Raw genomic sequence first — 187,448 nt, 5'->3', positions numbered from 1 at the left:
GGTTTAAAACTAGAATATTATCAAAAATTACAGCGTTAACAACGGTTCAGTACATCAATAAATTTATATTCGATAGGAATATTAATAATATTAAAATTAGCATTATTTAAAATGCACAACGGGTTCGTTAATAATTTTGTACTAAAAAAAAAGATTGATACTAAAATAAAGTGCAATTAAACTAATTTTGATTTAAGAAGTCTAATTATTTTATAGGTTATTTATTTTCTAACTGATTTATTATTACTTTTAGAAAAATTTTTACCAGAAAAAAATTTATGCAAAATTTAAAACCCTCATTTTTCTTAGTACTCTTTTTTTTTATTGGAGTAACAACCATAAATGCACAATTAAGTAAAAAACATTTTATACCGCCTTTAACGTATGCAGAAACAGGAAATGCCAATCCTGAAGAGCAATATTTTTATATTTCAACCCCTAGTTCTAATAATGTTTCATTTACCATTAAACAAATTGGTTTCCCTAATAACAATATTACAGGTTTTGTTTCTAAATCTAATCCACAAGAAATTTTTATAGAATCTGGAGATTCGCAATTATTTGTTTCTTCTCCTCAAACAAGTGTAATACATAACAATAAAGGCTATATTATTGAAGCAGATGATGTAATTTATGTTTCTGTTAGAGTTTTAGCTGGTGGTGGTGCACAAGCTGGGGCATTAGTTAGTAAAGGTTCTGCAGCTCTTGGCACAATTTTTAGAGCTGGAATGTACACTAATGAAAACCCCCAAAGTAATTATCTCAATTTTATTTCTGTTATGGCATCCGAAGATAACACACAGGTTACTTTTAGTGATTTACCAACTGGTATAGCTGTTAAAAACTACTCAGGAACTTTACCTATTTCTATAACTTTAAACGAAGGAGAAAGCTATATTGTAGCCACAAATGCTGCAGATAACACTATAAATAAAGATGGCTTAATAGGAACCTTAATAAATTCAGATAAACCAATTGTTGTTAATCTAGGTTCTGCTAATGGTAGTTTTCATAATGGAGGTGGAAGAGATTATGGTATAGATCAAATTGTAGGATTAGATAAAATAGGAACAGAATATATTTTTGTTAAAGGTGATGGCGAAAATGGCTGGGAAAATGTATTAATTGTTGCTCATGAAGATGATACAGAAATAAGAGTAAATGGTAACAGTAATTTTTTTGCTAAAATACCTGCTGGAGGATACGCTCTAATTGAAGGAAATCAATTTAATAATGGCAACTTATTTGTACAAACAACCAAACCTGTATTTGCTTATCAAGGAGTAGGTGCAAGTACTAGTGAAGCAAATCAAGGAATGTTTTTTGTACCTCCTTTAAGTTGTGAGAGCAGAGGAAAAGTAGATAACATTCCCTTTATAGAAAATATCGGTAATGTTACTTTTACAGGAGGAGTAACTGTGGTAACCAATGCAAACGCAACTGTTACCATAAATTCGGAGCCAATTGCTAATTTTTCTACTTCTGGTCCTTTTGAAATTGATATAAATAATGATGGAATCTCTGATTACGAAACCTATAAAGTAACAAATTTAACAGGAGGCATAAGTGTAGAAAGTAGCGAAGAACTATATTGTGCTTATTTTAATGTTAATGGAGCTGCCACATCTGGTAGTTTTTACTCTGGTTTTCCTTCTAGTCCAGAGATTAATTTTGATGCCTCTGTTGCAGCCTTAGGAAATTGTATACCAAACGTAAGTTTACAAGCAGCAAACACAGATGCTTTTGATAGGTTTGAGTGGCAATTTTTTGATGAAAGTATAAATACTTGGGTACAAAAAAGTACAAATTCAAACTATTCACCAGACATTTCTGAACCAGGAAGATATCGTCTAATTGGTACCATAGATTGTACAGGAGCAACATTTAATTCTGTAGAAATCCCAGTAAGCTTATGTCCTGACGATTATGACAACGATCTAATTATAGATAATCTAGACTTAGATTTGGATAATGACGGAATTTTAAATGTAATTGAATCTTTTGGTGATGGTATCATTAATTTTTCAGATATAGATAATCCTTCGATAAATACAAATAGTAAAGTTATAAACAATTTTTTTACTACAGAATTGACAAAATCTGGAAATGTTGATTTTGTTGGTAATCCTAATGGAAACTTCACTTCTACCATTAATGAAAACAGTACAAGTAATGCTTCAATTTTTTATATTTTAAATAGTACAGAAACCTTTAATTTTGAATTTACACAAAATCAAGCTATTACTCATTTTAGAATAGATGGAGAAGAATTTGAAATAAGTATTGCGCCATCTGCTAAAAATATAACATTAATAGACCCTGATAATATTTTAATGGTAGACACCAATTTTGATGGAGAATTTGAAACAGGAGTCACCAATTTCTCTAGTTCATTAATTCGTTTTAAATACAATCCAAATCCAAATGGAACAACACCTTTTAAGTTTGTTGCTAATGATGTAGAGAAATTCCTCTTTTTACATACAGCCACATCAAATGTGTTAAATTCTATTTTTAATGCTTCATTAAAACTTACCAGTGTTAAAAGAGATTCTGATGGAGATGGCATTGAAGATGCTTTAGATTTAGATTCTGACAATGATGGAGTTCCAGATTTGTTTGAAGCTGCCAATCAAAAAATTAGCTTAACAAATACAGATGCCAATTTAGATGGTTTAGATGATGTTTTTGAAAACTTTACATTAATCATGGATACTGATGGAGATACTGTACCCAATTATTTAGATATTGATTCTGACAATGATGGAATATACGATTCCACAGAATCTAGCCATAATTTAGACACCAATGTTGATGGTTTAATAGATGGTTTTACAGACAACAATTCAAACGGAATTACAGATAATTTAGAAAATGATATCTCTGTAACCACTCTTTCAGTTAATTACTCAATTGCAGATACAGATTCAGATGGTATTTTTAATTTCTTAGAATTAGATTCAGATAACGACGCTTGTTTTGATGTTATTGAAGCGGGTTTTACAGGTAATGGATCTGGTATTTTATTTGCCAACCCTTTTGTTGTAGATTCAAATGGTCTAGTAATTAACAATACAAATGGCTATACAACTCCTAGTATAAACTATACAACAAGTGCTGCCATCGTAATAAATAGTTTTACAAATGTTACATTTTGTGAAAACTCAACAAGTATGATTACCATAGATACTACTGCAGATGGTTTTCAATGGGAAGTTTCTATAGATAATGGTACAAATTGGAGTCCTATTTCGAACAATGCTATTTATAATGGTGCAAATACCAAAGATTTACAAATTACAAATATACCTTTGTCTTTTAACAACAATCTTTACAGAGTTCTATTAACAAAAGTAGGAAATTCATGTGAAAAAATTTCTAATGCCATTACAGCCAAAATTAATCCAGTACCTGTTGTCGTTGCAGAAGTAGACTTATTACAATGCGATGATGATTTAGACAGAATATCATCAGTAAACCTTACAGAAGCAGAAATTTCTATTTCTTCAAATTCGACAAACGAAACTTTTCAATATTTTGAAAATGAAGCAAATGCAAAAGCTGGAACACCTTTAGTGGCTGATGAAATTCGTTTTCCCGTAAATCAAACTGGAGAAGCTTGGGTTAGAACCATTTCTTCAGAAGGATGTTTTACGATTTCTAAGATTAACATTGAAGTAGAAGCTGCTACAGATGTAGCTTATAATAAAGAATTTCCTAGCGTTTGTGATGATTTTCTTCAAGAAGATGGTACAAATGGTACACTAAATGATGATACTGATGGAATCACAAATTTTGATTTTAGTATTGCTAACACAGAAATTTTAGCATTTTTCCCAATAACTTTACGTCCAGATTTAGAAGTTACTTATTATGAAACCACTGCAGATAGAACTGCTGTAATTAATGCCATTGGTAATATTTCTAATTATAGAAACATCGGTTATCCTTCTAATAATACAAGGCAAACTATTTATTTTAAAATAACCAACAAAAACAATAACAACTGTTCAGGTACTGGAGAGTTATACTTAAAGACAGATTCCACACCAACTGCAAACCCAGTTACAGATTTAGAATTATGTGATGATGTTACAGATGGTGATGCAGAAAACGGAATTATACAAAACTTCGACTTAGAAGCTCAAACAGCTACTATTTTAGGCTCTCAAAATCCTGCCGATTTTTCGGTAACCTACCACCTTTCTGCAGCTGAAGCAAATTCAGGTTCAAACCCACAAGCTTCACCTTTTGAAAATAAACTTAGAGATATACAACCAATTTTTGTACGAGTAACCAACAATAACACTGGTTGTTTTACAGATCATACCAGTTTTAATCTAATTGTAAATCCTATTCCTGTGGCAAATTTTGTGGCAGATTTAGAAATCTGTGATGATAATTCTGATGGTTCTGCAAGAAATGGCTTTTCACAATCTATCGATTTAACATCGCAAACCTCAGGCATTTTGGGGGCTCAAGATCCTGAAAATTACTCAGTTTCTTATCATAGAACGTTGGCTGAAGCTCAAAATGGAAACAACCCTTTAAGTTCGCCTTATTCGAATTTAACACCCAACAGAGAAACCATTTATGTACGTGTTGTTAACACAACAACCTCTTGTGTAAATGGTATTTCTAATTTTGATGTTATTGTAAATCCAGAGCCTACTTTTACTCCTGTTTCTAACCTTTCTTATTGTGATGATGATTTGGATGGTGATGATACTAATGGAATCATTCAAAATATCGATTTAGATAGCCAAATTCCTCTTTTATTAGGCTCACAAGACCCAGATGATTTTATTGTAACCTTCCACGAAAACCAAGCAGATGCTACTTCTGGAAACAACCAATTAACATCTCCTTATACCAATTCAAATCCTACAGAAACTATTTTTGTTCGCATTCAAAATAAAAGAACTTTGTGTATAAATGATGATGCTCGTTTTCAATTAATTGTAAATCCTTTACCTGATTTTACAGTAACTTCTCCTCAAATTTTTTGTTTGAATGATACATCCTTAACCATTGGGGTAGAAAATCCTGCAGAGGTTTACAATTATGAATGGAAAGATTCCACAGGAACAATTATTAGTTTTGCAGAAACTGCAGATGTTACAGTAGGTGGAAATTACACCATTACTGCAACCACAACCAATGGTACCAATTGTACTAGATCAGAAACCATTGTTGTGAAAGAATCTAATCCTGCAAATCTATTGCCTAGCTTTGTAACCATTGTAGATGAAGGAAATATTATTAGCAGTGATGCAAATTTATCCATCTCTATAAATACTATAAATAACGATTTAGGTCCTGGTGATTATCAATTTGCATTAAAAAATGATGATGAAAACACCACCACTCCATTTCAAAACGAACCTTTATTTGAAAACTTAGAAGGTGGTATTTACACCATTATTGTAAACGATAAAAATGGCTGTGTACCAGATGCTACTTTGCAAGTTTCTGTTATTCAGTTTCCAAAATTCTTTACACCAAATGGCGATGGTAAAAATGATACTTGGGCAGTAAAAGGCGCTAACAAAACTTTTTATCCGAATGCAAGTATCAATATTTTTAATAGGTATGGTAAATTGGTAGCACAAATTCCTATTGACTCGCAAGGTTGGAATGGTACTTACAATGGCAAATTACTAACCTCAGATGATTATTGGTATAACATCACCTTAATTCCTGCTGACAAAACTAAACCAACCATCAACAAAAAAGGAAATTTTTCTTTGGTTAGAAGATAACAAAAGTTCTTATTTTAAATTTTAAGAAACATTTATGCAATTACCAAAAAACTCAACAAGGGTTTCACAACATATTTTCTTAATTTAGCAAAAACTTAGATAGAATTTCCTATGGATTTAAACTTCAATAAAAACGAAGATTATAACAAAATTTTAGTTTCTGATTTAAAAAGAAAATTTGCAAAAGTAAAATTAGGTGGGGGTCAAAAAAGAATTGATAAACATCATGAAAAAGGAAAGTTAACAGCAAGAGAACGTATTGACTATTTATTAGACAAAAATGCAAAATCTATAGAAATTGGGGCTTTTGCTGGCGAAGATATGTATGCAGAACATGGGGGATGTCCTTCTGGAGGTGTCGTTGTAAAAATTGGCTACATTAAAGGCAAACAGTGCATTGTGGTTGCTAATGATGCCACTGTAAAAGCAGGTGCTTGGTTTCCTATTACAGGAAAAAAGAATTTACGAGCACAAGAAATATCCATAGAAAATAAATTACCAATTATTTATCTCGTAGATTCTGCAGGTGTGTATTTACCAATGCAAGACGAAATTTTTCCAGATAAAGAACACTTTGGACGCATTTTTAGAAACAATGCTGTAATGAGTAGTATGGGGATTACCCAAATCTCTGCCATTATGGGTAGTTGTGTTGCTGGTGGTGCTTATTTACCTATTATGAGCGACGAAGCAATGATTGTTGACAAAACCGCAAGTATTTTTCTAGCAGGAAGCTATTTGGTTAAAGCAGCAATTGGCGAGTCTATTGATAATGAAACATTGGGCGGTGCAACCACACATTGCGAAGTTTCTGGAGTTACAGATTACAAAGCAAAAGATGATAAGGATGCACTTGATAAAATAAAATTTATAGTCGATAAAATTGGCGATTATGACAAAGCTGGTTTTAGTAAAACAGAATCTTATCCACCAAAAGAAAACGAAGAAGATATTTTTGGAATTTTACCAAGAGAAAGAAACGCGCAGTATGATATGGTAGAAATCATCAAGCGTTTGGTAGATAATTCTGAATTTGAACAATATAAAGAAGGGTATGGCAAAACCATTTTAACAGGTTATGCCAGAATTGATGGTTGGGCAGTAGGCATTATTGCCAATCAACGTAAATTAGTAAAAACAACTTCGTCTAAAACCAAACCTACAGAAATGCAATTTGGTGGCGTTATATACAACGATTCTGCAGACAAAGCAACTCGTTTTATTGCCAATTGTAATCAGAAAAAAATCCCTTTAGTCTTCTTACAAGATGTTACTGGTTTTATGGTAGGCAGCAAATCAGAACATGGTGGAATTATAAAAGATGGTGCTAAAATGGTAAATGCAGTTAGCAATTCTGTGGTACCAAAATTTACTATTGTAATTGGTAACTCTTATGGTGCAGGTAATTATGCTATGTGCGGTAAAGCCTATGATCCAAGATTAATTGTTGCATGGCCAAGTGCTGAATTAGCGGTAATGAGTGGTAATTCTGCTGCTAAAGTTTTACTACAAATAGAAACAGCATCACTAAAAAAGAAAGGCGAAAAAATTACACCTGAAAAAGAAGCTGAGTTATTTGATAAAATAAAATCGCGTTATGATAAGCAAATTTCTCCTTATTATGCAGCTGCAAGAATTTGGACAGATGCTGTGATAAATCCCTTAGATACAAGAACGTGGATTTCTATGGGAATAGAAGCTGCAAACCACGCTCCTATTGAGAAAAAATTTAATATGGGTGTTTTACAGGTTTAAAACACCCTTAAGTACCTTTTAATAATTAATATGACTAAAATCACAATTAGTCATTTTTTTATATATTATTTTCGTGCCATATTAAAAATAAAAAATGAGTAAAGCCATCTATATTGCCACTGTTGAATCTGACAGTGGTAAATCTTTAATTTCTTTAGGACTCTTAAGAATGATGTTAATTAAATCTGCCAAAGTAGGGTATTTTAGACCTATTATTAACGAGTTTAATGAACATAGTTATGACGAACATACCAACACAGCAATCAAGTTTTTTAACTTAGATATAAACTACAAAGACTGTTTTGCTTATACGCAAAGCGAAGTTGTAGAACTTTTAAGTGAAGGAAAAGCAGATGACGTAATTCACAATGTCATCAAAAAATATAAAAAACTAGAGGCTAGTTATGATTACGTTTTAGTAGAAGGTACCGATTTTTCTGGCGAAGGTGGTTTTACAGAACTCGACGTAAATTTAATGATTGCCAAAAATCTGGGCATACCAGCACTTATTGTAGGATCTGGAAATGCTAAGAAAAAGAAAGATTTTATAAATACTATGCAACTTTCCTACAATTCTTTCATCAATAAAGAAGTAGATGTAATTGGTATTATTGCAAATAAAATAGAAGTAGATGAGGTTGATTACATTCGTAAAGAGTTGATAAAAAGTTTTCCAGAAAAACTACAGATAGATATTATCCCTAAAGTAGATTTTTTGGCTTTTCCAACGGTAAAAGAAGTGGTACAAGCTCTAAAAGGCAGAGTGTTATTTGGCAAACAATTTTTAGACAATGCTATTGGAAGCTATAGTACTGGCGCTATGCAACTTAGAAATTACTTAACCCGAATTAAAGAAAATGCATTGGTAATTACACCTGGCGATAGAGCAGATATTATTTTAGGAGCCTTACAAGCAAATGCCTCTAAAAATTATCCAAAAATAGCAGGGATTATTTTAACAGGATCTTTAGTACCAGAAGATGCTATTATTAAATTAATAGAAGGTGTACAATCTACAGTACCTATTATAGCTGTAGATGGAGGTACCTTTAAAATTACTAATAAAATTGGAGCAGTAAAATCTAAAATTTATGCTACTCATAACAAAAAAATATTACTCTCTTTAGATACTTTTGATAAGTATGTAAATGCAGAAGGTTTAACCAATATTTTAACCTCATATCATTCAGATAGATTAACACCTAGCATGTTTCAGTATAACTTGTTACAGAAAGCTAGAGCTCATAAAAGACATATTGTGTTGCCAGAAGGTGATGATGAAAGAATTATTAGAGCTGCAGCACGTTTACAATTATTAGACATTGTAGATTTAACTTTGTTAGGAAATAAAAGAACCATTCAATTAAAATGCGATCAAATAGGAATTCAAATTGATTTAGACAAAATAAATGTTCTAAATCCAGAAGACTCTATACATAATAAAGAATTTGCAAACACACTTTTTAATGCCAGAAAACATAAAGGGATGACTGAGACAACAGCTATGGATTTAACCAGAGATGTTTCTTATTACGGTACTTTAATGATTTTAAACGGTTTGGCAGATGGTATGGTTTCTGGTGCAGTACACACAACCATGCATACCATAAAACCAGCGTTACAATTGATAAAAACAAAGCCTAATGTTTCTGTAGTATCTTCCGTATTTTTTATGTGTTTATCAGATAGAGTTTCTGTTATGGGAGACTGTGCTGTAAATCCTAACCCAAATGCAGAACAACTTTCTGAAATTGCAATTTCATCTGCATTATCTGCAGAAGCTTTTGGTATAGAAGCCAAAGTTGCCATGCTTTCTTACTCTTCTGGTAGTTCTGGAAAAGGAGAAGAAGTAGAAAAAGTTCGTAAAGCAACTCAATTGGCAAAAGCTAAAAATCCTAATTTAAAAATTGAAGGCCCAATACAATATGATGCAGCTGTAGACACGTCTGTTGCCAAAACAAAAATGCCAAATTCTGATGTTGCAGGTCAAGCTTCTGTATTAATTTTTCCAGATTTAAATACCGGTAATAACACCTACAAAGCCATACAAAGAGAAACTGGCGCCTTAGCCATTGGACCTATGTTACAAGGTTTAAACAAACCTGTAAATGATTTAAGTAGAGGCTGCAGTGTAGACGATATTTTTAACACAGTTTTATTAACGGCAATTCAAGCAAATCAACAATAAATATGAATATTTTAGTATTAAACGCAGGTTCTTCTTCTTTAAAATATCAAGTCATAGAAATGCCTTCTAAACATGTAAAATGTGTTGGTTTGGTAGAAAGAATTGGGATGGAAGATGCCATATTTAATCACGATAAAAACGGTGAAGAATACCACGAAACAATGCCAATTTTAAACCATAAAATTGGTTTGGAAAAAATTGCAGATACTTTATTAGATAAAAAGTTAGGTGTTATAAATACGGTTGATGAAATTGAGGCAGTTGGACATAGAGTGGTTCATGGAGGAAATAAATTCAGTAAAACTGTAATAGTTACAGACGATGTAAAGAATAGTATTCGCGATTTATATGATTTAGCACCTTTGCACAACCCTGCAAATTTAACAGGAATCGAAATTGCAGAAACTATCTTTACAAAAGCAAAGCAAATTGCTATTTTCGATACTTCCTTTCATCAAACTATGCCAAAAGTTGCATACCAATATGCAATTCCTACTAAATATTTAGAAAAACATAAAATTAGAGCTTATGGTTTTCATGGCACAAGCCACAAATATGTTTCTGAAAAAGCAATCGACTATCTAAAGCAAGAGAACTCAAAAAATATAATTACCATTCATTTAGGAAATGGCTGTAGTATGGCTGCCATAAAGGAAGGTGAATGTATTGATACTTCTTTAGGTTTAGGACCAGCAAATGGGTTAGTTATGGGAACTCGTTCTGGAGATATAGATCATTCTGTAATTTTCTTTTTGATGAAAAAGTTAAATAAAACAGCAGAACAAGTAAGTAATTTGTTACAAAAACAATCTGGCATGAAAGGCTTAACTGGTTTTTCTGATTTGAGAGAAATTACAGAAAATGCAGCAAATGGAAATGCTGAATGCCAACATGCTTTAAATTTAGCAGCTTACAGAATTAGAAAATATATAGGTAGTTATGCAGCTGTTTTAGACGGATTAGATGCTATTGCTTTTACTGCTGGTATTGGAGAAAATTCTGCAGAAATGAGAAAAATAGCATGTGAAAATTTAACTTTTTTAGGAATTGAATTAGATAAAGAAAAAAACAAAATTCGTTCTAAAAAAATTAGAGAAATACAGTCAGCAACATCAAAAGTAAAAATATTAATAATACCAACAAATGAGGAAATTGAAATAGCCAAACAGTCTTATCAGCTTTTAAAATAAAGAACCCTCAAAAATTGCAATAAACCAGCCAAATTTTTACATTTGTAAGCATTTTAATTAAAAGAAATTATAGAAATGGGTAGAGCATTTGAGTTTAGAAAAGCAAGAAAAATGAAACGTTGGTCTGCAATGGCTAAAACATTTACCAGACTTGGTAAAGACATTGTGATGGCTGTTAAAGAAGGAGGACCAAACCCAGACACCAACTCTCGTTTACGTGCTGTAATACAAAATGCAAAGGCTGCAAATATGCCTAAAGACAATGTAGAGCGCGCTATAAAAAAAGCCTCTGATAAAGATACAGCAGACTATAAAGAAGTTTTATTTGAAGGATATGCACCTCATGGAATTGCCGTTTTAATAGAAACTGCCACAGATAATAATAACAGAACAGTTGCCAATGTTAGAGCCGCTTTTAATAAATGTGATGGTAATTTAGGTACTTCTGGTTCTGTTGTTTTTATGTTTGATCATACTTGTAATTTTACCGTTAAAAAGGAAGATATTACAATGGATATGGAAGAACTAGAACTAGAATTGATAGATTTTGAAGTTGAAGAAATTTTTGATGATGAAGAAGGCGTAATAATTTATGCCCCTTTTGAACAATTTGGAGCTTTACAATCTTATTTTGAAGAAAATAATATAGAAATATTGTCTTCTGGTTTTGAAAGAATACCAACAACTACCACAAAACTTTCAGAAGAACAACAAGCTGATGTAGACAAACTTTTAGAAAAACTAGAAGAAGATGATGATGTACAAAACGTATATCATTCTATGAAAAGTAACGAGTCATAAAAAACAAAGGCTGTGTAAAAAATAAAAACAAATAATAGATAAAATATATTTAAAATTGAATTAAATCCAGTGTTTTTTTACGTTGGATTTTTTTTGTTTCTGTTTCTATAAATTGTGCTACAAAATAAATTTCTTTCGGAATTTCATATTTTGATAATCCTATATCCTTGATACTTTCTTTTAAAGACATTTCAACTTTGTTTGAAATTTGGGAATCCTCAATAACTAAAACTAATTTTTCGCCTAATTTTTCATCAAAAATCCCTGAAACAAAAAAGCGTTGGGTTATCATTTCTGCCAATTTTTCTTCTATTTTTTCGGGATGTAATTTGACTCCACCAGAATTAATTACATTGTCAAAACGACCTAACCATTCAAATTGCGTATCTGAAATTAACTGTACAACATCATTTGTAAAAACCACTTTATTAGAAATTGTGTCGTTTTTTATAACCAAACAATTTCTTTGATCTTTATAAATACTGGTATTTGGTAGCGTTTGATAAAACGCTTCTTTATAAGAATTTTTAGAAGCCATCTTATTGGTTATTTTAACTCGAAAAGATTTTACATTGTTTAATCTTTTTATTGCAACATGGGTAATGGTTTCTGTCATGCCATAAGTGGCAAAACATTGCGTACTTACTTTTTGTAATTTGTTTTTTAATTGTTCAGAAACGGCTCCTCCTCCAATAATTAATTTTTTAATAGTGTGTAATTTTTCCAAAGAATTTTCTACCTGTAAAGGCACCATAGCTACAAAATCGTAAATTTTAGTAGTCGTTTTTAAGGGTTTAGAACTGGGGTTAACAACGTCTAATTGCCAACCTAAAGTAAGTGCTCTAATAAGCATTAATTTACCAGCAATATAATCTACAGGTAAGCATAATAACGCTTTTGTATTTTCTTTTAATTGAAAGTAAGCACCTGTTGCTTTTGCTGAGTTTACAATGTGGTCTTTTTGTAATGTTATTTTTTGTGGTTTTCCTGTAGAGCCCGAAGTTTGTACAGAAATCGTATCTTCCTCTGAAAACCATTCTACTAAAAAAGTATATATTTCTTTAGAATTGTTCTTTGAATACGCTAATAAATCATCAACATTTAAAAATGAATGATTGTTTAATTGAAAACGTTTATGAAATGGTTTTGGTATCAATATTATAAAACTCTGTTGTTTTCTTTTTAGTTTACTGGCTCAATAATTTTACCTGTTAGTTTTTCTTTCCAGTTTTTCCAGCCGTATTTCTCAGAAAACAAAAACAGCAATATAGGATATAAAACAAACACAGGCAAAAACATTTCCCAAGTTAAAGATGGCTCTGAAATATCTATGTACAAAGCATCTGTTTGAAAAACAGTCCAATCTGTAGTAATAAAAAAGGCAGCTGTTATGTTATTTACTGCATGTAAACCTAATGCTAGCTCTGTGCCTTCATCCATCAAAGTTACAATACCGTAAAACAAGCCGGTACCTATGTAAAAAACCATACTAAGTTGCCCCAGTTTTGCCACTTCTGGATTTGCACCATGTAATAAGCCAAAAACTACAGATGTAAAAATTAAAGGAAGCCATCTATTTTTAGCCAAAACTCCGAGACCTTGCATTAAATAGCCTCTAAAAAGCAGTTCTTCTAAACTAGTTTGAAATGGGATAAATAAAAAAGAAATGGCTACCAAAATAAAAAATGGATTTGCATTAAAATTCCAGGTAAAATTTTCTGGTGCTAATAAAATACTAATGTAGGAAAATGTAATTGCAATAAAACCCCAAACAAAAAAGCTATAAAAAAAACGTTTCCAATCTACTTTTTTTCTACTAGTAATTAAAGAAGTAATGGTTCTTTTATGTATATATTTTACACCAATAAACAGAAAAAGTAAGCCCACAAAAAAAGTGAAAATAATAAGGAATAATAAAAGATTTTTATCTATTCCTGCAGTCATAAAATTAGTTTGTGCAAACTCTAAAAACTCTGCTATATTTTTAGATGTTGCTGCTGCAGCCATCACTAATGGTATTACTCCTAAAATTTGCCAACCTAAAAAAACTAAAAATAGAGTTGTTAGCCAATGATACCATTCGTTTTTTCCTTTATATGCTTGTTGTATAAAATTCATTATTTTATTTCTATGTGATACTAATACAAGATTAGAATTATTTTATAAAATTAAATTTGTATTCCATTTTTTGGAATTATTGTAATGCAATGCTCCGTTTTTAACTTCTAAGGGACTATCTAAATTATTGGTAAACAAACTGCCTGTACCTAAACCTTGGGGCAAATTATTATTCAAAGTATATGTAAATTGTGCTATCGCATTTAACCCGATATTACTCTCTAAAGCAGAGGTAATCCACCAATTAATCTGATTGCTTTTAGCTACATCAATCCAATCGTTACTACCAGTAAAACCACCAATTAAACTTGGTTTTAAAATAATATATTGGGGTTGTATGATTTCTAATAATTGTTTTTTCTGTTGATAAGAAAAAACTCCAATCAACTCTTCATCTAAAGCAATAGGCAAAGGTGTTTTTTGACACAACAAAGCCATTTCTTCAATTTGCCCTTGTTTTATGGGCTGTTCTATCGAATGAATATCTAGTTCAGAAAGAATTTTTAATTTTTCTAAAGCCTCTTTGGGAGAAAATGCACCATTTGCATCTACTCTTAACTCAATTTCTTTTGCAGAAAATTCTTTTCTAATCGATTTTAGCAGGTTGATTTCTTCTTCAAAATTAATCGCCCCAATTTTCATTTTAATACAAGAAAAACCTTTTTTTAATTTTTCTTGAATTTGTTGTTTCATAAAATCTTTATCTCCCATCCAAACCAAACCATTTATGGATATTGCTTGGTTACCTTTGGTAAATTCTGACGGAAATAACTCGAAATTATTAACACTTTTTAAAGATAAAAATGCTTGTTCTAAACCAAATTGAATTGATGGAAAATTAAAAACTTCAGCTACTAACTTTTGTAAACCTAAATGAATATTATTACAAACCCATTCTAGTTTTTTCTCGTAATTTGGTACATCATCTATACTTAAGCCTCTAAACAAACCTGTTTCACCAATACCAATTTTACCATTTTCTTCTAAAATGATAAACCAAGTTTCTTTGGTTTTTAAAATACCTCGAGATGTACCACTGGCATTTTTAAATTCTAAGACGTATTTTTTGTAGCTGGCTTTTATCAAAATAAATTATTTTTCTTCTAAAAATGTTTTAAAATTGTTTAAATACGATTGATCTTGCTCTCTAAATGTACTTTTAAAATAAGGAAAAATACACGCCATTAAATAAGAATCGCTTTGACAACTAGCGTTTAAACGAATGGTAGTAACCCCATTTTTTTCAGAAAAAAGATAATCGTCTTTTTTTAACATATTTTCTGCATCGTAAAACAGGGTGATTTTTTCATTGGGTATGTAAGCCATTATTTTTTCTGTCATGGTAATTTCTTCACCTTGATTTAAAACCACCAAACTATACACATTACCTGTAATTCCTGGGTTTTTATGAACAGTTTCTACAGACTGTATTTCTGGAATCCAGTTTTTTACGCTATCTATTTTTGCAAAATTACTAAAAACCTCTGCTATTGGTTTGTTTATAGTAACTTCTGCTGTATACCTCGTTTCTTTAACAATTAAACCTGTTACCAAAAAAGCACCCACTAAAGCTGATATTGTTATTAATATTACTTTTATTGTTTTCATTATATTTTTATTTTATTAAAATGATGTACTTGCAATACTGAATAAAATCGAAAATAAAAAAGTGCTTAATGCTACTTTTTTTAATTCGCCATCTAATTCAGATGGAATATTATTTTTGGCTACTGTAACACAATTTTTTATTAGCGGTACAAATGCAATTAAATAAATGCATTGATAAATAGATCTGAAATCTAAAAAAGTAAATACTAACGCTGTAATTAAAGCTCCAAAAATTAAAAAATAGTGATATTTTTTTGCGTTTTTAGTACCTAACTTTACCACTAAGGTATTTTTATTGTTCTTTTTATCTTCTTCTCTATCGCGTAAATTATTTAAATTTAATACTGCTGTACTTAACAAACCAATAGAAATTGCTGGTAAAAATATTTTAAAATTGATGGCTTTGGTGTATAAAAAATAACTACCTACCACACTTAATAAACCAAAGAATAAAAATACAAACAAATCTCCAAAACCACTATAACCATAAGCAGAATTACCTACTGTGTATTTTATAGCTGCAGCTATTGAGGCAATTCCCAAGACAAAAAACAAAATAGAATACCCAAAATTTTTACTACCAAAAGCAACGTAAATTAATAATAGTGCAATAATTAAAGTGATGATTGTTGTTATTATCATTGCTATTTTCATTTGCTTCGGTGAAATGACCCCAGAGGAAACCATACGAGCTTCACCAGTTCTATTTTTATCTGAACCTTTGATGCCATCTCCATAATCATTAGCAAAATTTGATAACACTTGAAAACCTATGGTGGTTAGAATGGCTAACCAAAAGATTGGTGTACTCCATAAAGTGATTGTACTATTTGCATGCATTAGATCTCCAAGCCCTAACTTACTCCCCACAATAATTCCAGAAATAGACAAAGGCAACGTTCTTAAACGAGCAGCTTTTATGTAACTTTTTACATCCATGATTTTTTACTTATTTCTATTTTATACAAGGTATAATTGTAAATTAATAATGCTTTTTCTTTAGGTATACAAGGTATTTTAACTTTACCAGATGCAGTTTGAAAAACGATATCTGCTACGTTTTTTTTTGCTTGAAAGATGGTTTGCTTCAACTTTACATTTTGAACTTTAAAAAATGGTAAAATTGTTTTGTGTGTTTCTACGCTTCCTTGGCCAACTACTAATAATTCTTCGTTAAAAAAATAATATCTTTTCTTATATTTTAATTCGATAAACAAAATAAAAATTGGTAAAATAATAACATTTAACCCAAAAACATAATTGTTTTCGAAACCAAAAAACAATCCAATATTTATTAAAATTAATAAAAACAAAGTTCTAAAATACAGTCTAAATTTAAAATAAATATCTGGTAAGTTTTTTGTCAATCCTTCTAAATTTTCATTGGGAAAAAGTAGGTTTTTTATTTCTAAAACTTGGGCTTTTTTACAACCTACAATTTTAATAACCTTGTCTTGCTTTTTTTTCACTTTCCCGCTAATGGCCTGTTTAAAGGTGATAAAAGAAATACCCAACCATTTTTTAATGGGGTTTGTAGACACTGTAATGTGCTGTACTTTTGCTTTTTTTAAAACTACTGATTTTTTTGTAGTTAAACCTTGGTTAATTTCTAACGCATTATTTTTTATAAACACCGTTAAATCAAAATGCCTCAACACAACTCTAACTACAGAACTTAATACAGCTATAATAGTAAAAAAGATAAGCAACCCAATAATTAAAACAACACTTGTTTCTAAAGTAGATGTATTTTCGGAAATATAATTATCTATAATTTCTCTTTTTCCTAAACCATCAAAAAGATCGCTAATCTGTTGAAAAAAACCAACCAATAGTGCAAATAAAATTAATAAACTTTGCAAGTGATTTTCTGTTAGACTTACTTTTATCAACTCAAAAAAACCAATTTTTAATAAAGGTTTTTCTATAATTTCTTCTTCGTTAGCAGCATCTTTTTTGTCGTAAATAGTAATGGCTTTTTTTAATGCTTTAGCCTCTATAATAGACAAGGCTTTTATAGATATTTCTGCTTTACTAGATCCAGCAGTTTCTATATTTACTTCGTGCACATTAATTATTTGCTGTATAATATTTTGTTTGTAATTTATGTTTTGAATCCTATCAAAAGGAATAGAAGTATTTGTTTTTTTTAAAATTCCTTTTTTTAAAATAAAATGATTATTATCTATTTTAAATTGAAAATTTTTAAAAATTAAAAAAGCTCTAATTAAAAAAAATAACAAAACAAACCCCAGGCCAATATAGATGTGGGTTAGTGTATTTTTAGGAATTTTAGCAAATTTCTGAAAGAATAAGAATAACAATAACCAAAAAGCTTTAAAAACTTTGTAGAGTAGGTTTAGATAAATAATAACAATGCCTTTTTTAGATTGATGTCTAAATTGGCTAAAATTTAGTGTATTATCCATCTATTTGATTGCTAATATACTCTTTAATCTGTTGGGCATCTTCTTTTAAAAGACCACTTATTTTTAAATCGTCACTACTATCACCAGCAGTAAAAACACTTAAAGAGGCTAAATTAAAAAACCGAGCTATAGGACCTTGATCTATTTCTACATGCTGAATTCTATTAAAAGGAACCGTGGTTAAACTTTTAAAAAATAGACCTTTTTTGTAAGAAATGTCTTTTTCTCTAACTGCATATTTTCTTTTTTTTAAACCAATAATTTTAATAAAAATTACAATTAAATAGACAAAAGATAAACTAATATAAAATCTTAAAAAGGTATATTGAAGCTCAAAAAAATTTATATAGTCTGCTACAAATAAAAGTGCAAACAATACTAAAAAAAGTAAGGATAGATTAATTAAAATAACTTTTAAATAGCTTTTTTCTATTTTTCTAAAAGTGATATTAGCAATTTCAGGAAAAGTAATAACTTCTAAATTTTTGAAAGAATCTATCATAAAAACTACTCTATAGCCTCTTTTATAGAAATTGGCTTATTATTTTTTAAAACTTGTACAAATGCACCTTTGTAAGAATTTCTTAATTGATTTCTATAATTTCTAGCTTCTAAATAGGTATAAAAATTACCCAATCTATACTTTATAAGTCCATCTTCTAAATATAATTGTACCCCTTCTAAATTTGCAAATTTTGCATTTTTCTTTTTTAAAGCAGCTATTTGTACGGTAAAAATCACAGTATCTTTAATTGACTTTGTTGTAACTTCTGATTCGTTACTAACTGTATCTATTTTTGTAGTATTTAAAATAGTTTCTTTTTGTGTTTGCTTTTTTGAGCAAGAAATAAAAAATAGCAGCGTTAAAACGGTTATTAAAAATAGTTTTTTCATAATTACAATTTATTAGCTTCAGCAATTAATTCGGCAATATCTTTTACAATAACTGAATCTTCTTTTTCTTTAAATTTGATACCATCAGTCATCATTGTATTACAATAGGGGCAACCTGTAGCAATAATTTCTGGTTTGGTTTCAAGTGCATCTTCTGTTCTTAGTATATTAACCTCTTTATCTCCAGCTTCTGCATCTTTAAACATTTGTGCACCACCTGCACCACAACATAAAGCTGTTCTTTTGTGGCGTTTCATTTCTGTTAGATTTACACCAAGTCTTCTAATTAAATCTCTTGGAGATTCGTAAACCTCATTAGCTCTCCCTAAATAACAAGGATCATGAAATGTTACTCTTTTACCCTGTAAAGTATTGTCGTCTATTTTTAAACGTCCTTCTGCAATTAAGTTTTGTATAAATTGTGTATGATGAAAAACGTCATATACACCCCCTAATTCTGGATATTCGTTTTTTAAAGTATTGAAAGAATGAGGATCGCAGGTCACAATTTTTTTTACTTCGTAACCATTTAAAACCTCAATATTCATCATAGCTTGCATTTGAAACAAAAATTCATTTCCAGCTCTTTTTGCAGCATCTCCTGTAGAAGATTCTTCGGTTCCTAAAACAGCAAAATCTACATTGGCTTGATGTAATATTTTTACAAATGCCCTAGAAATTTTCTTTGCTCTATCATCATAACTTCCTGCAGCACCAACCCAAAACAACACTTCTGGTTGCTTGCCTTGAGCCATCATTTCTGCCATTGTTGGTACGTTCATAATACTTTTGTTTAATTGTTAAAACTTATAGATACAATTTTTATTTACGCTTCTTAAAAATCACAATAAGCGGTACTTACTGTTTACTGCCGCTATAAAACTGCTTGCTTTATTAAACTTCTTTAGTCCAATTTAATCTGTCTTGTTGGTTGTATTGCCAAGGTGCACCGTTGTTTTCTACATTGGTCATCATCATATTTAATTCTTGTGGCGCTGCACTTTGCTCCATCACTAAATATCTTCTCATATCCATAATAATAGATAGTGGATCTATACTTACAGGACATTCTTCTACACAAGCATTACAACTTGTACACGCCCACAATTCTTCTGGAGTAATGTAATCGTTTAGAAGTTGTTTTCCATCGTCTTTAAAAGTACCCCCATTTGCATCTATATTTCTACCGACTTCTTCTAAACGATCTCTGGTATCCATCATAATTTTACGAGGCGATAATTTTTTACCTGTCAAGTTTGCAGGACAAGCAGATGTACAACGTCCACATTCTGTACATGTGTAGGCATTCATTAATTGTACCCAATTTAAATCTGTTACTTCAGAAGCGCCAAATTTCTCTGGTATTGGTTCTTCTTCTCCTTCTGCAGGTGCTGCGTAGGGGTCTGCACTAGGATCCATCATTAATTTTACTTCGTTGGTAACTGACGCTAAATTATTAAATTGTCCTTTTGGTTTTAGATTTGCATAATAAGTATTTGGGAATGCTAACAAAATATGCAAATGTTTAGAATAGTATAAATAATTTAAAAATACTAGAATTCCTAAAATATGAATCCACCAAGCTGTTCTTTCTACTGCATGTATTGTTTCTGTTGAAAACCCATCAAACAAAGGTGCTAAAAACTGACTTATTGGATTACCTACACCTGCTTGTTGAAAAGCTGGATCTGTGGCATTCATCACCAAAAAAAGTGTCATTAATACCATTTCGAAATAAAGGATTAGGTTTCCATCCATTTTTGGCCAACCTTTCATTTCTCTACTTGAAAAACGTTTGATATTTGCTACATTTCTACGTGTCCAAAATACAATTACAGATACAAAAACTAAGGCTGCTAATATTTCGAAAGTTCCTATTAAAAAGCCATAGAAAGCATCACCCAAAAACCCCTGAAAAACTCTGTGTGTACCTAACAAACCATCTACAACAATTTCGAGAACTTCTATATTTATAATTATAAAACCAACGTAAACCACTACATGTAAAATACCTGAAATAGGTCTGCGAACCATTTTATATTGCCCTAACGCAATTTTTAGCATATTTTTAAAACGTAGGCTTGGATTGTCGGTTCTATTAACGTTTTTACCTAATTTAATGTTTCTAGTTAGTTTGCGAATATTCATCACAAAAAAACCAACACCTGCAAGTAATGCAATGAAAAAAAGTATATTGGGTAAGTATTGCATTGTAAGTAATTATTTAGTTAAACTATTCTTTTTTATCTTCTGCTACTTCGAAAGGGTCTGAGTTTTTACCAAAGATAGAAAAATGTACATATCTTTTGGGGTTTAATTTAATATCTCTAAGTAATTCTTCTAACTCTTTGGTGGCAGCTTCTAAATTATTATACATTTTTTTATCGTTAATTAATTTAGCTATGGTACCATCTCCTGAGTTTAGTTTTGTAGACAAATCGTTAAAATTATCTACTGCATTTTCTGCTTTTACTATAATTTTTTTAAAGTCTACAGCTGTTAAACTATCTGTAACTTTATTGATGTTTTCTGTAATGTTTTTTGTTTTTTCTAAGGTAACCTTTAAATTATCTTGATTATCTACCACCATAGAATTTACAAATTTCACAGTCTCTTTAATATTTGCAATTGTTGCAGCTAAATCTGTTACAGAACTGTTTATACTATTTACAGTTTTTTTATTTAAAATTTTGTTGATATTTGCAAAAAGCGAGTCTGCTTCTACAATTACAGCCTCTATTTTATTTTGTAACGGGTTTAGTCTTTCTCCTATTGATGTAAATAAACTTTCTTCTATTTCACCTTCTAATGTATCTCCAGAAACCGCCCAATCACCTTCGTAACTGGGTACAATTGCTAAACTAGAATTGCTTAATGGATTAGGTGAATATATTTTTACAATACTTTTTTTTGAGAATTGAAAATCGTTTTCTACAATAAAAGTAACTATTAAATTACCTCTTTTTTTATCTGTTATATCAAACTCTATTTTATCTACTTTGCCAACTTTAAACCCATTAATGGTTACAGGGCTAGACTTAGAAAGGCCTCCAATTTTAGGATACTCTACCTTAAAAACTCTTGTGCCAGAGTCTAGTAAGTTTTGTCCTTTTAAAAAATTATAACCCCATATAAAAATTGCAATTATAAGTATTGCAGCAATACCTGTTTTTAGTTCTTTTGACATACTTGTAATTTTTAAACAATATTACTAATATTTTTTAGGAATAAGTGCCAATTTTACCTCATTTTTAAGACTTCTTTTAGAGAAACTTTCTTACCATCTTTAAAAGCAACTATAAATGCTGTTTTATATCCTTTAGCAACAGCTTTTTGCAAAGCTTTCTTAGTTTCTTTTAAACTACTTGAGTTACCGTAGTAATATTTATAATTAGAACCTACCTTAATTCTTTGTATATTTTTTAAACCTTTAAAGTTATAAGATTTAGTTGCTAATTTATTTTTACCAGAAGCTAATTGCACCTTAAACTCAATAGAATTTTTAAGTTGTGTTGATGGTAATTCTGCTGTTACTTCTTCTATAACTGTATTTAATTTTAAGTTTTTTATGTAGTTGTAAATGGCCTCTGAAATGGCTGAAGACATTTCATTTTGACCTTTTTTAGAATTTAAATATCTACCTTCTTTCTTATTGGTTAAAAAACCCAATTCTACCAAAACACTTGGCATGATAGTTTCTCTTAAAACTTGGAAATTATCTTGTTTTACTTTTCTATTATTTCTTTTTAGTTTAAAAGCAAAGTTATTTTGTATTAAACTTGCTAAAGTTAAACTTTTGTCTAAATTTTCTTCTTGCAATAGCGATAAACCAATAACAGATTCTGCAGAATTAGGATCAAAACCCTCATATCTTTCTTTAAAGTTATCTTCTAATAAAATAACGGCATTTTCTCTTTTTGCTATTTCTAAATTCTTTTTATTACCTCTTAAACCTAAAACAAAAGTTCCTGCTCCATAAGCATTAGAGGTATGCGAATCGCAATGAATAGAGACAAATAAATCTGCTTTTGCGTGGTTTGCAATGTCTCCTCTTTTCCATAAATCTATAAAAACATCTTTTTTTCTGGTAAATATTACTTTAACATCTTTATTTTTGGAGAGTTTTTTACCAACAGCTAAAGCAACTTTTAAGGCAATATGTTTTTCTCTAAAACCGTTACCAAGATTACCAGGATCTTTACCACCATGACCAGCATCAATTACAACAACATATTGTTTTTGTGCAGAAACAGTATTAAAATTGAATAATAAAAGATAAGTAAACAATATTGTAAATAAAATTTTACTTGTATTGATATTTTTAGGTTTTTGTTGGGATTGCATCAATAAAATTTAACTAATTTTGAAATCTAATAATTTGGAGCTTCAAATATTGCACCACATTTTTAATCATATACAAAAATAGTATTTATAGCATTGCAAACAAACCTATCATACCTACTTTTATTTTGCTGCTTGTTTTTTACCAAGATGGTTTATTGTCAAGACATTAAATCTACTAAAAAAACAATAATCCCGATAGTTACAAAAGATACAATTAGTACAACTAAAGAAAAACTTTTAGCCAGACAAGATTCTGTAATTATTAAAAAAAGAGACACTATAGGTTTAGATACTATAAAACCTAAAGAAAGTATAGAAGATCTTATTACACATATTGCAACAGATTACACGGTGCAAGATGCTAAAAATAAAACTGTAACACTTTATAACGAAGCCAATATTACTTATACTAATATCGATTTAAAGGCGGGAATTATAAAAATAGATTATAAGAAAAACACCTTATTTGCTAAAGGAATTATAGACAGTACAGGCTATGTACAAAGACCTGTTTTTAAACAAGGTAATGAAGAATCTGAACAAGATTCTATCATCTACAATTTTAAAAGTAAAAAAACCATAATTTATGGTTTAAAAACAAAACAAGGTGAAATGTTTACTTATGGTGAAAAAACTAAACGAGTAAACGACTCTACCTTATATATCAGAAAAATTAAATTTACAACTTCAGAAAAAAAGAACCCAGATTATTATATTGGAACAAATAAAGCAAAAATAGTACCTGGTAAAAAAATTATTGTAGGTGGAAGTCAGCTATATATTGCAGACATACCAACACCTTTATTTTTACCTTTTGCATATTTTCCCATAACAGAAACTAGTATTTCTGGTTTTTTAATTCCTGCTTTTGATACGGGTAGTAGTGCCAGAGGTATTGGTATACAGAATGGTGGCTATTATTTTGCTATAAGTGATTATATAGATTTAGCTGTTACTGGTGATGCTTATTCTAACGGTAGTTGGGGCTTACGAGCCAATTCTAGTTATAACAAAAGATATCGATTTAATGGTAGATTTAATTTTAGTTTCGAAAATAATATAAACGGTATTAGAGGTTTTGATGATTTTAGTAAAAACAATAATTTTAACATAAGATGGTCACACAACCAAGACCAGAAAGCAAGCCCAAATTCTAGATTTACAGCTTCTGTAAACTTAGGAAGTAGCAAGTTTTTTAGGCAATCTCAAAATCAGTTTAATGTTGCTCAAACACAAACCAATACATTTAACTCTTCTATAAATTATAGTAAAACTTTTGTTGGCACTCCATTTAATATGAATGTTACTGCAACACATCAACAAAACACCAACACAGAAGAAATTACAATGACCTTGCCTTCTTTAACATTAAATATGAATCGTGTTTTTCCTTTTGCAGGAAAAGATGGAGTAAAGAAAAACGCCATACAAAAAATGGGGTTTAACTATATTTTAGATGGTAAATACTTAATTAACACAACAGATGATGAGTTTTTAACTGCTAAAATGTTTGAAACTGCTAGAGCAGGCATGCAACATAAAACTAGCACAAGCACCAACTTTAAGGCATTTAAATATTTTACAGTATCACCAAACGCGAGCTACGAAGAAGTTTGGCAGTTTGATTATATTCAGAAGAATTATGATGCTGGAGAAAATGTAGTTGTAACAGATACTTTAAGGGGTTTTAAAAGTTACAGAGAATACAATACTGGAGTTAGTTTATCTACGAATATTTACGGTACTTTCAACTTTAAAAAAGGAAGATTAAAAGGGATAAGACATACCTTTAGACCCTCTATTTCTTATTCTTACAGGCCCGATTTTAAAGATAAATATATACAGCAAGTTAGAGCTAGTAATGAACCTAATGATTTTGAAGAATATACTGCCTTTGATAGAGGTCTTTTTGGAGCTCCTTCTTCTGGTTTAAGCAATTCTATTGGTATAAGTTTAAACAACGTTCTAGAGGCAAAAGTAGCCCCCAAAGATCCAGAAAGTGATGATGAAGAAGATGAAAAAATTACACTTTTAAATAATTTAAACTTTAACACCTCTTATAATATTGCCGCAGATAGTTTACGTTGGTCTCCCGTTAGTTTTTCTGCTGGAACTCGTTTATTTAAAGACAAGTTAGCGATTAACTTAAGTGGTTCTTTAGACCCATACAAAGTAATTAGAACAGCCTCTGGTGGAACTGCTAGAATTAATGAATTTAACTCTAACATATTAAGATTAACCAACGCAAGTCTAACTGCAAACTACTCAATTTCTAGTACCGATTTTAAAAAGGATAAAAAAGGAGGAAAAAAAGAAAATAATAGAGACCCAAACAACACTTCTGATGTTATTGGAGCTACCATAAACCCCAATAATAGAGATGAATTTGGAAATACAAACAAAAGTGCAGCGCCAGACAATGATAAAAATAAAGACAAAACTGCAAAATTATATCAAGCAGAAGTGCCTTGGTCTATTAATTTAGCCTACTCTACCAACTATACAAATAACGGTTTAGATGGTGGCCAAATTGGTGTACATAGTATTATGTTTAGTGGTAATTTAGAACTTTCTCCTAAATGGAGTTTAGGTTATTCTTCTGGTTACGATTTTAAAAATGGTGCTTTTACTTTTTCTAGATTTAATTTTTCTAGAGACTTAGATAGTTGGAATTTTAATTTTAATTGGGTACCTTTTGGAACCAATTCTTCTTACACATTTTTTATTGGTGTAAAATCATCTGTATTATCAGATTTAAAATGGGATAAAAACAAACCTCCAGATAGAAGACTGTTCTAATTGGAAGTTGGAAATTGGAAAACAAAACTTTTTAAAATTATCTTTTTTGTTTAAAAAATAACCTAAAAATTTTAATTTTATAGTTATCAAAAAAACCAAAAAACATGAAAACTATTATCACTACAAAAAATGCACCTGCTCCAATAGGCCCTTACAATCAAGCTGTTTTAACAGGAAATACCTTATATACTTCTGGTCAAATTGCCCTAAACCCAATATCTGGAAAATTAGTTACAGGCGATATCTGTATGGAAACAAAGCAGGTAATGGAAAACTTAAAAGCTGTATTAGGAGCTGCTAAAATGACTTTTGAAAACGTTATTAAATCTTCTATTTTTATTTCTGATATGAATAATTTTACTGAAATCAATAGAATTTATGGAGAGTATTTTGATAACGAAACAGCACCCGCAAGAGAAACTTTAGAGGTTGCTAATTTACCTAAGTTTGTAAATGTAGAAATTAGTATGATTGCTGTAAAATAAGCTTTTGTAGTATATCATTGAAACATCAGAATAAATGGCAGAAAAAATAGACAATATAGACAGCTATGTAAAAAATCATTACATACACAAAAGTAATTGGTTAAGAGCCGCTGTTCTTGGAGCAAACGACGGAATTTTATCAACTGCAAGTATTGCTATTGGTGTTGCTGCAGCAAGTGATGTTAGAGAACCTATTATTTTAGCAACTTTAGCAGGACTAGTGGCTGGAGCTTTATCTATGGCTGCAGGAGAATATGTTTCTGTAAGTTCTCAAACTGACATAGAAAATGCCGATATTGAACGCGAAAAGCAAGAGCTAAAAGAAATGCCTGAGTTAGAATTACGAATGCTAGCAAAAATTTATGAGGAAAGAGGTCTAAAAAAAGAAACTGCCTTAACTGTTGCAAAAGAATTAACCGAACATGATGCACTTGCCGCACATATTAGAGATGAATTAGGTATTAATGAAATAAGTCAAGCTAGACCTATACAAGCTGCATTTGCTTCTGGAGCAGCATTTACTGTTGGTGGTTTACTTCCTTTTTTAGTTACTTTATTTCACCCTTTAAAAAGTATGGAATATTCTCTTTATGGTTTTGCTATATTTTTTCTAATTCTATTAGGTGCTTTAGCTGCCAAAACCGGTGGCTCAAGCATTATAAAAGCAGTACTTAGAATTACATTTTGGGGCACAATTGCTATGGGACTTACAGCTTTAGTTGGGTATTGGTTTAATGTAAATGTTGCCTAAAATTGGATGGTAAAACATATAAAACAAAAAAACCTGATAGAAAAATCTATCAGGTTTTTTTGTTTTCTATAAAATATACTTTCTACAAAGTAGCAGCATATTCTATTAAATCTACAATTTTTGTAGAATATCCCATTTCATTATCATACCAAGAAACAACTTTTACAAAGTTATCATTTAAGGCAATACCTGCTTTGGCATCAAAAATAGAAGTTCTAGTATCTCCAACAAAGTCTTGAGAAACTACCAAATCTTCTGTATATCCTAAAACACCTTTCATAGCTGCACTTTCTGAAGCTGCTTTCATAGCTGCACAAATATCTTCATAAGAAGCCGCTTTTTCTAACTTTACAGTTAAATCTACCACAGAAACATCCATAGTTGGAATTCTAAAAGCCATACCCGTTAATTTACCATTCATTGCAGGAATTACTTTACCTACCGCTTTTGCAGCTCCTGTAGAAGAAGGAATTACGTTACCAATGGCAGAACGCCCGCCTCTCCAGTCTTTCATAGATGGGCCATCTACTGTTTTTTGAGTTGCAGTTGCAGCGTGTACAGTTGTCATTAAACCTTCTACAATACCAAAGTTATCGTTTAAAACTTTAGTTATTGGTGCTAAACAGTTAGTTGTACAAGATGCGTTAGAAAAAATCTTTTGGTCTGCTTTTAATTCTTTGTTATTTACACCCATTACAAACATTGGTGTATGATCTTTAGAAGGTGCAGATAAAACTACTTTTTTAGCTCCTGCTTCTAAATGCTTTCCTGCAGTTTCTTCTGTTAAGAAAAATCCTGTAGATTCAATTACATATTCTGCTCCTACTTCATCCCACTTTAAGTTTGCTGGATCTCTTTCTGCAGTAATTCTAATTTCGTTTCCGTTTACAACTAATTTACCGTCTTTTACGTCTACAGTTCCTTGAAAAGCTCCATGAACTGAATCGTATTTTAACATGTAAGCTAAATAGTCTACATCTAATAAATCGTTAATTGCAACAACTTGCACGTTGTCTCTTAATACTGATGATCTGAATGCTAATCTTCCTATTCTTCCAAATCCGTTAATTCCTACTTTTATCATTTTTTAATCTTTATATAATTAATATTCTACGTGGTCATAATATCAGAAACTCTTAAAAGTTCTTGATCGATTACGTGCCCACCTTTTATTGCATCTGCAATGCTTGTACTTATTACTTCGTTATCTTTTAAACCTACCATTAAATTGGTTTTGCCATCTAATAATAGTTCTACAGATTTTACACCCAATCTACTTGCTAAAACTCGGTCAAAACAAGATGGAGCACCACCTCTTTGCATGTGTCCTAAAACAGATACTCTAACATCATATTCTGGTAAGTTTTCTTCTACGTATTGTGCAAGCTCGTACACATTTCTACCAGACTTATCTCCTTCTGCAACTACAACAATACTAGAAGATTTACCTGTTCTTCTACTTTTTTTAAGAGATTCTAACATTCGGTCTAAACCAAGGTCTTCTTCGGGTATTAAAATTTCTTCTGCACCTGCCCCAACGCCAGCATTTAAAGCGATAAACCCAGCGTCTCTACCCATAACTTCTACAAAAAATAATCTGTTATGTGATGATGCGGTATCTCTAATTTTATCGATTGCTTCTACAGCTGTATTTAGTGCTGTATCATAACCAAGCGTGTGTGATGTTCCAAAAATATCGTTATCGATAGTTCCTGGAATTCCTATAACTGGGAAGTTGTATTCTTCGTTAAAAACAACAGCTCCAGTAAAAGAACCATCACCTCCAATTACAACTAAGGCTTCTATTTCCTCTTCTTTCAATTTCTCAAAAGCCTTAGCTCTTCCTTCTTTTGTTCTAAATTCTGTAGAACGTGCAGACTTTAAGATTGTACCACCTTTGTTAATAATATTATTAACACTTCTTGCTGTAAGTTCTATAAAATCTCCTTCTATAAGGCCTTCATAGCCTCTATAAATACCTACACAACTTACTCTATAGTAGGCACAAGCCCTTACTACAGACCTAATTGCTGCATTCATTCCTGGAGAGTCTCCCCCAGAAGTCATGACTGCTATTTTTTTAATTTTTTTCATATTTATCTTTGGTAAAATTACTGTTTTTTAAACACTTGAAATAATAAAATTACGAAATCGTTTTAGCGTTTTCGTCCTTATTTTTATAGGTTTTTTTTAATTATATATTCCTTTATTTTTATCTGTTTTATGTATCATTTTTAAATTTTTTAAAAACAGTTTAAAAATATGCCTAAATGTAATTTAAAAGCCTGGTAATTATCGCTTTTAATTAAAAATTCATTTAGATCTTAATTTCCTTCAAAATTTTTAATATTGTTTTCAATTGTATTTGTAGAGTTTTTAAAAACCTCTTTTTTTGCGTTCTGTTTGAGTTTCTTTTTTAAGCCAATTTTTTGCAATAAACCAGAGAGTGTGTTAAAGTTTACTTGGTAAGAAAGTCCAACACCCTGTGTATAACCTTGATCTTCAATTGTGTATTGAATTTCATTTTGCCTATTAAAAATTACACTTCTAAAATTACCTTCTTTATTTAAAAGCACCTCTACTTTTACCTCTCCAATAACACTAGACTGAGTTTGTGTACCAATAGGCACTCCTACTTTTCCGTTTATAATGACTCGATCACTTACTTGTGTGCTTACAGATAAATCTACTTGGTTATCTATATTTAATCTGTCTAAATCATTATCTCTTTGTCCTTGTTGATAATCTACACCTAGCTGAAATTTGCTATCTGGACTGTTTAACAAACTAGAAAAGGCTGTTGCAATGGCACTAGAAGCGGTACTTGTAATCGTGGCATTGGCATCAAAATTTACTCTATCTGGATTTACAAAGTTACCGAATGCCAATAAAGAGATAAACTGTGTTGTTTTTTCGTTTACGTTATTATCATTTAAAATAAACTCAAGCTCGTTTGCAATAGTTGGATCTACATTGGTTAATTGTATGTCTAATTCTTGTTTAGAGGTAAATAAACCTCCTGTAATTCTTGCTACTAAATCTACCTCAATATTTCTGTTTGAATTAAAGTTTTCTAGTAAAACACCTGGGTTTGCTTTTGCTTTATACACAGCAGTCACATCTAAATTGGCGTCTGCAGGGTTTCCGTTCCAAGATACTGTACCTCCTTTTTGTATCACAAAAGGTTTGTTTACAATTCCTCCATATTTAAAATCGTACACTCCACTATCTACAACATAGTCTCCAAACATATTAAATTTACCTCTAGTATTTATTTCTATTTGTAAATTACCAGAACCTCTACCAGAAAGTTGACTTCCATAAACCTCATCTATAACCACTTGAGCAACAGCATCTTTAGTTATCTCTAGGTTAATATTTAATGACAAACCTTTAAGAGCCTCTAAAGCAACTTCATTTTGCCTTTCTTCTACAATTACCTCATCAGATTTAAAATGAATTAAACCAAAACTATCTACTGTTTCAACGTCTTTTAAAGGGACAACAAAAACGGTACCTGCCATTGTTTTGGCGTTGATATCTATGGTTAACCTATCTGTTAAGCCATAAATATCTGCAGAACCATCAATAAAAGTAGAACCATAATACAAAGCTTCTTCTGTATTATCTGTATCTAAAACCAGTAAATTATCGCTTTCTATTTTTAATTGTAAAAACCATTGTTTAAAGTTTAAGTGAGAAATACTTCCTTTTAAAATACCTCTAGTGTTGTTTTTTGTATCTAATAGATTAAAATTTTCTAAAATAAAAGATTGTTGTGCTAATGTAATAACAGATGGGCCTTGAAAATCATAATCTACATTTAAATATGGAAATTTTAAACCTGCATTTTCTAAAGTTAGGGTACCATCCATATCTGGATTACTTAAAAACCCTCTTAAAGAAAACGCACCAGATGCAGAACCCCTTAAAGAAGACAACACATCTTGACCTAAAGGACTAAAAGCATCAAGTTTAAATTCTTCTAAAAAAACATCGAGGTCTATTAAAGGCCTTTCTTCAGAAAAATCTAAATTACCATTTGCCGCAATACTTTTAACGTTTTTATTTTCTATGGCTAAATTTACTTTGTATTTCTTGTAAGAATTTTCTCCAATCACATTTACAAACAAATCTCCTTGTTTAAAATCGTTAACTTCAAAATCTTTTACTTTTAAAGAGGCTTCTGGTAAATAGCTACCTTCTTTTTGAACAAAATCTAAATGACCAGATAGTTGTCCTTTTAAGGATAGGCTATCTATAACTGGTAGAAAGCTTTCTAATTCTACTTTGGTAAAATCGGCTAAAAGTATTTTTTCATCATCGCCTCTTAAACTTCCGGTAAATTCGATTTTTTGTTCTTCTGAAACTAGTTTAAACTGGCTAAAATTAAATTCATTGGTTTTTAGATCAAATATAATTCTATCTGTATTTTTCTGATCTGGGTTAATATTCCAGGTATTTCCTTTAAAAATAAAAGAGGATTTTTCGAAACCTAATACAGATTTTCCTTCTTCATTAAACGTGTAGAAAAAGTCTAAATTAAAGTCTTCATTTTTCTTTTTTCCTCCAATAAATTCTGATTTAAAAAAAAGTGTATCATTTCTAGTTAAGTTTAACAACCTTAATTTAGAAACTTTATAATAATCTGTATTTAATTCATTTGCAGATAAAAAAGTATTGTATAAAGGATTTTTATTGTCAGTAATTAAAGAAAAATCTTTTACCTCATTACCATATGCATTTATTCTTGGTGATGAAATGTTTGCTCGAAATAAATCTTTATCAGAATTTATTTTCCCTTTAATTTTTGTTTGATCATCTATAGAAATATCAGGAAAAAAGACGGCTACAATTTGATTGTAAATGGTGAAATTGAAATCTAAAAACTGATTTTTTTCAACTTCATAAGGCTGGTAGTTTGTATAAATACTACCCAATGCATTTTGTGCAACATTAGGTAGTTCTGCAAAAGAAAATTTACCAGAAATAAAACCATTTGCAATGTCTTTAGAGGCAACCTCTATGGTTTTTATACTATTTTTTATAGATGATGTAACTTGGAACTTTTTAAAAATGTATTCTTGTTGCTGATTTGTGTAAAGTACATTTTTAAAAATGGATTTTCCAACAATATCATCTAAAGTATTACCTTCTATATCTAGAGCAATAGTACCTTTAACAACAGATATGCTGTCTCTTGTAAATAAATTGGTTTCTTTTAAGTTTAAATATGTAATGTTAGAAGTAAAATCGAATTTATGGGTTTTAGAAGATAAATCTGCCAAACCTTTAAAGTTCATTTTAAAATTTTCATCATCTATGGTTAAATCTCCATCAAATTTATTGTTTTGATACTCGCCATTTGCTACTAAATTTTTGTAGGTATAGTCATTAAAATTAAGTTCAGAAATTTTACCTACAAAACTGGTATTAATATTGTTTAATGTAAACCCACTTCCATCTACATCTCCTTTTAAAGAAATTTTACCAAAAATAGAATTTTCAAAAAATTTACCCATATCAAAATTTATCAATTCTAGATCTCCTTTATAAGAAGCTGTATCAATTTCGTCTATATTATCAATTTCTAGATCTGAAACAGCACCACCTATTTGAGAGTTTACACGAATGCCTGCCATCATTTTATCTGGAGTTATCGATATATTTCCTTTAATTATAAACTGCCCTAACTTTCTAAATTCTGATGGTAAAGTTTTTCCTAGAACATTGGGTAAAATATTTTTTAATTCATTGTAGGTTGCTGTTAAGTTGTTTAATTGTCCTTTAAAGGTAAAACCTCTTTCTGTGTTTACGGCATTTTTAAATGCTAAATCTCCATTTACTTTTATTCCTTTTTGGGTAGATAATATTAAATTTTTAAGTGTAAAATCATTAAGTAGACCTTTTATTTTTCCAGAAAAACTAATAATATCTTCACCACTTAACTCGTTGTAAAACTTTTTTAAATCTTGTACTTTTAATTTACTTTTATCAAAGTTTCCCGTAATTTTTACTTTGTCTGTAAAGTTGGCTAAATCTTCTCTTTTATAATTAAAAACAATATCTCCTATCACTTTGGAGTCTTTGGTTTCTAAAACTGTATTTTTAAAGTTCATTGCAGTTTTAGTATAGCTATAATTGGTGGTTAGATTACTAACCTTTAAACCTTGATTTGTTTTAAAATATAGACCTCTAATATTTGAAGAAAAATCGGCTCCATTTACAATTAAATTTTGCAAATTACCACCAGTATTAGAAGCAGAAAATCTAAGCTCTCTGTCTTTATTTAGATCGGTAATTCTAAAGTTTAAATTTTCCACGTAAATATTGCTTGCTTTTAAAATAAATGGAGGTGCAAGCGAATCTTTAGGTTTATCACTCTTAAAACTATCAATAAAAATACCCATATTATCTGTAGTTTCACCTTTATAGGTTTTCATGTAATAATAGGCATTTTCTATGGTAATGTTGTCAAATAGCAATTGACTATTTACAGCTTTTCTAGCACTTAAAATAGAAGTACTTATTTTTTTTACAAAAATTAAAGTATCTTTATGATGATCTCTAATTTCAACCTCTTTTAACTGTATACTTCCCAAAAAAGACAAGTTTACTTTTCCAATTTTTAGATTGGTGTTATAAGTTTTGTTGATGTTTTGGGTAACGTAATTACCTAACTTAGTTTGCACGTAAGAAGTAGAAAGTAAAATACTTAGAAATAGTAAAAAGAGCACAAAATACCCAAACCATTTTACTATTTTTTTTCCTACTTTTTTGATGATAATTTATTTTTAAGGTGATGCAATACTGAATTAAATAAACAAAAATATTGCCAAATAATACAAATAACGTGCAAATTTAATAAAGAATTAAATTTCTATTGGTAAAAAAAGAAAATGACTATAAAATATACTTAATTTTGTGCAAATTTGCAGTATGGAAACACCCATTTACATTTTAGGCATAGAATCTTCTTGCGATGACACTAGTGCATCTGTAATTTGTAACGCACAAATATTAAGTAATGTTGTTGCAAACCAAGAAGTGCATGCAAAATATGGTGGTGTGGTTCCTGAATTAGCTTCTAGAGCGCATCAACAAAATATTGTACCAGTGGTACAACAAGCGTTAGCCCAAGCAAATATTGGCAAAGAACAATTAGCTGCTATTGCTTTTACAAAAGGCCCAGGCTTAATGGGTTCTTTGTTAGTAGGTACTTCATTTGCAAAATCTTTGGCATTAGGTTTAAACATTCCTTTACTAGACGTTAACCACATGCAAGCGCACATTTTAGCGCATTTTATTAAAAGTGATGACAACAAAATGCCTCCTTTTCCTTTTATTTGTTTAACCATAAGTGGTGGCCATACTCAAATTGTAAAAGTGACCAATTATTTTGAAATGGAAGTTTTAGGAGAAACAATAGATGATGCAGTTGGAGAAGCTTTTGATAAATCTGCCAAAATCTTAGGGTTGCCTTATCCTGGAGGTCCTTTAATAGATAAATATGCTCAATTAGGAAACCCAAAGGCATACCCTTTTACCAAACCAAAAGTGGGCGATTTAGATTTTAGTTTTAGTGGTTTAAAAACTGGTATTCTATATTTCATTCAAAAACAACAGCGCATAAACCCTAATTTTATAAAAGAAAACTTAAATGATATTTGTGCATCTATCCAATTTACAATTGTAGAAATTTTAATGGATAAACTAAAAAATGCTGTAAAAAAAACCAATATAAAACACATTGCCATTGCTGGTGGAGTTTCTGCAAATTCAGAAATAAGAAAAAGATTACAACTAGCTGAAAAACATTTGGGTTGGACTACCTACATACCAAAATTTGAATACACAACAGACAATGCTGCTATGATTGCAATTTCTGGGTATTTAAAATATTTAAATAAAGATTATTCTGATGTTTCTGTAACCGCAAAAGCACGTTTAAAAGTTACCGAATAAAATTTTATGAGACATTTTAAAAACAGACTCGTATTTAACCTTAGTTATTTTTTATTTTGGATGGGTTATTTTGCCTTTGCAAGATTATTTTTTCTTTCTTTTTACTTTGAAAAAACAAAAGAACTAGGGTTAACAAACACTTTAAAAACCTTTTTATATGGTTTGCAATTAGATGCGTCTTTTGCAGCCTATTTAAGTGTTATTCCGTTTTTAGCAACTATAGTTACCGTTTTTAGCAACGCTAAAAAAATCTATAAAACAATCTTATGGTACACCATAACAATACTTATTGTTTTAAATTTATTTTTAATTATAGACGCTAGTTTGTACCAAGCTTGGGGTGTTCGTTTAGATACTTCTTTGTTAGCCTATATAAATACTCCAGAAGTTATGTTGGCTTCTGCATCTACTTTTCAAATGATTGCTGGCAGCTTATTTTGGATTGCATCAACCTATGTGTTTATTATCGTTTTTAAAAAATTACTACACTCAAAACACCTAAAAATAAAAACCAGTAATTGGTCACAAGCACCTTTACTTTTAATTCTAACAGCATCATTAATACTACCAATTAGAGGTGGCTTACAAACCATACCCGTAAACCAAAGTAATGTGTATTTTTCTAATAAAATGTTTGCAAATCATGCTGCTAATAATTTTATATGGAATTTTGCTAACACTATTACACATAAAACAAACGGAAAAAATATTTATAAATTTTATGATAAACATGTAGCTAAAAACATCATAAAAAAAAGAAAAAATCAACTATTACAACCAACCACAGATTTTATTTTAAACACTACAAAACCCAATGTTATTTTAATTATTTGGGAAAGTTTAACAGCCAAAGTAGTAGGTTCATTAGGTGGGGAGCCAAATGTTACAGAAAACTTAAACAGACTCTCTAAAGAAGGGGTTTTATTTACAAATTTTTATGGAAATGGAGACAGGACAGACAAAGGTTTACCTGCTATTTTAAGTGGTTATTATCCACCTCCTGTAAAAAGAATTATGCGAATGCCAAATAAAACAAGAAGTTTACCAATGTTGCCAAAAAAAATGAATAATTTAGGTTATAAAACTTCTTTTTATTATGGTGGAGATACCAATTTTGGTAATATGAATACCTATTTAAGAAATGCTGAAGTTTCTAAAATTGTAGATGGTAGTGAGTTTGATAAAAAAGATTGGAACTCTAAATGGGGCGCCTTTGATGATGTTTTTATGAAACGTTTTGCCAACGATTTAACCACTAAACAAACTCAGCCTTTTTTTACAGTAGCTTTAACCTCTACAAGTCATGAGCCTTACGAATTAAATAGCACCTATAAATTTGGCAAAGATTCTGAAGACAATCTTTTTAGGAGCTCGCATGCATATACTGACAAAGTTATTGGTAATTTTATCAATTTTGCAAAAAAACAAGACTGGTATAAAAACACTTTAATTGTAATCATGTCAGATCATGGGCATAGCTCTCCCAAACATACAGGAGAATATTTTTCGCCAGAAAAGTTTCAAATCCCTATGCTTTGGTTAGGTGGTGCTTTGCAGAAAAAAGGAATCGAAATTGACAATATGACGAGTCAAGTAGATTTTGCTTACACCTTATTAGATTTATTAAAAGCAGATAATTCCGATTTTAAATTTGGTAAAAATTTGTTTAACTCTTCAGAAAAACAATACGCGCATTACATTTTTAATAAAGGTTTTGGCACACTTACTAAAAAGGGTTTTTACTTATTTGATTATGTAAGCAACAAGCCTATTTTAAAATATGGTGATGAAGCTAACAGGTTAGATTCTTTGGGTAAAGCTATTACACAAGATGCTTATCAAGATTTTTTAGACAGAAAATAATTATTACTTTTTTTCTAGATGTTCTTCTATATCTGCAATATGATGTTGCAAAGCTTTAGCCGAAATTTGTATTTCTTTAATTAATAAAGCAAGGGATATAATTAATAATACCAACGCAAAACCAAAAATATAGGCAGCTATTAAAAAGAAATTAATGTAAATTAAAAACATCGTTAATACACAAAAAAGCAAGCTTGATATTCCAAAAATCTGCATCCATCTTGTTAGATTTAAACGCAGTTTTAAGTTTTTAATTTGTCTTAATAAAGATTTATCTTTTTTTTCTAAATAAATATCATGTAAGTTTCTAATTACAGAAGCATATGCCAAAAATCGATTGGTATATGCTAACATTATTAAAGAAATTGCAGAAAATAATAAAGCTGGCGTTGTTAATGTTAGTTGTTCCATATCCCAAAATTAAGTAATAATTTTTGATGTTTTCAATTTAAAATCATTCTAAAATTAGAAACTCCCTTTAAATATTGTATTGCAAATAAATAATTAATAACTTTATAAAGATTTAAAACATCGCTATCATAAAAAAAATGGGTTCAGTAGACAAAAATGTAAGAATTAGTATCGCATTTGTTTTAGGTTTTGTGCTTTATACAAATGCAACTTCTAGTACTTTGGTTATTAATCTATTAGTATTAGTAGGTATTTTTGTTTTTATTAGTTTTTGTCCATTATATTTAACTTTTGGCATCTCTTTATCAAAAAAAAATTAAAAGTAATTAGCCTATGAAATACAACTTTCTAATTATTTTATTCTTTAGTTTGTCCTTTTCTGCCCAAAACTTACCTAAAGAATTTGTGTATTTAAAAACAATTGATTCAAGCATAAAAAGTGAATTACGTTATTTTTCTAATAATAATTTCATAGGAAAACCGATAGATGGTTATGAAGACAATCGTGTTATTGTAACTATTGAAACAGCAAAGGCTTTAAAAAAAATTCAACATATTTTATCAAAAAAAGAGTTAGGTTTAAAAATTTTTGATGCATACAGACCACAAAAGGCCGTAAATCATTTTGTAAAATGGGCTAAAGTTTTACAAGACACTTTAAAAAAAGCTAAATACTATCCCACCGTCCCGAAATCTGAATTATTTAAACAAGGGTATATTGCCTCTAAATCTGGTCATTCTAGAGGAAGTACAGTAGACTTAACAATTATTAATTTAAAAACAGGAAAAGAATTAGACATGGGAAGTCTTTATGATTTTTTTGGTCAAAAATCGCATCCCTTTTCTAATAATATCACAAAAAAACAACGCGAAAACAGAATGCTTTTAAGAAATATTATGTTATCAAATAATTTTAAACCCTATGCAAATGAATGGTGGCATTTTACACTTAAAAATGAACCTTTTCCTAATATATACTTTAACTTTCCTATAAAATAAATAGTTTTAACAATTCTTAAACACCAACAATATAAATCGGCATTATATTTGCTCTAAATTGTTATAAATAACACAATGATATTTAAAAAAAATAACATTATACTTCTTATATGCATTTTATGTAGCTCACCTTTTTTTGCGCAGTTAGATAAAAGTAATGGCAATAACGAAAAAGGAAAGGTAAAAGCTATTGTTTTAAAAAACACCAAAGCTGTAGAAAAACCAAAATCTATAGAATTAAATGGTAACGAAGGTTTTAAAAAAGCATATGATAAAGAGCAAGAAAAGTTAAAAGAAAAACAAAAAAAAGACGCATTAAATAACAAAGGTATTTTAACTCAAAAAAAAATAAACGAAGCCCGTTTTTTAAAAGCATTTAAAAAAATAAACGGACAATACATTTATCCTAAAATAGACCAAGATTTAGGTAGCTTTAGAACTACTTCAAATAGTGTAAACATTATTTGTAGAGATTTTCAATATCCAGATGGAGATAGAGTAACCATTATGGTTAATAACATACCTGTAATTACCAATATTTTATTAAAACAAAATTATCAAAGTTTTAAAATACACTTAAATAAAGGTATCAATAAAATTTCTTTTGTGGCATTAAATCAAGGTACTTCTGGCCCCAATACAGCCGCTTTTAAAGTTTATAATGATGCTGGCATGCTACTATCATCCAATGAATGGAATTTAGCCACAGATGCCAAAGCAACTTTGGTAATTGCCAAAGAAGAATAACAGAGAAATAGCAACGCTACGAAAACGATTGAGTTAAATAAAAAAATGATGTTTTTTTATTCTATGTAAAACAGTTATTTTTGTATTCCAGTTTTTAAAACGATAAACGAACAACAATTTTTAAGAATGAAAAAAATCACCAAACAAACCTATTTAGATTGGTACAGAGAAATGCTTTTTTGGAGAAAATTTGAAGACAAATTAGCATCTGTTTACATTCAACAAAAAGTAAGAGGTTTTTTACACCTTTACAATGGGCAAGAAGCAATTTTAGCAGGCGCTTTGCATGCTATGGACTTGTCTAAAGACAAAATGATTACCGCTTATAGAAACCATGTACAACCCATTGGTATGGGAGAAGACCCAAAAAAGGTGATGGCAGAATTGTATGGAAAAGTAACAGGAACTTCTAAAGGAATGGGTGGTTCTATGCACATTTTTTCTAAAGAATTTGGTTTTTATGGTGGTCATGGAATTGTTGGTGGTCAAATACCTTTAGGAGCAGGTATTGCATTTGCTGATAAATACAAAGGAAGTGATGGTGTTACCTTAACTTGTTTTGGTGATGGTGCTGCAAGACAAGGATCTTTACACGAAGCATTTAACATGGCAATGTTATGGAAATTACCAGTCATTTTTATTTGTGAAAACAATGGATATGCAATGGGTACTTCTGTAGAAAGAACAGCAAACCATGATGATGTTTGGAAACTTGGTTTAGGTTACGAAATGCCTTGTGGCCCTGTAGATGCTATGAATCCTATTAAGGTTGCAGAAGCTATAGACGAAGCTTTACAAAGAGCAAGACGTGGAGATGGCCCAACATTTTTAGAAATGAAAACATATAGATATAGAGGACACTCTATGTCTGATGCACAGCATTATAGAACAAAAAATGAAGTAGAAGAATACAAAAAAATAGATCCAATAACGCAAGTTAAAGATGTTATTTTAGATAAAAATTACGCTACTGAAGATGATATTGCTGCAATTGACAAAGAAGTAAAAGCGAGAGTTAAAGAATGTGAGCAATTTGCAGAAGATTCTCCTTTCCCAGAAACTCAGCAATTATATGATATGGTATACGAACAAGAAGATTATCCTTTTATAAGTTAAAATATGGCTACAGTTGTAAATATGCCGCGTTTAAGTGACACCATGGAAGAAGGTGTTGTGGCAAAATGGTTAAAAAGTGTTGGAGATAAAATTGAAGAAGGTGATATTTTAGCAGAAATTGAAACCGATAAAGCTACTATGGAATTTGAATCTTTCCATGAAGGTGTTTTGCTACACATTGGTGTGCAAGAAGGTGAAACCTCTCCTGTTGATAAATTATTAGCAATAATTGGTGAAGAAGGTGAAGATATTTCTACACTTTTAAATAATAATGCAAATGATGTATCTCTAGAAAAAGAAGAAACATCTAATAAAACAGAAAGTTCTTCTGAAGAATCTTCTAACGATGAAGATTCTAACGAAGAAGCTAGTATACCAGAAGGTGTTCAAGTAATTACAATGCCACGTTTAAGTGATACGATGACAGATGGTACTGTAGCCACTTGGTTAAAAAAACAAGGCGACTCAGTAGAAGAAGGTGATATTTTAGCAGAAATAGAAACCGACAAAGCTACTATGGAGTTTGAGTCTTTTTATGAGGGAAACCTACTACACATTGGTGTACAAGAAGGAGAAACTGCTCCTGTAGATAGTTTATTAGCTATTATTGGACCAGAAGGAACCGATGTTTCTAGCATTATTGAAAATGGAGTTCCTACAGAAAAGAAATCTTTATCAGACAAAAAAGCTGCTCCAAAAGAAGACAAAAAAGAAAACAAACAAGACAAGAAAGAAGAACAAAAATCTTCTTCTGCAAATACAAGTACAAATAATTCTGGTGGTAGAATTTTTGCATCGCCATTAGCAAAAAAAATTGCCTCAGACAAAGGAATTAACTTAACAGATGTTAGTGGTTCTGGAGAAAATGGTAGAATTATTAAAAAGGATGTAGAAAACTACACACCTTCTGCTACTGTTTCTGTAGAAACACCTACACCAGCATCTTCTGCTGCTGCACCTTCTTTTTCGGTAACTGGAGAAGAAAAATCTGAAGAAGTTAAAAATTCGCAAATGCGTAAAGCAATTGCTAAGTCTTTAGGTAATTCTAAATTTACTGCACCAGACTTTAGTTTAAATATAGAGGTAGATATGGATGCAGCAATTGCCTCTAGAAAAACCATAAATGCTATACCAGATACCAAAGTATCTTTTAATGATATGGTGGTTAAAGCATGTGCTATGGCATTACAAAAACACCCACAAGTAAACACTTCTTGGACCGATAATAATACTGTTTATCATTCTCATATACACGTTGGTGTTGCTGTTGCTGTAGACGAAGGTTTATTAGTACCTGTAATTAAACACACCAACCAAATGAGTTTAACCCAAATTGGTGCTACTGTTAGAGATTTAGCTGGTAAAGCTAGACATAAAAAAATTACTCCTGCAGAAATGCAAGGCAGTACTTTTACAGTTTCTAATTTAGGCATGTTTGGTATCGATAATTTTACATCAATTATAAACCAACCAAACTCTGCCATTTTATCTGTTGGGGCTATTGTACAAAAACCTGTAGTTAAAAACGGACAAATCGTAGTAGGTAATACTATGAACTTAACTTTAACCTGTGATCATAGAACGGTTGATGGTGCTGTTGGGGCGCAGTTTTTACAAACATTAAAAACATTTATAGAAAACCCTGTTACAATGTTAGCATAGTTTCCTGTAAATTTAGTATAAACTAAAAATGCCTTGAGAAATTAATTCTCAAGGCATTTTTTATATTTCAAGTTTTAAAACTTATATTTTAGTTGTTTTTACTTTAGCAGTTATGATAACCTCTGCGCCATTTGCAGACACTTTTACCTCTGTATTTGCAGTATCTTGCACTCCAGTAGTTGCATCAATAACAATAGCACCTGTAACTTTTCCAGCACCCATACCACTAACATCTCCTGTTACATCTAAGTAAACCTTACCTTCAATAATTTTAGAAACTGTATACTTTGTTACAATTTTCATTCCTTGTTGATTTTGCTCTGTAGACCAAGAACTACCCACAGACACTTTTTCTTCAGGATATTTAATGCTACTAGATTGTTTTACAAATTCTTCCATTCCTGGCGCCATTGGCTCTACTTTTATATCTGTAGCTTCACCCCTATTAGTCATTTTGGTCGTAATCAATGCTTTTAGCATAGGGTCAAACTGTTGTTTAAACATTTTACCTGTTTCATCTAAATCTTCTTCTTTTTTAGTAGAATCAAAATCCATTATCATACCACCTTGCAACATATTCATTTTAATAGTAGATATTTTAGAAGCTGCTGTAAAACTATCTCCTTCTTTTTTAATAATGGACATATTCATTTTTATTTTCATATCCATACCACCAGCAGCTCCCATATTTTGTGACTGCTCTAGATCTATCACAAACTCATCTCCTTCATTGTAGTTGGCTCTTAATAAAACAGAATCTTGACAAAATGCACTTAATGAAGTTGCAACAACAAATAATAATAACAATTTTTTCATATATTTTAATTTTAATTTATAATATGCTAATTTACTATTTTAAAAATTGTAAGTTCAGATAAAAGAAATAAAAATAGTTGAAAACCCAAACATAGTAACTCTCTAAAAACTTTCATACTTTACTTTTTGTTAAAATTTAACTTCACTAAATCATAGTTTAATAAACTAAATATCAGTAATATAAAAATTTAAGCTAGCTAAAAGTAAAAAGCTCACAAATAGTGAGCTTTTTGGATTATATGATTTATGTATTTTTAAAAATCTTGATTTACATCCCAAGATTCTAATATTTCTTTTAATGTTTTAATAAACATACCCCCCAAAGCTCCATTTACAACTCTATGGTCGTAAGAATGTGAAACAAACATTTTTTGTCTGATTCCAATAAAATCTCCTTCTGGAGTTTCTATCACAGCAGGTACTTTTCTAATAGCACCTAAAGCTAAAATAGCAACTTGCGGCTGATTTATAATTGGTGTACCCATTACAGAGCCAAAACCACCTACATTAGTTACAGTGTAGGTTCCTCCTTGTATTTCATCTGGTTTCAAAGCATTATTTCTTGCTCTATTTGCTAAGTCGTTTACAGCAGATGTCATACCCACTAAATTTAACTGATCTGCATTTTTAATAACGGGCACAATTAAATTACCATCTGGTAAGGCTGCAGCCATCCCTAAATTAATATTTTTCTTTTTAACGATGGTATCACCATCAACAGCAATATTAATTAACGGATATTTTTTAATGGTGCTTGCTACAGCTTGCATTAAAATAGGAGTAAACGTTAACTTTTCTCCTTCTCTTTGCAAGAATTCGTTTTTAACTTTATTACGCCATTTCACAATATTTGTAACATCTACTTCTATAAAAGATTGCACATGTGCTGATGTGTGAACCGAATCTACCATATGTTTGGCAATTAACTTGCCCATTCTTGTCATTTCAATCACCTCATCTTCACCATTTACAGAAACAGGTACTGATTTCGAAACTGATTTTTCAATATGTTTCGGGACAACTGATGGATTAAGTTCTTCAACTTCATTTGAAATATCACCCCTATTTTCTAAATAAGATAGGATATCATCTTTTGTAACTCTCCCATCTTTACCAGAACCAACAAGGGTTTCTAGTTCTTCCATAGAAACACCTTCTGTTTGAGCAATGTTTCTAACTAATGGTGAGTAAAATTTACCTGAATCTGAATTTTTAGCAAGAGGTGTTGCAATAATTTCTGATGCTTTTTCTATAGTTTTTTCTACTTCTTTAACTTCTTCTGTAGCAACTGTTTTTTCATTTTTCGTAGCAGTTTGTTCTTCAACATCATTTTCTCCTTCTGTTTCTATAATAGCAATTGTATCTCCAACAGCAACAACATCATCTTTTTGAAACAGAATTTCTACCAAAGTTCCTTCTACTTCAGAAGGTACCTCAGAATCTACTTTATCTGTGGCAATTTCTACAACAGCTTCATCTAATTCAACGGAATCTCCAACATCTTTTAACCAAGAGGTGATGGTTGCTTCTGCAACACTTTCTCCCATTTTTGGTAACTTTAATTCAAATCTTGCCATTTAATCAAATTTTATAAGTTGCAAAAGTACTAAAAAAAGAGGTGATTTTTTCTTAAAAAAATTACTAAAATTAAAATCATTAATTACAGTAATTTGTATTATTAATATTAATTACCACTAATTATTAATAAATACATAAAAATAAAATTATTTAATACTTAAATATTGCGCATTTAACAATGTTTTGTTTTATCTAAATAAATGTGATATAAAAAAAAGAATATTTTTCTATTTTAATTTTCCTAAAATAAAATATTATTAAAGTTTATTAAAAACTAAATAAGAGAACCACTCTTACTATTTAAAACCTTTTTGAAGCTATACATTGTCTAGAGGAGAAATAAGTGGAATGGTTATAAAAACAGTAACATCATTTTAATCAAAATTATTTTAAAAATGAAAACTAAACCCAATTTTTAGGTTCTTCTAAAACTTTTAATAACCTTGCTTCTTCAGAATTTTCTTTGGGTTGATGATTGTATTTCCACTGCACAATTGGTGGTAAACTCATTAAAATACTTTCTATTCTACCATTTGTTTTTAAACCAAAAAGAGTACCTCTGTCGTGCACTAAATTGAATTCTACATAACGACCTCTTCTAACTTCTTGCCAATCTCTATGTTGCTGTTCATAATCAAGTTCTTTTCTTTTTTTAACGATTGGCACATAACTTTCTAAAAAACTATTACCTATCTCAGTAACAAAATTGTATCTATCTTTAATTGAAAATTCTTCGGTTTCTTTTAAATAATCGAAAAACAAACCTCCAATTCCACGTGCTTCATTTCTGTGTGTGTTCCAAAAATACTCATCACAGGTTTTTTTAAACTTTGGATAAAACTCAGGATGATGTTTGTCGCAAGCTGATTTACAAACTTGATGAAAATGAGTTGCATCCTCTTCAAACAAATAATAGGGTGTTAAATCTTGACCCCCACCAAACCATTGGGTAACAATGTTTCTAGCGTTATCATACATTTCAAAATAACGCCAATTTGCGTGTACAGTAGGTACAAAAGGATTTTTTGGATGCAATACCAGACTTAAACCACAAGCAAAAAAATTACCTTCTTTTACACCAAATTGCTTTCTTAGGGCTTCTGGTAACTCTCCAAAAACTTTAGAAATATTTACCCCACCTTTTTCAAAAACATTTCCGTTTTCTATGACGCGAGTTCTACCTCCACCACCTTCTGCTCTTTGCCAATTATCTTCTTGAAATAATGATTTTCCATCAATTGCTTCTAATTTAGAAGTAATGGTATCTTGAAGATTTTCTATGTAGGCGAAAAATGTATCTTTCATAACTTTTGCTTTTAAATAGGTGCGTTAGCGATTGAAATGACATCCTTTTTGCTTTTTCTGCAAAAAGATATAATGGAAAGCGCGACTTGGTCCTGAATGCTTTCAGGATAAAGTAACGCCCAAATAATGCTTTTTTTAATTTGCTTTATATTCTTTAACAGCGTCTATAAATGCTTTTGCGTGGTCTAAAGGAATGTTTGGTAAAATTCCATGACCCAAGTTTACAATGTATTTATCCTTGCCAAATTCGTTAATCATTTGGGTAACCATTTTCTTAATTTCTGATGGTGGAGAAAACAACCTTGTTGGATCGAAATTACCTTGTAAGGTAATATTTCCTCCTGATAAATAACGCGCATTTCTTGCAGAACAGGTCCAATCTACACCTAAAGCAGCTGCTCCTGATTTAGACATTTCATTTAACGCAAACCAACAACCTTTCCCAAAAGCAATTACAGGAATTTCATCTTTTAAAGCATCTATTATTTGCTGAATATATTGCCAAGAAAATTCTTGATAATCTACTGGAGATAACATTCCTCCCCAAGAATCAAATACTTGCACAGCATTTACACCTGCAGCTACTTTTGCTTTTAAATAGGCAATGGTTGTGTCTGTTATTTTTTGCAATAAACTATGAGCCACAACAGGGTTTGTAAAACATAATTCTTTGGCTTTATCGAAGTTTTTAGAACCTTGACCTTGTACACAGTAACATAAAATTGTCCAAGGTGAACCTGCAAAACCAATTAACGGAATTTCATCGTTCAACTTTTCTTTAGTGGCTTTAATGGCATCCATTACATACCCTAAAGTGTCTTGAATGTCTGGTACAATTACAGCATCTAAATCTTTTTGATTTCTGATTGGATTTGGTAAATAGGGGCCAAAATTAGGTTTCATTTCCACATGAATATTCATGGCTTGTGGAATGACCAAAATATCTGAAAACAAAATGGCAGCATCCATACCATATCTACGGATAGGCTGCACTGTAATTTCTGAGGCTAGTTCTGGCGTTTGACAACGTGTAAAGAAATCGTATTTTTTTTTGATTTCTTGAAACTCTGGCAAATACCTTCCTGCTTGACGCATCATCCAAACTGGTGGTCTTTCTACAGTTTCACCTCTTAATGCTCTTAAAAATAAATCGTTTTTTATCATGATTTTGCTTTGAGCTTTAAGCTATTCGCTTTAGGCAGCAAATTGCATAAAGCGTATTACATAAAGCAATATTAGTTTACATTCCTGAAACTTTTTGCATGGCTTTATCTGTTGCCGCTGCAAAAACTTTAATGTCTTTTTTTGAAATTGCTGAGTTCAAAAACCAAGCTTCAAACTGACTTGGTGGTAAAAACACTCCGTTTTTAATCATTTCCCAAAAGAAAACTGCGAATTTTTCGGTATCTGAAGTTTGTGCTTCTTTAAAATTAGTGACCTTATTTTTTGTAAAGAAAGGATTCATCATAGAACCAAATCTGTTTACTATTAAATCTACATTGTATTTTTTAGCAGTTTCTAATAAAATCACTTCTAAAACACTTCCTATTTCTTCAAATTTATCATATGGATTTTGTCTTTTCAATTCTGTTAAAGTTGAGATTCCTCCAGCCATTGCAATTGGGTTTCCAGACAAAGTTCCCGCTTGATACATGCCTCCTAAAGGCGCTACTTGTTGCATAATTTCTTCTCTTGCTCCATAAGCTCCAACAGGAAAACCACCACCAATTACTTTACCTAAACAGGTAATATCTGCTACAACTCCTAATTTTTCTTGCGCTCCTCCAAAAGTTGAACGGAAACCAGTCATTACTTCATCTGCAATTAACAACGCATTTTTAGATTGTAAATACTCTTTTAATTCTTTTAAAAAATTATTTTGCGGAATAACAACCCCCATATTTCCACCAATTGGCTCTATAATTACACCGGCAATATCATCGTATTTATCAAAATGCGCTTTTACACTTTCTAAATTATTATACTCTGCAATTAACGTATTTTTTACAGCGCCTTCTGGAACTCCTTTAGAACCTGGTAAACTTAAAGTTGCTAAACCAGAACCTGCAGCTACCAATAATGCATCTTGATGCCCGTGATAACAGCCTGAAAATTTTATGATTTTATCTTTACCAGTAAACGCTCTTGCCAAACGAATTCCACTTAAAACAGCTTCTGTACCCGAATTTACAAAACGTACTTTATCCATTTCTGGAAAAGCATCGCAAACTATTTTTGCTAATTTTATTTCTGCCTCTGTAGAGGCACCAAAAGAATAGCCTTTTTTCAAGGCTTTTTTTGCTGCTTTTTCTACTTTTTTATGACGATGACCTAAAATCATTGGTCCATAAGAAACTACTAAATCTACATATTCATTATCATCAACATCATAGATTTTACTGCCTTTTGCTTTTTTGATAAACAAAGGATTTCCACCTACAGAACTAAATGCTCTTACTGGAGAATTTACGGCTCCAACTAAGTTTTTTAATCCTTTTGTATATAATTTTTGTGATTTTTTAAAGTTCATTTTTTTATCTTTTGCAATTCGTTTTTAAAGTTTCTGTCATTCCTACGCAGGCAGGAATCTCTTATTTTAATCAAACCAATCTTCTGATAAATCTATCCAATCAGCATTGTCTTCAACTATCAAATTTATTTTCCAATCTCTTTTCCACTTTTTTAAATTCTTTTCTCTTTTAATAGCATCTTTCACAAATTGATAAGATTCAAAATAAATCAACTTATTTAAATTATATTTTGAAGAAAAACCTTTAACTAATTTATTTTTATGTTCAAACATTCTTCTTTCTAAATCGTTTGACACACCAATATATAAAACTCCATCTTTTTTATTTGTGATAATGTACACATAATATTGATGTTTAGTTTTAAACAATTATTATCCTTTTTTAATTTGAGATTCCTGCCTACGCAGGAATGACAGCATTTCTATTTATTTTTTGCCCCCAATAATTTTGCAGCTTCTTTTGCAAAATAAGTAATAATAATATCTGCTCCTGCTCTTTTCATAGACAATAAACTTTCCATCATAACTTTTTCGCCATCAATCCAACCTTTTTCTGCGGCTGCTTTAATCATAGCGTATTCTCCACTTACATTGTAACAGGCTATTGGTCTATCAAAATTATTTTTTAAATCTCTGATGATATCCAAATAAGACAAAGCTGGTTTTACCATTAAAATATCTGCTCCTTCCTGATCGTCAAAAGTTGCACGACGCATTCCTTCATCCCTATTTGCAGGATCCATTTGATAGGTTTTTCTGTCTCCAAATGTTGGTGCAGAATCTGCAGCATCTCTAAAAGGACCGTAAAAAGCCGATGAATATTTTACAGAATATCCCATAATTGGCAAATCTGCAAAACCTGTATTGTCTAAAGATTGACGAATCATATCTATGGTCCCATCCATCATTCCTGAGGGCGCTACCATATCTACGCCTGCTTTGACATGAGAAATAACTTGCTTTGCAATGTTTACCAAAGTAGCATCATTATCTACATCATTATCATGTATAATTCCACAATGACCATGAGACGTATATTCACAAAAACAAACATCTGTAATTACATATAAACTTGGGTAATTTTTCTTGATAAAACGAATAGCTTGTTGCATAATACCATTATCATTCCAAGTTTCTGTGCCTTGATCATCTTTTTCTGAGGGAATTCCAAACAATAAAACTGCAGGAATATTTAATGCCACAACTTCATCTAATTCTTTAGAAATTGTATCCAAAGAAAAACGTTTAATACCAGGCATAGAAACGATTTCTGTTTCTATATTTTCACCTTCTTCAATAAAAAGTGGATAAATAAAATCGTCTACAGAAAGTTTGGTTTCTCTGACTAACCTTCTAATTCCTTCTTGTTTTCTAAGTCTTCTTGTTCTGAACATAAGCCCCTGTTTCCCCAAAGGGGAACACACTCTTAAAAGTTGTGTGTTATATTAATACTTTTTTTCTCTTGAATATTTACCCACCATCTATTCCTTCCCTTTGGGAAGGTTAGTATGGGAATAATATTTATTCACCAATTCTAACAAACTCTCTGCACTTGGTAAATTGGCAACTTCTACCTTATCAAAATGTTTTCTAGCTTCTTTTGCTGTAGTTTCTCCAATACAAAACGCTATTTTAGCTGTTGAATTTTCTTGTAAATAGCTTTCAATTCCTGATGGACTGTAAAATAAAACTCCAGAAACATCATCTGCAATTTTTTCTGAACTCAGCATTGTTTTGTAAGCTTCAACTTCATTTACAACAATATCATTTGCCTTTAAATAGGTTGGAAAAACATCCATTCTTAAATTGCTACAAAAATAGGTAACTTCCTTGATGTTTGTTTTTTTAGAAATATATTCTGCTAATTTTAAAGCATTTTTTGCAACGTAAGTTACTGCTCCTATTCTATTTTCAATTAATTTTTTGGTTCTTCTACCAACACAAAAAATATTCTTAAATTTTAATTCGTTTTTAGTAAAAGAATTTAAAATGGCCTCTACTCCGTTTTGGCTAGTAATTACAACATTTTCTAGCTCGTTTTTCATCACCTTTGGTGGAATTCTATTAAAACGGATTTTAATAAAATCGCTATCTTCTATACCAATAGTATTTGGTAAAGTTTTCTTTTGAATTTCTGATAACTTTTTAGTTGAAAATACTTTATGAGTTACAATTGGCTCCCCTTCAAGATCTTCTAACATCAACTCTTTTCCCCCTCTATTGATAACATAATCTGCACAATCTTTTGCCAATAAGTGATGTTTACCCAACACTGCTGTTTTAGTGACTGATATTTTTTTAGAGCCATCTTTTTTTAACAAAACTCCTTTAAAATTAATTTCTTCAGTTTTAGCATCTACATAAGCTAATGCTCCTATTGGCGCTGTACAACCACCTTCTAACAGTCTTAAAAACTCACGCTCTATACCAACACAAACTTTGGTTTCATGATGATTTAATTGCTCACAAGCATCTAAAATATAATTGTCTTTTTCTAAAGCTGCAATCATAATTGCCCCTTGTGCTGGAGCTGGAATCATCCAAGATAAATTAACTGCTCCTGCTGGACGAATTCCTATTCTTTCTAAACCAGCTGCTGCAAAAACAGCTCCATTCCAATCACTATCATCTAGTTTTTGTAAACGTGTGTTTACATTACCTCTTAAATCTACTACATTATGTGTGGGATAACGATTTAACCACATTGCTTTTCTACGTAAACTACCTGTAGCAATGGTTGCATTGGGTTGCCCAAAAAATTCTTCTGTGTCTTTTAAAACTAAAATATCATTATAGTTTGCTCTTTTTAAAACAGCTGCTTGTAAAATACCTTCTGGTAATACTGTTGGCACATCCTTTAAAGAATGAACAGCAATATCAATGTCTCCATTTAGCATTGCAATATCTAAATTTTTTGTAAAAACACCTGTAATACCCAATTCGTAAAGTGGTTTATCTAAAACAATATCTCCTACAGATTTAATAGGAACAATCTCAGAATCGTAACCTAATTCTATTAATTCTTTACGAACTTTATTAGCTTGCCAAAGCGCTAATTGGCTATCGCGAGTTCCTATTCTAATAATTTTTTGCATTTATTTTTGGTTAAGATTGAAACACTTTTTGGATAACATCTATGCTTTCTGAAACAGAAGTATTTTCATTTTTTAAATGCTTTACAAATTGCGTAGTAATTTTTTGAATAAGACGTGAAGTTAAGATTTCTGCTTGATTTTCATCGAAATTAGAAAGTTTCTTTTTTTGAAAATTAATTTCATCTTTCTTTATAGACTCTAAAGAATCTTTCAAAGCAGAAATTGCAGGAGTAAATCTTCTATGATTTAACCAATCTTTAAATTCTGTTTTGTGAGTGTCTATAATTTTTTCTGCTAATGGCACTTCTGCCAAACGTTTGGCTAAAGTTTCGTCAGTAATTTTAGAAAGTTCGTCTACATTTATTAAAGAAACACCTTTATGGTCTTCTACATTATGAGCCACGTTTTCTGGCATAGACAAATCTAAAATTAACAACGGTTTATTTTTAGAAATGTGTTTTTTTGTAATTGTAGGTTTTTCTGCACCTGTAGAAACTATTAAAATATCTGCATTTGCAACTTCTTCAGTTAAGTTTTCTATAACAGCTTTTCTAATAGAACTATGCTCTTTTACAAATTCTGTGGTTTTTTCTTCTGTTCTATTAATTAAACAAACTTTCTGATTATCTGTATATTCTGCAAGGTTTTTACATGTGTGTTTCCCCATTTTACCCAAACCAAAAACTAAAATGTTTTTAGTGTTGTAATTAGGTATAGTTTTAGTAATGTACTGCACTGCAGCATACGAAACTGAAGTTGTACCAGAACTTAATTGGGTTTGATTTTTTACTTTTTTACTAGCTTGTAAAACACTATTTACCAAACGCTCTGTATAGGCATTGGTGGTTTTTATTTTTTTTGCTAATTTGAACGATTGCCTTAATTGTCCTACAATTTCATAATCGCCCAAAATCTGACTATCTAAACCCGTACCAATTCTGTATAAGTGATTGATGGCTTGTTGCTCTTCGTAAACATGAGAAAATGCAGAGAATTCTTTTGTGGTACCTTCAGAAAAACCGCACAATAACTCTATAAGCAAACAAGGTCTGTTTGCAAAACCAAATATTTCTGTTCTGTTGCATGTAGAAATTATTAAAACCCCAGAAATACCTTTATTTTTTGCAGCTTTTAAGAGTGCAATCTGGTTTTCTGCAGACACAGAAAACTTACCACGTATTTCTGCATCTGCTTTTTTATAACTTACACCAATATTGTAAAAGTGCTCCTGCCCTAGTTCTTTCATATAATTTAAAAAGATGCCACAAAAATAATTAGTATATCTATAAAAAAGTATCGACAAAAGAACTTTTAATAACGATATGTGTTTTTTGAGTTTTTTTTACAATTAAATTAACCAAATACCTTATTTTTGCTTTATATATTAGGTTTTAATTATTTTTTATATAGAATGATTCTAAATAAAAACAAACTAAAAAATAGTCTTTTCTATGTTTAAAAATGTCGGAGAAAGTACTTTAGATGAAATTACGCTTGAAAAAGGTTTTTATGTACTTCATTTTCAGAACGAAAGCAAAGATGCTGTAAATTTTGAAAGAGAAATAGACCAATCTTTTATACAAATGCATTTTTGCTTGCGTGGTAAATCTAAATTTTTATTCAATAATGGCAGTTATTCTTTTGACGTTTTAGACACCAGGTCTATTTTACTATACAATCCGCAAAGAACTTTACCTATTCACCTAGAAATTCAACCCAAAACAACCTTATTATCTTTATTAATTTCTATAGAAAAATTTCACTCGTTATTTTCTAAAGAGTCTAATTACATTCCTTTTTTAAGTGATGAGAATAGCAATAAAAAATATTATGATGATACTGAAATTAAACCTACAGTTTTAATTGTTTTGCAACAAATCATCAACTCTAATATTAATAGTTCGATTAGAGAATTATATGTAAAAGGAAAAATTTACGAATTGTTGAGTTTACATTTTCAACAAGAAGAAAATATTGCTGGAGAATATTGCCCTTTTTTAGTGGACGAACAAAACGTTCTAAAAATTAGAAAAGCGAAAGAAATTATTATTTCTAGAATGGCAGAACCACCAAGTTTACAAGAATTAGCCAATGAAATTGGACTTAATTTAAAAAAACTAAAAGAAGGTTTTAAACAAATTTATGGTGATACTGTTTTTAGCTTTTTACTAGATTACAAAATGGAACATGCCAGAAAACTACTAGAAAGCAATCAATACAATGTTAATGAAGTTGGGTTGCAAGTTGGATATAGTACAGCAAGCCATTTTATTGCTGCTTTTAAAAAGAAGTTTGGTACAACACCAAAAAAATATGTAATGAGTTTGAAGCAGTAAGAAAATATTAGTGTTTTAACTTTGAGATAAAAAATGAAACAATTAACACATTACGATATCGAAAATATTCAGAAACAGTTTCCTATTACCATTGTTTGTGATGCGATTAGAACTCCAGAAAATATTGGGATGTGTTTTCGAATTTCTGAGAGTTTTGGGGTCGAAAAAATTTATTTTCATGAAGCTTCTCCCTACATAGAAAATAGAAAAGTAATCAAAACTGCCAGAAATACCATCAATCAAATTAACTATGATTATTATCGTAATTTTGAAGAAACTATTCAGCAATTAAAAGCCGCTGGAAATACCATTATTGGTATAGAAATTACTGATAAAAGCATCAATATTCAAGATTTTAATTTTAAAAATCACAAAAAAATCGTGTTACTTTTGGGAAGCGAACGCAATGGAATTGAACATATAAATTTGGTTGATTACACTATTGCAATTCCTATGTATGGGAGAAACTCGAGTATGAATGTTATACATAGTTTGGCTATTACTTTATATGAGGTTACAAGTCAGTTGACAGCTAAGAATTAGGAAATATCAAAATAAACAAATAGATACTTAAATAAATTCAGCATAAAAAAATGAAAGGAGTTTTATTAGTAAATTTAGGATCACCAGCAAGCACATCTACCAAAGATGTAAGAAAATATTTAGATGAATTTTTAATGGACGAACGCGTAATAGACGCACCAAAATGGTTACGTACTATTTTAGTTAAAGGAATTATTTTAAATACAAGACCAAAAAAATCTGCAAAAGCCTACAAAAAAATTTGGTGGGATGAAGGTTCTCCGCTAATAGTCTTATCAGAAAGATTATTAGATAAAGTTCAAAAAAAAACAGAATTGCCTGTTGCATTAGCAATGCGTTATGGAACACCATCTATAAAAATGGGATTACAAGAATTGCATGACAAAGGTGTAACTGACGTCTTAATTGTACCTCTATACCCACAACACGCAATGGCAACTACAGACACCATTTTAGTACTGGCAGAAGAATTAAGAGCAGAATTTTTTCCACAGATGAAATTCAAACACATTCCTGCTTTTTATCACAAAAAAGAGTATATAAAAGTATTAGGAGATAGCATAAAAAATTATTTAGAAGGCAAAGAATGGGACAAGATTTTATTTTCATATCATGGTATTCCAGAAAGACATGTTAGAAAATCAGACATTACAAAATCGCACTGCAAACCAAATGATAGTGTAAATTTTGAATGCTGTAAAACAAACTCTCCTGCTCATGAGTTTTGCTACAAACATCAATGTTATGAAACTACAAAACAAGTGGTAGAATATTTAAACTTAACACCAGAGGAATATTTTGTTTCGTTTCAATCTAGATTAGCAGGAGACCCTTGGTTACAACCTTATACAGATAAAATGATTGAAAAATATCCAGAGGAAGGTATTAAAAAGTTAGCGGTAGTTACCCCAGCTTTTGTTTCCGATTGTTTAGAAACTTTAGAAGAAATTGCCATGGAAGGTAAAGAAGAATTTTTAGAAGCTGGTGGCGAAGAATTTCATGCAATTCCTTGTATAAATGATAACGATGATTGGGTAGATGTTTTAGTAAATTGGATTGAAGAGTAGTTGTGGCTAATGATTAATAAAAAACTTTTGAAACTCTGAAACTTAAAACAAAATTATGGACTTTTTATACATAAAAGCGTTACATATTATTTTTGTAGTAACCTGGTTTGCTGGTTTATTTTACATTGTTCGTTTGTTTATTTATCAAACAGAGGCAGAAAATAAACTAGAACCCGCAAAGTCTATTTTACAAACGCAATATAAATTAATGAGCAAGCGTTTATGGTACATAATTACGTGGCCATCTGCAATTTTAGCCAGTATTTTTGCCTTTTGGATGTTGTACCAAAATCCCTATTACTTATCTGAACCTTGGATGTTGGTCAAACTAGCTTTTGTATTGGCGCTGTATTTTTATCAAGGTTTTTGCCATACTATTTACAAAAAACTACAAAATGATATTGTAAAATATTCTGCTTTTAAATTACGAATACTAAATGAAGTTTCTACCATAATTCTGTTTGCAGTTGTTTTTTTAGTGACTGTTAAAAGTGCCATAAACTGGATTTGGGGCGTTGTTGGTATTATCCTTTTTGGTATTTTAATGATGTTAGGCATTAAACTCTATAAAAAGATTAGAGAAAAAAAATCTTGGGAAAAAGCTGAAAAAGAAGTTTTAAATGAAAAGCAATAAAGAATAAGTTAAAACTCATTTTTTTAGTGAGTTTTTTCTTATGCTTTCAAAGATTGAGAAAAAGGAATTCTATTTACAATACTTCTTCCTAAAGTAACCTCATCTGCATATTCCAATTCATCACCTACAGAAATACCACGTGCAATCGTAGAGGTTGTAATATCAAATTTTTCGATTTGCTTAAAAATGTAAAAGTTGGTAGTATCACCTTCCATTGTAGAACTTAGGGCAAAAATTAATTCTTTAACTTCTCCTTTTTCTACTTTACTAACTAAAGATTCTATTTGTAAATTTTGTGGACCAATACCTTCTATTGGAGAAATTTTACCCCCCAAAACATGATACAAACCATTAAATTGAGAAGTGCTTTCTATAGCCATTACATCTCTAATATCTTCTACCACACAAACAATCTCTGGATTTCTTTTGGTGTTTTGGCAGATATTACACAAAACAGTATCTGAAATATTATGACATTTTTCGCAGGTTTTTACATCATTTCTTACATGTAATAACGCTTCAGACAAAAATTTTGTATGATCTTTGGGCTGCTTTAATAAGTGTAAAACCAAACGCAAAGCAGTTCTTTTACCAATACCAGGTAATCTGCTTACTTCGTTTACTGCGTTCTCTAATAATTTTGATGAAAAATCCATATAACAAAATTACGAATTCACAATTACGAAATATAAAATATTGCATTATTTTTTAAATAGATTATATTCGTAAATCACAATGTATAATTCGTAATTAAAAAATGCAACCACACTATATAATTTTATTAATTGTAGCTTACTTTTCAATCTTAATCTTTATTTCTTATTTTACAGGAAAATCGGCAGATAATACTACATTTTTTAAGGCAAATAACGCATCACCATGGTATTTGGTGGCCTTTGGTATGATTGGAGCCTCACTTTCTGGCGTCACATTTATTTCTGTTCCTGGTTGGGTAGAAGCACAGAACATGAGTTATTTTCAAATGGTTTTGGGCTATATTGTTGGGTATGCTGTAATTGGTTTGGTATTATTGCCTTTGTATTACAAACTCAATTTAACATCTATTTACACTTATTTAGAAGATAGGTTTGGTAGATTTTCTTACAAAACTGGCGCAAGCTTTTTCTTACTTTCTAGAACAATTGGCGCTGCATTTCGTTTATTTTTGGTAGCTAAAGTATTGCAAGTAGTTTTATTTGATGATTTTGGGGTTCCTTTTTGGGTTACTGTTTCTATTACCATTTTACTAATTTGGTTGTACACATTTAAGGGCGGTATTAAAACCATTGTTTGGACAGATACTTTGCAAACTTTATTTATGTTGATTGCTGTTGGCGTTTGTATTTACACCATTTCTAGCGAAATGAAAATATCTAATTTGTTTACCTATGTTTCAGAAAACAAATTATCTAAAACATTCTTTTTTGATGACATTAGCAAAGGAAATTACTTTTGGAAACAATTCCTTTCAGGAGCTTTTATTGCTGTAGTTATGACAGGTTTAGACCAAGATATGATGCAAAAAAATCTTACTTGTAGAAATTTAAAAGATGCACAAAAAAATATGTTTTGGTTTACAATTGTATTGGTAATTGTAAATTTTTTCTTTTTAGCATTAGGTATTTTACTTACAGATTACGCACAACTAATAGGTATAGATGCACATAAAGATCAACTTTTTCCTGTAATTGCTACAAGTGGAAAATTAGGTTTAGCAACAGCTTTATTTTTTATTTTAGGGTTAATAGCAGCAGCGTATTCTAGTGCAGATTCTGCATTAACCTCTTTAACAACTTCTTTTAGTATTGATATTTTAGAGATCGACAAAAAGAAAAACAAAAAAGATCAAATTAAAACTCGTAAAAAAATTCACGTTGTATTTTCTATCCTTTTAATTTTAATCATATTAATATTTAAATATTTTATTGCCAATGAAAGTGTTATTGCCAATATTTTTAAAGCAGCTGGTTATACTTATGGTCCTTTATTGGGCTTATATGCTTTTGGCTTATTTACCCAATTAAAAGTGAAAGACAAAATGGTACCTGCAATTTGTATTTTAGCGCCTATATTAACATTTATAATTAGTTACCACAGTTTAAAATTTTTCGATTTCGATGTTGGTTTTTTTGTTTTAGTTTTAAATGGGTTTTTAACTTTTTTGGGTTTATATTTGTTTAAAAGAAATACAAAAAATGCCTAAAGATTTAAGCAACTACAGAAAATCATACGAAAAACAAGAACTTCTAGAAAGTAACTGTCCAGAAAATCCAATGGAATTGTTTCAAACTTGGTTTAGAAACGCAGACGAATCTGAAACTGTTGAAGAAACCAATGCCATGACAATTGCCACAATTGGCAAAGATGGATACCCAAAAAGTAGAGTGGTTTTATTAAAAAAAATTACTTGGGAAGGTTTTGTTTTTTACACCAATTATTCTTCGGAAAAAGGGACCGCAATTCAAGAAAATAACAATATTTGTTTATCTTTCTTCTGGCCAGCTTTAGAACAACAAATTATTATCAAAGGGAAAGCAGAAAAATTAGCAGAAAATTTATCTGATGGTTATTTTGAATCTAGACCAGATGGAAGTAAATTAGGTGCTTGGGCATCTAACCAAAGTAGGGTTGTTAACTCTAGAGAATCATTAGAAGAAAACTTATCATCCTTAGAAAAAAAGTTTGAAGGTAAAGAAATACCAAGACCAAAACATTGGGGAGGCTACTTAACAAAACCAACTTCTATAGAGTTTTGGCAAGGGAGACCTAACAGATTACATGATAGAATTTTATATACTTTGCAAGAAGATTTTTCTTGGAAACTAGAAAGATTAGCACCTTAATTTTTTTTATATTTAACTATTTACAACCAAAAATTAAATGAAAACACTCTATATAGTTAGGCACGCAAAATCATCTTGGACCTACAAAGGTATTGATGATATAGATAGACCTTTAAAAAAAAGAGGGATTAAAGATGCGCATTTAATATCTAAGTATTTATCTAAAAAAATTATAAGACCAGACGCTTTTATTACCAGTAGCGCTAATAGAGCTTTACATACTGCTGTAATTTTTTGCGAAAGATTTGGTTTTCCTCATGCAAATCTTCAAATAAAAAAACAATTGTATAGTTTTAGCGATGGTTATTTAGTAAAAACAGTAAATGCTTTAGATGATGGCTTTAACTCTGCAATTATATTTAGTCATGATCACGGTATCAATACTTTTGTAAACAAATTTGGAGACAAACCTATTGCACACGTTACCACTTGTGGAGTAATTGGTATCCAATTTAAAGAAAAACACTGGAAAAACATTCGAAAAGGAAAAACTGTTTTAATAGAATTTCCTAAAAATCATAAATAAAATATTTTGTTAGAAATAAAAAAATATGCTGCAATAGATATTGGTTCTAATGCCGTTAGATTATTAATTTCAAACGTAATTGTAGCAGAAGACAAAGAACCTCAATTTAAAAAATCATCTTTAGTTCGTGTACCCATTCGTTTAGGTGCAGATGCTTTTGTTGGCAATGCCATTATTAGTGATAGTAATATTACCCGAATGATAAACGCCATGGAAGCATTTAAACTATTAATGAATGTACATGGAGTAGAAAAATACAAAGCTTGTGCAACTTCTGCTATGAGAGAATCTAAAAATGGAGATGAAGTGGTTGCCAAAATCTTTGAAGAAACTGGGGTAAAAATAGATGTTATTGGTGGTAAAGAAGAAGCTGCAATTATATCTTCTACAGATTTAAATACCTTAATAGAAGGAGACAATTCTTATTTATATGTTGATGTTGGTGGTGGTAGCACAGAGTTTACTATTTTTTCTAAAGGAAAAATTACCACCTCTAAATCTTTTAAAATGGGTACAGTACGTTTATTAAACAACAAAAAATCTGTAAACAAAGAAATTTTTGCCAACGTAGAAAAATGGATTAAGAAAAACACTAAAGACTTAAAAAAAGTATCTCTAATTGGTTCTGGAGGAAATATTAACAAACTCTTTAAAATGTCTGGTAGAACAGAAGGTAAACCTATTTCTTTTATTTATCTGAATGCTCAATATCAGTTTTTAAAAAACATGAGCTATGAAGATAGAATTTCTGAACTTAGCTTAAACCCAGATAGAGCAGATGTTATTATTCCTGCAACTAAAATTTATCTTTCTGCTATGAAATGGAGTGGAGCTAGAAAAATTTATGTGCCAAAAATTGGGCTTTCTGACGGTATCATTAAATCGCTATTTAACAATACATTATAAAAAAATTTACATTAATTAAATTCTTTCACATGTTTATAAATCAGATGATCAAACTCTTTATGCTGATTTTGTAAAAAACTTGTTTTTATAGGTAAATAAGAGAGTTCTTCGATGCTTGATGATAATCGAACATAATCTTTTTCTGTAGTTAAAATTAGTTTTTTAGAAGCTGTATCTTCTCTAAATTTGGTTATAATATCTACAATTTCTATATCTGTAAAATTATGATGATCTCTATATTTTAAATGTTGTATCGTTATTTGATGCTGTTTTAAAAAACTAGTTAAAGGTTTTGAGTTGGCAATCCCTGTAATTAACAAAACACTATATTCTTTTAAAGTTTCTAAATTAAAATTATAAAATCCTTTTATAGTATCTGCATATGTGATGCTTGTAAAAAATACACTTTTATTAAATTTTAAAAATTTTTGTTTGATTACCTTTTGCTCTTTTTCCAATAAATTTTCTGGACATTTTGTTACTAAAATAACATTGGCTCTTTTTGCTCCTTTACTACTTTCTCTAAGACTTCCTGTTGGGAATAGATAATCATCCGTAAATAAATCGCTGTATTTTGTAAGTAAAATATAAAAACTCCCTTTTACTTTTCTATGTTGATAAGCATCGTCTAATAAAACCAATTCTGGCTTATTTTGTGCTAACAAATATTGAATTCCTTCTACCCTATTTTCATCAACAGCAACATTAATATTTCTAAATTTTTTATAATATTGCAATGGTTCATCACCTACTTCATTTGCAGAATGTTTATTGCTTAAATGGATATACCCTTTTGTTTTTCTACCATAACCTCTGCTTAAAACAGCTGTTTTGTAAGTATCTTTTAATAACCGTATTAAATATTCTGTTTGTGGTGTTTTACCTGTGCCTCCCACACTTAAATTACCTATAACAATTACAGGGATTTTAAAAGAAGTTTGTTTTAAAATACCTTTGTCAAAAAATAAGTTTCTAATTCTAGTTACAAAATCGTACAAAACTGCAAAAGGAAACAATAAAAATCTAATTACTTTCATCTGGGTAAAAATACATTAAAAATGTTAACTTTGGTATTCGAAAATTACAGAAATGATTGTTAGAGACATTACAAATTACATAGAAAAATTGGCGCCTTTACAGTATGCAGAAGATTTTGATAATGTAGGTTTATTAGTGGGTAATTATAACGCCCAAGTTACTGGTGTATTAGTAACTTTAGACACTTTAGAAGCAACTGTAAATGAAGCTATTGCTAAAAAATGCAATTTAATTGTTAGTTTTCATCCAATAATTTTTGATGGTTTAAAAAAACTAAATGGAAATTCTTATGTAGAGCGTGTAGTTTTAAAAGCCATAAAAAACGACATCGCTATTTATGCAACACATACAGCTTTAGACAATTCTAAAAAAGGTGTTTCTGCAAAAATATGTGAAGTTTTAGGGCTAACCAATACAAAGGTTTTAATTCCTAAAAAGGGAATTATAAAAAAACTAACCACCTATGTACCTTCTAATGATGCCAAAAAGTTAAGGAATTCACTTTTCAATGCTGGTGCTGGAAATATTGGGAATTACGACCAATGTTCATTTAACATCAAAGGTGACGGAACTTTTAGAGGCAATGAAAATTCGAAACCAGTTTTAGGTGAAAAAGGGAAATTACATACAGAAAAAGAAACTCAAGTTTCCATAACTTTTGAAAGCCAGCACGAAAATGCAATTTTAAAAGCCTTGCAAAAAGCTCATCCTTATGAAGAAATTGCCTACGAGATTACTACCACAGAAAATGTACATCAAAATATTGGAATGGGCATGCTTGGTGAACTTGAACAAGAAATGAGTGAAAAAGAATTTTTACTATTTTTAAAACGAGAAATGAAAACCGACTGTGTAAGACATTCTGAATTACTAAACAAAAAAATTAAAAAAATAGCAGTTTTAGGTGGCGCTGGTAGTTTTGCTATTGCGAATGCAAAAAAAGCGAGTGCAGATGCCTATGTGAGTGCTGATTTTAAATATCATGAGTTTTTTAAAGCCGAAAAAAGTATTTTATTGGCAGATATTGGGCATTATGAGAGCGAACAGTTTACAAAAAACCTTTTGGTTGATTATCTTACAAAAAAATTTAGTAATTTTGCAATCATTTTATCAGAAAAAAGTACAAATCCAATTTATTACATATAAACATGGCAAAGAAGAAAGAAATTTCAGTTGAACAAAAATTAAGAGCATTGTATGACTTACAATTAATAGACTCTAGAATTGACGAAATTAGAAATGTTAGAGGTGAACTACCCTTAGAAGTAGAAGATTTAGAGGATGAAGTTGCCGGTTTAAATACGCGAATTTCAAACTTAACAGAAGATGCTGCTAACTTAGAAACCGAAATCAACAATAAAAAACAAGCTATTGAAGATTCTAAAGCATTGATGGCAAAATATGAAGAGCAACAAAAAAATGTTAGAAATAACAGAGAATTTGACTCTTTATCTAAAGAAATTGAATTCCAAGATTTAGAAATTCAATTGGCAGAAAAAAGAATTAACGAGTACAAAGCCAAAATTGCTCAAAAACACGAAGTAATTGACGCTACTAAAGAAAAATTAGCTAAACAAGAACAACATTTAGCTCATAAAAAAGCAGAATTAGACGCTATTTTAAAAGAGACTGAAAAAGAAGAAAAATTGTTAGCTGAAAAATCTGAAGAATTTTCTCAATCTTTAGACAACCATTTATTTTCTGCATATTCTAGAATTAGAAATAAAGTAAAAAATGGCTTAGCAGTAGTTGCAATAGAAAGAGGTGCTTCTGGGGGTTCTTACTTTACAATTCCGCCACAGGTTCAGTTAGAAATTGCTAACAGAAAAAGAATTACTATAGACGAGCATAGTGGTCGTATTTTAGTAGATGCTGCTTTAGCAGAAGAAGAAAAAGCTAAAATGGACAAATTATTTTCTTAAGAAAATTAAAATATATTTATAAAAAAACTCGAAGCTGTAGCTTCGAGTTTTTTTGTCTATAAGTTTAGAAAAATTTAATAATCTAAATTTTTAAGATAACTTAGTTTTTCTTTCCAAATTGCTAAATCATCTTTAAATTCTTGCACTTTGTTTTTTACATTTAAAACAAGTGGATTGTCATCTTTCGCATTAGAAAAGAAACCTAAATTGTTTTCTAACTGTTGTATTTCTCTAACAATTTCGTCTATTTTTTTTCTAACAAAAATTAGTTCTGAGTCTAATTTTCTTACATCGTTATTAGCTGCTAAATTATCTACAACATTTGTAAATTTTAACATAGAAACTTCTTGTTTATCTAAAGACAAACTTTCTAACATATTATCTACTTGTTTATTAAACTTACCTTCTAAATGCCTTACGCTTCTTGGTAAAACTCCTAGGTTTTTCCACTCTTCTATAATTGCTAAAACGTTATCTTTTGTAAGGTCTTTTTTATCTTTTAAAGTTTCTAAAAATGCTTTTTTAGCGTCTATTACAGTCTGTTGCTCTTTACTAACTGCATTTTTTTGATCATGGTATCTATCAAAATAATGGTTGCAAGCATTTTTAAATTTTTTCCAAATATCATCAGAAAATTTTCTGGGTACATGCCCAATTTTTTTCCAATCTGCTTGTATTTTCTTAACAGCATTAGTTGCCATTTCCCAATCTGTACTCTCTTTTAAAGACTCTGCAACTTCTATTAGCGCCAACTTTTTTTGCAAGTTTTCTTGTTGCTCATTTTTTTCTTGCTTGTAGAAAAGGTTTTTTGCACTATTAAATTTTTTAGTGGCAGCTTTAAATTTTTGCCAAACCTCTTCACTTTTAGCATAAGGCAGTTTACCAGCTTTAAAGTACTCTTGTCTTAACGCTTCTATTTCTCTAATACTTTTTTGCCAGTCTTTATGCGTTTTGTTATTGGAAGTATTATAGGCATCTATAGCTTCTATAACTACTAATTTTTCTTTAATAATATCTTGGTACTTAGACTTCATTTCTCTGTAATGGTCATGACGTCTATCATGAATTTTTTTAGTAGCAGCACTAAATTTTTTCCAGATATCTTCTCTCATTTCTCTAGCCACTGGTCCAACATCTTCTTTCCAAGTTTTATGTAAAACTTGTAATTCTTTAAAGGCTTGTTGTATATCTGTCAATTCTGCTAAAGCCTCTGCTTTTTCTATAATTTTAAGCTTTTCATCAAGATTATTTTTAAAGTCTAAATCTCTAAAGTCGTTACTCATGTGAAGTAAATCGTAAAAACGCTCTACATGATGATGATAGGTTTTCCAAGTATCATTATATCTCGTTTTAGAAACAGGTCCTATTGCGCGCCAAGAATCTTGCAATTCTTTAAACTCCTTATACATCGTATCTGGATTCGCATTTTCTATAAGACTTTTTAAGCTTTCTATAACGTTTAATCTTTTTTCTAAATTTTCATTAAGTTGTTGTTCTAATGCTTTATAATGAGCATCTCTTTCTTTTTTATATTTAGAAAGTAAACTATTGTAGGTCGTTTTTATGGGACTAGAAAATTGAAAGTCTATAGAATTACCACCCGCTTCTAAAAAAGCTTTCTTTTTAGTTGCCAACATTGTACCAAACTTTGTATTAAATTCACTTTTAATACCTTCTACTTGGCTTTTAATTTTTTGAACTGGATGGTTAGAAATTACTTTTTCTAAAGTAGTTAGCAATTCCTCAAGCGTAAATTTAGAATAATCTACTACCGCTTCTTCCTCCTCTTTAGGTTCGTTGTTTTCTGCTTTTTCTGCAACCGATTTTTCTACTTCATCTATAGCCTCAGAATTTTCATCTTCTGCTTGTACTACAGGTTCTTCTTCAGTTACTTTAACGATCGGTTCTTTTGTTTCCTGATTGATTTCTGATGGCTCAGTAACCGCTTCTGTTTTTGCAGGTTTATTGGTAATTTCTTCAGCCTTATTTGTTGATTTTTCAACGTTTTCTTTAGGATCTAACATATCTACAATGTTTAAGTTCGATTAATAATACATTATTATTATATTCTATAAATATACAGACAACTTATAAAACTAACAAAAAGTTATTTGTTTTTGAATTATTTGGTTTCATTCCATATCCTCCAAGACTCTTCTGCTTGTAGTTCTAGCATTTGGTAACCATTTTTAATGGCAGCTCCTTGCGCTAATCCTTTAGATAAGAATGTAGATACCTCTGGATTATAAACCAAATCGAATAATAAATGTTGATTGGTTAAAAACTGATATGGAATATTAGGACATAAATGAGTATTGGGTGATGTTCCTAAAGGCGTACAATTGATAATTATTTGATATTTATGTAATTTTTTTTCAGATAAATCATCATAAGATATTTCTTTTTTACTTGAAGGTTTTCTAGAAACAAATTTGTATTTGATATTATTTTTCTTTAATGCATAAGCAATGGCTTTAGAGGCGCCACCTGTACCTAAAATTAATGCATATGTATGGTGCTTTTTTATAAATGGTAAAATAGATTGCTCAAAACCAACTACATCTGTATTATAACCTTTTAAATTTCCTTTTTTTGTAATTTTTATAGTATTAACGGCTCCTATTTTTTTGGCAGTTTTATCTAATTTATGTAAATAAGGAATTACGGCTTCTTTGTAAGGAATGGTTACATTCATTCCAGATAAAAATGTTTCGTTTTTAATGATAGACGGAAAATCTGAAATTTCTGGAATATCAAAATTTTTATAGTGATGGTTTTCTAAACCTAAATCTTTAAATTTATCTGAAAAATATCCTCTAGAAAAAGAATAGGATATGTTTTTACCTAAAAGTCCAAATATTTTATTTCTTTTTTCGTCCATAAAAGTCTATAATTAAAATTAATGCAATTCCTAAAATAATATAAAAACCAGCATACCAAGTTTCTGCAGATGTTAAGTCTGGTAAATATCTATTGTAATTTTCTACAATCTTATTACCTTTTTTATCAAATAAAAGAGTGTTATTGTTTTGTAAAAAAACAGCTTTTTTCCAAGGCCAAACTATACCTAAAGAACCTGTTATAAAACCAATAATTACAGCTGTAACAATGCTATGATATCGTTTTAAAACATAGCCTAAAATATGACTAATGGAAACCAAACCAAACAGAGAGCCTGCTGTAAAAACACTTATTATTTTTAGATATCTAATTTTTTCTGGTTCTTGTAAAATATCAAAATTACCAATTACCAAATTGCTCATTATGTAAAGTAATTCGTTAACAGAATCTACCAATAACAACACATAATTCCCTAATAATATTAAGATAAAAGAACCTGACAAACCCGGTAATGTCATGCCAGAAACTCCGATAATACCACAAACAAACACAAACCAAAGATTATCATTTTCTCTGGCTGGCTCTAAAAAACTGATACCAATACCAATAACTGCACCAGTGATTAATGAGATGATGTTGGTATTATTCCATTCTCCAAAGTCTTTACCTATGTAATATATGGAGCCAATAATCATCCCAAAAAACCAGCTCCAAACATAGAGCTCGTAATTATCTAAAAAATAATCTAACACTAAAGAAATGCTAAAGTAGCTAAAAATGCTACCTCCCATAATCAACAATAAAAATTCTGCATTTATATATTTAAAAAAACTTTTATAACGCCTATTGATCAATAGTTTAAAAGCGACTAAATTTATTTTTTTAAAAGAATAAATTAATTCTTCGTAAAAACCAAAAACAAAAGAAACTGTGCCACCAGATACACCTGGCACTTTATTTGCAGCCCCCATTGCTAATCCTTTTAAAAAAAGATATGTTTTTTCTAAAAAGCTTCTTGGTTTTTGCATTTATGCTTTATTTACGGCTAATTTTTCCATTATTAAAATCAATGCAAAACCAACAATAGCTAATACTATTGCCATTAATAATTGCGGATCTTCTGTATAAGAAAAGGGAGAAATACTTTGTTCTACCAAAGGTTTTGTAACCCCATGGCTATTGATGTATGTAGAAACGGTTTCTTTCCATGGCCAAACTTTGTTTAAAGAACCTAACATAATACCTGTTAAAACAATTAGCATTTGTTCTTTATAATAAGTAAACAACCATTTTAATAATTTAGAAAAAGACAATAAACCTATAATGACTCCAACACCAATTGCACCTATTATTTTAACATCTTTTGTAGTAATGGCTGTCATAACGATAGGGTAAACACCTATTAAAAGGAGTATGTAAGAACCGGATATTCCTGGTAAAATCATTGCACAAGAGGCAATTGCACCCGCAAAAACTAAAAATAAAAAGTTAGAATCTGCAGCATTTGTAGAAGGCATTACTGTGATGGTATATCCAAATGCAATACCTAAAATAAAAAATAGAATTATTTTAAAATTCCATTTTTTTACTTGTTTTCCAATATAGATTATACTTGCTAAAACCAATCCAAAAAAGAAAGACCAAAGCAATACGGGTTTATTTTCTAACAACCACTTTATGCTTTTTGCTAAAGAAATAATACTGATAAAAATTCCGATAAAAAGCGCTAATAAAAAAGAACCATTTACTTGTTTCCAAACAGCTTTAATTCCATCGTTTTTAAGTGTTTTTAATAGTTTAAAATTAAAATTACTAATAGAGCCTAACAATTCCTCGTAAATACCCGAAATAAATGCAATAGTACCTCCAGAAACACCTGGCACAACATCTGCTGCCCCCATTGCCATTCCTTTTAAACCTATTACAATATAATCCTTTAAACTTCTAATCATAATAATTTGTTATTTAGAAAGACGAAGATAGTAGATTTTAAAGAAAAAATAGAAAGTGTTCTATGATTTGTAATATATCTAAATATTGTACTTTTACTTTATAATTTTTTTATGAGATGCCCAAAAAAGGAAAAGAAAAAAACACGGTTAATAAAGCAAAACATGCTAAATTAATGGCTCGTAAAAACGATAAAATTAAGAAAGAAAAACAACTGCACAAAGCACGCTTAAAAGCTATTGTAAAAAAAGCCAACGAGCAAAAAAAATCTCAAGCAAACACTTGAGATTTAGTTTATTTATATGGCTATAAATTATTGATCTATAGAACCCAAAACACGTTTCATAAACGTATTTAATGCTTCTTTTTTTGAGGTGCCATCTTTTACCATTTTATCAACTTCAATTGCACCATACATATTAGAAATCAACTCTCCAATAACATCTAACTCTTCATCTTTTAAAGAAGGTACTTCTGTTAAAGCCTCTAGCGTTTCGATTGTCTCTAAAATGTAATCTTGATCGTTTTCTTCTATAAAATTAGTAAGATGTTTAATAACAGGTAATTTCATAACTATGTTTTTAGCTTCTTAAAAAAAAAATTATTGTATTTCGCTTACTAAATCTTTCAAAACATCAAACTTGTTTGTTTGTGTTTGATTTTTCTTTGCTCCGTCTACAAAAGTTGCAAATGTTGGTAAATTACTTACATCTGCTAACTTTCTACTTTCTGGAAATTTTTCTGCATCTACAATTACAAATTTTAAATCTTCTAATTCTGTAGATAATTTTTTAAATTTAGGTTTCATTATTCTACAATTACCACACCAAGTGGCAGAATATTGTACAACAACTTTTGTGTTTTCGGCTATAATTGCTTGTAAATTGTCTTCTGTTAATTCTTGTACCATAACTTTTATTTTTTAGAGAAAAAATCGTGTTTCATTTTTCACAAAACCAAACACGATTTATATCTTTTTATTTTATTAGTTTTTTGACAAATAAGCTGCTGTTCCTTTTGCATCAGGAGACATTGCTTCTTTACCTTCTTCCCAGTTTGCTGGACATACCTCTCCATGAGATTGTACATGAGAGTAAGCATCAATTAAACGTAAAAATTCGCTTACATTTCTACCCACTGGCATGTGGTTAATTCCTTCATGAAAAACAGTACCTTCTTCATCAATTAAATAAGTAGCTCTATAGGTAACGTTATCTCCTTCTACTTGTACAGTTTGTGTAGCTTCGTCAAAAGTTTCGTTTGTGATATCTAAAATGCCTAATATAGAAGATAAGTTTCTGTTGCTATCTGCTAAAATTGGATAGGTAACGCCTTCGATACCTCCATTATCTTTAGAAGTACTTAACCATGCAAAGTGAACTTCTGGAGTGTCACAAGAAGCACCAATAACGATGGTATTTCTTTTTTCGAATTCCTCTAATGCAGCTTGAAAAGCGTGTAATTCTGTTGGACAAACAAATGTGAAGTCTTTTGGATACCAGAATAATAAAACTTTCTTTTTATTGTTTATTGCTTCTTCTAATACATTTAATTTAAATGTATCTCCCATTTCATTCATTGCATCTACATTTAAATTTGGGAATTTTTTACCAACTGCTGTTGCCATTTTATTTATTTTTAAATTATTATTTATTTTCTTTCACAAAGATAAAAATGATAATAGAAAATGTAAAAAATAGGAATGGAATGTTCTTATCTTACTATAAGAATAAATTATAACGAGGTGTAATTAAAATAGATTTATCCTATTTACTAGCAAATAATTTCACATCCTTTTCAGAAACTTTTTTTTCGCCCAAAATAATTAAACGCTCTATTACATTTCTTAATTCTCTAATATTTCCAGTCCAATCATACTCTTGTAAGAGTTTAATTGCTTCTTTAGAGAACTCTTTTTTAGGTGTTCCTTGTGCATCTGATATTTTTTTGGCGAAGAAATCTACCAATAATGGGATGTCTTCTCTTCTATCATTTAATGCTGGAACTTTTATTAAAATTACAGCTAATCTGTGATATAAATCTTCTCTAAAACGACCTTTTGCTATTTCTTCTTTTAAATTTTTATTGGTGGCAGCTACTACCCTAACATTTACTTTAATGTCTTTATCTGACCCTACTCTAGATATTTTGTTTTCTTGCAAAGCACGTAATACTTTTGCTTGTGCAGAAAGACTCATGTCTCCTATTTCGTCTAAAAAAATTGTTCCTCCATTTGCAGCTTCAAATTTTCCTGCCCTGTCTTTGTTTGCGCCTGTAAAAGATCCTTTTACGTGTCCAAAAAGTTCGCTTTCTATTAATTCTGAGGGAATTGCAGCACAATTTACCTCTATCATTGGAGCTTTTACTCTTTCTGATTTTTCGTGTAACCAATGTGCTACTAACTCTTTACCTGTTCCATTGGGTCCTGTAATTAATACTCTAGCATCTGTAGCAGCAACTTTTTCTATAATTTCTTTAATATGAGTAATGGCATTACTTTCGCCAATCATCTCATAATTTTTGCTAACTTTTTTCTTTAACCTTTTATTTTCTACAACTAATGTTTTCTTTTCTAAGGCATTTCTAACAGTATTTAGCAATCTATTTAAATCTGGTGGCTTAGAAATATAATCAAAAGCTCCTAAACGCATTGTGTTTACAGCTGTATCTAAATCTCCATGACCAGAAATCATTACAATAGGTGTTTCTGGCTTTATTTTTTTTGTCTTTTCTAACACCTCAACACCATCCATTTTTGGCATTTTAATATCACATAAAACCAAATCGTAATCGTTGTTTTTTATCATTTCTATACCCAACAAACCATCTTCTGCTTCTTCTACTTTATAGGTATCGTTTTCTTCTGATATAATTTTTACAAGCACCCTTCTAATAGCTGCTTCGTCTTCAATAATTAAAATCTTACTCATTTTTTATATTTAAATGTGTTTTTAAGCTTTTGACACTTTATTAAAGAAATGCACATCTCTTTGTGGAAAAGGAATTGTAATTCCATTTTCTCTAAATACTTTATCTATTTCAAAACGTAAATCGCTTTGCACAAATCTTGCTTCAAAACTGTTATTTAAAGAAAAAACCAATCTAAAATTTAAAGAACTGTCTGCAAAATCTGTAAACAAAACAATTGGTTCTGATATTTTTAAAATTTTATCGTGTTTTTTTGCGACTTCTATTAATAATTTTTTCACCAAAGCGACATCACTTCCATAGGCAACACCCACATTTACAACTTCTCTTGTTTCTGTGCCATTCTCTGTCCAATTAAACAAAATATTTGTAAGATATAAGTGGTTTGGAATTACCAAAACCTTGTTATCTATAGTAACCGCTCTTGTGGTTCTTAGCCTAATATCTAAAACCCTACCTACTTTTCCTTCTAACTCAATAATATCTCCTACATGCACAGATTGATCTACCAAAATAAAAATTCCAGAAATAATATCTTGAAATAAGGTTTGTAATGCCAAACCAACACCAATTAGTAATGCGGCTGATGCTGCAAAAACTGCAGTAACATTAACACCAGAGGTGTGCATACCTATTAAAAAAATAACTAAAAACACAAACCACCTTATGTAGCTAAAAACGGTTACAAATTTTTGCTTATCGTTTACAGGTAATTTTTTTGTTAGAAATTTTCTAACAAATTTTAGAATTACAGAGGTTAAAATTAAAGCAATAGCAATAAGAAGGAGCCCTTTTACAGAAATACTAATCTCTTTTGTAAAAGTAAAAGTATAATCTAAAACAGCGTTTGCTTCTTCTACAATAGTATCTTTAACATAGTTCATTTTATCTTGCATGTATGAGTCTTTTAACCGTTTGTATAAATCTTTGGATGTTAGTTTTTTAACATAGTTTAAATACCAACTCTATTTTTTTTGCTACCAACCAAACCATAAACACAAAAGTTGCTAAAAAAAATATCGAAATTAATAGTCCGTAAACACTTTCTTTAAATATATGAATAAAAACGTCTTTTAACGCTGCAAAATCTCCATACTTTTTATAACATTATTTATTTCTTATAAGTTACTCATTTTTATTTTTTGAGATAGTTGATCTAAGCAAACTATACAAACTTACATATTTATATGTACTTGAAACAATTTTATAGAGACTTAAAAGATTAAAAATTTTGTTAAATTTACTATGCATGCATAACTTTTTTGCAATTTATTATGCATGCATAATAAATTTTTATATATTTGATGGAATGAATAAAGATAAAACTATAGATCATCAATTAAGAGCAACATGGCAAGCTGTTGCTAAGATGTATAATGAGCAGGCTTTGGCACATAACAGTACAATGGCTACTGCTTTTGTATTATTAAATATAGATAAAGAAAAAGGCACACCTTCTACATCTTTAGGACCTTTAATGGGTATGGAGCCCACAAGTCTTTCTAGAATTCTAAAAAACATGGAAGATAAAGGAGCTATTTCTAGAGAAAAAAATCCAGAAGATGGTAGAAGTGTCATTATAAAATTAACAGATTATGGTAGAGAAATGCGAAAGATTTCTAAAGGCCACGTAATTCAGTTTAACGAAACAATTATTAATAATGTTTCAGAAAAAGATCTAGAAGGTTTTTTTAATGTAACATCCACTATTAATAACTTAATTTCAGGAAAAAAAATTTTTACTGATCTTAATAAAAAAGCGGTTTAAAAAATAAACAAATGACTAGAAGAATTAAAAAAGTAGCAATTATTGGTTCTGGAATTATGGGAAGTGGGATTGCCTGTCATTTTGCAAATATTGGCGTAGAAGTTCTACTGTTGGATATTATTCCAAGAGAATTAAGCGACAAGGAAAAAGCAAAAGAACTCACCTTAGAAGACAAAGTTGTAAGAAATCGTCTGGTAAATGACGCGCTAACTGCTTCCCTAAAATCCAAACCATCACCAATTTACAATCAAAAATTTGCAAACAGAATTAGCACTGGTAATTTAGAAGACGATATTGCAAAAGTTGCAGATGCAGATTGGATTATAGAAGTGGTGGTGGAAAGGCTAGACATCAAAAAAACAGTTTTTGAAAAATTAGAAAAATACAGAACTCCTGGTACTATTATTTCTTCTAACACCTCTGGTATTCCTATTCAATTTATGAATGAAGGAAGAAGTGAAGATTTTCAGAAACACTTTGCTGTAACACACTTTTTTAATCCTCCAAGATATTTAAAACTTTTTGAAGTAGTACCTGGACCAGGTTGTAAACAAGAGGTTACAGATTTCTTAATGATGTATGGTGAAAAGTTTTTAGGAAAAACATCGGTTTTAGCTAAAGACACGCCTGCTTTTATTGGAAATAGAATTGGAATTTTTGGAATTCAATCTCTTTTCCATCAAGTAAAAGAATTAGGTTTAACTGTTGAAGAAGTAGATAAATTAACGGGGCCAGTTATTGGTCGTCCAAAATCTGCAACTTTTAGAACTGTAGACGTGGTTGGTTTAGATACATTGGTACACGTTGCTAATGGTATTTATGAAAACTGTCCAGATGATGAAGCACATGAATTGTTTAAACTGCCAGATTTCATCAATACAATGATGGAAAATAAATGGTTAGGTAGCAAAACAAGACAAGGCTTTTACAAAAAAATTAAAAATGATGCTGGTAAAAGTGAAATTCTAACTTTAGATTTAGATACGATGGAATATCGTTCTAAAAAACGTGCAAAATTTGCCACATTAGAACTAACAAAAACCATAGACAAACCCATCGACCGTTTTAAAATTCTAGTAGGTGGTAAAGACAAAGCTGGTAAATTCTATAGAAAGAACTTTGCAGCAATGTTTGCCTATGTGCAAAATAGAATTCCAGAAATTTCTGATGAATTATATAAAATTGATGACGCCATGAAAGCTGGTTTTGGGTGGGAAAATGGGCCATTTGAAATTTGGGATGCTGTGGGTGTAGAAAAAGGTATCGAATTAATGAAAGCAGAAGGTGCAGAACCTGCAACTTGGGTAACAGAAATGTTAGCAAGTGGTTCAAAATCTTTCTATTCTGTAAAAGAAGGTGCTACTTATTATTATGATATTCCTTCGAAATCTCAAACAAAAAAACCAGGTCAAGATGGTTTTATCATCTTAGATAATATTAGAAAATCGAACGAGGTTTTTAAAAATTCTGGAGTAGTTATAGAAGACATAGGAGATGGAATTTTAAATGTAGAATTCCAATCTAAAATGAATACGATTGGCGGTGATGTTTTAGCAGGAATCAATAAAGGAATTGATTTGGCAGAAAAAGATTTTCAAGGATTGGTTGTTGGTAACCAAGCAGCAAACTTTTCTGTTGGTGCCAATATTGGTATGATTTTTATGATGGCAGTAGAGCAAGAATATGATGAGTTAAATTATGCCATTAAATATTTCCAAGACACAATGATGCGTATGCGTTATTCATCAATACCAACAATTTCTGCTCCTCATGGAATGGCTTTAGGTGGTGGTTGCGAAATTTCTTTACACGCAGATAAAGTGGTTGCGGCAGCAGAAACCTATATGGGTCTAGTAGAATTTGGCGTTGGTGTAATTCCTGGCGGTGGTGGCTCTAAAGAAATGGCATTAAGAGCATCAGATTCTTTTAATAAAGGCGATGTTGAGCTAAATATATTACAAGAAAACTTTTTAACTATTGGGATGGCAAAAGTATCTACCTCTGGTTACGAAGCGTTCGATTTGGGATTATTGCAAAAAGGAAAAGATGCAATTGTTGTTAATAAAGACAGACAAATTGCAACCGCAAAAGCACATGCAAAATTAATGGCAGAAAGTGGGTATACACAACCTGTAAAACGTAAAGATGTAAAAGTATTAGGTAAACAAGCCTTAGGCATGTTCTTAGTTGGTACAGATTCTATGGAACATTCTAAATACATTTCAGAACACGACCAAAAAATAGCCAATAAATTAGCATACGTAATGGCTGGTGGCGATTTATCTGAACCTACACTGGTTTCTGAACAGTATTTATTAGACATTGAAAGAGAAGCATTTTTATCATTATGTACAGAACGTAAAACCTTAGAACGTATTCAGCATATGTTAAAAACTGGTAAACCATTAAGAAACTAAATAAAAGAGTATAAAGTAGAGAGAATTAAGTACTAAGACTCTTATAAAGAATAAATAGTTAAATCTTAAGATCTTAATACTTAATACTAACAATCTTAATACCTAAATAGAATGCACAGATTTGAAGAATTGATAATATGGCAAAAAGCGATGGACATTACTGAAAAATGTTACATAGCTACCGAAAATTTTCCTAAGGAAGAAAAATACGGTTTAACGTCACAAGTTAGAAGAAGTTCTGTGTCAATTCCTTCAAATATTTCAGAAGGAGCAGGTAGAAATACAAATGGAGAATTTAGACATTTTTTAGGAATTGCGAATGGTTCTTCTTATGAATTATTAACACAATTATATTTATTAAAAAGATTAAATTTAATTAATGAAGAAAATGTAAGACCTATTATAAATGAAGTACTTGAAGTTACGAGAATGAATTTTTCTCTTCAAAAATCACTTACTAAGTCTTAATTCTTAATACTAAAATCTTAATACATTATGAGCAAACAAGCTTACATAGTAAAAGCATACAGAACTGCAGTTGGTAAAGCTCCAAAAGGTGTTTTTCGCTTTAAACGTGCAGATGAGTTGGGGGCAGAAACCATTCAACATATGATGAAAGAATTACCCAATTTAGACGTAAAACGTATAGATGATGTAATTGTTGGAAACGCAATGCCAGAAGGTTCTCAAGGATTAAATATGGCTCGTTTTATTTCTTTAATAGGATTAAATTCTGTAGATGTTCCTGGAGTAACTGTAAACCGTTTTTGTTCTTCTGGGTTGGAAACAATTGCCATGGCCGCTGCTAAAATTAATGCAGGAATGGCAAGTTGTATCATTGCAGGTGGTGCAGAAAGCATGAGCTCTGTGCCAATGACAGGTTTTAAACCAGAATTAAACTACGACACCATTAAAGACGGCCATGCAGATTATTACTGGGGAATGGGAAATACTGCAGAAGCAGTTGCTAATCAATTTAAAGTTTCTAGAGAAGACCAAGATGAATTTGCCTATAACTCTCACATGAAAGCCTTAAAAGCACAGGTAGAAAACCGTTTTCAAGATCAAATTGTACCTATTGAAGTAGAACAAACTTACTTAGATGAAAATGGCAAAAAAACAATTAAAAAATATACAGTTACAAAAGATGAAGGCCCAAGAGCTGGAACATCTACAGCTGTTTTAAATAAATTAAGACCTGTTTTTGCTGCTAATGGAAGTGTAACTGCAGGAAATTCATCACAAATGAGTGATGGCGCTGCTTTTGTAATGGTGATGAGCGAAGAAATGGTAAAAGAATTAAATATAGAACCTATTGCAAGAGTTGTAAATTATGCTGCTGCTGGTGTAGAACCTAGAATTATGGGTATTGGTCCTGTAGCTGCAATTCCAAAAGCTTTAAAACAGGCTGGTTTGCAACAAAAAGATATTGAGTTAATAGAATTAAATGAAGCTTTTGCATCACAATCTTTAGCTGTTATGCGTAAATTAGATTTAAATCAAGACATTGTAAATGTAAATGGTGGGGCAATTGCATTAGGACATCCTTTAGGTTGTACAGGTGCAAAACTATCTGTGCAATTATTTGATGAAATGCGCAAACGCACTATGAAAAATAAATACGGAATGGTAACAATGTGTGTAGGAACTGGACAAGGTGCAGCAGGTATATTTGAGTTTCTCTCTTAATTAAAAGAATATAGAAAAAAGAGAAAAGAAGAAAGAAAATGTGCGCTAAACAAAGACATAATTATAAAAATTTGAAGATTTGGAAACTCGGATTAGAGATAACAAATGATATTTCAGATATTTTATTAAATTTCCCTAAGCACGAAAGGTATGATTTAAGTTCACAAATAAGTAGATGTTCTGTGTCAATGCCAAGTAATATTGCTGAAGGTTCTTCTAGAACTGACAAATCTTTTAAATATTACCTTGATATTTCTCTTGGCTCTTCCTTTGAATTAGGCACACAATTATTAGTTACAAATTATAGAAAATATATTAATAACGAAGAATTAAAAAAAATAGAAGATAAAATAGAAGAATTTCAAAGAATGACAATGGGCTTTCAAAATGGCCTACAATAAAGGTCTTTTTTCTATTTTCTTTCTTCTAAAATCTAAAAAAAAAAATAAAAATGGCAGAACTATTAAGAGGTGGACAGTTTTTAGTAAAAGAAACTAACTGCGAAAATGTATTTACTCCAGAAGATTTTACTGAGGAGCAACAAATGATGAAAGAAGCTGTAACGGAATTTAATGACAGAGAAATTATTCCGCATAAAAATAGGTTTGAAGCAAAAGATTATGCTCTTACTGAAGAAGTAATGCGTAAAGCTGGTGAGTTAGGTTTTTTAGGTGTTGCTGTACCAGAACAATACGGTGGTTTAGGTATGGGCTTTGTTTCTACATTATTAACTTGTGATTATATTTCTAGTGGAACTGGCTCTTTTAGTACCGCTTTTGGTGCGCATACAGGAATTGGAACAATGCCAATTACCTTGTATGGCACAGAAGAACAAAAACAAAAATATGTACCCAAATTAGCTACTGGAAAGTGGTTTGGAGCTTATTGTTTAACAGAACCTGGTGCAGGATCTGATGCAAATTCTGGGAAAACAACTGCAGAACTTTCTGCTGATGGAAAATCGTATAAAATTAATGGACAAAAAATGTGGATTTCTAATGCAGGTTTTTGTCGATTAATGATTGTTTTTGCAAGAATAGAAAATGATAAAAATATTACTGGTTTTATTGTAGAATATGATAAAAACAACCCTAACGGAATTACATTAGGTGAAGAAGAACACAAATTAGGTATTAGAGCATCCTCTACAAGACAAGTATTTTTTAACGATACGATTGTACCTGCAGAAAACATGTTAGCAGGTCGTGGAGAAGGTTTTAAAATTGCCATGAACGCCTTAAATGTAGGACGTATAAAATTAGCAGGGGCTTGCTTAGACTCACAAAGAAGAATTGTTTCTCATGCTGTTAATTATGCTAACGAGCGTAAACAATTTAAAACCCCTATTGCAGATTTTGGCGCAATTAAAGTAAAGTTAGCAGAAATGGCAACCAATACATATGTTGGTGAGTCTGCAACTTATAGAGCATCAAAAGATATCGAAGATAGAATTGCTTTAAGAGTAAAAGCTGGTAATAGCCATCAAGAAGCAGAATTAAAAGGTGTAGAAGAATATGCCATAGAATGCTCTATTTTAAAAGTAGCTGTTTCAGAAGATGTACAAAATTGTGCAGACGAAGGAATTCAGATTTTTGGTGGTATGGGCTTTTCTGAAGAAACACCCATGGAAGCTGCTTGGAGAGATGCAAGAATTGCACGTATTTATGAAGGCACAAACGAAATTAATAGAATGCTTTGCGTAGGAATGTTGGTTAAAAAAGCAATGAAAGGTCATGTAGATTTATTAGGTCCTGCAACTGCTGTTGCAGATGAACTAATGGGCATACCATCTTTTGATACACCAGATTATTCTGAATTGTTTGCAGAAGAAAAAGAAATAATTGCAAAATTAAAGAAAACATTTTTAATGGTTGCTGGGTCTGCAATTCAAAAATTTGGAACAGAATTAGAACAACACCAACAATTATTAATTGCAGCTGCAGACATTTTAATAGAAATTTATATGGCAGAATCTGCAATTTTAAGAACTGAGAAAAACGCGAAACGTTTTGGAGAGGATTCTCAATCTATACAAATTGCAATGTCTAAATTATACTTATATCATGCAGTAGATAAAATTGAAGAAAAAGGTAAAGAAAGTATTATTTCTTTTGCTGAAGGTGATGAGCAACGCATGTTATTAATGGGCTTAAAGCGTTTTACTAAATATACTAACTATCCAGATATTGTAGATTTACGTAATGAAATTGCAGAAAAAGTAAAAGCAGAAAACAAATATTGCTTTTAATAAAAATATGTAAAAACTTCTTAAAAATACGTTTTTAAGAATTAGTTGTTTGTTTAAAAAAGCCCCTCTTAATTGAGGGTCTTTTTTTATATAATTATGTAAATTCGTAATAAAATAAAGTTAAAATAAAAACTACTATGAAAAAAGCCATCCCAATAATTACCAGTTTATTATTTATATTTTGTTCTCTTGTTGATGGCAAAAAACGGTTACAAATACAAACCAAAAACTTAAACCCACTAAAAAACATCCTAAGTTTAGTGAATATTGGTATGCAGGTAAAGCAGAAATTACTTCTTACAAACTTACTCAAAACAGGTATGGAGAACTCCATCAAGGTACTGCTGTAAATATTTTTGTTACCGAAGATTTTTTACCAGAAAAACAAGTAAAAGCAGATAATCAAAACAAAAAAAATATTCCTGTTTTAAAACTGAATAGTACTAAAAAATTTACGACAGGTATTTATCCTTATTCGTTAATGACAAGCATCTTTACTCCTATTGATATCAATAAAAAAACGATTAAAATTTCATTTTCATCACAAGAATGGTGTGGTAATACTTTTATGCAATTAAACAATAGAGAAAAATTTAAAATTGATTTCTTTTCTTATTTTGAAAGTAATGCAGATAGAAAAGTTTCATTAGAAAAAAATGCATTAGAAAACGAACTTTGGAATCAATTAAGAATAAACCCAAAAAGCATTGCAAAAGGGAAGTATAAAGTAATTCCTTCTTTTGAATATCTGGCTCTAAACCATCAAAAAATAAAAGCGTATGATGCTGAAGTTAATTTAATCGAAAAAGGAGAATTTATAAATTTTTCTGTGCATTATCCAACATTAAAAAGAAAACTGACTATTAAATTGACTAAAGATTTTCCATATACAATTGAAAGTTGGGAAGAAATAACAACCAATAGAGGAAAGACTTTGACTACTAAAGCAGAAAAAATAAATACCATAAAATCTGCTTATTGGACTAAAAATGGTGCAACAGATACTAAAGAAAGAAAAGAATTGAGGTTATAATTTTATAAAATTTACAATGGTTCAGATAACGATGCTTCTATTATTGTAAAAACGACCACAAACTTACAAATACATTTCCAACAATTATACATAGAAGCTGTAAAATTCATTATAAAAGCTATAGAAAAATACCACGCCGTTTTAGAATCGTTTTTTTTCTTATTAAAGAAAGGAAATAAAACATGAAAGAAACAGTTAATCACTTTTTTTATCAATACTTTTGCACGCAATTTTTAAATTTAAAAATGAAACGCATAAAAGAATATAAAAAACTATTTAAGATTGATGGTACTATCAATTTAAAAGAGTTAAAAACTACTTATAGAAGTTTGGTTAAAAAATATCATCCTGATAAATTTTTAGACGAAGACAAAAAGCTAGAAGCAGAAGAAATTAGTACAAAAATTATTGATGGTTATCACTTTTTAGTTAGTATTGCTCCAGAAACTAAAGAAGCAAATTTAGACGCTTACAAAAAAACAATTACCGAGTTTCAAGTTGCAGATTGGCGCCACAAAAGCATGTTACTAGAAGTTACTTTTACAGATGGTAATACCTATGAGTATTTTGGAGTCAATAAAATTTTGTTTGGTAAATTTATCAATGCTAAATCGGTGAACAACTTTGGAAAACGTAACATTTTTAACAAGTTTACGTACAGAAAATCGATGAAAGCAGCTGTAAACGCTTAATTATCTGTCCATTTAGAAAATAAAACTATTTTAGATTCCTGCCTTTGCAGGAATGACAACAAAAAAAAGAGATTACAAACTGGTAATCTCTTTTTTTATCAATTTATTGTAGAAACTATTCTAAAGCTCCTAAGTAACGTTCTGCATCTAAAGCAGCCATACAACCTGTACCTGCAGCAGTTACTGCTTGTCTGTATTCTTTATCTTGTATATCTCCAGCAGCAAAAACACCCGGTAAATTTGTTTTGGTTGTTTTGCCTTTGGTAATTAAATAACCTGTTTCATCCATATCTAAAAAACCTTTAAATAAATCTGAATTCGGTTTATGTCCAATAGCAATAAACACACCTGTTACAGGTATTTCATGCTTTTCTTTGGTTTGATTATGTATTGCTCTTACACCTGTAACCACATTATCACCTAAAACCTCATCTATTTCTGTGTTATACAACACTTCTATATTTTCTGTTTTATTAACTCTGTGTTGCATAGCTTTAGAGGCTCTCATATAATCTTTACGAACCAACATCGTTACTTTGCTACAAATATTTGCTAAATAGGTAGCTTCTTCTGCAGCAGTGTCTCCTGCTCCAACAACCACTACATCTTGTCCTTTATAGAAAAAACCATCGCAAGTTGCACATGCAGAAACACCTCCACCAATTAAACGTTGTTCACTTTCTATTCCTAAATATTTTGCTGTAGCTCCTGTAGATATAATTACAGTTTGGGCTTCTATGTGTTTAGATTCATCCACAATTATTTTATGAACTCCGCCAACTTTATCACTCAAATCTACTTTGGTAACCATTCCAAAACGAACTTCTGTACCAAAACGCTCTGCTTGATGTTTTAAATCTTCCATCATTGCAGGTCCATCCGTACCATCTTTATAACCAGGAAAATTATCTACCTCTGTAGTAGTGGTTAATTGTCCACCCATTTGCATACCTGTGTACATTACAGGTTTCATATCTGCTCTAGCTGCATAAATTGCTGCAGTATAACCTGCAGGACCAGAACCAATAATTAAACATTTAATTTTTTCGATATTTTCTGACATAATTTGATTTGAAAAATTTAGATAACAAAACTATATTTTTAGATTTATTTATCACATATTTTTATATGAATAATTATAATTAGTTAATAACAAAAATTTATAGATTGTTTATATTTTAATAGTACTTACTTTTTAGAAACGGATTCCACCTCTTTTTCTGAAATCATTTTATTATTTGTATTTCCCCAAGAATTGGTCCTATAACTCATAACATCTGCAACTTCATTTGCATACAAACCTAAATAAGTCGTCATACCTTTATATGTAACACCGTTTACTATTATTTTACCAATTAAACCATATTTAATAGCTTTTATACTTGCAATGAAAATCCCCAAGACATACCCATATATGGAACAATAATTTCGTAATTTTTATTATTTGATTCTTGAGAAAAACAAAAAGCAAATAGCATTAAAAAACTAAATAGTACAAAATATTTTTTTTTATTTTCACCTTTAATTATTTTAATAAAATTAACACAAAATATAAATATTATTCTATATTTGCAGTCCTAAAATTGATGACTTTTTGGATTTGTAATTTTACACTTTTTAAAATTACAAATTTACATTTTCGGGGTGTAGCGTAGCCCGGTCATCGCGCCTCGTTTGGGACGAGGAGGTCGCAGGTTCGAATCCTGCCACCCCGACAACTTTAAGTATTAAACTAGAACAAAACCTTGGTAATCTTACGATTAACGAGGTTTTGAAGTTTTTAAGCAGTCATAAAATTTGATTGAATTTAAATAAATAAGTAACTTATATGGTTACCTAAATATTAAAATCAAAAAAAGTAACCGAATTGTATTGATTTTAAAATAGTTAACTATGAACAAACGATTACTAGAAATTTTTAAGATGAAAAAAACAAAACTTTTGCTACTGGCTTTTATTGGCTTGTGTAGTTTTCAAATGAAAAACCATGTAGGAGTTGAGCTAACTCCATAACGCTCTCCTAACTAAACACTCGATAAACTTTTACTACTTGTAGTCATTTCAAAGATCTTTCAAAAGGCTTTTTGTAAACCAAATTTAACTTTATAAAAGGGCGTATTTACTGTTGCACTTTCTATATGATGACAGGCATAACAATGATATCTAAATGCCTTTTTCAAACAGCCTTTTTTGATTTCACATTTGCTATATTTAAAACCATCTTGCCATTTATATTTTGCCAAATATTCCTTATATTTATGATCATTTGGTAATTCTTTTACAAAGTTTAGTAGATTCTTACCTTCAAATTGTTCCATATCTCTTGTTTTAAAAGAAAAAAGATACGGAATATATTATTAGTAAATCTCTAAAACTTATATTCACCCAAAGGTTTTGGAAACTTTTCTGGATTTGCTACTAAGTGATAACGAGGGTCATCAATATCTTCTTCTATTATATCTTTGAAAATCGGTGAGGCTTTGTATAATAACACTTTACAGTCTTCACTTAAATGCTTTAAAGTTATTTTTTTACCTGCTGCTTGGTATTTTTCTACCAAAGCAAAAATGGCTTCTATTGCAGAATGATCAGAAATACGTGACTCTACAAAATCTATTTCTACAGTATCTGGGTCGTTTTTAACGTCAAATTTTTCGTTAAAAGCACTAATACTTCCAAAAAATAAAGGGCCCCAAATTTCGTAAATTTTAGTACCATCGTCTTTAAAACGTTTTCTTGCTCTAATTTTCTTTGCATTTTCCCAAGCAAAAGCTAAAGCAGAAATAATAACTCCTACAAAAACAGCAATAGCTAAATCGAAAATTACAGTAACTGCAGAAACAATTACAAGTACAAACGCATCTGACTTTGGTATTTTCTTTAAAATTCTAAAACTAGACCAAGCAAAAGTTTCTATCACCATCATAAACATAACTCCAACCAAAGCAGCAATAGGTACTTGTTCTATCAATTTATCTGTAAAAAGTATAAAAGTTAGTAAGGTAAGTGCCATCATAATACCCGATAAACGCCCACGTCCACCAGCATTGATATTAATAACTGTTTGTCCTATCATACCACAACCTCCTGTACCACCAAAAAGACCACTTAAAATATTTCCTGCTCCTTGTGCAACACATTCTCTATTTCCATTTCCTCTAGTTTCTGTTAATTCATCTACTAAATTCATCGTCATTAAAGACTCTATCAAACCAACAGATGCTGCTAAAAAAGCATATGGCAATATAAATGTAAGCGTATCTAAATTAAAAGGTAAATTTTGCCAAAGCTCTGTATTTGGTGTTGGAAACTCTCCTTTTAAACCTGTTCCTCCACCTTCTATAATGTAAGAACCGACTGTAGAAACATCTAAACCTGAAATTACCACAAGAAAAGTTGTAATTAAAATAGCCGTTAAAGAGACTGGCAATTTCTTTGTTATTTTAGGCAATACCCAAATAATTGCCATGGTTAAGGCAACCAAACCAAGCATTATGTAAAGCTCTGTACCCGTCATAAAACTACTTACATATTCTTTTACACCATCTGCAGAAACTTGTAAAGATTTATGTGAAAACATTTTTACTTGTGCCCAAAAAATAACAATGGCTAATCCGTTTACAAATCCCATCATTACAGAATGTGGTATTAAACGTACAAATTTTCCTATTTTAAAAACTCCTGCAAATATTTGAATTATCCCCATTAAAATAACACAAGCTAATAAATAGAAATAACCCATATTATCAATAGGTATATCAAACAACATTCCTTTGGTATGACCTTCAGAAATCATAGTTACAAAAATTACAGCTACAGCACCAGCTGCGCCAGAAATAAGTCCTGGTCTACCCCCAAAAATAGACGTAATTAACCCTATAATAAAAGCTCCTGACAATGCCACTAAAGGATCTATTTGCGCTACAAAAGCAAAGGCTACCACTTCTGGTATCATTGCTAAAGAAACTGTGATTCCTGCAAGAACATCATCTTTTGCATTCGGAGTAATTTTTTTAATAAATTCAGTCATTTTGCGCCTATTTTAAAGTCGGCAAAGATACTAGGTTTTTTTAGAAAATCACATTTTCAAGTAAGTATCGTAAACCAATTTTATGTTTTCGTAGGTATTCTTAAAAGCTTCTTTAAGATCTGCTTCATTTTTAAATACAACTTGGGTGATACCTTCTTCTAATTGCGGAGTTAATGTTCCTTTAAAATCAGAAGTCATTAAAAACCAAAAAGTTTCTTTTAACTTTAAACCATCCTGATAATAGGTGTGATAAGTTGTTGTAATCGGTTTTACAAGTGATAAGTTTGCAATACCACACTCCTCTTCCACCTCTCTAATCGCGGCATTTTCGATAGTTTCCCCTTTTTCTATTCTGCCTTTTGGTAAATCCCAAACACTATTTCTAAAAATAAAAAGCACTTCTTTTTTAGGGTTTACAACCAAAGCACCAGCAGCAGAAATAACATCAAAAGAATTTATAAAAAATTGCCAACCAACAGCTAAATCTGGAGTGTATAAATTAATACCATCAACATTCTCATTAATTAATTTATAAATAATCTCTTCCTTTACAGTATTTTTTAAAAGATATAGGGGAAAATTATTCTCATTTTTTTGAGAAGATGTTACGATTATTGGCTTATCATTTACAAAAACTTTATACATTTGCGATATGATTTTAAACAAAGATACGTCAAAAAAAACAGCCGAACTTTTATTGCAAATAAAAGCGATAAAGTTAAACCCAAACGATCCATTTCATTGGGCATCAGGTTGGAAATCGCCAATTTATTGTGATAATAGAGTAACGCTTTCATATCCTCCAGTTCGTGTTTTCTTAAAACAAGAAATTGCAAAAATTGTAGAGAATAAGTATGGTAAACCCGATGTTATTGCAGGTGTTGCAACAGGTGCAATTGCTATTGGTATTTTAGTGGCTCAAGAATTAGGTGTTCCTTTTATTTATGTAAGGCCAGAGCCTAAAAAGCATGGTAGAAAAAACCAAATTGAAGGACATTTAGAGAAAGGCCAAAATGTGGTGGTTATAGAAGATTTAATTAGCACAGGTAAAAGTAGTTTAAATGCAGTAGAAGCTTTAAAAGAAAGTGATGCTGTTGTAAAAGGTATGGTTGCTATTTTTTCTTATGGTTTTGATATTGCTAACGAAAACTTTAAAGAAAAAAATGTTGAGCTTACCACTTTAAGCAATTACGAAAACTTATTAGAACAAGCTTTAGACAGTAATTATATTTCTGAAAAAGAACTAATTACACTACAAGAATGGAGATCAAATCCAAGTATTTGGAAACAATAAAAGGTAAATAAATGAACATAGAAGGAACAAATGTAACTGTAGAAAAATCGCAAGAAGAATTGTTTAATTTTTTTTCTGATTTAAATAATTTCGAGAAAATTATGCCAGAAAACATCAATAAATTTGAAGTTGATGGAGATTCTTTTTTATTTGGTTTGCCTGGTATGCCAGAAATTAGATTAGTTTTAAAAGAAAAAACACCATTTTCTAATATTACATTAGGTGCTGCAAGCAGTAAATTACCATTTACATTGGCTGCAAATATTGCTAAAATTGAAGAAACTAAAAGCAAAGTTTCTTTACATTTTAATGGAGATTTTAACCCAATGATGGCAATGATGATTAAAAAGCCATTAACTAAATTTGTAGATACATTATCAGAAAATATAGGAAACCTTTAAACCATAGCAATCTCTTTGATTCCGAATTCTACCATAGATTCGTTTTCTAGTTCTACTTGAAGTTTACCATCGTTAGAAATACCTCTAATGATTCCCATAAACAAAACATCTTTACTATCTTTAAACATAGTTGGGATGTTTTTTTTGTATAATACATTTAAGTAATTTGTTTCTAAACTTTTAAAATCTTGCTTTTCTAATTGTTTAATTTTTAGCTTTAACTTAACAGTGATTTTTTTTAGTAAAACATCTAAATCAAAAAATTTACCAGAAATATTACTTAAAGAAGAAACATTTTGTAAGCTTTTAGAAAATAATTTTTGATTCACATTTAAACCAATTCCTATTACAGAAGAATTAATTTTTGTTCCTTTTATATTATTTTCTATTAAAATTCCACATATTTTTTGCTTTCCTGACAGAATGTCGTTAGGCCATTTTATCGCAATATTTTTAATTTTTTGTTCTTTTAAAACCTCAAAAACAGCTAAAGAAACAGCAAAATTTAAATATTTTTTGTCTAAAAAATTAAAATCAGCAAACTTTACAAAGACGCTAAAAGTCAAGTTTTTAAAAGGTTCAGAAACCCATTTAGCGTATTGTTGCCCCCTACCATTTAATTGATTTTCGGTTTGTACCACCGTAAAATTTTCTAAGACAGAATCTTTTGCCATTTCTTTTAAAAAAGAATTGGTAGAAGCAATGGCATTAAGTTTGATTATTTTCAACTGTTAAATAAAGTGTAAAGTAGTTCAAAATTAGGCAAAATAGTCGCAAAAAAATAATAACTTTGCGTTTAAATTAGAAAAAAGTTAATGACAAAAAAACAAGTAAGCACAGACGATTTAATCGCTGTTATCATTCAAGGTATTGAAGAAGTTAAAGGAGAAAACATTCAATTACTAGACTTACGAGAAATAGAAAATACTGTGTGCGATTATTTTATTATCTGTACAGGGAACTCAAACACACAAGTAAACGCAATTTCTGGCTCAGTACAAAAAACAGTTAGCAAACATATTAAGGACAAACCTTGGCACGTAGAAGGAGAAGGTATTGCAGAATGGGTTTTAATGGATTACGTAAATGTAGTTGTTCATGTTTTTCAGAAACATGTTAGAGACTTTTACGACCTAGAAAGCCTTTGGGGTGATGCAAAAATCACAGAAATTAAACCTGCTTAAATTTTAGACAAAATAATGAAAGATTCTAATAAAGACAACAAAACAAATTCGCCAAAATTTAAGTTTAATTCATACTGGATTTATGGTGCCATTTTCTTACTAATTATAAGTTTTCAGTTTTTTAGTAGTGGAGATTTAGCCTCTAAAAGTATCTCTAAAAACGAGTTTAATGACGTATTAGAGGAAAACGATATTTCTAAAATTGTCGTGATTAATAAAAATATTGCTCAAATTTTTATAAAAGATGAAGCTCTAAAAAAAACTAAATACCAAAAATTAATCAATTCTGCTTTTTATAGAAAAGGTTCATCTTTATACGAGTACAATTTTGGTGATTTACAAAATTTTGAAAATGATTTAGAACAAGCCAAAAAAGAAAACGACTTAACATTCGACTTGAAAAATGAAAGCAGAACAAGTATGTTAGATACTTTAATAGGCTTTTTACCATTTATTATTTTAATTGCAATATGGTTGTTTTTTATGCGAAGAATGTCTGGTGGTGGTGCTGGATCTGGTGGTGGAGGACAAATTTTTAGCATCGGAAAATCAAAAGCAAAATTATTTGACAAAGACACAAAAGTAAAAACTACATTCGAGAATGTTGCAGGTTTAGAAGGTGCAAAAGAAGAAGTACAAGAAATTGTAGATTTTCTTAAAAACCCAGAAAAATATACTTCTTTAGGTGGTAAAATTCCTAAAGGCGCCTTATTAGTAGGACCTCCAGGAACTGGTAAAACATTACTTGCAAAAGCAGTTGCTGGTGAAGCAGAAGTACCATTTTTCTCTTTATCTGGATCAGATTTTGTAGAAATGTTTGTAGGTGTGGGTGCATCTAGAGTGAGAGATTTATTTAAACAAGCTGCCCAAAAATCGCCTTCTATTATTTTTATTGATGAAATTGATGCCATTGGTAGAGCTCGTGGTAAAAATAGTATGACAGGTGGTAACGACGAACGCGAAAACACACTGAATCAACTACTTACAGAGATGGATGGTTTTGGTACAGATACCAACGTAATTGTAATTGCAGCAACTAACAGAGCAGATGTTTTAGACAGCGCTTTAATGAGAGCAGGGCGTTTTGACAGACAGATTTATGTAGACCTACCAAACATTAATGAGCGTCAAGCAATTTTTGAAGTACATATTAAACCTTTAAAACTTGCAGATGATGTAAACTTAGAGTTTTTAGCACAACAAACACCTGGTTTTTCAGGTGCTGATATTGCGAATATGTGTAATGAAGCTGCTTTAATTGCAGCTAGAAATAGTAAAAAAGCAATACATCATCAAGATTTCTTAGATGCTGTAGATAGAATTGTTGGTGGTTTAGAAAAGAAAAACAAAGTAATTACACCAAAAGAGAAAAAAGTAATTGCTTTTCATGAAGCGGGTCATGCAACTGTAAGCTGGATGCTAGAACATGCAGCCCCCTTAGTGAAAGTAACTATTGTACCAAGAGGACAATCTTTAGGCGCAGCTTGGTATTTACCTGCAGAGAGGTTAATAGTACAAACAGAACAAATGTTAGATGAAATGTGTGCTACTTTAGGAGGAAGAGCTGCTGAAAAAATCATCTTTGATAAAATATCTACAGGCGCTTTAAGCGATTTAGAAAAAATAACCAAGCAAGCCAGAGCAATGGTAACTGTGTATGGTTTAAATGACGAAGTTGGTAACATAACCTATTACGATTCTTCTGGAAATGATGCCTTTGTTAAACCTTATAGTGATGATACTGCCAAAAAAATTGATGAAGAAATTTCTAAAATGATAGAAACCCAATATGCAAGAGCTATCAAACTATTAACAGATAATAAAGAAAAATTAACTATACTTGCAGAGTTGCTTCTAGAAAAAGAAGTTATCTTTAAAAACGATTTAGAAAAAATATTTGGTAAAAGACCTTTTGAAGCTTTGGATGTAGCAATAAAAGACCCAAAAAAAATTGAAGCAGAAATAAATATTCCCCCAGTAACAGAAAGCACTGAAGAATAATTATAAAATCTTTAATTATATAATGAACTTTTTTAAAAAACTATTTAACACATCTAATAAGGAAGATAAAGAAATTCAAAAACAGGAAGTAGATTTATCTTTAGACGATTTATTTGTACACAATTTTATTGAAAAGGGTGGCAAGTTCTTATATTGTCTTAAAAAAGAAGAAATAAAACAAAACCTTAGTTATATATTATCAGAAAATAACTGGAAAAATGCCCTTGTAACTAACAAAGAATTAAATACTTTTTTGGACGAAAAAGAAGTTTTGTTAGATACAGAGTTAAAAAAAAACATTCCGTTTTTTACAACTTGCGAGCATTTAATTGCAGATAATGGCGATATACTTTTTTCATCTAATCAATTAAAAAGCACAAAGCTATCTGAATTATCAGAAAACTTTATTGTCTATGCAACTACTAGCCAATTGGTTAAAAATACAGGCGAAGGTTTAACAGGTATTAAAACCAACTACAAAGGGGCAATACCTACTAATATATCATCAATAAAAAATTACGAAATCAATAAAAATGATGATAATTTTCTAAACTACGGTAACAGTAACACAAAAAACTTATATTTGCTGCTATTAGAAGATTTATAATATGCGCAACCTTTTAAGAAGGAGTTTTTCTGGAATTATTTACGTTTTAATTTTTGTTTCTGCTATTCTTTTTTCTAAAGAATCTTACATAGCTTTAGTAAGCATATTTGGTGTACTTTGTATTTGGGAGCTTTCTAAATTAATACAATTTAAAAGCATAATTGCATATATATTTTTCGGTCTCACTTTATTTTTAATGATTAAAAGACCTACAAGCTATGCTATTACAGGCATCCTTACCATCAACATTTTATCCTCATTATATTTAATTTACCAGTTATTTGCAAAAGAAGAAATTACGTATTCTACCGATAGGCAAAAACTAGGTTTAACTATTAGATACCTAATTTTTTCATTTTGTTTTTTAATATTATTACCTTTTAAAAATCAAAATTACACACCTTATTTAATGATATCGATATTAGTACTTATTTGGGTGAATGATAGTTTTGCTTTTTTAGTGGGTAAAAACTTTGGTAAGAAAAAACTGTTTGTTTCTGTTTCTCCTAAAAAAACACAAGAAGGTTTTTTGGGTGGATTTATCTTTACGCTAGTTGCTGCTTATATTATTAGTACAATAAATAAGGAATACGCTCTGGTAAATTGGCTAATTATAGCATCTATTATTTCTGTAATTGGCACTATAGGAGATTTGATAGAATCTAAGCTTAAAAGACAAGCAAACATAAAAGACAGTGGTAATATTATGCCAGGTCATGGAGGTATTTTAGACAGACTAGATAGTTTGTTGTTTGCTGCTCCATTTGTATATTTGTATATTAACTTTATTATTTAAGTATGATTCGTTTTCATAAAGAAGGATATAAAATTATTGTTATTACTTTTATTTTAGCTATTGTTGCTATTTTGGCAGCAGAAAAATTGATAGAACTAAATTGGGTTACCAAAGCAATACAAGTTTTAATTATTGTACTTTTAATTACTGTTCTTCAATTTTTTAGAAATCCCAAAAGACTTACTTCTTTAAATGATGATACAATAATTGCTCCTGTAGATGGTAAGGTTGTTGTGATAGAAGAAGTAGAAGAACCTGAATATTTTAAAGACAAAAGATTACAAGTTTCTATTTTTATGTCTCCCATAAATGTACACGTTACTAGATATGCAATGAGTGGTATTATTAAATATAGTAAATATCATCCAGGTAAATACTTAGTTGCATGGCATCCAAAAGCATCTACAGAAAACGAAAGAACTACTGTGGTAATTAACAACAAATCTTTTGGAGACGTTTTATATAGGCAAATTGCAGGTGCTCTTGCAAAAAGAATTGTAAACTATGCCAAAGAAGGTGATAAAGCAATACAAGGTGCAGACGCTGGTTTTATAAAATTTGGCTCTAGAGTAGATCTATACCTCCCTTTAGGCACAGAACTAGCTGTAAATTTAGGTGACAAAGTTAAAGGTGGCACACAAGTTATTGCATCAAAATAAGCATGAAATCTGAATTAGATATAGCGTTTAAAGAAGCTTTTGATAAAGTATCAAAATTACAAGAAGCTGTTGCACCAGATGTAATGCTAAAGTTTTATGCTTACTATAAAAAAGCAACCTCTGGTAAAGTATTTTCTTATGATAATAAGTCTAATATTAGAAGTGCATTTAAAGTAAACGCGAGGATGCAGATTAAAGATATGAGCTCTAAAAAAGCAAAAGAAGAGTATATAAAACTAGCAAACACTATTTTAACCAATAAATAAAAGTAATTATGAAAAAAATCATACTATTAGTAGTCGCTATTTCTTTAAGCTTTACGGCATGTAAATCAGAAAAGAAAACAGATTCAGACAACAATAAAACAGAAAGTAACGCTTTATATTCTATAGAAAAAGCAGAAAACGATATTGTTTTTACAGCTTATAAGTTTACAGAAAAAACACCTGTAAAAGGACAATTCAGACAAGTAAATATTACTAGTGGAGGAAAAGGAAACACCATTAAAGAAGCAATAAATAATACAGAATTTTCCATACCTGTAAGTAGTATTTTTACTAAAGATTCAAGTAGAGATTATAAAATACAAAAGTTTTTCTTTGGTGTTATGAAGAATACAAAATTATTATCTGGTAAACTAACTATAGAAAATGATTCTATTGGTGCAGCACTTATTAATATGAACGGTATATCAGAAAAAGTACCATTTTCTTATACAATTGCAAACAATACATTTGTAATGAGTGCAAAAATGGATGTTACAAATTGGAATGCCTTAAATGCACTAGCTTCATTAAATAAAGTTTGTGAAGCATTGCATACTGGATCTGATGGTATTTCTAAAACTTGGAGCGATGTAGCATTAAACATCACTACAAAATTTTAAAAGTATTTTTTATACTAAAATATTAAGCAGTTCGTTTGAAAAGTATTTAAATTGACTCTTTTAACCTTAGTGAATAGGCATTATTTAGTTTACATAAAACAAATTCACTAAAGTTAGAAAAGTAAGTTTTAAAAATACTTTTCAGACACCCATTTTTCTATTTATAAGTTATTTAGTGCCTCTTTAAGTTCTTTGTATTGAAAATTAAATCCTTTTTCTGCTATTTTTTCTGACGACAACCTACTACCCTCTAAAAGTATGATAGCCAATTCACCAAAAATTAATTTTAACAAAAAGCCAGGAACATTAATTGCTAAAAACGGTCTTTTTATAGCTTTTGCTAAGGTTTTAGAAAAAGTTTTACTAGTATGAAACTCTGGTGACACAGCATTGTAAACACCAGTAAAATCTTCTTCTACAGCCTTTATATACAAACCACATAAATCATCTATATGTATCCAAGCCATATATTGTTTGCCAGAACCTAAAGGAGCAACAATTGGGGTTTTCATTTGATCTAAAGCTCCTCCTTTTTTAGAAAGAACCACACCTGTTCTTAAAATTGTTACTGGGATGTTTAATTTTTCAAATTGATGTGCCGCTTGTTCCCACTTTTGACAAACTTCACCTAAATAATCATCACCTGCATTGTCTGTTTCCTTATAAATTTTATCGGTGGTTTTTGCACCGTAATAATTACTTCCAGAAGAAGAAATAAATCCTTTTAAGGTAATTTTTTGTGCTTTTATTTTCTTGAAAATTAGATTTGCTGTATCTACTCTACTATCGATAATTACTTTTTTTCTTGCATCTGTCCACCGTTTATCTGCAATACCTGCACCTGCTAAATGTATTACATACTCTATATCAGTCAATGCTTTTTCATCAATATAATTATTAGAAATATCCCATTTAAATTCATTTTTACCTTCTGGGGTTCTGCTTAAAATTCTTACCTCATGATTATTTTTAGTAAGCAATTCAGTTAACCTAGACCCTACCAAACCTGTACCTCCTGTAATTAATATTTTTGCCATATTGTAAAGATAAAAAAGAACCATTGAATAAATTGTGGTTCTGATAAAGATTATTTATTTGTTTATTTAACTTCTTTTAAAATATCTTAAAATACTTAACACTTAAAAAATAACTAATATTATCTAAGTTTAAAATTAATAAGAATCTAGTATTATATTATAGGAATAAACAATCCTGAAATATATTAAAGCAATGTTAATTATTTTTAACGCTTTAGATAAAGCCGTATTTTTATAGTGATGAAAAATAATAAGAAAAGAACTGGTTTTGTATTTAAACCTTATGAGGCTAAAAACAAATCGCCTTTTGAAAAACTTTTTGAAATTTTTAAAGAATTAATTACACATACTGCTGGCGATTTTGATGAAGCCATAGAATGGTTGCGTTCTTTAGACAAAGAGTACAAATTAACAGACGAAAATTATACCATTGATGATTTTATTGAGGACCTAAAAAAGAAAGGTTACATTAAAGAAGAAATTGAAGGAGATGGAATTGCAGGCACAAAAATAACAGCCAAAACAGAACGTGCAATTAGACAACAAGCTTTAAATCAAATTTTTGGTAAAATTAAAAGAAGTGGTACTGGTAATCATAAAAGTAAATCTCCCGGCAATGGAGATGAGCATACAGGAGATTTTAGAGCTTATCAATTTGGAGATAATCTCGATAAAGTTTCAATAACTGAGAGCATCAGAAATGCACAAATTAATAATGGAATTGGAGATTTTACATTATCTGAAAATGATTTAGTAGTAGAAGAAACACTTCATAAAGCTCAAATGAGCACTGTTTTAATGATCGATATAAGCCACTCTATGATTTTGTATGGAGAAGACAGAATTACACCCGCTAAAAAAGTAGCTATGGCATTGGCTGAATTGATAACAACTCGTTATCCAAAGGACACCTTAGATATTTTAGTATTTGGTAATGATGCTTGGACCATCAAAATTAAAGATTTACCTTATTTACAAGTAGGCCCTTACCATACAAATACCGTGGCTGGATTAAACTTAGCTATGGATTTATTGCGTAGAAAAAGAAATACCAACAAACAAATTTTTATGATTACAGATGGTAAACCAAGTTGCTTAAAAATGCCTGACGGACAATATTATAAAAACAGTAACGGTTTGGATAAATACATTGTAAATAAATGTTATGGGATGGCACAACAAGCCAGAAAATTACACATTCCTATTACCACATTTATGATTGCCCAAGACCCTTATTTAATGCAATTTATAAAGGCATTTACACAAGCTAACCAAGGAAAAGCATTTTATACAGGCTTAAAAGGTTTAGGAGAAATGATTTTTGAAGATTATGAAACCAATAGAAAAAAAAGAATTAGAGGATAATAAATTAAAGATGAATTTAGAAAACATAAAAACACTAGGAGAGTTAAAGAAATCAGGGTATCAATCAAAATCTATTAAAGACGAATTGCGCGAAAATCTTATCAGTAAAATGATGAGTAAAGAAACCGTTTTTAAAGGTGTACATGGATATGAAAACACTGTAATTCCTGAGTTAGAAAGAGCTATTTTAAGCAAACACAATATCAATTTATTAGGTTTACGTGGGCAAGCAAAAACACGTTTGGCTAGACTAATGGTAAATTTATTAGACGAATATATTCCTGTTGTAGCAGGTTCAGAAATTAATGATGACCCTGTGAAACCAATCTCTAGATTTGCTATAGAAATCATTAAAGAAAAAGGAGATGATACACCTATTTTTTGGTTACACAGAAGCGAACGTTTTGCAGAAAAACTAGCAACACCAGATGTTACTGTAGCAGACATAATTGGTGATGTAGACCCAATAAAAGCAGCCAATTTAAAATTGAGTTATGCAGATGACAGAGTTATTCATTATGGAATGATTCCAAGAGCCAATAGATGCATTTTTGTAATTAATGAGTTACCCGATTTACAAGCTAGAATTCAGGTAGCTTTATTTAATATTTTACAAGAAGGTGATATTCAGATTCGTGGTTTTAAATTAAGATTGCCTTTAGATATGCAATTTGTATTTACAGCAAATCCAGAAGATTATACCAATAGAGGTAGTATAGTAACACCTTTAAAAGACAGAATCGGTTCGCAAATTTTAACACATTATCCAGAAGATATAGAAACTGCAAAAACCATTACACAACAAGAAGCTAACAAAGCAAATGCACAAAAAGACTTTATCGAAGTACCCGAATTGGCTAAAGATTTGTTAGAACAAATTGTTTTTGAAGCTAGAGAAAGTGAATATATTGATGCAAAAAGCGGTGTAAGTGCACGTTTAAGTATCTCTGCATTTGAAAATCTTTTAAGTACAGCAGAAAGACGTGCCTTAATTTCTGGAGATGAACATACTGTGATTCGTTTAAGCGATTTTGACGGAATTATACCAGCCATTACCGGTAAAGTAGAATTAGTGTATGAAGGTGAGCAAGAAGGCGCTCACATTGTTGCAGAAAATTTAATTAGAAAAGCTATTAAAACTTTATTTCCAGATTATTTCCCAGAAATTAAAAAACTAGAAAAACAAGGTGAAGAAACTGTTTACGACGGTATTGTTTCTTGGTTTTTTAATACAGAAGAAGACTTTGAACTGTTAGAAGAATACACCGAACAACAGTACAAAAATGCCTTAGATAAAATAAAACCTTTAAACGACTTTTTAAAAGAACATCAACCCAATATGAATGATGCTGATACTTATTTTATGAAAGAATTTGTGCTCTGGGCTTTGGTAGAGTTTAGTAAATTAAGCAAACAAAGATTTACAGAAGGCACACAATTTAAAGACCCTTATGGTAGTTTCATTAGTGGATTATAAGTTAAAAAACGAAAAAATAAAAACCTCAAAATTTATTTTGAGGTTTTTTAAAATAAACAATTTTTAACTTTTTAGCTTTTTTATCCTCAATCTTTAAGGGTGAGCTTGATAATGTTGCTTTTTTACAATTACAAAAACGGAGTTTTTGATACTTTACAACTTAAGTAACTTGACTTTTCTTGTTTTTCTCGAAAGAAAACACACAATCAATAAATTTTTATCTCCAAATTTTATTGGGAAACATAACCATGCTTTCATGTCCATTTTCTCCAACTGAAGCAACACCAAAGAAAAAATTATCTATTACAATACCTTCTAGAGCGAACTCAGTAGTTTCTACATATCTAGAATTATCCCAAGTTGGTGATGTTGTGTCTCTCCAATAAATTTTATAACCTTTTGCCCCTTCTACTTTACTCCATTTTAATCTTACATTTGCTTCTACAATACCTCCAATAGCAACTTCTTTAGGTGCAGCTGGTGCCCAAGCTAAACTTGCTAAATTTATGGCGTTTACTGCTGTTAATTTTTTAGCATACGGAAAGTTTACATGCTCAAAAGTATCACCATATTTTATACCATTTTCGGTTCTAATATCTTGGTGTTGTTGTGTATAGTTTTCATGAGCCTCCATAATTCTAATACCTGCAAAACCTAAATCGTTAAAAGGCCTGTGGTGCCCACCTCTACCAAACCTATCCAACCTATAAATCATCATCGGATTCATTTCTGGCATATATGTTTTGGTTGTTTTATGCACATATCTTGCTAATTGTCTTGAAATACCATCAACTTCACCACCGTAAAATCTACGCATTCTTCTTTGTCTTTCTGTTTCGTTTGCAGGAACTGGTTCACTAAAAATCCTAAAAGAACGATTGTCTATAACACCATCTACACCTTCAATGTTTCCAATCATATCATTATTTAAAATTCCAATAATATCCCATCCTTTTTCTTTAGCGTATTTTGCTAATCCTGCACCACCAAAAAGACCTTGTTCTTCACCCGAAAGACCTACATAAATAATACTACTTTCAAATTTATATTTACTTAAAACTCTTGCTGCTTCAATAGTACCCGCCATACCAGATGCATTATCATTGGCTCCTGGTGCATCTTTTGTAAAGTTAGAACCATCACTATTTCTAGAGTCTATATCTCCACTCATAATAATATATCTATTTGGATATTTGGTTCCTTTTTGTATTGCAACAACATTTACAACATAAGCATCATGAGGTACTCTTTTACTCATTTCTGTAGTTACCAAATCTTTTTGATAAAAGACATTAATACAGTTGTTACAATCACTAGAAATCTTATCAAATTCAGACTTTATCCAACTTCTTGCAGCACCAATACCTCTTGTATTAGAAATGGTATCAGAAAAAGTGTTTCTGGTGCCAAATTCTGTAAGCGTTTTTACATCTGCTTTAAGTCTATCTACTGAGACAGCATTAATAATATCGTAAATTTTACTGTCTGTTTGAGTAAAACTAACATTTGAAATTAATAAAATTAAAAAAGTAATTTTTTTCATTGGTTTAAATTTTAGAGACTAAAATACAAAAGAAAAAAGAGAATAGTTGTTATGCAACCATTCTATTTTTATATTTAACAAGAGATTAAACCTGTTACTCTTTACCTAAACTCTTTGTTAGTTTAAATCCTACTAATAATGATACACTTCTGAATAAGAAAATTTATTTACTTAAAATTCTACCAAAAAACTAGCTATGCCAATTAGATAGTTTATTTTTTGATTCTTAATCTTTAAATTTAAGAGCTGTTAATATTTTTACCCCTGTACTCTATAAATTTTATAGATGCATTTATCAATAGAAAATACGGTCTTTGTTTGACAATTATTTCAATCCTTAGTATTTTTACCTAGAAAATTTTAACAATAAAAAGTTATACATCTATAATGAAAATCATTATCTCACCTGCAAAATCTTTAGATTTCGAAAGCAAAGTACCTACAACTTTGCATACACAACCTCGTTTTTTAAAAGAATCTCAAAAATTAAATAAAAAACTAAAAACACTATCTAAAAACAAGCTTTCTAGTTTAATGTCTATTTCTGATGATTTAGCAGCTTTAAATTATGATAGAAATCAAAATTGGAAAATACCATTTACAAAAAAAAATGCGAAACAAGCTATTTACGCATTTACAGGCGCTGTTTTTCAAGGAATTGATGTAAACTCTTTACATGAAGATAAAATTCCTTTTTTACAAGACAAATTAAGAATTTTATCGGGTTTATATGGTTTATTAAAGCCTTTAGATTTAATACAACCTTATAGATTAGAAATGGGCACAAAAATAGAAGTAGGCAAAAAAGATAATTTATACCAATTTTGGGATGATGCTTTGGCAAAATCTTTAAATGAAGAACTAAAAGAAGACGAATTACTAATTAATTTAGCAAGTACAGAATACTTTAAAGCATTGCCTAAAAAAGTTTTAAAAGTGCCAATGATAACACCTGTATTTAAAGATTTTAAAAACGGACAATACAAAACCATTATGACCTATGCTAAAATGGCACGTGGTTATATGGTTAGATATATTGTAGAAAACAATATAGAAACCATAGAAGACTTAAAAGGATTTAATATAGAAGGTTACGGTTTTTCTGAAGAAATGTCTTCTGGTAATAATTTGGTTTTTACCCGTTAGTCTTCATAGAAGACATTACCCACATGTGTGGTGCTGTAACCGCAAACAATACAGCAAATAAGCTAGAAGAAAAAAGCTTTAACGACGGTGTTAAAAAGTAAAGTAATAAAATACCTACTGCACTAATTACCCAAAACAAAAGAGCCTTTTTAATAAATTTTAGAATTGTTTGCTTATTTACCTCTCCAGATAAAAATAAAACTTGATGTAGTATAGATGGTAGTGAATGCCAGAGAATAAAATAAATAGCAAAGCCAAAAATCAAAGAGGTAGTTTTAAAAACCAAAAAAAGAAACATTAAATAAAATAATTCTTTCATAATTGTTTTTGAAGAAATTTGTTTCTTGAAATAAAAGTAGATACTCATTAGTAAAAACAAAAGCCCACTAATAAGTAAAATTAACTTTACAAGGAAAGGACTAAAAGAAACACCAACTAAATCTATCATTATTTCTTTTAGCTGTATTTCCGAATTATAAAAAAGCATTGCAAATACAATTAAGCCATAAACAAAAAAATAAAAGTAGCTTTCAATACTATTTTGTTTTATTTTTTCTGAAAAATGTTCCTCTCCAAAATGAAAAGCACTAATTATAATAAAGATAATTATTGCTAAAAAAGAGTTCAAAAAGAACAATAAAACACATAAACCAATCATAAATAGATAGATAAGTAAATTTTTATTAACATTTTTATTTGATGCAAAATTTCTCTTAGAAAGAATTAATAAGTCATTGGCTCCGTGAAGTATACCTATTGTTATCACTAGGAAAAACGCAAATGAATCCTCTACAATTTCTCCGAATTGTATCCCAAACCAGAACAGTAAAAATGTAAAAAATATCATAAAATTTTGATAATGTGTAAAAATTTCATCTCTCATATTACAAATATATCATTTTTATATTGTAAATTTGTTATGTCTTTATTAAAAAAGATTAAACAAAATTAATACTAACTTAATTATTTTATTATGAATTTCACAAGTTTTTTAGCTGTTTCTAAAATGGCCCCAGACGATTATGTAGGTTTTACATTTTTTGTAGGATGTATGGCTATGATGGCTGCATCAGCATTTTTCTTTTTATCAATGAACAGTTTTGATAAAAAATGGAGAACCTCCATTCTAGTTTCTGGTTTAATTACATTTATTGCCGCTGTTCACTACCTTTACATGAGAGATTATTGGGCTGCTAATGCAGAATCACCAACTTTCTTTAGATATGTAGACTGGATTCTTACTGTACCATTAATGTGTGTTGAATTCTACTTGATATTAAAAGTAGCTGGTGCTAAAAAATCATTAATGTGGAGAATGATATTATTTTCTGTGATAATGTTGGTAACTGGTTATGTAGGAGAAGTAATTGACAGACCAAATGCTTGGTTATGGGGATTAATTTCTGGAGCTGCCTATTTTGCAATTGCTTACGATATCTGGTTAGGAAGTGCGAAAAAATTAGCTGTAGAAGCTGGTGGATCAGTATTAAAAGCTCACAAAGCGCTATGTTGGTTTGTTTTAGTAGGATGGGTTATCTATCCTATTGGATACATGGCAGGAACACCTGGATGGTATGAAGGTATTTTTGGTGGTTTAAATCTTGACGTTGTTTACAACATTGGAGATGCAATTAACAAAATTGGTTTCGGGTTAGTAATCTATTCTTTAGCTACTGAAAACTCAAAATAATAATCGTTCAAACGACAATCAAAACCCAAAAACGTATAGTTTTTGGGTTTTTTTATATTAACAATCTGCCATTCTAACTGTAACTGCCAAACCACCTTCAGAAGTTTCTTTGTAATTTTTATTCATGTCTTTTGCAGTTTCCCACATTGTATCAATTACTGTATCTAAAGGCACTTTTACATCTTTGGGATCGGTTTCTAAAGCCATTTCTGCAGCGTTAATTGCTTTTATAGCTCCCATGGCATTTCTTTCTATACAAGGTATTTGCACCAAACCACCAATAGGATCACAAGTTAAACCTAAGTGATGTTCCATCGCTATTTCTGCTGCTACTAAACATTGTGCTACTGTACCACCTAACAATTCAGTTAAAGCAGCTGCAGCCATAGCAGAAGAAACACCAATTTCTGCTTGACAACCACCCATTGCTGCAGAAATGGTGGCGTTTTTCTTAAAAATGCTACCAATTTCGCCTGCAGTTAATAAGAATTTTTTAATATGTTCAAAATCTGCAGTATGATTTTCAATCACCAAATAGTACATTAAAACTGCAGGAATTACACCTGCACTTCCATTTGTTGGAGCTGTTACAACTCTTCCTAAAGAGGCATTTACTTCATTAACAGAAAGGGCAAAACAACTTACCCATTTTAAAATTTCTCTAAATTTCACTTCTGTATTTCTTATAGCAGCTGTCCATTGTTGAGGATTATTATAAACACCATCTTTTATTAATTTTTGATGCGTTTCGTAAGCACGCCTTTTCACATTTAAACCTCCTGGAAGCTTCCCTTCTGTATGACAACCTATGTACATACATTCTAACATGGTCTCCCAAATTCTACACAATTCTTTGTCTATAAATTCTGCTGAATTTAATTCGAGCTCGTTTAACAAAACAATTTCAGAAATGGTTTTATGTTTTTGCTTACAATACTCTTCTAACTGAATGGCTTTATTTATAGGGAAAGGAAAATTCTTTTTATCAATGTTTAATTCTTGTTCTAAATGGTCGTTTTCTTGAACAATAAATCCACCTCCAATAGAAAAATACGTTTGATTAGAAATTTCTTCACCTTTTAAAAAACCCCTAAAAGTAAGACCATTTGGATGAAAAGGTAAAAACTCTCTATTAAAAATAATTGAATTTTTATAAAAAGGGATGGTTTTACCTCCTTTAAAAATAATTTCTTCTTGGGTATTAATTCTATCAACAATTATAAAAATATCTTCTATAGGTATATATTCTGGATCTGCCTCACTTAAACCTAATAAAATAGATAGATCTGTAGCATGTCCTTTTCCTGTTAAAGAAAGTGAACCATATAAATCTACCTTTATTTCATCAATCAAATCAAATTTATTATTTGCTCTAATTTTAGAAATATAGGCTTGTGCGGCTCTCCAAGGACCTAAAGTGTGCGAGCTTGATGGCCCCACACCAATTTTTAGCATATCAAAAACACTTATAAATTGCGACATTGTTAAAATTAATCAATTTATTTAATGTAAATGTAAAAAATACAACTAAATAAGCTTTATTTTTTTACATAATTCAATAATACCTTATTATTTCATTCTGTAAACTGACTTTTTTCAAATTTTTCAATTAGCATATCGAAAGTTATAGTACTATATTTTATTTTCAGACTTTTCAATTCTTTCTAAAACCTCTTCAATACCTTTGTCAAATTCTTTAGCTTTAAAACAAGAAACAGTTTCTATAACTGCCTTAAAGATTAATGCCTCTAAAACTTTGGTTTCAGCAGTTAATAATTAGATATTAGAACGCAGGTTTTTACTTTCCATAAATTGCTTATTTAAAACCACTTTTTCGTTAATTATCTGCATAAAGTTTTAAACTTTTAAAATCAATCAAAATATTATTTAAACTTAAGTAGTAATTTCAATAGATAAATTTAAAATATTGTTATTTCTTTAAATAAATTAGACGAAAATATGTCAAGATGTCACATAATTTTTCATTAAAAAATAAAAAAACTGACAATTTTCTATAAAAAAGTAGATGGCACACACTTTGACTATTTGTAAACGTAAAATTGAATTAAAAAATTATTAAAATAAATATTATGAGTAAAATAATTGGAATCGATTTAGGTACAACCAACTCTTGTGTTTCTGTAATGGAAGGTAACGAGCCAGTGGTAATACCTAATGCTGAAGGAAAAAGAACAACACCATCTATAGTTGCATTTGTAGAAGGTGGAGAACGTAAAATTGGAGACCCTGCCAAAAGACAAGCGGTAACAAACCCAACAAAAACGATATACTCTATTAAACGTTTTATGGGTAATAAGTTTTCTGAATCTTCTAAAGAAGTAAAAAGAGTTCCTTATAAAGTAGTAAAAGGTGATAATGATACACCAAGAGTAGATATAGACGGTCGTTTATATACACCACAAGAAGTTTCTGCAATGGTGTTACAGAAAATGAAAAAAACTGCTGAGGATTACTTAGGTTCAGATGTTGCTGAAGCTGTAATTACAGTTCCTGCATATTTTAATGATGCACAAAGACAAGCTACAAAAGAAGCCGGAGAAATTGCTGGTTTAAAAGTTAGAAGAATCATAAACGAACCAACTGCAGCTGCTTTAGCTTACGGTTTAGATAAGTCTAATGATGATAAAAAAATTGTTGTTTTTGATTTTGGTGGTGGTACACATGATGTTTCTATCTTAGAATTAGGAGATGGTGTATTTGAAGTATTAGCTACTGATGGTGATACACATTTAGGTGGAGATGATGTTGATGAAAAAATAATCAACTGGTTAGCAGAAGAGTTTAAAGCTGATGAAAACATGGATTTAAGAGAAGATCCAATGGCTTTACAACGTTTAAAAGAAGCTGCCGAAAAAGCTAAAATTGAATTATCTTCTTCTTCTACTACAGAAATTAACTTGCCCTATGTAACTGCAACTGCAAGCGGACCAAAACACTTGGTAAGAACTTTGTCTAAATCAAAATTTGAGCAATTAATTGATGATTTAGTAAAAAGAACCATACAGCCTTGTGAAACTGCTTTAAAAAATGCAGATTTATCTAAGTCTGATATTGATGAAATAGTTTTAGTTGGTGGATCTACAAGAATACCTGCTGTACAAGAAGCTGTAGAAAAATTCTTTGGAAAAACACCAAGTAAAGGTGTAAATCCAGATGAAGTTGTTGCTTTAGGTGCTGCAATACAAGGAGGTGTTTTAACCGGTGATGTAAAAGACGTTCTTTTATTAGACGTTACACCATTATCATTAGGTATTGAAACAATGGGTAATGTATTCACAAAATTAATTGATGCAAATACAACAATCCCAACAAAAAAATCACAAGTATTTTCAACAGCAGTAGACAATCAACCTTCTGTAGACATCCATGTATTACAAGGTGAAAGAGCAATGGCTGCTGACAATAAAACAATTGGACGTTTCCAATTAACAGATATTCCACCAGCACAAAGAGGTGTACCACAAATTGAAGTAACCTTTGATATTGATGCAAACGGAATTATTAAAGTTTCTGCAGTAGATAAAGCTACAGGAAAATCTCAAGATATTCGTATAGAAGCATCTTCTGGTTTATCTGAAGAAGAAATCGAAAAAATGAAGCAAGAAGCAGAAGCAAATGCAGATGCTGATAAGGTTGCAAAAGAAACTGCTGAAAAAGTAAATGGTGCAGATTCTATGATTTTCCAAACAGAAAATCAATTAAAGGAGTTTGGTGATAAATTATCAGCAGATAAAAAAGAACCTATTGAAGCTGCTTTAACAGAATTAAAAGCTGCTCATGAATCTAAAGACTTAGCACAAATAGATTCTGCTATGGAAAAGATAAATGAAGCTTGGAAAGCTGCCTCAGAAGAAATGTATGCTGCACAAGGTGGTGCAGATGCCGGTGCACAACAAGCACAACCAGAAGCTGGTAATGCAGATGAAGGTGATAATGTAGAGGATGTAGATTTCGAGGAAGTAAAATAAGTCCAATCTCTGAACCTAGTTCAGAATCTATATAAATTGAAAACGCAATCATTAATTTGGTTGCGTTTTTTTATGACTTTTAACTATTTTTACCAAAAAATGTTTTTGAAAACTTACAACCAAACCAACTTTTTTAAACATACTTTTTGCGAGTTTCAACAAGTTGATGATTTTCAATTTCTAGAAAACACCTATTACAAAAGTAAATCTAACAGCATCTATTTTTATACAGAGAAAGGCGTGTATAGAAAATCGAATCATTGGGGGCGTGTTGCCAATTGTAGGTGGAGATTGATATCAAGTAAGAATTATAAAAACCAGCAATTTGTAATTGGTTTTGCAAAATGGGCAGACTTCTACCCTATCAATTCATCAGAAAAAATATTTTTCATTAAAGTTGATTTTGAAGCTAAAAAAACCACAATACAGCCAACAAAAGAAGAAACTAATCATTATTTATTTACATATACCGAAGCTCAAAAAAGAATAAAACAAATAAATCATTTACTTAAAGATGATAAATGGGCAAATTATTTTGACTTAAAAATTGAAGAATTACGCTTTAATATTATTACTGAATTCATAAATTCGGATATATCACTTCAGGAAATTAAAAGTAAGTTTAATTAAAACCTAATCAATACAACACGATATAAATCTTTGAAATCTGTTTTATTTTTCGCTATTAATAAATTCCTTTTTAGTAAATTTAAAAGGTATAATTATTGATGATGATTTTGCTACTTTAGCAACGGTTTTAGAAAAACAATAATTACAGCTATTTTTAATAGAAAACCCTTCACAACATGAAAAAATTAATCTTAATTGTAGCCATTATTTTGGGGAGAATACTTACAACAAACGCACAAGAAAAAACCTATAATTTAACCATTAATATTACTGGCTTAAGCTCTAATAAAGGCAACGTTTTGGTTGCGTTATATGATAAAAAAGAAGCTTTTTTAAAAAAAAGTTTTAAAGGTGGCATTGCAAAAATTATAGATAAACAAACAACGTATATTTTTAAAGATATTCCGAAAGGGGAATATGCTGTTTCATTTTTTCATGACGAAAACAACAACAACAAAATGGACACCAATTTTATTGGAATCCCAAAAGAAGATTATGGGTTTTCTAACAACACAAAAGGTTTTATAAGACCACCAAAATATAATGATGCGAAGTTTCAGTTAACTAAAAACAAAACCATCAACTTAAACATCTAATACAGGTTATTACCGATTAACAATTAGCTTGATCAGCAATCTTTTGTACCCAATTATTTATACTGTAATTGGCACAAATAAAATGGTGTTTCGCTATAACAGTAGTCTTTTCTATTGATTAGCCCACCAACTACCATTATAATATATTCGCAGTAGTGTTAAACTTATTTGTTACCAACTGGCGGTTTTAACAAATAACGATGTTCGTCTATCTATTTTTCATCTTTAAAATTGATTCTTCCCAAAAATAAAAAACTCTAAATTTAGAAATAATTTTAAATGAATAAATTAGTATCTTTATTGTGATAAAATGTTAAAAATGTTTTTATGAAAATTACAAAAATCTTCTCTTTATTAATTGTAATTCTATTGTTTTCTTGCAACAACAATACTAAATTAATTTCTGGTTTAAAAAGTGTAAGTAGAAGCATACAAGAGCAATATGCACCAGACAAAAGAGTTGCCATTTTTAATATTAATTTCGATTATTCTGATGATAAAATTATTGTAACTGGCAAAACTGATAAAAAAGAAGCCTATCTAAAATTATTAGATAGTTTAAAATCTTTAGAGGTTAAATTTATAAATAAAATTAGAGTTTTACCAGATACTACTGTAAGTAATAAAAAATATGCTGTTGCTAGAAATTCTGTTATTAATATTAGATCTGCACCTAAACATTCTGCAGAATTAGGTACACAAGGTTTGCTAGGAATGTCTTTAAAAGTACTAGATAAAGAGGGCGATTTTTACAGAATACAAACCCCAGACAAGTATATTTCTTGGGTTGATAAAGGTGGAATTACCTTAATGAATAAAGAAGAACTTGACCAATGGGACAATAATAAAAAAATAATTTACACCAAAAATTTTGGTTATGTTTATGCTAATAAAAGCACTAATGCCAGTATTGTTTCTGACATTTCTTTAGGAGGGATTTTAAAGCTTGTTTCCTTACATCCTAATTACGTTAAAGTCGCGTACCCAGACAATAGAGTAGGTTTTATTAAAAGAGATGAAGCACTGATGTATGATGCTTGGTTAGATAATTTAAATCCAACTGAAAGCAATGTTGAAAAAATTGCAAAAACAATGGAAGGCTTTCCTTATTTATGGGGCGGCACTTCTGCCAAAGGAATGGATTGCAGTGGTTTTACAAAAATGGTGTATTTAATGAATGGTTTTATCATTCCTAGAGATGCCTCACAACAAATACATGCTGGTAAAAAAGTAGACGTAAACCTTAATTTTTCTGATTTGCAAAAAGGGGATTTATTATTTTTTGGAAAAAAAGCAACCCTAAATAAACAACAACGAGTAACACATGTAGGTATTTGGTTAGGAAATAATAAACAAGAATTTATTCATGCTTCTGGAAATGTACATATTTCTTCTATGGATGCGAATCATCCTTTGTATGACGAATATAACAAAAATAGATACTTAGGCAGTAGACGTTATTTAGGGATTAAAGACAAAAATATTATTGATTTGAGAGATAAGTTAAAACTTTAAATCCGTTATAAATCTTTGTTACAGAAATTAGAATAAATTAACAAAAAAGACCTCATAAATTATATAATTTATGACGTCTAATATTTTATAAACTTCAATTTTAATACAAGACTCTAAACTTAATGGTGCCCTCTACTTTTCTTAATTCGTCTATTACTTCTTTATTATATTCTTTATCTAAATCTGTAATTACATAGCCCACTTTTGGGTCTGTAGATAAATATTGCCCGTTGATATTCAGGTCGTATTTTGCTAAAATCTTATTAATTTTTGCCATCACACCTGGTACATTTTTATGAATGTGTAAAAAACGGTGTGCATTGGTTTGTCTTGGCAAACGAATGTTTGGAAAGTTTACAGCATCTACAGTGTTACCAGAGTTAATGTATGCCATAATTTTGCTAGGTACAAAATCTGCAATATCTCTTTGTGCTTCTTCTGTACTACCACCTACGTGAGGTGTCAAAATTACGTTATCTAGTCCTTTTAATTCGGTAATAAATTCGCCATTTTTTCTTGGTTCTTCTGGATAAACATCAATAGCTGCACCTGCTATTTTTTTAGATTTTAAAGCAGCAACTAATGCGGGTATATCTACTACAAATCCTCTAGATAAGTTTACTAAAACCGCTCCATATTTCATTTGAGAAATTTCTCTTTCTCCAAAAAAGTTTTTATTGGCTGCATTGTCATCTACGTGCAAACTAACTGCATCCGAAATAGACAATAACGCTTCTAAATTACTCACTTTTGTTGCGTTACCTAAGGCTAGCTTATCTTCAACATCGTAATAATAAACATCCATACCTAAAGCTTCTGCTAAAACCGATAATTGCTTACCAATATTACCATAACCAACAATACCTAATTTTTTACTACGCACTTCTCTGGAACCTGCTGCTGTTTTTTGCCATTGACCATTGTGTATTTCTGTACTTCTTTGAAATACAGAACGCATTAACATAATAATTTCTCCAATTGCCAATTCTACAACAGAACGTGTATTGCTATAAGGTGCATTAAAGACCACAATTCCTTTTTCTTTACACGCATCTAAATCAATTTGTTTGGTACCAATACAAAAGGCACTTACTACCATTAATTTTTCTGCAGCATCTACTACTTTTTGTGTAACGTTGGTTTTAGAACGGATTCCTAAAACATGTACGTCTTTTATTTTTTCTATTAATTCGTCTTCAGACAAACTTTTAGATACAGTTTCTACAGAAAAACCATCAGAAGTCAACTTTTTAAAAGCATCTGAATGTACGTTTTCTAATAATAAAATTTTAATTCTGTTCTTTGGGTAACTTATTTTTCTAGGCAACTTATTTATGTATAAAAATTCATCTAAATTTGGGGCAATGTGGTCTGCGTTTTCTGTTGTTTTTTCTCTTGAAACGTTTTCTGTGTAGGCAAAAAACTTATCTGCTACACCAGCTTCACGAGTTACATAATCGCTATAACCATCGCCAATAACTTGTATTTCTCCTTCAAGGTTCATATCTTTTAAACACTTGATTTTTCCATTGTGTTGAGACAGTGGATTCACACTATCAAAACCAATGATTTTGCCATTGCTATCAAACTCAAAAGTATTGGCATACACTCTTTCTGATGGAATGTTATATGCTGCCACAATTGGGTCTATAAACTCTTTAAATCCGCAAGAAATTACATAAATATCATCTGCAAACTCTTCAAAAAACTCTTTGTTATTTTCTATCGATTTAGAGACTTGTTTTCTTAAAGCCTCAACCAAACCATCTAAATCTGATTTATTGGCTTCTAGCAACTTAATACGTCTTTCTAAAGATTCTGTAAAAGAAATTTCGCCATCAATTCCTAAGTTAGTAATATCTATTATTTCTTGAATAATTTCTTCTTTTTTAGGATTATTTTCTAGCGTAAGTTCTGCTAAAACATCTAGTGCCTCTACACGTGTTAAAGTACTATCAAAATCGAAAATATAATTTCTTTTCTTGGTAATCATTTTCTTATAAAATCTTGGTTGATTTATCGTTTGTAAAACTACAAATATCAATGCTTATTAGAAAGCTATTTTAAAGTTTTATGATATTTGTTATAATTTTTTACATTAAGCTATAAGTTGATAAAATAGTGCTAAAAAACTAGAAAATATTATGAAATCCTAAAAGAACCAACCACCAAATAATAGGTAAAGATTCTACCCAAAAAGAACTATAATATTTAGATTGATTGATTTTGGCACGCATCAAAAAAATGAGCATTATAAAAAAAAAGACCATAAAGGCATTTTTAAAACCATCTCCTGCATTAATTGCATACTCTATTAATAAGGCAAAAAGCATCAAGGAAAGCCCTACTCTTTTTGTTTTTTCTAATCCTATTTTTTTGGGGATGGTTTGAAGTGAAATGGCATCATACTTTACATCTCTAATATCAAAAGGTAAAATTAAAACCACCACTATTAAAAAACGTTGTAAGCTTAGTAAAAACACATTATAGGTTAGTGTTTGTGCTGTATCTAAATACGGAATTAAAACCGTAAAACCAGTCCAAACCAAAGCCACTACAATAATTTTTAAATAACTAATTTGTCGTAAGTTTTTATCAAATCCGCTTAAAAAAGGAATGGCATATAAAATAGTTAAAAAGGTAAAAGGTAGAGAAAAAAGCAAGGTTGTAAAAGGCACCAAACACATGTAATAACACATGACAATAAAGCAGATAAGAGAAAAAATCTGAATGATTTTTAAGTTGTTGGTTAAACTTCTATGATGCAATTTGGCAACGCCTGCATATTTTACAAAATTGTAGCCTGTAATGGTACCAAAAAAAATAAAATAATTTAAGTTTTCATTATAAGGCAAACTAACATATTGTTCAGTGAGTCTTAAAAAGGCGTATACAGCCAAAGCCACATGAATACTAGCGTTGATGTAAAAACTAAAAATTTTTTGTAAAATGTTCATTAAACAAAAATAAACTATCTGTTTATAACATTCAATTTTAGTTAATAATTAACTAGAAATTCTTAGAATTCTACTAAAAAAGATTTCTTTTAATGCTTATTTTTGTATATCCTTAAAATTAAGCAATTTTTTGGGTGTTAAAACGTATACTAAATCGATTGAAATCACTCGAAAACAAAACTCAATTAATGAATACAAATTCGTTTCAACTTAGACATATTGGTCCTAATAAAAAGGAGCAAGAAAAAATGCTTTCAACTATTAAAGCAGCCAGCTTAGAACAATTAATAAATGAAACTGTGCCAGACAATATTCGTTTAAAAAACGACTTAGATTTGGATCCTGCAATGAGCGAATATGAGTATTTAGGTCATATTAAAACATTAGCAGATAAAAATAAAGTATTTAAAAGTTACATTGGTTTGGGCTATCATGAGTCCATTGTACCCAGTGTGATACAGCGTAATATTTTAGAAAATCCAGGTTGGTATACAGCTTACACACCTTACCAAGCAGAAATTGCTCAAGGGCGTTTAGAGGCACTGTTAAATTTCCAAACCATGGTTTGCGATTTAACAGGTATGGAATTGGCAAACGCTTCTTTGTTAGACGAGTCTACAGCCGCAGCAGAAGCCATGGCTTTGTTGTTTGATGTTAGAGAACGTGCAAAGAAAAAAGCAGGCGCTAACAAGTTTTTTGTTTCTGATGAAATTTTACCACAAACCTTATCCTTATTGCAAACAAGATCTACACCCATTGGTATAGAATTGGTGGTGGGCAATCATGAAGAATTTGATTTTGCAGACGATTATTTTGGTGCTATTTTACAATATCCAGGAAAATTAGGGCAGGTTTTTGACTACGAAGATTTTGTGGCCAAAGCCAATAATAATGATATAAAAGTTGCTGTTGCAGCAGATATTTTATCACTCGTAAAATTAAAAGCTCCAGGAGAATTTGGTGCATCTGTAGTGGTTGGTACTACCCAACGTTTTGGAATTCCTTTAGGGTATGGTGGGCCACATGCAGCATATTTTGCTACCAAAGAAGCTTATAAAAGAAGTATTCCTGGGCGTATTATTGGTGTTACCAAAGACAAAAATGGTGAGTTTGCTTTACGCATGGCATTGCAAACACGAGAACAACATATTAAAAGAGAAAGAGCAACCTCTAACATTTGTACAGCACAAGTTTTACTAGCAGTAATGGCTGGTATGTATGCTGTGTATCATGGTAAAGAAGGTATCCAATTTATTGCAGATTCTGTTCATAATAAAACAAAATTAGTTGCTAATTATTTTGATAAAGCTGGTTTTAAACAGCTTAACACCTCTTATTTTGATACCTTATTAGTAGAAATTGATGCAATAAGATTAAAACCAATTGCAGAATCGTTTAAAGTGAACTTTAATTACGTTTCAGATAGTTTGGTTTCTATTTCTATAAACGAAGCAACCACAGAAAAAGATTTGATGCAATTGTTTACTATTTTTGGGCAATTAAAACCTCGTCAAAATCCTTTAAACGAAGATTATAGTGGACAATTTTCTCAAATTTTAACCCAAGAACCTTTTCACTCTAATTTTGAAATAATTAAGGAAAATGTTGCTAGAAACACCTCTTTTTTAGACAACGAAATTTTTAATACGTATCAATCTGAAACAGCTATGATGCGTTATATTAAAAAATTAGAACGTAAAGATTTAGCTTTAAATCATTCTATGATTTCTTTAGGTTCTTGTACCATGAAGTTAAATGCAGCTTCAGAAATGTTGCCTTTAAGCAATCCTCAATGGGGAAACATACATCCATTTGTACCTTTAAATCAGGCAGAAGGTTACCAAGAAGTTTTACAAAAACTAGAACATCAATTAAATATTATTACGGGTTTTGCAGGTACATCTTTACAACCCAATTCTGGTGCGCAAGGTGAGTTTGCTGGCTTAATGACAATTAGAGCCTATCACCAATCTAGAAACGAATCACACAGAAATATTTGTATCATTCCTGCTTCTGCACATGGTACAAACCCTGCATCTGCTGTAATGGCTGGTATGAAAGTTGTGGTTACCAAAACTGCCGAAAACGGAAATATAGATGTGGCAGATTTACGAGAAAAAGTAGAAAAACACCAAGATAATTTAGCAGCCTTAATGGTTACCTATCCATCTACACATGGTGTTTTTGAAAGCGAAATTCAAGAAATTACTAAAATAATTCACGATAATGGTGGCCAAGTCTATATGGATGGTGCCAATATGAATGCTCAAGTAGGTTTAACAAATCCTGCAACTATTGGGGCAGACGTTTGTCACTTAAACCTACACAAAACTTTTGCCATTCCGCATGGTGGAGGTGGCCCAGGAGTTGGCCCAATTTGTGTAGCACCACAATTAGTGCCTTTTTTACCTACAAACCCAATGATAAAAACAGGTGGCAAACACGCCATAACTGCGATTTCTGCTGCTCCTTGGGGATCTGCTTTGGCTTGTTTAATTTCTTATGGGTACATTACCATGTTAGGTTTTAGAGGATTAACCAATTCTACTAAAAACGCCATTTTAAATGCCAACTATATTAAAGAGCGTTTACAAGGACATTATAAAACCTTATATACAGGCGAAAAAGGACGTGCAGCACACGAAATGATAATAGATTGTAGAGATTTTAAAAACAACGGAATTGAAGTGGTAGACATTGCCAAACGTTTGATAGATTATGGTTTCCATGCACCAACAGTATCTTTTCCTGTAGGTGGCACTATGATGATTGAACCTACAGAATCTGAATCTATTGCAGAGTTAGATCGTTTTTGTGATGCTATGATTTCTATACGTGAAGAAATTAAAAATGCGACCAAAGAGGATGACAACAACCCTTTAAAAAATGCACCACACACACAAGAAATGTTAACTGCAGATAATTGGGATTTACCTTACAGCAGAAAACAAGCAGCTTTTCCTTTGCCATACATTACAGACAATAAATTTTGGCCTACTGTACGCAGAGTTGATGATGCTTATGGTGACAGAAATTTAATTTGTTCTTGCAACCCAATAGAAGATTATATGTAAGACACACAGTGTCTTTAAGTATACAAAACCACCTCAAAATTGAGGTGGTTTTTTTATAGGGTTTTTACCTGTTGGGTTTTAGCAAAAAAAAAACATAACTTAGATAACTTGATATATAACGAATTAAAACTCGGTCATATAAGAATACAAGTTACTTTTTTACCAACTTTCGCTTCATCTCATTTAATTTCAGCAAAACTACAATAGATGTTAAGGTAGCTACATTAGTAGCTAAAATTTCTTTTGCTCGCTTTTTCATTTTTTAAACCTTCTTTTTTTGCACAAAAAACACCAAAATACAATGTGTTGATTGTCAGGTTTTTAAAAACTTCATATCCCTGAATTCAGGGATAAATATCCCTGGATTCAGGGATGCCAAAATATCCCTGAATTCAGGGATTGACAACATCGTTTTTAGAGTTTATTTTTACAATAGAAAAGACAACAAACTTTATAGATGATATAGAATAACTTTTTATTTGTTTATAAAGTTTTAGTTGGCAGCCATTTGAGCACGATATTGCGTTAAAATTAATTGTTCATAAAAAAGAAAAAGTTGTACACTGAAACAACAAAAGCCAATCACTTAAAGAGATTTGAACATTGAGAGTAAACAAAATAACAGAATTGAATGATTACTAGAAACGGGAATATTTCCCAACCCAACTTTTTGAAAGTTGGATAACCATTAAATACAATAACTATGAAAAATGTATTTTTTGCACTATCCTTTATGCTAGTAGGAACATTTGCTTTTGCAAACACTAACGAATCAATTGATAAATTTTCTGAAACTAATTTTGAGAAATTAGCTTTAGAACATTCAAATGATTTCAAATTTAGCTTTAATGATAATCTTTTATCAGATTCACAATTATTAGCTTTAAAAGATTGTACTTTAAGAGGTAAATTTACCATTACATTTAAGGATGGTTCAACTTATTCTTGGGAAGGTACACTTACAATAGTAGGACAATCTTGTGCTGAATTCTTGAAAGAAATAATGGCTGATTAATATGAAAAAGTTAACCTTTATATTAATCGTATTCAGTTTTATAACTTTTAGCTTTGCTTCATCAAACATTCCTAAAGAGCTTAATTGCTCAGAATATGAAGTGGTAAAGACAACTGAAAGTGCCATTGAAAATAGTGAAAACTCTAATCTGCTAAAAGATTGTACAGTTAGATTAGACTTTACACTAGAGGACGGAACTACTATCCAAGGAGAAATAACATTTGTAGATGTTTCTTGGTGGGACTGCACAAAAATGCAGCTTGCAGCTTGGTGGGAAAGAAATTTTTAAACAATTATTTAACCAAATACCCTGCATATATATGCAGGGTATTAATAAATCAAATAGAAATGAAAAATATATCATTAATTGTAATTCTGTTTTTATTACAGAATTCGTACTTAATTGCTCAATCTAAAGAAGATGAAAATTATGGAAAGGTCACTTACGAGCGTATTCTAAATTTTGACAACGAGCCTCAAATAACTATGTTCAGTTTATATATAACACTCAATTTTTCTGTATTTTTGGATGACACACCAAAACAAAAAGAGTCTACCAATCTAAAGCCAAGCTCTGATGATGAATTTGATTTATCATTTGATGTAAAATTTAATGGGAGCAAATATATTGTTTTAACAGATTTTAGAAAAGACACTATTCAAAGTCAAGTTTCTTTATTCCGAGATGGCAAACAAAAAACATACATAGTAGAGGAAAAAGTTAAAAAAATAGATTGGAGTATTACACAAGAATTTAAAACAATAAGTGGTTTTAAAGCTCAAAAAGCAGAAGGTTTATTTAGAGGACGAAAATATACTGCTTGGTTTACTAATGAAATCCCTATAAAATATGGTCCTTGGAAATTAAATGGTTTGCCTGGTTTAATTTTAAACATTTCAGATGATAAAAATGAAGTTATGTTTTATGTAAGAAAAATTAAAATACCAAATGTTACAAATTCTAAAGCAGATATATTTTTTCAATTTAACAATAATTACGACAAGATTTCATTAAAAGAATATGTGAAATTGCAAAACGAACAAGTTGGAGAAGTTATGAAATTATTCAGTTCAAAGCTTCCCCGTGGTTCAAAAATGAAAATATCAGATGTGAAATCAAATGCAATTGAATTAGAATATGAAGAAGAAATCAAGGATTAGCCTTTTCGCAATATCAATTATTTTTTCTTTAAAATCATTTGGGCAAATTACAATTAGTGGTAAAGTTTATAGTTCTGACAGTCTCAATATCAAACAAGTAAGTGTAGTCCTTACAGATATAACAAAATCTAAAATTATTGACTACACTTTTACTTCTGTTGACGGGTCATACAAAATTAAGACACAAAATTTAGGTAAATTTAATTTGAAGTTTAATCATTTAGGGTATTCAACTAAAAGTATTGATTTTGAGATTAAAGCAAAGCAAAATCAAAAAAAAATAGATGTTTTCTTGGAGGAGAAAACAATGGATTTAGATGAAGTAATTATACAAGCTGAACGACCTTTTTCTATAAAAAAAGATACTATCAAGTTTAAAACAAAATATTTTACTGATGGCTCAGAACAAACAGTAGAACAATTACTGCAAAAAATACCAGGTTTACAAATTGATAGTGAAGGAACGATAAAGATAGGTAATCAAGAAATTGAAAAATTAATGGTAGATGGCGATGACCTTTTTGAAAAGGGTTACAAAATCCTTTCCAAAAATATGCCTGCTTATCCAATAGAAGAAGTTGAAGTTTTAAAAAACTATTCTAACAATAGATTACTCAAAGGAGTTGAGGAAAGCGGTAAAGTAGCTTTAAACTTAAAACTTGATGAAAAATCCAAGCGTATTTGGTTTGGTTATATTGAAACTAGTATTGGTAATGACAATTTTTATCAACTAAAAGGGAACTTAATGAATTTTGGTAAAAAGAATAAATACTACTTTTTGACTAATCTTAATAATATCGGTTACAATGCTACGGGCGATATTGAAAATTTAGTAAGACCGTTTCGCATTAACGAACCTGCAAGTATTGGCGACAACCAAAGTGTAAATTCGTTACTAAACCTGACGCCAGAGAGTCTCAATTTCAATCAAAACAGAACCAATTTTAATAATGCGGAATTAGTATCATTAAATGCTATTTTTAATCCTACCGAAAAGTTAAAAATCAAAACCTTAATTTTTTTTAATTGGGACGAAACAGACTTTTTTAGAAATAGCATTGATGTTACAGATGTTAATGGAACAAATTTCACCAATAATCAAAAACTTGAACTAAGAAATAAAAATAGAGTTGCTTTTGGTAAACTAGATTTTACGTACAACATTTCTAAAACTAAAATGCTGGAGGCTACCACCAAATATAATAACGGATATTTTAATGATAATTCTGATTTATTCTTTAATGGTAATTCCACCATTGAAAATTTACAACACCAAAACACACTTTTCGACCAAAAAATAAACTACACCAATAAATTCAAAGACAAAAAAGTATTTTTGCTAACAGGTCGTTTTATCGATGAAAAAACACCTCAAAACTATAATATAAATCATTTTTTTTATCAAGATTTATTTCCTTCAAATACTACTGCAAACAATGTAAGTCAACAAAGCACTAATCAAATGCAATTTGCAGGGTTAAATATACATTTATTAGACCGCAAGGACAATGGACACCTATTAGAATTACAGTTAGGTAACGAGTTTAGAAAAGATAAATTACAATCTACATTTTCACTTTTAGAGAATAATATCGTTTTAGAAAAGCCAAGCGGTTATCAAAACGAAACAAATTATCAAGTCAACAACTTATTCGTTAAAGGCAAGTACAGATTAAAAATGAAAGATTTTGGTATTGTAGCTAAACTATATATTCATCAACTTTTTAACCGTTTAGAAAACAATAACTTCGGCAGTACTCAAAATCCCTTTTTTATCAATCCAAGTTTAGGTTTTGATTGGAAAATAAATGATAAAAACAAAATTACATCATCGTATTCCTACAATACAACAAATGCAAGAGTACAAGACGTATTTAGTGATTTTGTGCTTACAGGTTTTCGCTCATTTGCCAAAGGAACAGGAGATTTTAATCAATTAGATGCTTCGGTTTTGGTTTTTAACTACCAACTTGGTAACTGGAGCGACCGCTTTTTTGCCAACACATTTATACTGTATAACAAAAATCACGACTTCTTTTCAACAAATACTGCCATTGAACAAAATTTCACTCAAGCAGAGAAAATATTGATTAAAGACCGTGAGTTTATAAGCATAAATTCTAAATTGGATTATTATTTAAAATTAATATCGTCAAACTTAAAGTTAGATTTAGGTTATACCAAAAGTGAGTTTAAAAATATTGTAAACAACACTAACTTAAGACTAGTATCCTCTAATAATTATAATTATGGTTTAGAACTACGTTCTGGTTTTAAAAGTGTTTTTAACTTCCATATTGGTATTAAATGGACAACAACCGAAATAGAAACAACTATTAGCAATTCGTTTACAGACAACGTAAGTTTTCTTGATTTATCTTTTGTATTTGATAAAAAGTTCGATGTTCAAATACAATCAGAACGTTATTATTTCGGAAATTTACAAAGCGATAATACTTATTATTTTTTGGACTTTGATGCGAGGTACAAACTCATCGAAAATAAACTGACTTTAGGAATTACTGGCAAAAACTTGTTCAATACCGAAAGATTTAGAAATTTTTCAGTCAATGATATTGGATTATCAACGACTGAATATAGATTATTGCCAAGGTTTGTGTTATTGAAATTGGAATATAAGTTTTAACATTAAAAAAAAAAAAACATAGCTAATGACAAAAAATTTTGAAAAAGAAAAAGGAAAGAAACATTTAGATAAAGGGTTTCTTGAAGAACTAAAACATAAAATTTGGTCTACTAAAGGAACTCGATTTGAAGCTGATACTAGATTAAAAACAATCGCAAAATATTCAACATTGAGTATAAGTTTTCTTTCTGCTTACCTGATAATTTTTGGATTAGTTTCTGTTTATAATTTATATAATCCAAATGCGATTGATGAGAATGTAATAGCATTTACTATAACAACCTTGTCTATTTTAGTATTAGTTTTTTCATTAATAGAAAATGCACAAAACTATCCTGTAAAAGCTAAAAATTTTCATGATTGCGCATTGGACTTAGCTGACTTATATAATGAACTTCAAAATTATAAGTCCTATGAAGAAAATGCTTCTGAAGAAGACAAAATGAAGTTTTGCAATAAACTTCAAAAGGAATATCAAAATATATTACGACGCTATGAAAACCACTACCCAATAGACAATAACAAATTCAGAATAAAATTTCCTGACTATTATAAAGTAAAATGGTACAATTGGATATGGACACATTTTTTATATTTTGTTAATACTCGTTTAATTTACATTACAATGATGTTAATTCCTGGTATAATTTTATATTTTGTAGTGATTAAATGAGCTGAACAACTCGGAATGTATAGCAATAAAATATACAATTTATTGATAATTATTTAATTAATAAATTTGAAATATATTTGGAAAGTTGCTGTATTTTTAAAATTGATAATTTCCAGTAAAACAGAAAAATTAAATAATTTGGTCTATACTTAACCCTAAAGTATTTTTCTTACTTGTATGCTAAGAAGTATAGAGACATTACTTTTTACCAACTTTCGCTTCATCTCATTTAATTTCAGCAAAACTACAATAGATGTTAAGGTAGCTACACTAGTAGCTAAAATTTCTTTTGCTCGCTTTTTCATTTTTTAAACCTTCTTTTTTTGCACAAAAAACACCAAAATACAATACATTGATTGTCAGGTTTTTAAAAACTTCATATCCCTGAATTCAGTGATAAATATCCCTGGATTCAGGGATGCCCAAATATCCCTGAATTCAGGGATTGACAACATCGTTTTTAGTATTTATTTTTACAATAGAAAAGACAACAAACTTTATAGATAATATAGAATAACTTTTTATTTGTTTATAAAGTTTTAGTTGGTAGCCATTTGAGAACTGAAAAGAGCAATTTAATAGCCATCTGACTTACAGAATTTAAAAGAAGAATGTAACTTGACTCTCTGAAAGTGAACAATGAAAGCTGATTAAAGGTCGAAATCTAACAGCTCAAGACCTTAATGGAGCAATTAAAACTTATAATATGAAAACTTTAAAAATGAATTTTTTCTATTTATTTATTCTAGGTATTAGTATCTCATTTACCAATTGCGATACTGACTCTACATTAAATGACGATCAAAACAATGAGCAATTAGCTCCAATTGATTTTAAAAAAAAATTAACAACAAAAGTCCTGAAAATGTAAATGAAAATTTTACGAAATCGGGACAGCCAACTGAATCTCAAAATGAAAAAATTAGTGACAAAGAAGTATATCTGAATATCGAGCTTCATAATTTAACTAAAAAAGATACAGTCTCGCTTTTTATTAATGATTGCGTATTATATAAAGGTGAAGGTTTAACGTACAACACAACGGCAGGACAGATTGACATATTTCGTCTAAATAAACCTCACAAACACAAGAGTGAAATCTTTAAAAAAACCCCCTTTTGTTTAATTTTAGCTGTTGGCATCAAAAGTTTTTGTATGTTAACTGATAGAAATGATATTCATTTAGTTATTAATCAGTTAAAGAATAGTTTTCCTCTAAATTTAGATGATGGCAAGTATATAAAATTTGATAAATTAGATAATAACAAATTTATTTTTAAACAATCTCATAAGCCATTTTAATAAAACTAAACTAGTTTAGCAGATTAAATGAACTATTGAACAACCAATAAAAATATTATAATATTAGTTATTGTGTATGTATTAAGTATTTCAAGATATTTTTAATAAAATAAAACGTAGCATAACAACATATAAAAAATGGCTATGTAAAGCCAATTTATAAAAGTTCTCGTAGGCTTTCATAAATTGGCTTTTTTTTTACTTACTTAGAACGCACTTTACTCATACATAAACCATTGCTAATTCCAAAAAAAAACTAAAAAACCTGATACAAGGTTGTAGTTAAAACACCTTTTTTAGCCATTATTTGAAAATTAAAAGGTTGTTTTAAAATGTTCAATCCGCTTTGTTTTTTAATGCGTATGCCTTGTCCAGAAATAATATCTTTATTGGGGGCAAAAGTACCATTGGGTAAATGTTCTGTAAGTAAAATGTATTTGTATTGTGTAAGTTTTTCTAGTATAGCTGTAATTTCTATATTGGAGAGATGTTGCAATACTTGTCTTACAATAACTACGTCTGCTTTGGGTAAGTCATCTTTTGCAATGTCCAAACATAGAAATGCTAAATTACTGGCTTTAAAATGCTTTGTATTGTAATCAATTAAACTTTCTACAATATCTACACCTATATATTTTTGGCTGTATTTTACCAATTCTTTGCCAATATTAAAATCACCACAACCTAAATCGCAAACAGAAATGGGAGCCTTAAAAGATTTTAAAAAAGCTTGTACTACTTGTAAATAAGGTTTTACAAGGGTTGGGTTGTGAGAACCTTCACCAGAATAAAATGGTTGATGGTTGGTGCCCCAAAGATGCTGCTCGTAAATTTGAGTCATGGCATCTTTAGTAGGCCAAGGTTTTTTGTTTCTTTTGATTTTTGGGTTCATACATAAAAAAATCTCAATTGCTACTTTTGTGGGAATGCTACTCCATTACTATTATTAATTCTGATTTTCTAGAATCGTTTTTACAATCATTTTTGCGTGAATTCTAGAATTTTCTATAAACCATTTATGAGTTTCCATACCTCCACAAATAACACCTGCTAAAAAAATGCCTTTCACATTGGTTTCCATGGTTTCCTCATGATAACTTGGTATTCTTTTTTCGTTATCAGACAAACGAATGCCCATTTTTTCTAAAAAAGTAAAGTTGGGTCTGTAACCAATAAGTGCCAATACAAAATCGTTGACAATGGTTATTTCTTTTTGGTCTGTTTTAATATCTAAAGTGGTTGCTGTAATTTGGGTAATATTTGCATTGTAGTACGCTTTTATACTGCCTTCTTCAATTCTATTGATGACGTCTGGTCTTACCCAATATTTTACACGATCCCCTACAGATTTTCCTCTAATAATCAAAGTAACCTCTGCTCCTTTTCGCCAACATTCTAAAGCTGCATCTATGGCAGAATTACTAGCACCCACCACAGCTACTTTTTGACCAGCATAAAAATGAGGATCTTTGTAATAATGTGCTACTTTTGCCAGTTCCTCTCCAGGAATACCTAATTTATTTGGGATGTCGTAAAAACCAGTGGCTACAATTACATTTTTTGCTTGATAGGTGTCTTTTGAAGTTTTTACAGAAAAAAAATCGTCGTTTTTAGCAACATTTTCTACTTTTTCAAACAAATGAATATTTAAATTATTAGATGTTGCAATTCTTCTATAATATTCTAAAGCTTCAATTCTACTAGGCTTTGCTTCTTTACTAATAAAGGGAATTTCATCAATTTCTAAGCGTTCAGAAGACGAGAAAAATTGCATATTTACTGGGTAATTGTAAAGCGAATTTACAATGGGTCCTTTCTCTAAAATCAAATAGCTGAGTCCTTTTTTTTGTGCTTCTAAACCACAAGCAATTCCTATGGGCCCTCCTCCTATTATTACTACATCATATATCATAAATTCTTTTTATAAATAAACGTCTTCTAAACTAATTACTACTTCGTCTTTTCTTTTTCTAAAAACCTAATTTACTCGTATATTGCAAATAGCATTGAAACCCATTGTCACCAAAATTTCTTTAACAATTTAGAGTTTTATCATATTAATTATTAACAACTAGATTTTTCTTTTTTATATTCATAGTGTTTTATAGCAATAGTAATGGTGTCTTTATCTAATTATGTAGATTATTACATCACATTTCCATTTTCTATAGTATTGTGGCTTTTGTTTAATTACCTTCTATAAAACATTGCTGAATCTCATCTATTTCTTCTTCAAAAAATCACCTTAACCTAGCTTCTAAAGGAAAATCTTTTAACAAATAGTTTGGGTTTGAAAACTACCTCTTAGAACTACAAAAGCTAAAATAACAGAATTAGATAGTAAAAGATAAGTACCCATTTGCGAAATAATATAAACTAATACTCCACATGAAATTGTTATTATTATTAAAATTTCAACAATTGTGTTTCTCATGAAAATAATACATAAAATAAAGTTTAAAAATAACTCATTCCGCTCAAAAATTTAAATTTCGTTGGCAAAAAATTGCGTTAGTGATTGAAATGACATCCTTTTTTGAAGCATGAAAAAAAGATATAATGAAAAGCACGACCTGAAAGGGAACGCACAAAAAAACTCCAACAAATAAATGTTGGAGTTTTAAATATGTTTAAAATTCTAGAAAAATTATTTCTTGAATTTTGCGTATTTGTTTTTAAACTTGTCAATACGTCCTGCAGCATCGATAAGCTTAGATTTACCAGTGTAAAATGGATGAGATGTTCTAGAAATCTCTAATTTTACTAAAGGATACTCTGTACCATCTACTTCTAAAGTTTCTTTAGTGTTTGCAGTAGAACGTGTTAAAAATACATCGCCATTAGACATGTCTTTAAAAGCAATGATTCTATAATTTTCTGGATGAATTCCTTTCTTCATTTTGAATATATTTAATACTTTAATATTATGTTTGTATGAGTAAAGTTGGTAAGGTTTTACTCTAAAATCTAAATAGCTGTTAACTAACTATTTTGAGGATGCAAATTTAACCTTATTTTTTAATTTACAAATAAATAAATTGTTTTTATTTGCAATATTGTTATTTTTAATAGAAAACAAGTCCTTTTAGCACTTAAAAGTTGCTTGGTGTTGTCTTTTTTTTGAATATTTACATTCCAAAAAACCGAAATTTACATTTATAATGAAGAAGCTTTCTATTCTATTTTACTTTTTAGCAATTCTATTAACCACTATTTCTTGCGCAGACGCATATAAATTTTCTATAGAAAAGCCAGAAAAAGCCACGCTAAACCAAACCATTACTTTAAAAATGGTTGAAAAAGAAGGCAAAGAAATTGAGAAAGTTCAGTTTTATGTAAATGGCAAAGAGGTATCTAGTAATGGCAATACCTTAACCCTGAATACCAACGATCTTGGTGTGGGTAAACATGCTATTAATGGGTTGGCTTTTTTTGATGGGAAAACGAAAAAGAAAAATGCTTTTTTAGAGGTTTTTGCAGATACAAAACCCGATTTTTATAAATATAAAATTGTAAATGAATATCCGCATGATACCAAAGCATACACACAAGGATTGGAGTATTACAGGGGCTATTTATATGAAACTACAGGACGTAGAGGAAAATCTTCTTTAAGAAAAATAGACATAAAAACAGGGAAAGTTTTACAGAAAATAGATTTAGACAACCAATATTTTGGTGAAGGAATGACCATTATAAAAGATAAAATTATTTGGCTTACTTGGCAATCTAAAAAAGGTTTTGTTTACGATTTAGAGACTTTTAAAAAAGAAAAAGAATTTAGCTATAATAAAAGTAAAGAAGGTTGGGGTTTAACACAAAACGAAAGTGAATTGATAAAATCTGACGGAACTAACAAGATTTGGTTTCTAGATAAAAAAACTTTAGAAGAAAAGTACTTTATCCAAGCATATGCTCATGATAGAGCGTTAACGCAGTTAAACGAACTAGAGTTTATTAACGGAAAATTATTTGCAAATTACTATCAAAAACCAATTATTGCAATTATCAACCCAAAAACAGGTGTTGTGGAAGGGTTGATTAACCTAAAAGGCTTAGAAGCCGAAATGAAAAAAACGCAAAAATTAGTTGCTAATGATGAAGTTTTAAACGGTATTGCTTTTGATGCGGAAAACAACAGGTTGTTTGTTACTGGTAAAAACTGGGGTAAATTATTCGAAATTGAATTGATAAAGCAATAATAAACTCATTTATAAGTTTTATTTTTACTTCTATTTAAAAGAAATATAAAATCTATGAAGCAATTATTTACTTTTTTAATTTGTTGTGCTTTAATTTCTATCAGTTCTTGTAGAAAAGATTTTTCTACCATTCCTAATTTTGGCACGTTAGAATTTTCTAAAGACACTGTTTTTTTAGATACTATTTTTACCAATATTGGTTCTGCCACTTACAATTTAAAAGTATATAATAGAAGTAATAATGCGATTACCATTCCTAAAATTCAGTTAGAAAATGGTACCTCATCTAACTACCGTTTAAATGTAGATGGTATTCCTGGTAAAGATTTTAGCAATATAGATATCCTTGCAAAAGATAGTATTTTTGTTTTTATAGAAACTACTGTCAATGTTGAAAACCAAAGTAGTCCTCTATATATAGACAGAATTTTATTTGATACTGGCAACAACCAACAAGATGTAGATTTGGTAACCTTGGTAGAAGATGCTAATTTTATTTTTCCTGGTAAAGACCCTATTTCTATGAAAATAGATAGCCTGACCCTAGATGGGCAACCCACAAGCATTAAAGGGCGTTTTTTAGAAGATACAGAATTGACTTTTACCAATACAAAACCCACTGTTATTTATGGTTATGCAGCGGTACCCGCCAATAAAACCTTAACTATTGAAGCTGGTTCTAGAGTTCATTTTCATGACAATTCTGGTTTAATTGTAGATGATAAAGCTACGTTAAAAGTAAACGGAACATTGTCTGAAAAAGTTACTTTTGAAGGAGATCGATTAGAAAATTCTTTTAGTGAAATTCCTGGTCAATGGGGAACAATTTGGATGCGTGCAGGAAGTAGGGACAACGAAATTCATCATGCACAAATAAAAAACGGTATTATAGGTATTTTAATTGATAGCATTGGTAGCACTAGTACTCCAACTTTAAAACTACAAAACACAGAAATTTATAACCAAACAAATTTTGGTGTTTTGGCAAGAGAAACAAACATAGAAGCTTATAATGTGGTTATTGGAAGTGCTGGTGAAGCTTCTTTAGCAGCTACAATTGGAGGGACTTACAATTTTACACACAGTACTTTTGCCAATTACTGGAACAATGGTATTAGACAATTACCTGCTGTAGTAATTAATAACTTTTTTATATACAATAATGATGCTGGTCAAGAGATTATTGAAACAAGAGATTTAAAAGCTGCTAATTTTACAAATTGTATTTTTGAAGGCAATAACAATATTGAGTTTTTAGTAGATAAAGTTGATGGTGGTGGTTTGTTTAATTACAGCATAAAAAATTGTATGATTAAATTTAATGACAGCAGTAATTCTTTTGAAGATGTTTTTGAAGTTGACTTTGACAACAACCCTAATTACAGTAACATCATTTTAAATGGTATTGCCAATTTTAGAGATACTCAAAAAAACGATTTTATTATTGGTGAACAAAGCAGCGCAATTAACAAAGCCATTGCAAGCCCTTTTACCCTGGATATTTTAGGTGTTGATAGAACTACAGCTCCAGATATTGGTGCTTATCAGCACATTACTTTTGATTAGTAAAATCTATTCAATTCGTACTTTTTAAATACTATTTTTTATAAACCACACCATTTTTCATTACAAAAACAACGTTTTCCATAGTTGCAATATTTTTGGTAGGATCATCATCTACAGCAATAATATCTGCAAAAAAACCTTTTTGAATTTGCCCTAATTCGGTTTCCATTTTAAGCAACGTAGCATTGGTTATTGTAGCAGATTGTATGGTTTTCATTGCTGGCATGCCAGCTTCTACCATAAAACCAAACTCTTTACCATTGTTACCGTGTTTAAAAACACCAGCATCTGTACCAAAGGCAATTCCCACTCCTTTTTTATATGCTTTTGCAAAAGTTCCTTGTATTTGTGGCCCAACAGCCAAAGCTTTCGGCACTACAATTTCAGGATAAAAACCATCAATTTTTGCTTTTTCTTCTACTTCTTTACCTGCTGTAATTGTAGGTACTAAATAAGCATCGTGTTTTTTCATCAATTCCATGGTTTCATCACTCATATACGTACCATGTTCTATCGTTTTTACACCTCCAACAATGGCTCTTTGCATTCCTTCATCACCATGTGCGTGTGCTGCAACATGCATTCCATAATCTTTGGCAGTTTCGCAAATAGCTCTTACTTCTTCAATTGTAAACTGTGGGTTGTCTCCTGATTTTGCAACACTTAAAACGCCACCAGTTGCAGTTATTTTTATACAGTCTGCGCCATTTTTATAACGCTGTCTTACTGCTTTTTTTGCGTCTTCTATAGAGTTTACAACACCTTCTTTAGGGCCTGGATTGCCAATTAATACTCTACTACTGCCATTTGTTGGATCTGCATGACCGCCTGTAGTTGCCAAAGATTTACCAGCAGTAAAAACTCTAGGTCCAGGAATTTTACCTGCATTAATAGCATTTCTTATAGAAATATTTACACCTGTTCCTCCTAAATCTCTTACAGTTGTAAAACCATTTAACAGAGTAGTTTTTGCAAAACCTACTGAGTTAAAAGCAACATCTGCTTCGTTTAAAATATATTTATTTAGTCTTGTATTTCTATCAAATTCTTGCTCAATATGCACATGAAAATCTATCAAACCGGGCATTACTACCTTGTCTCTTAAATCGATAACTGTACCACCTTTTGGCATAATATAACCATCTTTAACAGCGATGATTTTATTTTCTTTTACAAATATTGTTTTTTTACTTTCTATTTTACCTAGTTTGGTATCTACCAATTTTCCGCATAAAATGTAAGTAGTTTGCGCATTCGAAGTTTGCAATATAAAAACGGTAATAAAAAGTAATAATAATTTGTTCATTTGTAGTTATTTTATCTTTAAATGTATGAAAAAATACCTAATTTGGTAGCTTAAAATTTAAAAAATGAAAAATGTAGTTATTACTGGAACAAGTAGAGGAATTGGTTTTGAACTAGCAAAACAATTTGCAGAGGAAGGACACAATGTTTTAGCTATTTCTAGAAATACCCAACCTTTAGAGAAAGTTAATCATAAAAATATAAAAGTGATATCTGTAGATATTTCAAATACTGATGACTTACAAAAGGTGAAAGATTTTGTAGATACCAATTGGAAAAAAGTAGATATTATAGTGAATAACGCAGGTAAATTGATAAATAAACCATTTACAGATTTGACTTCTCAAGATTTTTTAGAAGTATATAAAGTAAATGTTTTTGCAGTGGCAGAAACCATACAAATATTAATTCCGTATCTATCTAAAGGAAGCCATGTAGTTACTGTAAGTTCTATGGGAGGCATACAAGGTAGCATGAAATTTCCTGGATTAGCAGCTTATAGTTCTGCAAAAGGAGCTGTTATAACACTATCTGAATTATTAGCAGAAGAATACAAAGAGCAAGAAATTGCATTTAATGTGTTGGCTTTAGGTGCTGTACAAACAGAAATGTTAGAAGAGGCTTTTCCTGGATATGAAGCACCACTTTCTGCTAAAGAAATGGCAGATTATCTATTTAATTTTGCTACCACTGGTAACAAATTTTATAACGGAAAAGTATTGCAGGTTTCAAGTTCTACTCCTTAATCAGTTTGACGAAATAATTGGATTATAATAATTTTATCCCTTCTAAAGCCATTCCATTTGTTCAATTTTTAATTGATGAGCACAACTTTACACTTAAAATTGTAAATCAAAGGCAAACAAAACATGGCGATTTTAGGCAATTACCTGATGGAAAATTTCAAATTACAGTAAATAATAATTTGAATCAACATCAATTTCTATTAACCTTAGTGCACGAAATTGCACATCATGTTACACATCAAAAATTTGGAAGAGTACAGCCTCATGGTAAAGAGTGGAAAGCTATTTTTCAACATTTAATGTTGCCTTTTTTGCATCCAGAAATTTATCCGAAAGAAATACTGCCTTATTTAGCCAATTATTTAAAAAACCCAAAAGCAAGTACAGACGCAGATGTAAAGTTATCTTTAGCTCTAAAAGGTAATGAAGCTGCAGCTGGTAAATATTTTGTTTTCGACATTCCTTTTGGGAGTCTTTTTACTTTTAAAAACATCGTTTACAAAAGAGGAAACAAACGCAGAACTCGTTACGAATGTTTAAATATTAAAAATAAAAAAGTATACCTTTTCAATCAAAATGTAGAAGTAACTCTTTTTGATCAGGAAGCTTTTTAAAAAAAATATGAAAAAAAAACTTTCTAAAAAAATAAAATATACAAATGATTATCAATACTTTAACTTACCGATAATCAAAATAAACCTAACAAACTGATTTTTTTTTTCTTTTCAGACAGCGTATTTTATTATTTTTCTCGTTTTATAAACAAAGTATCTAGCTCCATTTCTCTTTGCAACCACGTTCTTAATTCCTTTTCTTTGGGTAAAATAATACTATCATGCAATTTAGCGTTCCACTTTATAGTGGCAACTGGTATGGTATCTATTTTAATAAAGTCTTTAGACGATAAAACGTTTGCAAAACCAATTTTTTCGATATTTACATATCTTATTTTGGATTCTTTCGCAATTCTACTAAAAGCCACCACTTTTTGATTTTTATTTAAAGCATCTTGCTCTATTCTGTTATTTAAACTAGAAATTGTTTGTTGTAATTCTGTAATCTGCTTTTGCAAACCTGCAATAATATTTTTACTCTCTTGAAGTTCTGCACGCTTTTCTTTATAAGCTGTAGTGATCAACTCAAAACTTTTGGTATCACTTCCTTTAATACTCAAATTAAAACCAACTAAATTAGGGTAATCTCTACTATTAGAAAGCTCATTTTTTAAATCGTTTTCTGTTGCTTCTGTAATTTCATTAAAAAAGTTTACATAAATTTCTTTCTTTTCTATGTCCTTATCCCAATCTATTAATTGTAACGATTTATTATTTTTTATTTCATTTTTAATAAAATAATTAATCTGCGTATTCATTTGGTTTTCATTGAAAACATTTACAAAAGTAAAAATAGCAGGAATCATTACAGCGATACCTATTAAAGTAGCAATTGTAGATGAGCGTTTTCTTTTGGCTGCATTTGCATATTTATGCATTGGAAAACGCAAAAATTTTAAAACTAAAAATGTGGCTAATGCTATAAAAATTGTATTAATGGTAAACAAATACATAGCACCCAAAAAGTATGGAAAATTTCCTTTGGCTAACCCATAACCTGCCGTACATAAAGGTGGCATTAAAGCGGTAGCAATAGCTACACCAAAAATTACAGAAGCAATAGTACCTTTTTTAGTTCTGGCAACCATTAGTGCCAACCCTCCAAAAAACGCAATTAAAACATCACGTATATCTGGGCTAACTCTACCTAATAATTCCGAATTATCTTGACTTAATGGAAAAAAATAAAAGAATAAAAAAGAGGCGAATAAACTTAGCCCAATCATAGTACCTAAGTTGACGAGAGACTTTTTAAAAGTTTCTATATCATTTAAAGCAAAAGACATACCTAACCCCAAAATAGGCCCCATTAAAGGAGATATTAACATGGCTCCAATAACAACAGCTGTAGAATTTGCATTTAAACCAACAGAGGCCACAAAAACAGCAAAAATAAGAATCCAAGCGGTAGCGCCTTTAAAAGGAATATCAGCTTTTATGGCATCTAAAGTGGCTTCGTGATCTGTATCATCTCTAAAATCGAAAAGTTCTAGTAAAAACTTTTTAATACTGTGTATAAGTCCAATAGCATCTTTTTGAACATTTTGCTTTGTGTTTTCTTGCGAATGAGGCCCTACATTTTTTTGAATATCTTTTTCCATACATAAAAAATTAGAAAGTAGGAAAGATACCAAAAAAAGTTAATTGAAAAGACAACAATACTATTTACTGAAAAAAAATTTTATCAATTTCTAATTTAAAGTGCTGTTGTTTTTTGTTTCCGATTAAAAAAGCAATTTGTTCTATACTTTCAGCAGAAAAATTATCCATATTTAATTTTCTTCCTCTAAAAGCAGGATACATTTCTGAAAGTTGAATTGTGATGTTTTCCCAGTTACCTGAAGTTGTAAATGTTGAAATATAAGAATAGTTATTATTTGATTTGTCTTTAACTCTAAATTGATATTTTTTACCATCACCTTTTAACCTTATAACAATTTCTTTAGAATTTAAAGTTTGTATGGATTCAAAACGATAACGAACAGAAGAAAACCCTCCACTATTTTCTAAAGATACGTCTCCGTAAAATTCTGCATGACCATTTTTATTTAACCTAAAATTTCCATTAGATCGTCCTCCCATAACAACATCATCTACCACTCTCCAATTAGAAATATTGCTTTTTGTATTAAAATCGAAAAGTATGAGATTAGAATCCTTCATAAAAAATAAAATTGAAAAAAGTAAAATGTATATTTTGTACATAGTTAACTGCTATTATAGTACAAAATTACTTAGAAAACGAATGAATTATGTTGGAGTATTGTTAAAATAAAAAAGTTCCATACGATTTGTATGGAACTTTTTCTGTGACCGGGCTGGGGCTCGAACCCAGGACCCTCTCCTTAAAAGGGAGATGCTCTACCAACTGAGCTACCAGGTCATTTTTTTTCGTTTAAGCGGGTGCAAATATATGAGTTATTTTATAAAAAACAAACCTATTTTTTATTTTGTTTCTTTTAAATAAACTTCTCTTACTTTTTTTAATAAATTAGAAGAATACACAAAGTCTACAACAGCTTCATTATCAGTAGAAAAAATGTCTTCACTACTACCTTCCCACTCTTTTTTTCCTTTGCTTAAAAAAATTATTTTTTCTCCAATTTCTATTACAGAATTCATATCATGGGTATTAATTACGGTTGTAATTTGGTATTCGTCTGTAATTTCTTGTATTAATTTATCTATTACAATGGCAGTTTGAGGATCTAAACCAGAGTTGGGTTCATCACAAAATAAATATTTTGGATTCATTACAATAGCTCTTGCAATGGCAACTCTTTTTTGCATTCCTCCAGATAATTCTGCTGGTAATTTATCATTAGAATTTTCTAAATTAACTCTGTTTAAAACAAAATTAACACGCTCTAACATTTCTTCTTTTGTTTTTTTGGTAAACATTTTTAATGGAAACATTACATTTTCTTCTACTGTTTGAGAATCAAATAAAGCACTTCCTTGAAAAACCATTCCTATTTCCTGCCTCCATTGTTGTTTTTCGGCATCGGTAAAATGAGTATTTATTTTGCCATCAAAAGAAACAGTTCCTTTTTCTGGTTTGTGTAAGCCTATTAACGATTTTAAGAAAACAGTTTTCCCAGAACCACTTTGACCGATTATTAAATTTGTTTTTCCTGGTAAAAATGTAGCCGTAATTCCTTTTAAAACTTCTGTGCCGTTAAACCCTTTATGTAAATCTTTAACTTCTATCATATTGTTATGTTAGTAGTAATTGTGTTAATATATAATTGGCAATTACTATTAGAATAGTTGTCCAAACTACAGCCTGTGTACTGGCTTTTCCCACTGCAATAGAGCCTCCTTTTACAAAATAACCATGATAAGAAGGAACCGTAGTAATTAAAAAAGAAAAAACCAGTGTTTTTATCAAAGCATATACAATTAAAAAAGGTTTAAAATCTGTTTGTATGCCTATAATATAATCTGTACCTGTAAATAAACCCGAAAGAACTCCTGCTAGCCATCCACCAAAAATACCTAAAGCCATGGCTACAGCAATTAAAAAAGGATAAAAGAATAATGCTGCAATAACTTTAGGTAATACTAAAAAATTTATGGAGTTTATCCCCATTACTTCTAGAGCATCAATTTGTTCTGTAACCCTCATAGTACCAATACTTGAAGTAATATAAGAACCTACTTTGCCTGCTAAAATAATAGAGCAAAATGTAGGAGCAAATTCTAAAATAATAGATCTTTTTGCTGCAAAACCTATTAAAGAATCGGGTATAAAAGGACTGTCTAAATTTAAAGCTGTTTGTAAAGCAATAACACCCCCTATAAAAAAGGAAATAAACATAATAATTCCTAAAGATTTGATGCCCAAATCTTCTATTTCTTTCATTAAGGCTTCGTAAAATATTTTTGGCTTTTGTGGTTTTGTAAAAACGCGCCCTAGCATCATAAAATATTTACCTATTTGTTCAATATAAATCATTCAAAGAAATTTTAAGCTAAAGTATTAAATTATGATTAATTGATTGTTAATTAATACATATCAAAATAAAAAATAATTACTTTTGTTTATGTAAGGATTTAAATTACTTCGATGAAAAATATAATTTTATTTGTTTTATGTGTTTTTTTATTTTTTTCTAATTGTACAGAAAAAAAAATACAAGATAAAAAACCAAAACTTGTTGTTGGTATTGTGATAGATCAAATGAGGTACGATTATTTAACAAGATATGCAGAGAGGTATGGCAAAGGTGGTTTCAACAGAATTTTAAAGAATGGATTTTCTTTAGAAAACGCACATTATAACTATATACCAACATATACAGCTGTTGGACATGCTTCTATTTTTACTGGTACAACGCCAAATAATCATGGTATTATTTCTAACAATTGGTATGATAAATTTTTGAAGGAAAGCATATACTGTGTAGATGATTCCAACTACGCAACGGTTGGAAATTCTGGTAATGTTGGTAAAAAATCTCCACAAAGATTGTATACCACAACAATTTCTGACGAGTTACATTTGGCCCAAAATATGAAAGGAAAAACCATTGGATTGTCTATAAAAGATAGGTCTGCAATTTTACCCGTAGGTCATACAGCAAATGGTGCTTATTGGTATGATGCTAATAATAATAATAATCAATGGGTTACAAGTTCATACTACATGAAAAAACTTCCTAAATGGGTTGCAGATTTTAATGCAAACAATAATGCAGACAATTACTTAAATGAAACTTGGAACACTTTGTATGATATAAATACTTATGAAAAAAGTAGAAGTGACAATAATATTTTTGAAAAAAATTTAAACGGAAAAGCAACTCCCACTTTTCCAAAAAAATTAAAAGAATTAAGAGCAAAAAACGGGAATTTTAATTTGATCAAAACAGTTCCTGCTGGAAATACGTATACGGTAGATTTTGCCAAAGCTGCCATTATAGGAGAACAATTGGGCAAAACAGCCTATACAGATTTTTTAACCGTTAGTTTTTCCTCTACAGATTATATTGGGCATAGATATGGTGTTGCAGCTGTTGAAACAGAAGACACCTATTTACGTTTAGATAAAGATTTAGAAGATTTTTTTACTTTTTTAGATACAGAAGTAGGGAAAAATAATTACACATTATTTTTAACTGCAGATCATGCTGCTGTTCATGTACCTGCTTACTTACAGTCTTTAAAAATTTCTGCACACTATATGGATGCTAAAAAGTTTAAAAAGTTTATTTTAGAGATCACACAAAAATATTTTAACTCTAAAGAATTGATAGAAAATATTTCTAACTATCAAATATTTTTAAATAAAGATAAGATAGCATCTCTAGGGTTGGATAAAAATGAAGTAGCGCAAAAGCTGGCAGAAGAAGTTATTAATTTTGATAAAATATACAAGGCTGTAACAGCAAGAACTTTGCAAACAACCAATTTTACAGATGGAATTATGAATTCGCTTCAAAATGGATACAATCAGAAATTTTCTGGAGATGTTTTAATGATCCCTTATCCTGCTACACTAATAAGAGAAAGAAAAGGCACTAGCCATGGTTCTGGATATTCTTACGATACTCATATTCCTATTATTTTTTATGGAAATGGTATTAAAAAAGGTAAAAGTTCTAAAAAATATTCAATAATTGATATTGCTCCAACAATATCGAACTTGTTAAAAATTGAATCGCCTAATGGTACTTCAGGTAAAGTTATAGAAGAAGCTTTAAAATAACTATCTTACAAAGATGAAACAGTTACTATTACTATTTACGGGTTTAATCTACCTATCTAGTTTTAGTCAAATTTCTGATTTTAAAATAAAGTTTGATTTACCAAATGAAGTTGCTGAAACTTCTGGATTATTGTTCTTGAATGGTAAAATAATTACTCATAATGATAGTGGCGACTCAGCTAATTTATATGAAATAGATTCACTAACTGGGAATTTAACTAGAACAATTATCATCTCTAATGCTACAAATATTGATTGGGAAGATCTTTCTGAAGATGACACACATATTTATATTGGTGACATTGGTAATAATAGTGGCAATAGAATTGATTTAAAAATTTACAAAATTTTAAAAACAGATTATTTAACAGAAAACGCTATAACTGCTGAAGTAATTAATTTTTCATACGAAGATCAAACCGATTTTACAACCAAAGTAAATACCAACAATTTTGATGCAGAAGCATTTGTTATCTATCAAGATTCAATATTAATTTTTACAAAAAATTGGACAAATTTTAAAACCAACGTTTATAAAATCCCAAAGGTAGCAGGAACATATTCTGCCGAAAAAATAAGTACAGGGAATGTTCAGATTTTAATTACTGGAGCTACTTATAATTTAACAGACGACATTTTTTTTCTTTGCGGTTATGATTCTACTGCAAATCCTTTTCTAGTGTTTATAGATAATAATAGAACTTCGGGAAGTAATATTTTTGACTCAGGATATCAAAGAATATCAATTGCATCAGAAATAGGGCAAGATGCACAAGGTAGTCAAGTTGAAGGGATTACTAATTTTGGAAATGGTAAATATTACTTATCTAGAGAATTTGTATCCACAATTCAAGGAGGTGTTACATTCAATTTCCCACAACGTTTGTATGAATTTTCAGACTCTCAAAGCAATACATTAGTAGCTGTAAAAGAAGAAGATAATATTGATTTTAAAATTTATCCAAACCCGGTAAATAGTAAAATATACATCAAAAAAATAAATAGTGAGCTACCTCTTTTTAAAGTAAAAATATTTTCTGTAATTGGAAAAGAAATTAATACGACAGAAATTATTGATTATAGTAAAGGGATTGATATTTCTCATTTAAAAAATGGAACATACTTTATAAGGTTTTACTTTAAAGATCGACAAACAATAACAAAAAGATTTGTCAAATTCTAAAATTAGAGCTTTTTTGATGCTTTTAAATGGATTTTCTAGAAAGTACAATACCAACAATTAAAGTAATAAAAGCATCCATTGAAATTCCTGGAATAAAGTTTACAACAACTGGTTTAATTGATAAAATAATAGACTCTTATTTTATTTTATAGGTAAAAAAACCTCTGCCATCATACATCTAGCACTACCACCTCCACAGGTTTCTATAGTTTCTAAAGAACTATAAATAATTTTAGAGTGATTATTTATTTTAGAAATTTGACTTTGGGTTAAAGAGTCATAAGCAGCTTTACTCATCACTAAAAACAACTCATCATTTGCTCCTTGAACCTGCAACATATTTCCTGCAAAACGATGCATTTGCTTTTCTGAAATATCAATTACATGCTTACCATCTTCTTTTAAATGTTTTAGTACGTTTTTCTTTTCTTTTTTATCATCTATGGCATCTAAACAGATTACCGCAAAAGTTTCTGCAACACACATCATTACATTGGTATGATAAATAGGTACGCGTTTATTATCTACTGTTTGGTTGGCAATAAATATGACTGGTGTATATTCAAAATCTTCACAAAACTCTATAAATAAATCTTCATCTGCTCTTGCAGATAAAGCACAATATGCTTTTCTATTTGTTCTGTCTAAAATAATACTTCCTGTTCCTTCTAAAAACAAATTTTCTTCTTCTGCTGATGTATAATCAACAATATTTTCTATTAAAAATCCTTTTTCTTCTATAACGTCTAAAATTTCTAATCTTCTTTCTAACCGTCTATTTTCTGCAAACATTGGGTAAACTCCTACAGTACCATCTTCGTGAAAAGAAATCCAGTTATTAGGAAAAACTGCGTCTGGAGTATCAAAATCATCAGTGTCTGATATGACAACAACATTTACACCATAACTTTTTAATTTAAAAACGTATGCATCAAATTCTTCTTGTGCTTTTTTATTTATTTCAGCATTTTTTAAAGCTACATCTTCTTGAAAATAATTATTAACTGCAGTTTGTTCATTCATCCTAAAATTTTTAGGACGAATCATTAAAATAGTATTTGTGGTTTGTTTCATATTAAATTTTAAAAAAAAAATTATTTTTTTGTGTTGAAATCGAAAATTGAAAACAATAATTTGGTTTGTCTCTAGACTTAAAAAAAAATCTAATTAGGTTCTCAACTAATCTTTAAAGTTAACTAAAAAACCCTCTTAATCTCTAATTAATGGCATTGTAGAACAACGTAACAAACCTTCTTGCTTTGCAATTTCTGCATAGGGTACTTCTTCTACCGTAAAACCATTTTTTCTTAACCAAGTATTTAATCTTGTAAAGTTTTGTTCTGATATAATAACTTGTTCTGAAATTGAAAAAACATTACTATTCATGTTATACATTTCTTCTTTTGTAATCTCAAATATATTCTCTTTTCCAAAGAAATTAACCAACCATTCATATTCTTTTTCTACTAAAAATCCATTTTTATGCAAAATGGCTTTGTCTTTTCCAATAGGTTGAAAACAACAATCTAAATGTAATGCATTTTCTCTAGGGTTTGTTTTGTCTTTTCTAAGCTCAAAAGATTTTACAGTTTTTTCTGGAAACAATTCTTGCAAAGCTATTACTGCATCTATATTTGTTCTTGCTGTAATATGTGCTGCATAATCCTCTCCAGAATAGGTTCCCACAAAAATGTAATCATTCCAAGGCATTACATCTCCACCTTCTACATGGCACTCTTCTGGTAATTTTAAAATTTTATTGGGATCTATTTTAGAGATAACATGAGAAATAGCCTCTATTTCTTGGTCTCTGTCTGGTAATATATTTGCTTTTATAAATTTATCATCTATTACAAAAGCAATATCTCTAGAAAATATTTGGTTGTAATTTTCTATAACTTTAGGTCTAAATACTTTTACATTGTATTTTTCTAACACTTTTGCTACGGCTTCCATTTCTTTGATCATGTCCTCTTCTTTTGGGTAGGTTCCTGCAAGCACATGCTGTACACTTTTTGGGTCGTAACAATCTTCTATATTAGGTACAAGTCCATTACTTTGTGCAGTACCCAAAACAACTGCTCTTAACTTATTAGTTTCATTATTAACGTTTAATTGTATCATAAAACGATATTTATAAAAAAAGCTTCATAAAATATGAAGCTTTTTAAAATTTATATAAATGTAATAAAATTATCTGTTTTCTATAGAAACAAAACCTCTTTCGTTTTCTCCAACATATATTTGACGTGGACGCCCAATAGGTTCTTTTTTCAAACGCATTTCTTTCCATTGAGCAATCCAACCTGGTAAACGTCCCATTGCAAACATTACCGTAAACATTTCTACAGGAATACCCATTGCTCTGTATATAATACCTGAATAGAAATCTACATTTGGATATAATTTTCTTTCTACAAAATAAGGATCATTTAAGGCTTCTTTTTCTAAACCTTTTGCAATCTCTAGGATAGGATCATCAACTCCTAGACTTTCTAAAACTTCGTCTGCAGCTTTTTTAATGATTTTTGCTCTTGGATCAAAGTTTTTATAAACTCTGTGACCAAAGCCCATTAATCTAAAAGGATCATTTTTATCTTTAGCTTTTGCCATATATTTCTTAGTATCTCCACCATCTTCTTTAATCGCTTCTAACATTTCTAAAACTGCTTGGTTTGCACCTCCATGAAGTGGCCCCCAAAGTGCAGAAATTCCTGCAGATAAAGAAGCGAATAAACCGGCATGAGAAGAACCTACAACTCTTACAGTAGATGTTGAACAATTTTGTTCGTGATCTGCATGTAAAATTAATAACTTGTCTAAGGCATTTTTTACTATGGTATTTACCTCATAATTTTCATTAGGCTGTTCAAACATCATTTTCATAATATTTTCTACATACCCTAAAGAATTAGACCCATAATTTAAAGGTAGTCCTTGTTTTTTACGCATTGTCCAAGCTACTAAAACAGGAAATTTACCCATAATTTTAACAATTGCATTGTACATCTCCTCTTCTGAATCTACGTTTACAGAGGAATGGTTAAATGCAGTTAATGCACTTGTAAGAGAAGATAAAATTCCCATTGGATGGGCTGTTTTAGGAAAAGCATCTATAATTTTTTTAACATCATCATCAACTACAGATTGAGCTTTTATATCTGAATGAAATTTTTCTAATTGATCAGACGATGGTAAATCACCAAATATTAAAGCATATGCAACTTCTAAAAAATTTGCTTTTTCAGCAAGCTCTTCTATAGAATATCCTCTATATCTTAAGATCCCTTTTTCTCCATCTAAAAAAGTAACAGCACTTTCACAAGAACCTGTGTTTTTGAATCCAGGATCAATTGTTATTACCCCATTTGTTGCACCTCTTAATGATTTTATATTAATTGCAACTTCATTTTCTGTTCCTTTTATTAAAGGAAACTCATACGTATTTTCTCCTAATTTTAATTTAGCTGTGTCTGACATTTGCTGTTTTTTAACTTTTTTTTTGTTAATGCGAAGATAAGATATTTTGTATGATTTTAAAATCTCTTTAGATGCATTTTTAATATTTTAAAATAAAATTAACTTATTAAATTTTTGGCAAAAAAAAAACCAGTGAAAATTTTTCACTGGTTTGATTTTTATTATAAAATTTGATTACAAATTTTAAATTATTCTATTTCTTTTAAAATTATATTTTAAAAGCTTTCTCTTTAGGGAAATAAGCAACAGCTCCTAATTCTTCCTCAATTCTTAATAATTGGTTGTATTTAGCCATTCTATCAGAACGAGATGCAGAACCTGTTTTTATTTGACCACAGTTTAATGCAACTGCTAAATCTGCAATTGTATTATCTTCTGTTTCTCCAGATCTGTGAGACATCACAGATGTATAACCTGCATTTTTAGCCATATTTACTGCTGCAATTGTTTCTGTTAAAGTACCAATTTGGTTTACTTTAATTAAAATCGAATTTGCAATATCATTCTGGATTCCTTTTGACAAACGCTCTACATTTGTAACAAATAGATCATCCCCTACTAATTGAACTTTATCTCCAATTTTTTCAGTTAAATATTTCCATCCATCCCAATCATTTTCATCCATACCATCTTCTATAGAAATAATTGGATAATTTGCTGCTAATTCTGCTAAGTAATCTGCTTGCTCTTTGCTTGTTCTTACTTTTCCTTTGCTTCCTTCAAATTTTGTGTAGTCATAAGCACCGTCTACGTAAAATTCTGCAGCAGCACAGTCTAAGGCAATTTTAACTTCTTCGCCAAAAACATAACCTGCATTTTTTACTGCCAATGCAATCGTATCTAAGGCGTCTTCTGTACCATCTAATGTTGGTGCAAAACCTCCTTCATCACCTACAGCTGTAGATAGATTTCTATCGTGTAAAACCTTTTTTAGGTTATGAAAAATTTCTGATCCCATTTGCATTGCTTCAGAAAAATTTTTTGCTTTTACTGGCATTACCATAAATTCTTGAAATGCAATTGGCGCATCTGAATGAGAACCACCATTAATGATATTCATCATAGGTACTGGTAATGTATTTGCAGAAACACCACCAATATATCTATATAAAGGCATCCCTAATTCGTTAGCTGCCGCTTTTGCTACTGCTAAAGAAACACCTAAAATTGCATTTGCACCTAATTTAGATTTGTTTGGTGTGCCATCTAAATCAATCATTAATTGATCGATGCCATTTTGTTCAAAAACAGAAACTCCTAATAATTCTTCTGCAATAATTTCGTTTACATTTTTAACGGCTTTTAAAACACCTTTACCCATGTAATCTTTTCCACCATCTCTTAACTCTACAGCTTCATGTTCTCCTGTAGAAGCTCCTGAAGGTACAGCAGCTCTACCAAGAATACCGCTTTCTGTTGTTACATCTACTTCTACTGTTGGATTTCCTCTTGAATCGAAAATTTGACGTGCATGAACACTAATAATAATACTCATTATATATTTTTTTAATTGATTTATTTTTAGATGGCTAATTTACAAAATAAGCCACTGTTTTACTTTGTTTTAGAAAGATTGTTACGAAAACGTTTTCAAACTAAAACTCGTATTAAACTATTGTATTTGAATGTTTTTTGATAGTTTCTATAAACTGATCGAATAAATATTCTGAATCATGTGGTCCAGGGCTTGCTTCTGGGTGATATTGTACAGAGAAAATTGGTTTGTCTTTTATTTTAATTCCAGCTACAGTATGGTCGTTTAAATGTACATGAGTAATTTCAACAGTATTATTGGCTTCTGTTTCTTCTCTATTGATAGCAAAACCATGGTTTTGAGAAGTAATTTCTCCTTTTCCTGTTAGTAGGTTTTTTACTGGATGATTAATTCCTCTATGACCATTGTGCATTTTATAAGTAGAAATTCCGTTTGCCAAAGCAATTACTTGATGCCCTAAGCAAATACCAAATAAAGGTAAATTTCTTTTAATAATTTCTTTAGCAACTTCTTGTGCTTCTTTTAGGGGTTCTGGATCTCCAGGTCCATTAGAAATAAAATATCCATTAGGATTAAAACTTGTTAGATCTTCAAAAGTTGCATTGTAAGGGAATACTTTAATATAAGCGCCTCTTTTTGCCAAGTTTCTTAAAATATTCTTTTTAATACCGATATCTAAAGCAGAAATTTTTATGTCAGAATTTTCATCACCAATAAAATATGGTTCTTTAGTTGAGACTTTAGAAGCTAGTTCTAAACCTTCCATACTTGGCACTTCTGCTAATTGTTTTTTTAAACCTTCAATATTATCAACCTCTGTAGATATTATTGCATTCATAGCTCCATTATCTCTAATATAAGCAACTAATGCTCTGGTATCTACATCTGAAATGGCAACAATATTGTGTGTGTCGAACCAATCTTTTAGGTTTCCATCAGAATCTGCTCTTGAGTGTGTAAAACTAAAGTTTCTACAAACTAAACCAGAAATTTTAATTCCATCAGATTCTACTTCTTCATTATTAACACCATAATTACCTATGTGTGCATTTGCTGTTACCATAATTTGTCTAAAGTAAGAAGGGTCTGTAAAGATTTCTTGATAACCCGTCATCCCTGTATTAAAACAAATTTCTCCTGTTGCTGTTCCTTCTATACCTACAGATTTACCATAAAATATAGTTCCGTCTGCTAATAAAACTAATGCCTTTTTTCTAGTTTGATATTTCATTGATGTATACTTGTGTTTGTTGTTGTAAAAATATAAAAAAAGGGATAAACGTAAACGTTTATCCCTTTTATATAATTTAAAAAATTTTCATTTTTTTTATTCTTCAGATTTTTCTTCTGTTGCAGTTTCTTCTACTTGAGCCGTTGCAGCTTTTTTAGTTCTACCTCTTCTTGTAGATTTTTTAGCTTTTTTACCTTTTGGATTGTAAATTTCGTTGTAATCTACTAATTCTACCATAGCCATAGGAGCATTATCTCCTTGACGGTTTCCTAATTTGATAATACGAATATAACCTCCTGGTCTGTCTGCTACTTTTACAGAAATTTCTCTAAAAAGTTCTGTTACTGCATATTTATCACGTAAATAAGAGAATACAATACGTCTATTGTGAGTTGTATCTGCTTTAGATTTAGTAATTAATGGCTCTACAAAAGTTCTTAATGCTTTTGCTTTTGCCACAGTTGTGTTAATACGCTTGTGCTCTATTAAAGAACAAGCCATATTAGCTAACATTGCTTTTCTATGCGCTGTTTTTCTTCCTAAGTGATTTACTTTTTTTCCGTGTCTCATGACGTTTGTTTTATACTTTCATCTTGCATCTACCCATTTTGAGGAGCAAAATATGAAAGATTAATCTCTATCTAATTTATATTTTGTTAAATCCATTCCGAAACTTAAGCCTTTAACAATAACTAGCTCTTCTAACTCAGTTAAAGATTTTTTACCAAAATTTCTAAATTTCATCAAATCGCTTTTGTTAAAAGAAACTAAATCTCCTAATGTATCTACCTCTGCTGCTTTTAAACAATTTAAAGCTCTTACAGATAAATCCATATCAATTAATCTCGTTTTTAATAACTGACGCATATGCAATGATTCTTCATCATATGTTTCTGTCTGTGCAATTTCATCAGCCTCTAAAGTAATACGCTCATCAGAGAACAACATAAAGTGGTGAATTAAAATTTTTGCAGCTTCTGTTAATGCATCTTTTGGGTTTATAGAACCATCTGTATCTATATCAAAAACTAATTTTTCGTAATCTGTTTTTTGTTCTACACGATAATTTTCGATTGCATATTTTACATTCTTAATTGGTGTGTAAATAGAATCTGTAAAAATAGTTCCTATAGGTGCAGTTGCTTTTTTATTTTCTTCTGCGGGTACAAAACCTCTACCTTTTTCGATAGAAATTTCTGCATTTAATTTTACAGACTTGTCCATGTTACAAATTACTAACTCTGGGTTTAATACTTGAAAACCAGAAATAAATTTTTGCAAATCTCCTGCTGTAAATTGTTCTTGTCCAGAAACAGATACTGATACAGTTTCTCTATCAGTTTCATCTATTTGTTTTTTAAAACGTACTTGTTTTAAATTTAAAATAATTTCTGTTACATCTTCTACAACACCTGGTATTGTAGAGAACTCATGCTCTACACCATCTACTCTTAATGATGTAATTGCAAAACCTTCTAATGAAGATAAAAGAACTCTTCTTAATGCATTACCTACTGTTAAACCAAAACCTGGTTCTAAAGGTCTAAATTCAAATCTACCAGAAAAATCTGTAGATTCAATCATAATTACTTTGTCAGGTTTTTGAAAATTTAATATTGCCATTTTTCTTCGTTTTAATTGTTATTTAGTTGCGCGGTTTAGAAGTTTGAAGAAGATCTTAAAAACCCTTTGGCCAAATACCAACTTGGTTAAATTATTATTTAGAATATAATTCTACGATTAATTGTTCTTTGATGTTTTCTGGAATTTGAAGTCTTTCTGGAACTTTCACAAAAGTACCAGTTTTGGTATCGTTATTCCATGTTAACCATTCAAAAACATTGTTGTTAGATGCTAATGCATCTTCGATTGCTTGTAATGATTTAGATTTTTCTCTAACAGCAACAACATCACCTTCTTTTAATCTGTAAGATGGTACGTTTACAATATTACCATTAACTGTAATATGTCTGTGAGATACTAATTGACGTGCTCCGCTTCTAGAATTAGAAATTCCCATTCTGTAAACAACGTTATCTAAGCGAGATTCACATAATTGTAATAAGATTTCACCTGTAATACCTTGTGAAGAAGATGCGTCTTTAAATAAGTTTCTAAATTGACGCTCTAAAATACCGTAAGTATATTTTGCTTTTTGCTTCTCCATTAATTGAGTAGCATATTCAGATTTTTTTCCTCTTCTTCTTGCATTACCATGCTGTCCTGGAGGATAATTTCTTTTTTCGAAGTTTTTGTCATCTCCGAAAATTGCCTCGCCAAATTTACGAGCAATTTTAGTTTTTGGTCCTGTATATCTTGCCATTTTGTTTTTGTTATAGATAGGGATTATGAATTAAGGCTTATCCTTCGCTAATCGTATTCCTATCAGATTAAAATATAATATTTGTTAATAAGGATGCTGAATATGATTCAGCATATAATTTGTATGTATCAAATTATACTCTTCTTCTTTTTGGTGGACGACAACCATTATGAGGAATTGGAGTAACATCGATTATTTCTGTTACTTCGATACCAGCATTATGTATTGATCTAATAGCAGATTCTCTACCATTACCTGGTCCTTTTACATAAACTTTTACTTTACGTAAACCAGCTTCTTTTGCAACGTTTGCACAATCTTCTGCTGCTAATTGGGCTGCATAAGGAGTATTCTTTTTAGAACCTCTAAAACCCATTTTACCTGCAGACGACCAAGAAATTACGTCTCCTTTTTTATTTGTTAAAGATATAATGATGTTATTAAAAGATGCAGTTACATGTGCTTCTCCTATAGCATCGATAATTACTTTACGCTTTTTTGAACTTGCTTTTGCCATATTGTTTTGTGTTTAGTTATTTTGTGTAGTAAGTTGTATTTAAAATACGGCACACTACACCATAACTAGGTTAATCTCTAACTTTATTTTTTCTTGTTAGCTACTGTTTTTCTCTTACCTTTTCTTGTACGAGAATTGTTTTTAGTTCTTTGTCCTCTTAAAGGTAAACCTAATCTGTGACGTATCCCTCTTTGGCAACCAATGTCCATTAAACGTTTAATGCTTATTTGAACTTCAGAACGTAGTTCTCCTTCAATAGTGAAAGAACCTACTTGCTCTCTAATTGCTGCGATTTGATCATCAGTCCAGTCTTGAACTTTAATACTTTCGTCTACTTTTGCTGCTGCTAAAACTTTTTTAGCTCTGCTGTTTCCTATACCAAAGATGTAAGTTAAAGCAATAACTCCTCTTTTATTCTTTGGAATATCAATACCTGCTATTCTTGCCATATTAATTAGTTATTAGTTGTTAGCCTTTAACTGCTAGTGGTAAAACTTAATAAGTTTTGCTAGAAAAAATCTAACACTAACGTTTAAAATCTAACGTTTACTTTATCCTTGTCTTTGTTTAAATCTAGGATTTTGTTTGTTAATTACGTATAATCTACCTTTTCTGCGTACTATCTTGCAGTCGGCACTTCTCTTTTTTACTGATGCTCTAACTTTCATCTGTTCTATGTTTTTAGTATCTGTAAGTAATTCTTGCTTTTGTTAAATCGTAAGGACTCATTTCTAACTTTACCTTATCACCTGGTAATAATTTAATATAATGCATGCGCATTTTCCCAGAGATGTGTGCCGTTACAATATGTCCGTTTTCTAATTCTACACGAAACATTGCATTTGATAATGCTTCTGTTATAGTTCCATCTTGTTGAATTGCTGATTGCTTAGCCATACTATTATTTATTCGATTTTCTATTACTATTTCCTGGTTTCATTAAACCATCGTAATGACGATTTAATAAATAAGAATTAATTTGTTGCATGGTATCTATTGCTACACCAACCATAATAATTAAGGAAGTACCTCCGTAAAACATAGCCCAACCTTGTTGTACACCAAATTGAACAACAACTGCTGGTAAGATAGAAAGGGCTGCTAAAAATAACGATCCTGGGAACGTAATTCTCGATAAAACACTATCTAACTTTTCTGCTGTATCTTTTCCTGGTCTGATGCCTGGTATAAAACCACCACTTCTTTTTAAGTCTTCAGCCATTTTATTCGTAGGAATGGTAATTGCTGTATAGAAAAAACTAAAAATGATAATTAATAATGCAAAAATTACATTGTATTGCCATCCAAAAGGATCTGTTAAACCAATTAAGGCAGGAAACTTTTGTCCTAAAGCCATTGGCAAGAACATAATTGCCTGAGCAAATATAATTGGCATAACACCTGCTGCATTTAATTTTAAAGGAATATAATCTCTAGAGCCAGCAACGTTTTGAATGTTACCTGCAACAGTTCTTCTAGCGTATTGTACTGCTATTTTACGAACAGCAGTAACTAGTAATACAGTTAATAATATTACTACAAACCAAACAATAATTTCAATAAGAACCATCATTAAACCACCTGCACCTGCATTTGTTGTTTTTGCAAGAAATTCTTGTAAAAATGCAGCTGGAAAGTTCGCAATAATACCTACAGTAATTAATAATGAGATCCCATTACCAACACCTTTATCTGTAATACGCTCTCCTAACCACATGGCAAAAATTGTACCTGCAGTTAAAATAATGATTGATGAAATCCAAAAAGTTAAACCTGGTACTAAAAAAGCTTCTGGTCCAAGACCAAACTGCGTTTTAATAGCTGTAATATACGTTGGTGCTTGTACCAAAGTAATACCTATGGTTAACCATCTTGTGATTTGTGTAATCTTTTTTCTTCCACTTTCTCCATCTTTTTGTAGTTTCTGTAAATAAGGAACTGCAATTCCCATTAACTGTACTACAATTGATGCAGAAATGTAAGGCATAATACCAAGTGCCATTACTGACGCTCTAGCAAATGCTCCTCCTGTAAATGCATTCAATAATCCTAAAAGACCTCCAGATGTACTTTCTTTTAAAGCAGATAATTGTAATGGGTCTATTCCAGGTAATGGAACAGAAGCCATAAAACGGTATACTGCAATTAGACCGATAGTAAGAAGAATTTTATTTTTTAATTCCTCAATCTTGAAAATATCTTTTAGTGTATTAATAAAATTCATCATTTACTAGATTATAAAGTAACAGCTTCACCTCCTGCTGCTTCTATAGCTGCTTTAGCTGTTGCTGTAAATTTATGTACAGTTATATTTAATTTAGCTTTTAATTCTCCATTGCCTAATATTTTTACTAGGTCATTTTTACCTGCTAATCTATTAGCAACAAGAATGTCTAAATTTACTGTATCTGTTATTTTTCCACTATCTACTAAAGATTGTAATTTATCTAAGTTGATTCCTTGATATTCCTTACGGTTAATATTTGTGAAACCAAATTTAGGTACACGTCTTTGAAGTGGCATTTGCCCACCTTCAAAACCAATCTTTCTAGAATAACCTGAACGAGATTTTGCTCCTTTGTGACCTCTGGTGGAAGTACCTCCATGTCCAGAACCTTCACCACGTGCAATTCTTTTCCCTTTTTTTACAGATCCTTCTGCCGGTGTTAAGTTATGTAAACTACTCATTTTAAATATCTTATTTTAATTTCTCTACAGAAACTAAATGTGAAACTTTATTTACCATACCAACTATTGAAGGAGTTGCCTCATGCTCAACAGTTTGGTTTAATCTACGTAAACCTAATGCCTCTAAAGTTCTCTTTTGATTCTTTAAACGCCCGATTTGACTTTTTACTTGTGTAACTTTTATTTTTGCCATCGTTCTTAGATTTATCCGTTAAATACTTTTTCTAGAGATATACCTCTTTGCTTAGCAATAGAAGATGCGCTTCTTAACTGTAATAAAGCATCAAATGTTGCTTTTACTGCATTGTGTGGGTTTGATGACCCTTGAGACTTAGATAATACATCGTGTACACCTACAGACTCTAATACAATACGAACAGCACCACCGGCAATAACTCCTGTACCAGGAGAAGCAGGTTTGATGAATATTTTTGCTCCACCAAACTTTCCTTTTTGCTCATGAGGTAATGTACCTTCTAAAATTGGTATTCTTACTAAATTTTTCTTTGCATCTTCAACAGCTTTTGCTATTGCAGAAGACACATCTTTAGATTTTCCTAATCCGTGTCCGACAACTCCATTACCATCACCAACAACAACAATTGCAGAGAAACCAAATGCTCTACCACCTTTTGTTACTTTGGTAACACGCTGTACACCTACTAATCTATCAACAAGCTCTAATCCGCTTGGTTTAACTCTTTCTACGTTTTTATAACCTTGCATAATTTCTTAAAATTTTAAACCAGCTTCTCTTGCAGCTTCTGCTAATACTTTAACTCTACCATGGTATAAATAACCATTTCTATCGAAAGCAATTGTTTCTAATCCAGCTTTAGTAGCTTTTTCTGCGATAGATTTACCTACTGCGGCTGCTGCTTCTGATTTAGAGTTTGCTTTAATATCTTTATCTCTAGATGAAACTGAAACTAATGTTACTCCGTTTACATCGTCAACTATTTGAGCGTAAATTTCTTTGTTACTTCTATAAACCGATAATCTTGGTTTGGTAGGAGTACCAGAAACAATCTTTCTGATTCTACGCTTTATTCTAGCTCTTCTTTCTAGCTTTGATAATGCCATAATATTATTTGATTATGCAGATTTACCTGCTTTTCTTCTTAATACTTCACCAACAAACTTAACACCTTTACCTTTATATGGTTCTGGGGTTCTGAAAGAGCGAATCTTTGCAGCTATTTGACCAACTAATTGTTTGTCAAAAGAAGTTAATTTAATGATTGGGTTTTTCCCTTTCTCTGATACTGTTTCTACTTTAACTTCTGGAGCTAATTCTAAAACGATATTATGAGAGAAACCTAACGCTAAGTCAAGCTTTTGACCTTGGTTTGATGCTCTATAACCAACACCTACCAATTCTAATTCTTTGGTCCAACCTTTACTTACACCTTCAATCATATTACTGATTAAAGCTCTCATTAAACCATGTTGTGCTTTATGGTCTTTACTCTCTGAAGCTCTATCTAAGGTAATAACGCCTTCTTCAATATTAATTGAAATACCATCAGAAATAGTTTGAGATAATTCTCCTAACTTTCCTTTTACTGTTATTACATTATCTTTAATGTTTACATCTACACCTTGTGAAATGTTAACGGGATTTTTTCCTATTCTACTCATTTCTTAAAGATTAATAAACGTAACATAAAACTTCTCCTCCAACATTTTCTAGACGTGCTTTTTTGTTTGTCATTACACCTTTTGATGTAGAAACAATAGCAATACCTAGACCGTTAAGTACTCTTGGCATCTCAGAGGAACCAACATACTTACGTAAACCAGGTGTACTGATTCGTTGAATTTTTCTAATTACTGACTCTTTTGTGTCTTTGTCATATTTTAAAGCTATTTTAATTGTACCCTGAACTTTATCAGCGTTAAATTGATAACTTAAAATATACCCTTGATCAAACAAAATTTTAGTCATTTCCTTCTTCAAATTTGAAGCTGGAATTTCCACTACTCTGTGTCCTGCAGCTATAGCATTTCTTACTCTAGTAAGAAAATCTGCAATTGGATCTGTATACATATTTATTTAAATTGCGACTACGGTTTTCAAAAATCTCTATTTCTACTACAGATTTCTCTGTGATTTTTGAACCTTTAATCAGTTAACATTCTTATACTCAAAAAAAATAGAGCGTGCAAAGATACACATTCTATTTTTATTTTAAAGATTTATTGATGTTTTCTACCAACTTGCTTTTTTAACACCTGGTATTAAACCTTGATTTGCCATTTCACGAAAAGTAACACGACTAATACCAAATTGTCTCATATATCCTTTTGGACGCCCTGTTAATTTACATCTGTTGTGTAATCTAATTGGAGAGGCATTTTTTGGTAATTTTTGCAAAGCTTCATAATCTCCAGCTTCTTTTAAAGCTTTTCTTTTTTCAGCATATTTTGCAACTGTACGTTCTCTTTTACGCTCACGCGCTTTCATTGATTCTTTAGCCATTATTTAATTTTTTTTAAATGGTAAACCTAGTTCTGCTAATAATGATTTTGCTTCTTTATCAGTGTCTGCAGATGTTACAAAAGTAATATCCATTCCATTGATTTTTTTAACTTGATCAATATTAATTTCTGGGTAAATGATTTGTTCAGTAATTCCTAAATTGTAATTACCTCTACCATCAAAACCGTTAGCTTTTATGCCGTTAAAATCTCTTACACGAGGTAAAGAAGCGGTAACTAATCTATCTAAAAACTCATACATTTTATCACCTCTTAACGTAACTTTTGCACCAATTGGCATCCCTTTACGTAATTTAAATGATGCAACGTCTTTTTTAGACATTGTAGAAATCGCTTTTTGACCTGTAATTGTAGTCAATTCTTCTACTGCATAATCTATTAATTTCTTATCTGCAATTGCAGCACCAACACCTTTAGAAACAACTATTTTTTCTAATTTTGGTACTTGCATTACATTCTTATAACTGAATTCCTCAATAAGAGCTTTTATGACTCTTTCTTTGTATTCTGCTTTTAATCTTGGTACGTAACTCATGATTATTCTTATTTTTTAGTTTTTTTAGAGATTCTAGTTTTAGTATCTCCATCAACTTTATAACCTACTCTTACAGCAACACCATCTTCTACTAACATAACATTAGATATGTGAAGTGAAGCTTCTTTTTTTACAATACCACCTTGAGGATTTTGAGCACTTGGTTTGGTATGCTTAGAAACTAAGTTTACACCTTCTACCAATACTCTATCTTTATCTTTTATGATTTGTAAAACCTTACCTTCAGATCCTTTATGATCTCCTGCAATAACTTTTACAGTATCTCCTGACTTTAATTTAAACTTCTTCATTTTATGATAATTTAAAGCACTTCAGGTGCTAATGATACTATTTTCATGAATTGTTTCTCACGAAGTTCACGGGCAACAGGTCCAAATACACGTGTTCCTCTCATTTCCTCTGTAGGGTTTAAAAGAACACAAGCATTGTCATCAAATCTGATATATGACCCATCTTTACGTCTTACTTCTTTTTTAGTTCTTACAACAACTGCTCTAGATACTTGACCTTTTTTTACAGTTCCGTTAGGAGTTGCAGATTTAACACTTACTACAATCTTGTCGCCAATGCTTGCGTAACGTTTTTTTGTACCTCCTAAAACTCTAATAACTAAAACTTCTTTAGCTCCAGTATTATCTGCTACTTTTAATCTTGATTCTGTCTGTAACATATTATTTAGCTCTTTCTAGGATTTCTACTAATCTCCAACGTTTAGATTTACTCATAGGTCTTGTTTCCATGATTCTAACAGTATCTCCTTCGTTGCAATCATTCTGTTCGTCGTGTGCAACGTACTTCTTAGTCTTTAATACGAACTTTCCGTACATTGGGTGTTTTACTCTTTTAGTTTCAGAAACAACAATAGATTTTTCCATTTTGTTACTAGAAACAACACCAATTCTCTCTTTTCTAAGATTTCTTTTTTCCATCTTTAAAACTGACTATAGAATTATTGTAATTCTCTTTTTGTTAATTCTGTTGCAATTCTTGCTACAGTTCTTCTTAAGCTTCTCAATTGCAATGGGTTCTCTAAAGGAGTTATTGCATGAGCCATCTTAAGATCAGTATAATTCTTTTGCAACGCTCCAAGCTTTTCATTAAGATCGGCTATAGATAATTCTTTGATTTCTGATTGTTTCATTATATATAGAATTAAGCGTTAATATCAAAATCTCTTGCGATCACAAACTTCGTTCTTACAGGAAGTTTCTGTGCAGCTAAACGTAAAGCTTCTTTTGCAACATCCATTGGTACTCCACCAACTTCAAACAAAATTCTACCTGGTTTAATTACTGCAACAAAATGATCTGGTGCACCCTTACCTTTACCCATACGTACCTCTAGAGGCTTTTTAGTGATAGGCTTGTCTGGAAATATTTTAATCCAAAGTTGCCCCTCTCTTTTCATATGACGTGTTGCCGCGATACGAGCTGCTTCAATTTGACGTGAAGTTAATAAGTTCTGGTCTAAAGATTTGATACCAAACATACCATTAGATAGTTGGTTTCCTCTTTGAGAATTCCCAGTCATATTCCCTTTCGCCTTCTGTACCTTACGGTATTTTACTCTTTTTGGCTGTAACATTTTTAATTTCTAATTTAAAAATTATTTTCTTCTACGAGGTTGACGTTTAGATCTATCACCACCTTTACCACCAGATTGCTTCTTAGACAATCCTACTAAAGGAGATAATTCTCTTTTACCATAAACTTCGCCTTTCATGATCCATACTTTCACACCTAATCTTCCGTATGTAGTATGAGCCTCTACAAGAGCATAATCAATATCTGCTCTAAAAGTAGAAAGAGGAATTCTACCTTCTTTAAAATGCTCTGAACGTGCCATTTCAGCACCGTTTAAACGTCCTGAAATTTGAATTTTAATTCCTTCAGCGTTCATACGCATAGTTGCAGCAATTGCCATTTTAATTGCTCTCTTATAAGAAATTCTGTTTTCTATTTGACGAGCAACACTTGTTGCTACTAATCTTGCATCCAATTCTGGACGTTTGATTTCGAAAATATTAATTTGAACTTCTTTACCCGTAATTTTTTTAAGCTCTTCTTTTAACTTGTCTACCTCTTGACCTCCTTTACCAATAATGATACCTGGACGTGCTGTAGTGATAGTAACGGTTACAAGTTTTAAAGTACGCTCTATAATTACTCTTGATACACTTGCTTTAGATAATCTAGCATGAATATACTTTCTTATCTTATCATCTTCTGCAATTTTATCTCCGTAGTCATTACCACCGTACCAGTTAGATTCCCAACCTCTGATGATTCCTAATCGATTTCCTATTGGATTCGTTTTTTGTCCCATTTCTACTTAGATTAATTACTTAAATTTTTACTTCCTAACTCTAAAGTAACGTGATTAGAACGCTTACGAATTCTATGAGCACGTCCTTGTGGAGCTGGTCTTAGTCTTTTTAACATTCCTGCACTATCTACGCAAATAGTTTTTACGTATAATCCAGCGTCTTCTATTGTTGCGTCTTCGTTTTTAGCTTGCCAGTTTGCAATTGCAGACATTAACAATTTTTCTAAATTTCTAGATGCTTCTTTAGGACTGAATTTTAAGATTTGTAGTGCTTTTTCAACTTCTACACCTCTTACTTGATCTGCTACTAAACGCATTTTTCTTGGTGATGTAGGACAGTTAGTAAGCTTTGCAAAAGCACGTTGCTTTCTAGCTTCTTTTAACTGATCTGCCATATTTTTTTTACGAACTCCCATTGCCTACTATTTTTTACCTTTATTTTTTGCACCAGCGTGTCCTCTAAAAGAACGAGTTGGTGAAAATTCGCCTAATTTGTGCCCTACCATGTTTTCTGTAACATATACTGGTACAAACTGTCGCCCATTATGAACTGCAATTGTTTGCCCTACAAAATCTGGTGTAATCATACTTGCTCTTGACCAAGTTTTAATTACTGTTTTGTTACCAGCTTCTACATTAGCTAACACTTTTTTCTCTAATTTATAGTGAACGTAAGGTCCTTTTTTTAATGATCTTGCCATAACTTATTATTTCTTTCTACGTTCTAAAATATACTTATTACTAGCTTTTGTCTTAGATCTAGTCTTAAATCCTTTAGCAGGTATACCGTTTCTAGATCTTGGATGACCTCCAGAAGAACGTCCTTCTCCACCACCCATTGGGTGATCTACTGGGTTCATTCTAACTGCATTTGTTCTTGGTCTTCTACCTAACCATCTAGATCTACCCGCTTTACCAGAAACAAGTAATTGGTGATCTGAATTAGATACAACTCCAATTGTTGCCATACAAGTTAACAAGATATATCTTGTTTCACCAGAAGGTAATTTAACGGTTGCATATTTACCTTCTCTTGCCATTAACTGTGCAAAAGAACCTGCAGAACGTGCCATAACAGCACCTTGACCAGGGCGTAATTCTATACAAGAAATAGTAGTTCCTAAAGGAATTTCATTTAATGTCATTGCATTTCCAATCTCTGGTGCAACACCTTGTCCTGAAATAACTGTTTGACCTACTTTTAAACCGTTTTGTGCAATTACATAACGCTTTTCTCCATCAGCATAACTTAATAGTGCAATAAAAGCTGTACGATTTGGATCGTACTCTATTGTTTTTACTGTTGCAGGAACACCTTGCTTATCTCTTTTAAAATCGATAAGACGGTATTTTTGTTTATGACCACCACCAATATTACGTGTTGTCATTCTTCCCTGATTGTTTCGACCTCCAGATCTTTTTTTCGGAACAAGTAAACTTTTTTCCGGCTTATCAGTTGTTATGGTGTCGAACCCATTTACAACTCTAAAACGCTGACCTGGTGTTATTGGTTTTAATTTTCTAACTGACATTTTTGTCTTTCTTAAAGATTGTTATAAAAATCAATACTTTCTCCTTCTGCTAATTGTACAATAGCTTTTTTGTATCCGCTTTTAATACCAGTAACTAAACCTTTTTTAGTAAACTTTGTATTTCTTTTAATTGGATAGTTTAAAGTTTTTACACTAGAAATAGAAACACCATAAGCTGTTTCTACAGCATGCTTGATTTCTACTTTATTAGCGTTACTATCTACAACAAACGCATAACGATTATATAATTCACTATCGTTTGTAGCTTTTTCCGTAATAATAGGTTTTATTAAAATACTCATGAATCCCTATTTGCTTAAGTTTGTATTAATACCTTCTAAAGATCCTTCTGTAATAATTACTTTATTAGCGTTTAAAACACCATAAGTATTAATTTCTGAAGCTTTGATTACTTTAGAGTTTTTTAAATTACGTGATGATAAATACACATTTGTATTTTCATTATCTAAAACAAACAAAGATTTTTTAGTATCTAACTGTAATGCTTTTAAAACATTAACGAAGTTTTTTGTTTTTGGATTTTCAAAATTAAAATCTTCTACAACAACTAAATTTTTATCGTTTGTTTGTATACTTAAAGCAGACTTACGTGCTAAACGCTTTAAGTTTTTATTCAATTTAAAAGAATAATTTCTTGGTCTTGGACCGAACATACGACCTCCACCTCTAAAAACACCAGACTTGATAGAACCTGCTCTTGCAGTACCAGTACCTTTTTGTTTTTTTATCTTTCTTGTAGAACCTGATATTTCTGCTCTTTCTTTAGATTTATGTGTTCCTTGACGTTGGTTTGCCAAGTATTGTTTTACATCTAAATAAATAGCATGATCATTAGGCTCAATTCCGAATACATCTTTAGAAAGTTCAACTTTTCTACCTGTATCTTTTCCTGTAATATCTAAAACTGCTACTTTCATTATTTCTGAATAGTTACAAAAGCATTTTTGTGTCCAGGAACAGCTCCTTTAACAACAAGTAGGTTCTTTTCAGCAACTACTTTTAATACTCTTAAGTTTTGTACTTTCACTTTATCTCCACCCATTCTTCCTGCCATACGCATTCCTTTGAATACTCTTGCAGGATAAGATGCAGCTCCAATAGAACCTGGTGCTCTTAAACGGTTATGTTGACCATGTGTAGCTTGACCAACCCCACCAAATCCGTGACGTTTTACTACACCTTGAAAACCTTTTCCTTTAGAAACTCCAGAAATATCTACAAACTCTCCTTCTACGAAGTGCTCTACTGTAATAGAGTCTCCAAGTTTGTACTCTTCTTCAAATCCATGGAATTCAACGACTTTCTTCTTAGCAGTTGTGCCAGCTTTTTTAAAGTGACCATCTAACGCTTTGTTAGAACTTTTTGCTTTTTTGTCATCGAAACCAAGTTGCAACGCATTGTATCCGTCAACCTCTTCGGTTCTGACTTGGGTAACAACGCATGGACCTGCTTCAATTACTGTACAAGGAATATTTTTCCCGTTTTCATCAAATAAGCTGGTCATTCCAATTTTTCTTCCTATTAACCCAGACATTTAGTTAAAATTTTAGACGAATAGATAAATTTTCCAGCGCGTCTAATTAATATTATTTTTTTGAAACGATAGTTTCTAAAATCCTTTGAGTTTCTTTCAAAAAAAACAGCGCAAAACAAATTCAACGCTGATTTTGTTTTTCCGTTTTTCCTTCGCGAAACGCTCTGGACATGTTACCATTACTGAAATTTAATTCAGAAACAGCCTAACCCTACTCTATTTCGGGTTGCAAAAGTATTAAAAACTTTCGGTTTAACAAAATTAAACCGAAAGTTATGTACTTTTTGATTTTAATTTAGATTCTAAATCAAGATCGGTATGTATTCAACTTCACACTTTTCTCAAGAAAAAGTAAAGTTGCATTACACTTTAATTTCCACTTCAACACCACTTGGTAACTCAAGTTTCATTAGAGCATCAATAGTCTTTGAAGAAGAACTATAAATATCTAATAATCTTTTGTAAGCAGCTAATTGAAATTGCTCTCTTGATTTTTTATTTACGTGCGGAGAACGCAATACTGTAAATATTTTTTTATGTGTTGGCAAAGGTATTGGTCCGTTTACTACAGCACCAGTACTTTTTACCGTCTTTACAATTTTTTCAGCAGATTTATCTACTAAATTGTAATCGTAAGACTTTAATTTTATTCTAATTTTTTGACTCATCTTGTATAATTTAGTAGGTTATCCTTTTGCTTTTGCAATTACATCTTCTGAAACATTAGAAGGAGTTTCTGAATAGTGAGAAAATTCCATCGTAGAAGTTGCTCTACCAGAAGACATTGTTCTTAAAGCAGTAACATAACCAAACATTTCAGATAAAGGAACTAAAGCTTTTACAACTTTTGATCCTGCTCTATCGCTCATGTCGTTTACTTGACCTCTTCTTCTATTTAAATCTCCAACGATGTCACCCATATTTTCTTCTGGAGTTAGTACTTCTAACTTCATTAAGGGTTCCATAATTTTAGCTTGAGCTGCTTTCGCTGCGGCTTTAAAACCTAATTTAGCTGCTAACTCAAAAGATAATTGATCTGAATCTACCGCGTGGAATGAACCGTCTTTTAAAGTAACTTTCATAGAATCCATTTCATAACCTGCTAATGGACCATTTTTCATTGCTTCTTTAAAACCTTTCTCTACAGATGGTACAAATTCTTTAGGAACGTTACCACCTTTAATAATAGATTCGAATTGTAAACCTTGAACACCTTCGTCTGCAGGCTCCATAGTAAATACAATGTCTGCAAATTTACCACGACCACCAGATTGCTTTTTATATACCTCTCTATGATCTGCAGCAGCAGTAATAGCTTCTTTATACTCAACCTGAGGCTGACCTTGATTTACTTCTACTTTAAACTCACGCTTTAAACGGTCTACAATTACATCTAAGTGAAGCTCACCCATACCCGATATAATAGTTTGTCCTGAAGCCTCATCTGTTCTAACTGTAAAAGTTGGATCTTCTTCTGCTAATTTACCTAAACCAATACCTAATCTATCAACATCTGCTTTTGTTTTAGGCTCTACAGCAATACCAATTACTGGATCTGGAAAATCCATTGATTCTAAAACAATAGGATGCTTTTCATCAGATAATGTATCACCAGTTTTAATTGATTTAAAACCTACAGCTGCACCAATATCTCCAGCTTCAATATATTCAATTGCATTTTGCTTATTGGCATGCATTTGATAAATACGAGAGATACGTTCTTTTTTAGCAGAACGATTATTTAAAACGTAAGAACCAGCATCTAAACGACCTGAATACGCTCTAAAAAATGCTAAACGACCAACAAATGGGTCTGTTGCAATTTTAAATGCTAATGCAGCAAACGGCTCTTTAACATCTGGTTTACGTAATTCTTCTTGATCTGTATCTGGATTTACACCTACAATACCTTCTTTATCTAAAGGTGATGGCAAATAACGACAAACAGCATCTAAAAGAAACTGAACACCTTTATTTTTAAATGCAGAACCACAAATCATTGGAATGATAGCCATATCCATTACAGCAGCTCTTAATGCAGCATGCACTTCTTCTTCTGTAATAGAATCTTCATCTTCCATGAATTTTTCTAAAAGATTCTCATCATAACTTGCTACTTCTTCAATTAAAAGTGCACGATATTTACGAGCTTCTTCTTTCATATCTTCAGGAATCTCTACAACATCAAATGTTGCACCCTGAGTTTCATCATGCCAAATAATAGCACGGTTTTTAACTAAATCTATGATACCTTTAAACTCATCCTCATCACCAATATTTAAAACAATTGGTACTGCATTTGACTTTAACATATCTTTTACTTGTTGACAAACAGCTAAAAAGTCAGATCCTTGACGATCCATTTTGTTTACAAAACCGATTCTTGGAACTTTATAGTTATCTGCTAACCTCCAGTTTGTTTCAGATTGTGGCTCAACACCATCAACTGCTGAAAACAAAAACACCAAACCATCTAATACACGTAAAGATCTATTTACTTCTACTGTAAAATCTACGTGTCCCGGAGTATCGATAATATTAAAGTGATATCCTTTTGTTTCTGGAGTTGGTTGTGCATTTTCTAAAGGAAACTGCCATGTACAAGTGGTAGCTGCAGAGGTAATTGTAATACCTCTTTCTTGCTCTTGTTCCATCCAGTCCATTGTAGCTGCACCATCGTGTACTTCTCCAATTTTATGAGAAACACCAGTATAATACAGTACACGTTCTGTTGTTGTGGTTTTACCAGCATCAATATGAGCTGCAATACCTATATTTCTTGTGAATTTTAAATCTCTAGCCATTTCTATTAAAATCTAAAGTGAGAGAATGCTTTGTTAGCCTCTGCCATTTTATGAGTATCTGTTTTCTTTTTAACGGCTGCTCCTTCTTCTTTGGCCGCTGCTAATATTTCAGCTGCTAAACGTTGCGCCATTGTTTTTTCATTACGCTTTCTTGCGTATAAAATCATCCATTTTATAGCCATAGACACTTTACGGTCTGGTCTAATTTGCATTGGAATTTGAAACGTTGCACCACCTACTCTACGAGATCTTACTTCTACGTGAGGCATTACATTTGACAAACCATCTTTCCAAATTTCTAAGGCTGATTTTTCTTCTTCTCCTTTTCTTTCTTCTACGATATCTAGTGCATCATAGAAAACTTTGAACGCTACAGACTTTTTACCATCCCACATTAAATTGTTAACAAAACGTGTTGCTAACTGGTCATTAAACTTTGGATCCGGTAAAAGGACTCTTTTTTTCGCTCTTCTTTTTCTCATGTCTTTACATTAAAAAAGTTAATTAATACTTTACTTTTTTGGGCGTTTTGCTCCGTACTTAGATCTACGTTGGGTTCTACCCTCAACACCTGCAGTATCTAATGCACCACGTACTACGTGATATTTTACACCTGGCAAATCTTTTACCCTTCCACCTCTAACTAATACTATCGAGTGCTCCTGTAGATTATGTCCTTCTCCTGGAATGTATGCGTTTATCTCATTACCATTTGTTAATCTAACTCTGGCAACTTTACGCATTGCTGAATTAGGTTTCTTTGGCGTTGTAGTATAAACACGAGTACAAACTCCACGTCTTTGAGGACAAGACGACAAAGCAGCCGATTTACTCTTCTTAGTTATTTTGGTTCTTCCTTTACGAACTAATTGTTGAATAGTTGGCATACTAAATAATTACTGTTTTTCGTTTATATTAAACATTCCCTTAATTTTAAGGGTCTGCAAATGTACAACTAATTTCTAATTATTCAAATATCAGTGAGTTATTTTTTAAAAAACCTTTTTTATTTATAAAATTAAGGCAATTAACATACATTTGACACTAAAACAGAACGAGCATTTTGAGCAGAAAGAAATTACTTTTTTTTACTTTTTTACTAGGCTTATCAGCACTTACAAATTTTTCTTCGCAAGAAATTGAACTAAAATTTACTTCTAGCAAAAAACAAGACTCTTTACTTATATATAAATATGACTACAAAAAAAAACATTTAGATAGTATCAGCTTATCTAGAGAAATAGTAAAATATTTATCTAAAATAAAAAAAGACGGATATTTTTTAAATAGGATTGATCGTATAATCAAAAGAAAAGAAAAAACAATTGCTTATATAACTTTTAATGAAAAAATAAATTTTGCAAAAATTAGTTTTGAAGATCCAAGAAAAGAGGAACTCATTATAAAAATATCTGAATTAGAAAAGACTCTAAATTTAATATCATCAAATTATGAAGCAAAAGGAAACTCGTTTACAAAACTAACTTTAGAAAATATTAGAATTAAAAACGACACTTTAATATCTCAATTGAAAATTAATCAATCGAAACAAAGAAAGATTGACAAAGTTATAATAAAGGGATATGATAATTTTCCAAAGTCATTTTTAAAAAACTATTTCAAGTTAGACGAAAACTCTCTTTTTAATAATAAGAAACTAAACTCTATATCTAACTTAACAAGATCTCTCGATTTTGTAGAAGAAATTAAAAAACCCGAAGTTCTCTTTACAAAAGATTCTACTATTATATATATGTATGTAAAAAAACAAAACAATAATAGTTTTGATGGGCTTGTAAATTTCTCTACCAAAGAAAATGGAGGTGTTGACTTTAACGGATATTTAGACTTGAAATTAAATAACATATTAAATAAAGGAGAAAGCTTTAATTTAAAATGGAATAATTATGGTGATGAAAGACAGGAACTTGCAATAAGAACTAAAATACCCTTCATATTTAAATCAAAAATATCTCCAGAAATAAAATTCTCTATTTACAAACAAGACTCCACTTTTCTAAATTCATTATTCAATATAAAACTAAATTACGTCATTAACTATAAATCTGAATTGTCTTTTTTTATCAATAATGAAAAATCAGAAAAATTAACTGGAACAAACATTGAAAACAATTTAGAATCTTTCAATACATTTTTAACTGGAGTAGGATATCAATACAATGACAAACAAAACTATTTTCTAAGAGATAGCAAGTTTTATTTTGGGATTGAAACTGGTTTTGGAAAAAGAAAAAACTCTAGTAAAACGACAAACCAGACAAAAATAGAAACAACGATAAAACATCATTTAAAATTTAGTGATAGAAGCTTTATATATCTAAAAAACAAAGTAGGTATTCTAAATTCTAAAAGTTATTTATTCAATGAACTTTTTAGAATAGGTGGCCCAAAAACAATTAGAGGCTATGCAATACAAAGTATTTTTAGTAAAAATTATACAACACAAAATATAGAGTTTCGATATTTAACATCACAAAAATCATATTTATACACAATTACCGACTTCGCAATTTTTGAAACAATTCATAAAAAACAAAAACTATTTGCTTTTGGATTGGGCTACCTCTTTAACACCAAAACATCTCAAATAAATATTACAGCAGCTGTACCTGGTAATTTAAATAGCTCTATAAGTTTCAAGAATACACAATTATTAATTAATTGGGTTAATATATTTTAATGTAAAAACTATCACCCACAAGAATATGATATTCATAAAATTTTGAACTTAATTAAACATTTTAATGTTAAAAAATTGTTTATTTAAGATTAATTTAAGATTTTTGTAATTAATTAATTCAAATAATTATACAAATGAAGACAAAGTTTAATGGAATTTTAACGCTATTACTGGCGTTTGTGGTGCAAATATCGTTTGCACAGCAAAAAACTATTTCAGGTAAAGTTACTGATAGCTCAGGAAGTTTACCAGGAGTAAGTGTTTTAATTAAAGGAACTACTACAGGAACAGAAACAGATTTTGATGGAAAGTATTCTATCATTGTAAAATCTGGAGATGTGTTAGTTTTTAGATATCTTGGTTACGAGGTCGTGGAAAAAAAGATTGGTACTTCAAGTACAATTAATTTATTAATGAAAGAAGATGCAAATGTTTTAGACGAGATTGTAGTTACTGGTTATAGTCTAATCTCAAAGAAAAAAGTTTCTACATCATCAACACAACTTAATGCTAGTACTATCGAGGATAGACCTAGCGGAAACCTAGTTCAAACACTTGCTGGACAAGTACCTGGATTAGACATTTCCATAAGTTCTGGACAACCTGGTGCAAATGCATTAGTACAATTAAGAGGTGTAAATTCAATTAATGGAAATACTGAACCTCTATTTATTTTAGATGGTACTCCTGTTGATGAAGATAACTTTAGAAGTATTAACCAAAATGAAATAGCTTCTATAACAGTCCTTAAAGATGCAGGTGCAACTGCAATTTATGGAAGTAGAGGGGCAAATGGTGTAATTGTTATTAAAACTAAAACGGGAAGTAAAAACACTCCTTTACAAGTTAATTTTAACAGTATTATCAGTTTTTCATCATTCCCAGATAACAAATACAATCTGATGAACTCTCAACAATATGCAACTTTAGAAAGACAAAGAGGTATAGGTTTAGGTTCTGGAGCAAGTGTTGGTATTTCATATCCTGCAAATGGAGGTCCTTTGACTGATGAACAAATTGCAGCATTACCAACTGGTGATTGGGAGCGTGAGTTCTTAAGAACTGGTATCACTAAAAACCATACCTTAACCTTAACAAGTGGTGGCGAAAACTCAAATCAATTTACGTCTATAGGATATTTTGAACAAGAAGGTGCTTTAAAAGTTAGTGATTTAAAAAGATTTAACTTAAGAAACAATATAAATGGTGGTTCAGATAAATTTAAATATGGAACATCTGTTTCTTTAAACTATTCTACCAATAACACACCAACAAGTATAGGTACATCTGGTATTAATCAAAATCCTTTTTTTGGTGCTAATGGGGCATTACCTTACCTATTACCAGAAGAAAAGCCATCTACTCAAGAGTTAGTTGATAATTTAATCTTTGGTTACAGTCCATACTTTATTCAAGATAAATTATTTAGAGATAGACAATTAACAGAAGAATTAAAAATTATAGCTTCTATCAATGCGAGCCTAAATATTACTGACAATTTGACTGCATCTCTTATTACTGGTGTAGATTATCAAGCTACTTCTTTAATATCTACTAGAGATCCAGAAGGTTTTAATGCTCAATATTTTAACTCTGACAATCCTGGTTATTCTTCACAAGACTCTAGAAGGAGAGCTGCATTTAACACAACTGCATCTTTAAACTACAATATAGAGTTAGATAAGCATACTATTAGTGCTGGATTGTATAGTGAATATTTTAAAGCTTTTTTAAGAGATTTTGGTTTTACATCTAATGGTTTAAACCCAAAAACTTTTTTCCCTGGGGATGATGCTGGATTTATTGGTGATAATGCTAATGATGATTTATTTGTAGATACTGTATTTGCAAATAGAATAGATGCTGGTTTATTGTCTTACTTTGGTACTTTAGACTATGACTATAATTCTACATTCGGTTTAAGTGCAACTTTAAGACGTGATGCTTCTTATAGATTCTCAACTACAAATAGATGGGGTACATTTTGGTCTGTATCTGCTAGGGTTAATTTAGATCAACTAGACTTTATGCAAGGATCTGATATTAATAATTTAAAATTAAGAGGTTCTTACGGTACTACAGGTAATCAAAGAATTAATGGTGGAACCTACTACACCTCTCCTGATTTAGCATTTGATTTTTATGCAACTGGAGTTGGTTATAACGGTGAACAAACTATTGGTTTAAGCCAGTTAGGTAATGACACATTGAAATGGGAAACAGTACAACAAGGTAATATTGGTATAGATTTTGGTGTTTGGAATAGTAGATTAAGAGGATCTGTAGATTATTATAGAAAAAAGACAAGTGATCTTTTCCAGAGCTTACCAGTTTCAGCAATTACTAGTGTTACATCTATCAATGCAAACACTGGTAGTTTATATGACAATGGTTTCGATGTAGAAGTTGCTTATGACATTATAAGAAATAATGATTTAAAAATAACCGCTAATGCTGTAGGAAACTTTAATGAAAACTACTTAGGAGACTTACCTGCTGAAGTAGATGATGTAACTGGTGAAGTTCAAATCATAAATATTGGTAGAAATGGAGGTCCAATTTTTGAAAGATTTGACGTTAGATATGCAGGTGTTAACCCAGCAAACGGTAACGAATTATTTTATGATAGAGATGGAAACATTACAGAAACACCTGACGTTGATAAGGACAGAGTTTGGAGTGGTTTGAATACGACACCTGAAGCTCAAGGTAGTTTTGGTTTAAACATAGATTATAAAGGTTTTTTCTTTCAAACACAATGGAATTACGTTTTAGGTGTTGACCAGTTAGACTTTGATTATGCTAATTATATGGATCCTACATCTATCAGCCAATTTAATTTGTCTTCTGATTTATTAAGAGCATGGACACCTACAAACAGAGTTACAGATGTACCTAGTATACAACCTGGAAGCAATGTTGGTAACTTTGCATCTAATAGATTTTTAGCAGATAAAGATTTTCTTAGGTTAAGATTTGCAACAATAGGATATTCATTTCCTCAAGATGTTCTAAAAAAAGTAGGATTTAAAAAATTGAGAATATTTGCAAATGGTGAAAACTTATTAACATTTACTAAATTTAGAGGTTTTGATGCTGCTTCAAGATTAACTGGTAGAGAATATCCAACTCCAGTAACTTACTCATTAGGATTAGAAATAGGATTTTAAAAAAACAAATAAAAATGAAGAATAATATATATAAATTAGTATTTGTTGCTGTTTTTGCAGTCTTTTATAGTTGTGAGAACGCAGTAGATATAGAACAAGTTGGAAGAGTTACTGAAGATGTAGCTTTTACCAATGTATCAGAATTGCAAGATGGCTTAATTGGAGCCTATGGTTTTTTTGATTTAACCAGAGAAGTTGCAATGGCTGTTAATTATACTGATGAAACCGCTGAAGGATCAGATAATGGAGGTCAAGGAAGAACAACAGGGGCTATATTTAACCTTAATGCTGGTTCTGCTGCTGCTTCCACTTTTTGGACTAATGGTTATGATAGATTAAATGCTATAAATAGATTAATTACTGCTGCTGATTTAGTAACACCTGATGGTTCAGCTGAAGCTGCACAGAAAAATGATATTTTAGGGCAAGCTTATGCTTTAAGAGCATATGCAAATTTTCAACTACTTAGTTATTATACAACAGACTATACAGATGATAATGCATTAGGAATAATAAAAGTTGATTTTGTTCCAAGTATTGCAGATAAGTTATTAAGAAGTACAAATGGTGAAATTTATACTCTTATCGAAGAGGATTTAACCAAAGCTGCTTCTTTAATACAAGATCAAAGTAATACAATTTTTGTTTCTAAAGATTTTGTTACTGCGTTAAGAGCAAGAATAGCGGCTTACAGACAAGATTACACAACTGCTGAAACATTAGCTAGTAGTTTAATGGCAAAATATCCTTTAGCAAATAGAACGCAATATAGATTAATGTTTGCAGATCAAGGTAACACAGAGATTATCTTTAAGTTACAAAGAGATTTAAATGGAATTTATGACAATCAACCAGGTTCTGGTACAGTAGCTGCTACTGGTTGGATTGGTGGTGTTACCATGTTTGGAGCAAATACCCCATATTTTGAAATTGGTCGTAGTTTATTTAATTTAATTGACCCAGCTGACATTAGATATGATGTAATTGTAGATCCAGTTTCTATTGTTTCTCCTGATTACATGAATGCTGTAGATTACAAAGTTGAAGATGTTTTACAAGTGGGTAAATATCCAGGTAAACCTGGTCAAGTTTTATTAAATGATAATAAAGTATTTAGATCATCAGAAATGTATTTAATTATTGTAGAAGCAAAAATTGATAGAAATGATTTGACTGGTGCTGCTCAAGATATTAAAGCATTAAGAGACATTAGATTTGGTGCAGCGACTCCATTACCAAGTTATAGCAACAAACAAGAAGCTTTTGCAGCCCTTTTAAATGAAAGAAGGGTAGAGTTTGCTTTTGAAGGACACAGATGGAAAGATATAAAAAGATTAGGTGTAAGAGCAAATCAAGGAGCTGTTAGAGACCCTAAGGACGTAGAAGCATTTGGAATGGCAGCATCTTTAGCTCCAGATGATTACAGATTTACATTACCACTTCCTTTAGTGGAATTTAATGGAAATCCAGAGTTAAGAACACAACAGAATCCTGGTTATTAATTAAATAGAAAATATAATTATGAAAAAATTTATAAAATTATTTGCACTTGCAACAGTGCTAATATTCACCTCTTGTGAAGAACAAGAAAATGTTCAGCTAGATTTAGGTGAGGGTTTTGTTCAATTTGCTAGTGAAAGTACATCAATAGCAGAAGAAGATTCAACACCTGTAAATATAAGTGTAGTTTACGGTGGTAATGCAGATTCAAATACTAACGGAATTAACGTTAAATTCACTTTAGAAGGTGTAGATGCAAATAGAGTATCAATTACTCCATCAGATGGAAATTTAACAATACTTGCTGGTGAAGTTTCAGCAGATATAACTGTTGAAGCAATTGACAATATTAATGTTGATGGTAATTTAGATTTTACAATTGTATTGTCTACAGAAAGTGATAAACCAGTTGGTATTGCTGGTCAAAACCTAAAAAACAGTGCTTATACAGTCACAATAATTGACAATGACTGTCCAATTGTGCTTTCAGATATGCAAGGTACATATTCTGGTACTGATAATTGGTACTCTTCTGTAGGTGGACCTTTAGATGTTTCTTTTAAATCTACATTTGATGGAACAGACTTTTTAACTATTGGATTAGGTTATGCGTGGCTTGCTAATCCTGCTTATTGGGGAGAACCTGTAGTTGCTGAAGGACAAGTGAAAGTAGAAATTGATCCAATTACTGGAGATGTGACAATCCCTTATCAATACACTGCAACTACTGTGTATAATGGATCTAATTATGAATATTATGTAGAGGGGTCAGGAAAATACTTTCCTTGCTCTGATACATTCGAAATTGAATTTTTATTATATTATCCCGGTAAAGACCCAGTTGCTCCATATTTTGGAGTTCCAAGTTTTGTTTGGAAGGAGACTTTAACAAGATAATATTTTTTAATGATAAATAAAAAAACCATCAACTATCTTAGTTGATGGTTTTTTTTGCTATATAATTAGCATACATTTGCAACATGGAAACAGAAATGACTAATATTTTTGGAATTAGAGCTATTATTGAGGCAATTGAAAGTGGCTCAACAATAAATAAAATATACTTACAAAAAGGCTTACGTGGTAACTTATTTCATGAATTGGATAAACTTATCAAAACAAATAAGTTAACTACAAGTCTTGTACCTGTAGAAAAGTTGAATCGTCTTTCTAAAAACCAAAATCATCAAGGGGCAGTTGCACAAATATCCCCTATAGCGTTTCACGATTTAGAAACTCTAATCAATAAAACTTTAGAAAGTGATGCTACTCCACTCTTTTTATTATTAGATCAAATATCTGACGTTAGAAACTTTGGTGCAATTATTAGAACTGCAGAATGTACAGGTGTTCATGGAATAATTATTCAAAAAAATGGAAGTGCACCTGTAAATGCTGAAACGATAAAAACATCTGCTGGAGCTGCTTTTAAAGTGCCTATTTGTAGAGTAGATCATATTAAAGATGCATTATTTATTTTACAAGCATCAGAAATAAAAACAGTTGCCGCAACAGAAAAAACAACGTCTTCTGTATATGATGTAGATTATAAGGAACCTATTGCAATTATAATGGGCTCTGAACATCGAGGTGTAAACCCATCTATCCTAAAAATGGTAGATTTTAAAGCTAAATTACCTTTACTTGGTGAAATTGCTTCATTAAATGTTTCTGTGGCTTGTGGTGCCTTTTTATACGAAACTGTAAGACAAAGAATGGCAATAAGCCGTAAGTAGCATAAAAATAAATTATTCTTTATCATTTACTTGCCCCTCCTCTACTTCTTGTTCAATTTTTGGAGGAGAAAAATTTCCGTTTTCATCGAATAATAAATCAAAATCAGTAGTAGAGAATTGATATTCTTTTTTTGTAATCCCTATTTTTCTGTAAAATACAGCAAAAATAAATCCTACTAAAAAGCCAGATAAATGGCCTTCCCAAGACATGCCATCTTTTATTGGTAATACATACCAAACCATACTACCGTATAAAAAAATTATTATTAACGACAGCGCTACTAATCTGTAGTGTTTTCTTATAATTCCACTAAAAAAGACAAAACTAAATAAAAGATATACGATGCCACTTGCACCTATATGGTAGGATTCTCTTGCGATCATCCAAGTTAATAAACCTGTTAAAAGCCCACCATAACAAAGTACTTTATAAGCAACTTGTTTATAAAAATAAAAAAGACTTGATAGCAAAACAAATAAAGGAATAGAATTGTTAAACAGATGATTCGTATCACTATGTATAAAATGAGTGAAGAAAACACCTCTTAAACCAACTAAATCTCTTGGATACACTCCAAATTTATTAAAATTGAAATGAAATTGTATTTCTACCCAATAAATAAACCAAATAACAAATACATAGGTACATGGAATTAAAAAAATTGGTTTAGAATTATGTAAAACTTGTTCATCACTCATAAAATAAAAATAACAAATATATTACCAAAGTAAAAAAATACTACTTCTGTCATAAAAACTTTGCTATTTTTACCATATGAATGAACCTTTGGCAGAAAGAATTAGACCTAAAACATTAGAAGACTATATTAGTCAACAGCATTTAGTTGGTAAAAACGGTGTTTTAACAAATTTAATTAAACAAGGAATTATTCCATCTTTAATTTTATGGGGCCCCCCAGGAATTGGTAAAACTACCCTTGCAAATATTATTGCGAATGTGTCAGAAAGACCATTTTATACTTTAAGCGCTATTAGTTCTGGAGTTAAAGACGTTAGAGAGGTTATAGAAAAAGCGAAAAAAAGTGGTGGTTTATTTACGGCAAAAAATCCTATTTTATTTATTGATGAAATTCATCGATTTAGCAAATCTCAACAAGATTCTTTATTAGGTGCTGTAGAAAAAGGATGGGTAACTTTAATTGGAGCCACTACAGAAAACCCTAGTTTTGAAGTAATACCAGCCCTACTCTCTAGATGTCAGGTTTATATTTTAAATTCTTTTGACAAAGAAGATTTAATTGCTCTTCTAAATAGAGCTATGAAAGAGGATTCTTTATTAGCCTCAAAAAAAATAAAATTAAAAGAAACAGATGCCTTATTACAGGTTTCTGGTGGTGATGCTAGAAAATTATTGAATATTTTTGAGTTATTAGTTTCTACTGAAGATCAGATAGAAATTACAAATGAGTTGGTTTTAGCTAAAATTCAGAAAAATACAGCTAGGTATGATAAAACTGGCGAACAGCATTATGACATTATTTCTGCTTTTATAAAATCTATAAGAGGTAGCGATCCAAATGCAGCTGTTTACTGGTTAGCTAGAATGATTGAAGGTGGTGAAGATGTAAAATTTATAGCAAGAAGAATGCTAATTTTAGCCTCTGAAGATATTGGAAATGCCAATCCGAATGCACTGATTTTAGCTAATAATACGTTTCAAGCAGTAAGTGTTATTGGAAATCCAGAAGCTAGAATAATATTAAGCCAATGTGCAGTTTATTTAGCTAATTCTGCTAAAAGTAATGCTTCTTATGTGGCAATTGGAGAAGCACAAAACTTAATAAGAAAAACAGGCGATTTATCTGTGCCTCTGCATTTAAGAAATGCACCTACAAAATTAATGAAGGATTTAGAGTATGGTAAAAATTATCAATATTCTCATAATTACCCTAATAACTTTGTAGAACAAGAGTTTTTACCTAATGAAATTAGTGGAACCAAAATTTATGAACCTGGTAATAATGCTAGAGAAAATCAGTTTAGAGAAATTCTTAAAGCTAGATGGAAAAACAGATACGATTATTAGAATTTAATTTCAAATTGCTTCATTACTAACTGACCATTCTCATAATATTCTGCTACCCATTTTGTTTCTTTTTTATACAATAAACCATTTTTATCTTTAATTACATAAACATCTTTAATGTTTGTATGTAAAATAATAAAAACAACTTCTGGCTTTAAATTAATTAATTGAAAGCCACTTTTTTTTGGTTGCGCATATAAAACAACGTCGGTAGGTTCTGGTTTCTTAACCACTTTTTTTAGTGATAAATCCTCTTGTAAAACTTCTTTTTTAATAACAGTATTAACAGGGGTATCTACCCACTTAATTTTAGTTTCTTTTATTTGTTCTTTCTTAGAAAGTGGCGTATAAGTTATATCCTCCATTAATTTATGTGCATTTCTTATCGCTTCTTGATACCCTTTTTTAAATTCCTTTTTTTTACTTTCTCCTTCTGAGGCAAACAATACTTTACCAAAACAATCTTTTAATTCTAACTTTAGCTTTATTTTTAAAAATGAAGAAGCGTCTGTTAATGAAGCTGTTAATGCCTTACATCTATTATTTTTTAGATCTTCTGGAAATTCTTCTGAATCTAAAAGAGCCGTAAAATCGTTCTTTTTTAACAAAAACTTGGTTAAAGAGCTTGTTTGGTATTGATCTACCTCCTTTAAAAAATCGAACTTTGTAGGTACAATTATATATGTAAAATTACTTACTTTTTTTTCTTGTGCTACTGTAATTAAACTTATAAGAACAAGTATTACAAATACTATTTTATTTTTCATTCTAATTAAATATTAAATTAAATCCAAATTGGATAGAAAGATTATTTAAAGATGAAATATCGGAATAATTTAGTAAATTATCTATAATTCCATAGAAATTAATTTTCCAAATTTGTAAAGAAATACCCAGCCCAATATTGCTAAAAGATTAATTATCTAAAGAGTAAGTAACTTTTGTATGCAAATTATTGGTTATCATTTTCTCATAAAAACTAGTTAATGCAAATTACTGATTTAAAGGTCTAAAAATTGAGTATAACTGTGCTCCAAAAGCATCTGTATATTCATCTTTATAGGTATTGTTATAACAATATTTACTTCTTCTTAATCCAAAACTATCTATATCTTCTGTGTTTAATTTTGCAGGCCTAAAAAATACTTAAGATGTATAATTTGGGAACTTTATAAAAAGAATATTTATTAGAATTTAAACCACTTTATAACTAAAGATATTGTTTAATTTCTAACAGGCTTTTAACTGAGGTAATATTTTTATCTGTAGGGGTTAAATCGTCAAAAACACAGTGTATTGCTTTTAAACCAACATTTAAGGCACCTTGTATATCTGCTTCTAAACTATCGCCAATCATTAAAGAGTTATTAGCGGTTGCTTTTGCAGTGTCTAAAGCATGTAAAAAGACTTTAGGATTTGGTTTTTTTACACCCACAGACTCTGATGTAATTATTTGATTAAAGTAATGATGAATGTTAGAAGTCATCATTTTTTTACTTTGTATTTCTTGAAAACCATTGGTTATTATATGTAATGTGTATTTTTCTTTTAAATAATCTAATAGTTCAAAAGTACCTTCAAAAAGATGATTAAAAGTAGATAAATTATCTATATAATCAATGGCAATCTTATCAATTAAAGCATCCGAGACCTTATAATTTACAGCATCAAAAGTGTTTTTTAGTCTAGCATATCTTAGTTCTTCTTTAGTCACTTTTTCTTCTCTGTATAATTTCCAAAATTTTAAATTTAAGGGTTTATAAACCTCTAAAAAATCTTCTATTTTTAAATGAATTTTATTTTTGCTAAATATTTTTTGGAAAGTTAATTCAGAATTTTTTTCAAAATCCCACAAAGTATGATCTAAATCAAAGAATACATGTTCTATTTTCATTTGATAAAAGTAAAAATTATAAATAATAAATAGTAGATTAAGTTGTTATATTTGTGATAAATATTTTTTAGGTTGAATCAAAAAAAACTTCATGTTTTGTTTATATGTGGTTGGTACCCTTCTAGGGTTTTACCAACAAATGGAGATTTTATAGAAAGACATGCACAAGCAGTTGCTATGCAACATAAAGTGTCAGTAATACATTTAATTACTGATAAAAATTGTACTAAAAAAATAGAAATTATTACCAAAGAAGATCAAAATCTTACTACACATATTGGATATATTCTTCCAAAAAAAAACAGAATTACTAAACTAAAATCTTTTTGGAAAGCATATCAAAAAATATTAAAAAAAATTGGTGCTTTTGATGTAATTCATTTAAATGAAATACATCCTTTTGGACTTTTAGCTAAATATACATCAAAAAAAAATAAGATACCATACATAATTACAGAACATCATACAGCGTATTTACAAACCACAAACAACACTCTAAGTTATTCTAAAAAAACAATAGCTAAAAACGTGGTAAAACATGCTGCTTTTATTTGTCCTGTTAGTACTTATTTAGCAACTTATTTAAAAGAGGCTGGTTTTAAAGGTAATTATAAAACTATACCTAATGTTGTAGATACTGGTTTATTTGTTCCCAAGAAAAAAGCAGGAGATTCACTAAAAATAGTACACGTTTCTAGTTTAAAAGACGCCCATAAAAATATTAAAGGCATGTTACATGTGGCAAAATTTTTAGAGGAAAAAATAGCGTGTTTTGAATGGCATTTTATTGGTGGTACTGGAAATGAATATCAAGAGTTTATAACTAGTTTAAATATTAAAAAAGCTAAAATTCATTTTACAAAACATGTGTCTCAAAAGCAATTGGCAAACTATTTACAAGATGCAGCTTTATGTGTTTCTTTTAGCAATTATGAAACTTTTGGCATTGTAATACCAGAAGCAATTGCCTGTGGCACACCTGTTATTGCAACCAATACTGGTATTGCAACTCTTTTTAAAAACGAGCAATTTTGTAAGGTAATCCCAATTAAAAATGAAACTTTGTTATTAGAAGAAATTTTAAATTATAAAACTACTTTTGACAAATTAGACCCAGATAAAATGCATAGTTTTGTAGCACAACAATTTAGTAAAGAGGTAATTTCCAATAAATTTTCGCAACTTTACTACAAATCTCTAAATATTTAGTTTGAATTTAATTGTTTCTTACATTTCAAATTTTTTAAAAAGAAAAGGAAGCTATGTTTTTTTAGCCACCATTTTTGCACGTATATTTTCTTTTTTAGCAGCTTGGTTTGCTTTAAAGTTAATACCAAATAAAGAATTAGGGGTTGTACTTTTTACCTATAATATTATAGTATTTATTATACCCATAAGCGGTTTAGGCTTGCACCAAAGTTTTATAAGATATGGTGCCTTACTTAAAACAAAAACAGAACAAAATAGCTTGTTTTTGTATGTTTTTAAAAAAGGGGTTTGGGTTTCTTTATTATTAATTGCTTGTATTAGTATTATTTCTTTTTTTATTGACTTTAAGTTTGAAAAAACCCAAACTTATTTAATTATACTGTCTTTTATAATCATCCCTTCATTTCTATTAGAAATTATAAAAGCACAATTAAGGTTAAATCACAACAACAAAAAATTTGCTTTTACAGAAATAGTACAAAGTGTTTTGCTACTGGTTTCTGTACTACTTTTAAGTTACTTTTTTAAAGAACTTGGGTATGCTATTGCATTGCTTGTAGCCCCAACTCTAACTGCTATTTTATTTGTAAAAAAAATAGGAATCAATTTTACATTAAAAAATAAACTTACCATAACAGATACTTCTTTTTGGAAATATGGCTTTTTTGCAAGCCTTTCTAATGTAGTTACACAATTACTTTTTGTTATAGATATTTTATTAATTGGTTACTTATTAGCTAACACAGAAATGGTTACCAATTATAGATATATTTCTTTAATTCCTTTTAGTTTACTGTTTTTACCTCGTGTTTTTATGGCAACAGATTTTGTTGCTTTTACAGAAAAAATATATGATAAAACTTATATTAAAAATTATATAAAAAGTTACATGCTTTTGTTTTTGCTGATTAGCATTGTTTTAGTAATAACAAGCTATTTTTTGGGTGATTTTATTTTAAAACTTTTAGACAACAACTTTACAAAGTACACACAGACATTTTTTATTTTAATGCTGGGTGTTTGCGGAATTTTTATTTTTAGAGGATTGTTTGGCAACCTTTTATCTTCTATTGGGAAAGCACATATAAACTATTACATTGCCAGTGTTGCTTTACTTTTAAACGTAATTAGCAACTATTATTTAATTCCTAAATATGGCATTAAAGGAGCTGCTTTAACCTCTGCAATTTTAATGTGGTTTACGGGTATTGTGTCTGCAATTGCATTTAAAGTGCTTTATAAAAAAGTAAATCTATTTAAATAAAAAAGAAAAATTATTTTGTTTTAAAAAACCGTATTTTTCTGGTTTACCTCCAAAACTTTTATAGAAAGAAGCAATACCATCAATCATAGATCCTTCAAAATCTAAAGTCAAATTTGAGTTACAATTCTCTGCAATAATTTTATCAATTAATAAAGTGGCAACATTATCTTTTTTTCCTTTTGGAGTTACAACAGAAAATAAATAATAAATTCTTTTATTGGTTTTCACAAAAAACGCACCTCCCAAAATGTTACTTTCATTATCTTCTACACCTAATAAAAAGCCTTTGTTTTCATTTATACATTTAGAAATCAAATTATTTAACAACAAATAATCTTTATTAGACAAATCTATATGTTTATAATATTGTTTTGCAATATTTATTAATTCATGAATAGACAAATTTATAAAAGTAAATTGCTTTTTTTTTACTTGATTAGTTCTATACTTCCTATCTTTTCTGTAGCCCGCTTTTATTATTTCATAGTTTTGTTTAAGACTTAAAATATAATTAGTTCTATAATTTAACTTAATGGTATTTAAAGAGTTAAATTGATAGAATATTTTAAAAAAAGTCTTAGGTATACAACTTATAAATTCATGTATTTTTTCTTCTGAAATAATACTTTTAGAATAAACACCTAATTGCTGACAAAAATACGGTTGTGTAACGTATTTAATTGCGTACTTTTTTTTCCAAGGAATTGGCATTACAGCTTCATAATCATTCAGAACCAAAACATCCCAATGATTGGCAACAACATCTAAATACCAAGAAAAAGCATACACTCTAGATTGTATTGAGTTTTCTATACAAAAGTTGTATTTATCTACCTCTAAATCTTTTCTATGAACGTATTTTATCATCCTAAATCGTTGCAATTTTTACCATAGAATCGTACAAACGTTTCCAGCCTTTCCAGCGCATATGATCACTTAAACTCTCGTTATGAAACAAGGTGATAAAAGTACCATTTACAGCTTTTACCTCGTTTTTTAAATCTCTAATTCTACCCAAAGATTGTTTTGGTGTAATCTTTAAATAATCATTTAATGTAGTATCCATTAAAGCGAAAGGATATACTTTTAAAGGGGTTTGAATCTCGAAATCTAAATCATAAAAATAAAAAGGTGTACAAGTGCTTGCCCTAAAACCAACATTGCTTGCATACCCCATAGTAAAATCTTCTTGTATTTCTAAATCTATTAATTGTTGATAGGTTTCTGGCAAATTAAAGCGTAAATAATGTTGTCTAGATCTGGTTACGGGCATATTTGTTATATCCTCAAGTCTTTCTTTTTCTTTTTTTAAAAGTGCTGCATTTTGCATTGTAAAATAAGAAGGGTGTAAGCCAACTCTGGCATAATCTACCAAATCTTTTACAAGTAGTTTGAATTTATTTTTAGCGGCAGAAATATTGGTGTCAAAAGTAGTATAATCACCAACAGAGCAAAAGAAAATAGTTTTTATTTTTTTATTTTTTTTGATGTTTAAAATTGTATCAAAATTATCAAAAGGATCTTTTTTAATGTTTAGTAAAACTGCTAATCGATACCAAACACTTAAAAGTCTTAGTTTAAAAAAATCCTTTAAAAAAGCACCTGTTGTTCTTATTAAACTTTTATGTTTATAGGCAAATGTATTGTCTATATCTATGGTAGAAATAAAAGTATATTTTCTGTTTTCAACTTCATAATCTGGAAACCGTTCTTTGAATTCTTTTAAGAATTTGTAAGCCCAAATATCTACCACAGGTTTTTCTAAAAAATTATTATTATAAGCTAAACTTTCTGAGGCCATAAAACGCCCATGTTTGTCTTTAACATGAGGCAAATATTCTTCGTACCTAGAAATTAAGTAAAAACTTGCTGCAAAAATATCAAAAGGAATTGCAGATTTACTTCCAGTAGCAAAAAAACATGGTACTTCTTCCCATTTTTGTATGTTTATTTCTAAATCGTTTACACCTTGTTCAAATAACAATTCGTTACTTTTTATAAAAAACTCGTTACTTAAAGGTGATTTTGTATAGGTTAATTTAGGCCCTTTATGTGCTACAAATTCTTCAACTTTAGTTGTAAAACTAACCGGTATTTGTAAGGTTCTAGTTAAAATATGTTTAAATATATAACGAACTCTGGGTGTTATTTTATGTGTATATACTACAATCATTATTTTTTTACATTACAGCGTTTAGCAGTAGTTTACAGTGTTTTTTTTTACTAATCAATGCAACTTAAAATTACAACAAGCCTTCATCTGCAAAGCTAAAATACGCTTTTTCTGTAATTATTAAATGGTCTAGTAGTTTAATATCTAAAGTATTGCCAGCTTGTTTCATTTTTTCGGTTAAATTTTTATCTGCAACACTGGGCTGTAATTTTCCTGAAGGATGATTATGACAAACAATAATGGCTACAGACACCAACTCTAAAGCTCTCTTAAACAACAGTCTAATATCTACAACTGTAGCTGTTAACCCACCTTTACTAACTTGACTTTTTGCTAAAACTTTATTAGAGTTACTTAAAAAAAGAACCCAAAATTCTTCGTGGTCTAAATCGCCAATTATGGGTTGCATTAAGTTTGCCACATTTTTACTACTAACAATTTTAGGTTTTTCTAAGGCTACTTCTAGCTGCCTTCTTTTCCCTAATTCTAATGCAGTAATAATTGCAATGGCTTTTGCCTCTCCAATACCATTAAACTCGGTTAATTTTTCTACAGATAGTTTTGCAAGCTCGTAAATATTACCATTTACAGCACTTAAAATACGTTTAGACAATGCCACTGCACTTTCATTTCTATTACCTGAACCAATTAAAATTGCTATTAATTCTGCATCAGACAATACTGCTTTTCCTTTTGCTAATAACTTTTCTCTAGGCCTATCGTCTAAAGCCCAAGATTTGATTGTTAACTTATCCATTCGCCTATTTTTTTATAAATATACAAAATAGAAAAATGTTATATTTATTTACAAAAAAGGGAAAAAACTCAATTATTTGCATTTGCACCTAAACTCTTTATATCTTTGCGGTTAATATTCTATATTTGAAATATGAAGATTATTATTGCTGGTGCTGGAGATGTAGGTTTCCATTTAGCAAAACTGCTTTCTTACGAGTCTCAAGATACTTACATAATAGATTTTGATGGCGAAAAACTAAATTATATCAATAATCATTTAGATGTAATTACCAGAAAAGGAGATGCCACATCTATCAAACTATTAAAAGAGCTTGGTGTAGATTCTGCTGATCTTTTAATTGCTGTTACAGAAAGTCAAAACACCAATTTTACAATCTCTGTTATTGGTAAAGCTCTAGGAGCAAAAAAAACAATAGCAAGAATAGACAATCCAGAGTTTTTAAATGAGTGCGAAGTAGACTTTAAAAAGTTTGGTTTAGACTTTATGATTTCTCCACAAGAGTTGGCCGCAAATGAAATAAAAATGTTGTTAAATCAATCTTCATTTAACGATACTGTTACTTTTGAAAGCGGTACTTTTAATGTAATGGGTACTTCTTTAACCTACAAATCTCCTTTAGTAGATTTGACGGTTAAAGAAGCGAAACAAAAGTTTAAAAATATAGATTTTATAACCATTGCTATCAAAAGAGATAATGTTGCACAAACAATTATTCCTAGAGGTGATGTTGCTTATCAATTAAATGACCAAGTGTATTTTTCTGTTCCCAATTATAGTATGAAGGATTTGTATCCCATCATAGGAAAAAAACAGTTTAATATTAAAAATGTAATTATATTAGGGGGTAGTAGTATTGGCGAAAAAACTGCTAGAAATCTTTGTGAAGATAATTTTAAAGTTAAATTAATAGAAAAAAATAAAGAGAAAGCAGAAAATTTAGCAGAAAGTTTAGACAATGTATTAGTTATTAATGGAGATGGAAGAAACCTTGAACTTTTAGAAGAGGAAAATATTAGAGAAACAGATGCTTTTATTGCAGTTACCAACAACTCAGAAACCAATATTATGTCTTGTTTGGTAGCAAAATCTAAAGGAGTAAAAAAAACCATTGCACTTGTAGAAAATATGGACTATATTGATATTTCTCAAACGATTGGTATAGAATCTCTTATCAACAAAAAACTAATTGCTGCAAGTAATATTTTTAGACACATTAGAAAAGGAGAAATACTAGCATTAGCAAATCTACACAATATAGACGCAGAAGTATTTGAATTTGAAGTAAGACCTAACGCAAAAGTTACTAAAAAACCAATTAGAGATTTAAATGTTCCTAGAGAAGCTGTCTTTGGAGGTATTATTAGAAATGGAAAACCGTTAATGTCTTTTGGGGGTATGCAAATACAAAGTGGAGATAAAGTAATTGTGTTCTGCTTACCAGAAGCTATAGAAACTGTAGAAAGTCTATTTAGATAAAATGGGTACTTTAAACACAAAAATAATCTACAGGTTTTTAGGCATAACAGCTATTTTAAATGGTTTGTTTATGTTTTTAGCTGTTCCTTTTAGTATTTTTAATGATGAACCCGAAAAATGGGGGATTTTAAATGCTGGAATTATCACCGTTTTTATTGGTGTGATTTTATACTTTGCAAACAAACCCACAAGTACAAATATTCAGAAAAAAGAAGGGTATTTAATTGTAACATTGGGTTGGTTAATCCTTTCTTTTACAGGGATGTTGCCTTATTTACTTTCTGGAGCAATATCTAGTGTTACAAATGCATTTTTTGAAACTATTTCTGGCTATTCTACCACAGGTTCGTCTATTTTAACTAACATAGACAATATGCCAAAAGGAATTTTATTTTGGCGAAGTGCAACGCATTGGATTGGTGGAATGGGAATTATTGTATTAACCATTGCTATTTTACCTCTTTTAGGTATTGGTGGTATGCAGCTGTTTATGGCAGAAGCACCTGGACCATCAGCAGATAAATTACATCCTAGAATTACAGATACAGCCAAAAGACTATATTTAATATACGTTTTATTAACGCTTTTAGAGTTTTTGTTGCTAAAATTTGCAGGTATGACTTGGTTTGACGCCATCAATCATGCAATGGCAACCATGAGTACAGGTGGTTTTTCTACAAAAGGAGATAGCATTGCTTTTTATAATGGTAAACCCTTAATACAATACATTATTATAACTTTTATGTTTGTTGCAGGCACCAACTTTGTACTTACTTATTTTGCCTTAAAAGGGAAAATTCAAAAGGTATTTAAAAGTGAAGAGTTTAAATATTATTTATTTGGAATTTTAAGTATCTCTGCCATTATTGCAATCATTATCATCTTTTTTCAAGACCCAAATTTAGAAAGTACCTTGGCACATCCTAAAGTTTTAGGAGAAACAGAGAGTGCGATAAGACATTCTTTATTTATGGTTACATCAGTGGTAACAACAACTGGTTTTGTGTCTGCAGATTTTACCATGTGGAATTTCTTTGCAACAGGTATTTTCTTTGCCTTATTTTTTACAGGCGGTTCTGCTGGTTCTACAAGTGGTGGTGTTAAAGTGGTAAGGCACATTGTGATGTTAAAAAACAGTTTTTTAGAATTTAAAAAAGCCTTACACCCAAATGCAATAATTCCTGTTAGGTATGATGGCCAAACTGTGCATAAAAATATTGTTTTTAATATTTTATCTTTCTTTATTATTTATATGCTAATTTTTATAATGTCATCTGTGGCTTTAACATTATTTGGGTTAGATTTTATGTCTGCATTAGGTGCCGCAGCATCCTCTTTGGGTAATATTGGGCCAGCAATTGGCTCTGTTAGTCCTGTTGATAATTTTAATCACCTAACTTCGGCTGCAAAATGGTTTTGTTCTTTTTTGATGTTAATTGGTAGGTTAGAATTATTTACTGTATTAATTTTATTCACTCCATTTTTCTGGCGGAAGAATTAAGTATCTCACCTTTAATACTAAGTTTTTAGTATTTTAGTTAAATGACTTTTACTACTTTAAACTCTAAAAGATAAAAAAATGATACTATTATTTGTATAAAAAAAATGTATCCGTTTTGATAATCTTGTTGATTGTATATATTAAAATTTACATTCTGAGAATAAAAAAATGAAGTTATTTTTCTTTTTAAAAAAATTCTTTCTTTAACAAAAGAAATATTTTATAAAACACCTCTCTTTTTTATCAAATTATTTTTTTGTTAAGACGAAGATAGTTAAGAGTTATCTTATTGCTAATTAATTATTTGAGTTTCTATATTTTATATTTATTTGTATTTTTAACAAAAAAATAAATATGAAACAAAAAAACTTTTTAAAAATTGCTTTATATATGTTGTTTGCTATATCAACAACATTTTCATTAAAAGCTCAAACACTAACTATTGGAGATTTAGCTATAATCGGGGTTAGTGTCGATAATGAAGAATTTCTATTAATTGCTTTAGTAGACATACCTTCAGGAGAATCTGTTTTCTTTACAGATAACGAATGGAATGGTAGTACCGCTTTTAATACAAGTGAAGGTTTCTACGAGTGGGTAACCCCCTCTATTACAGCTGGTACTACTATAACTTTAACAACAACATCATCCTCTTTTGGTGGAACTGTAACTCAAAGAGCTGGTTCTTTTGCTTTAGGAAATAGTGGAGATGGAGTTTTTATTTATCAAACAACAACAAATGTATATAATACCGGTACATATACAATACTTGGCTTTGCAGGTGAAGATTCAGGTGATTCAGGTTCTTTAACTGGAACTGGCTTAACGGAAGGTACAAATGCAGTTTATTTGGGTGGCGACAATGGTATTTATACTGGAGTTAGAACAACTAATGATAAACCTGGTCACTTAACGAACATTTACAATAGTACAAATTGGACAACTTCTGGAACCGCACAAACATTTGATACCACTAACTTTGCAATGGCAAGTGCAGGACCTGGTATAACTTTAGGTGCAGTGTCAGGTAACACCTCAGAAGATGGTACTACAGCAACATTTACAATTGTATTAAATGCACAACCAACTACAGATGTAGTTTTAAATATTACTAGTGGAGATACTGGAGAAGTTACCTTAAATGAAGCTACATTAACGTTTACAAATGCCAATTGGGATACTCCACAAACAATTACTGCAACAGGTGTAGATGATACTTTACAAGATGGAAGTATAAATGTAACAATTAGCGTTTCTGTTAATGATATAAATTCTGACGATGCCTATGACCCAGTAACTGATGTAACTAAAATAGTTACCAATGAAGATGATGAACTACCAAATTTAGTAATTAATGAATTTCAAGCAGATCCAGATGAAACAAACGGAGATGCTAATGGTGATGGTTCAGTAAGTACTTCAGAGGATGAATTTATAGAAATTTATAATGCATCAGGAGGTGAATCGAATATTGGTGGTTACACCATTGAGGATGCTACTGGATTAAGACATACATTTCCTAAAGGAACTATTATACCTACTACAGGAACTATTGTTGTTTTTGGTGGAGGTACCTCAACAAATATACCTTCACTAACACAAACTGCATCAGCAGGTTTCTTAGGTCTTAATAATGGAGGAGATACAATAACTATAAAAGATGCTAATGGCATAACTATTACTTCTTACACCTATGCTAGTGAAGGAGGTAATAATATCTCATTAGCAAGAGATCCAGATTTTACAGGTAACTTTGTTACACATGATAATGTAACTGGTAATGGAAGTGTTTTATTTTCTCCAGGGAGAAATAATACAAGTAATACAGGTTTTTATAAAATATGGTCTGGAACCACAGATAATAATTGGAATACTACAACTAACTGGATAGATAGTAGTAATCCATCTGGAACTTCTGATAATATTTTAATTCCTACTGGTATAACCAATTACCCAACCGTAAGTACTGCTGTAACTATTAACTCCTTAAATATAGCTTCAGGAGGAACTTTGAAAGCTACAAATACTTTTACCGTAAGTTCAGCTACTTTCAATAGAAATTTTTCTAATGGCTCTCAATGGTATTTAATATCATCACCTATTGTTGGGGAAACTTATGATGCAAATTGGGCAACATCCAACTCTATTCCTACAAGCAGCCTAGATACAGATAATATTGGTTTGAGTTGGTATGATAATACATCTTCTGATATAGACACAGATAATGGAGGTTCAGATACAGCAACTGGTCATTGGAGATATTTACAAACAGACGATAGTAATAATGGAACTTTTGGTAAAGGTAAAGGATATGGAATTATAAGATCTGGTAGTGGTCTAATCTCTTTTACGGGAACAGGGATTTACACTTCTACACAAACTACAACTATTACTTATGGAACATCCAATCCTAATAATTACAATTTGGTAGGTAACCCTTTCACATCATTTTTAAATTTAGGAAGTTTTTTTACAAGTAACAATACAGCTAATCTTATTGGTGGAACAGTTTGGTTTTGGAATGGAAGCTCTTATGATGCAAAAATGTCAGGTATTACAGAAGATACTAATTTTGAAATTGCACCAGGACAAGGATTCTTTATAGAAGCAGGAACTGCTGCAACGAGTTCAGATAATATAAGTTTCGATATTAGTGGCACAGATCATCATAGTACTGAAACATTTCAAAAATCAAGTAAAATAACATCTTCAATCTATCTAAACGTAAATGATGGCATTAATAATAGATATGCCAAAATTTATTATGTAGATGGAACTACAAAAGGTTTTGATAATGGTTTTGATGGTAAATTGTTTGGAGGAGTTTCTCATAATTTTGCAATTTACTCCAATCTGTTAAACGATAATACTGGGAATAAATACCAAGTACAATCTTTACCAAATACAGATTATAAAAACATGGTAATTCCTATTGGACTAATTTCAGCAGCGAATTCAGAGATTGCTTTTTCTGCTGAAGTAAATAATTTACCAAATGGTTTAAAAGTTCAATTAGAAGATAGAGCAACAGGTCAGTTTACAAATTTAAATGAGGCTAATTATACAGTCGTTTTAAATGAAAAACAAGATGGTTCTGGTAGGTTTTTTCTACATACTTCTCATAAGACGTTGTCTGTAAATTCAGATATATTAACTACAGCAAGTATTTATAAAGTTAACAATCAAACTTTAAAAATAAACGGTTTAAAAACTGGTAATGCTTCTATAGCTATATATAACATTTTAGGTAAACAAATTTTAAATAAAAACTTACAACCTACATACTCTTTTGAAGTTGCACTACCTAATATGTCTACTGGTGTTTATGTTGTAAAATTATATACAAAAGAGGGGCAACTATCAACCAAAATAATGATAGACTAACTTACACGAATTAAAAAATGGCAAAATATGAACAACAAAGAACAAAATAACGATACTATTTCTCGTAAAGAAGCTATAAAAAAAATAGGTAATTACAGTAAATATGTTTCTTTAACAGCATTAGAACTTATCTGATTTTAAATGCACAAGAAGCACAAGCTCAAAGTCCAGAAGCGACTGGAACAGGATTTTAAACTAAAATTAAATTTTTTTAAAAACGTCTCGAATATTTTCGAGACGTTTTTGTTTTATATAACTATAAAAATAACTACATTTATTTTTTATGAAAAACAACACATCTTTTTTATATAAACCAGTAGAAGACAAAACAATTACATGGTTTGAAAACAGTAACAAATATCTAGTTTTAGAAAATACAACTGCAGGTATTTTAAAACGATTAAGTAAAGGTGTTTCTGTTGAAGAAATAGCAAAGGCACTTTCTAAAAAGTTAAATGTTCCTTTAGACAAAACAATCGATTTTATTCTAGATTTAGAAAAAAAGATTTACGCTTCTAAATCAACAAAAAAATCATTTTTTTTAAATGATTACAGGGATATAGAAAAACCAACCTACTTTGAATTTACCAAGTTTTATAAAATAAATGATATCATATTTAAAGTCGCTTTTTCATCTGAATATGAGTTGTATTTGGTGCACCCGAAATTTGCACATTTAGAAATAGAAAACTCTGAAAATATAACTCATGAATTTTTGGTTTTTTTAAATAATAAATATGTTTTTTTCTACGTAGATAAAAATTTTATTGGTGCTTGGAGCAATAAAGATATTCATTATTTTCAAGGGAAATTTTCTATGGAATTAATTCAGAAAATTCATCAAAAAGAAGAACATGAATGGATGGGTGTTTTTCATGCATCTGCAGTTTCTAATACAGAAAAAACTATTTTATTTTTAGGAGATTCTGGAAATGGCAAAAGCACTTCTTTGGCATTATTACAAGCCAATGGTTTTACTTGTTTAGCTGATGATTTTGTGCCAATAGCTAATAAAAATATTCATGTATACAGTTTTCCTGCAGCTATTTCTATTAAAAAGAATAGTGTAGAAACGTTACTTCCACTCTACCCTGAATTACAAAATTCTGCAGAATATCATTTTAAAAGATTAAATAAAATTGTACGTTATTTAAAACCTAACAATACAGATTTTTACAATCATTTACCATGTAACGACTTGGTTTTTATAAAATATGAAAAAGAAAGTGACTTACGGGTTCGTCAAATTTCAAAAATAGAAGCTTTTCAAGAACTGGTTCCAGACTCTTGGCTATCTCCTTTAAAAGAAAATGCTCAGAAGTTTTTAGACTGGTTTCATCAAATAAACTGCTATCAAATTACCTATTCAAACAATACAAAAATGATTGATACTGTTTCTAAAATATTTAAAAATAACATAGATAAAAACTGATTCAATTCAGTCTAAAAAAACTAAATCAAACTCTTAACTTCTTCAAAATCTAAACCGCCATAGTTCCCAGAACTCATCAGTAAAATTGCTTTATCTTCTAATTCTAAATTGAATATAAATGTTTTAAATTCTTTAGGATTCGTATAAATTATTAAATCATCTCTTTCAAAAGCTGTTGCTATTTGCTCTTTTGTAACTTCTTCTAATTGCTTAATTTTTACTGCGTGAGGAGCGTAAAATACAACTGCTTTATCTGCAAATTCTAAAGCACCTTTATACTCTGCTAAGAACGCTGCATTTAAACTAGAATAGGTATGCAATTCTAAACAAGCAACTACAGTTCTGCTACTATATTGTTCTTTTACAGCTTTTGTAGTAGCTGCCACTTTACTTGGAGAATGCGCAAAATCTTTAAAAATAACTGTTGATGAATTTTCAGCAATTTTTTCTAGACGCTTACTTGCTCCTTTAAAACTAGCTATTGCTTCGTAAAAATCATCTTCATCAATTCCCATGTGCTGACAAATCCATTTAGCCCCAGCTAAGTTTTGTAAATTATGATTTCCAAAAATCTCTAAAGGTAAGTCACCTTCTTCGGTTTCTAAAAAGGTGATTCCGTCTTCTATAAAATGTGCTGGTGTTTGGTATGGGTATTTTTTAATATGATTGGTTGATGATTCTACTACCTCTTTCACAATTACATCTTCTTCGTTATAAACCATACTCCCACCATTTACCATAGATTCTGTAAATATTCGAAACTGTTCAGTATAATTATCAAAGGTTGGAAAAACGTTAATATGGTCCCAAGCTATACCACTTAACAAAGCTATATTTGGTTTATATAAATGAAATTTAGGACGCATATCTATTGGTGAACTTAAGTATTCATCACCTTCTAAAACAATAAATTCGTTATCTTTTGTTAAGTGCACCATCGTTTCAAAACCTTCTAATTGAGCACCAACCATGTAATCTACTTCTTTTTCATGATAATTTAAAACATGTAAAATCATAGAAGTAATGGTTGTTTTACCATGAGAACCACCAATTACAACTCTAGTTTTATCTTTAGATTGTTCGTACAAAAATTCTGGATAAGAATAAATTTTTAAACCTAATTCTTGGGCTTTTAAAAGTTCTACATTATCTTGTTTTGCATGCATCCCTAAAATAACAACATCTAGATTATGGGTTATTTTTTCTGGAAACCAACCAAATTCGTCAGGTAATAAACCATATTTTTCTAACCTAGATTTAGAGGGATCGTGTATAGTATCATCACTTCCTGTAACTTGGTATCCTTTTTGGTGTAAAGCGATGGCAAGATTATGCATTGCGCTTCCGCCAATAGCTATAAAATGAATTTGCATGTAAAGATTTTTAAAAAGTAAAAATACAAAAGCTCTCTATAATATTAATTATATTTAGCACTAAACTGAACTAAAAGTTTATTTTACTATTAAAAATACTAAGTGATTATAATACACTAATAATGCTTTAGGTTTGAGAATTGATTTTAGGGATTTTAAAGCAACCATATGGTATGGATGGGTTTAATATTTAAAAAACAAATTCAATTCGCATAGCCTCAGAAATACAAAAATAGCCATTTATACCTCTGCGGTCTACTCCAATTTTGACAATGATTTTCCATATATTTTCGTTAATTTTAATGTCAAAAAAAAACTTAGAAATCAAAAAAAAATATACTTTGAGAAATTGATGTCTTTTTTATCATCTTTAACTAAACCAGAGAAGAAAAATTTAAAAGACAATTAAAAAAGCAGTGGTAATTTAATTATATAATTATTGTTCTTTTATCAGGACTCTTTTAGGGGTATCTTTTCCGTTTATAATACTTGTTGTTCCCTTTGCAACAGCTTGTATCGTTTGTGTAATTACAGTCATATTTAAGGTTTCTGCTTCGTCTGTAAGTTTATGATAATCTGGATCCACATCAATAGGGGTTGTAGAAAATGTATGGGAAGGCACACCCAATCTTGCTAAAGAAGCATTGTCTGACCTAAAAAATAAATTGTATTTTTTATAAGGATCTGGAAATAGCTGATAACCTGTACCTTCTAAATTCTTCTGAATAATTTTACCAAAATCGCTTCTTTCAAAACCTGTTAACCAGGCAGTATTGGGCCCAAAACTTGGTACTTTACCAATCATTTCTAAATTAATGCCAGCCACAAATTTGCTAGCATCTATCCCTTTACCAAAATGTGTAGATCCAATTAAGCCCATTTCTTCTGCAGTAAAAGCAGCAAAAACAATAGTTCTTTCATTCCCCATTTCTTTAAAATATTTTGCCAGTACCAAAACAGCAGCTACACCAGAAGCATCATCATTGGCTCCATTATAAATCAAATCTCCTTCTCCATACTTCTTCTTCCCTAAATGGTCATAATGTGCAGAAACTATCACATATTCGTCTTTTTTACTTTTCCCTTCTAAAACCCCAATAATATTACTTGATATAATATTTTCTTTGGTTCTTCTATTTTCAAAATCAAAAGTTTGTCTGTAAGATTGTAAATTTCCAAAGGTTTTTAAACCTAGTTTTTCAAACTCATTTTCTATATATTTTGCCG

Annotated in this window: 178 protein-coding genes, 2 tRNA genes and 1 pseudogene (1 of these 181 cut by a window edge); 79 read left to right on the top strand and 102 right to left on the bottom strand. The window is 30.3% G+C overall.

The genetic code is table 11. The annotated features are described in order from the left end of the window. The 6 genes and pseudogenes from AC2D6T_RS03835 to AC2D6T_RS03810 form a co-directional block, all read left to right on the top strand. A pseudogene (locus tag AC2D6T_RS03835) lies at positions 1-110 on the top strand (IS982 family transposase); the annotation flags it as partial. Between the two features lie 168 nt (positions 111-278). Next, positions 279-5,762 carry a T9SS type B sorting domain-containing protein gene (locus AC2D6T_RS03830; protein WP_484680513.1) on the top strand — a complete coding sequence of 1,828 codons (5,484 nt, stop codon included), beginning with the start codon at positions 279-281 and terminating at the stop codon, positions 5,760-5,762. A 111-nt stretch (positions 5,763-5,873) separates the two neighbouring features. Continuing rightward, positions 5,874-7,517, top strand: a complete 1,644-nt coding sequence (locus AC2D6T_RS03825; RefSeq protein ID WP_484680512.1) for an acyl-CoA carboxylase subunit beta — start codon at positions 5,874-5,876, stop codon at positions 7,515-7,517. 94 nt (positions 7,518-7,611) lie between these two features. Further along, on the top strand, positions 7,612-9,705 hold the full coding sequence (pta, locus tag AC2D6T_RS03820) for a phosphate acetyltransferase (protein WP_484680511.1): 2,094 nt from the start codon (positions 7,612-7,614) through the stop codon (positions 9,703-9,705). A gap of 2 nt (positions 9,706-9,707) precedes the next feature. Continuing rightward, a complete protein-coding gene (locus AC2D6T_RS03815) occupies positions 9,708-10,895 on the top strand; it encodes an acetate/propionate family kinase (protein WP_484680510.1) in 1,188 nt (395 codons plus the stop codon). Between the two features lie 75 nt (positions 10,896-10,970). Then, positions 10,971-11,696 (top strand): YebC/PmpR family DNA-binding transcriptional regulator, encoded by a 726-nt coding sequence (locus AC2D6T_RS03810; protein ID WP_484680509.1) that lies wholly within the window; start codon positions 10,971-10,973, stop codon positions 11,694-11,696. Positions 11,697-11,745: 49 nt separating this feature from the next. Here AC2D6T_RS03810 and AC2D6T_RS03805 read toward each other — a convergent pair whose 3' ends face one another. The 12 genes from AC2D6T_RS03805 to AC2D6T_RS03750 form a co-directional block, all read right to left on the bottom strand. After that, a complete protein-coding gene (locus AC2D6T_RS03805) occupies positions 11,746-12,852 on the bottom strand; it encodes an AMP-binding protein (protein WP_484680508.1) in 1,107 nt (368 codons plus the stop codon). Between the two features lie 26 nt (positions 12,853-12,878). Beyond that, positions 12,879-13,814 (bottom strand): CPBP family intramembrane glutamic endopeptidase, encoded by a 936-nt coding sequence (locus tag AC2D6T_RS03800; protein WP_484680507.1) that lies wholly within the window; start codon positions 13,812-13,814, stop codon positions 12,879-12,881. Positions 13,815-13,856: 42 nt separating this feature from the next. Further along, entirely contained in the window at positions 13,857-14,900 is a 1,044-nt protein-coding gene (locus tag AC2D6T_RS03795) for an o-succinylbenzoate synthase (protein ID WP_484680506.1), read from the bottom strand. Between the two features lie 6 nt (positions 14,901-14,906). Next, complete coding sequence (locus AC2D6T_RS03790; protein WP_484680505.1) at positions 14,907-15,422, bottom strand: SRPBCC family protein; 516 nt, start codon at positions 15,420-15,422, stop codon at positions 14,907-14,909. Between the two features lie 15 nt (positions 15,423-15,437). Then, entirely contained in the window at positions 15,438-16,361 is a 924-nt protein-coding gene (gene menA / locus AC2D6T_RS03785) for a 1,4-dihydroxy-2-naphthoate octaprenyltransferase (protein WP_484680504.1), read from the bottom strand. Then, positions 16,352-17,851: a PH domain-containing protein gene (locus tag AC2D6T_RS03780; protein WP_484680503.1), complete on the bottom strand. Its 1,500-nt coding sequence runs from the start codon at positions 17,849-17,851 to the stop codon at positions 16,352-16,354. The genes menA and AC2D6T_RS03780 overlap by 10 nt, the downstream gene beginning before the upstream one ends. Then, on the bottom strand, positions 17,844-18,353 hold the full coding sequence (locus AC2D6T_RS03775; RefSeq protein WP_484680502.1) for a PH domain-containing protein: 510 nt from the start codon (positions 18,351-18,353) through the stop codon (positions 17,844-17,846). Before AC2D6T_RS03775 ends, AC2D6T_RS03780 begins: the two co-directional genes overlap by 8 nt. A 5-nt stretch (positions 18,354-18,358) precedes the next feature. Then, positions 18,359-18,745: an SPOR domain-containing protein gene (locus AC2D6T_RS03770; RefSeq protein WP_484680501.1), complete on the bottom strand. Its 387-nt coding sequence runs from the start codon at positions 18,743-18,745 to the stop codon at positions 18,359-18,361. A 2-nt stretch (positions 18,746-18,747) separates the two neighbouring features. Continuing rightward, on the bottom strand, positions 18,748-19,527 hold the full coding sequence (locus tag AC2D6T_RS03765) for a (Fe-S)-binding protein (RefSeq protein ID WP_438989878.1): 780 nt from the start codon (positions 19,525-19,527) through the stop codon (positions 18,748-18,750). 112 nt (positions 19,528-19,639) lie between these two features. Beyond that, on the bottom strand, positions 19,640-20,956 hold the full coding sequence (locus AC2D6T_RS03760; RefSeq protein ID WP_484680500.1) for a 4Fe-4S dicluster domain-containing protein: 1,317 nt from the start codon (positions 20,954-20,956) through the stop codon (positions 19,640-19,642). 22 nt (positions 20,957-20,978) lie between these two features. Beyond that, positions 20,979-21,932 carry an MlaD family protein gene (locus tag AC2D6T_RS03755; RefSeq protein WP_484680499.1) on the bottom strand — a complete coding sequence of 318 codons (954 nt, stop codon included), beginning with the start codon at positions 21,930-21,932 and terminating at the stop codon, positions 20,979-20,981. Positions 21,933-21,985: 53 nt separating this feature from the next. Continuing rightward, positions 21,986-23,089: an N-acetylmuramoyl-L-alanine amidase family protein gene (locus tag AC2D6T_RS03750; RefSeq protein ID WP_484680498.1), complete on the bottom strand. Its 1,104-nt coding sequence runs from the start codon at positions 23,087-23,089 to the stop codon at positions 21,986-21,988. A 147-nt stretch (positions 23,090-23,236) separates the two neighbouring features. Here AC2D6T_RS03750 and AC2D6T_RS03745 point away from each other — a divergent pair, with 147 nt between their 5' ends. The 3 genes from AC2D6T_RS03745 (at position 23,237) to AC2D6T_RS03735 (ending at position 27,124) form a co-directional block, all read left to right on the top strand. Next, on the top strand, positions 23,237-25,888 hold the full coding sequence (locus AC2D6T_RS03745; RefSeq protein WP_484680497.1) for a putative LPS assembly protein LptD: 2,652 nt from the start codon (positions 23,237-23,239) through the stop codon (positions 25,886-25,888). Between the two features lie 104 nt (positions 25,889-25,992). After that, positions 25,993-26,373, top strand: a complete 381-nt coding sequence (locus AC2D6T_RS03740) for a Rid family detoxifying hydrolase (protein ID WP_298948775.1) — start codon at positions 25,993-25,995, stop codon at positions 26,371-26,373. A gap of 34 nt (positions 26,374-26,407) precedes the next feature. After that, positions 26,408-27,124: a VIT1/CCC1 transporter family protein gene (locus AC2D6T_RS03735; RefSeq protein WP_298948773.1), complete on the top strand. Its 717-nt coding sequence runs from the start codon at positions 26,408-26,410 to the stop codon at positions 27,122-27,124. Between the two features lie 82 nt (positions 27,125-27,206). On the opposite strand, the gene gap is transcribed toward AC2D6T_RS03735, so the two are convergent. The 3 genes from gap to AC2D6T_RS03720 form a co-directional block, all read right to left on the bottom strand. Next, the gene (gene gap, locus AC2D6T_RS03730; protein ID WP_298948771.1) at positions 27,207-28,208 is read right to left on the bottom strand and encodes a type I glyceraldehyde-3-phosphate dehydrogenase; all 1,002 of its coding nucleotides are present in this window, start codon (positions 28,206-28,208) and stop codon (positions 27,207-27,209) included. A gap of 26 nt (positions 28,209-28,234) precedes the next feature. Next, a complete protein-coding gene (pfkA, locus tag AC2D6T_RS03725; protein ID WP_484680496.1) occupies positions 28,235-29,218 on the bottom strand; it encodes a 6-phosphofructokinase in 984 nt (327 codons plus the stop codon). A 230-nt stretch (positions 29,219-29,448) separates the two neighbouring features. Further along, entirely contained in the window at positions 29,449-33,861 is a 4,413-nt protein-coding gene (locus AC2D6T_RS03720) for a translocation/assembly module TamB domain-containing protein (RefSeq protein WP_484680495.1), read from the bottom strand. A 202-nt stretch (positions 33,862-34,063) separates the two neighbouring features. Between AC2D6T_RS03720 and tsaD the strand changes: the two genes are divergently transcribed. Further along, positions 34,064-35,089: a tRNA (adenosine(37)-N6)-threonylcarbamoyltransferase complex transferase subunit TsaD gene (gene tsaD / locus AC2D6T_RS03715; RefSeq protein ID WP_347186979.1), complete on the top strand. Its 1,026-nt coding sequence runs from the start codon at positions 34,064-34,066 to the stop codon at positions 35,087-35,089. Between the two features lie 6 nt (positions 35,090-35,095). After that, entirely contained in the window at positions 35,096-36,952 is a 1,857-nt protein-coding gene (locus AC2D6T_RS03710) for an LTA synthase family protein (RefSeq protein ID WP_484680494.1), read from the top strand. A gap of 3 nt (positions 36,953-36,955) precedes the next feature. On the opposite strand, the gene AC2D6T_RS03705 is transcribed toward AC2D6T_RS03710, so the two are convergent. Beyond that, positions 36,956-37,363 (bottom strand): DUF2721 domain-containing protein, encoded by a 408-nt coding sequence (locus AC2D6T_RS03705; RefSeq protein ID WP_298948761.1) that lies wholly within the window; start codon positions 37,361-37,363, stop codon positions 36,956-36,958. Positions 37,364-37,500: 137 nt separating this feature from the next. On the opposite strand from AC2D6T_RS03705, the gene AC2D6T_RS03700 reads away from it, so the two are divergent. The 5 genes from AC2D6T_RS03700 to AC2D6T_RS03680 all read left to right on the top strand — a co-directional run bounded on the left by AC2D6T_RS03700 (position 37,501) and on the right by AC2D6T_RS03680 (position 41,887). After that, positions 37,501-37,683 (top strand): YgaP family membrane protein, encoded by a 183-nt coding sequence (locus tag AC2D6T_RS03700; RefSeq protein WP_484680493.1) that lies wholly within the window; start codon positions 37,501-37,503, stop codon positions 37,681-37,683. Between the two features lie 13 nt (positions 37,684-37,696). Continuing rightward, the gene (locus AC2D6T_RS03695) at positions 37,697-38,362 is read left to right on the top strand and encodes a M15 family metallopeptidase (protein WP_484680492.1); all 666 of its coding nucleotides are present in this window, start codon (positions 37,697-37,699) and stop codon (positions 38,360-38,362) included. 75 nt (positions 38,363-38,437) lie between these two features. Beyond that, the gene (locus AC2D6T_RS03690; RefSeq protein ID WP_438988945.1) at positions 38,438-39,109 is read left to right on the top strand and encodes a hypothetical protein; all 672 of its coding nucleotides are present in this window, start codon (positions 38,438-38,440) and stop codon (positions 39,107-39,109) included. A 126-nt stretch (positions 39,110-39,235) separates the two neighbouring features. Next, positions 39,236-40,225, top strand: a complete 990-nt coding sequence (gene pdhA / locus AC2D6T_RS03685) for a pyruvate dehydrogenase (acetyl-transferring) E1 component subunit alpha (protein WP_484680491.1) — start codon at positions 39,236-39,238, stop codon at positions 40,223-40,225. Positions 40,226-40,228: 3 nt separating this feature from the next. After that, positions 40,229-41,887, top strand: coding sequence for a pyruvate dehydrogenase complex dihydrolipoamide acetyltransferase (locus AC2D6T_RS03680; RefSeq protein ID WP_484680490.1), 1,659 nt, complete (start codon positions 40,229-40,231; stop codon positions 41,885-41,887). Positions 41,888-41,968: 81 nt separating this feature from the next. On the opposite strand, the gene AC2D6T_RS03675 is transcribed toward AC2D6T_RS03680, so the two are convergent. The 9 genes from AC2D6T_RS03675 to hemA form a co-directional block, all read right to left on the bottom strand. Next, complete coding sequence (locus AC2D6T_RS03675; RefSeq protein WP_484680489.1) at positions 41,969-42,703, bottom strand: DUF6263 family protein; 735 nt, start codon at positions 42,701-42,703, stop codon at positions 41,969-41,971. Between the two features lie 254 nt (positions 42,704-42,957). Beyond that, on the bottom strand, positions 42,958-44,280 hold the full coding sequence (locus AC2D6T_RS03670) for a dihydrolipoamide acetyltransferase family protein (protein WP_484680488.1): 1,323 nt from the start codon (positions 44,278-44,280) through the stop codon (positions 42,958-42,960). Between the two features lie 403 nt (positions 44,281-44,683). Further along, positions 44,684-45,586, bottom strand: coding sequence for an oxygen-dependent coproporphyrinogen oxidase (gene hemF / locus AC2D6T_RS03665; RefSeq protein WP_484680487.1), 903 nt, complete (start codon positions 45,584-45,586; stop codon positions 44,684-44,686). Between the two features lie 135 nt (positions 45,587-45,721). Continuing rightward, positions 45,722-46,750, bottom strand: coding sequence for a uroporphyrinogen decarboxylase (hemE, locus tag AC2D6T_RS03660; protein ID WP_298948743.1), 1,029 nt, complete (start codon positions 46,748-46,750; stop codon positions 45,722-45,724). A 76-nt stretch (positions 46,751-46,826) separates the two neighbouring features. Further along, the gene (gene hemL / locus AC2D6T_RS03655; protein ID WP_484680486.1) at positions 46,827-48,116 is read right to left on the bottom strand and encodes a glutamate-1-semialdehyde 2,1-aminomutase; all 1,290 of its coding nucleotides are present in this window, start codon (positions 48,114-48,116) and stop codon (positions 46,827-46,829) included. A gap of 66 nt (positions 48,117-48,182) precedes the next feature. Continuing rightward, complete coding sequence (locus AC2D6T_RS03650) at positions 48,183-48,485, bottom strand: GIY-YIG nuclease family protein (RefSeq protein WP_298948739.1); 303 nt, start codon at positions 48,483-48,485, stop codon at positions 48,183-48,185. Between the two features lie 53 nt (positions 48,486-48,538). Beyond that, on the bottom strand, positions 48,539-49,510 hold the full coding sequence (gene hemB / locus AC2D6T_RS03645; RefSeq protein ID WP_484680485.1) for a porphobilinogen synthase: 972 nt from the start codon (positions 49,508-49,510) through the stop codon (positions 48,539-48,541). An 87-nt stretch (positions 49,511-49,597) separates the two neighbouring features. Further along, positions 49,598-51,211, bottom strand: coding sequence for a hydroxymethylbilane synthase (gene hemC / locus AC2D6T_RS03640; RefSeq protein WP_484680484.1), 1,614 nt, complete (start codon positions 51,209-51,211; stop codon positions 49,598-49,600). Positions 51,212-51,221: 10 nt separating this feature from the next. Further along, on the bottom strand, positions 51,222-52,457 hold the full coding sequence (gene hemA / locus AC2D6T_RS03635; RefSeq protein WP_484680483.1) for a glutamyl-tRNA reductase: 1,236 nt from the start codon (positions 52,455-52,457) through the stop codon (positions 51,222-51,224). A gap of 205 nt (positions 52,458-52,662) precedes the next feature. Here hemA and AC2D6T_RS03630 point away from each other — a divergent pair, with 205 nt between their 5' ends. From AC2D6T_RS03630 to AC2D6T_RS03615, 4 genes are read left to right on the top strand one after another with little or no spacing between them, the layout of a single operon-like run. Continuing rightward, positions 52,663-53,547, top strand: a complete 885-nt coding sequence (locus tag AC2D6T_RS03630; RefSeq protein WP_484680482.1) for a helix-turn-helix transcriptional regulator — start codon at positions 52,663-52,665, stop codon at positions 53,545-53,547. Between the two features lie 33 nt (positions 53,548-53,580). Further along, complete coding sequence (locus AC2D6T_RS03625) at positions 53,581-54,090, top strand: TrmH family RNA methyltransferase (protein WP_484680481.1); 510 nt, start codon at positions 53,581-53,583, stop codon at positions 54,088-54,090. 50 nt (positions 54,091-54,140) lie between these two features. Beyond that, on the top strand, positions 54,141-55,157 hold the full coding sequence (hemH, locus tag AC2D6T_RS03620) for a ferrochelatase (protein ID WP_438988956.1): 1,017 nt from the start codon (positions 54,141-54,143) through the stop codon (positions 55,155-55,157). 55 nt (positions 55,158-55,212) lie between these two features. Next, entirely contained in the window at positions 55,213-55,791 is a 579-nt protein-coding gene (locus AC2D6T_RS03615; RefSeq protein ID WP_484680480.1) for a CopD family protein, read from the top strand. A gap of 38 nt (positions 55,792-55,829) precedes the next feature. On the opposite strand, the gene recR is transcribed toward AC2D6T_RS03615, so the two are convergent. Further along, the gene (recR, locus tag AC2D6T_RS03610) at positions 55,830-56,447 is read right to left on the bottom strand and encodes a recombination mediator RecR (protein ID WP_438988958.1); all 618 of its coding nucleotides are present in this window, start codon (positions 56,445-56,447) and stop codon (positions 55,830-55,832) included. A gap of 101 nt (positions 56,448-56,548) precedes the next feature. Here recR and AC2D6T_RS03605 point away from each other — a divergent pair, with 101 nt between their 5' ends. Genes AC2D6T_RS03605 through AC2D6T_RS03590 form a run of 4 tightly spaced genes read left to right on the top strand, consistent with a single transcriptional unit; the run spans position 56,549 to position 60,066 of the window. Beyond that, on the top strand, positions 56,549-57,994 hold the full coding sequence (locus AC2D6T_RS03605) for a sodium:solute symporter (protein ID WP_484680479.1): 1,446 nt from the start codon (positions 56,549-56,551) through the stop codon (positions 57,992-57,994). Then, positions 57,987-58,634: a pyridoxamine 5'-phosphate oxidase gene (gene pdxH, locus AC2D6T_RS03600; RefSeq protein WP_484680478.1), complete on the top strand. Its 648-nt coding sequence runs from the start codon at positions 57,987-57,989 to the stop codon at positions 58,632-58,634. Before AC2D6T_RS03605 ends, pdxH begins: the two co-directional genes overlap by 8 nt. A 37-nt stretch (positions 58,635-58,671) precedes the next feature. Further along, on the top strand, positions 58,672-59,160 hold the full coding sequence (locus AC2D6T_RS03595; RefSeq protein WP_298948719.1) for a SixA phosphatase family protein: 489 nt from the start codon (positions 58,672-58,674) through the stop codon (positions 59,158-59,160). Between the two features lie 6 nt (positions 59,161-59,166). Beyond that, positions 59,167-60,066: a Ppx/GppA phosphatase family protein gene (locus AC2D6T_RS03590; protein WP_298948717.1), complete on the top strand. Its 900-nt coding sequence runs from the start codon at positions 59,167-59,169 to the stop codon at positions 60,064-60,066. Positions 60,067-60,077: 11 nt separating this feature from the next. Here AC2D6T_RS03590 and lpxK read toward each other — a convergent pair whose 3' ends face one another. Beyond that, complete coding sequence (gene lpxK, locus AC2D6T_RS03585) at positions 60,078-61,103, bottom strand: tetraacyldisaccharide 4'-kinase (RefSeq protein WP_484680477.1); 1,026 nt, start codon at positions 61,101-61,103, stop codon at positions 60,078-60,080. Positions 61,104-61,155: 52 nt separating this feature from the next. Here lpxK and AC2D6T_RS03580 point away from each other — a divergent pair, with 52 nt between their 5' ends. Next, entirely contained in the window at positions 61,156-62,250 is a 1,095-nt protein-coding gene (locus AC2D6T_RS03580) for a Nif3-like dinuclear metal center hexameric protein (RefSeq protein ID WP_484680476.1), read from the top strand. A 2-nt stretch (positions 62,251-62,252) separates the two neighbouring features. Beyond that, a complete protein-coding gene (locus AC2D6T_RS03575; protein WP_298948710.1) occupies positions 62,253-63,026 on the top strand; it encodes a zinc ribbon domain-containing protein in 774 nt (257 codons plus the stop codon). A gap of 74 nt (positions 63,027-63,100) precedes the next feature. On the opposite strand, the gene AC2D6T_RS03570 is transcribed toward AC2D6T_RS03575, so the two are convergent. The 4 genes from AC2D6T_RS03570 to AC2D6T_RS03555 all read right to left on the bottom strand — a co-directional run bounded on the left by AC2D6T_RS03570 (position 63,101) and on the right by AC2D6T_RS03555 (position 67,819). Further along, positions 63,101-65,050: a DUF349 domain-containing protein gene (locus tag AC2D6T_RS03570; RefSeq protein ID WP_484680475.1), complete on the bottom strand. Its 1,950-nt coding sequence runs from the start codon at positions 65,048-65,050 to the stop codon at positions 63,101-63,103. A 98-nt stretch (positions 65,051-65,148) separates the two neighbouring features. Then, complete coding sequence (locus AC2D6T_RS03565; protein ID WP_484680474.1) at positions 65,149-65,907, bottom strand: shikimate dehydrogenase family protein; 759 nt, start codon at positions 65,905-65,907, stop codon at positions 65,149-65,151. Then, positions 65,888-66,895: a DUF368 domain-containing protein gene (locus tag AC2D6T_RS03560; protein WP_484680473.1), complete on the bottom strand. Its 1,008-nt coding sequence runs from the start codon at positions 66,893-66,895 to the stop codon at positions 65,888-65,890. The genes AC2D6T_RS03565 and AC2D6T_RS03560 overlap by 20 nt, the downstream gene beginning before the upstream one ends. Further along, positions 66,896-67,819, bottom strand: coding sequence for a polyprenyl-phosphate transporter (locus AC2D6T_RS03555; protein WP_298948703.1), 924 nt, complete (start codon positions 67,817-67,819; stop codon positions 66,896-66,898). Positions 67,820-67,935: 116 nt separating this feature from the next. Here AC2D6T_RS03555 and AC2D6T_RS03550 point away from each other — a divergent pair, with 116 nt between their 5' ends. Further along, on the top strand, positions 67,936-68,103 hold the full coding sequence (locus AC2D6T_RS03550; protein ID WP_298948701.1) for a hypothetical protein: 168 nt from the start codon (positions 67,936-67,938) through the stop codon (positions 68,101-68,103). 27 nt (positions 68,104-68,130) lie between these two features. Here AC2D6T_RS03550 and AC2D6T_RS03545 read toward each other — a convergent pair whose 3' ends face one another. The 5 genes from AC2D6T_RS03545 to AC2D6T_RS03525 all read right to left on the bottom strand — a co-directional run bounded on the left by AC2D6T_RS03545 (position 68,131) and on the right by AC2D6T_RS03525 (position 71,641). Beyond that, positions 68,131-68,388 carry a DUF6952 family protein gene (locus AC2D6T_RS03545; RefSeq protein ID WP_298948699.1) on the bottom strand — a complete coding sequence of 86 codons (258 nt, stop codon included), beginning with the start codon at positions 68,386-68,388 and terminating at the stop codon, positions 68,131-68,133. Positions 68,389-68,418: 30 nt separating this feature from the next. After that, the gene (locus AC2D6T_RS03540) at positions 68,419-68,727 is read right to left on the bottom strand and encodes a thioredoxin family protein (RefSeq protein WP_298948698.1); all 309 of its coding nucleotides are present in this window, start codon (positions 68,725-68,727) and stop codon (positions 68,419-68,421) included. A gap of 75 nt (positions 68,728-68,802) precedes the next feature. Continuing rightward, a complete protein-coding gene (locus tag AC2D6T_RS03535) occupies positions 68,803-69,444 on the bottom strand; it encodes a peroxiredoxin (protein WP_298948696.1) in 642 nt (213 codons plus the stop codon). 139 nt (positions 69,445-69,583) lie between these two features. Next, on the bottom strand, positions 69,584-70,747 hold the full coding sequence (locus tag AC2D6T_RS03530; protein ID WP_484680472.1) for a sigma-54-dependent transcriptional regulator: 1,164 nt from the start codon (positions 70,745-70,747) through the stop codon (positions 69,584-69,586). Positions 70,748-70,768: 21 nt separating this feature from the next. Then, entirely contained in the window at positions 70,769-71,641 is an 873-nt protein-coding gene (locus tag AC2D6T_RS03525; RefSeq protein ID WP_484680471.1) for a mechanosensitive ion channel family protein, read from the bottom strand. Between the two features lie 413 nt (positions 71,642-72,054). Between AC2D6T_RS03525 and AC2D6T_RS03520 the strand changes: the two genes are divergently transcribed. The 9 genes from AC2D6T_RS03520 (at position 72,055) to AC2D6T_RS03480 (ending at position 80,592) form a co-directional block, all read left to right on the top strand. Continuing rightward, positions 72,055-72,513, top strand: a complete 459-nt coding sequence (locus tag AC2D6T_RS03520) for a MarR family winged helix-turn-helix transcriptional regulator (RefSeq protein ID WP_298948691.1) — start codon at positions 72,055-72,057, stop codon at positions 72,511-72,513. Positions 72,514-72,524: 11 nt separating this feature from the next. After that, complete coding sequence (locus AC2D6T_RS03515; protein ID WP_438988970.1) at positions 72,525-74,930, top strand: 3-hydroxyacyl-CoA dehydrogenase/enoyl-CoA hydratase family protein; 2,406 nt, start codon at positions 72,525-72,527, stop codon at positions 74,928-74,930. A gap of 111 nt (positions 74,931-75,041) precedes the next feature. Next, positions 75,042-75,398 (top strand): four helix bundle protein, encoded by a 357-nt coding sequence (locus AC2D6T_RS03510; protein WP_484680470.1) that lies wholly within the window; start codon positions 75,042-75,044, stop codon positions 75,396-75,398. Positions 75,399-75,425: 27 nt separating this feature from the next. Beyond that, positions 75,426-76,619 carry an acetyl-CoA C-acyltransferase gene (locus AC2D6T_RS03505; protein ID WP_484680469.1) on the top strand — a complete coding sequence of 398 codons (1,194 nt, stop codon included), beginning with the start codon at positions 75,426-75,428 and terminating at the stop codon, positions 76,617-76,619. A 38-nt stretch (positions 76,620-76,657) separates the two neighbouring features. Beyond that, entirely contained in the window at positions 76,658-77,020 is a 363-nt protein-coding gene (locus AC2D6T_RS03500; protein ID WP_484680468.1) for a four helix bundle protein, read from the top strand. 50 nt (positions 77,021-77,070) lie between these two features. Next, positions 77,071-78,867: an acyl-CoA dehydrogenase family protein gene (locus AC2D6T_RS03495; RefSeq protein WP_484680467.1), complete on the top strand. Its 1,797-nt coding sequence runs from the start codon at positions 77,071-77,073 to the stop codon at positions 78,865-78,867. A gap of 137 nt (positions 78,868-79,004) precedes the next feature. Next, complete coding sequence (locus AC2D6T_RS03490) at positions 79,005-79,217, top strand: hypothetical protein (protein ID WP_484680466.1); 213 nt, start codon at positions 79,005-79,007, stop codon at positions 79,215-79,217. Positions 79,218-79,348: 131 nt separating this feature from the next. Then, positions 79,349-79,900 (top strand): hypothetical protein, encoded by a 552-nt coding sequence (locus AC2D6T_RS03485; protein ID WP_484680465.1) that lies wholly within the window; start codon positions 79,349-79,351, stop codon positions 79,898-79,900. Positions 79,901-80,145: 245 nt separating this feature from the next. Continuing rightward, positions 80,146-80,592 (top strand): KTSC domain-containing protein, encoded by a 447-nt coding sequence (locus AC2D6T_RS03480; RefSeq protein ID WP_484680464.1) that lies wholly within the window; start codon positions 80,146-80,148, stop codon positions 80,590-80,592. A gap of 115 nt (positions 80,593-80,707) precedes the next feature. On the opposite strand, the gene trxB is transcribed toward AC2D6T_RS03480, so the two are convergent. Both trxB and AC2D6T_RS03470 read right to left on the bottom strand, forming a co-directional pair. Beyond that, a complete protein-coding gene (gene trxB / locus AC2D6T_RS03475) occupies positions 80,708-81,655 on the bottom strand; it encodes a thioredoxin-disulfide reductase (RefSeq protein ID WP_484680463.1) in 948 nt (315 codons plus the stop codon). A gap of 125 nt (positions 81,656-81,780) precedes the next feature. After that, positions 81,781-81,993: a hypothetical protein gene (locus tag AC2D6T_RS03470; protein WP_298948675.1), complete on the bottom strand. Its 213-nt coding sequence runs from the start codon at positions 81,991-81,993 to the stop codon at positions 81,781-81,783. Between the two features lie 239 nt (positions 81,994-82,232). Here AC2D6T_RS03470 and AC2D6T_RS03465 point away from each other — a divergent pair. Continuing rightward, positions 82,233-82,307 (top strand) — tRNA-Pro (locus AC2D6T_RS03465). A 357-nt stretch (positions 82,308-82,664) separates the two neighbouring features. Here the strand turns inward: AC2D6T_RS03465 and AC2D6T_RS03460 are convergent. Genes AC2D6T_RS03460 through AC2D6T_RS03450 form a run of 3 tightly spaced genes read right to left on the bottom strand, consistent with a single transcriptional unit; the run spans position 82,665 to position 85,267 of the window. After that, positions 82,665-82,910: a hypothetical protein gene (locus AC2D6T_RS03460; protein WP_484680462.1), complete on the bottom strand. Its 246-nt coding sequence runs from the start codon at positions 82,908-82,910 to the stop codon at positions 82,665-82,667. A 50-nt stretch (positions 82,911-82,960) separates the two neighbouring features. Continuing rightward, the gene (locus AC2D6T_RS03455) at positions 82,961-84,622 is read right to left on the bottom strand and encodes a SulP family inorganic anion transporter (protein ID WP_484680461.1); all 1,662 of its coding nucleotides are present in this window, start codon (positions 84,620-84,622) and stop codon (positions 82,961-82,963) included. A gap of 48 nt (positions 84,623-84,670) precedes the next feature. Then, positions 84,671-85,267: an NUDIX hydrolase gene (locus AC2D6T_RS03450; RefSeq protein ID WP_438988848.1), complete on the bottom strand. Its 597-nt coding sequence runs from the start codon at positions 85,265-85,267 to the stop codon at positions 84,671-84,673. A 7-nt stretch (positions 85,268-85,274) separates the two neighbouring features. Here AC2D6T_RS03450 and pyrE point away from each other — a divergent pair, with 7 nt between their 5' ends. Together pyrE and AC2D6T_RS03440 are read left to right on the top strand one after the other, a co-directional pair. Further along, a complete protein-coding gene (pyrE, locus tag AC2D6T_RS03445; protein ID WP_484680460.1) occupies positions 85,275-85,916 on the top strand; it encodes an orotate phosphoribosyltransferase in 642 nt (213 codons plus the stop codon). 11 nt (positions 85,917-85,927) lie between these two features. Then, positions 85,928-86,317, top strand: coding sequence for an SRPBCC family protein (locus tag AC2D6T_RS03440; protein WP_484680459.1), 390 nt, complete (start codon positions 85,928-85,930; stop codon positions 86,315-86,317). Here the strand turns inward: AC2D6T_RS03440 and AC2D6T_RS03435 are convergent. After that, positions 86,314-87,045: a biotin--[acetyl-CoA-carboxylase] ligase gene (locus tag AC2D6T_RS03435; RefSeq protein ID WP_438988851.1), complete on the bottom strand. Its 732-nt coding sequence runs from the start codon at positions 87,043-87,045 to the stop codon at positions 86,314-86,316. The two genes, AC2D6T_RS03440 and AC2D6T_RS03435, sit on opposite strands and share 4 nt — an antisense overlap. Before the next feature lie 87 nt (positions 87,046-87,132). Between AC2D6T_RS03435 and rsfS the strand changes: the two genes are divergently transcribed. The 7 genes from rsfS to AC2D6T_RS03400 are packed head-to-tail and all read left to right on the top strand — an operon-like array spanning position 87,133 to position 92,450. Continuing rightward, entirely contained in the window at positions 87,133-87,501 is a 369-nt protein-coding gene (gene rsfS / locus AC2D6T_RS03430; protein ID WP_298948664.1) for a ribosome silencing factor, read from the top strand. A gap of 15 nt (positions 87,502-87,516) precedes the next feature. Then, the gene (gene ftsH, locus AC2D6T_RS03425; protein WP_484680458.1) at positions 87,517-89,502 is read left to right on the top strand and encodes an ATP-dependent zinc metalloprotease FtsH; all 1,986 of its coding nucleotides are present in this window, start codon (positions 87,517-87,519) and stop codon (positions 89,500-89,502) included. Between the two features lie 22 nt (positions 89,503-89,524). After that, positions 89,525-90,109, top strand: coding sequence for a hypothetical protein (locus tag AC2D6T_RS03420; RefSeq protein ID WP_484680457.1), 585 nt, complete (start codon positions 89,525-89,527; stop codon positions 90,107-90,109). A 1-nt stretch (position 90,110) separates the two neighbouring features. Beyond that, the gene (locus AC2D6T_RS03415) at positions 90,111-90,905 is read left to right on the top strand and encodes a phosphatidate cytidylyltransferase (protein WP_484680456.1); all 795 of its coding nucleotides are present in this window, start codon (positions 90,111-90,113) and stop codon (positions 90,903-90,905) included. Positions 90,906-90,907: 2 nt separating this feature from the next. Further along, on the top strand, positions 90,908-91,564 hold the full coding sequence (locus AC2D6T_RS03410) for a phosphatidylserine decarboxylase family protein (RefSeq protein WP_484680455.1): 657 nt from the start codon (positions 90,908-90,910) through the stop codon (positions 91,562-91,564). A gap of 2 nt (positions 91,565-91,566) precedes the next feature. After that, positions 91,567-91,830: an acyl-CoA-binding protein gene (locus AC2D6T_RS03405; RefSeq protein WP_484680454.1), complete on the top strand. Its 264-nt coding sequence runs from the start codon at positions 91,567-91,569 to the stop codon at positions 91,828-91,830. A gap of 8 nt (positions 91,831-91,838) precedes the next feature. Further along, positions 91,839-92,450 (top strand): YceI family protein, encoded by a 612-nt coding sequence (locus AC2D6T_RS03400; RefSeq protein WP_484680453.1) that lies wholly within the window; start codon positions 91,839-91,841, stop codon positions 92,448-92,450. 161 nt (positions 92,451-92,611) lie between these two features. Here the strand turns inward: AC2D6T_RS03400 and AC2D6T_RS03395 are convergent, their stop codons facing one another. Continuing rightward, positions 92,612-93,487 (bottom strand): TIGR01777 family oxidoreductase, encoded by an 876-nt coding sequence (locus AC2D6T_RS03395; protein WP_484680452.1) that lies wholly within the window; start codon positions 93,485-93,487, stop codon positions 92,612-92,614. 240 nt (positions 93,488-93,727) lie between these two features. On the opposite strand from AC2D6T_RS03395, the gene AC2D6T_RS03390 reads away from it, so the two are divergent. Next, positions 93,728-94,852 (top strand): vWA domain-containing protein, encoded by a 1,125-nt coding sequence (locus AC2D6T_RS03390; RefSeq protein WP_298948645.1) that lies wholly within the window; start codon positions 93,728-93,730, stop codon positions 94,850-94,852. A gap of 10 nt (positions 94,853-94,862) precedes the next feature. Next, complete coding sequence (locus AC2D6T_RS03385) at positions 94,863-96,329, top strand: MoxR family ATPase (RefSeq protein ID WP_484680519.1); 1,467 nt, start codon at positions 94,863-94,865, stop codon at positions 96,327-96,329. A gap of 217 nt (positions 96,330-96,546) precedes the next feature. Here AC2D6T_RS03385 and AC2D6T_RS03380 read toward each other — a convergent pair whose 3' ends face one another. Continuing rightward, positions 96,547-97,872 carry a M28 family peptidase gene (locus AC2D6T_RS03380; RefSeq protein WP_484680451.1) on the bottom strand — a complete coding sequence of 442 codons (1,326 nt, stop codon included), beginning with the start codon at positions 97,870-97,872 and terminating at the stop codon, positions 96,547-96,549. 387 nt (positions 97,873-98,259) lie between these two features. Between AC2D6T_RS03380 and yaaA the strand changes: the two genes are divergently transcribed. Beyond that, positions 98,260-99,018 carry a peroxide stress protein YaaA gene (gene yaaA, locus AC2D6T_RS03375; RefSeq protein WP_484680450.1) on the top strand — a complete coding sequence of 253 codons (759 nt, stop codon included), beginning with the start codon at positions 98,260-98,262 and terminating at the stop codon, positions 99,016-99,018. On the opposite strand, the gene AC2D6T_RS03370 is transcribed toward yaaA, so the two are convergent. Continuing rightward, positions 99,008-99,901 (bottom strand): Brp/Blh family beta-carotene 15,15'-dioxygenase, encoded by an 894-nt coding sequence (locus tag AC2D6T_RS03370; RefSeq protein WP_484680449.1) that lies wholly within the window; start codon positions 99,899-99,901, stop codon positions 99,008-99,010. The genes yaaA and AC2D6T_RS03370 overlap by 11 nt on opposite strands. Positions 99,902-99,991: 90 nt before the next feature. Here AC2D6T_RS03370 and AC2D6T_RS03365 point away from each other — a divergent pair, with 90 nt between their 5' ends. Beyond that, on the top strand, positions 99,992-100,708 hold the full coding sequence (locus tag AC2D6T_RS03365; RefSeq protein ID WP_298948636.1) for a bacteriorhodopsin-like: 717 nt from the start codon (positions 99,992-99,994) through the stop codon (positions 100,706-100,708). 57 nt (positions 100,709-100,765) lie between these two features. Here AC2D6T_RS03365 and AC2D6T_RS03360 read toward each other — a convergent pair whose 3' ends face one another. Next, positions 100,766-102,190, bottom strand: coding sequence for an L-serine ammonia-lyase (locus AC2D6T_RS03360; protein WP_484680448.1), 1,425 nt, complete (start codon positions 102,188-102,190; stop codon positions 100,766-100,768). Positions 102,191-102,798: 608 nt separating this feature from the next. On the opposite strand from AC2D6T_RS03360, the gene dnaK reads away from it, so the two are divergent. From dnaK to AC2D6T_RS03340, 4 genes are all read left to right on the top strand, one after another. Further along, on the top strand, positions 102,799-104,697 hold the full coding sequence (gene dnaK, locus AC2D6T_RS03355) for a molecular chaperone DnaK (RefSeq protein ID WP_484680447.1): 1,899 nt from the start codon (positions 102,799-102,801) through the stop codon (positions 104,695-104,697). A 99-nt stretch (positions 104,698-104,796) separates the two neighbouring features. Beyond that, the gene (locus AC2D6T_RS03350) at positions 104,797-105,327 is read left to right on the top strand and encodes a hypothetical protein (protein ID WP_484680446.1); all 531 of its coding nucleotides are present in this window, start codon (positions 104,797-104,799) and stop codon (positions 105,325-105,327) included. 176 nt (positions 105,328-105,503) lie between these two features. Beyond that, complete coding sequence (locus AC2D6T_RS03345) at positions 105,504-105,923, top strand: DUF2141 domain-containing protein (RefSeq protein ID WP_484680445.1); 420 nt, start codon at positions 105,504-105,506, stop codon at positions 105,921-105,923. Between the two features lie 327 nt (positions 105,924-106,250). Then, entirely contained in the window at positions 106,251-107,438 is a 1,188-nt protein-coding gene (locus tag AC2D6T_RS03340; RefSeq protein ID WP_484680444.1) for a C40 family peptidase, read from the top strand. Positions 107,439-107,538: 100 nt separating this feature from the next. Here AC2D6T_RS03340 and serA read toward each other — a convergent pair whose 3' ends face one another. After that, positions 107,539-109,431, bottom strand: a complete 1,893-nt coding sequence (serA, locus tag AC2D6T_RS03335; protein WP_484680443.1) for a phosphoglycerate dehydrogenase — start codon at positions 109,429-109,431, stop codon at positions 107,539-107,541. 139 nt (positions 109,432-109,570) lie between these two features. Continuing rightward, positions 109,571-110,395, bottom strand: coding sequence for a UbiA prenyltransferase family protein (locus AC2D6T_RS03330; RefSeq protein WP_484680442.1), 825 nt, complete (start codon positions 110,393-110,395; stop codon positions 109,571-109,573). Positions 110,396-110,583: 188 nt separating this feature from the next. Here AC2D6T_RS03330 and gcvP point away from each other — a divergent pair, with 188 nt between their 5' ends. The 6 genes from gcvP (at position 110,584) to AC2D6T_RS03300 (ending at position 118,965) form a co-directional block, all read left to right on the top strand. Then, positions 110,584-113,469 (top strand): aminomethyl-transferring glycine dehydrogenase, encoded by a 2,886-nt coding sequence (gene gcvP, locus AC2D6T_RS03325; protein WP_484680441.1) that lies wholly within the window; start codon positions 110,584-110,586, stop codon positions 113,467-113,469. Positions 113,470-114,202: 733 nt separating this feature from the next. Beyond that, the gene (locus AC2D6T_RS03320; protein ID WP_484680440.1) at positions 114,203-114,484 is read left to right on the top strand and encodes a hypothetical protein; all 282 of its coding nucleotides are present in this window, start codon (positions 114,203-114,205) and stop codon (positions 114,482-114,484) included. Between the two features lies 1 nt (position 114,485). Next, positions 114,486-114,773, top strand: a complete 288-nt coding sequence (locus AC2D6T_RS03315) for a hypothetical protein (protein WP_484680439.1) — start codon at positions 114,486-114,488, stop codon at positions 114,771-114,773. 59 nt (positions 114,774-114,832) lie between these two features. Next, the gene (locus tag AC2D6T_RS03310; RefSeq protein ID WP_484680438.1) at positions 114,833-115,645 is read left to right on the top strand and encodes a GLPGLI family protein; all 813 of its coding nucleotides are present in this window, start codon (positions 114,833-114,835) and stop codon (positions 115,643-115,645) included. Continuing rightward, the gene (locus AC2D6T_RS03305; RefSeq protein ID WP_484680437.1) at positions 115,623-118,292 is read left to right on the top strand and encodes a carboxypeptidase-like regulatory domain-containing protein; all 2,670 of its coding nucleotides are present in this window, start codon (positions 115,623-115,625) and stop codon (positions 118,290-118,292) included. Before AC2D6T_RS03310 ends, AC2D6T_RS03305 begins: the two co-directional genes overlap by 23 nt. Positions 118,293-118,317: 25 nt before the next feature. Further along, positions 118,318-118,965 carry an SLATT domain-containing protein gene (locus AC2D6T_RS03300; RefSeq protein ID WP_484680436.1) on the top strand — a complete coding sequence of 216 codons (648 nt, stop codon included), beginning with the start codon at positions 118,318-118,320 and terminating at the stop codon, positions 118,963-118,965. Positions 118,966-120,523: 1,558 nt separating this feature from the next. Here the strand turns inward: AC2D6T_RS03300 and AC2D6T_RS03295 are convergent. The 3 genes from AC2D6T_RS03295 to AC2D6T_RS03285 form a co-directional block, all read right to left on the bottom strand. Next, positions 120,524-121,159: a class I SAM-dependent methyltransferase gene (locus AC2D6T_RS03295; RefSeq protein ID WP_484680435.1), complete on the bottom strand. Its 636-nt coding sequence runs from the start codon at positions 121,157-121,159 to the stop codon at positions 120,524-120,526. Positions 121,160-121,213: 54 nt separating this feature from the next. Beyond that, entirely contained in the window at positions 121,214-122,179 is a 966-nt protein-coding gene (locus AC2D6T_RS03290; RefSeq protein ID WP_484680434.1) for a YpdA family putative bacillithiol disulfide reductase, read from the bottom strand. 735 nt (positions 122,180-122,914) lie between these two features. Then, positions 122,915-123,166, bottom strand: a complete 252-nt coding sequence (locus AC2D6T_RS03285; RefSeq protein ID WP_347186600.1) for a type B 50S ribosomal protein L31 — start codon at positions 123,164-123,166, stop codon at positions 122,915-122,917. Between the two features lie 262 nt (positions 123,167-123,428). Here AC2D6T_RS03285 and AC2D6T_RS03280 point away from each other — a divergent pair, with 262 nt between their 5' ends. Further along, positions 123,429-124,469 (top strand): glutaminyl-peptide cyclotransferase, encoded by a 1,041-nt coding sequence (locus AC2D6T_RS03280; protein WP_484680433.1) that lies wholly within the window; start codon positions 123,429-123,431, stop codon positions 124,467-124,469. A gap of 54 nt (positions 124,470-124,523) precedes the next feature. After that, positions 124,524-126,035: a hypothetical protein gene (locus tag AC2D6T_RS03275; protein WP_484680432.1), complete on the top strand. Its 1,512-nt coding sequence runs from the start codon at positions 124,524-124,526 to the stop codon at positions 126,033-126,035. Between the two features lie 31 nt (positions 126,036-126,066). On the opposite strand, the gene AC2D6T_RS03270 is transcribed toward AC2D6T_RS03275, so the two are convergent. Then, the gene (locus AC2D6T_RS03270) at positions 126,067-127,341 is read right to left on the bottom strand and encodes a metal-dependent hydrolase family protein (RefSeq protein ID WP_484680431.1); all 1,275 of its coding nucleotides are present in this window, start codon (positions 127,339-127,341) and stop codon (positions 126,067-126,069) included. Positions 127,342-127,405: 64 nt separating this feature from the next. On the opposite strand from AC2D6T_RS03270, the gene AC2D6T_RS03265 reads away from it, so the two are divergent. Together AC2D6T_RS03265 and AC2D6T_RS03260 are read left to right on the top strand one after the other, a co-directional pair. Further along, positions 127,406-128,086, top strand: coding sequence for an SDR family NAD(P)-dependent oxidoreductase (locus AC2D6T_RS03265; protein ID WP_484680430.1), 681 nt, complete (start codon positions 127,406-127,408; stop codon positions 128,084-128,086). A gap of 17 nt (positions 128,087-128,103) precedes the next feature. Next, the gene (locus tag AC2D6T_RS03260; protein WP_484680429.1) at positions 128,104-128,700 is read left to right on the top strand and encodes a SprT-like domain-containing protein; all 597 of its coding nucleotides are present in this window, start codon (positions 128,104-128,106) and stop codon (positions 128,698-128,700) included. A 128-nt stretch (positions 128,701-128,828) separates the two neighbouring features. Here AC2D6T_RS03260 and AC2D6T_RS03255 read toward each other — a convergent pair whose 3' ends face one another. The 5 genes from AC2D6T_RS03255 to AC2D6T_RS03235 all read right to left on the bottom strand — a co-directional run bounded on the left by AC2D6T_RS03255 (position 128,829) and on the right by AC2D6T_RS03235 (position 132,658). Further along, complete coding sequence (locus AC2D6T_RS03255) at positions 128,829-130,301, bottom strand: DUF389 domain-containing protein (RefSeq protein ID WP_484680428.1); 1,473 nt, start codon at positions 130,299-130,301, stop codon at positions 128,829-128,831. Between the two features lie 64 nt (positions 130,302-130,365). Continuing rightward, a complete protein-coding gene (locus tag AC2D6T_RS03250; RefSeq protein ID WP_484680427.1) occupies positions 130,366-130,863 on the bottom strand; it encodes a CIA30 family protein in 498 nt (165 codons plus the stop codon). 147 nt (positions 130,864-131,010) lie between these two features. Further along, positions 131,011-131,083: transfer RNA gene (locus AC2D6T_RS03245), tRNA-Lys, on the bottom strand. A 62-nt stretch (positions 131,084-131,145) separates the two neighbouring features. Beyond that, positions 131,146-131,913: an ABC transporter ATP-binding protein gene (locus tag AC2D6T_RS03240; protein ID WP_298947836.1), complete on the bottom strand. Its 768-nt coding sequence runs from the start codon at positions 131,911-131,913 to the stop codon at positions 131,146-131,148. 4 nt (positions 131,914-131,917) lie between these two features. After that, positions 131,918-132,658 (bottom strand): MlaE family ABC transporter permease, encoded by a 741-nt coding sequence (locus AC2D6T_RS03235; RefSeq protein WP_298947838.1) that lies wholly within the window; start codon positions 132,656-132,658, stop codon positions 131,918-131,920. Between the two features lie 111 nt (positions 132,659-132,769). On the opposite strand from AC2D6T_RS03235, the gene pafA reads away from it, so the two are divergent. From pafA to AC2D6T_RS03220, 3 genes are read left to right on the top strand one after another with little or no spacing between them, the layout of a single operon-like run. Further along, on the top strand, positions 132,770-134,410 hold the full coding sequence (pafA, locus tag AC2D6T_RS03230) for an alkaline phosphatase PafA (RefSeq protein WP_484680426.1): 1,641 nt from the start codon (positions 132,770-132,772) through the stop codon (positions 134,408-134,410). A 13-nt stretch (positions 134,411-134,423) separates the two neighbouring features. Next, positions 134,424-135,593, top strand: coding sequence for a T9SS type A sorting domain-containing protein (locus AC2D6T_RS03225; RefSeq protein WP_438988881.1), 1,170 nt, complete (start codon positions 134,424-134,426; stop codon positions 135,591-135,593). A gap of 26 nt (positions 135,594-135,619) precedes the next feature. Further along, positions 135,620-135,745 (top strand): hypothetical protein, encoded by a 126-nt coding sequence (locus AC2D6T_RS03220; RefSeq protein WP_438988882.1) that lies wholly within the window; start codon positions 135,620-135,622, stop codon positions 135,743-135,745. Here AC2D6T_RS03220 and ctlX read toward each other — a convergent pair. The 37 genes from ctlX to rpsL all read right to left on the bottom strand — a co-directional run bounded on the left by ctlX (position 135,735) and on the right by rpsL (position 159,488). Then, entirely contained in the window at positions 135,735-136,667 is a 933-nt protein-coding gene (ctlX, locus tag AC2D6T_RS03215) for a citrulline utilization hydrolase CtlX (protein WP_438988883.1), read from the bottom strand. The two genes, AC2D6T_RS03220 and ctlX, sit on opposite strands and share 11 nt — an antisense overlap. A gap of 135 nt (positions 136,668-136,802) precedes the next feature. Further along, positions 136,803-137,717 (bottom strand): dimethylarginine dimethylaminohydrolase family protein, encoded by a 915-nt coding sequence (locus tag AC2D6T_RS03210; RefSeq protein ID WP_484680425.1) that lies wholly within the window; start codon positions 137,715-137,717, stop codon positions 136,803-136,805. A 69-nt stretch (positions 137,718-137,786) separates the two neighbouring features. Further along, positions 137,787-139,073 carry a citrate synthase gene (locus tag AC2D6T_RS03205; protein WP_484680424.1) on the bottom strand — a complete coding sequence of 429 codons (1,287 nt, stop codon included), beginning with the start codon at positions 139,071-139,073 and terminating at the stop codon, positions 137,787-137,789. Positions 139,074-139,281: 208 nt separating this feature from the next. After that, complete coding sequence (gene eno / locus AC2D6T_RS03200) at positions 139,282-140,568, bottom strand: phosphopyruvate hydratase (protein WP_298947853.1); 1,287 nt, start codon at positions 140,566-140,568, stop codon at positions 139,282-139,284. A 112-nt stretch (positions 140,569-140,680) separates the two neighbouring features. Continuing rightward, positions 140,681-141,799 carry a glutamine-hydrolyzing carbamoyl-phosphate synthase small subunit gene (gene carA, locus AC2D6T_RS03195; RefSeq protein WP_438988886.1) on the bottom strand — a complete coding sequence of 373 codons (1,119 nt, stop codon included), beginning with the start codon at positions 141,797-141,799 and terminating at the stop codon, positions 140,681-140,683. Between the two features lie 96 nt (positions 141,800-141,895). Then, the gene (rplQ, locus tag AC2D6T_RS03190; RefSeq protein ID WP_484680423.1) at positions 141,896-142,369 is read right to left on the bottom strand and encodes a 50S ribosomal protein L17; all 474 of its coding nucleotides are present in this window, start codon (positions 142,367-142,369) and stop codon (positions 141,896-141,898) included. 60 nt (positions 142,370-142,429) lie between these two features. Next, entirely contained in the window at positions 142,430-143,422 is a 993-nt protein-coding gene (locus AC2D6T_RS03185) for a DNA-directed RNA polymerase subunit alpha (RefSeq protein WP_484680422.1), read from the bottom strand. Between the two features lie 94 nt (positions 143,423-143,516). Further along, positions 143,517-144,122 carry a 30S ribosomal protein S4 gene (gene rpsD / locus AC2D6T_RS03180; protein ID WP_298947861.1) on the bottom strand — a complete coding sequence of 202 codons (606 nt, stop codon included), beginning with the start codon at positions 144,120-144,122 and terminating at the stop codon, positions 143,517-143,519. Between the two features lie 133 nt (positions 144,123-144,255). Beyond that, entirely contained in the window at positions 144,256-144,639 is a 384-nt protein-coding gene (gene rpsK, locus AC2D6T_RS03175) for a 30S ribosomal protein S11 (protein WP_036825729.1), read from the bottom strand. An 83-nt stretch (positions 144,640-144,722) separates the two neighbouring features. Next, positions 144,723-145,088: a 30S ribosomal protein S13 gene (gene rpsM, locus AC2D6T_RS03170; protein ID WP_298947866.1), complete on the bottom strand. Its 366-nt coding sequence runs from the start codon at positions 145,086-145,088 to the stop codon at positions 144,723-144,725. Positions 145,089-145,190: 102 nt separating this feature from the next. After that, complete coding sequence (gene ykgO / locus AC2D6T_RS03165; protein ID WP_004568720.1) at positions 145,191-145,307, bottom strand: type B 50S ribosomal protein L36; 117 nt, start codon at positions 145,305-145,307, stop codon at positions 145,191-145,193. Between the two features lie 13 nt (positions 145,308-145,320). Continuing rightward, positions 145,321-145,536 (bottom strand): translation initiation factor IF-1, encoded by a 216-nt coding sequence (infA, locus tag AC2D6T_RS03160; RefSeq protein WP_015482241.1) that lies wholly within the window; start codon positions 145,534-145,536, stop codon positions 145,321-145,323. A 4-nt stretch (positions 145,537-145,540) separates the two neighbouring features. After that, positions 145,541-146,863: a preprotein translocase subunit SecY gene (secY, locus tag AC2D6T_RS03155; RefSeq protein ID WP_298948064.1), complete on the bottom strand. Its 1,323-nt coding sequence runs from the start codon at positions 146,861-146,863 to the stop codon at positions 145,541-145,543. Positions 146,864-146,874: 11 nt separating this feature from the next. Then, the gene (gene rplO / locus AC2D6T_RS03150; protein WP_298947869.1) at positions 146,875-147,327 is read right to left on the bottom strand and encodes a 50S ribosomal protein L15; all 453 of its coding nucleotides are present in this window, start codon (positions 147,325-147,327) and stop codon (positions 146,875-146,877) included. A 10-nt stretch (positions 147,328-147,337) separates the two neighbouring features. Next, positions 147,338-147,520 (bottom strand): 50S ribosomal protein L30, encoded by a 183-nt coding sequence (gene rpmD / locus AC2D6T_RS03145; protein ID WP_114425983.1) that lies wholly within the window; start codon positions 147,518-147,520, stop codon positions 147,338-147,340. An 11-nt stretch (positions 147,521-147,531) separates the two neighbouring features. Beyond that, on the bottom strand, positions 147,532-148,056 hold the full coding sequence (gene rpsE, locus AC2D6T_RS03140; protein WP_298948065.1) for a 30S ribosomal protein S5: 525 nt from the start codon (positions 148,054-148,056) through the stop codon (positions 147,532-147,534). A gap of 3 nt (positions 148,057-148,059) precedes the next feature. Then, the gene (gene rplR / locus AC2D6T_RS03135; protein ID WP_484680421.1) at positions 148,060-148,410 is read right to left on the bottom strand and encodes a 50S ribosomal protein L18; all 351 of its coding nucleotides are present in this window, start codon (positions 148,408-148,410) and stop codon (positions 148,060-148,062) included. Between the two features lie 12 nt (positions 148,411-148,422). Beyond that, the gene (gene rplF / locus AC2D6T_RS03130; protein WP_484680420.1) at positions 148,423-148,968 is read right to left on the bottom strand and encodes a 50S ribosomal protein L6; all 546 of its coding nucleotides are present in this window, start codon (positions 148,966-148,968) and stop codon (positions 148,423-148,425) included. 10 nt (positions 148,969-148,978) lie between these two features. Beyond that, on the bottom strand, positions 148,979-149,377 hold the full coding sequence (gene rpsH, locus AC2D6T_RS03125) for a 30S ribosomal protein S8 (protein WP_298947879.1): 399 nt from the start codon (positions 149,375-149,377) through the stop codon (positions 148,979-148,981). A gap of 162 nt (positions 149,378-149,539) precedes the next feature. After that, positions 149,540-149,809 (bottom strand): 30S ribosomal protein S14, encoded by a 270-nt coding sequence (rpsN, locus tag AC2D6T_RS03120; RefSeq protein ID WP_053973144.1) that lies wholly within the window; start codon positions 149,807-149,809, stop codon positions 149,540-149,542. Positions 149,810-149,812: 3 nt separating this feature from the next. Then, entirely contained in the window at positions 149,813-150,364 is a 552-nt protein-coding gene (gene rplE / locus AC2D6T_RS03115) for a 50S ribosomal protein L5 (RefSeq protein WP_438988892.1), read from the bottom strand. 8 nt (positions 150,365-150,372) lie between these two features. Further along, the gene (rplX, locus tag AC2D6T_RS03110; RefSeq protein WP_438988893.1) at positions 150,373-150,675 is read right to left on the bottom strand and encodes a 50S ribosomal protein L24; all 303 of its coding nucleotides are present in this window, start codon (positions 150,673-150,675) and stop codon (positions 150,373-150,375) included. Between the two features lie 11 nt (positions 150,676-150,686). Next, positions 150,687-151,055 carry a 50S ribosomal protein L14 gene (gene rplN / locus AC2D6T_RS03105; RefSeq protein WP_015482230.1) on the bottom strand — a complete coding sequence of 123 codons (369 nt, stop codon included), beginning with the start codon at positions 151,053-151,055 and terminating at the stop codon, positions 150,687-150,689. Between the two features lies 1 nt (position 151,056). After that, positions 151,057-151,314 (bottom strand): 30S ribosomal protein S17, encoded by a 258-nt coding sequence (gene rpsQ / locus AC2D6T_RS03100; RefSeq protein ID WP_298947886.1) that lies wholly within the window; start codon positions 151,312-151,314, stop codon positions 151,057-151,059. Positions 151,315-151,334: 20 nt separating this feature from the next. Then, the gene (rpmC, locus tag AC2D6T_RS03095; RefSeq protein ID WP_077809829.1) at positions 151,335-151,526 is read right to left on the bottom strand and encodes a 50S ribosomal protein L29; all 192 of its coding nucleotides are present in this window, start codon (positions 151,524-151,526) and stop codon (positions 151,335-151,337) included. Between the two features lie 11 nt (positions 151,527-151,537). After that, positions 151,538-151,969: a 50S ribosomal protein L16 gene (rplP, locus tag AC2D6T_RS03090; RefSeq protein WP_298947889.1), complete on the bottom strand. Its 432-nt coding sequence runs from the start codon at positions 151,967-151,969 to the stop codon at positions 151,538-151,540. A 21-nt stretch (positions 151,970-151,990) separates the two neighbouring features. Beyond that, on the bottom strand, positions 151,991-152,710 hold the full coding sequence (gene rpsC / locus AC2D6T_RS03085; protein WP_298947891.1) for a 30S ribosomal protein S3: 720 nt from the start codon (positions 152,708-152,710) through the stop codon (positions 151,991-151,993). Between the two features lie 11 nt (positions 152,711-152,721). Further along, positions 152,722-153,126: a 50S ribosomal protein L22 gene (gene rplV, locus AC2D6T_RS03080; protein WP_298947893.1), complete on the bottom strand. Its 405-nt coding sequence runs from the start codon at positions 153,124-153,126 to the stop codon at positions 152,722-152,724. A 6-nt stretch (positions 153,127-153,132) separates the two neighbouring features. Continuing rightward, entirely contained in the window at positions 153,133-153,411 is a 279-nt protein-coding gene (gene rpsS / locus AC2D6T_RS03075) for a 30S ribosomal protein S19 (RefSeq protein WP_015482224.1), read from the bottom strand. Positions 153,412-153,417: 6 nt separating this feature from the next. Then, positions 153,418-154,242 (bottom strand): 50S ribosomal protein L2, encoded by an 825-nt coding sequence (rplB, locus tag AC2D6T_RS03070; RefSeq protein WP_347186850.1) that lies wholly within the window; start codon positions 154,240-154,242, stop codon positions 153,418-153,420. Positions 154,243-154,253: 11 nt separating this feature from the next. Continuing rightward, positions 154,254-154,544, bottom strand: a complete 291-nt coding sequence (gene rplW, locus AC2D6T_RS03065) for a 50S ribosomal protein L23 (protein WP_298947898.1) — start codon at positions 154,542-154,544, stop codon at positions 154,254-154,256. 6 nt (positions 154,545-154,550) lie between these two features. Next, positions 154,551-155,180, bottom strand: a complete 630-nt coding sequence (rplD, locus tag AC2D6T_RS03060; RefSeq protein ID WP_347186852.1) for a 50S ribosomal protein L4 — start codon at positions 155,178-155,180, stop codon at positions 154,551-154,553. Further along, on the bottom strand, positions 155,180-155,797 hold the full coding sequence (gene rplC, locus AC2D6T_RS03055) for a 50S ribosomal protein L3 (RefSeq protein WP_484680419.1): 618 nt from the start codon (positions 155,795-155,797) through the stop codon (positions 155,180-155,182). The genes rplD and rplC overlap by 1 nt, the downstream gene beginning before the upstream one ends. Positions 155,798-156,159: 362 nt before the next feature. Continuing rightward, positions 156,160-156,465: a 30S ribosomal protein S10 gene (rpsJ, locus tag AC2D6T_RS03050; protein WP_068363283.1), complete on the bottom strand. Its 306-nt coding sequence runs from the start codon at positions 156,463-156,465 to the stop codon at positions 156,160-156,162. Between the two features lie 18 nt (positions 156,466-156,483). After that, positions 156,484-158,601, bottom strand: a complete 2,118-nt coding sequence (gene fusA / locus AC2D6T_RS03045) for an elongation factor G (protein WP_347186853.1) — start codon at positions 158,599-158,601, stop codon at positions 156,484-156,486. Positions 158,602-158,606: 5 nt separating this feature from the next. After that, positions 158,607-159,083, bottom strand: a complete 477-nt coding sequence (gene rpsG / locus AC2D6T_RS03040; RefSeq protein WP_298947907.1) for a 30S ribosomal protein S7 — start codon at positions 159,081-159,083, stop codon at positions 158,607-158,609. A gap of 30 nt (positions 159,084-159,113) precedes the next feature. Further along, positions 159,114-159,488 carry a 30S ribosomal protein S12 gene (rpsL, locus tag AC2D6T_RS03035; protein ID WP_018943587.1) on the bottom strand — a complete coding sequence of 125 codons (375 nt, stop codon included), beginning with the start codon at positions 159,486-159,488 and terminating at the stop codon, positions 159,114-159,116. Positions 159,489-159,664: 176 nt separating this feature from the next. Between rpsL and AC2D6T_RS03030 the strand changes: the two genes are divergently transcribed. The 5 genes from AC2D6T_RS03030 (at position 159,665) to rlmB (ending at position 167,708) form a co-directional block, all read left to right on the top strand. After that, the gene (locus AC2D6T_RS03030; protein WP_484680418.1) at positions 159,665-161,302 is read left to right on the top strand and encodes a BamA/TamA family outer membrane protein; all 1,638 of its coding nucleotides are present in this window, start codon (positions 159,665-159,667) and stop codon (positions 161,300-161,302) included. Between the two features lie 134 nt (positions 161,303-161,436). Further along, complete coding sequence (locus AC2D6T_RS03025; protein ID WP_484680417.1) at positions 161,437-164,472, top strand: SusC/RagA family TonB-linked outer membrane protein; 3,036 nt, start codon at positions 161,437-161,439, stop codon at positions 164,470-164,472. A gap of 14 nt (positions 164,473-164,486) precedes the next feature. Then, positions 164,487-165,974 carry a RagB/SusD family nutrient uptake outer membrane protein gene (locus tag AC2D6T_RS03020; RefSeq protein ID WP_484680416.1) on the top strand — a complete coding sequence of 496 codons (1,488 nt, stop codon included), beginning with the start codon at positions 164,487-164,489 and terminating at the stop codon, positions 165,972-165,974. 19 nt (positions 165,975-165,993) lie between these two features. After that, complete coding sequence (locus tag AC2D6T_RS03015; RefSeq protein ID WP_438988899.1) at positions 165,994-166,869, top strand: hypothetical protein; 876 nt, start codon at positions 165,994-165,996, stop codon at positions 166,867-166,869. Positions 166,870-166,952: 83 nt separating this feature from the next. After that, positions 166,953-167,708, top strand: a complete 756-nt coding sequence (rlmB, locus tag AC2D6T_RS03010; RefSeq protein WP_484680415.1) for a 23S rRNA (guanosine(2251)-2'-O)-methyltransferase RlmB — start codon at positions 166,953-166,955, stop codon at positions 167,706-167,708. Between the two features lie 12 nt (positions 167,709-167,720). Here the strand turns inward: rlmB and AC2D6T_RS03005 are convergent, their stop codons facing one another. Then, on the bottom strand, positions 167,721-168,407 hold the full coding sequence (locus AC2D6T_RS03005) for a rhomboid family intramembrane serine protease (RefSeq protein WP_484680414.1): 687 nt from the start codon (positions 168,405-168,407) through the stop codon (positions 167,721-167,723). 76 nt (positions 168,408-168,483) lie between these two features. Between AC2D6T_RS03005 and AC2D6T_RS03000 the strand changes: the two genes are divergently transcribed. Beyond that, positions 168,484-169,755, top strand: coding sequence for a replication-associated recombination protein A (locus AC2D6T_RS03000; RefSeq protein WP_347187023.1), 1,272 nt, complete (start codon positions 168,484-168,486; stop codon positions 169,753-169,755). Here the strand turns inward: AC2D6T_RS03000 and AC2D6T_RS02995 are convergent. Both AC2D6T_RS02995 and AC2D6T_RS02990 read right to left on the bottom strand, forming a co-directional pair. After that, positions 169,752-170,522, bottom strand: a complete 771-nt coding sequence (locus tag AC2D6T_RS02995; RefSeq protein WP_484680413.1) for a hypothetical protein — start codon at positions 170,520-170,522, stop codon at positions 169,752-169,754. The genes AC2D6T_RS03000 and AC2D6T_RS02995 overlap by 4 nt on opposite strands. 443 nt (positions 170,523-170,965) lie before the next feature. Continuing rightward, positions 170,966-171,649, bottom strand: a complete 684-nt coding sequence (locus tag AC2D6T_RS02990) for a YjjG family noncanonical pyrimidine nucleotidase (RefSeq protein WP_298947924.1) — start codon at positions 171,647-171,649, stop codon at positions 170,966-170,968. A gap of 72 nt (positions 171,650-171,721) precedes the next feature. Here AC2D6T_RS02990 and AC2D6T_RS02985 point away from each other — a divergent pair, with 72 nt between their 5' ends. Next, on the top strand, positions 171,722-172,858 hold the full coding sequence (locus AC2D6T_RS02985) for a glycosyltransferase family 4 protein (RefSeq protein ID WP_484680412.1): 1,137 nt from the start codon (positions 171,722-171,724) through the stop codon (positions 172,856-172,858). A gap of 1 nt (position 172,859) precedes the next feature. Continuing rightward, positions 172,860-174,122: an MATE family efflux transporter gene (locus tag AC2D6T_RS02980; RefSeq protein ID WP_484680411.1), complete on the top strand. Its 1,263-nt coding sequence runs from the start codon at positions 172,860-172,862 to the stop codon at positions 174,120-174,122. Here the strand turns inward: AC2D6T_RS02980 and AC2D6T_RS02975 are convergent. The 3 genes from AC2D6T_RS02975 to radC form a co-directional block, all read right to left on the bottom strand. Then, positions 174,111-174,989: a hypothetical protein gene (locus AC2D6T_RS02975; protein WP_484680410.1), complete on the bottom strand. Its 879-nt coding sequence runs from the start codon at positions 174,987-174,989 to the stop codon at positions 174,111-174,113. The genes AC2D6T_RS02980 and AC2D6T_RS02975 overlap by 12 nt on opposite strands. A 1-nt stretch (position 174,990) precedes the next feature. Continuing rightward, complete coding sequence (locus AC2D6T_RS02970) at positions 174,991-176,295, bottom strand: polysaccharide deacetylase family protein (RefSeq protein WP_484680409.1); 1,305 nt, start codon at positions 176,293-176,295, stop codon at positions 174,991-174,993. 70 nt (positions 176,296-176,365) lie between these two features. Next, positions 176,366-177,052, bottom strand: a complete 687-nt coding sequence (gene radC, locus AC2D6T_RS02965) for a RadC family protein (protein WP_298947929.1) — start codon at positions 177,050-177,052, stop codon at positions 176,366-176,368. A gap of 132 nt (positions 177,053-177,184) precedes the next feature. Between radC and trkA the strand changes: the two genes are divergently transcribed. The 4 genes from trkA (at position 177,185) to AC2D6T_RS02945 (ending at position 184,848) form a co-directional block, all read left to right on the top strand. Then, a complete protein-coding gene (trkA, locus tag AC2D6T_RS02960) occupies positions 177,185-178,531 on the top strand; it encodes a Trk system potassium transporter TrkA (protein WP_298947930.1) in 1,347 nt (448 codons plus the stop codon). Between the two features lies 1 nt (position 178,532). Then, positions 178,533-180,032 carry a TrkH family potassium uptake protein gene (locus AC2D6T_RS02955; RefSeq protein ID WP_298947931.1) on the top strand — a complete coding sequence of 500 codons (1,500 nt, stop codon included), beginning with the start codon at positions 178,533-178,535 and terminating at the stop codon, positions 180,030-180,032. A gap of 354 nt (positions 180,033-180,386) precedes the next feature. Continuing rightward, complete coding sequence (locus AC2D6T_RS02950) at positions 180,387-183,416, top strand: lamin tail domain-containing protein (protein ID WP_484680408.1); 3,030 nt, start codon at positions 180,387-180,389, stop codon at positions 183,414-183,416. A gap of 283 nt (positions 183,417-183,699) precedes the next feature. Further along, on the top strand, positions 183,700-184,848 hold the full coding sequence (locus AC2D6T_RS02945; RefSeq protein ID WP_484680407.1) for a hypothetical protein: 1,149 nt from the start codon (positions 183,700-183,702) through the stop codon (positions 184,846-184,848). A gap of 20 nt (positions 184,849-184,868) precedes the next feature. Here the strand turns inward: AC2D6T_RS02945 and AC2D6T_RS02940 are convergent, their stop codons facing one another. Further along, positions 184,869-186,221: a UDP-N-acetylmuramate--L-alanine ligase gene (locus AC2D6T_RS02940; protein ID WP_484680406.1), complete on the bottom strand. Its 1,353-nt coding sequence runs from the start codon at positions 186,219-186,221 to the stop codon at positions 184,869-184,871. Positions 186,222-186,657: 436 nt separating this feature from the next. Further along, positions 186,658-187,448 carry the 3' portion of a M28 family peptidase gene (locus AC2D6T_RS02935; RefSeq protein ID WP_484680405.1) on the bottom strand. The gene runs 190 nt beyond the window's last position, so only the last 791 of its 981 coding nucleotides appear in the window; the start codon falls outside the window, past its right edge — the gene reads right to left on this strand; it ends in the stop codon at positions 186,658-186,660.

This window comes from Polaribacter sp. YIW18, from assembly GCF_057219325.1.
Note: the sequence above shows the minus strand (reverse complement) of the source record. Positions and strands in the feature narration are given on the sequence as shown.

Excerpts from the sequence above, each read along its gene's own strand:
- AC2D6T_RS03830 (WP_484680513.1), top strand. The coding sequence starts at position 279 with ATGCAAAATTTAAAACCCTCATTTTTCTTAGTACTCTTTTTTTTTATT.
- AC2D6T_RS03825 (WP_484680512.1), top strand. The coding sequence starts at position 5,874 with ATGGATTTAAACTTCAATAAAAACGAAGATTATAACAAAATTTTAGTT.
- pta (WP_484680511.1), top strand. The coding sequence starts at position 7,612 with ATGAGTAAAGCCATCTATATTGCCACTGTTGAATCTGACAGTGGTAAA.
- AC2D6T_RS03815 (WP_484680510.1), top strand. The coding sequence starts at position 9,708 with ATGAATATTTTAGTATTAAACGCAGGTTCTTCTTCTTTAAAATATCAA.
- AC2D6T_RS03810 (WP_484680509.1), top strand. The coding sequence starts at position 10,971 with ATGGGTAGAGCATTTGAGTTTAGAAAAGCAAGAAAAATGAAACGTTGG.
- AC2D6T_RS03800 (WP_484680507.1), bottom strand. The coding sequence starts at position 13,814 with ATGAATTTTATACAACAAGCATATAAAGGAAAAAACGAATGGTATCAT.
- AC2D6T_RS03790 (WP_484680505.1), bottom strand. The coding sequence starts at position 15,422 with ATGAAAACAATAAAAGTAATATTAATAACAATATCAGCTTTAGTGGGT.
- menA (WP_484680504.1), bottom strand. The coding sequence starts at position 16,361 with ATGGATGTAAAAAGTTACATAAAAGCTGCTCGTTTAAGAACGTTGCCT.
- AC2D6T_RS03780 (WP_484680503.1), bottom strand. The coding sequence starts at position 17,851 with ATGGATAATACACTAAATTTTAGCCAATTTAGACATCAATCTAAAAAA.
- AC2D6T_RS03775 (WP_484680502.1), bottom strand. The coding sequence starts at position 18,353 with ATGATAGATTCTTTCAAAAATTTAGAAGTTATTACTTTTCCTGAAATT.
- AC2D6T_RS03770 (WP_484680501.1), bottom strand. The coding sequence starts at position 18,745 with ATGAAAAAACTATTTTTAATAACCGTTTTAACGCTGCTATTTTTTATT.
- AC2D6T_RS03765 (WP_438989878.1), bottom strand. The coding sequence starts at position 19,527 with ATGAACGTACCAACAATGGCAGAAATGATGGCTCAAGGCAAGCAACCA.
- AC2D6T_RS03760 (WP_484680500.1), bottom strand. The coding sequence starts at position 20,956 with ATGCAATACTTACCCAATATACTTTTTTTCATTGCATTACTTGCAGGT.
- AC2D6T_RS03755 (WP_484680499.1), bottom strand. The coding sequence starts at position 21,932 with ATGTCAAAAGAACTAAAAACAGGTATTGCTGCAATACTTATAATTGCA.
- AC2D6T_RS03750 (WP_484680498.1), bottom strand. The coding sequence starts at position 23,089 with ATGCAATCCCAACAAAAACCTAAAAATATCAATACAAGTAAAATTTTA.
- AC2D6T_RS03745 (WP_484680497.1), top strand. The coding sequence starts at position 23,237 with ATGGTTTATTGTCAAGACATTAAATCTACTAAAAAAACAATAATCCCG.
- AC2D6T_RS03740 (WP_298948775.1), top strand. The coding sequence starts at position 25,993 with ATGAAAACTATTATCACTACAAAAAATGCACCTGCTCCAATAGGCCCT.
- AC2D6T_RS03735 (WP_298948773.1), top strand. The coding sequence starts at position 26,408 with ATGGCAGAAAAAATAGACAATATAGACAGCTATGTAAAAAATCATTAC.
- gap (WP_298948771.1), bottom strand. The coding sequence starts at position 28,208 with ATGATAAAAGTAGGAATTAACGGATTTGGAAGAATAGGAAGATTAGCA.
- pfkA (WP_484680496.1), bottom strand. The coding sequence starts at position 29,218 with ATGAAAAAAATTAAAAAAATAGCAGTCATGACTTCTGGGGGAGACTCT.
- tsaD (WP_347186979.1), top strand. The coding sequence starts at position 34,064 with ATGGAAACACCCATTTACATTTTAGGCATAGAATCTTCTTGCGATGAC.
- AC2D6T_RS03710 (WP_484680494.1), top strand. The coding sequence starts at position 35,096 with ATGAGACATTTTAAAAACAGACTCGTATTTAACCTTAGTTATTTTTTA.
- AC2D6T_RS03705 (WP_298948761.1), bottom strand. The coding sequence starts at position 37,363 with ATGGAACAACTAACATTAACAACGCCAGCTTTATTATTTTCTGCAATT.
- AC2D6T_RS03700 (WP_484680493.1), top strand. The coding sequence starts at position 37,501 with ATGGGTTCAGTAGACAAAAATGTAAGAATTAGTATCGCATTTGTTTTA.
- AC2D6T_RS03695 (WP_484680492.1), top strand. The coding sequence starts at position 37,697 with ATGAAATACAACTTTCTAATTATTTTATTCTTTAGTTTGTCCTTTTCT.
- AC2D6T_RS03690 (WP_438988945.1), top strand. The coding sequence starts at position 38,438 with ATGATATTTAAAAAAAATAACATTATACTTCTTATATGCATTTTATGT.
- pdhA (WP_484680491.1), top strand. The coding sequence starts at position 39,236 with ATGAAAAAAATCACCAAACAAACCTATTTAGATTGGTACAGAGAAATG.
- AC2D6T_RS03680 (WP_484680490.1), top strand. The coding sequence starts at position 40,229 with ATGGCTACAGTTGTAAATATGCCGCGTTTAAGTGACACCATGGAAGAA.
- AC2D6T_RS03675 (WP_484680489.1), bottom strand. The coding sequence starts at position 42,703 with ATGAAAAAATTGTTATTATTATTTGTTGTTGCAACTTCATTAAGTGCA.
- AC2D6T_RS03670 (WP_484680488.1), bottom strand. The coding sequence starts at position 44,280 with ATGGCAAGATTTGAATTAAAGTTACCAAAAATGGGAGAAAGTGTTGCA.
- hemF (WP_484680487.1), bottom strand. The coding sequence starts at position 45,586 with ATGAAAGATACATTTTTCGCCTACATAGAAAATCTTCAAGATACCATT.
- hemE (WP_298948743.1), bottom strand. The coding sequence starts at position 46,750 with ATGATAAAAAACGATTTATTTTTAAGAGCATTAAGAGGTGAAACTGTA.
- hemL (WP_484680486.1), bottom strand. The coding sequence starts at position 48,116 with ATGAACTTTAAAAAATCACAAAAATTATATACAAAAGGATTAAAAAAC.
- hemB (WP_484680485.1), bottom strand. The coding sequence starts at position 49,510 with ATGTTCAGAACAAGAAGACTTAGAAAACAAGAAGGAATTAGAAGGTTA.
- hemC (WP_484680484.1), bottom strand. The coding sequence starts at position 51,211 with ATGCAAAAAATTATTAGAATAGGAACTCGCGATAGCCAATTAGCGCTT.
- hemA (WP_484680483.1), bottom strand. The coding sequence starts at position 52,457 with ATGAAAGAACTAGGGCAGGAGCACTTTTACAATATTGGTGTAAGTTAT.
- AC2D6T_RS03630 (WP_484680482.1), top strand. The coding sequence starts at position 52,663 with ATGTTTAAAAATGTCGGAGAAAGTACTTTAGATGAAATTACGCTTGAA.
- AC2D6T_RS03625 (WP_484680481.1), top strand. The coding sequence starts at position 53,581 with ATGAAACAATTAACACATTACGATATCGAAAATATTCAGAAACAGTTT.
- hemH (WP_438988956.1), top strand. The coding sequence starts at position 54,141 with ATGAAAGGAGTTTTATTAGTAAATTTAGGATCACCAGCAAGCACATCT.
- AC2D6T_RS03615 (WP_484680480.1), top strand. The coding sequence starts at position 55,213 with ATGGACTTTTTATACATAAAAGCGTTACATATTATTTTTGTAGTAACC.
- recR (WP_438988958.1), bottom strand. The coding sequence starts at position 56,447 with ATGGATTTTTCATCAAAATTATTAGAGAACGCAGTAAACGAAGTAAGC.
- AC2D6T_RS03605 (WP_484680479.1), top strand. The coding sequence starts at position 56,549 with ATGCAACCACACTATATAATTTTATTAATTGTAGCTTACTTTTCAATC.
- pdxH (WP_484680478.1), top strand. The coding sequence starts at position 57,987 with ATGCCTAAAGATTTAAGCAACTACAGAAAATCATACGAAAAACAAGAA.
- AC2D6T_RS03595 (WP_298948719.1), top strand. The coding sequence starts at position 58,672 with ATGAAAACACTCTATATAGTTAGGCACGCAAAATCATCTTGGACCTAC.
- lpxK (WP_484680477.1), bottom strand. The coding sequence starts at position 61,103 with ATGAAAGTAATTAGATTTTTATTGTTTCCTTTTGCAGTTTTGTACGAT.
- AC2D6T_RS03580 (WP_484680476.1), top strand. The coding sequence starts at position 61,156 with ATGATTGTTAGAGACATTACAAATTACATAGAAAAATTGGCGCCTTTA.
- AC2D6T_RS03575 (WP_298948710.1), top strand. The coding sequence starts at position 62,253 with ATGGCAAAGAAGAAAGAAATTTCAGTTGAACAAAAATTAAGAGCATTG.
- AC2D6T_RS03570 (WP_484680475.1), bottom strand. The coding sequence starts at position 65,050 with ATGTTAGATCCTAAAGAAAACGTTGAAAAATCAACAAATAAGGCTGAA.
- AC2D6T_RS03565 (WP_484680474.1), bottom strand. The coding sequence starts at position 65,907 with ATGGACGAAAAAAGAAATAAAATATTTGGACTTTTAGGTAAAAACATA.
- AC2D6T_RS03560 (WP_484680473.1), bottom strand. The coding sequence starts at position 66,895 with ATGCAAAAACCAAGAAGCTTTTTAGAAAAAACATATCTTTTTTTAAAA.
- AC2D6T_RS03555 (WP_298948703.1), bottom strand. The coding sequence starts at position 67,819 with ATGATTAGAAGTTTAAAGGATTATATTGTAATAGGTTTAAAAGGAATG.
- AC2D6T_RS03550 (WP_298948701.1), top strand. The coding sequence starts at position 67,936 with ATGCCCAAAAAAGGAAAAGAAAAAAACACGGTTAATAAAGCAAAACAT.
- AC2D6T_RS03545 (WP_298948699.1), bottom strand. The coding sequence starts at position 68,388 with ATGAAATTACCTGTTATTAAACATCTTACTAATTTTATAGAAGAAAAC.
- AC2D6T_RS03540 (WP_298948698.1), bottom strand. The coding sequence starts at position 68,727 with ATGGTACAAGAATTAACAGAAGACAATTTACAAGCAATTATAGCCGAA.
- AC2D6T_RS03535 (WP_298948696.1), bottom strand. The coding sequence starts at position 69,444 with ATGGCAACAGCAGTTGGTAAAAAATTCCCAAATTTAAATGTAGATGCA.
- AC2D6T_RS03530 (WP_484680472.1), bottom strand. The coding sequence starts at position 70,747 with ATGAGTAAGATTTTAATTATTGAAGACGAAGCAGCTATTAGAAGGGTG.
- AC2D6T_RS03525 (WP_484680471.1), bottom strand. The coding sequence starts at position 71,641 with ATGCAAGATAAAATGAACTATGTTAAAGATACTATTGTAGAAGAAGCA.
- AC2D6T_RS03520 (WP_298948691.1), top strand. The coding sequence starts at position 72,055 with ATGAATAAAGATAAAACTATAGATCATCAATTAAGAGCAACATGGCAA.
- AC2D6T_RS03515 (WP_438988970.1), top strand. The coding sequence starts at position 72,525 with ATGACTAGAAGAATTAAAAAAGTAGCAATTATTGGTTCTGGAATTATG.
- AC2D6T_RS03510 (WP_484680470.1), top strand. The coding sequence starts at position 75,042 with ATGCACAGATTTGAAGAATTGATAATATGGCAAAAAGCGATGGACATT.
- AC2D6T_RS03505 (WP_484680469.1), top strand. The coding sequence starts at position 75,426 with ATGAGCAAACAAGCTTACATAGTAAAAGCATACAGAACTGCAGTTGGT.
- AC2D6T_RS03500 (WP_484680468.1), top strand. The coding sequence starts at position 76,658 with ATGTGCGCTAAACAAAGACATAATTATAAAAATTTGAAGATTTGGAAA.
- AC2D6T_RS03495 (WP_484680467.1), top strand. The coding sequence starts at position 77,071 with ATGGCAGAACTATTAAGAGGTGGACAGTTTTTAGTAAAAGAAACTAAC.
- AC2D6T_RS03490 (WP_484680466.1), top strand. The coding sequence starts at position 79,005 with ATGAAAAAAGCCATCCCAATAATTACCAGTTTATTATTTATATTTTGT.
- AC2D6T_RS03485 (WP_484680465.1), top strand. The coding sequence starts at position 79,349 with ATGACAAGCATCTTTACTCCTATTGATATCAATAAAAAAACGATTAAA.
- AC2D6T_RS03480 (WP_484680464.1), top strand. The coding sequence starts at position 80,146 with ATGAAACGCATAAAAGAATATAAAAAACTATTTAAGATTGATGGTACT.
- trxB (WP_484680463.1), bottom strand. The coding sequence starts at position 81,655 with ATGTCAGAAAATATCGAAAAAATTAAATGTTTAATTATTGGTTCTGGT.
- AC2D6T_RS03460 (WP_484680462.1), bottom strand. The coding sequence starts at position 82,910 with ATGGAACAATTTGAAGGTAAGAATCTACTAAACTTTGTAAAAGAATTA.
- AC2D6T_RS03455 (WP_484680461.1), bottom strand. The coding sequence starts at position 84,622 with ATGACTGAATTTATTAAAAAAATTACTCCGAATGCAAAAGATGATGTT.
- AC2D6T_RS03450 (WP_438988848.1), bottom strand. The coding sequence starts at position 85,267 with ATGTATAAAGTTTTTGTAAATGATAAGCCAATAATCGTAACATCTTCT.
- pyrE (WP_484680460.1), top strand. The coding sequence starts at position 85,275 with ATGATTTTAAACAAAGATACGTCAAAAAAAACAGCCGAACTTTTATTG.
- AC2D6T_RS03440 (WP_484680459.1), top strand. The coding sequence starts at position 85,928 with ATGAACATAGAAGGAACAAATGTAACTGTAGAAAAATCGCAAGAAGAA.
- rsfS (WP_298948664.1), top strand. The coding sequence starts at position 87,133 with ATGACAAAAAAACAAGTAAGCACAGACGATTTAATCGCTGTTATCATT.
- ftsH (WP_484680458.1), top strand. The coding sequence starts at position 87,517 with ATGAAAGATTCTAATAAAGACAACAAAACAAATTCGCCAAAATTTAAG.
- AC2D6T_RS03420 (WP_484680457.1), top strand. The coding sequence starts at position 89,525 with ATGAACTTTTTTAAAAAACTATTTAACACATCTAATAAGGAAGATAAA.
- AC2D6T_RS03415 (WP_484680456.1), top strand. The coding sequence starts at position 90,111 with ATGCGCAACCTTTTAAGAAGGAGTTTTTCTGGAATTATTTACGTTTTA.
- AC2D6T_RS03410 (WP_484680455.1), top strand. The coding sequence starts at position 90,908 with ATGATTCGTTTTCATAAAGAAGGATATAAAATTATTGTTATTACTTTT.
- AC2D6T_RS03405 (WP_484680454.1), top strand. The coding sequence starts at position 91,567 with ATGAAATCTGAATTAGATATAGCGTTTAAAGAAGCTTTTGATAAAGTA.
- AC2D6T_RS03400 (WP_484680453.1), top strand. The coding sequence starts at position 91,839 with ATGAAAAAAATCATACTATTAGTAGTCGCTATTTCTTTAAGCTTTACG.
- AC2D6T_RS03395 (WP_484680452.1), bottom strand. The coding sequence starts at position 93,487 with ATGGCAAAAATATTAATTACAGGAGGTACAGGTTTGGTAGGGTCTAGG.
- AC2D6T_RS03390 (WP_298948645.1), top strand. The coding sequence starts at position 93,728 with ATGAAAAATAATAAGAAAAGAACTGGTTTTGTATTTAAACCTTATGAG.
- AC2D6T_RS03385 (WP_484680519.1), top strand. The coding sequence starts at position 94,863 with ATGAATTTAGAAAACATAAAAACACTAGGAGAGTTAAAGAAATCAGGG.
- AC2D6T_RS03380 (WP_484680451.1), bottom strand. The coding sequence starts at position 97,872 with ATGAAAAAAATTACTTTTTTAATTTTATTAATTTCAAATGTTAGTTTT.
- yaaA (WP_484680450.1), top strand. The coding sequence starts at position 98,260 with ATGAAAATCATTATCTCACCTGCAAAATCTTTAGATTTCGAAAGCAAA.
- AC2D6T_RS03370 (WP_484680449.1), bottom strand. The coding sequence starts at position 99,901 with ATGAGAGATGAAATTTTTACACATTATCAAAATTTTATGATATTTTTT.
- AC2D6T_RS03365 (WP_298948636.1), top strand. The coding sequence starts at position 99,992 with ATGAATTTCACAAGTTTTTTAGCTGTTTCTAAAATGGCCCCAGACGAT.
- AC2D6T_RS03360 (WP_484680448.1), bottom strand. The coding sequence starts at position 102,190 with ATGTCGCAATTTATAAGTGTTTTTGATATGCTAAAAATTGGTGTGGGG.
- dnaK (WP_484680447.1), top strand. The coding sequence starts at position 102,799 with ATGAGTAAAATAATTGGAATCGATTTAGGTACAACCAACTCTTGTGTT.
- AC2D6T_RS03350 (WP_484680446.1), top strand. The coding sequence starts at position 104,797 with ATGTTTTTGAAAACTTACAACCAAACCAACTTTTTTAAACATACTTTT.
- AC2D6T_RS03345 (WP_484680445.1), top strand. The coding sequence starts at position 105,504 with ATGAAAAAATTAATCTTAATTGTAGCCATTATTTTGGGGAGAATACTT.
- AC2D6T_RS03340 (WP_484680444.1), top strand. The coding sequence starts at position 106,251 with ATGAAAATTACAAAAATCTTCTCTTTATTAATTGTAATTCTATTGTTT.
- serA (WP_484680443.1), bottom strand. The coding sequence starts at position 109,431 with ATGATTACCAAGAAAAGAAATTATATTTTCGATTTTGATAGTACTTTA.
- AC2D6T_RS03330 (WP_484680442.1), bottom strand. The coding sequence starts at position 110,395 with ATGAACATTTTACAAAAAATTTTTAGTTTTTACATCAACGCTAGTATT.
- gcvP (WP_484680441.1), top strand. The coding sequence starts at position 110,584 with ATGAATACAAATTCGTTTCAACTTAGACATATTGGTCCTAATAAAAAG.
- AC2D6T_RS03320 (WP_484680440.1), top strand. The coding sequence starts at position 114,203 with ATGCTAGTAGGAACATTTGCTTTTGCAAACACTAACGAATCAATTGAT.
- AC2D6T_RS03315 (WP_484680439.1), top strand. The coding sequence starts at position 114,486 with ATGAAAAAGTTAACCTTTATATTAATCGTATTCAGTTTTATAACTTTT.
- AC2D6T_RS03310 (WP_484680438.1), top strand. The coding sequence starts at position 114,833 with ATGAAAAATATATCATTAATTGTAATTCTGTTTTTATTACAGAATTCG.
- AC2D6T_RS03305 (WP_484680437.1), top strand. The coding sequence starts at position 115,623 with ATGAAGAAGAAATCAAGGATTAGCCTTTTCGCAATATCAATTATTTTT.
- AC2D6T_RS03300 (WP_484680436.1), top strand. The coding sequence starts at position 118,318 with ATGACAAAAAATTTTGAAAAAGAAAAAGGAAAGAAACATTTAGATAAA.
- AC2D6T_RS03295 (WP_484680435.1), bottom strand. The coding sequence starts at position 121,159 with ATGAACCCAAAAATCAAAAGAAACAAAAAACCTTGGCCTACTAAAGAT.
- AC2D6T_RS03290 (WP_484680434.1), bottom strand. The coding sequence starts at position 122,179 with ATGATATATGATGTAGTAATAATAGGAGGAGGGCCCATAGGAATTGCT.
- AC2D6T_RS03285 (WP_347186600.1), bottom strand. The coding sequence starts at position 123,166 with ATGAAGAAAGGAATTCATCCAGAAAATTATAGAATCATTGCTTTTAAA.
- AC2D6T_RS03280 (WP_484680433.1), top strand. The coding sequence starts at position 123,429 with ATGAAGAAGCTTTCTATTCTATTTTACTTTTTAGCAATTCTATTAACC.
- AC2D6T_RS03275 (WP_484680432.1), top strand. The coding sequence starts at position 124,524 with ATGAAGCAATTATTTACTTTTTTAATTTGTTGTGCTTTAATTTCTATC.
- AC2D6T_RS03270 (WP_484680431.1), bottom strand. The coding sequence starts at position 127,341 with ATGAACAAATTATTATTACTTTTTATTACCGTTTTTATATTGCAAACT.
- AC2D6T_RS03265 (WP_484680430.1), top strand. The coding sequence starts at position 127,406 with ATGAAAAATGTAGTTATTACTGGAACAAGTAGAGGAATTGGTTTTGAA.
- AC2D6T_RS03255 (WP_484680428.1), bottom strand. The coding sequence starts at position 130,301 with ATGGAAAAAGATATTCAAAAAAATGTAGGGCCTCATTCGCAAGAAAAC.
- AC2D6T_RS03250 (WP_484680427.1), bottom strand. The coding sequence starts at position 130,863 with ATGAAGGATTCTAATCTCATACTTTTCGATTTTAATACAAAAAGCAAT.
- AC2D6T_RS03240 (WP_298947836.1), bottom strand. The coding sequence starts at position 131,913 with ATGATAGAAGTTAAAGATTTACATAAAGGGTTTAACGGCACAGAAGTT.
- AC2D6T_RS03235 (WP_298947838.1), bottom strand. The coding sequence starts at position 132,658 with ATGATTTATATTGAACAAATAGGTAAATATTTTATGATGCTAGGGCGC.
- pafA (WP_484680426.1), top strand. The coding sequence starts at position 132,770 with ATGAAAAATATAATTTTATTTGTTTTATGTGTTTTTTTATTTTTTTCT.
- AC2D6T_RS03225 (WP_438988881.1), top strand. The coding sequence starts at position 134,424 with ATGAAACAGTTACTATTACTATTTACGGGTTTAATCTACCTATCTAGT.
- AC2D6T_RS03220 (WP_438988882.1), top strand. The coding sequence starts at position 135,620 with ATGGATTTTCTAGAAAGTACAATACCAACAATTAAAGTAATAAAAGCA.
- ctlX (WP_438988883.1), bottom strand. The coding sequence starts at position 136,667 with ATGAAACAAACCACAAATACTATTTTAATGATTCGTCCTAAAAATTTT.
- AC2D6T_RS03210 (WP_484680425.1), bottom strand. The coding sequence starts at position 137,717 with ATGATACAATTAAACGTTAATAATGAAACTAATAAGTTAAGAGCAGTT.
- AC2D6T_RS03205 (WP_484680424.1), bottom strand. The coding sequence starts at position 139,073 with ATGTCAGACACAGCTAAATTAAAATTAGGAGAAAATACGTATGAGTTT.
- eno (WP_298947853.1), bottom strand. The coding sequence starts at position 140,568 with ATGAGTATTATTATTAGTGTTCATGCACGTCAAATTTTCGATTCAAGA.
- carA (WP_438988886.1), bottom strand. The coding sequence starts at position 141,799 with ATGAAATATCAAACTAGAAAAAAGGCATTAGTTTTATTAGCAGACGGA.
- rplQ (WP_484680423.1), bottom strand. The coding sequence starts at position 142,369 with ATGAGACACGGAAAAAAAGTAAATCACTTAGGAAGAAAAACAGCGCAT.
- AC2D6T_RS03185 (WP_484680422.1), bottom strand. The coding sequence starts at position 143,422 with ATGGCAATATTAAATTTTCAAAAACCTGACAAAGTAATTATGATTGAA.
- rpsD (WP_298947861.1), bottom strand. The coding sequence starts at position 144,122 with ATGGCAAGATATACAGGACCAAAAACTAAAATTGCTCGTAAATTTGGC.
- rpsK (WP_036825729.1), bottom strand. The coding sequence starts at position 144,639 with ATGGCAAAAGCAAGTTCAAAAAAGCGTAAAGTAATTATCGATGCTATA.
- rpsM (WP_298947866.1), bottom strand. The coding sequence starts at position 145,088 with ATGGCAAGAATAGCAGGTATTGATATTCCAAAGAATAAAAGAGGAGTT.
- ykgO (WP_004568720.1), bottom strand. The coding sequence starts at position 145,307 with ATGAAAGTTAGAGCATCAGTAAAAAAGAGAAGTGCCGACTGCAAGATA.
- infA (WP_015482241.1), bottom strand. The coding sequence starts at position 145,536 with ATGGCTAAGCAATCAGCAATTCAACAAGATGGAACTATAACAGAAGCA.
- secY (WP_298948064.1), bottom strand. The coding sequence starts at position 146,863 with ATGAATTTTATTAATACACTAAAAGATATTTTCAAGATTGAGGAATTA.
- rplO (WP_298947869.1), bottom strand. The coding sequence starts at position 147,327 with ATGAGTAGTTTACATAACTTAACACCGGCAGAAGGATCTGTAAAAAAA.
- rpmD (WP_114425983.1), bottom strand. The coding sequence starts at position 147,520 with ATGGCAAAAATAAAAGTTACACAAGTAAAAAGTCAAATCGGGCGTTTA.
- rplR (WP_484680421.1), bottom strand. The coding sequence starts at position 148,410 with ATGGCATTATCAAAGCTAGAAAGAAGAGCTAGAATAAAGCGTAGAATC.
- rplF (WP_484680420.1), bottom strand. The coding sequence starts at position 148,968 with ATGAGTAGAATAGGAAAAAATCCCGTTAACATTTCACAAGGTGTAGAT.
- rpsH (WP_298947879.1), bottom strand. The coding sequence starts at position 149,377 with ATGTATACAGATCCAATTGCAGATTTTCTTACTAGAGTAAGAAATGCT.
- rpsN (WP_053973144.1), bottom strand. The coding sequence starts at position 149,809 with ATGGCTAAAGAATCAATGAAAGCGCGTGAGCGTAAAAGAGAACGTACA.
- rplE (WP_438988892.1), bottom strand. The coding sequence starts at position 150,364 with ATGAGTTACGTACCAAGATTAAAAGCAGAATACAAAGAAAGAGTCATA.
- rplX (WP_438988893.1), bottom strand. The coding sequence starts at position 150,675 with ATGAAGAAGTTTAAATTAAAGTCAGGAGATACTGTAAAAGTTATTGCA.
- rplN (WP_015482230.1), bottom strand. The coding sequence starts at position 151,055 with ATGTTACAGACAGAATCAAGATTAAAAGTAGCAGATAATACTGGAGCT.
- rpsQ (WP_298947886.1), bottom strand. The coding sequence starts at position 151,314 with ATGGAAAAAAGAAATCTTAGAAAAGAGAGAATTGGTGTTGTTTCTAGT.
- rpmC (WP_077809829.1), bottom strand. The coding sequence starts at position 151,526 with ATGAAACAATCAGAAATCAAAGAATTATCTATAGCCGATCTTAATGAA.
- rplP (WP_298947889.1), bottom strand. The coding sequence starts at position 151,969 with ATGTTACAGCCAAAAAGAGTAAAATACCGTAAGGTACAGAAGGCGAAA.
- rpsC (WP_298947891.1), bottom strand. The coding sequence starts at position 152,710 with ATGGGACAAAAAACGAATCCAATAGGAAATCGATTAGGAATCATCAGA.
- rplV (WP_298947893.1), bottom strand. The coding sequence starts at position 153,126 with ATGGGAGTTCGTAAAAAAAATATGGCAGATCAGTTAAAAGAAGCTAGA.
- rpsS (WP_015482224.1), bottom strand. The coding sequence starts at position 153,411 with ATGGCAAGATCATTAAAAAAAGGACCTTACGTTCACTATAAATTAGAG.
- rplB (WP_347186850.1), bottom strand. The coding sequence starts at position 154,242 with ATGTCAGTTAGAAAATTAAAACCAATAACACCAGGTCAGCGTTTTAGA.
- rplW (WP_298947898.1), bottom strand. The coding sequence starts at position 154,544 with ATGAGTATTTTAATAAAACCTATTATTACGGAAAAAGCTACAAACGAT.
- rplD (WP_347186852.1), bottom strand. The coding sequence starts at position 155,180 with ATGAAAGTAGCAGTTTTAGATATTACAGGAAAAGATACAGGTAGAAAA.
- rplC (WP_484680419.1), bottom strand. The coding sequence starts at position 155,797 with ATGTCTGGGTTAATAGGAAGAAAAATTGGAATGACCAGCTTATTTGAT.
- rpsJ (WP_068363283.1), bottom strand. The coding sequence starts at position 156,465 with ATGAGTCAAAAAATTAGAATAAAATTAAAGTCTTACGATTACAATTTA.
- fusA (WP_347186853.1), bottom strand. The coding sequence starts at position 158,601 with ATGGCTAGAGATTTAAAATTCACAAGAAATATAGGTATTGCAGCTCAT.
- rpsG (WP_298947907.1), bottom strand. The coding sequence starts at position 159,083 with ATGAGAAAAAGAAGAGCGAAAAAAAGAGTCCTTTTACCGGATCCAAAG.
- rpsL (WP_018943587.1), bottom strand. The coding sequence starts at position 159,488 with ATGCCAACTATTCAACAATTAGTTCGTAAAGGAAGAACCAAAATAACT.
- AC2D6T_RS03025 (WP_484680417.1), top strand. The coding sequence starts at position 161,437 with ATGAAGACAAAGTTTAATGGAATTTTAACGCTATTACTGGCGTTTGTG.
- AC2D6T_RS03020 (WP_484680416.1), top strand. The coding sequence starts at position 164,487 with ATGAAGAATAATATATATAAATTAGTATTTGTTGCTGTTTTTGCAGTC.
- AC2D6T_RS03015 (WP_438988899.1), top strand. The coding sequence starts at position 165,994 with ATGAAAAAATTTATAAAATTATTTGCACTTGCAACAGTGCTAATATTC.
- rlmB (WP_484680415.1), top strand. The coding sequence starts at position 166,953 with ATGGAAACAGAAATGACTAATATTTTTGGAATTAGAGCTATTATTGAG.
- AC2D6T_RS03005 (WP_484680414.1), bottom strand. The coding sequence starts at position 168,407 with ATGAGTGATGAACAAGTTTTACATAATTCTAAACCAATTTTTTTAATT.
- AC2D6T_RS03000 (WP_347187023.1), top strand. The coding sequence starts at position 168,484 with ATGAATGAACCTTTGGCAGAAAGAATTAGACCTAAAACATTAGAAGAC.
- AC2D6T_RS02995 (WP_484680413.1), bottom strand. The coding sequence starts at position 170,522 with ATGAAAAATAAAATAGTATTTGTAATACTTGTTCTTATAAGTTTAATT.
- AC2D6T_RS02990 (WP_298947924.1), bottom strand. The coding sequence starts at position 171,649 with ATGAAAATAGAACATGTATTCTTTGATTTAGATCATACTTTGTGGGAT.
- AC2D6T_RS02975 (WP_484680410.1), bottom strand. The coding sequence starts at position 174,989 with ATGATAAAATACGTTCATAGAAAAGATTTAGAGGTAGATAAATACAAC.
- AC2D6T_RS02970 (WP_484680409.1), bottom strand. The coding sequence starts at position 176,295 with ATGATTGTAGTATATACACATAAAATAACACCCAGAGTTCGTTATATA.
- radC (WP_298947929.1), bottom strand. The coding sequence starts at position 177,052 with ATGGATAAGTTAACAATCAAATCTTGGGCTTTAGACGATAGGCCTAGA.
- trkA (WP_298947930.1), top strand. The coding sequence starts at position 177,185 with ATGAAGATTATTATTGCTGGTGCTGGAGATGTAGGTTTCCATTTAGCA.
- AC2D6T_RS02955 (WP_298947931.1), top strand. The coding sequence starts at position 178,533 with ATGGGTACTTTAAACACAAAAATAATCTACAGGTTTTTAGGCATAACA.
- AC2D6T_RS02950 (WP_484680408.1), top strand. The coding sequence starts at position 180,387 with ATGAAACAAAAAAACTTTTTAAAAATTGCTTTATATATGTTGTTTGCT.
- AC2D6T_RS02945 (WP_484680407.1), top strand. The coding sequence starts at position 183,700 with ATGAAAAACAACACATCTTTTTTATATAAACCAGTAGAAGACAAAACA.
- AC2D6T_RS02940 (WP_484680406.1), bottom strand. The coding sequence starts at position 186,221 with ATGCAAATTCATTTTATAGCTATTGGCGGAAGCGCAATGCATAATCTT.